Source organism: Mycobacterium sp. NGS66 (genome assembly GCF_059812225.1).
Genome location: NZ_JCALCG010000001.1, coordinates 619433 through 847170, shown reverse-complemented (window position 1 = coordinate 847170; position 227738 = coordinate 619433). Strand labels below are relative to the sequence as shown.

The window sequence follows — 227738 nt, the reverse complement described above, 5'->3', positions numbered from 1 at the left end:
TGTGGTGATACATCGGCTCGTAATAGGTGACGATGTCGCCGATAATTCTGCCCAGCTGGATGAATTGTTCGGGAGTGGGGTGAACGTCCTTCAGAACAACGAGCTTGTTCGTGTAGACGATTTCACGGATCTCCTCGGTGGTGAGATGATCCAGGTTGTTGGGATCGAGCCCGATAACCTGGGCCCCGAGTCCCTCGCCTTTCACATTGAGCGTCATGTAATGTCTTCTCCTGAATCCGGTGAAGTTCGGTTGATGGCGATAAGCGTGACTCGGGTCACTCAACGGATTCTTGACGAATCCTTAAAGGATTCTTGGAGTCGACGGGACAAAAGTTCGCACTACGCGCGTCTCGGTGCTTAGGTGGATCCATGGCAGTCGTCGACGGCCGTCATCTCGACGGAATATCCGAAACCGCTCTGCTCACGCTGCATCAGCGAGCGACCGAGGCTGCGCGGCCGGACGGGATCATCGACGACCCGATGGCCATCGCCCTGCGCGACGCCATTGACTACGACTACCACCACTTCGGCCGCACCCATCAAGCAACCGCCCTGCGCGCCTTGGCATTTGACAACGGTTCGCGCGACTACCTGGCCACCCATCCACGCGCCACGGTGGTTGCGTTGGCAGAGGGTCTGCAGACCAGCTTCTGGCGCCTCGACAACGGTGAGCTGAGCTGGCTCTCGGTCGACCTGGAACCGATCGTGCGGCTGCGTCGGCAGCTACTCCCGGAATCGGAGCGGTTGCGCTACTGCGCCCAGTCCGCGCTCGACTATTCGTGGATGGACCAGGTGGACGACACCAACGGCGTGCTGATCACGGCCGAGGGGCTGTTCCAGTACCTGCAGCGTGATGTGGTCTTCGACCTTATTGCGGTGTGCGCCAAACGTTTTCCGGGTGGACAGTTGATTTTCGACAGCATCCCGTGGGTGTTGAGCGCGTATTCGCGTAGCCGTGGCTTCCGGCCCAGCAAGCACTACACGGTCCCGCCGATGCCGTTTCACTTCACCGCTAACGAGTACGCCCAACTGCGCGCATTTCCCGGCGTACGCGCCGTGCGTGAGTTGCCGCCGCCACCGGCGCGCGGTCATTTTTTGCGCTGGGCGCTTTCGGTGGCATACCGGCTGCCGCAGCTCGACCGGCTGCGGGCCCCGGTGACTGTTGTCGAATTCGGTTGAGGGCTACCACCGGCCGAAAGCGCACCAGTCACATCAGCCCCGCCAGTTCCTACGATGCTGGGCATGTCATTTCGCAACGTGATAGCGCCGGCGATATCGAATTCGAAACTGCCACATGACCACCCTTCTGTTACCTGAGTGGCACGTGTGACTAAACCGCCAATGTTCCGTCTCGCTACAACGAATTCTTCACAGCCGCAATGGTTTCCAAGTCCTCAAGTGCGGCCACGCCACGCCGCAACCCCTCCATGGCGATGTTCTCCACCTGCATCCCGCCCATGCCGGCCGTGATCAGCGCCGCGACGTAGGCATACAGCGCGCCTTGCCGATATCGCAGCCACAGGTCGTCGCGGTCCAGCTCGGGTCCGCCAGCTGCGGCCAGCGCGCGACGGTACTCGTCGAGCAAATCTCGTTGAGACGCCTGACGGTCTTCCGGTGTCAGACTGGTGACCAGCGTGTAGGCGAGTTCGCGGGACGGGTGGCCGCGCCGTACCGCCTGCCAGTCCAGAAGTCCCGCCTCGCCGTCGCGAAAGTACACGTTGCCCGGATGCGCGTCGCCGTGCATGACCGTATGCGGGGGAGCGTCGATCAGCGCCGCGACCGCGCGGTAGTTCTCGGCGATGAAGCGACCGTTCTCAACAGGAATGGTGCTGCGCTCGGCGAGCCGCTTCATCGAGGTCTTCATCAGTGCGCCCGTCAACAGGGAAGTGACGTCACCGGACGGCGTGTAGAGCCATCCGAGCGGTCCCCGCCCGTCAGCCGGTAGCCGGCCCCAGAACGTTCCGTGCAGCTTGGCCAGTAACTCCACGATGAGTCCGGCCTGGTCCATAGACAGCGGATGCAAGGTGTCGGGAAAGACGCACGACGGCGGAAGATCCTCCAGGACCAGCAGGTATCGACCGGTCCATGGGTCGAATGCGGTTCCGTACGCTTTCGGCACACCCGTGAGCTCAGCAGCCAGTTGGCTGTAGAAGCGCACCTCGGTGTGCCCGAGACGGCCAAGCTCACCTATCAATCGGGTGGCGGCCGTCTGTGCCGGCAGCTTGACGAAGACTCGCTCAGGTACCCCGTGGCCGGTCAACGCAAGCCGTGCCCGCGACGACGTCCCCGCGTCGTGGTCGAGCACACTGATCGAGGTAACCGGGGCACCCATGACGTCGGAAAGGACGCTGGCGTCGAGTCCGTCGACCGTACACGGCAGCCCGGCTCGGGCTCCGACGATCGCGTCGGCGGCGAACCGCCCGATGCCCCGGCCTAGATGGGCGGCCAAGCCCAGGGCCGAGAGGGACTGGGCGACAGCGCTTTTCATCACCCGCCATCCTGATCTGGATGAAACGCACCGGGCGCGAGCAGACGCAAACTTCCCGAAATCCAAGGGGTGTCGGGGAATTTTGCGTCTGCTCGACAGGTATTGACCATAGCAAAACTCATCGCGCGGTAGTCAGTGCCGTGACGATGATCCGGGTGGTCCGTTCGGCTCGCTGACGCGAATAACGTTGCACGCCAGACAGAATCGGATAGACCACGCCGCCGACGATGGCATCTGCGGCAGATTCGGCGGTGGATTCGTCGACGCCGTCAGCCAGCAGCCGGCTCCGGACGCTATCATGCAGCGGCTTACTGAATCCCGCGCGCAGCTTCACCGCGGTGTCCTCGTGCTCCATGCCGGCGGCGGTCAAGGTGCGCAGCATGGCCGAGCCGCGGACCGTCGTCAGGCTTACGGCGAGTTTGCCGACCCACTCCACCAGGTCGGCGGCCAAGTCTCCGGTGTGGCGAACCGACGCGAGAATCTTGTCGGCGTCTTCGAGCATGACGTCGGCGACCAGTGCGGGACGGCTGGGCCACCAGCGATAAATGGTCTGCTTTCCGACGCCTGCCCTGGCTGCGACCGCCTCGATGCTCAGACCGTCGAAGCCGCGCTCGAGCAGCAGCTCCCGCGTGGCGGTGACGATCGCCCTGCGCGACTTCTCGCTCCGCCTCCGCGGCGGGTCGGCCTGGCTGATGTCGGCTGGCATCCGGTCGTCCTCTCCGGGGCCGCTTTACATGGGCTGGCCCGCACCGTAGTCTGCCACAAGACGAGACGGTTCGTCTTGTATAAACGAAAGGTATTGCTGCCCGTGAGCCTGGGGCTGACCCCGGAGCAGCACACGCTCAGCGAAGCCGTCGGGCAGTTCGCCGCCCGGCATGCTCCCATAGCTGCGACGCGGGATGACTTCGACGCGCTTGCGGCCGGCCGGCTTCCGAGGTGCTGGGATGCATTGGTTGCCAATGGCTTTCACGCCGTGCACCTGCCGGACCACCTCGGCGGTCAGGGCGGCGGGCTGATGGACGCCGCCTGCGTGCTGGAGTCGGCCGCCAAGGCACTGCTCCCGGGTCCGCTGTTGCCGACGGTGATCACGGGATCCATTGTGACGCTGGCTGATCCGGCTCCGATCGCGGAATCATTGGTACGCGACCTCGCCTCCGGTTCACCAGCGGTGGTCATTCTTCCCGATGACGGGGACTTCCAGGCTCGGGTCGAAGACGGGCACTGGCTGATCGACGGGACCTCGGATGTCATCGCCGGCGCATGCGCCGCACAGATGATCCTGCTCGGCGCTCATACCACAGCAGGCGATGTCGTTTGGGTGCCGGTAGATACCGACAACCTTACGGTGACAATCGAATCCGTACCCGGCACCGACCTGGCCACCGATGTGGGAATCGTGCGCCTGTCGCAGTATCGTGCAGCCGATGTACTGACCGGCATCGACCCCGACCGCGCAGCGTGCGTCGTGCTGGGGCTGTTGGCCAGCGCTACCGCCGGGATCGCGCAGTGGTGTGTCGAGGTAATCACCGCGCACCTGCGCACCCGAGAGCAATTCGGCAGGGTGATCGGCACCTTTCAGGCGTTGCAGCACAACGCGGCGATGCTGTTGGTGAACAGCGAATTGGCAACGGCGGCGGCCTGGGACGCGGTGCGGGCCGCCGAGGAATCGATCGACCAGCACCGAATCGCGGCGGCTGCAGCGGCGGTGATCGCGATCGCACCGGTGCCCGATCTAGTGCTCGACACGCTGACCATGTTCGGCGCCATCGGCTTCACTTGGGAGCACGACCTGCACCTGTACTGGCGCCGAGCCATCAGCCTGGCCGCGTCGACCGCCGGGGCTAGCCGCTGGGCCCGGCGACTGGGGCAACTGACCTGCACCCAGCAACGTGACATGTCGGTCAACCTCGGCGACGCCGAACCCGACTTCCGGTCCTGGGTGGCCGAAACCCTGGACGCAGCGCTGGAGCTGCACAACGACCACCCCGGACGCCAGGGCGACTACGAAGAGTTCAGAACGGGTCCGCAACGCACGTTGATTGCCGAGGCGGGACTTATCGCGCCACACTGGCCGCCGCCGTGGGGAATAGACGCCGATCCACTGCGGCAGCTCATCATCGACGACGAGTTCGCCAAGCGGCCCGGCCTTGTTCGTCCCTCGCTGGGCATCGCCGAGTGGATCCTGCCCTCAATGATCCGCGCCGCGTCAAAAGACTTGCAGGAGAAGCTGATACCGCCGACCCAACGAGGCGAGATCGCCTGGTGCCAGCTGTTCAGCGAGCCGGGAGCCGGCTCCGACCTCGCGGCGCTGACCACCCGGGCAACCAAAGTCGACGGCGGCTGGAAGATCAACGGCCACAAGATCTGGACGTCGGCCGCGCATCGCGCGGACTTCGGCGCGCTCTTGGCCCGTACCGACCCCGCGGCCGGCAAGCACCGGGGCATCGGATATTTCATTCTGGACATGCGGTCGCCGGGGATCGAGGTCCAACCGATCAAGACCGTGACCGGCGAGGCGCACTTCAACGAGGTCTTCCTCAGCGATGTGTCCATACCTGACGAGATGCTGCTCGGCGGCCCGGGCGACGGCTGGGGCCTGGCGATCGCCACCATGGCCGAAGAGCGTTCAGCCATCAGCGGTTACGTCAAATTCGACCGGGCGGCCGCACTGCGCGAGGTCGCGGCGCAGCCGGGACCGGACCGTGACGATGCGGTACGCGCGCTCGGCGAGCTGGACGCGTACACCAACGCCATCAAGGCATTGGGTGTGCGGGAAACCATCCGGCTGCTGGACGGCCAGCCGTCCGGGCCGGCGTCCAGCATCGCCAAGGTGGCAATGAATGTGCTGCTGCGCCGGACCTTCCAGGCCACGCTGCAGTTGACCGGACGGCTGGCGATGGTCGCCGATTCGAAGCCGGCGCTCGTAGCGCCGTATCTGCATCTGCCGGCCGAATTGCTGGGCGGCGGCACCAGGGAGATTCAGCTGAACATCATCGCCCAGATGATTCTCGGGCTGCCCCGAAAGTAAGGACATCGCATGGGATTACGCGGAGAGGCCGCGATCGTCGGATACGTCGACTACCCGGAGCACGATGTCACGATGCTGCGCTACGAACCGGCCGACCTTCCACGTTGAGTCTGCGTCTACGGCGCAGAACTGCGAGTGGGTGGCGCCGTAGGCGCAGAGTCAATCGTCGTCCGCTCACGTCGAGGCGCGCACGATCAGGCGGGCGATGTCCGTCGGCTCGGGAGGCGGCGGTGCCGGATAGCCCAACTCGGTGAGCACCGCGGCGAGTGCGGCGTCGGCGACTGCGTGCGGGTTGAATTCCACCGTGGTCAACGGTGGTGTGCTCACGACTCCCATCGGACTGGCGTCGACGCCGATGACGGCCAGATCGTCGGGACAGCGCAACCGCGCCTGGTGGATCCCATAAAGGACGAGGCAGGCTATGTCGTCGCTCTGCGCGCACACGGCGGTGACGCCGTCGTCGACCCAAGCCGTCACCACGTCGGCGGCGTTCTCCGGGGTGATCTCGCTGACCCGCACGGGGGCAAGCCCATGCATGCGCGCTGCCCGCGAGACGCCGTCGAACCAGTAGTCGCCCAGGGCGCGCCACTTGGCGATACCGGTGTAGGCAAACGCGATCTCGCGGTGACCGCGCTCGACGAGATGATCGACCCGGATCTCGCCGATCGAAAGGTGCGGATTCCCGAGTGCTGGCAACGTCCCGATTTCGATATAGGGGATCTCGTGTGTTTTCACCGCAGTCAGGGCGGCTTCCCCGAGGGGGAACAGGCTCGTCACTGCCACCGGGTCGAGGTTCTCGATCGCGTCGACGACGATGTGATCCTCCTCGGTCTCGAAGATCTGCACCTGGAGCAAACCGAGCCGGGCCAGTTCGGTGGTCATGCGACTACCGGCTTGCATCGGCATCTCGCCGACTGCGACACGCGGAACCACATACAAGACGACGCCACTCTTGCCGCGGGCGAGATTGCGCGCCGCCAGGTTGGGCCGATAACCCAAGAGCTTCGCGGCGCGGTAGACGGCGTCCCGGGTTTGCTCGGAGATTCGACGCCCTTCGGCGTTGTTCAAGACGTAGCTGACCGTCGCGGTCGACACACTCGCCAATCGGGCCACGTCCGCGGTGGTGGGCCGGACAGGTTTACTGGTGCTCAACTCGCATCACCTTTCCGGCCCCGACCATGCCTCATGGTGGCACGCGACCACAATCGCCGCCATCAGGAACGGCAAGTCGTCACGGAGTAACTTGTCCGCTACGTCGTCGAGGCGCTACCGAAAACGTGAAAGGCAACCCATGACCGACCAGGACCGCCGAGCGCGCCGGAAAGCCAGGGAAGCTCGAGTGATCGAGCACATGCAAAGCGAGAACGTGCAGGAGTGGGACCGGACCATGGCGACGTTCAGCCACGCCCGCTACGAGCTGCCGGATGGGACGGTGATCGATGGCGCCGACAACGTCATGCGGTATTGGATCGAGGGCCGCACGCTTGTGCCCGATCAGCGCAACGAGCTGATTGAACTCACCCATTTGGACGACGGCCGGGTGCAAATCGAATTCTGGCTGCGCGGCACACCCGTCGCGACCGGCGAGCCATTCGAGGTCCGCCTCTGGGCGGTGTTCGGCTTTGACGAGAACGATCTGATGACCGGTGAGCGCGTGTACGCGGCACGGCCCACGCCAGAGCAGCTCATTGCGGCCACCGGAAAATCCGGAGCCGATACGGACTATTAGTCAGACAATGCGACATGGGGCCACGCGGTGGCCTGCACGGGCTAGGAAACGCCGAATGTAGCGCACCTGAGCCGAAATTTGCGTTGCCATAGCGGTATCAGCGACTCGGTCTGGGCACCGCCGACCGTTGACATTGTGACGCAGATCAATGTCTACTAGTCCTTGATCAACCGGGAGTGCAAGACATGAACAAAGACGATTTGATCCTGATCAGCGTGGACGATCACATCGCCGAGCCGGCGGACATGTTCGACGCGCACGTCCCCGCGAAATATAAGGACTTCGCTCCGCGGGTGGTCGTCGAACCGGATGGCGTTCAGCAGTGGTACTACGGGGAGATTCGCGGACGGAACATGGGTTTGAATGCCGTCGCCGGAAAACCGCGCGAGATGTACAACGTCGACGCGTCACGCTACGACGAGATGCGTCCCGGCTGCTTCAACGTCGACGAGCGGATCCGCGACATGAACGCCGGCGGTCAGCTGGCGGGGTTGAACTTCCCGAATTTCACCGGCTTCTCGGGCCAGGTCCTCAACCAGGGTCCGGATCGCGACGTCAACCTGGTGATGATCAAGGCCTACAACGACTGGCATATCGACGAATGGTGCGGCGCCTATCCCGGCCGGTTCATCCCCTGTGGCATCCTGCCGCTGTTCGATGTGGCCGAAGCGGCCAAGGAAGTCGAACGCCTTGCCGACAAGGGTTGCCATGCGGTGACGTTCTCCGAGAATCCGGAAGCGTTGCAAATGCCCAGCATTCACACCAAATACTGGTACCCACTCTTCGAGGCCGTATGCGAGAACAACACGGTGCTGTGCACGCATGTCGGCTCGGCGTCGCGGTCTCCGATGGTGTCGACGGATGCTCCGCCCAGCGTCATGATGACGGCGTCGTCGATGATGAGCATGTTCACCTTCACCGAGCTGATCTGGGCTGAGTTCTGGGAAGACTTCCCGCAGCTGAAGTTCTCCCTGACCGAAGGTGATGTCGGCTGGATTCCCTACTTCCTCTGGCGCGCCGAGCATGTCTACCAACGTCATTCGGGTTGGACGCTGGCGAAATTCCCCCCGGGCTACAGCGGACCGGTCGACGTGTTCAGGCGGCATTTCTACACCTGCTTCATCAGCGACAAGGTCGGCGTGCGGAACATGGACTGGTTCAACGAGGACATGCTGTGCTGGGAGTCAGATTTCCCCCATTCCGACAGCAACTGGCCGTTCGCACCGGAGGACGTCATGGACACCATGGGGCATCTGGCCGACAGCGTCATCGACAAGATCACCCACGAAAACGCAATGGCCGCTTACTCCTTCGATCCGTTTCGGCACATCCCCAAGGAACATGCCCGCGCCGGCTACCTCCGCGCCCAGGCCGCCGACGTCGACGTGGTCACCCACGTTGGTCGCGAGGCCAGCCAGCGTGACCGTGATGCCTGGACCCGGATGACGACTTTTGCCTTGCAGGCACAGGGGGTATCGACGCCGGTGACGGCGGAGGTTACCGGAATAGCCGGCCGCGCCACCACCTTGGGCAACTGAGCGTGACACCTCGGGCGCCCTTCGCCGACTGGCGCGTGCTGGAGATGTCCAACGGTATCGCGGTTTCCTACTGCGGCAAGCTGTTCGCCGATGCCGGCGCGGAAGTGGTGAAAGTCGAATCCCCGCAGGGTGATTCGCTGCGCCGTTGGTCGTCCGGGGGGCCGCGCGGCGCGTTGTTCGGTTATCTGGCGGCGGGCAAGAAGTCGGTGCTGAACGGGCCAGAGACCGCCTCGCTGCTGGCCGGTGCCGATATCGTGCTCACCGACCTGACTGACGGTTGGGCGCTTGAGGACATCACCGCGCACATCGGCCCTTCGGCCGTAGTTGTCGCCGTAACACCGTTCGGGACAACGGGTCCCTACGTCGACGACCAAGTGGTGGCCAACGAGTTCATCCTCCAGGCGCTGTGCGGATCGATCGCCGGGCGAGGCTGGCCGGACGACGAGCCCGTTCAGGCGGGTGGCCGGCTCGGCGAGTGGCTGGCGGGTACGTTTGCCGCGGCCGTCGCAGCGGCTTCGGCGCGGCATGCCCGGCGCGGCGGTGGCGGCGAGGTGATCGACGTCTCGACGTTCGAGGCAATGGTGATCGGGATGGGTGGGTTGTCCGCCATGTCGGCCAGTGTGTTGGGCGCGGATTCGTCAATGCAGCAACGCAGTCTGGAACTCCCGTCGATCGTGCCGACCGCCGACGGCATGGTCGGCTTCTGCACCATCACCGCGCAGCAGTTCCAGGACTTTCTGGTGATGATCGATCGCGCAGATCTGGTTGACGATGCCGAGCTGGCGTCGATGACCGGCCGGATCGCACGTCGCGAAGAATTCCTCAGCATGGTTACCCGGTGGACCGGGACACGCACCACGCGGGAAATCGTCGATCTCGCTGCGGCGTTCCGAATTCCGGTGGCTCCGATAGCCACCCCGGCCACATTGCCGAAGATTGACCACTTCGTACAGCGCGGCGTTTTCGTCGAACCGGAGCCAGGAGTGCTGGCGCCGCGAGTGCCGTATCGCAGCGACGCAATAGCGACTAGGCCTCCCGGGCCAGCTCCGACATTGGGCGCCGACAGTGGACGGGTGCGTTGGCCGCCCCGAACCGTACGCCCTGACGATACCGTTGCACTTCCGTTGTCGGACATCCGGATAACCGACTTCACCGCCTTCTGGGCGGGACCCGTCGCCACTCAACTGCTCGGCGCACTGGGCGCCGACGTGATCAAAGTCGAAGGCGTTCGCCGGCCCGACGGGATGAGATTTTCCGCCGGCCGCCCACCCGATTGGGACCAGTGGTGGGAGTGGGGCCCGGTGTTCTTGTGCAGCAACAACAACAAGCGCGGTATCAGCGTCGAACTCAGCACCGAAGCCGGACGCGCCATCGCGTTGCAGCTGATTGCCGCAAGCGATCTCGTCATCGAGAACTTCTCACCGCGGGTGATGGAGAACTTCCGTCTGGAATGGGACGCCGTCAGCGCGGCCAACCCGCGTGCGGTCATGGTGCGGATGCCGGCGTTTGGCCTCGACGGGCCGTGGCGCGATCGCGTGGGCTTCGCCCAGACCATGGAGCAGGCAACCGGAATGGCGTGGATGACCGGATATTCCGACGGGCCGCCCATCATTCCGCGCGGTGTCTGCGACCCGATAGCCGGGTTGCACGCGGCGTTCGCCGCCATCGCCGCCCTGGTGCTGCGCGATCGCGACGGGATCGGTGTTCACGTCGAATCGACCATGGTGGAGGCCGCGCTCAATGTCGCCGCCGAAATGTTGGTCGAGTACACCCGCAACGGAATCGAGCTGCGTCGCAATGGAAATCGGGGTCCGGGCGCCGCTCCGCAAGGCGGGTATCCATGTCAAGGAGATGACCAGTGGGTCGCAATCGCCGCGCTGGACGACGCTGCGCGCGACTCGATGGCCGAACTGATCGGCGAACCCGGGCTTTCGACGGCCGCGTGGCGGGATCGAGCCGACGAACTGGACAAGCTGATCTCCGCCTGGACGGCGACGCGCTCGGTGACCGAAGCGGTGACCGAGCTGCGTTCCCGCCGGGTGGCGGCTGCGCCGGTAGTGGCACCGGCGGCGCTGCTGAGCGATCCCCAACTGCTCGCCCGCGGGTTCTGGGAAACCGTGCAACACCCCGTTGCCGGGACATTCCTGTGCACGGGGATGCCGTTCTCGTTCGTCGGTAGGGCACGACGCTGGATCCGACGGGTGCCGCCGTTGTATGGCCAGCACACCGAGGAGGTGCTGATCGATGTGCTGGGCCACAGCCGGGCGGATCTAATTGCGTTGCGAGAGTTGGGCGCAACGAGTACACGGCCGGCAGGACTGTGACGCAACGTAGCCCAGTGACCCTCTGCGTGCCGCCGCGCACCGGCGAACTGTGTGCACCGGTGCGTTTCCTGGTGCGGCAGGACTCGGTGGTGATGGAGCTGACCGCTCGTTACCGCATCACCAGCGTCGAGTGGGACGAGACCGAACACGCGGTGGCCATGGTCGTCGAGATCACCGACCCGCAAACCGCGCGGCCCGTCGACGTGCGGATCGACGTTGTCGAGGCCGGCATGACGCACGCCGACCAGCGCACAACCATGATCGGCACCGTCATTCGCGACGGACGCCAATATGACGTGCTGGGAACGTATCTCGGCGTCGTCGCGGACGAGAACTGATCGGGAACGGAGCTTGGGTTGACAAAGCGCACGGCAGCCATCGTCGGAGTGCACAACACCCGTCAGAGCCGCCGGCTGGACGGGGAAACGTCGCGCGGCCTCGCGCTGCAGGCCATTCACGGCGCACTGCACGATGCCGGCCTGAGCCTGGACGACGTGGACGGCATCAGCGCCGGCCCGCAGTCGACGGCGCTGATCTACGACCTGCGTATCGGGCCGGCCTGGCAGGGGCTGGGATTCGGGGTGGGCATGATTACCGAGGCCGCCGCCGCAATCGAGCATGGCATGGCCGATGTGGTGGTGCTCGTCGCCGCCCAAGCAGGCGAATACCGCGACCACGAAGCGACGGCACCGTGGACTAGACCGGAGAACGAATTCGTCGCGCCCTGGGGAATGTTCACCGCGGCCGAATTCGCGCTCATCGCCCGCCGTCACATGCACGTCTACGGCACGACACGCGAACAACTGTCCATCGTCGCTGCGACGATCCGCAACAACGGGTCGCGAAACCCGGAAGCCGTTTATTACCAACGTGGTCCGTTCACCCCGGATGACATCACGGCGTCACGCCCGGTGGCTGATCCGTTCCACCTGCTCGACTGCGCCACCACGTCCGAGGGCGGATGCGCGCTGGTCGTTGCGAACATCGACAAGGTGGAGACTGCTGGCCGGCCGATCTATATCTTGGGCAGCGGCGCCGACTTTCACGGCCCGTCATATCAACATCCGCCCGCGTGGGACCTCGTGGGCCGCCGGGGCGATCACTTCAATGGCGTCGTGGGCAGACGTGCGGCGGACCGGGCATTCAGCTTTGCCGGACTACGGCGCGACGACGTGGACGTGCTGGAACTCTACGATCCGTTCTCATTCGAGATCATCCGCCAACTGGAGGCGTTCGGCTTCTGCGGCGACGGCGAGGGCGGCCCGTTCGTCGCCGACGGTCACATCGCCATCGACGGCAGCCATCCCATCGCCACGGACGGAGGAACCATGTCGTTCAGCCACGCGGGCGCCAATCCGCAGATGATGCAGCGCGCCATCCGGGCTGTTGAGCAATTACGCGGTGCGGCAGGCGAATTGCAGGTTCCCGACGCCCATGTCGCGCTGTGCAGCAACGGTGGCGCCGGGGCGTTGTTCACCACGGTGCTGATCTTGGGAGATGAGCCGAGATGACCGAACTGAAGCCACAAGCCGGACCGGTCCCCCATGCCAGTAGCCATGTCAGCGCTCCGTTCTGGGAAGCGTGCCGATCGGGGGAGTTGCGCTACCAACGCTGCCAGGTGTGTGGACTGCCGAACTTCCCGCCGACCGAACACTGCCGGCAATGCCTTTCGAATGATCTGGCTTGGGCACTGAGTGGCGGTATTGGCGAAATATACAGCTGGACAGTCGTTTACCGGCCCGTATCGGCGGAGTTCATGCCGCCCTATGCGCCGGCGATCGTGACGCTGGACGAGGGTTACCAGATGCTCACCAATATCGTCGGGGTGGCGCCCGACGAGTTGGCGATCGGAATGCGCGTGCACGTGCAGTTCCACGAAGTTGGTCCGGATGTCACGTTGCCTTATTTCAAGCCGTATTTCACGGGTTTGCCGTGAGCCCGCAGCGCACCAGCAATGGCCTGCCGGTGACCGCGTACCTCGTGTTAGGCGTGCTGGCCGCAAACGACGAGCAACTGACCGCCGGCGAGATCAAATTGCGCGCCGAACTGTCGGTCGGCCACTTCTATTGGTCGCCGTCGGTGAGTCATGTGCGACGCGAACTCAACCGGTTGCTAGCCAGGGGCATGGTCAATGAGATTGGCGCGCAATCCGGTAAACGCGCCATCACATTGTATGAGACCACCGATGCCGGCCTCGACGCACTGCATCGGTGGGTGCAGCATTTCCCGGGCCAGGAGCAGGTCGTCATCAAGCACCCCGTCATCCTCAAAACCTGGCTCGCCCGCGGCGATGACCCCGAGCGCGTCGTCGAGACGTTGGACCGCCATCTCGAGGCGACGCGCGCCCGACTGGACGAGGCGCTCTGGTCGCGGCAGCGGTCTCGCGAAGTCGGCATCATCGACGATCCTGCGCAGCGCTATTCGTTCGCCGTGCTCGACTATGCGATTCGCGGCCTCTACGCCGAGATCTCCAACATCACGCAGCTGCGCGACGAAATCGCCAGTGGCACAAGCCGAGATCCGGTGCGGCGGGTGCGCCGGCCGAAGGGTCAGCTCCGCCGCCGGACGGGTCGCTAAACCGTGCCGAGCAGACGCAAAATCCCCCAATTCCTGCCTGAATTGGGGGATTTTGCGTCTGCTCGCGCCACTCAGCCGCCGACCATCATCAGCCCGCCGTCCACCGCCAGCAGTTGCCCGGTGATAAAACCAGAGCCGGGTCCGGCGAGGAAAACCAGCATCGGCCCGAGGTCCCGGGCGGGGTCTCCCAACCCGCCGCCCAACGGAATCATCGACTTCATCTGCTGGTCGATCAGAGCGCCGGCATCCGGACCCAGGAATTCCCGCAATCGGTCTGCACCGGCGGTCTGTACCGCCGGAGCCAGCGCGTTCACCGTGATGTTGTCGGCGGCCCATACGCGGGCCGCGGAGCGTGTCCAGGCCTGTACCGCGCCCTTGGTCGCGGCGTAGACCGCCGAAATCGGGCTGCCCATAACGGCTTCCGAGGAGCCGAAGTTGATGATGCGGCCGCCCTTCTGGTCTTTCATCACCGCATAGGCGGCCTGATTGGTGAGGATCGTCGCCTTTACGTTGGTGTCCAACAGGAACGAAATCTCGTCCGGGCTGATGTAGCCGGGTACGCCGGCTTGCCACAGCCCGGCGGCGTTCACCAAGACGTCGAGCCCACCCAGCCTTTCGGTCGCTTGGCGCACCATCGCCGAGACCGCGTCGGCATCACGAACGTCGCACTGCAACCAGGTCGCCGCGAGATCATCCGGGGGTGGCGTGTGGTGGTACGTCGCGGCGACGTCGGCCCCCGCCTCGGTGAGAACTCGCACGGCGGCCGCACCGATTCCAGTCGCGGCGCCGGTCACCAGGATTCGCCGGCCTTGCAGTGGTTGCGTCGTCTCTGACATGGCCGAAACGCTATACGCCGAGTATCACCGCCGCCATCGGGACGGGCTGCGCAGATTTCGCGCATTTGAGTGGCCGCGAACCGGCCGCGGCGATAAGTTCCCAAACCCGAAGGGGTCCGGGGTTATTCGTTGCTTCGGGCTTTGGTGTGAATGCTGGGTCTTGCGTGTGAATTCTGGACTTTGCGGGTGCAGCCTGGGCGGAAACAAGCGCCGATTCCCGCCCTACGCTCACACCGAACGCCGACGATTCACGCCCGACGCCGAGCCGACGAACCGCGGGTTTACAGCAGGGCGCCCTGCTGACTGAGGCTGAACATCAGGTAGGCGATGCAAATCAAGAAGTTCAACACCACGAGAACCAAGCCTGCGAACACCAGAGAGCGGGTCCCGCGGCGACGTAGGCGCTGCAGCTTCGCGCAACGCTGTTCATTGTTGAGGCGCGTCGCGATCAGAGCGAAATTGACGTCGGTCATCTCGTCGTCTGTGACGGGCACGCCGGCCAACATTTCCTGCAGTCGTTCCGGCGAAGTGTTGACCCCGACACTCGCGAAACACCTGCTCAGCCGCCGTGCCTGTCTGCGGCCGAGAACCGGCCCTCGCATCTGTAGCTGCCGCGAAAGCCGCCTTCGTTGGTCGCCCCACGGGTTCGACGGGGTCGTCACAACGGGGAGCCTAGTTCGCCCGGTCCATTTTCGGGGCGGTAAAAGCCAAAAATTGGCTCGTGGTTTGTCCCGGCGCGGCGTCTACGTCCGCACGGCGATCGTCGACACAGATCGGCGAGGCGATCCGGTCGGTCCAGCATCGAGAACGTCCGCGCCCCTGCGATGACCTCCAGGCGAGCGTTGGGAATGGTCGCGGCCAGTCGTTTGCCGTCGTCAAGCTCGAAGAACTTGTCGTCGGCGGACCAGGCGATGAGCGTGGGCTTGTCGAACTCAGGCAGTCGCGCCGCCACCCCGGTGGTGACTTCCGTGCGCATCGACAGCGAAAACTGGCGTAGGTCCTCCGCGATTGCGGGGTCCGACATCGCCGGACGCACCCAGGCCGCCGCGAGGTCCTCGACGTCGTGGTAGGCCAGGTCGCCGTACGCGCGCTTGCGTGCGACGGGGGCTCGCATGACCTGCAGTGCGCTGCGGAACAGTGCCTTCGACTTGGCCGCAGCGATCACCGGCTTGAGGATCGGCGGCGGAAAGTGTTCGAAGGCATCGCAACTCGTCAACACCAACGCGCCGATCCGCTCGGGATGATGCACCGCCACCAGCTGGGTGACCACCCCGCCGGTGTCGTTGCCGACCAGCACGACGTCGTCGAGGTCGAGGGCTTGCAGTGTGTCGGCGACTATTTGCGCGACGCCGGTGATGGTCCGGTCGGCGCCGGGGCGCAACGGCTCGGGATGCGCACCGAGCGGCCACGTGGGAGCGATGCAGCGCAGGCCCAGACCGGCGAGTCGCTGGCTCACCTGGCGCCACAGCTCGCCGCCCATCATGTAGCCGTGCACGAAAACGACAGGCCTGCCGTCGTCGGGTCCGGTTGCTTCGTAGTGGATGGTTCCGGCGCTAATGTCGATCGTCGACATGGGTTGACTCCTACTTCGGGATAGAGTTACAAACAGGCTGTCTGTTCGTAAGTTACCAACAGGTTGTATGGAAAGCAAGAAACGCACTCAGGAGCAGCGTTCCGCGGCAACTCGCGACGCGCTGATCTCAGCTGCCCGCAAGTTGTGGGGAGAGCGCGGTTATGCGGACGTGGGCACCCCGGAAATCGCCAAGGAGGCCGGGGTAACCAGGGGCGCGATGTATCACCAATTCGCCGACAAGGCAGCGTTATTTCGCGCCGTCGTCGAGGCGGTGGAGCAGGATGTGATGGCCCGAATGGCCGCCACGGTCGCGTCCTCGGGTGCGACGACGCCCGCCGACGCGATTCGGGCCGCGGTCGACGCTTGGCTGGATGTGTCCGGCGATCCCGAGGTGCGTCAGTTGGTCTTGCTCGATGCGCCCGCGGTCCTCGGCTGGGCCGGTTTCCGTGACGTCGCCCAGCGCTACAGCCTGGGCATGACCGAGCAGTTGCTGACCGAGGCGATCCGCGCGGGCCAGCTGGTCCGGCAGCCGGTGCGGCCGCTGGCCACCGTGATGATCGGCGCGCTGGACGAGGCGGCCATGGCCATCGCGACAGCCGAAGATCCCAAGCGTGCCCGCAAGGAGATCAGGTTTGTGTTGCGTCGCCTCATCGACGGGATGCTGTCCTGACGCCGAGAAGACGCAAAATCGCCCATTTCATGCCCGAAAATGGGGATTTTGCGTCTGCTCGCCAGTGAAAGCTAGCCCTTGACCAGGCGGCCGTCCTTGACGATGGCGGTGAAAGCCTCGTCGGGCCGCGTCAGCAACGAAATGTCTGTAACCGGGTTGCCGTCGACGAGAATCAGGTCGGCCAGCGCCCCTTCGGCCACCACGCCGAGTCGCCCAGGGTAGGGGTTCCGCGGCCCGGACATGGCCAGCAGCTCCGCATTGCGAATGGTTGCCTGCTGCAGCACCTCGGCCGGCGTGTACCAGCGGGTGAGCTTGGCCAGTTGAGCGCCTTGCCGGCTGGCGAGCTTGGCATCGAACAGGATGTCCGTCCCGAACGCCACCTTGACCCCGTGCTTGATGGCCAGCTGGTATGCGGTGTCGGTGCCGGCGACCATCTGCAGGAATTTCGCCTGGTTCGCCGGCGGCAGTGGTACGGCGTCCTTGTCGTCGAGAAACGGCTGCAGGCACCACCAGATGTCCTTTTCGGCCAGCATGGCGGCGGTCTCCTCGTCGGCGAGGTGGCCGTGTTCGATGCAGCGGACGCCGGCGTCGACGGCGGTGCGGATCGCGCGCGGCGTGTACGCGTGCACCGTGACGTAGGTGCCCCAGTTCTCCGCGGCCTCGACCGCCGCGCGCATCTCGGCCTCGGTGTATTGCGCAACGTCGAGCGGGTCGTACGGCGAGGCGCAGCCCCCGCCGGCCATCAGTTTGAGTTGGGATGCGCCGCGCCGCAGCATTTCTCGCGCGCCACGGAGCACTTCGGCTGCGCCGTCGGCGATGACGGCCGCGCCGATGATCTCGCTGTAGCTCAGCTGCCCGAGCACACCGCGGGGAACTTCGTTGGGCAGTCTGAAGTCGCCGTGCCCGCCGGTCTGGGAGATGAAGCCGCCTGCCGGGAAGATTCGCGGGCCGACGACAATGCCCTCGTCGATGGCCTGCTTGAGACCGAACACCGGGCCGCCGACATCGCGAACCGTGGTGAAGCCGCGCAGCAACGTCTCGCGAGCGCCGACGATCGCGCGGGCGAAGACATAGCCGATGTCGCTGAGCTGTGCGAGGGCCGCCGGAATGGTGGTGAACATCGCGTGCCAGTGGGCGTCGATCAATCCCGGCAGCAGGGTCTTGCCGGTCCCGTCGATCGTTTGGGCGGCGGCGGACGGCTCCGCTGGGCCCGCGGGGACGACCGACGCGACCAGACCGTCCCGGACGGTGACATCCATTGGCCCGACGACCTGGGCGTCGACGCTGTCGAATACGTCGACGTTCGAGATCCGCAGCTCCGGTGTGTCCACCTGGTTCAGCGTAGCCACGCCGTGCAGACGCAACCTTTGCGTCTCGCGCTAACTACCGGTGGTGCGCGGCGAAGAACTGCCAGATGGCATCCGTGGCGTTGAGCGCGTCCGAGGGTCCGGGAAGGCCGAACCTTTCCGCGAGCGGGCTCGGCTCACCGCCCGGCCACTGATGACCGGCCCCCGCCACTGAAACCAACTCCACCGTTCGTCCGTCCGCGCACTCGGCCGTCGACGTCGTCACCGGCCCTGACGTGTTCGACGTCGGTTCCCCGCATGCATCGATGGCCCGCCAGGTGGCATTGACCGACGGGACCGACGGGCCGTCGACACGTGGGTTGCCGTCAATCGCAAAGGCTTTGCCCGGGCCGCCGTCGTAGGGCACCCGGTCGTCGGCGGTGCCGTGGATCTGGAGCACCGAGGTCGGCCGCGCGTGCGAGCAGTCGGTGAGCAGCGTGCCGGCGACCGGCGCTATCGCAGCGAACATGTCCGTCTGGCATCCCAAGCGAAGCGCCATCATGGCCCCGTTGGACATGCCGGTGACATAGACGCGGGCCGCATCGATGGGCGCCTCTTGTTCGATTGCCGAGACCATGGCGGTGACGAATGCGACGTCGTCAACCCCGCTGCGGGCAGAGTTGCCGCAGCACGACCCGGCATTCCAGGCGCGGTTGAGGCCGTCGGGATAGGCGACCAGGAAATGGCCGTTGCCGGCTTCGGCATCCCAGTGGTAGGCGCGTTCAGCCTGCGCGCCGCTGCCGAACCCGCCGTGCAATATCACCACCAGTGGTGCGGGTCCGGTAAGTCCCTGCGGTCGGTACAGGTGGAAAGTTCGGGTGACTCCGCCGGACTGAAGGGTCTGGCTCGACTGCCCGACCGGGATCGGCTTGGGATCGGGCGTCCCCACCGCATGACCACCGCCCAGACACCCGCCGACCAACAGCACCAGGGTTCCGAGCAGGCATATCGCGAGCGCCCGATAGCGTCCAGACCGCATGACCGCCATGGTGTCACCCCGCGGTCATTTTGACAAGAAGCTTGTCAATCGGCAGCTGGTGGCACACTCAGGTCCATGCCACGTGTTCGGGGTGACGACTGGGAGCCCACCGTTCCCGCGCTGGTGCAACTGGTGGCCGCATCCCGTCGCCCGCATCTGCGGGCGGCTTTCACCGAGGCCGGACTGGACGGGATTCGCCCGGCGCAGTCAGTCGCATTAGTACCGCTGGTGGCCGGCGGATTGCATGCGTCAGATCTGGCTGACCGTCTTGGGGTGAGTCGTCAGGCGGTCGCTCAGGCGGTTGCTGCACTGGAACGACACGGCTACGTCAAACGGGTTCCCGATCCGGCTGACGCCCGCGCTCGGATCATCGAGTTGACGCCCCGCGGTCGGCACGCCCTTCAGGTAATGCGTTCGAGCGCAATAGATTTGGAGAAGCGGTGGCAGCAGATTCTGGGTCAGCGGCGACTAGCCGATCTGCGTAAGACCCTGACCATGCTGCTGTCCGCAGACGATGAGTAATTTAGCGAGCCACTTGCTGCCAAGCTTGTTGATCGGCGGCAGTGCCACGCCGAGCTGACCCGCAGTGATTGCCGCGCGGCAATGGGACCTCAGGGCCGTGTGATCGTGTTAGCGGCATGCCACTACTTGGTTATCGTCGCGCCACGCGGCCGATGCCGTCTGCAAGCGGCGACGCACTCAAGCCAGTACACCAGGGTTGCGTCCAATGAACTCGTCGTCAGTAAACCCTTGTTGCTCAAGGCATCCGAGCAGGTAGCAAATGCAAACTGACATAGGAAGGATCCGAACGGTGAACAAAATTTCTCGCATAGCCGCGGCGTTGGTTGTAGCTGTCGCATCACTGTTGACGATTTCAGGATGCTCTGACGACAAGTTCAACGTCGGCGACTGCGTGATCGCAAAACGGGGCTTCAGGAACGACAAAATGGAGAAGACCGACTGTAGGAAGACGACCATGCAAGAAAAGCTGGACGACAAAGGGGTTTATCGGATCAGCAAGATAGTGCCGCTTCGATCGGGGTGCCCGAGGGGGACCGACATCACGTTCAACCATGAACCCCGCAACGCCACCTACTGCCTCAACGAGTATTAGAAACACATTCGGCGACGGGCTGCCGAAGGCCGGCCGGACAATGGCTTTAGCCAATACCGGCAAGCGGCGATCCGAGAACAGATCCAATCTCGGCGGATTGCTGCTGTCGCAACCGCGTTGGGCTGTGGCGCGTCGGCCCGGCCTAGTTGTTGGCTGGTGGTGGTGGTTGGTATGGGTCGTACCACCACCAGTCGGCGCGTTCGCCGGTGGGTCCGGGACACGGTGGGACCTTGGGTGGCGGCCCGGTGGGTGGTCGGGCTAGTGAGGCGTTGGTCAGGGTTCGGCCGTCGCTGTCGGTGACGACCAGAGCGTCGGCGGGTCCGGTGATGGTGATCAGGCCGCGGTGGTGTAGCCGATGGTGGTAGGGACAGACCAGGATGAGGTTGTCCAGGTCGGTGGGCCCGCCGTCTTCCCAATGCCGGATGTGGTGGGCGTGTAGCCCCCGGGTGGCTCCGCAGCCGGGAACCGCGCAGCTGGGATGGCGGTGCTCGAGCGCGCGGCGCAGCCGCCGGTTGATCTGGCGGGTGCTGCGCCCGGCGCCGATGACGTGTCCGTCGCGTTCGAACCACACCTCGGCGGTGGCATCGCAGGTCAGATAGTGGCGGTCGGCGTCGGAAAGCAGCGGACCTAGATGTAGCGCGGCGAGTCGCTCTTTGACGTCCAGATGCATCACCACGGTGGTGTGCTGGCCGTGCGGGCGGCGGGCCGCCTCGGTGTCCCACCCGGTCTCGATCAGCTGCATGAACGCATCGGCGGTGGTCGGCAACGGCGGCCGCTGATCCGATTCGCCGCGGGGCTGAGCCTCGCCGTGATCGCGTTTCCACTGCGCCATCAACGCATCCAGGTGAGACTGCAACGCTGCGTCGAATTTCGCGGCGTCCACGGGCGGAAGTTTGATCCGCCAGCAGCTGCCCGTCTCCCCAGGGACCTTGGTGATCGAGCGTTCCGGCTCGTTGGGGCGCGGCTCGGGCGCGGGTCGCGGTGCCAACTTCAGCGCGGTGCGCAACTGGCTGACCGTGGCCACCGCGGCCAGCTGGGCATAGTGCTCATCGGATCCCTCGGCGGCGCGCTGGGCGATCACCCCGACCTGATCCAGCGACAGCCGGCCCTCGACCAGGCCCGCCACGCAGCGCGGAAACTCCTCCAGCCGATCGGCCACCGCGGCAATGGTGTGGGCGTTGGCCAACGACACCCCGGTCTTCCAGGCCACCAACGCCGGCACCGACCGCACCCCGGTCGACCCCCACAACTGCTCGCGATCCACCTGCGCGATGATCTGCACAATGCGCCCATCAATCGCATTGCGCTGACCGGTCAACTCCGCCAACTCCTCAAACAACGCATCAAGCCGCTCACCAGGAAGCAATTTCGCGGCACCAGCCGAAGCGATCGAAGACATACCCGCATCATGACAGCCACCTACGACAAAACCGGGCCGTCGTGAGCGAAGTCAGCGAAAACGCAGGCAGCTAAGGCGTTCTCACAAATACATCGTTGAGGGTGACAGTGCGCAGGTTGCGGGCGCGGATGATCTCGACGAGCTGCGGATACACGTGGGTGACCGGCAGGTGATTGAGATGTCCGATCACGATGGCCTGCGGAGTGAAGTACTGGTTGGCCATCTTCACGATGTATTCCTCGGTGATCAACGTCGAATCCGACAACGAGCCCGACCACAAAACCGGAACGGTGTAGCCAAGATCGGCCGCGACCGCATCGACGACGGCGTTGTGCTTGGCATACGGCGGACGCCAGTAGGGTTTGGCGCCAACACCGTAAGTCTTCTTCAGGAAATCGTCGTTACGCGTAAGCTGTTGCGCGATTTGGCTTTTGGTCTGCGTCGTCAGATCCGGATGCGACCAGGTGTGGTTGCCGAGCTGGATCTGCCCGGAATCCACCAGCGGCCGGAGCAACGCCAGGTTCTCGGTCCAGGAGTCGTAGGTGCCGTTGACGAAGAATGTCAGGCGCACGCCGGTGTCTTTGGCGAACTGGGTATAGGCGCGCACTACCTCGCTGCTGACACCGTCGTCGACGGTCAGCGCGAGCAGATCACCCTGGCCGGGAAGCTTCATCAGCGCTCCGCCTCCCGGCAGCCGGATGCGCGAACCCGACGGCGGCGGAGGCAGCACCCGCGCGGCCGGAGCGGCGGTGGCAGCGCCCGGTGCAGACACGGCGGCTGCGCGGGCTTGAGGGAATGTTCGCGGCTGCGGGTCGACCACAAGACGCGCCGCGCCCACCCCGGCGACCGTGGCCGCGGCGAGCGCGCCCAGAAACCGACGTCGGCTCAGGTCTGACACCGCACGACCCCGATCAGAAGCCGCGGAAAATTTGCGGCGCGCTGCCCACCAGACGCCCCTCCGCGAGGGACGCCGGAGTTGACGAATGATGCGGCCACAGCAGCGAACCGTACCACTGCCAGGCCCAATCTGTCGGATCCGGTACGGGGGGTCAGCGCTGATACCAAACCGAGATGCGTGCCACTAATCGTGTTCAATTTCCATGATGTCGTTGCAGAATTCCCCCGAGCGGCGCGTGCCATGCGACGGCGTCGCCGCGACGGCCGATAGCCCGACATATGACATGAATCACAACCCACGGACAGGTGTGCGAATGCTCGAGCAGTTCGGAATGTCCTTCCCCGTCATTGCCGCCCCGATGTCGGGCGGCCCGACCACACCCGCCATGGTGTGCGCGGCGACTCGGGCGGGCGGACTGGGCATGCTCGCCGCCGGCTACAAGACCACCGACGCCGTGGCAGCCGAGATCAAACAGGTCCGCGCCGAGGGTGTCCCGTTCGGAGTCAATGTCTTCGCGCCCAACCCACTGCCCGTCGACCCGAACAGCTACCGGACCTATGCCGCCATCATCCAACGCGAAGCCGACCAGTTCGGCCTGACTCTGCCGCCGGATCCCATCGAGGACGACGATCAGTTCGACACCAAGATCGCCCTGTTGCTCGACGACCCAGTGCCGATCGTGTCCTTCACCTTCGGCATTCCGCCGCGCCATGTGATCGCCGCCCTGCAGCAGGCGAACACGCTGGTGATGCAGACGGTCACCACCCCAGAGCAGGCGTCCCAGGCTCGCGCCGCCGGTGTCGATCTGCTTGCCGTCCAGGCGTCGACGGCGGGTGGGCACTCGGCCACCCTCACGCCGCGTCAGCCGGTGGCGGCGACACCGATCACCGAACTGATTCGAAGTGTCACCGCGAACGTCGACGTCCCCGTCGTGGCCGCCGGAGGCATCGCCACGCCAGAGGACGTGGTTGAGGTGATCCGTGCCGGAGCGGCCGCGGCCATGGTGGGGACCGTACTGCTGCGGGCCACCGAGAGCGGAGCCTCGGCCACCCACCAGGCCGCCCTCGTCGACGCGCAGCACACCGAGACCGTGCTGACCCGAGCCTTCACCGGCCGGCCCGCACGGGGTCTGCGCAACAGCTTCATCGACGCCCACGAAGCACAGGCGCCGCTGGGGTATCCGGCGATCCACTACCTCACCAGCCCGCTGCGCAAAGCGGCCGCAGCGGCCGGGAAACCGGACTACGTGCACCTGTGGGCCGGCACCGGATATCGGCAGGCCGCCGCCGAACCCACCGCCGACATCCTGCAGAAGCTGGCCGCCAAGCTGTGAGCGGCGTGAGTTACGGCTGCGACGGCGACGCGAGTTGCGGGTAGTGCCGACTCAGGTCATGTACGTACAGCGGGACCGCCTGCGCGGCGACGTCGAGAAAGCAACGCAGCGTTGGTGATTGGTTGGAAGTTCGCCACGCCAGCGCCAGCGGCCGGTTCGGCAGCGGCCCGTGCAACGGGACGAAGCGGACGCCGTTCCGGCTGAGGTTGATGAATGACGTTGGCAGCAAGGCTATTCCGGCCTCCGATGCCACCAGGGCGAGGATGGTCTGGATTCGCGACACTTCGTCGACGACCGGCGGCTCGATGTGGTGCATCCGAAACAGCTCGACGACGTCGGCGTAGGTGGTGGCCGCGGCGGCTCGGGTCCACATGACAATGGGCTGGTCCGCCAGCAGGGACGGGGCGATTCGATCATGTTCGGCGAGCGGGTGGCCTTCCCACACGACCGCGGCAAGCGGATCATCGACGAGGGTCTGAACCGTCAGCGACCCATCGTCGACGGGTCCGCGCAGGAAGCCGAGATCGAGGCGGTGCTCCAGTAATTGGGCGACCTGGTCGGCGGTGCTCAATTCGGAGAGTTCGAGCTTGACGCCGGGATAGTCGCGGCGATGTGCGCGCATCACGTAGGGCAGGACGCCGTCCACCGCGGCCTGCAAGGCACCGATGTGCAGGTGACCGAGCTGACCGGTGGCGGCTCTGCGCGCGGCCGCGAACGCTCGTTGACCGTGGGTGAGCGCCAGGCGAGCCTCGTTTAAAAGGGCGTTGCCGGCGTCGGTGAGTTCGATTGGCCGGCGGGACCGATCGATCAGGCCCACTCCCAGCTGACGCTCCAGCTTTTGAATCTGCTGACTCAGGGGTGGCTGGGCGATGTGCAGCCGCTCGGCGGCACGGCCGAAGTGTCGTTCCTCGGCCACGGCTACGAAGTAGCGCAGCAGCCGCAGCTCAGGATCCGTCATATACACAAGATATAAGAGCTGTCTATTTATGTCTTGGACCGTGAAGATATCGCCGGCTTACGGTGGCCTCAAAGCAAACGCAGGAGGCGACCCATGACCGCGACGGCCGTGCCGGTGACCGACGACCGCGACCTCGTCGAGTACTACTTCGACCAGCCATGGAGCGACGGGCTTCCGGTGGTGCCGCCGACACCTGAGCGGATGGCCGCGGTGCTGGACGCGCTGGGCGGAGACCCCCAGCAACTTGTCGCGCGCATTCCACCGCGCTGGGGCAGCCTCACGCGCGAACTGCTGGCCGTCAACATGGTGATGGCCGGCTGCAAACCCGAGTACGCGCCCGTCGTGCGGGCGGCCATCCTCGCCCTGGCCGACGCGCGGTTCAACCTCAACGGCATCCAGGCGACCACGCATGTGGTCTCACCGCTGATCGTCGTCAACGGCCCGATCGCTCGCCAGATCGGAATGAACGCCGGCGGCAACGTATTCGGCTCCGGCAACCGCGCCAACGCCACCATCGGTCGCGCGGTCCGGCTGGTCCTCCTCAGCGTCGGTGGCGGCATTCCCGGTGAGCTCGACAAGAGCACCCTGGGTCATCCCGGCAAGTACACCTTCTGCATCGCGGAGAACGAGGAGGCTAGTCCGTGGGCTCCCTATCACGTCGAGCATGGCTACGCACCCGACGACAGCACCGTCCTGGTGATCGGAGCCGAAGCGCCGCATAGCGTCACCAACCACATTTCCGATGACCCACAAGGGATTCTGGATTCCATCGCCTCGGCGATGAGCACCATCGCCCACAACAACGCGGTGCTCGGCGGCTCGTGCACCGTGGTCATCGGTGTGGAACACGCACGCACCATCGCCTCCTTCGGGTGGAGCCGAGACGACGTGCGGCGCTACCTGTGGTGCACCGGCACCAACGACTGGGACGACGTGAGCTACGGCAATCGCTATGCACCGCCCGGCGGGCACACCTACAACCGCAATCTGCCGAAATGGTTTCCGCGCGAAGCGGGTCGGCGCGTGCCCATCGTCTTCACTCCCGACGACATCCACCTGTTCGTCGCCGGCGGATCCGCCGGCCGCTTCTCGGCATTCCTGCCCGGGTGGAGTACGGCGACCACGCCTGTGCTGCGGGCCGTCGACGATGACGCCAGCGCAGGCGGTCGAGAGTTCGAGTGCGCGGACGGGACATGCCGCCTGTACAGCCCGCCGAGCAGACGCAAAATTACCCAATTACGGCCCCCGACAGGGGATTTTGCGTCTGCTCGGCAGAACAATCTACAAGGAGATTTCGATGACCGACTACATTTATGACCCTTGTGGGGTGGTCGACGTGGAGGCCGTACCCATGGCTCCGCGGGTGAGCAGCCTGTCCGGCCTACGCCTCGGTGTGCTGAGCAACACGAAATGGAATGCCGCAAAGTTGTTGCGCGCCACCGTGCGTGACCTTGCGGACCAGGGGCTCGCCTTCGCCTCGGTCACCTACTACGACAAGCATCACTTCTCGTCGGACGCGAGTGCCGAGCTGATCACTCAGATCGCCGCCGAAAACGACATCGCGCTGACGGCAATCGGCGACTGCGGGTCGTGCTGCTCGGCATGCGTGAACGACGCGGTCCGTCTAGAAGAGGCGGGGCTACCGACAGTCGTAATCGTGACAACGGAATTCGAGCATGAGGCTCGGCTGCCGCGCGAGTCACGTGGGATGGGCGGCCTGGAACCTGCGGTGGCGACGCATCCGATCAGCAGCCTGACGCTGGAACAGCTCGACGGCCGCGCCGCCGAGATCGCGCCGCAGGCCCGTCGCATCTGGTGCGGCGAGGCGCGAGCGACCGCATACGTACACGATCACGCTGGTTCGGCCGGCAATTTGCGGACGCTCGCGGCAGGATAGGACGCCGAGGCGAGCTCGATGATTTCCGCGCGATCCGCCGGCAGGATGAATCCCGATTGAATAGCCGTGTCGAGGGCTGCGGTGAAGCGTTCCAAGTAGTCCTCGCGGCCGCCGGGGTACAGCCGGTTCAGCGTAGCGGCGTCGAATAGTTCGCCGGAGCCGAAGATGGCCGCCATGATGCTTTCGGTGCTGCCGATCCCGGATGTCCGTGCCACCGGCACATCCACCCACGGGGTCCGGATACCGCCCGTTGCCAGTCCGTCGGCGTCCAGAATCGGCTCGGGCGGATCGGTGTCGGTCAGCTCGATGTCGGGGCCACCGGGCGCCGGCTCGTCCGTTTGGACCCACCGGCACAGCTGGGACAACGCCGCCTGTAGCACATAGTGGTGTTGCGGGGCGAAATTGATGCAGTGCTGCAATTGCTGACCCATCAGCATGTTGGTCGGCGCGAATGCCGCGGCGATGTCGCTCATCGGCGCCGAGCCTGAATCGATCGGCGCCACCAGGATCGTGTAGTTGTCGGCGTGCGCGGTGCCGGCAATCTCCCAGACCCGCAATCGGTCGTTATCGGGCTGGCGCGCAAGGTAATAGCCGGATCGGATGCCACCGAACAGGTCCGTTTCGGTGATGACGGTGACGACTGGTACCCGCAGCTCGGGATTGAATCTGGCTGCTTGGGGTGTATTGGCTTGTGTCTCATCGAAGATAGAGGTGTCGTCCAACGGCGCGGCGGCCGCGAATCGGGAGTGCACCAGAAACCCGTCGTAAACCTGTGCGAGCGGATCGATCGCGTTGACGTAGGTCGTCATGAACAGCGCCGATTGGGACTCCCCCAGAGCGACGACATGCTGCGGACGAAGCTCACTCAGAACGCCATCCCGGACGAGCCCGCCGATCTGGGAAAAGATGTCGTAGGAGAAGGAGTCGCCGGGGTGTTTCAGCGGCGCGTAGCGCGCAGGATTCTGGCTCTTCAGCGACATGTCCATGCCCATCAGGTTGGCGCCGCCCTCAACGCCCACCCGCTGGGCCGAAACTCCGACGTACGCATAGCCGGAACGCACGATCTCGCGATGCGCCATCAGCCACACCGCCGGGGCGTCGATTCCGCCGCTGACGTTGAGCCACTCGACGAACACGGTGCCGTTGAATTGTGCCGCGGCCGTTGGCTTCACCACGACTGCCCGGGTGGTGTAATCGGCTGTCCCCGAAGGTGTTACGGGCCAGCGACCATCGGATCCCAGCTCTGCGGCGGGCGTGTAGCACGTTGCCGTCCCGGAGACGAAGAACTCCTCGACGTCGTAGCCGAGGCCGCCGAGGTCGAAGGCGCCAAGCAGCAGGGCCGGCGTTCCGGGTATGCGTGTTGCGGCCGGATGATCCATTACAGGATCCGGTCAACTTGTAAAGGCGCCACAGATACTTCCTACACCAACGCCTATAGACCGGCTCCTTCAGGTTCGGCGATAGGCGCTGTTCATTCGCCGCTTGAAAGCATCGTCGAAGCGACGGTAGGTGTCCCGCAACATGCGGCCCGGCCAGCGGGCCGGAATGAGTTCGACCGGCAACTGCGGGTCGAGCTGAAGATGCCGGACCACGGCGATCGACAGCGCAAACTGATCGGCGAGACCTTCGGCCGAATCGGTGCGCTTGTTGCGACGCAGTTCGACGTTCATCGCCTCGATCAGCACCCGGGCATCGGCTGCCCATTGGTCCAGGCAGAACAGCGACCGCAGCTGGGATGGCGAAATATCGGTGGCGGCGCCGTGGAAGTGGATGCACTGCTGATCCAGTACCGCTCGTGATCCCGGAAGCCGTTGGGCGTCAAGGTTATCCGGGCGTAGCCAGACGCCCTCGCGAAGCTCGGCGAGATGCAGCGCGATGGCCGCCTTCCGAAGCTCGAGTCGATCTGCCGCAGATCGGCGCTCCAGCGAAACGATCGCCAGTTCCCAGGTTCCGTCCCACTTGACTGCGTCGTCCATCCGCGCTGCCTCGTCGACCCGCTCGCGGCGTTCCAGCAAGCGCCCGGCGAGCGCGTAGTTGCCGTCGTCGGCGCAGAGTTCACCGGCGGACACCATCCGCCACAGGCAGGTGCGGGCGGCGCCGGCGCTGATGCCGAACAGGGAGGCCACGGTGACGAGTTCGCCTACCGTGAGATGGGCCTCGTCGGATCCCAACAACGCCGACGCAAGCACGGAGCGCGCGCTGAGTGGCCGGTTGCCGATCAGCTCCTTCACCCGGGATTGCGCCACCGCGATACCGTATCACTAAATCATTGACGCGTGGCGATAACAGTGTGATACTGACACACCATGAGCTTCGCGACGAAGTCGTCCGCGCCGCCGGTTGCGGACGATGTGGAAATCGTTCGGCGGATTCTCGCCCACATCGACGCCGGCACCACCGACGAGGGTGAAGCTTGGTGTGAGCCCGTCGAAAACTACGTGAAGCCAGGACGTTTCGCGGCGGAACTACGTGCGCTGCGCGCGATGCCCAGCGTGTTCGTGCCATCGGCGACCATTCCGAAACCGGGCGACCACGTCGAACGATCCGTCTTCGGAGTGCCGCTGTTCGCCGTTCGCGGACGAGATCAGCGGGCACGCGTGTTTCGCAATGCCTGCCGGCATCGCGGTGCCGTGCTCGTGGAGGGCGCGGGGTGTTCGCACGCGCTGGTGTGCCGCTACCACGGCTGGACCTACCGTCTGGACGGTTCGCTCTCGCACGTGCCCCACGCGGACGCCTTTCCAGATCTGGACATGTCGGCGCGCGGTTTGGTCGAGGTGGAGAGCCACGAGGTGGACGGCCTCATCGTCATCGGCCCGCTGCAGCCCGGCGGGGACGACCGGGGAGCCGACGAAGCGCTGGCCTGGCTGACGGATGGTAGCCCGTGGCGCGACAAGCTACGCCCGGCGCAGCAGCTCGTGTATGTGGATTCCACTCTGCGAGCGATGAATTGGAAGGTGCTCGTCGAACAGTTCCTGGAGGGCTATCACATCCGCTCAACCCACAAGGACACGTTCTACCCGCTGCAGTACGACGATCTGAATGTGGTCGAGTTCTTCGGGCCGAATTGCCGTATCGCTTTCCCGTACCGCAATATCGAGCGGCTGCGAGACCGTCCGGAGAGCACCTGGTCGGCGGATGCGCGGGTGACCTACGTGTATCACCTGTTCCCCAACGCCATGTTGGCGACGTTCCCAGATCTGGTGCTGCTGGTCGTGATCGACCCGGTGGACATCGACCACAGCATGTTCACCGTGTATTCGATGGCCAAAGCCGAGCTTGCCCAACGCGCTGCGCTCGATCCGCCGGTCAACCCCGCCGGTACGCTGGTTGCGCGCGGCGCCGTGGAGGACAACGAAATGTCGGCGGCCGTCCAACGGGGCTTGCGCTCCGGCGCAAATGAATTCCTCGAGTTCGGACGGCACGAGAGCGGGATCGGGCACTTCCACGCCAATTTGGTTGAGCGCCTGGATCGATTGACCTAGCCGCTGGTTCCGACCAAACCCGTTTGCCGGATCAGACCTGGTCCACAACAGATTCCGATGATTAGCGATATATCCCGACCTATTGCGCGGCTCGCCACAGGGTGTCGATCGGAAGTGCGCGCAAGCGGTCGCCGAAGGGTAACGAATGTTGTCCGGTATAGAGAACGAACCCGGCAACGAATCGGTCACCGAGTCGGTCTTGGAGGTGGCGGAGTCCGGCGAAATCGTGTTTGTGAAGGGTTGCACCGGCTTTGACCTCGATGCCGATGATCCTTCCGTCGGCGGCTTCGAGGACGGCGTCGACTTCGACTTTGTCTTTGGTGCGGTAGTGCCACAGGGTGGCGCGTTCGTCGCTCCAGGTGAGTTGGCGCTCCAGTTCCATGAGGACGAAGTTCTCGAGGACGGGTCCGGCGGCGCCGCCGGGGTCGGCGAGCCTGGTGGGTCCTTGCCCGAGCAGGTGACATAGAAGTCCTGTGTCCACGAAGGTGAGTTTGGGTGTGCCGATCGCGCGGTGGGTCCCGCCGCCGGACCAGGCCGGGATCGTCTTGATGAGGAATACGGTTTCAAGGAGCGCCAGGTAACGGGTGATCGTGGAGCGGTGAATGTCGAGTTCGCCGGCGATGGTCGCGGGCACGAGGAGGTTGGCGCTGCGAATCGCTAGAAGTTGCAAGAGTTTTCGTAGTTGCGGGGTCCGCTCGATGGCGGAGATCTCTTGCACGTCGCGTTTGATGAGTGTGTCGAGGTAGCTTTCGAAGAATGCGGCACGGCGACGGTCTGTACGGCGGACCGCTTCGGGGAACCCGCCGATCGCGGCGCGCTCGATGTAGTCCCGGCGACGCAGACTCGAGTCGTGGGCGAGCTGGGGTCCGTCGGCGAAAGCGGCGTCGATGAAGCGATCAGGAGTGTCTGCGATCTCGCCCTGGGAGAACGGCCACAGCTCGATGGTTTCCATTCGCCCGGGTAGAGCGTCGGGCAGTGATTTCAGCGCGAGTACGTGTGCCGAGCCGGTAAGCAAGAACCTGCCCGGCCGAGGATCGGCATCCACATCGGCCTTGATCGAAAGGAAGAGCCCCGGTGCGCGCTGCACTTCGTCGATGACAAGCAGCCCGTCGTGTTCGACAAACCCGACAGGATCATCCTGCGCTGCGCGCAGCGCAACGGGATCGTCCAAGGTCAGATAGCGAACCGGATGCTGCGTCGCGGCTACGACCTGTGCAAGAGTGCTCTTGCCGGCTTGACGTGCGCCGTTGATCGTGACCACGCGGGTATCGTTCACTGCCTCAGCTACCGTGACCTGGGCTTTCCGGGTGACGAGTCCAGATTTCGCGGCGCTTGACATATCGCCAATATCCCAGATGTGCGCACTTGGCCGCAATGTGCGTGCGCACTTGGCCGCCTGATTGCTGCACATCTGGTCGATTGAGCTCTGCGCGGTTGGACGTACCTACCGTGGCCGGCGGACTTTCAGCTCAACGACACCAGGGCGCATTCGGCACGGCGCTCGATCTGGTGTGAGGGCCTTGCGCACGGTGGTGAAGATCGGCTCGGCCGCGTCGACTTCCACTTCACGCTGTTCGGATCAGCAGGCCGGTGGGCGGAGCGGCCGGTGGTGGCAACGCGAGCGGCGCGTCGCCCGGAGAGATTCGTCCGAGCACATGCGGTCCGGTGAGCAACGGCACCTGGTGCCAGACAAGGAAGCCGATCAATGCCATCAGGTAGGCCTCCTTGGCCGGCGCCGGCAGGCCGCGTTCGTCGCTGATGACGATGGGGAGGCGGCGCTGCAACGCGCCAAGCAGCGCCGGGTTGCGGACGCCGCCTCCTGACGCGACGACTTCGGCGGGCGCGTACGGCGCGAGCGCGTCGGCGACGGTGATCGCGGTCAGCTCCGTCAGCGTCGCCAGCAAGTCCTCTGGCGAGAGATCAGGCAGGTCGCCGAGGTGGAAGTGTTCGCGGCCAGTCGATTTCGGCGGCGGCAGCGCATAGTAGGGGTCGTCGAGCAGGTTTTGCAGCAGCGCCGCGTCCGGAGTACCGCGGGCGGCGAGCCGACCGTCCTCGTCGCTGGCCCGGCCGCGCGTGCGACGCGCCGCCTCGTCGAGCAGGCAGTTGCCCGGGCCGGTGTCGAAAGCGACTGGGGGACAGCCGCTGCGGACGATCGTCACGTTCGCGATCCCGCCGAGGTTGAGCGCCGCGCGCGTGTGCTCGCCGCGCAGCCACAGGTCGTCGACTATCCCGGCCAGCGGGGCGCCGTGGCCGCCGGCGGCGATATCGCGCGCGCGGACATCGGAGATCACCGGCAGCCCGGTCGCCTCGACGATCCACGCGGGCTGCCCGAGCTGCAGCGTTCCCTTCGCCTCGCGGTCGTGCACCCAGTGGTGGACGGTCTGCCCGTGGCTGACGACGAGGTCGGCGGGCAGCAGCTCGGCGGCGAGCTCCGCCGACGCCTGGCCGATCAGCTGGTCGAGCGCGCACAACTCGGCCGCCGTGGTCGGGCCCAACGCGGCGTGTAGCCGTGCGCGCACTTCGTCCGGCCACGGCCGCTCGACATGCCGCAGCGGCGACATCGCGACCACACCGCCGTCCCATTGGAACTCCGCCACCGCCGCGTCGAGGCCGTCCATCGACGTCCCCGACATCAACCCGACGACCTTCATGTGCAGTCGAGCTCAGGCGCGTTCATGTCACGCCTCCTGTGCCCCGAGCGGCGGGCTCTCCTCCCTGATACCGCTTTTGAAGTTGCGCAGGCGCAGGCTGTTAGCGACCACGAACACGCTGGAGAATGCCATGGCCGCGCCGGCCAGCATCGGGTTGAGCAGTCCCAGCGCGGCAAGCGGAATGGCGGCCAGGTTATAACCGAAGGCCCAGAACAGATTTGACTTGATGGTGGCCAACGTCCGTCGAGAGAGCCGGATCGCGTCTGCCGCGGCGCGCAGATCGCCGCGCACGAGCGTCAGGTCGGCGGCTTCGATCGCGACGTCGGTGCCGGTGCCCATGGCCAGCCCGAGGTCCGCGGCCGCCAGCGCGGCGGCGTCGTTGACGCCGTCACCTACCATGGCGACCACCTTGCCTTCGGCTTGCAGACGCTGAACGGCCTCGACCTTCCCGGCAGGGAGCACGTCGGCGATGACGCGGCCAATGCCGACCTCCGCGGCGATACGATCCGCCACGGTCTGGTGGTCGCCGGTCAGCAGCACCGGTGTCAGCCCCAGCCGCTCGAACTCCCGAATCGCCTCTGCGCTGGTCGGTTTAACGGTGTCGGCGACTACCAGGATCGCGCGGGCGCGGCCGTCCCAGCCGACGGCGACGGCGGTCTTGCCTTCGCCTTCGGCGCGAGATCTCGCGGCCGACAACGGCGAACCGAGCCGTAGGCCCCAGTCGGCCAGCAGGCTCGCGCGCCCCACGACGACCGCGTGCCCGTCGACAATTCCTTGCACGCCTTGGCCTTTCACGTTGGCAAATTCCGTCGGCGTGGGCAGCGCACCGAGTTCTGCCTTGGCGCCCTTCGCAATTGCCTGTGCGATGGGATGCTCGGAGGCATCTTCCAGGGCTCCGGCATAGCGCAGCACTGTGGCGCGGTCGGTGTCTGGTGTGGCGATCACCTCGTCGAGAGTCATTTTGCCGGTGGTGACGGTGCCGGTTTTGTCGAGCACGATCGTGTCGATTGTGCGGGTGGATTCCAGCATCTCGGGTCCCTTGATCAAGATCCCGAGTTGAGCGGCGCGTCCCGTGCCGACCAGCAGCGCGGTGGGAGTCGCCAGCCCGAGCGCGCACGGGCAGGCGATGATGAGCACCGCGACCGCGGCCGTCAGCGCCGCGGTGACGGGAAAGCCGGCGCCCAGCCACGCCCCGAAGGTGGCCACGGCGATGGCGACGACGACGGGAACGAACACCGCGGAAATGCGGTCGGCGAGCCGCTGCACCTCGGCCTTGCCCGATTGGGCCGCCTCCACCAGCTTGGCCATCTGCGCCAACTGAGTGTCCTCGCCGATCTTGGTGGCGCGCACCACGAGGCGCCCGCCGGCGTTCACCGTCGCACCGGCGACCGCGTCACCCTGACCGACCTCGACCGGCACCGACTCGCCGGTAAGCATCGAGACGTCCACTGCCGACGAACCCGAGACGATGGTTCCATCGGTGGCGATCTTCTCGCCCGGCCGCACGATGAACTCGTCGCCCACCTTGAGCTGCTCGACCGGGATGCGGGCCTCTGCGCCTTTACGCAGCACGGCGACGTCCTTGGCGCCGAGCTCCAGCAGGGCGCGCAACGCGGCACCGGCGCGCCGCTTGGCGCGCTTCTCGAAGTACCGCCCGGCCAGCACGAAGAGGGTCACGCCCGCGGCCACTTCGAGGTAGATGTTGGCGGCGCCGTCGCTGGGCCTGACGGTGAGCTCGAAGCGATGGCGCATACCCGGTTCGCCGGCCGTCCCCAAAAAGAGCGCATACAGCGACCACACAAACGCCGACAGGGTGCCGACCGAGATCAGGGTGTCCATGGTCGCGGCGCCGTGCTTGAGGTTGGCCCAGGCGGCGGCATGGAAGGGCCGGCCCGCCCACACGACGACGGGTGCCGCCAGGGCCAGGGACGCCCATTGCCAGTAGCGGAACTGCAGGGCCGGGACCATTGCCATCAAGATCACCGGGGTTGCGAGCACCGTCGCGGCGATCAAGCGGTTCCGCAGCGATCCCAGCTCGGCTTCTTCGGTGTGCTGCCCGGCCAGTGGTAACCCATGCTGTTGCGGCAGTACCGCCGTGTAGCCGGTCTTTTCGATCTCGGCGATCAGCGCCCGCGGGTCATAGCCGGGTGGGACCGTTACGGTCGCCTTTTCGGTCGCGTAGTTAACGGTCGCGTCGACCCCGTCGAGGCGGTTCAGGGTGTTCTGGATGCGCATTGCGCAGGAGGCGCACGTCATTCCGGCGATCTGAAGCTCGATGTTGTTCATCGCGGCGGGAGATCCAGTCATCTCGGGCATGATCGCATTCCTCTACTGATGCGTGGTCAGCGCGTCGACGACGAACTGGGCGGTGTGCATCTGACCGTCGACCTGGAAGTCGAGGTAGAGCAGGTATCGGCCGGGCGTGGGTGGTTCCGCGGTGAACGCGATCTTCCCGCCTCGTTGCGCCGCAACGGGCTCGGTCTCCCGGGGATGCGCGTGCAGGTAGGCCAGGTCGCCCTCCCGCAGGATGACCAGGTGACCGTAGGTGCCCAGGTAAGGCTGCACGGTGACGGGTGTGCCGTCGCGGGTGATGGTCGCGGTCAACGTCGATGCGGTGCCCGCCGCCAGGCCACCGTCGATGGCGACGGTGAATCCGTCGACCCGACTTATCGTCGAGGGCGTCCATGGTCGGTGCGGCGTCACCGTGCCCTCGACGTTGATCGTGGCGGACAGCACGGTGTTCTTGCCCGCGAGGGTGCCGGTGCTGGGGACGAAATCGGCGAAGATGCGGTATGGACCCGCGGCATCCCACGCCCAGGGGATCGACCACTGGCCTTCGTCGTTCATGGTGGGATGCACGTGACGAAACTCGGTGCCGTCGCTGCGCACCACGATCAAATGCAATTTCTTGGTGTCCTCGGTTTCGAACTTCGTCACCGGCACGCCCGCGACGGTCTGGATCCGAAACGAGAGGACGCCGCTGGATCCGACCGTTGGCGGGGCCGTCACCGCGCCCAGCATCAGGTCGCCTGCGCTGAGCGAAACTCCACGCACCGGCTCGGTGCCGTTTCCGCGGCCGGCGTTCGCTGCCGGGGACGTCGTGGTGTGGTGTGGAATCAGCGCGCCGCCGACCATGAATGCCGCGCCGAACACCGTCGCCAATCCGACACCGAACAGCGCGAGTTTGTTTGGTGTCTTCATTCCGCTCCTCGAAGTGACGGTGCCCGGCTTAGCCGCCGCTCAGACCCTTAATACCCCTAGGGGGTATAGACGTCAAGTTTGACCAGTGCGCCCATGATCCGCCTGCCCGAAACGCGCAAGCAAATTCGGTTACTGACGGCGATACTGGGCAGGTGGCGCAGATACCACCCGCCCGCCACCTGCTGCGGGCAAAGGATTTCGTCGACGCGCGGTACGCCGACCCCATCACGGTTGAGGATCTAGCGGCCGCGGCCGGATTGTCACGGGCACATTTCAGCCGGATGTTCAGCCGCACGTTCGGCGAAACGCCGCGGGCCTACCTGCAATCGCGCCGGCTCGAGCGGGCGGCAGCACTGCTGCGATACACGGATCGCTCTGTCGCCGATATCTGCGCCATGGTGGGACTAAAAAGCCTCGGGACCTTCACAACCAACTTCGCCCGGGTGTATGGCCTGTCGCCGGCCGCGTACCGGGCCAGCATGCCGCCGGCGAGTGTGCACGCGCGGATCCCCAGCTGCATCCTTGCCCGAGACACCCGCCCGGTGTCGGGGAGCAAGACAGCACATTAGAAGAAGACGAGCGACGGTCACCGGCCGTAACGTCGGCCTCATGAAGATCGCCAGCGCCCAACTGTGGGTTCATGATCAAGAAGTCGCGTTGAAATACTGGACCGAAAAGGTCGGCATGGAGGTGCGCGAAGACGTCACGGTGCCCGAGTTGGGCAATTTCCGGTGGCTGACCGTTGGGCCCCCGGGCCAGGACAGCCTGTCGCTCGTCCTGATGGCAGTCCCCGGCCCGCCGATCATGGACGAAAATACTCGCGAGCAAGTGTTGAACCTGGTTGCGAAAGGCTTCGCGGGCACCGTGTTCCTCACCACCGAGAATTGCCAGGCCACCTATGAGCAGTTGAAGGCTCGCGGCGTCGAGTTCACCGAGCCTCCGCACGAGATGCCATACGGCATCGACTCCGGGTTCCGTGATCCATCCGGCAACAGCGTGCGACTCACTCAACCGGCCGACGTGGTTGGCGCCTAACGCTGGCCGACCCGCTCGCGGCAACGCATGTCGTAATGGAACCGACTGTGCTGCAGCAGATCTCGTGAGTGTCCGGCAGCGGCAAGCCGATCGGGGTAGAAAGACCAACCCGGCGAGGCGTAGCGTCGATTCGGCGCTGTTGGACACCGAAGGAGCCATGATGACTGTGACCGTTGTCGACGCTGGACCCCGGCGCGTTTCTAGGTCGGTTGAAGTGAACGCCCCGGCCGCCGAGCTGTTCGCGATGGCCGCCGATCCGCGGCGGCACAGCGAACTGGATGGCTCTGGCACGGTTCGCGACAACATCAAAGCACCGGCGGAACTGGTTGAGGGATCGAAGTTTTCGACCAACATGAAGATGTTCGGCCTGCCATATCGCATCACCAGCACGGTGACCGCGCTCAAGCCGAACGAGTTGGTCGAATGGCGCCACCCGTTAGGCCATCGCTGGCGCTGGGAATTTCAACCGATCTCCGCGACGTCGACGCGGGTGACGGAGACGTTCGATTATCACGACGCAGGCGCCGTGAAGAACGCACTGAGATATTACGAACTGATGGGTTTCGCGAAAGCCAACGCCTCTGGTATCGAGGCCACGCTGGCCAAGCTCCGTGACCGATACGCAGCGCAGTAGCTCACGACGGATCGGCGGCGTTCCACGGGACGACGCCGGAGACCCAGTGGCTTAGTTGATCCACCTGGTCGTTGCGATGCAGGTGCCGGGGCGGTGTCGCGAAGGTGGAGTACGGACGGCAGCGGATGACCACGCGGTTCTCCCGATCGCACATCGCTTCGACGGACGGGCGTGCCTCGTCCGAAAGCGGCTCACCCGACATTCGGCCGGCCACGGCCATCATCGCGTCCACTGCGAGTTCACGCTCTTCGTCCAGCGTGGCGTCGGCGTAGACCTGCAGGTAGCTGAACGGCCATCGCTCGTCGAGCACGCACAGGCTGATCTTGCCGTCACGTTCGACGCTGCGGGCCTTGCCGCGGCCGGCCATCGTTGACACCAGCAATTCGTCTGTGTCGGTGGGAATGTAGTAAACGATCGACATCGCCGGGCCGTCATTGCGCCGACGGTAGCCGTACACGGCGGTGCGGTGCGTGCGCACGAATTCACGACGCTCGGAGGGCAGCATGTCGCGATCCGTCGGGGCGGTATAAGGCTGGGCGGCGAGAGGTAGCAGCATGACGCCAAAGATATAGGCGCAGCCCCCGGCGCACTGTCTGGCAAGGGGCGATGTCGATCGCCCCGCGAGGTGGCCGCTCCTGCGGTGGAGGAGGCGTCGGGACCCGACCTATATGATCAAGCGACTGAGAGTCGGGCTGACCTAGAGCGGAGTTCATGCCTTGACCGACGCCGTTGGTTTGACCCGCGACGTCGATGCGCCGCGCGATTTCGACCGATGAAACCGCGCAGACGGTACCTGATCGGCCGGCTGCGAGCCGCGACACGGCGTCGACGACCACCCAGGGTGGCGATCATCGGCGCGGGCTTCGGCGGGCTGGGCGCTGCGGTCGCGCTGCGCCGGGCAGGTATCGACGACCTAGTGATCATTGAAGGCAGCGACGGTGTCGGGGGAACCTGGCGGCGAAACACTTATCCCGGTGCCGCCTGCGACATCCAAAGCCACCTGTACTCGTTTTCCTTCGCGCCCAACAAGTCCTGGAGCCGCACCTACGCCAGGCAACCGGAGATCCTCAGCTACCTCGAGTCAGTGGCTGACGACTTCGACCTGCGCCGCCATCTGATGTTGAACACCAGCGTGCACACGGCGCGGTGGAATACGGACACCTGCCGGTGGGATCTGCGCGTTGACCGGGCAGGTGGCGAGGCGACCGTAACTGCCGACGTAATCGTCTGTGCCGTAGGGCTATTCGGATCGGTTAAGCTTCCCGACATCCGCGGCCTGACCGACTTCGGCGGGGCGCTGATGCACACCGCGCAGTGGGATCACGGCATCGATCTGGCCGGCAAGAAGGTGGCGGTGATAGGCACCGGCGCCAGCGGTGTGCAAGTGGTTCCGGAGCTTTCCCGAATTGCCGCAAGCCTGAAGGTGTTTCAGCGCACCCCGCCGTGGATGGTCCCCAAGGATGATCGACCTTACAGTGCAACGGAATTGGCGAGATTCCGGCGCGACCCACTGGCCGTGCGCCGAACCCGCTGGAAAATCTGGAAGTTCCAGCATGACAACACCGCGACCATGGCCGACGACCCGGTGGTCACCGCCCGCAGCCATATCGCGACCTCGTTCCTCGAGCGCACGGTGCCCGACGAGCGGCTACGTCATGCGCTGACGCCCGACTATCCGTTCCGCTGTAAGCGGGTACTGCTGGGCGACGACTACTACCGGGCGCTGCAGCAAAACCATGTCGAGTTGATCACGGACCCGATCGACCGGATCACGAAGACGTCGATAGTCACCGCACGCGGTCGGGTTGTTGACGTCGATACGATCGTGCTGGCCACCGGATTTGAGACATCGCGCTATTTGTCGGGCATCGACGTCATTGGCGTCGGCGGTCAGCACCTGCACGACCGGTGGGGCGCTGACCCCAGCGCTTATCTGGGCGTAGCCGTCAGCGGATTCCCGAATTTCTTCATGCTCTACGGGCCCAACACCAACCAGGGCGGCAACTCGATCGTCTATATCCTGGAGGCCGCCGCGCGGCTGGTGGCCAGTGCGGTGAGCCGGGTCGCACGCCGGGGCGGATATCTGGATGTCCGGCCCGAGGCCGAAAAGCGTTACAACGACCAGCTTTCCGCTGACCTGGAGCGCAGCATCTGGACCCGGTGTGACAGCTACTTTCGCTCACCCAGTGGCCGTATCGTCACGCAATGGCCGTACACGGAGTTGGAATACGCGCGTCGGACCTGGCGGCTTCGGCCGCGGGACTGGGTCCAGCACAACCCCGCGAGCAGACGTAGAATCGCCCAAAATCAGCTTGAATTAGGGGATTTCGCGTCTGTTCGCGCCGTCAAGTCCCCGTGAGGCGGCGCAGGGTGTTGTCGAAGAGCGTGTCCAAGAGGTGCTGGTTGCCGGTGCTGGCGAAGCCAATCAGGATTAGACGCGACACCCGCGCGTAAGAGAAGTATTCGGTCCGCAGCACACTGGGCGGCTCATCGCTCGATTTGATGGCGACCGATATTCGGAAACGCTGAGGTCCGTTAGCCGGGCGAGAATCCTCGAGCACGCGGACCGTATGAATGATGGTCTGCGCGTAGGTGAATCGCGCACAGCCTGCGACGCGACTGATCATCGCATCGAACCCGGCACGGTTGAATTCACGTGCGAGCGACAGGCGGATGTCGCGCGGTTCGAAACTGTAACTGGGTGGACCGGCAGGGTCAGCTGCGGCGACCTCCGCATCGGCGCTGGTGCCGACCGCGAGCTCACCCACGTTCTCACACTCGGCGGGATCAGCGCCGAGCCCCTCGTGAAACGGTTGCTGCCTGAAGTACCCGAACCGCTCATACCGCGTGTCGGCCTTGACGGTCCAGGTGGCGGGAAAATCACCCGGCTTGGGAAGCAGGTCGGCCAATTGCTGATCGCTCAGGGCGGCCAGTCCCGGTGCGATCGGTTCGGCTGGTTGAGGCCGGTTGTGGTGCCAGCCGCGGGTGAGTGTGGTGATCAGCACCGCCGCGATCGCGACCATGCACAACGTGACCGCGATGAGCCGCGGCCGCCAAGGTGGGTCGGCGATCATAACGCGCGCAGCCTTTGCAGAGTCTCGACAGCACGTCGATGTACCAGATTGCGGCCTGGGCCATCCATCTGGTAGGCGGTGCATTCCACGATGACGCCGCGCACGGCGTAGTAGGTGACGTAGTAGGTCGATGACGGCTTGCGACCGCTGACCGGGGCAAAGGTTCGAATTACCGACACGGCCGCGTCGGCGCCGTCGGCGGACCGATTTTCCACCACCGTGTGCACGTTGCGTTCGCTCTTAAGCGTGCCGGAACCGTCGTAGTTGGTGACGTGGTAGGAATCGCAGCGGCGCAGCCAGTCGACATAATTCGCGATCAGTGCCGGACCGCTGGCGCCAACCCAGATGGCCAACTGGGCTCTGGGCCCTTGTTCATCAAGCTCGCCCGTCGCGTCGGAATCCATGAATGCGGCGGCAGCCACCTGCAGACGGGTATACCGATCGACGCTGACCTCGGGGCCGAAGTCCGAGTCGGAGTGATTCAGAATCTTCGGGATGTTGGTGCATGCGGTCGGTGCGTAGACCGCTCGCGGAACGCCCGGTTGCGGCGTGCTGGTTGCGTTCGCGTGAGACACTCCGGTCCGTCGTAATGGCCCGGAGATGTGGTAGCCCCAGTCGGCCGGGAAGTCGTTGCTTGCGGGCAGAGCACCGGCAAGCACCCAGTTCGAGCGCGATTCCAGGCTGGTGACATGGGACGGAACCGCCAGCACGACTACCCCGCAGGCCCCCAACACCGCCAGAGCCAACGCGCCTACCACCCGCGGCCACGGTTGACCTCGGCAGCCGCCCCGTTCACGTCGCGCGAGCAGACGCAAAATCGCCCGATTACCGTGGTTTTCGGGCGATTTCACGTCTGCTCGGCACCGATTACCGCGCGCTGGCACGGGGATTTCCCGCTTTTACCGCGGCGACCACGCCGCCGTCGACCAGCAGGTCGGTGCCGGTGATGAAGGGTGCGTCCGGGCCGAGCAGGAATGCGGTTGCCGCGGCGATGTCGTCGGGAGTTCCCATCCGGCCGGTGGCGGACATGGCGATCATCGCGCGCATGCCGTCGCCGACCGGGGAAGCCAGTTCCTGATGCGACATCGGTGTCGAGATGATACCGGGACTGATCGAGTTGATCCGGGCCCCGCGGCGGCCCCACTGGGCACTGGCGGCGCGGACTCGAATTTGGTTGGCGTGCTTGGCGATCGGATAGGCGAATGCCTGCTCGGTGATACTTTTGACAAAGTCCAAGTGCAGCAATTCGGCTGGTGGGCTGTGCGCGAGCGCATGTTCTTGCTCGGCGGACAGCGGCGGAACCAGATGGCCCGCCATGCTGGCGATCACCACGCCGGCGCCACCGGGCGCGACGACCTCGCCGAATTCCTGCAGCACCAGCGCGACGCCGAGTAGATCGACGGCCAGGATCGCTTCGGCGGAAGCCTGCGCCACCGACAGCCCGGCGGTGTGTGCCACCTGGGTCACGTTGCCGAGGGAGGCTGCGTACTGGGCGAGTTCGTGCACCGACTCCGCTGACGCGACGTCGACGCTGCAGGTTTTCACGTTGTGGCCATCCGCGGACAGCGATTCGGCCGCTGCGGCCAACGTCGTTTCGTCGAAGTCGGCCAACAGCATCGTTTTGCCGGCGCCCAACCGGCGGGCGATCGCCTTGCCCATGCCTCCGACGCCGATGATGGTGAGCACGTCCGCAGCCACTCCAACCTCCGAACCTGAGGCGAATCAAGTCAACTGGCGATGCTATACAAGCCGGCTGGGCGCTCCCGCGAGTCGGCTATGCCACCAGATCCGCCTGGAGTGCGCGCTCGCAAGGTGGGCCGTTATGCCGAATGGCCGTCCCGATGAACGGCGCCTTGACGGTTGTGACCAGGTAGCGCCGGTTGACGACGAACCCGATGATTGCCAGCGCCGTGTAGACACCGCAGAGCAGCAGTCGGCCATGCGGGGACGCGACGGGGAACTGGACGAGGAACAACGCCAACAACGCCCAGGCGCTGGAACGATGGAAGCGCAGCGCCAGGATGAGCGCCACACCCATCAGGGTCTGAGTCGCGGTCAGCAGCGTTTCCTCGACCTGACGGGAGTCCAGCGCGAGCGAGAGTTTTCCACCGCCCAGCAGATGGGCGATCGGGAGCGATCCGATCAGCAGCGTCCACTGGTTGACCTTCGACGAGATCAACGTGGCAATGGCGGCCGCGCCCTTGCCGCGGGCGGCGAAGATCGTCGCGACGATGAACTCCGGCGCTTCGGAGGCCAACGGGGCCAGCCACTGCACCAGCAGGAACCGGTCGACGCCCAGCTCGGTCCCGGCGGCGACCAGGTTGTCCGCGAACGGTTTGGCGCACAGCAGGATCACCACACCGGCGACCGCGAACAGAGTGAATACCGCGATGCGCCGGGCGCGCACCGGCAATTCCGCGATGGCGGCGGCGGTGCCGATCAGGTCGGGCTCTTCAACGTCGCCGTGGCTGACCTTATACAGGTAGAAGCCGAACCACGCCAGCAGGGCCAACCCGAGCATGAGGTGGATTTGGCCGGCTAGCGGTACGAGGAACGCGGCCACCCCGGCGATCAGCAGGAACCCGAGCTCCACCCGGTTTGCCGGCTGCAGCGCCAAGCCCGCTTTGCCGCGGGCACCCACCCGCCGTGCCACCACGATGCCGACCAGCACCACGACCGGCCAGCCCAGCCCCATCAGCAGTCGGTTGGACCCGGTCATGTTTGCCGTCGCGTACTGGGTGTAGTCCGGGTTGTGTCCGGAGGCGTAGGCGTAGTAGAGGTCGACGGCATATTCGGGGAGAACCGCCACCAGCGCGAGCACTGCGATCGCCAGGCCGCTCGACACGTCGATCTGGGCGGCTTCGGCGGCCCAAGCGAGCAGGAAGCTGGCCGCCACCACCGCGGCCCCAAAGATTACGAGGGCGACGAGTGGATTCGGGTGCAGGCCGAGGATCCGCGTCGCCACCGCTGGGCCGATGAAGGCGCCGGTGCACAGTGCCGAACGGGTCAGGATGCGCCACGGCGGGCGAGACTTCGTCGTCGCGACGACGGCCCGGTCGGTGGTGATCAATTCAGGTCCTTCAATTCGCGACATATGACGGTCGGCGGGTGGACGTTTCGGCGTGCGGTCCTGACGCACAGTGCTCTAACGTACCCGTGTGTCGCCAGTCCAGCAACGTTGCGGGACGGGTAAGCGACGGCATCTGCGATGCTATCTTTGCTGCTCAGACTGGTCGATCTTGAAAGTTAGGGCGTCCTGATTCAAAGTTTTGGCAAACCTTCCTGCGCGGAAAACGTCAACATCCACTACGACGTGCTGTTCACGTCGAAAGTTCCGCCCGGCTCCGGGCCGGTGTTGATTACCTGGCGTGCGTCGGGCTAGCCCGCAGGACCCATCGCGGCGGCGGCCGCCTGCGCGAACAGTTCGACGGTCTGGTTGCGGGTCAGGGAACTCGTCAACTGCTCGGCGGCGCGCATCATGTCGCCGGCGAACCAGGTGGGGCCGTTGCCCAGGTTTTCAAAGGCCTCGGCGATAACTTCGTCCACCGTGCCCGCACCGGGCGGCGCCTCGTCGAGCGAACCTATCTGGCCCCGGCTGTATTCGAGCGCCCGCAGGGCGGGCGTATCGGTCTTGCCCAGGATCAGCCCCAGGACGTCGACTCCCTTGTCGTGCAGTTCGGCCCACAGCGCTTCGGCGAACACCATGTCGAAAGCCTTGGAGGCGCCATAGGCGGCGATGTTGGCACCACCAGCCAACCCGGCGCCGGATCCCAAGATGACGATGCCGCCGCTGGCCCGCTGGACCATCGACGCCGCGAAGTGATGGCACAACCGCATGAGCGTCATGCAGTTGCGTTGCACCATCGCCTCGGCGGCCTCGATCGGCGTGGCAAGGAAGGGCCGGTAGTTCGGATCGGCCCCCGCGCAGTACACCAGAAAACCGATCTCCAGGTCACGGGTGGCCTCGGCGACGACGGCCGCTGCGTCCGGCCGGGCGAGATCGACCGCCAGCGTGCGGGTTTGCACCGACCACGCTGAATTGATCTCCGCGGCAACCTGATTCAACACATCGTGCCGACGGGCGAGCAATACGACGTTGACCCCGCGCTCGGCGAGTCCATTCGCGAAAGCTGCACCGAGACCGTCGGAGGCTCCGGCGACCAGCGCCCAGGGGCCGTATCTCGTTGCGAACGTCATCGTCCTGTTCCTTCGTTGCCCACCGTGGTCAGCCGCACCTGGGTGTACTTACGGCGTGCAATGCGCCAGCCGATGGCGGTGCGGACGATCACGTCGTCGTAGAAACCGATTGCATTGACGCCAGATCGGTTGTCGGCGGCCATGATCAAGCCGTCGATATAGGTGCGCGCGTCTGCCGTGTCGCCGTGCAGAGTGATAGCGATATTGCTCAACCGGTGCATCGTATGACCCGCCAGTGCGTGGACCCGCTCCATGAAGTCGACGACGGCATCGACGCCGTTCCAGCTGCCGATCTCGCCATAGTCGAGTTGGCAGTCGTCGGTGAACACGGTGCGAAACAGCGGCCAGTCCCGGCGGTCGATGCCGCTGGCGTAGCGCACCAGCAGATCGGAAATGTCCTGGCGGTCGTCGCGTTCAGTCATGCAATGTCCCCATTGGGATGGACCACGATGCGTGGCGGTCCGTCGGACCTGCGGGCCAAGTCAAGAGCCTCCGGCACTTCGTCGAGGGTGATGATCTTGCCGACACTGGGTAACGGGTTCAGGCGGCCCGACGCGATGGCGTCCAGGGTTCCGTACCAATCCTGCGGGTGTGGCCCGCCGCCGAATTGGATGGTGACGCCGTGGCGGGTCGCGGTGGTGATATCGAGGGTGTCACCCGTATACCAACCGCCCGCGCAGTAGATTCGGGTGCCCAGCTCGGCGGATTCGACGATGTTCTGGATCAGGCCGGCTGCCCCGACACACTCGAAAACGACTGCCGGGCCGGGCAACCCGCGTTGGGCCCGAACCTCCTGGAACGCGTCGAATGGCCCGGTCTCGGCCGGATCGACGACGATGTGCGCGCCGAAGCAATCACGGGCCAGTTCGCGACGGTCGGACTTGTAATCAGACACGATGATCGGCTCGATACCGCGCACGGCCAAGGCGGCGACCGCCGAGAGGCCGATCGCCCCGGCGCCGATGACGATCGCGATTTCACCGGATTGGATGTCCGCCGAGCGGACGTAGAACTCGCCGACGGCGAACGCGTCGGTCAATGCGACGGCATCGCTGGAGACGTCGCCTGGAACGGGTTTGGCCGCCGCCTCCGAAACCACAAGCAGCTCACCGAAACTCCCGGGTGCCTTCGGATGCTGGCCGATGATCCGCAGGCCGCCGGCACCGCCGTCGATCAGGCGCACCGGCATGGCGGTAACCCGGGAGCCGACGGCGAACTGCCCGGTGCAGCCGGGTCCGTGCCCGAGCACCTCGCCGACGAACTCGTGACCGAGCACGATGTCTTGGTCTGGGTCATACAGTGAGCGGCCGGTCGGGTCGTCCAAACCCAGTTCCGGGTGGTCCATGAAGTGCACATCAGAGGCACAGATCGCGGTGCTCAGCGTGCGCAGCAGCAGCTCACCCGGCCCGGGTTCGGGATCCGCCGTCTCGCCGACGCGTAGCCGACCATCTCTCAACACGACGGCGCGCAACGAATAGCTCCCAATTCTCGGATATTCGATATAACATTTCGAATGTTGGAAATTACTGTATGAACCCGGTAGGAAGGAGTCAAGCCATTCGCGGGTCTCCGTCGGCGCCGACCGCTCGGGTGCTCGACGTTGTCGAGCTGCTGGCACGCTCGGGAAACAGGCAGCTGCGATTCTCCGACATCGTGCGCGAACTAGGGCTCACCCAGGCGACCGCACACGCGATCCTGAAAACACTGTGCGACCGCGGATGGGCCAGCCGTGATCCGCTGGCCAAAACGTTCGCCCTGGGTCCGGCACTGGCTGTGGTGGCCGCCAGGACGGACATCGCCCGACCGCTCACGCACGCGGCTCGTGCTGCGGCGCTACGACTTTCCGGCGATTTCGGCTATGCCGGCTCGGTGGTCGAGCGATACGGTGATTCGTTGGTGGTCACAGCATTCGAGGGTGAGCCGGTCACCGAACCGTCCGGAATACCCGGTGATCGCATTCCGTATGCCCCACCGTTCGGCGTCGCTTTCGCCGCCTGGGACAGCGACGAAGGACAGCGCGAGTGGATCCGTCGGGGCGCGGGAAACAACGGCGATCGCGCGCAGCGACTGCGGGACGTGTTAGTGCGCACTCGCGAGCGCGGATTCGACATCGACTGGACCACGCCCGCCCTGGCGCAGGCTGCCCAGCTGGTCGGCACGCTGGACAGCCACGAGGTGCCGGCCCCGGTACGCCAGATCATGGACCAGCTGCTCGCCGAGTTCACCACCATCGGCTTTCTTTCCGACGACAACCCCGGACGCCGCAAGCAGCCGGTGGTGACCATCGCCGCGCCGGTATTCGACCATCGGCAGCAAGTCGCCCTGATCGTGGCCGTGCATCCGCTCTGCGCCCTGAGCGCAAAACAGATTCGCTGCATCGGCAAGCGGCTCACCGAGGAAACCGCCGCGATCACCAAAGCGACGCAATCATGACCGGCAAGGAGGAAAGCCATGGCGGATAACCATGTCGTGGACGATCTTGCCGCCTTCGTCGTCGACGCAGGACAGTCGGATCTCGCGGCCCGGTCTCGGAAGATGTTGAAGCGCAACGTGCTTGACAGTATTGCGTGTGCGGTGGGCGCGCTGGACGGCGAACTCATTCCGCAAATCCGCGCGCACGCCGAGCAGTTCAGCGGGCGCGCGACGGCCACGCTTGTTGGCGGCGGTCGCGCATCGGTGGATCAAGCCGCGTTCTTCAACGCGGTACTAGTGCGTTACCCGGATCTGCTCGACACCTATCTGACGGTCGGTGGGCTGTGTCATCCGGCCGACAACTTCGGTGCGGTGTTGGCCGTCGCCGAACACGTGAACGCGCAGGGCGCCGATTTCCTGTTGGCCCTGGCAGTCGCCTATGAGGTCCAATGCCGGTTCAGCGCTCAGGTTCCCGTCATGGCGCGGGGGCTGAATCATGCACTGCAACTGGCGATCTCGGCGGCTGCCGGGTCGGCTAAGCTGCTCGGCCTCGACGCCGGGCGCACCGCCGACGCGATTGCGGCGTCCGCGGCCGACAATGTGTCGCTGGCGGCGGTGCATGCCGAACCGGTCTCCAATTGGAAAGGCATATCGCCGGCCATCACCGGGATGCGCGCCGTATACACGACGATGTTGGCCGGTCGTGGTGTCACCGGGCCCAAGTCGCTGTTCGACGGTCCGCAAGGTTTGGCGCAGCTGTTTGATCTACCAATAGATTTCCACACTTCCGACCGGGGACTGACCGCGGTTGACAAGACCTACCTCAAGCAGTACTGCGCACTTATCCACGGGCAGGCCGTCATTGACGCAGTCTTGGCAATCCGCAACGAGAACGAGCTCAACGGTGACGAGGTGGAACGGGTGCGCCTCGAAGTGTTTCAGGGTGCCTACGACATCGCAGGCGGCGGAGTCTATGGCAGCAAGGATCATCCATGGACCAAAGAACAGGCCGACTACAACCTCAAGTACCTGAGTGCGGTCGCGTTGCTGGACGGTGCCGTCGGGCCCGAACAGCTTGAGACTGAACGTGTCCGGCGCGGGGACGTCCAAGACCTGCTGGCCAGGGTGGACGTCGAGCCGGCAGCTGACTTGACCGCGGACTATCCGCAACGCACCGGCGCCCGGGTGTGCGTGGTTACCCGCGACGGACGCGAATTCACCCGCGAGCAGTCTGATTACGAAGGCTCGTCCACCCGGCCGCTGTCCTGGGAGCGGGTCGTCGAGAAGTTCCACTGGCTGGCCGAGCCGTTCTGCGATGAAGCCTTGCGCGCCGACATCATCGCCGCGGTAGACCAACTCGACGACATACCCGTCGCCGACCTCGCCCGGCTGCTCGGCGCGGTGAGCCGTGACCCGCAACGACCACGCCGCAGGCAGAGGTTCTAGCGGGTTCGCCCCGTCGGCCGCCGAACGCGCGTCCTCTTGCGCCGTTCGGCGCCCGCATTGAATGATCGGCACATCCGGCCAGCAGACGGCCAGCAGAGGAGTGCACGTGGCAAAGAAGGAAAACCGGATCGGCAACCGCTGGGAGCTGATCACCTGCGCGCTGTCCGGACACGTCACCTACGCGCCCGACGAAGAGGCGCTCGCCAAGCGGCTCACCGGCACCACCGGACTGGGCGAAGTATGGCGCTGCCTGCGGTGCGGCGACTTCGCGCTCGGTAAGCCGCAGGGCCACGGCCACGCCGATGAAGCGCCATTGATCATGCGCGGCAAGGCTTTACGCCAAGCCATCATCGTTCGCGCGCTGGGAATCGAACGCTTTTTCCGGGCGATTGTGTTGGCACTCGCCGCCTGGGCGGTGTGGAAGTTTCGCGGCGCACGGGGGGCAATTCAAGCCACCCTGGACCGCGACCTGCCGATCTTTCGGGCCGCCGGATTCAAAGTCGATCAGATGTCTGCCATACATGAGCTGGAAAAAGCCCTGGCGGCAAAGCCATCCACGTTGGCCCTGATCACTCTCCTGCTGGCCTCCTACGCCGTCTTGCAGGTCATCGAAGGCACGGGTCTGTGGCTACTCAAGCGGTGGGGTGAATACTTCGCGGTGGTCGCCACTTCGATCTTCCTGCCGCTGGAGATCTACGACCTGACCAGAGGCATCACCATGACGCGGGTAGTGACCTTCACGATCAACGTGGCCGCGGTGATCTACTTGCTGGTCTCCAAGCGGCTATTCGGTTTGCGAGGCGGGCGCAAAGCTTACGACGAGGAACGGCGCGGTGAGCAGCTTCTCGACGTCGAGCGCGCGGCCATGAAGGCGTGACCCGCGAGCATGGGCATATATGCGGTAACCGGCTCCGCATCCGGCATGGGTCGCGAAACTGCCCAACGGCTGCGCAACGACGGCCACTCGGTGGTGAGCATCGACATCAAGGACGCCGACGTCGTCGCCGACTTGTCGACGCCCGACGGGCGTCGCGAAGCTGCCGAGGGTGTCCTGCTGACCTCGTCCGGCAGGCTGGACGGCGCGGTGCTCGCCGCCGGTCTGGGCCCGAGCCCGGGCCGGGACCGAGCCCGCCAAATTGCCCAGGTCAACTACTTCGGAGTCGTCGACTTGCTTTGCGCGTAGCGACCGGCGCTGGCTGCCGCGCAGAAGGCAAAGGTCGTGGTGGTCGCCAGTAACTCGTCGACGACAGTGCCCGCAGTACCCAGACGAGCCGTGCGAGCCCTGCTGGCGCACGACGCCGACAAGGCGGTGCGTCGGGTCAAAATGTTCGGTACAGCCGCACCGGTGATGATGTATGCGGCGTCGAAAATCGCTGTCAGCCATTGGGTTCGGCGCACTGCGGTGCTGCCGGCATAGGCAGGATCGGGCGTGCGGCTGAACGCGCTTGCGCCAGGTGCCATCATGACGCCGTTGTTGGAAGAGCAACTGTCGAACCCCAGGGAGGACAAGGCGGTCCGGTCATTCCCGATCCCCGTCGGCGGGTTCGGCGACGTTGCGCAGATGGCCGACTGGATGTGCTTCATGTTGTCGGATGCCGCGGACTTCCTTTGCGGCAGCGTCCTTTTCGTCGACGGCGGCACCGATGCGTATTTCCGGGCCGATGACTGGCCAAGGCCCGTGCCCGCGTATCGGATGGTGGGCTATCTGCGTCGATACGCTCGGCGCCGCGGGTGACCACGCAGCGGATGCCGAGCCTGGCAGCTTGTGACGGCATCGCGGCAGCGACCGACGCTGTGTGGGACACCACACCGTTGCGTTGCGCGGTGTTTACCCACGCGCGGCATGATCGTAAATCATCCGCGATGAAATTCATTGCAGCGCGCCACTTTCGAAAGGACTACGCTTGTGCAGACTATCGAGGCCTGGACCAGCCAAAGCCCTGACAACCTAGCAGCGGTCGCGCCGATGAGGGTTCGAGCATGTGGCGCGCTGTACGCGTTGCTGAGACGCAGGCCGCGCGGCGGCGGTCCGCGGCTGATGCAACGGGGCGCCGAGCGCTGTTGACCCGCCGGGCCGGGTGGTCGACGGGCCCGGTGACCCGCGGCGTGTTTGGATTGCGCCATGGAACCCGAAGAGCGAATCGTGAGCGTAACCCGCATCGTCGCGGCGAACGCGCAGCGAATTTTCGACCTGATCGCCGACCCGTCGCTGCAGCCCAGCTGGGACGGCAACAACAACCTCGCCTCCGCCGCGCCGGGACAGCGTGTCCGGCAGGCCGGTGACGTCTTCAAGACCACGTTGACCCAAGGTGGCGTGCGGGAGAACCACGTCGTGGAATTCATCGAAGGCAGCCAGATCGCCTGGCGCCCAGCAGAGCCCGGCAAGCCACCGCCCGGCCATCTTTGGCGCTGGCAACTCGAACCGGTGAGCGCCGACCTCACCAGCGTGACCCACACCTACGACTGGACTCAGCTGACCGACAGTGCTCGCCTGGCTCGCGCCCGGGCCACGACACGTGAGATGTTGCGCGCTTCGCTGGACCGGCTCGCAGTGCTTGCCCAGGAGTCCGGCCCGGGCAGTCGGGGCTGATGCCCGGTAGGGTCCGGGTATGGCTCTCCCACCACCAGGAAGTGACCGCGCGGCGATTGTCACCGGCGCTTCGTCCGGCATCGGCGAGGAATTCGCGCGGATACTGGCCCAACGTGGCTATCAAGTCGTGTTGGTCGCCCGCAGGGCCGAACGGCTCGAAGAACTCGCCGCACGGCTCGGCGCGCACGCGCATCCACTACCGGCTGACCTGTCAAAGCGAGAAGACCGAGCCGCCCTGCCGGACCGGGTCGCCGCGCTTGGGTTGGTGCCCGACATCCTGGTCAACAACGCGGGACTGTCGACCACCGGGGTTGTCGCGGAATCGGTTCCGGAGCAAGAACTTAACTTGGTCGAGGTCGACGTGGCGGCGGTAGTGGACCTGTGCAGCAGGTTCTTGCCGGGCATGGTCGACCGGCACCGTGGCGCCGTGCTGAACGTGGCGTCGACGGCCGCGTTCCAACCCTTGCCGGGGCAAGCGGCCTACGGCGGCGCAAAGGCGTTCGTGCTGTCCTACACCCACAGCCTGCGCGGTGAGCTCCGCGGCACCGGGGTCAGCGCGACCGCGCTGTGCCCGGGGCCGGTGGACACCGGATTCGGCGAAACGGCCGGTTTCTCCAAAGAGGAAGCCGAATCGGCGCTGCCGAAGGTGATGTGGCTTCCCGCCGACCAGGTCGCGCAGGCCGGGATCGACGGTCTGGCGGCGGGCAAGGCGGTCGTCATCCCCGGGCGGGCCAACCGGGTGGCTGCGTCGATTTCCCGAATCGCGCCGCCTGAGTTGCTGGTGCCCTTCCTGGCGCGCGGCCACCCCGCCCTGAAGCGGCGCTAACCCGCGACGACGGCGTGCTCACGCTCGAGGGCATACATTCGCCATAACCCGGGGACGCCTTTGAGGACGCTTTCACCGCGATCGGCGAACCTGTGCCGTGATCCGGTGACGATGTCGCGCACCGTCGACGACACCCGTACCTCGCTGGCGCCGGCCAGGGCGGCCACCCGCGCACCGATGTGCACCGCCATGCCGGCCACGTCATCTTTCAGGCCGCCGCGGACCTCCACCTCTCCGGCGTGAATTCCGACCCGCACCTCGATGCCGAGCACCCTGACCGCGTCGACGATCTCGTCGGCGCAGGCGAGCGCCGCACTGGGACTGCTGAATGTCGCGACGAATCCGTCCCCGGCGGTGTTGACTTCGCGCCCACCGAAGCGCTGCAGCTCGTGGCGCACGATGGTGTCGTGATTGTCCAGCAGGTCGCGCCAGCGATCGTCGCCGAGCAGCGCCGCACGCTCGGTCGAGCCGACGATGTCGGTGAACATGATCGTGGTGAGCAGGCGCTCGCTATCGGAACCACCCCGCATCCCGGTGATGAATTCTTCGATCTCGTCCAGCAGCGGCCCGGTGTTGCCGACCCAGTACAGGTTGTCTTCGCCGGGTAGTTCCACGAGGCGGGACTCGGCGATGTGCTCCGCCAAGTACCGACCATGTGAGACCGGGGTGAACGTCGAGTCGGCGCGGTGCAGGATCAGCGTCGGCGCGCTGACTCGCGGCAACTTGTCCCGCACGTCGCCGGCCCGGATGGTTCGGATCATCGCCAACGCCATGCTCGGGGAGGCGGCGCGATTACCGGCCATGTCCCACCAGGAGCGGAACGCGTCATCGTGGGCGACGCTCGGTGCGATCATGCCGAGCATGTCGAAACCCTGCTCGACGGCATCGGGGTCGACCACCAGGGTCGTGTAGGGATCGAGAGCATCGATGGTGGCGCCGATGGGGTAGTCGGGCGCGTACAACGTCCGGGCCGAGCCGTTGAAGATCACCAGGGAGCTGACCCGTTCGGGATAGTCGGCGGCCAGCACGATTCCGGTCATCGCGGTGAAACCGGGCGCCACGATGGTCGCCCGTTCGCATCCCACGGCGTTCATAACGCCGATGACGTCCTTCGCCCAGAACTCGGGCCCGATCACGTCGGGCGAGGAGACCCGCGACGACAGGCCGATACCGCGCTGGTCCAGTCGGATCACCCGGGCGAAAGACGCCAATCGCCGGTGGAAGCGGTACATCGACGGCTCGGCGTCGATGCAGTCGATCGGGATGGACGGCCCGGGCAGCATCACCAGGTCGATCGGGCCGTCGCCGAACACCTGATAGGCGATGTCGGTCTCGCCGCAGCTGGCGTATCTGGTGCGCGGAGCCCCACCAAACCGGGTCACGGCATTCAGGCTAGTTCAGCACACCGACAGGTCGCAGCGTCAGCTACGGGCTGGTCCGGCCGATGATTGGTACGAGATAACGTGCTGCGTATTCGCGGACGGCTGCCGGATCCGACGTATCGAGCCGCTCGGTGGGGAACACGACGATGCCCAGGGCGACGCGCAACAGGATGTCGGCGATATTGGCCAGGTCGGGCTCGGGAATGTCGGCCCCGCATCGGCGCAGGGTGTGGGCGATTCCGTCGGCGAACTGGCCGATGGGGAAGGCGTGGGACCGGGAGAACATGCCGAGGAGTTCGGGTTCGCTGTCGGCGATCCGCGAGTAAAGCGGCGAGTCGTGCACCAGGCGTACGCCGAGCGCGAAGGCTTCGATCACCGCCTGCTGCGGATCACAGCCGGTGGTGGCTTGGTCCAGTGTGGTGAAGAAGAGCTGCGCCTCTCGTCGCACGACGTGTGCGAACAGGTCGTCTTTGGTGGGAAAGCGGCGGTAGACGGTGCTGCGGCTGACCCCCGCGCGCGCGGCGACGTCTTCGATGTTGGCGCGCCGCACGCCGTAGGTCTCGAACACCTGTCGGGCGGTGTCCAAAATGGTGCGGTCGAGCTCGGAGAGCGAGTCGCGTCGCTTGGTCTTGATGGCTCACCTGCTTTGCGTACGTCGGACCCGGTTGCTAGCGTGGAACAAAGATAACATTTTGTTTCAGTGTTTCACGTTCGTCTGAGGAGTTCGGCATGACCGCTCACAACGAGGCTCCGGCCAAGCCGAGCGCCGGCGCGCGGTTCGACACCGGCGTCCGGGAGGGGGTGCCGGTGCTTGCTGACGGCGCCGAGCCGGACGAGGTCTCGCCGCGGCTGGGGCCGGATTCGCTGATCTGGAAGTTCTACGGAGACCACCGGACCCAGTTTTTCGGATTCCAGCGCGTCGCCGGCGTCGAAAACTGCATAGAGCAGCTCGCCCAGGGCGTGCTCGACCACTCGGTGATCTTCAGCGACACCTTGGGCCGGGCCAAGCGAACCGCACCCCCGCTGATGAAGACCGTCTACTCGGAGACGCCCCAGGAGTGGGGCCGCAAAGTCCGTGACTTCCACAAGCCGATCAAGGGCACCATCAGCGACGGGTCGAGGTACCACGCGCTGAATCCGGAGTTGTTCTACTGGGCGCACGCGACATTCGTCGACCAGGTCATCTACAACGCCGATACGTTCATTCGGCGGCTGTCCCATGCCGAGAAAGAGCAGATCTTCAACGAAGGCAAGATCTGGTACAGCCTTTACGGAGTCAGCGACCGCGGCCAGCCGCAGACATATGACGAGTTCGTCGAGTACTGGGACGACATGCTCGAGCGGTTCGTCCCGCACAAGACGGTCCTGTACGGCACCGGCTACATCCGCAAGGGCATACCCGGCCCGCGCTGGCTGCCCAAGCCGCTGTGGAACATGCTGTCTGCGCCGCTCAACGCCTACACCCGGCTCGTGCTGGTGGGCACCCTGCCGCCGCAGATGCGGGCAGTATGCGAACTGCACTGGGATGACAAGAAGGAGCGGCGATTCCAGCGCTTCGCGGCCGTCATGCGGGCGCTGAACCCACTGATCAACCGGCTGCCCGTGTGGTTCATCTACGCGCCCTGGGCGGCCACCGCCTGGCGCCGCGCCGGTGTCGATCCACGCAGGCTGCATAACCGGCCCGCCGTCTGACCGGATTGGCGGCCTACCCACCACCACGGCCTGCAGATCGAATCCCCTGGCAAGCCAAATGGATTCGACTTTCACTCGTCACCTGACGAAAAACGATGATCACCACCGCGGCTGCCGTCGAGGACGATTCGCTCCGTCACCACGACAAACCAGCCCGTGAGGGCCTGGCGAATCGACTGTGCGGGTTCGCGTGAATGGCTAGCATCCTGACCGTGGCGGCAATCCGAACGTCAGAGCAGATGGACCGAGAGCGACCAGCCTGATGGCTGAGGATCCCGAGTCGGTTCCACCACCGCCTGACGACAATGGGCCTCCCTGGCGGAGGAAGATCATGACCGCGGTGGCCGTGCTGCTTGCTCTCGGTCTTTTGGTGCTCACGGTGCTCAGGTTTCTCGACCACGACCACCACCACCACAACTTCGTCCTCACCGTGCTTGTCTTCGCGGCAGTCGCGTTGATCGCCTTGTTGAATGGGGGAGGTGGTGATGGTGACGGATTCGACTGGTTCGACTGGTTCAACTGGTTCGACGGTGATGGCGGCGGTGACTGAGGACGTGTTTGGAGTGGCCTCAGGGATGGGGATGGCCGCATAGGCTTCGCGGCGGAGCCGCTGGCCATCGGCACCTTCCACTACGGCGACCCGAAGCTGATCGCGCACGCGGTAGGTTACGTGTCGGGGGTCAGCAGCGGCAGGCTTCGGCTTGCGAAACGAAATGCGGCAGTGAAGATGAATGTGATTACGCAGGCGCTGGAGGCGACACTCGACCGAGTGGCCAACCCTGGGCAGATATCGGATCCAGACAGGCTGCGCAAGGCCGTTTCAGCCAAGACCGTCCTGGTGACCGGGGCGTCGTATGGCATCGGCGAGGCGACCGCGCGCAAACTGGCCGCCGCCGGCGCGACGGTCCTGTTGGCGGCCCGATCCGCGGAACGCCTCGACGACCTTGCGGCATCAATCAACGCGGGTGGCGGGAGGGCGATGGTCTATGCGACCGATCTCAGCGATGAGACCGCCGTGCACGCGCTGACCAAGCAGATCACCGAGAACCACGGCCCGCTGGACATCGTGGTCAGCAATGCCGGCAAGTCATTGCGCCGCTCGCTGCATCACCAATACGACCGACCGCACGATTTCCAGCGCACCATCGACATCAACTACCTCGGACCCATCTGGCTGCTGCTCGGCTTGCTACCGGCCATGCGTGAGAACGGCCGTGGCCACATCGTGAACGTGTCGAGCGTGGGCGTGCGGGTGGTCCCGGGTCCACAGTGGGGCGCCTACCAGGCGTCCAAGGGCGCGTTCGATCGCTGGCTGCGCAGCGTGGCACCGGAACTGCACAGTGATGGCGTGGACGTCACGTCGGTCTACTTCGCGTTAGTCCGTACCCGGATGATCGAGCCGACGCCGATGCTGGGCAAGTTGCCGGGTTTGTATCCGGACCAGGCCGCCGATTCGATCGCCAAGGCGATCATCGAGCGGCCCCGCAGCGTCGAACCGCCATGGGTGTGGCCGGCGGAGATCGCCTCGGTGGTGCTGGCGGGGCCGGCCGACTATGCGGCTCGGCTGTGGCACCGCCGGCTTTTCGCCGAGTCCGGCGCCCAACGGGACGGCGCATGATGGCCGGTAGCGTTGCCGCCACCGCGGCGCGGGGACTGGCGTGTTCCGGGCTGCTCAGTCCGCCCGCTCCACCGGCGCTGTTGCGGCTGATCCGCGAGGTGTACCGAGGCGGCACGAATCTCTATACATTGCTTGCGATTTCGGCCGCGAGGTGGCCAGACCGTACCGCAATCATCGACGACGACGGCGCATTGAGCTACCGAGAGTTGCAGTCATGCACCGAGTCACTTGCCCGCGAGCTCGTCCGCAGCGGTGCAGCGCCGGGCGAATCGGTGGGGATCATGTGCCGCAATGGACGCAATTTCGTCGCCGCGGTATTCGCCGCTGGTCTGGTCGGAGCCGATGTGGTGCTGGTAAGCACGGAGTTTCGTCTCGATGCGCTGGCGGGGGCGCTGGATACGCACCAGATCAAGACGATGTTCGCCGACCGGGAATTCAGCGGCCAGATAAGCGATGTCGACGAATCCGTCGTGGTAATCGATCCCGTGACCGTCGAGCCGCGACCGGGCGATGCACGACCGAAGGTCGCGCCGTCGGGCCGGATCGTCCTGCTCACGTCGGGCACTACCGGCGTACCCAAGGGAGTGCCTCGGGCGCCGCGGCTGAGCTCAGGAGTGGGCGTCGGAGTCACGATCCTGGAGCGCACCCGGTTGCGCGTCGGATCGCGAATCGCGTTGGCAGTCCCCATGTTTCACGGCCTGGGACTCGGCATGCTGATGCTGACCGTGAGCCTGGGCGGCACCGTGCTGACCCATCGGCGCTTCGATGCCGAGACCACCCTGGCGCAGGCCTCGCTGCAGCGGGCCGACGCGATGAGCGTGGTCCCGATCATGTTGGCGCGAATTCTGGACCTGCCACAACGAGTGCGGGCGCGCAACGCCCTGCCGTGTCTGCGGGTGGTCATCTCCAGCGGCGACCGCCTCGATCCCGCCCTGGCGCGACGGTTCATGGATGCCTACGGCGATGTCCTCTACAACGCCTACGGCTCCACCGAGGTCGGTATCGGCGCGCTGGCCACACCGGTCGAGGTGCGTAACGCCCCGGAGACGGTCGGACGACCGGTCGCGGGATGTCCGGTACGCATCTTCGACAGACACGGCAGGCCGGTGGGCCCGCGGGTCACCGGTCGTATCTTCGTGGGCGGTGAGCTGGGCGCGGACGGATACACCGGCGGCGGCGGCAAAGCCGTCATCGACGGCATGACCAGCACCGGCGACATGGGCTACTTCGACAACTCGGGACGGCTCTACATCGTTGGGCGCGAGGACGACATGATTGTCTCCGGCGGTGAAAACGTCTATCCGCGAGCGCTGGAGAACGCACTCGCCCAACATCCCGGTGTCGCAGAGAACGCAGTGATCGGAGTGCCCGACGAGAAGTTCGGACGGAGACTGGCCGCGTTCGTCGTCCCGCGGCGGGGCAGCGACATCGACGAGCCGGCGTTACGAGAGTACTTGAAAGGCAAGGTATCCCGGTTCGAACAGCCGCGGGACATCCACCTCGTCGAGAGCATTCCACGCAACCCGGCCGGCAAGGTGCTGCGCCGAGAACTCGCCACCTAGCGCGAGCAGACGCAAAAGCACTGGACACGCCGAGCGTGCGGGTGCTTTTGCGTCTGCTCGCCGTGACCAAACCTTGTCCGAGACTTGATCGAGCCGCTGGCGCGCGCTGGCGTTCGCGGCGTCGTGACGCCCCTAACATCGACCAACGACAACCCCTTTGGGGGCTCCTTTCGGCGTGAAGGATGACGAGAAGCGATGCGGGCGGCACTTCGGTCAATTCTGGTGGTGGTCGGAATCGGCGTGACCTTGGTCGCGCCACCCGCTCGGGTGAATCTGGCGGCGGCCAACCAGTCGCGCGACTTCGCAATCGCATCGGTTCTGCCGGGGCCGGGACAGGTCGTGGGTGTCGCCCACCCCGTCGTCGTGACGTTCGTCGGGCCCGTTTCCAACCGGCCGGCGGCCGAGCGCGCCATCGACGTGAAATCGGTGCCCGCAATGACCGGCAAGTTCGAGTGGCTGGATCGTGATGTGGTGCAGTGGGTTCCCGACCGATTCTGGCCGGCGCACAGCAAGGTGGCACTGTCGGTCGGCGCCCTGGCCACGGATTTCAAGACGGGTCCGACGGTGCTCGGTGTCGCCAAAATCTCGGAGCACACGTTTACGGTCACCATCGACGGGGCCGAACCGGGGACATCGCCGCCGTTACCGGCGCCGCACCATCGACCCCACTGGGGGGAAGACGGTGTCATGCCGGCCTCGATGGGGAAGGCGGAATTCCCGACGCCGGTCGGCAAATACGCCGTCATGTCCAAAAACCGTTCGGTCATCATGGATTCCAGCAGCGTCGGTATCCCGGTCGACGATCCCGACGGCTACCGGCTCACGGTGGATTACGCCGTCCGGATCAGCAGCCGTGGCCTCTTTGTGCATTCGGCTCCCTGGGCGGTCCCATCGATGGGAGCCGATAACGTCAGCCACGGCTGCATCAGCCTCAGTCCGGCCGATGCAGAGTGGTACTACGACACCGTCAACGTCGGTGACCCGGTGATCGTGCAGGAGTAAGGGCTCTGGTCAGCGTGCGCCGGGGCAAGCCGTACGGGTATCCGGAGCCACGGCCCCGACCAAAACCGCTGGGGGTTCCGTCGGCGCAGGCAAGGGGCCGGGCAGAACTACCGGAGCGGACGCCGGCATGGCCGGCGCGCTCGGCACCCCCTTACCCGTCCGCGGGACAGGGCCCGCCATGGTTTCGATTGGCGCTGCCCCCGGCGCCGCAACCGGCGCGCCTGCTCCGGCGGGCACAAGCGGCGCCGGCGCGCCCAGCGGGATCGGCGGACCTCCGGCGACAGGAGGGCCGGGCAGGGCCAGCGGTGCCGGCGCAGCCCCGTCGACCGGAAACGCGGTGCCCGCCATCTGCTCGAGGCAGGTGGGCCCACCCAGCGGCGGTGGGACGGCTGCCGCGTCCGAACTGAACGTCATTGCGGCTCCGCACAATCCGGCGCCGACGACAATCGTGACGTTGAATCGAGCGAAGTTCCTCAACAGTCTCCCTTTGTGGTCAGTGTCTTCGGTGGCCGCCCCCGCAGCCGAACGGTATCGGCCGCCGGAGATTTTGCCTAGGTGGCCAATGTAATTGGTTGCAGAACCGATGCCGACCACGAGCCACGTCGTGATCGCGTCGTTTCCAAGAAGTGACTCAGCTTCAGCGACACGCAATCTCACGGACGGCGCGGCGGGCATTGGGTGTGAATGGCTGGCTTTGCGAGTGAATTCTGGGATTCGCGAGTGTAACTAGGGCGGAGATTCGTGCCGATTCCCGCCGTTGGCTCACACCGAAAGCCGTCAGTTCACACCGAAAGCCGTGGGTTCACACCGAAAGCCGTCAGTTCACACCGACGTGGCCGGGCGACGGCGGAAGCACCGACCGCCACCCGAAAGGACGCCAATTTCCGCATAGCCCAGGCGATTTCGCCCCGTCCGCTTAGTCCTGATCGGGAACCACAGCGCCGATCGTCTTGGCCAACCATTGCGGCGCCAGCACCGAGATCGCGGTGGCGCCCGCAGTCGCGGTGATTACCCCGGTCCAGGCAACGGGACCCAACGGCGTGCACCCGAAGAAGTTGCTCAGAACGGGTGTTTGGATGATGCCGACCAAGACGCCCGCACTGCCCAGGGCCGTGGCCACGACCAGCGGGCTGTGCCGGCGCGTCAGCAGCGTCTGCGCCAGCTGCGTCGTCACCACAGCCGTCAATCCCATTGTCGCCGTTCGGCGTTCGGTTCCCGGCGTCCAGCGGCCCATGGCCCAGGCGGCGGTCGCACCGGCAGCGGTGACCACCCCGCGGTTGACAATCTGGCGCATCAGGGGCGCGTCGAGCGAGGGCGTCGGCGACGTCAGCACCGCGCGTTGATATGCACGGCGAGCCTGGTCGGCTTCCTGCTCGGATTCATAGTCCTGGTAGTCCGGCTCTTCGAATTGCGAGGTCACGGCCACGGCGAGCGCTGGGAACATGTCGGTGAGCAGGTTCACCAGCAGTAGTTGCCGGGTCCCCACCGGCGCCCGCCCGGCGCCGAACGCCGTTCCGATGATGGTGAACAGCACCTCGCCGACATTGCCGCCGACCAGGATGGTCACGGCGTCACGCACGCCCGCCCACATGGTGCGGCCCTCGACCAAGGCGTCGAGCAACACGCCCAGATCTTCGTCGGTCAGCACGATGTCGGCGGCGCCGCGCGCGGCCGAGGAACCGCGGCCGCTGACGCCGATACCCACGTCGGCCATCCGGATGGCCGCGGCGTCGTTGGCGCCGTCGCCGACCATCGCGGTCACTCGTCCACAGCGCTGCAGCGCCGCCACGATCTGCACCTTTTGTTCGGGGCTGACGCGGGCGAAGACCTGCACGTTGGCGGCCAGCTTGGCTGACGCGTCTTCGTCGAGGCCGACGAGTTCGGCTCCGGTCACCACCCGCGCATCCGCGGGCAGGCCCAACTGCCGGGCGATCGCTCGCGCGGTGACGGGGTGATCGCCCGTGATCAGCACGACGTGGCGCTTGGCGTCCACCAGCGCTTCGATCAACGGGCGCGAGGACGGCCGCGCGGTGTCGGCCAATCCGACGTAGCCGATCAACTCGAGGTCGTGTGCTGCCTCGTCGACGGCGTCGGCATCGGTGTCGTCATCGTCGTCGGTGTCGTGCTCCCAGCGGCGCTGTGCCACGGCCAGTACCCGCAGGCCTTGCTCGGCCAGGTGGTGCACCAACGACTCTGCGTGCGCAAGGTCGGCGTCCGGATCCTCGAATCGGCACCGCGGCAAGACCGTCTCGGGAGCCCCCTTGAGCATCAGCATCGGGGTGCGGGAATCGGTGGCCAACGTTCCGATGGAAGCGGCAAAGCCACGACTGGACTCGAACGGTACCTCGGCGATCACCGTCCACCCCGAATCACCTTGACCGTTGAGCGAACTCGCCGCGGTGAGAATGGCTTCGTCGGTCGCGTGCGCATGGCCCTGGCCGTCATGCGGTTGGGTGGACGCCCACGCGGCCTTGCGCAGCACCGCGGCGGCGGCCGGATCGGTGGGTTCGGGATACGGACCCGGCGTCGTTGTCTTCGCAGGCACCGCGCATACCACCCGCAACCGGTTCTCGGTGAGGGTGCCGGTCTTGTCGAAGCACACCGTGTCCACGCGGCCGAGGGCCTCGATGGTCCGAGGAGCGCGGACCAATGCGCCCCGGGCGGTCAGGCGCTGCGCGGCGGCGAGTTGGGACAGGGTGGCGACCAAGGGCAGCCCCTCGGGGACGGCGGCTACCGCGATCGCGACGCCGTCGGCGACCGCCTGGCGCAACGACGCTCGACGCACCAGCGCCAAGGCGGTGACGGCGACACCCCCGGCCAGCGTCAGCGGAAGGACCTTGCTGGTCAGCTCGCGCAGCCGGGCCTGGACACCGGCCGAGGTCTCGACGTCGGCGACGGCCGAGATCGCGCGCTGCGCGGCGGTGCCGACCCCGGTGGCCACGACGATCGCGCGGGCGTGTCCGGCGACGATCGTGCTGCCCTCGAACAGCATGCTGGCCCGGTCGGCGTCGTTGACCGCGACGGGTTCCACCTGCTTGTCCACCGGCAGCGACTCGCCGGTGAGCAGCGACTCGTCGACCTCGAGGTCCTCGGCCACCAGCAGCCGGCAGTCCGCCGGGACCACCTCGGGCGCCGCCAAGTCGATCACGTCGCCGATGCGCAGCGACTTCGCGGACACCGTGGCCGTGCGGGTGGTGTGTTGCGCTGCCTGCAGCCGGCGTCGTGTCGTCGCCACCGCCGGCACGACGACACGGCGCACCAGTTGATCTTGCTCGGCGAACAGTTCGGCGGCCGCCGCCTCGGCTCGCAGCCGCTGTACCCCACCGGTTATCGCGTTGACGGTCATCACGCCGGCAACCAGCAGGGCGTCGACATTGCTGCCCACGATCGCCGACGCCGCTGCGCCGACGGCCAGGATCGGGGTCAGCGGGTCGGCCAGTTCATGCCTGGTCGCCACCAGCAGCCGTCCCAGGGACTGCAGCGGCCCGCGCAGCGGTGCGGCCACCGGTTCGTAGGACAAGTCGTCCAGAATGCGCCGCCAGGCCGGGGCTCCGGCTTCGACGGCCAGTGGGCGCGAGCCACCGGCCAGCCGCGAATAGACGATCTCGGGGTCCAGCGCATGCCAGGCGGTCAGCGGTTGCGGTGTGGGATCGGCCAGCCGCAGCACCTTGCTTGCCGACCAGGATCCCGAAATCAAAGCCGTTGCGGCAGCGGCATTTACGGGATTGAGCCAGCGACGGAAACTGGCCGGGTTGGTGGACCTGCCCTCCTCGCCGGTGACCAGCAGCAACCCGGCCAGCGTCGTGCCGCCCTGGGCGAGGTGCACCGCCGATTCACTGGCTGAGCGCGCCGCCGGAATCGCTGACAGGATCCGCACGGCTGCCGCCAAATCGGTGCCCGTGATGATGTCGGCGGTCCACGGGGTGGCGGCGCGGGGATCGTCGAGGGCCACTCCGACGTCGGCGATGGCCAGCGCCGCCAGGGTGTCCGTCGACGCGAAGTCCCGGTGTACTGCGGTGATCAGCAATACCGGTCCGCGATCGGTGCGCAGATCACGGACCAGCTTGAGCAGCGGGGTGCCGGGCGGGTGTGTGGCACCGACGCTGGCAGAGAGGTCTTCGGTGCCGGCCACGTGGCGCAACACCACCCGCGCTCCGGTTCGGTGTGCGGTCTGCAGCAGCGGGATCGCGTAAGGGTCGACCTCCCAGCCGACGGCCACGCTGCCGACGCGCTGGCCGTCGACCATCAGATCGGCGCGCTCCAGACCCTGCGCGGGTGCCGCCGACGGCCCCTGCGCCGGTAGCCATTTCAGCCGCGCGCCGGTGGCGGGCAGCTCGTCGGGGTCGGGCTCGGGGGCCTCCTCGCCGTGCAGCAACGCGTCGGCGACCTCGTAGACCCGGTCGTCGTCCCAGCCGGGCTCGTCTCCTTCGGCATGCAGGACGGCTCGGTGGTCGCCGCGCAACGCGGCGCCGTCGATGACGACCACCTGGACCCGATCCAGTCGGCGCAGCGCGCCCGGGTCGAGCACCAGTTGGCCGGCGTTGGCCAGGCCGCGGCCCAGCATGGCCGCGAACGCCTGCCGGCCCATATGCGCCGCGCGGGGGACCCCGGCCAGGATCGCGCCGGCCGCATCCTCGGTGCCGCCGCCGGCGAGTAACGCGCTTGCCGCCGCAATCAGCGAGCCGTTCGCCGCCGAATCCGAATAGCTCTCCACGGGCCCCTTCATCGACCCCTTCGCGGTGTCGATTGCGGCGTCGATGGCGCCGCCGACGACGACATGGGCTTCGTCGCCGGCAGCCGCGGGCGCCCACGCGTGCCGCGGCGCGTGCGACTTGGTCCCGGCCGACGAGATGACCGGGACCACCGGGGCTTGCGGCCGCTGCGGCGAAGCCAGCTGGGGTTCACGTTCGCGCCATACCCGGCGGTGCGCCGCTGCCTCGGAAAGCTGCAGGCCACGGCTCACCAGGTCGAGCATCGGGGTGCCGAACGCCTGGGTGAGCCCGTTGGCCGCCGCCGTCGCCGCGCTCAGCGCGATATCTGTTCCCACTCGCCCCAATCGCGACTCCAGCACCGACACCATGCGCGGCTGATGGTTGATGAGCGCGACCACCGCCCGGGTGGTCTGCGGTGCGGCGGGCAGTTTGGCGACGGTGCCCGTAATGGCGGCGGTCATTGCGACCAGATCCATCGCCGCGGCCGTCAGCGGGACCAGAATTGCCAACGGGTTGCCGGGGTCGGCGAACGCAGCGACCGGTGTCGCCGACCCGGACGCCACCAGCTTCAAGTCCTCGGCAACGGCGCCGACGACGTCACGCACCTCGTCCAAGACCGCATCGCTGTCGGCATCTTCGTCGATTTCGACCACCAGCCGGCCCAACGAGCACTCGACGTGAGCCTTGGCCACGCCGGCAATCCGGCGCACCGGCTCCTCTACCACTGCCGCGTGCTCATCCCATCGCGGGAACGGCAGCAGCGGATCCAAATCCAGATGCACCCGGTTGCGGCTGTGCCAGCGCACCGGCGGGATGGGATGGGTGGCCGAGCCGTTAGAGGTTCCCAGCACCCGCCCGGTCGACTGGGCCGCGGCTTGCACCACCGGGCCAACCAGCTCCACCACCGGGCTGGTCAGCATTTGCACGGTGCCCGCGGCACCCGATGCCGCCTGCGCACCGGCCTGCATCACACCATCGGCCAAACTGCCCACCAGGCCGATACCCGGAATTTTCACTCAGTCACCCTTCAACAACCAGCGCCGCGCCTAATACTCATGGTGTGTTACCGCGCTGTCCACATCTGAACCACATGTGAACTCGAGCGTAGGCGCAGCGCGCGGCTATGGGCTTAAAGGCAAGCCGAAAATGGTGAAGAGCGCCGGATCGAGAAAGACGGTGAGGGCAGCAATCCCGCTGGTGCCGACCGTGATGACGTGAATCGAATGGGCCCGCATGACGCCGTCGTCGGCGCGCCGATATTCCGCGACGGCGGGTTGACCGTTCGCAGCCGTCGGGATCAGCGCCATGTCGCCGGGCTTGGTGAAAGCCCGCGCGGCAAGGAAGCGGGTTACCGCCGCCCGTCCGGTGAACCACGTTGGCACAGGCGGCATTCGAGCCGATCGCAGCGCGGCACCGGCACGTCGTCGCAACCGGCTACGGCGAGTCGGGCTCCCAGGTAGCCGGCATCATCGGCAGGCTGGCTCCGCCTAACCCGCCGCCGGTCAGAGTGATCAGCCCGGCAGCCTGGCGGGCACCGGCTTTGGTGGCGGTTCCGGCGAACCCGCGGGGTCCCGCGCCCCCGTCCGAGGCGACCGTCTCCGGGTCTGGCTCCAAATCCATGTATTCGTAACCCCGGCCGAGCACCTGCGCCTTGGTTCGTCGGCGCCGCTGCTTGGGAGCTTCGTCTTCGGGCGTCGTCGTGATCGGGAGGTTTTGGGCGACGTCGGGCGCCGACGCGTGCTTGCGGGCGCTGATGCTCGCTTCCGTCCTGGCGGCAGAGTTCAGGTCGCCCACCAGGTAGGCGAAGTTCTCCATTCCCGCGCCCATGTTTGCGGCGATGGTGCCCGCGCCGGTCAACCCCGGTGGTGCCGGAGTCGACGGCGGCAGCGGTCCGGGCGCCGGTGCCGAAGCGGTCAGTTCCCCGGCAGTTGGCGTCGGGGACGAGGTGGACGCCGGGATACTCGGCGCAAGGACCAACGCGGGCGCCGTCACCGGGGGTGCGACGGGCGGCGCCGGTGGCACGGAAAGAAGCGCGGCGAAACCCTTTAGGCCGATGGGCGCCAATACAGCGCCGGCGGCCAACGGCAATAGCGGAGCGGTCAGTAGCGGCACCAGGACCGTGAGCAGCACCAGAGTCTGCTCGAGCAGAGTCTTGAGCAACGCGATGGTGTCGGTGATGACCGTGCCGATGACTTCGACGGTGGTGAACAGAATGGTGAACCCGATGGTCGCCGGATTACCGGAGGCAAATGCTGCGGTCAGATCCAGCGCCACAAAGCTGAACATCTGGGACAGCAGCGCGACATATGTGCCGATGTCCATCGGATAGCCGAGTGCGAACGCGATATTGAGTGGACTGAAATAGGTGAGTGGATTACCCAGGATGGGCAGCCAAGGATCGAACCCGCCAAACATCCCTTGGAAGAAGGGGCTGTTGTAGAGCGCATCGATCAACGGTTGGATGCTCTCGTTGTAGAAGTCGATGAAGCCGCTCTGCTCCAACCATTGATAGATCTCGTTCTGTCGGTCGGGCGGCAATGTGGCCGCGTCGAAAGCGGCCGTGTCGGCTTTCATGATTTGCGGGGCGGCGGTGGACTCCGGCGCCGACGCGATCGCGGTGCTGGATTCGGTCTGGTAAACGCTCATCACGGTGGCCGCCTGGATCCACATCCGCAGGTAGTCGGCTTCGTTGAGCGCGATCGGGATGGTGTTGACGCCGAAGAAATTCGTGGCCACCAGCGCCGCGTGCGTCGCGTGGTTGGCAGCCAATTCGGCCAAGGTCGGCATAGCGGCCAGCGCCGCGGTATAGGCGGTGGCCGCGGCTTCGTGTACTGCGGCCCTTGTGGCGCTGTCGGCAGCGGCTTGGGTCAGCCAGGCCAGGTACGGGGCGTGGGCAGCGGCATACGCCTGAGCGGTCGGCCCGTCCCACGCGCCTTGCACGCCGTCTAGCAGCCCGGTCAGCTCGGCGGCCGCCGTGGCGTACGCGGTGCTCAGTGAGGCCCACGCCGCGGCCGCCGCCAGCAGCGGACCGGGTCCCGGCCCAGTACTCAGCAGGGCCGAATGCAGTTCAGGGGGCGAGGCCATCCATAGCGGGGCGGTCATTGCCGACCGCCGGTAAGTGACCGGGCGGCGAGCCCTTTTCCGGAGACGCCAGCGGTTGAACCGCACGACAAAAACTGCAACGACATCGCAGGTCAGCTCTCTCCGGGGTACATCCGCCCCGGGCTAGCAGGACACGATGACGCGAGTCTCCTGGCTCTCGGATCGCCGCTCGCCTCGCCTTCCAACCAAATGGCCGTGGCATATGAGGGTCGCTCCCCGATGACAGTGGCGGGACCGCGCCGGATTCGCACCGGCTTCCTGCGTCGTCATCGCCTTACGGGCGATATTGTCGCATCCCGGCTGCAGCTTCCGCGCGCACTCTTGCAAAACTCTTGCAATTGGAGGTCAGCGACAGCGCGATTCCAGACGTCTCAATAACGCGAATTAGCGGTAGCCGCCGAACGGCTACTGGTTGCGATATTCAGCCGAAAAACTGCGCTACAGGTATCGGTGGTTTGCCCGGCCGACGTGGTAACCGGCGGGGAAAGATTTCTCGATGACCTGTAACTGGTGGTCCACTCGGGACTCGAGTTCGAGGACGACGCAGCTGTCGCCCACGGTTTTCGACTCGAGAACTATGTACCGCTGACCGCAATCGGTGATCGGGTCGCCAGAGTGCAATTTTTCGACTGGCACCAACTCCGGTGTTCCGTCTGCCTCCACGCAAGACACAGTAGGTCAACTCCGCGGGCGAGGGAATAGTTCTCTGGATGGTCACCGATCAGCGTGCATCTCCCGTCGGCGCTTGGTTGTCGGCGCCGCGCTGCTTGAAGAACACACTGACGTGAGAGATCAGGCCGTCGTCGTTGCGCTCGAACCGCAGGCACTCGGGCCATGCCGCGCGGACGCCGTCGATCTCGAAGGCTTCGGTCAGCTCGACGTAGGAAAGCCGGCCGTTCACGTGCGAGATTCGCTGCACGTCCACCCGGTGGCCCTTGAGTTCGGTCAGAACCTTGCGTAGGTAAGCGAGGTAATGCTGCTTGCCTTCGATGCGATCGCAGAAGGGGCCCTCCCGGGTCAAGCCGTCGTCGGCGATCGTGGCCGCCAGGCCGTCCCAATCGTGGGCGGCCAGGCAGGTCAGATAGCGCTCGACTGGGCCGGTTGGGCCGCTGGGGTGAGCCACGAAAAACACGCTAGGTCAATGTCTTGCACAAGTGAACAAGCTTGCTGCCCGGCGTTGGTTCCGCGCTGCAGGCAAGAATGGTGCGATGAGCGGATCAAGCGTGCCCGAGTCGCCGGCCGACGCCCCGGCTTGCTACCGGCATCCGCAGCGCATCACCTATGTGCGCTGCACCCGATGTGAACGGCCGATCTGCTCGGATTGCATGCGCAGCGCCGCAGTCGGTCACCAGTGTGTGGACTGCGTGCGCGCCGGGGCCAAGACGATTCGCCAGCCCCGCTCACAATTCGGAGGCCGGGAGCCGTCGGGCATTCCGATCCTCACCTATGCGCTGATCGCAACCAACGTCGCCGTTTTCATTGTGCAGCTGGCATCGCAAAACCTCGAAACGACGCTTGCCATGTGGCCGTGGGGAATTGCGCAAGGTCAGCTGTATCGCCTGGTGACTTCGGCCTTTGTGCATTACGGCGCGGCGCATCTGCTGTTCAACATGTGGGCGCTGTTCGTCGTCGGGCCACCGCTCGAGACGTGGCTGGGCCGGTTGCGCTACGGGACGCTGTACGCGCTGAGCGCGCTGGGTGGCTCGGTGCTGGTTTACCTGCTGTCGCCGCTCAATTCGGCGACCGCGGGCGCATCGGGTGCGGTGTTCGGTCTTTTCGGCGCGATATTCGTGGTGGCGCGGCGGCTCAGCCGCGACATTCGCGGGGTTGCCGCGGTGATCGTCATCAACTTGGTCTTCACCTTCGTCGCCCCTTTGGTCAGTTCGCAGCGAATCAGCTGGCAGGGTCACATCGGTGGCCTGGTCACCGGTGCGCTGGTTGCGGCGGCTTACGTCTACGCACCCAAAGCCGGCCGCACCCGGATCCAGGCCGGGGTGACGATCGCCGTCGTCGCCGTGTTCGCCGCGCTCATCTGGTGGCGGACCAACGTTTTACTCGGGCGTTAAGTTGCGTGGCATGAGCTGGTGGACGGCCCACGCCGAGCGGACGCTGAGCGAACAGGTACCCGCGCCACCGCACGAGGTTCGCGATTTCTACGTCGACTTGAACAACATCAAACTGGTGCATCCGCTGATCGTGTCGGTGGATGTGGTCTCGCGTGGCGACACCTCGGACGGCTATCACCAGACATATCGGGTCGTCGACCGTATCCCGTTGGGGCCGTTCACTATCCGGACCGCCTATCGGGCACGGCTGCAGGTACTCTCCGCTGGAGATGTGCTGACCGAGGCGGACCAGTTTCCTGGTGTGCGGTTGCGGGGAAAGGTGAGCTTCGAACCGGTTGACGGCGGCACCCGGGTCACAGAGCGCATATGCATATCAGCACCCCGGCCGTTGGCGGCGTTCACCACCCGGGAGGCGGTCAAAGCCCATATCGCGATGCTCGCCGGAATCCGGCGGCACTACGAAACAGCTTGAGCGTCGATTCCGTCGATGCCACAAATCCATCGCCGAGCGTGCTCTCACGGCGAAATAATCGCCAATTTATCGCCGTGAGAGCACGTTCGGTGCCTGCCGCGCTACCCGCAGCGGTCCCTATTCTGTTGGCTTGGGTTTCCACTCCGAGGTGAGCGCCAACTCGGACAGATACTTGGTGGAGCTCCACCCCCCGTCGACGACGATGGTCTGGCCGTTGATGAATGCCCCACCGGGAGAACACAAGAACGCCACCGTGCTGGCGACATCCTCGACCGTGCCCAACCGTTGATGCGGCGTCATCTCGGTGTTGATCCGCCGGAACCGCTGGTCGGCCAGCCGATGCTCGGTCATTGGAGTCTGGATGACGCCCGGAGCGACTGCGTTGCAACGTATTCCCTGCGCACCGTACTGGCACGCGATGTGGGTGGTCAGCGCCGTGAGCCCGCCCTTGGCCGCCGAGTAGGCGCCGCCGCGCAGACCGCCCACGACGGCGAAGGTAGAGGTGATGTTGATGATCGCCGAACCGGTCCGCATGTGCGGCAGCACCTCTCGGATCAGGCGGAACGGTGCACGCAGCATCAAACCGAGGAAGTGGTCCAGTGACTCGTCGTCGGTTTCGTGTATTGGCTTGGGACTGCCCACCCCGGCCGCGTTGACGAGAAAGTCGACATGCCCCCACCGCTCGACGGCGAGGCCAGTGATCCGATGGGGCGCGTCGTCGTCGGTGAGGTCGACGGCCAGCGTGGCCACCGCGCCCGGATTGGCCATGCCAGAGGCCAATGCGGCGAGCTTGTCTTGACTGCGCCCGGTCGCCAGCACTGCCATGCCCATCTCGGCAAGCCTTGTCGCACAGGCCGTTCCGATGCCGCCGGTTGCCCCGGTTACGATCGCCACCTGCATGTCACCGGCCTGCCTTCATGAGCGCCGCCCTGATCTGATGTTTGAGGACCTTGCCCGCATCGTTTTTCGGAAGCACATCCCAGATAACCACTTGCTCCGGCACTTTGAACCGGGCGACGCCCGACGCCTCCAAAAATGCGCGCAGGGCGGCAACGTCAGGGGGCGGCGCCGTGGTCGGCACGACGACGGCGCAGGCCCGCTCTCCGGTGCGGTCGTCGGGCAGGCCGACGATGGCAATCTCGGCGATGGCGGGGTGTCCGGCCAGGATGTCCTCGACTTCCTTGGGTGAAATGTTCTCACCGTTGCGGATGATGATGTCCTTGGCGCGGCCGGTGACCACCAGATAGCCGTCGTCGACCCAGCGCGCGAGGTCTCCGGTGCGGAAATAGCCTTCCTCGTCGAAGGCGTCTGCTTCGTCCTCGGGGTGCTGATAGCCGGCCAACATCTGCGGCCCCCGCGCATGAATCTCCTCGCCGACCAGCTTCACCTCGGCCAGGCCGACGCGGCCGTCGGTGTCGGCGGCGCGGTCACGATGCTGTGGTGCACCGACGGTGGTGATCGGCACCTCGGTCGAACCGTACACCCGGGTGACGATCGCCGACTCGAAATATGTTGCTGCCCTGTGGATCAGCGACGGCGACATCGCGGCGCCGCCGCAGACGAACAGCTTCAGATCGGGCAGCCGGGTATCGGCGTCCTGGGCAGCCGCCAGTAGCTGTGCCAAAAACGGTGTCGCACCTGCCATATGGGTGCACCGCTCCGTCCGCATGAGCCGCACCGCCTCGTCGGCGTCCCACCGATCCATCAACACGGCGGTGGTGCCCAACAGCAGCGGGCATTCGAACGCATAGATGGAACCACCGATGTGGGCGATCGGCGAAGCGACCAGGAACTCGTCGCCCCGCTCGACCAGCCAGTGGTCGCGGATCTGGCAAATCAGCGCGTGTAGCGAGTTATGGGTGTGCAGAACACCTTTCGGACGCCCGGTAGTACCGGAGGTATAGAGAATCATCCGCACGGCGTCGGGATTTAGCTGGGGCAGCTGGCGGGTGCTCGGTTGCGGTGTGACCAATGACTCCAATCCGACCTCGTCGGCGTGGGAATCGCCCCGCACCACGAGAACCTCGGGCGGCGATTCCAGCTGTGCGGTCACCCGGCGCAGCATCGCCGGATAGTCGTGGCGGCCGAAAGATGACGGCACAAAGACCATGCGGCTGTCGGCGTCTTCGAGGATGAAGCGCATTTCCCGATCCCGCAACGACGGCAAGATCGGGTTGGCTACCATCCCCGCCAACGTCGCGGCCAGGTAAATGACCGCGGCCTCATGCCAGTTGGGCAACATGAACGACACCACACTGCCCGGGGGAATGCGTGCGTGCAACGCCTGCGCCAAGGTGCTCGCCTGCCGGTACAAGTCCTGACAGTCCAGTCGATGGTCACCGTCGACCAGCGCCACGCGCTGCGGAGTCTGTTCTGCGGCCTCGCGCAGCGCGTCGGCCAGCGTGGTGCGTACCCACCAGCCACGTGCGTAAGCCTCGTTGGCGCGTTCGTCGTTCCAGCGAACCCAACGTCCCCCGATCAGCTTTCGGTCCTGAGATGTGGGCATGCAGCGCCGCCGGTCAGCCTTTGATGCGCCGCATGGTCATCGAGTGACGGAAGCGGGACGCGGGATGGGTGTTGATGGTGACCTGGGCAACCTGCCCCTCGGAAGTCGTGTAGGTGCGTCGCACCTGCAGCGCTGGGGCCCCGGGCTCGACTTCGAGGCCGCTGGCCAGTGCCGGTGGAATGAGGACCGCGGCGATTTCTTGCTGAACTTCGACGATATTCAGCCCGAATAAGTCCTCGATGAGCGGGAAGACGGCGCCCTCATGGCGCTGCAGCAGTCTGCCGACGGCCGCGAACGCGCGGTTGATGTAGTACTCGGTGCGGCACAGCGCGGGTCCGGACGAGTCCGCACGATAGCCCTGCACGCTCAGCCACTCTTCGCCGCTTTTCAGCCCAATCCGGTCGGCCAGCTCGTCGTCGATGGTGACCATGCTGATGGATTCGATGGCAAATCGCGCACCCGCCGCAAAAGCCACCAAGTCGTTGATCGACATGACGTGCTGGACGTAGGACTCCGACGACGGCCGCGGGACCACCAGCGTTCCGGTGCGCGGCCGAGACGACACCAGGTTGTCCTCCCGCAGCCGGCGCAGCGCTTCCCGAATGGTGTAGCGGCTGACCGCAAACCGTTCGCAGAGCTCGTGTTCGGTGGGCAATTGCGATCCCACCGGATACACGCCGTCCACGATCTCCTTGCGCAGCGTCCGCGCGACCTGCAGGTAGCGGTGGTCGACTGCCTTTAGTTCTGTGGCATCGGCACTATTCGGCATCTGTTGCGGCCCTTGACGATTCCCGACGCAATGCCAGGACGCTGCCCTCGGCGTCCGCGGAAACATACAGCGTCCCGTCCGGCCCCGCGGCGATGCCGGCGAACGGTCCCTGCGGTCCGGAGAACGGCGGCATGCCCAGCAGTGGCTTGGGTATCACGCCCGGCGGTGCGCCGACCGGCAATTCCGATGCGATGGTGCGTCGGGTCCGGCCGCCCAGGTCGAAGGCGATCAGCTCTTTCGCGCCCGCATCGACGACATAGACCTGGTTGTCGAACACGAGAATGCCTTGGGGACATTGCAATTCGTCCAGTATCGGCCCGGTGCCGTCCAGCTTGACCACCCGCCCGGCGCCCGCCTCGGAGACCAGGCAACTTCCGTCGGGGGCGATGGCCACACCGACCGGCTCGCTGAGATCCGACGCCAGCGTCAGAACGTCGCCCGGCTGGATCGACAACACCCGCCCCTTCCCGAGTTCGGCGACCACGACGGCGCCGCCCGCAGCGACTGCGACGCCATAAAGCTGGTCGAAACCGTCTGCCAGCACCGCGCTTTCGTTGCGGCCGGGCCAATATCGCGCCACCTGACCGTTGGAGGTAGTGACGACGAACTCGCCGGGACCGCTGCTCGCCACGCCACGCAGGAAGCCCGGATACCCGGGGCTGAACAGCATTCCCGCGGTGCGCAGCCGGTCGGGCTCAGGCCAGATGCGCGACGACCCGCTTCGCCCGGCTGCGCCGCGCTCGCGATCGTCGACGGTAGGCGACAGGGCGTAGAAGTAGGTTCCGTCGGCGATGTAGAGGTTGCCGTCGTCGCCAAACGCCAAGTCCAACGGCCAGTTCAACCCACCCGGCAATACCGTCCGCGTGTCGCCGCCGTCGAGGATCTCGGTAATTTCGCCGGTGAAATTGGACACGAACAGCCGATCGCCCAAGAACGTCAGATTGTCCAGGCCCGGATTCAGGTTCGCCAGCACGCTGCGTTCGCCGTTGCGCGGGTCGATGCGCAGCACCTGACCGCTGTGTACCTGAGTGGAAACGATGCAGCCGCGGGAATCGAACTTCACCGCGTCGGGCACACCGAGATCGGCCGCGACACACTCGGGCGCTCCACCTTCGGGGTCGATGCGCCAGATCTCGTTGGCCCCCATCAGCGGGAAGTACAACAAGCCGTCGGGCCCAACCTCCATGGCGTTGGGCGACGGCAGGTTCTCCAGCAGCACCCGTGGCTCTCCGCCGCGCAGATCGAGTTCGAGCAGTCGCCCGCCCGCCCGGCACTCGCCGATGAACAGCCGGCCGCGATGGAAGGTGATGCCGTTGGCCGCGGGCACGTCGTCGCGCAAGACCCGGGTCCGGCCCGCGGGGTCGCGCACACTCACCCGTCCGTTCATGACCTCGGTGGCGTAGAGGTTGCCACTCGGGTCGAAGGCCACGTCGTCAGGTGCGACGATGTCGCCGCCCTTGGCGCTGACGATGTCGAGCTGTCCGGTCGCGACGTCGAGCGCGCTGATTTGGCTGCCGGTGACTTGAGCGATGTAAACCCGGCCGTCCGGTCCGGTGCGCAGGCCGTTGGCGCCGAACAGCCGGCTGGGCGGCGTGAGGCGCTGCAGGCTCCACCCTTCGGCCACCCGCGGCGGTCGCACTGACGCGTAGCGGGCGGCAGGCTGGGACGATAAAGCCGTCACCGCTCGGACGATATCAACCATGTAATAGTCCAGACAATAGAAAGCATGGAGTTTGGTGCTGCTCTTGACGACGAGCTATCCGTAAGAGAATCATGCTCTCTAATGACTGCACGCCGTTATCTGGTCCGGACAATTTGTTGAATGAGCGTTGATATCCTGAGTCAGCGTCTGAGCCTGCGTGGGCGCGTTGTCGTGGTGGCCGGTGCGGCAGGCGGTGGTATCGGTACCACGGTGACGCGGCTGGTCGCGCAGGCCGGGGCCACCGTGGTCGCGGTGAGCCGCAATCGGGACAATTTGGACCAGCATGTCGGCCCACTGGTGAGCGAGGGTCTGTCGGTCCTGCCGGTTGTCGGCGATGTCTCCACCGACGACGGGGTGAACGCGGCGCTGGAGTCGGCGCGGGACATCGAGGGTGACCTGTACGGCTTGGTCAACGTCGCGGGCGGGGCGGATCCGTCCACCTGGATGCCGTCGACCCGGGTGACCCGGCACGATTGGCGTGAGCTGTTCACCCGCAATCTCGAGACGATGTTCTTCATGAGCCAGGCGGTGGCCGCGGAGCTGAGGCGCAGCAACCGTCCGGGCTCGATCGTTTCGATTTCGTCAATCAGCGGGATGAACACGGCGCCTTACCACATCGCTTACGGCACAGCCAAGGCCGCGATCGCGGCCGTGACCCGGACCATGGCGCTCGAACTGGCCCAACACGCCATCCGCGTCAACGCGGTGGCGCCGGGGGTCACCGAGACACCGGCATCGCACACGTACGTGGACGACGACCCGGAGCGTGACCGGCGCGCCATCGCACTGGGGCGCCGCGGCCATCCGGACGAAATCGCCAGCGCCATCATGTTTTTGCTGTCCGACTTGTCGAGCTATATCACCGGGCAGACGCTCCTGGTGGACGGCGGGGTGAACCTGCGATGGACGCATCTGGGCGGCGACAATACCTCGCTGTTCCTCAAGGACGAGTCTTTCCGCACGACGATAAAGCGTTGGGAGGCATGAGATGGAGTTGTTTGACGACAGCGCCGACGACCTGACCGCCCCGGTGACCATCGGTGTCGACGCCTACATTTCGCCAGAGTACGCCCGCGCCGAACGGGACAAGTTGTGGCGCAAGGTGTGGCAGCAAGTCGGGCGGGTCGAGGACCTGCCCAAGGTGGGCAGCTTCCTCACCTACGACATTCTCGACGACTCCATAGTCGTGGTGCGCACCGGGCCGGACACGTTCAGGGCACACCACAACGTGTGCATGCACCGGGGGCGTCGGCTGGTCGACATCCCCGCCGGAGCGAAAAGTGCTTGCGGCCAGAAGAAGTCGTTCGTCTGCGGATTCCATGGGTGGACATATGACCGGGACGGCAACTGCATCCACATCCCCGAGCAAGCCGACTGGCAGGGCGCGTTGACACCGGAGAACACCCATCTGGCGGCGGTGAATGTCGACACCTGGGGCGGCTGGATCTGGATCAACATGGATCCGGCAGCCGAGCCGTTGCGCGACTACCTGGAGCCCGCCGCCACCATGCTCGACCCGTTCAACCTGGCTGACATGCGCTGCAAATGGCGGAAATGGCTGCATTTCGAATGCAACTGGAAGGTCGCGATGGAAGCCTTCAACGAGACCTACCACGTAGCCACCACCCATCCGCAATTCAACAAGTTCGGGAACTTCCGCGGCTGGGCGGCCGCGCATGGCCGGCACAGCAACATCGGCTACGACGCACCCACGGACCTGGCCGAGACGAAATCGAAGATCCGGCTCGGCACCGGAGCAGACCCGCGGCTCTCGACGGCCGAGATGCAGCTCTACACGCTGGAGGAAACCAACGCCACCACCACCAAGACGCTGGTCGACGCGGCGCTGCGCCTGGTCGACGAGTTGCCCGAGGACGCCCCCGCCGATCAGGTGCTCAGCCACTGGCTGACTTCGGCGCGCGAGGATGATGCTGCGCGGGGCGTGATCTGGCCGACCATCGACCCCAAGCACCTGGCGGAGAGCGGGACCGCATGGCAGATCTTCCCGAATTTCCAGATCGGGCAGGGGCTGACCACCGCCCTGTGCTACAGCGCCCGACCCTACGGATACGACCCGGACAAATGCATCTTCGAAGCGTCGTGCTACGAGCTGTATCCGAAAGGCGAAGAGCCACAGACCGAATGGGTGTACGCCCCGCCGGACGACCCGAATTGGCGCAGTGTGTTGCCGCAGGACTTCTCCAACATGGCCGCCGTGCAGCAGGGCATGAAGTCGCTGGGTTTCCGCGGCCCGAAGCCCAACCCGTATATGGAGCGCGCCACCGCCAACCTGCACCGCAACCTCGCCCGATACATGGGCACCGGCGCACCCCGACAACTCGCAAAGGAGCTTGATCGATGAAAGTCAACCTTGGGTTCGGAGCACACAATTCGCACGACTGGGAACGCGTGCTGGCGGGCGATTTCAGCCGCCCACCCGCGACGGCGGACTGGGAATGCGTCCAGGCCACCCTCGCGATCGCCGACCTGGCCGAACCGCTTGGGTTCGACGGCATCTGGATGCCGGAACACTGCGGCACCCCATATGGCATGACGCCCAACCCGATTCAGGCGCTGAGCTACTTCGCCGGCCGCACCGAACGCGTCGGCCTCGGCACCTTCGTCGTCGTCGCGCCGTGGTGGCACCCGGTCCGGCTGGCCCACCAGATCGCCTATCTCGACATCCTGTCCAACGGCCGGTACACGACGATCGGGATCGGCCGCGGCGTGTCGAAGGGAGAGTTCGACGCCGTCGGCGTACCGCGCGAGGAAAGCCGGCAACGGTTCAACGAAACGCTCGACATCCTGCAGCTGGCGCTGTCCGGCGAGCGGTTCTCCTACGAAGGCGAGATATTCACCGTCCCGGAGATGTCGCTTCGTCCCGAACCTCAGAGCAGCGACCTGTTTTCCCGCATCTACAGCTCGTCGTCGACCGCCGAGTCGCTGGAGATCCTGGCACGGCGCGGGATGGTGCCGCTCTTCGTCGGCAACAAGCCGATCGAGGATGCCGGACGAGAGGTGCAGCAGGTGAACATCTTCCGCAAGGAAGAGGGCCTGCCGCCCTGTCAGCCGAAGAACGTGATGTTCATGTACTGCACGACCGACGACCCCGCCAAGTCCGAGGAATGGATCTGGACCGCCAACCGCGATGTCACCGTGCACTACGGATTTGCCGACGCTTCGAACTTCAAGGGCGTCAGAGGCTATGAAGCCTATGCCGCGCGCGAAGCCAGCGCGACCGCGGTCCTCGCCTCGTCGGTGACAGGCGGAGCTCAAGGCGACCCCAAAGCCCAAAAGACACCCGGATACCATGCCTCCAATCTCCTGATCGGCACACCGGAAGAGATCTACAACCGGATCGTCGCCGCCCAGCGGGCCTGTTCGTTCTGCGAGCTGACGATTGTCCCGCAATTCGGCACCATGCCGTATCAGGAGGCGATGGCCAGCACCGAGCTGTTCGCGAAAGAGGTGCTGCCCGCCGTGCACGAGATGGATGCCCCGCTGCACCCCGCCGCACTGCCGGAAAACGCTTTGGCATGACCGATCCGAACTGCCCACCGACCGAGACGCCCGACGACATCGACCTTCCGGCGCTACGTGAGAAGTATCGCCAAGAGCGCGAAAAGCGACTGCGCCCCGAAGGTTCCAAGCAGTACATCGAGCTGGTCGACGAGTTCGCGGATTACTACGAGACCGACCCGTACTCGCCGCCATTGGTGCGCGACCCGATTTCGGCCGATATCGATGTCGCCGTGCTGGGCGGCGGCTTCGGCGGGTTGCTATGCGGCGCATACCTGAAAAAGGCCGGCGTCGACGACGTCCGGATCATCGAACTCGGCGGCGATTTCGGTGGGGTCTGGTACTGGAACCGCTTCCCAGGCCTGCAGTGCGACAACGAATCCTACTGCTACATACCGCTACTCGAAGAGCTCAACTACATACCCAGCAAGAAGTTCGCCGACGGCAGCGAGATCTACGAACATTGCCGTCGCATCGGAAAGCACTACGGCCTCTACGATTCCGCGATTTTCTCCACCCAGGTGCGCGCCCTGCATTGGGACGAGGGAATCAGCCGCTGGCGGGTCAGCACCAGCCGCGATGACGACATCCGGGCCCGGTTCGTGGTCATGGCGTCGGGACCCTTTCACCGCCCGAAACTGCCCGGCATTCCGGGGATCAAAGACTTCAAAGGGCACAGTTTCCATTCGTCGCGCTGGGACTACGAATACACCGGCGGCGACAGCAACGGTGGTCTGCACAAGCTCGCCGACAAGCGCGTCGCCGTGGTGGGTACCGGGGCGACCGCAGTCCAGATCGTCCCGTTCCTGGGGCAGGATGCCAAGCATCTCTACGTCTTTCAGCGCACCCCGTCGTCCGTCGGCGCGCGAAACAACCGGCCGACGGATCCCGAGTGGGTAAAGACTCTGCAGCCGGGCTGGCAGAAGGAGCGGCAGCGCAACTTTCACTCTTGGACCTTCGAGGGAATGGCACCGGGACAACCGGACTACGTCTGCGACTTCTGGACCGAACTCGGCCGCAACACCGCGGCACGAGTCCTTGCCCTAGACGACCCCGGCGCGATGACACCGGAACAGTTCATGGCCATCAACGAGGAAGAAGACTACAAGCTGATGGAGCGGCTGCGGCGCCGCATCGAGAACCTAGTCGACGATCCCGAGACCGCCGAGGCGCTCAAGCCTTACTACCGGTTTCTGTGCAAACGACCGTGTACCAATGACGACTACCTCCCGACGTTCAACCGGCCCAACGTGACGCTGGTCGACGTGTCGTCCACCAGGGGCATCGAGCGGGCGACGGAAAAGGGCTTGGTTGCCAACGGCGTGGAGTACGAGGTCGACTGCATCATCTACGCCAGTGGCTTTGAGATCTCGACGGAGATCAGCCGCCGCTACTCGATCGATACCATCGAAGGTCGCGACGGGCTTTCGCTTTTCGACTACTGGCACGACGGATACCGGACCCTGCACGGTATGACCAGCCGGCAATTTCCGAACCAGTTCTACACCGGGTTCACCCAGGTCGGCATTTCCGCGAACATCGCCGCCAACTACGAACTGCAGGGTGAGCACATCGCCTACATCATCTCCGAAGCCTTGAAGCGCGACGCCGTGACCGTGGAACCCAGCCAACAGGCGCAGGATGAATGGTGTAAAACCATCCGGGAGACCGCGATTGACAACACCGCCTTCATCTCGGAATGCACGCCGGGCTACTACAACAACGAAGGTGGCGGTGGCGGGGAAGGCATCCGCTTCTACCTCGGCGAACCGTACGGACCCGGCTTCTACGCCTTCGGCGAGCTGCTGGCCGCCTGGCGCGACAAAGGCGACCTGGACGGCCTCATCCTGGAATCGTGATGGCTGAACTGAGATTTGACGATCGGGTAGCGGTGGTCACCGGCGCCGGCCGGGGACTGGGCCGCGCCTATGCGCTGCTCTTGGCTTCCCGAGGTGCGAAGGTCGTCGTCAACGATACCGGCGGCGCGCTGAGCGGGGATGGTACGGACAGCCAGCCCGCGCACCAGGTCGTTGCCGAGATCACCGCGGCGGGTGGTAAGGCGGTCGCGAGCGTCGAGTCGGTGACGACACCCGCGGGCGGCCAAGCCATTATCCAGTCGGCACTGGACAACTACGGGCGCCTCGACATCCTCATCCACAATGCCGGCAATGTGCGGCGCGCGTCGTTGAAAGAGATGAGCTACCAAGACTTCGACGCGGTCATCGACGTGCATCTGCGGGGTGCCTTTCACGTGGTCCGGCCGGCCTTTCCGCTCATGTGCGACGCCGGGTATGGCCGTATTGTCTTGACTTCGTCGATAGGCGGCCTGTACGGCAACCACGGAGTCGCCAACTATGCCGCCGCCAAGGCGGGCGTGGTCGGCCTGGCCAATGCCGTCGCGCTCGAGGGTGCCGCCGAGGGCGTGCTCTGCAACGTCGTCGTCCCATCAGCGGTGACGAGAATGGCTGACGGGCTTGATATTTCGGCCTACCCGCCGATGGGCACCGAGCTGGTTGCGCCGGTGGTCGGCTTGTTGGCTCACGAATCCTGCCCGGTCACCGGGGAGATGTTGATAGCCATCGCCGGACGGGTGGCGCGGGCGATGATCGTCGAAACGCCTGGCGTGCACCGGCCGTCGTGGACGATCGAGGACGTGGCCGCACAGCTCGATGCCATCCGTTATCACGCTGCGCCACTTGTCTTTCCGCCCGTGCCGGCTGGTCATGCCGAACACATCGGATACAGCTTCGAGATGGCCGCGCGGGCCGGCCGGCAAGGAGCGCATCATGGCTAGCTCCGGCCCGCTGGTCGGAGTACGCGTGGTCGACCTCACCGCAATGGTGATGGGACCCTACTGCACCCAGATCATGGCCGACATGGGCGCCGACGTCATCAAAGTGGAACCCCCGCAAGGTGACGACACCCGGTATGTCTCGGTCGGACCGGCACGCGGCATGAGCGGCGTGTTCGTCAACGTCAACCGCGGCAAGCGGGGAATCACCGTCGACCTGCGCTCGGATCACGGCAAGACCGTGATGCGCGCGCTGATCGACCAGGCCGACGTCTTCATCCACTCCATGCGGTCCAAGGCGATCGCGCGGTTGGGATTCAGTTATCCCGAGGTGGCCGCCATCAACCCGGCGATCGTCTATACCAATTGCTACGGATACGGCCGGCGCGGGCCGAACGGCGACCTGCCCGCATACGACGACACGATTCAGGCGGCCTGCGGGTTGCCGTTCGTACAAGAGCAGTTGACGGGCGAAGCCAACTACGTCGGAACGATATTGGCCGACAAGGTCGCCGGTCTCACCGCGCTGTACGCCACGATGATGGCCCTGTTCCATCGGGAACGCACCGGCGAGGGCCAAGAGGTCGAGATCGGCATGTTCGAAACGATGGCGTCGTTCATGCTCGTCGAGCATGCCAACGGCGCCATGTTCGATCCGCCCTTGGGCACGGCGGTCTATCCCCGTACGGTGGCGCCCAACCGGCGGCCCTACCGGACCAGTGACGGCTACATCGCCGCTTTGATCTACAACGACAAGCATTGGGCCGCCTTCGTCGACGCGGTACGGCCGCCCTGGGCCAGCGATGTGTACGCCACGCTTGAGCGTCGCGCGCGTCATATCGACACCGTGTACGCATTGCTGGCCGAAACGCTGTCGCAGCGAAGCACGCAGGAATGGCTCGAGCTGTTCCGCGAGCTGGAGATTCCAGCGGCGTCGCTGTCCAGTCCCGCAACATTATTCGACGATCAGCACCTCAACGCCGTCGGCTTCTTCCAGACCGTCGACACCCCGCATGGCCCGGTGCGCTTCCCCGGTGTGCCGACCTGGTTTTCCCGAACTCCGGGCCGTATCGCCGGACCCGCTCCGGAGCTGGGCGCCGACACCGCAGAGGTGCTCGAAGAGCTCGGGCTCGCGGCCGTAGACGTGGCGGCCGAGCCGCACTAGGCATTCATATCGCGCCTAAGCGTGTCTCCCGTGAATTCGGCTGCGTCGCACCTAAGCTGGCTGAGATCACGAGGAGGGGCAGCGACGTATCGGCAGCAACGATGGCGCCGGACGGCATATTGGTCAGGGCGCGCTAACCGCGAGCGCTGAGCCGGGCGGGAGTCAACCCGCGCCGGCACTTTCTGCTCCTCGGCGCCGATGGGTGGCGCCGGTGCGCCGGGTCCGTCGGCGGGCTGTCTGGGATCGGTCCGAGCGTCGCGACGGCATCCCTGCGTTGGACGGCCTGCGCGCCATCGCGGTCGCGCTGGTGCTCGTCGGGCACGGCGGCATTCCCGGTGTCGGCGGCGGATTCATCGGCGTCGATATCTTCTTCGTCCTCAGCGGATTCCTGATCACCTCACTGCTGCTCGACGAGCTGGCCCGCAGCGGTCGTATCGAGCTGACCGGGTTCTGGGTTCGACGCGCGCGACGGCTGCTGCCGGCCCTGGTGCTGATGGTCCTCACCGTCGGCGCGGCCCGTGAACTGCTGCCTGCGCAGTCGCTGTCCGGATTGCGGGGTGATGCGATCGCCGCATTCATGTGGATGGCGAACTGGCGGTTCATAGCGCAGAAGACGGACTACTTCACGCAAGGCGCCCCGCCCTCTCCGCTGCAGCACACCTGGTCGCTCGGGGTGGAGGAGCAGTACTACTTCGTCTGGCCCGTCCTGCTGATCGGGGTGACCCTGCTGCTGGCGACACGAGCCAGGCGCTACTTCCGTCGGGCCACAGTTGGCGGGGTGCGGTTCGCCATCTTCGTGATCGCCACGCTCGGCGCACTGGCGTCGGCCGCGGTCACTGTTCTCCAAGCCTGCGACGCCACCCGCGACCGGGTCTATTTCGGGACCGACACCCGGGCGCAGGCGTTACTGATCGGTTCCGCCGCAGCGGCTCTCCTGGTGCGGGATTGGTCGGCATTGAACCGGGGCTGGTGTCTGATCCGGAGCCGCTGGGGGCGGCGGATCGCCCGGATACTGCCGATCCTCGGTCTGACCGGGCTGGCGGCGGCGACCCACTACGCGACGGGTAGCGCGAGCGAGTTCCGTCATGGCTTGCTGATCGGGGTGGCCGTCGCGGCCGGCATGGTGATAGCCCCGGTGGCGATGGAGCAGCGCGGCATCGTGGCCCGGGTGCTGGCCTGGCGCCCGCTGGTGGCCCTGGGCAGCATTTCCTACGGCGTCTACCTGTGGCACTGGCCGATCTTTTTGACGCTCAACGGAGAACGGACCGGATGGTCCGGCATCGCACTGTTCGCCGCTCGGTGCGCCGCGACGGTGGCGGTGGCCACCGCGTCCTGGTGGTTGCTCGAGCAACCCATCCGCCGTTGGCGGCCGGCGCGGGTGCAGTTGCTGCCGCTGGCCGCCGCGACGGTGGCATCCGCTGCGGCGGCAACGATCCTGGTCGTTCCGGTCGGAACGGGCACCGGGCTACGGGAAGTCGGCCTGCCGCCGGGGGTTTCGGCCGTCGCGGCCATTTCGCCGTCGCCGCCGACTGCCGTTCAGCCGCGGCCTCGGGATCCCAACCGTCCGTTCACGGTTTCGGTATTCGGTGATTCCATCGGGTGGACCTGGATGCACTATCTGCCTGCGACACCGGGATTCACGTTCCTGGACCACACCGTCATAGGGTGCAGCCTGGTGCGCGGCACTCCATACCGGTACATCGGCCAAACCCTGGAACAGCGACCGGAATGCGACACCTGGCCGGGTAGGTGGTCGAAGCAGATCAACACCGACCAGCCCGACGTCGCGCTGCTGATCATCGGCCGCTGGGAGACCGTCGACCGAGTCAACGAAGGAAAGTGGACCCACATCGGCGATCCGACCTTCGACGCGTACCTCAACGCCGAGCTCGAGCGGGCGCTGAACATCGTGAGCTCCACCGGCGTGCGCGTGGTGGTGGCCACGGTTCCGTACAGCCGGGGCGGTGAAAAGCCCGACGGCCGCCTGTATCCGGAGGACCAACCGGACCGCGTCAACCAGTGGAACACCATGCTGCGCAACACGGTTGCCCACCACCCGAATGTCCAGATTCTCGACCTGAACAAAAAGCTATGCCCGGACGGCGTTTACACCGCCAAGGTCGACGGCATCAAGGTACGCAGCGATGGCGTCCACCTCACCCCGGAAGGTGTCAAATGGCTGACCCCCTGGCTCGAGGAGTCACTGCGATAGCTGCTAATCGCCTGCCCGACAACTGATTTCCATGCTGTCGCTGTCGCGGACCAGAAAGTTGAAGCTGACATAGCCGTTGTCGGGGTTGCGTACGCGCTCCAGATAGGGCTGGGTGTCGGCCGCGCTCGTGTTGTCGGCCACAACCAATGCACCTGCGGACAGCCGCGGTTCGAGCAACTCGATCACGGGCAGATATAAATCCTTCCACCCGTCCAGCAGGACGAAGTCGACCTTGCCGTCCAGGTCGGCGAGCGTACACAGCGCGTCTCCTTCCAGAATAGTGATCACATCGTCAAGGCCGGTCTCGGCGAATGTGCTTCTGGCCGCGGCTATCTTGGTTTCGCTGAGTTCAGTGGTCACCACCCGGCCGTCGCCGTTGTCGCGCACCGCCGCAGCCAGATGAATGGCGGAGATGCCGAACGACATCCCGAATTCCACCACGGTGGCCGGGCGGGTGGCGCGCACCAGCGCGTACAGCAACCGCCCGGCTTCGGGCGTCACCGGGATGTAGAACTCGCTCATCGCCTCGGTGCGCTCTTCGGTGGTCATCGCACGACCCAGCTCTTCACGTTTCTCGCGCAACAGCGACATCTGGTTCTTCGCCTCGGTGTACATCCGGTCGAGCGCGGTCACGATCCTGGGGTCTTGCAATGTGATGGCCATGATCCGACAGCCTAGGGCGCCATCGCATACAGCGTTTGACGAGCAACGGGTCAGAGTGCGAGCATGGCTTCTGCATGCACCTCGTTAGGTGAGGCGTCTGCATGGATACAGGCCACTGACCTCGAACGTCGAGAGACGCCCCGGGTCAGGACAGCTCTTCCCGGACCCAAGGGTCGAGCCCAAGTGGCTTCTGGGCGATGGTCCAGATACGCCGTGCAGTGCCAAAGCTCCAACGAGAGGGGTGTAAGTTCGGCGGGTTTGATGACATGCCCGCCGGGCGTTTGCCTCTTCTGTGCAGCGCAGTGTGGTGACACCCGCGTGTGTCCTGGCCGTGAGGAGGTGAGGGCGAGATGAGTCCCAGCGATAGTCCCTATCCGCAATCCATCTTGTTCCGATCCGGTTCCGGCATTCTCGTAGCCGCCTGAGCTTTTCGTTCTGAAATGCCATGAACCGGTCGACGTTCAGGCAGGAGATGAATCATGGCTTTCGTTGTTGCACACCGTGTTACCGGTGCTGAAAAGGCGTCGCGGACGCCCCGGCGCGCGCTGCTGCGCACTGGGCGGTTGCTGGCGAAAAGGTTGTGTGGATGGCACACACCTACTCCGCAGCAGCGGGCCGACCTGTATGTGTCGCGCATGCCGATCGCGGTGATCACGGCCTCGCTCGGCGGGCATCCGTCCGACACCGTGCGCCGCTAATCCCACGGCGAGCAGACGCAAAGTCCCCCGAAAACACCACTTTCGGGGAACTTTGCGTCTGCTCGCGGGTGATTCAGCCATTCGGCAGCAGGACGATCTTGCCGTGCGTGTGCCGGCGCTCGAGTTCTTCGAACGCGTCGGCCACCCGCTCCAGCGGATAGGTCGCGGCGACGTCGAAGTCGATGGCGCCGCTGGCGATCAGGCCGGCGATCTCGGAAAGCACTTCCGGTGTCGACGCTTCCATGCTGCCTTCGGTTTTCGCGCCGACCTCGGCGGCTTTCTGAAACGAGATGATGGTGTCGATCCGCTCGGGTGCGACGCCGAGGTCGACGGCGAGCTGGACGTACTCCGGACCGAAGAGGTCGATGAATGCGTCAATCCCGTCCGGCGCCGCGTCCCGCAGCCGTTCGGCCAGCCCGTCTCCATATGCGATCGGCGTGACGCCATGCGTGCGCAGCCAGTCCGCGTTGCCCGGCCCCGCAATACCCAGGACCACCGCCTCGCGCAGGACCAATAGCTGCACGACCAGGCTGCCGACTCCACCGGCGGCCGCAGAGACGGCGACCGTCTCGCCCGGCTGGGGCGCGACCGCCCGGACCGCCGCGTAGGCCGTCGCGCCGACCACATACAGCGATCCCGCGACCGCCCAACTCAATTCAGGAGGTTTGCGGATCAGCTGGCCCACCGGCACGGCCGTGTGGGTGGCGTGGCTGGACCGGCGGAGGCTGAATCCCAGCACCTCGTCGCCGACCGCCAATTCGGTGACTCCAGGGCCCACCGCCGTCACGACGCCGGCGAGGTCGCTGCCCTCGCCGGACGGGAAGGTGGCCGGGAACATCTCGTGCATCGCTCCCACCCGGATGCCGGCCTCGCCGGGGTTGATCCCCGCGGCGCGAACTTCGACCACCACCTCCCCCGGGCCTGGCGTCGGCATGTCGATGTCCGCCACGTACAACACATCCCGGCCCCCGTAACGGTCGAACCGTACGGCGCGCGCCACTGCAGCCGTCATTGTGAACTCCTAACCTGCCGATAATCGCGGCCCATGCCGGTGCGCAACAGCGGGAGCGGCGCCCTTGTTCCCGCCCACGATTCCCAGTAGCGTCAGGCGCCGCGGCACACTGGTGACGGGTTTGGAAGGAATGCCATGAAGCTTTCTCGGAAAACACTCGCCGGCTGCGCGGTGGTCACCGTCGTGGTGAGCGCCGCGACCACCGGCTGCGGCCCCGGTGAGAGCCCAGGGTCGTTGCCGTCCATCGCCCCGAGCACGTCGGCCGGCCCGCCATATCCACCGAAGGCCGACTACACGAATTTGCTGATCCCGGTGACCGATATCGGCCAGGATTTCAGCGCCTCCGACCCGGTGCAGAATCCGAACGGCGCCCCAGGTGTCTCGCAGCTGTTTACCAACGGGGACAACAGCCGCCGCATCGGCGACAGCATCTTGCTGGTCAATGAAGCCAAGACGGCGAAGTTAGGACTCGAGAACACCAAGAACAACTACGCCAGCAAGGTCACCGGCACCTGGCAGCCCGCCGACGTCGGCGACGGCGGGGCAATCATCTCCGGGGCGGCGCCGGACAATTCCCAAGCGGTGACCGTCTTGTTGTTCACCCAGGGCAAGGCGTTGGTCAGCCTGGAATTCGACAGCGCGCCCAACGACCCGACGGATCCCGAGTTTGCAAAAGATATCGGCCGTAAGCAGGACGCCGCGTTGAAGGGCAAACTGCCAAACTGACTCGGCCGCAGCACGTTTCGACGAAATATTGGAATTTGCCTGTGGCCGTTGCGGTTAGCGCGGCGATGGTCAAGCAACCACGTTGATCGGGTCGCCGATGTTCACCATGTTGAAGTACCAGGCGGCGTTGTCCGGACTCAGATTGATGCAACCGTGACTGACGTTGGCGTAGCCCTGCGAGTCCACTGACCACGGGGCCGAGTGCACGTAAACGCCGCTCGAAGTGACACGCACCGCGTACGAGGCGACGATTCGGTAGCCGTCGGGTGAGCTCAGCGGGATACCGATGGTGCGGGAGTCCATCACGACGGTGCGCTCTTTGGACATCGCGCTGAAGTTGCCGATAGGCGTCGGGCGGCTGGGCTTACCCATCGACGCGGGCATCGTGCGGAGCACCTCGCCGTTTTTGCTCACGGTGAAGGTGTGCGCGGAGATGCTGGCGACGCCCAGCAATGCATCACCGGTTTCGAAGCCGGTGCCCAGACCCTGTACCTCGACTGAGACGCGGGTATGGCTGGGCCAATAGTGGTCTGGCACCCACTGCACGACGTTGTTCTCGACCCATTCGAAGTGTCCGGTCAAGTTGCTCGGAGAGAGCACGCGAATGGACCGCTGGGCCGCGGCACGATCGGCAACCGGGGCGGTGAACGTCACCACAACCGGATGGCCCACCCCGACCACCGCACCGTTGGCCGGCAAAACCGACTCCACGCCCGGAACCGGCCGGGGTGCGGGAACCGCCGCAACGCTGCGGGTGACCGGTCCTGCCATGGTCATCGCCGAGATTGCGACCATAACGAACAGATAACGAACTGCTCGACGCAAGGGCTTCACTCTCCGAGATGGTGCGATGAACATGGAACTATTCTAGTCGGCTCTACCCTATAGATATCTCTAGCAAACACTCGTCTGTTAGCTTGGCCGCAATATTAGCGGCGCTCGGCAGCCCGCGGCGGGGGAATTCTCCGTTTGAACGTCCGGGACGACTTCCACCCCGATACCGGGTACTGCCGACCGTCACCCGTCGGCGCCGACCGAACTCGGCGCGCGGGTGGCCGCACTGGCCGGGTTGAGGCCCGCCAGGTGGCCACTTTCCACCCCGGCAGCCGTGTCGAGCACACAGTTGACAATCGACGGTCCCTGCGTCGCGAGCGCCTCAGACAGCGCCGAGCGCAGTTCGTGCGGCGTCGTGACGTGGTATCCCTTGCCGCCGAATGCCTCCGCGATCAGCTCGTGCCGAGCCTGCCCACTCAGCACCGTCGGCGCCGGGTCTTCGCCGACGGCCGCGACTTCGTCACCGCGATAGACGCCGCCGTTGTTGAGGATGACGACGGTCACCGGCAGTCGGTATCGGCAGATGGTCTCAATCTCCATGCCGCTGAACCCAAATGCGCTGTCCCCCTCGATCGCCACCACCGGCTTGCCGGTCTCGACCGCGGCGGCGATTGCATAGCCCATGCCGATCCCCATCACGCCCCAAGTCCCGGTGTCCAGCCGATGCCGCGGCAATTCCATGTCGATGACATTCCGGGCAAGGTCTAATGCGTTGGCCCCTTCGTTCACCACATAGACATCCGAATTATCCTGCAGCACAGCGCGAATGGCGCCCAGCGCGTTGTAGAACCGCATGGGATGGGGGTTTTCTGCCAGCCGACGATGCATTTTGGCCTCGTTGCTCACCTTTCGCTCAGTGAGCTCGGTTACCCATTGCCGGGGAGCGACGACGGGACGTGCGCGCACGCCGTCGAGCAATGCGGACATCGCCGAGGCGATGTCGCCGCTCACCGGTGCGGCAATCGGCCGGTTGCTATCGAATTCCGCAGCGGCGATGTCGATTTGGACGAACGTGGCATCGGCCGACCATTGCGGAGACTCGCCATGGCCGAGCAGCCAGTTGAGCCGGGCGCCAACCAGCAGGACGGTGTCAGCGCGGGCTATCGCCAAGGATCGCGCCGCGGCCGCGGACTGCGGATGCGAATCGGGCAGCAGCCCCTTCGCCATCGACATCGGCAGGAACGGCATCCCGGTGGTCTCCACGAATTCCCGGATGACGTCGTCAGCCTGCGCGTAGGCCGCGCCCTTGCCGAGCACGATCAGCGGCCGCTGCGCCCCCGCGAGCACTTCCAGCGCGCGATCGACCGCCTCGGGTGCCGGCGGCTGCCGCGGAGCCGGGTCGACGACGCGCCATATCGTGCCGGCGGCGGCAGAGGCCGCCATCGCTTGGCTCAGGACCTCGCCCGGGATGTCGAGGTAGACGCCGCCCGGGCGGCCGGAGCTCGCGGTGCGAACGGCCCGCGCGACGCCGAGCCCGATGTCCTCGACGCGGCCGATCCGATAAGCCGCCTTGGCGAACGGCCTTGCGGCGCCGAGCTGGTCGAGGTCCTGGTAGTCGCCGCGCTGCAGATCCACCAGAGGCCGCCGGCTCGAGCCGGAGATCTGGATCATCGGGAAGCAGTTTGTAGTCGCGTTGGCCAAGGCCGGCAGGCCGTTGAGAAAACCAGGCCCGGACGTCGTCAGGCAAACACCCGGGCGTCGGTTCAAGAACCCGGCGGCGGCGGCCGCGTTACCGGCCGAAGTTTCGTGCCGGAAACCGATGAAACGGATGCCGGATGCCTGGGCGACACGGGCGAGATCGGTGATCGGGATGCCGACCAGGCCGTAAATGGTGGCCACGTCGTTGGCCTTGAGGGCGTCCACGACGAGGTGGAAGCCGTCGGTCTTGCTGGACATGAGCGACTCCTTCGGTTCCCACACTGCTGCGCGAAGTCGACGCTAGCGCGAACTTTTGCGAGTGGGCGTCGCGCTGGCGTCGATTTCGAGCAACCGCGTCACGCAGCCATACTGTCGGGCATGGACGCGCGCATTGCCGACCTGGTCCAGGCGACCGCCACCCAGCGGCCGGCAGCCGCAGCGCTCGTCGTCGGGTCCGATCGGACAACGATCAGCTACGCCGACCTCGTCCGCCTGGTCGACGACCTGGCCGGCCACCTTCAGCGGCAGGGCCTGCAACCGGGTGATCGGGTCGCGTTGCGGGCCGGCAGCAACGCCGAGTTCGTCGTCAGCCTGTTGGCGGCCTCCCGGGCGGGCTTGATCGTCGTCCCACTGGACCCGGCCCTGCCCGTCGGCGACCAGCGCGCCCGGACCGAGGCGGCCCGCGCGCGGGTGGTGCTGGTCGACGGCGACGCGTCCGACGATCAGCGCGAACCGGCGCTGCTGCGCTGGCGGGTCTCGGTGGCCAGCGACCGCGTCCACCTCGACGCTGACACCGCACCGAACCAGGTGGCGTCGGCGCCGAACGGGCTGCGCGACGACGACGCGATGATCATGTTCACCGGGGGGACGACGGGCCTGCCGAAGATGGTCCCGTGGACCCACGCCAACATCGCCACCTCGATCCGGGCCATCGTCGCCGGCTATCGCCTCGGGCCGCAGGACGCGACCGTCGCGGTGATGCCGCTGTATCACGGCCACGGGCTGGTCGCCGCGTTGCTGTCCAGCCTGGCATCGGGCGGGACGGTGTCGCTGCCGGCCGGCGGGCGATTCTCGGCGCACACGTTCTGGGACGACATCGCGGCGGTCGGGGCCACCTGGTACACCGCGGTGCCCACCATCCACCAGATCCTGCTGGAACGCGCCAAAAGCGAATCACCCACCCATAGAGCCACGCTGCGCTTCATCCGCAGCTGTAGCGCGCCGCTCACCCCGGAGACCGCGCAAGCGCTGCACGACGAGTTCTCGGCGCCGGTGGTGTGCGCGTTCGGGATGACCGAGGCCACCCACCAAGTTAGCACCACCAGCATCGACAGCACCGAAAGCCCTTCTGGTGCAACCGGTCTGGTCGGGCGCTCCACCGGCCCACAGATCCGCATCGCCGGGCCGGACGGGCATCCGCTCGATGCGGGCGCGGTCGGAGAGGTGTGGCTGCGCGGGCCGACGGTGGTGCGCGGCTACCTCGGCGACCCGGAGATAACCGCGGCCAACTTCACCGACGGATGGCTGCGCACCGGCGATCTGGGATCACTGTCGGTGGCGGGTGACCTGTGCATCCGCGGCCGGATCAAGGAACTGATCAACCGTGGCGGCGAGAAGATTTCCCCGGAACGCGTCGAGGGCGTGCTCGCTGGCCATCCAAATGTGTTGGAGGTAGCGGTGTTCGGTGTGCCGGACAAAATGTACGGCGAGACGGTGGCCGCCGCGGTCGTCCCGCGCGTGTCGCCCGCGCCGGCAGCCGACGAACTCGCCGCGTTCTGCCGCGAGCGGTTGGCCGCGTTCGAGGTGCCGGCCAGCTTTCAGGAGGTCAGCGTATTGCCGCACACCGCCAAAGGGTCGCTGGACCGACGTGCCGTGGCCCAGCAATTCGGAGGCACGACCTGACTGTCACGCCGAGCTTTTCACCTTGGCGGCCGCATGTTCGGGCATCGGTTCGTAGCGGACGAACGAACGGGTGAACGACGCGGCCCCGTGCGCCAGCGAGCGCAGGTCGATCGCATACCGGGTCAGCTCGACCTGAGGCACTTCGGCCTTGACCACGGTGCGTTCGTGCCCCGCGGCCTCGGTGCCGAGCACCCGGCCCCGACGACTGGACAAATCACCCATGACCGCGCCGACGTAATCGTCGGGCACCAGCACCGAGATCTCGTCGATGGGTTCCAGCAGAACCACTTTCGTCGCGGCGGCCGCCTCCCGCAGCGCCAGCGCGCCGGCCATCTGGAACGCAAAGTCCGAGGAGTCCACGCTGTGCGCCTTGCCGTCGAACAGCGTGACGCGCAGGTCGACCACCGGGTAACCGGCGTGCACGCCTTTCTCCATCTGCGCGCGAATACCCTTCTCCACACTGGGGATGTAGTTGCGCGGCACCGCCCCGCCGACCACCTTGTCGACGAACTCAAACCCCGAACCCTCCGGCAGCGGCTCCACCTCGATGTCGCACACCCCGTACTGGCCGTGGCCGCCGGACTGCTTGATGTGCCGGCCGTGGCCTTTGGCCTTGCCCGCGAACGTTTCTCGCAGCGGAACGCGAAGGTCCACCGTATCGACGGTCACCCCATAGCGGTTGGCCAGCGCGTCGAGCACCACACCGGCGTGGGCTTCGCCCATGCACCACAGCACTATCTGGTGTGTTTCCTGGTTCTGCTCGATCCGCAGCGTCGGATCTTCGGCAGCCAACCGGCCCAAGCCCACCGACAGCTTGTCCTCGTCGGCCTTGGCGTGCGCCTGAATGGCCACCGGCAGCAGCGGTTCGGGCATGGTCCAGGGTTTCAGCACCAGCGGTTCGGACTTGTCGGACAGGGTGTCACCGGTTTCGGCGCGGCTCAGCTTGCCGATCGCACAGATGTCGCCGGCCACCGCCGCCGGTGCCGGCCGTTGCTGTTTGCCCAGCGGGAACGACAGCACGCCCACGCGCTCGTCCTCGTCGTGGTCCGGGTGGCTGCTCCCGGACCCGTTGGACCCGCCGAAGAACGACGCAAAATGGCCCGACACGTGAACCGTCGCGTCGGGCCTGATGGTCCCGGAGAACACCCGGACCAGGCTGACCCTGCCGACGTAGGGGTCCGACGTCGTCTTCACCACCTCTGCCAGCAACGGCGCATCGGGGTCACAGGCCAACTCGGCATGCGGAGCCCCCGCCGGCGTAAAGACTTCCGGCAGCGGATGTTCCATCGGCGAGGGGAAGCCGCGGGTGGCCACCTCGAGCAGCTCCAGGGTGCCCACCCCGGTACCACTGCACACCGGGATGACCGGGAAGAACGAACCGCGGGCAACGGCCCGCTCCAAGTCTTCGATCAGCACCGACTCGTCGATGGTCTCGCCGCCGAGGTAGCGGTCCATCAGCGACTCGTCCTCGGATTCCTCGATGATTCCCTCGATCAGGCTGCCGCGGGCCTCCTCGATGCGGTCGGCATCCGCCGGGTCCGGCGGGCCTACGGTGCGCTTGCCGGCGGAGTAGGTGTAGCGGGTCTGTGACAGCAGTCCGATCAGACCGTCGCTGGTCGGCAGGTAAAGAGGTAAGACTTTGTCGCCGAACGCATTCTGCGCCGCGTCCAGAGCCTCGGCGTAGTTCGCCCGGGCGTGGTCGAGCTTGGTGATCACCACCGCGCGGGGCATGCCGACCTGGCTGCATTCCTGCCACAGAGATTTGGTGGGTTCGTCGACCCCTTCGTTGGCGGCGATGACGAACAGCGCGCAATCGGCCGCCCGCAGTCCGGCCCGCAACTCACCGACGAAGTCGGCGTACCCGGGGGTGTCGACCAGGTTGACCTTGACGCCGTCGTACGACAGCGACGCCACCGCCAGGCCGACCGAGCGCTGTTGGCGGATCTCGGCGTCGTCGAAGTCGCAGACCGTCGTGCCCTCGCTCACCGAACCCGGACGGTTCAGGACGCCGGCCGCGACGAGCAAGGCCTCGACAAGGGTGGTCTTGCCGGCCCCTGACGGCCCGACCAGGACCACGTTGCGAATGCCCCCTGGGCCGTCCGCAGTGGGAGCCGCTCCCGCTCCCTGGGAAGCACTCGCTCTGTCCGCCATGGCATTCCTCCAGTTCTCCCGGGCAGCTTCGATCGACCCGCAACCGGGCAGGGTCCCTCCGGTGTGTTCCAGACCACAGAAGGCAGTAAGCAACTTTTCCCCGAACCGCCGCCCAACACAAGGGTCGGGCGGCATGCATCGCGGCTGAACGGCTCAGGCCTGCCAGCCGGCCCAGCGGCGTACCGTGACCACGATTACCGGACCATTCAACGGAACCGATTGGTACTGAACGTATTTGGCCCGCAACAGCCGGTATCCGGTGCGCGCCACCTCGTCGCCGGCGTGGATCGTGGCCTCGCCGTCGGCCCGGACCCACCACAGCTGTGTCCAGTCCTCGGCGTAATGGTCGACAAGCAGGCTGACGTGCGGATTGTGCTCGATGTTGGTCAGCCGGCGCAGCCGCTGCGTCGTCTTGGGCTTCGCGTCTACGGCGGTGTAAATGCGGTCTTGATCGACCGCGAACACCACCGGAACCAGGTGGGGCTTGCCTTCGGGGGTGACGGTGGCCAGCCGCGCCACCGGGGAACCTGCGAACCTGACCGCCAGATCGAATTGGCTCACCGAACCAGCTTAGAAGGGCTGCGGCTGCGTTAACTTGGCCCCATGCAGGCCGAGGCGCAGATCGCAAACCTTCTCTACCGGTATGCCGAATGCATCGACACCGGCGACCTGGCGGGAGCGGCCGAGCTGTTCGAGCACGCCCGCATCCGGATCGGCGGCCCCGACCCAGACCGCGACACCGTCGACGCCACCCGGCTGCTGGGGATCTGGACGTCGCTGATCCGGCTCTATCCGGACGGGACGCCCCGAACCAAGCACGTGGTAAGCAACCCGATCATCGACATCAACGAGGCAGCCGGCACGGCCGAGTGCCGCAGCTACTACATGGTGCTGCAGCAGACCGACGGGTTTCCGTTGCAAACCATCGTCGCCGGCCGCTACCACGACCGCTTCGAACGCGTCGACGACGATTGGCGCTATTCCTACCGCGACCTCACGCTCATCGACATGGTCGGTGACGTCAGTCACCACCTCACCCATCCCATCCGGCCCACGCCCGGTGACACTGCTTGAAAGCGACCGAGTTGGCTACCTGGACTACGGTGATCTAGATGTTGCCGTGCAGCCCAGACCCGAAGGCTGAGACAATTCTGGTTCTTCCCCGACGCAGGAGGTTACTCCGATGAGCAAAGCGCACCACCGCTTCCTCAGGTGGTCATGGTTGGTCAGCGTGCTGGCCGCGGCCGGGCTGGCCTTGGGCCTGGCCACTGCGCCGGCCCAGGCCGCGCCGCCCGGGACGGTGGCGCTCGACCGGTTCGCCGACCGGCCTCTGCTACCGCTGGACGCCGCGTCGACGGTTGCGCCGCAGGTTGTCGACATCAGCACCAGGTTCGGTTACAACAACGCGGTCGGCGCGGGGACCGGCATCGTCATCGACCCCAACGGCGTGGTGCTGACCAACAACCATGTGATCTCCGGCGCCACCGACATCAGCGCGTTCAGCGTCGCCGACGGCCGCACCTACGGCGTCGACGTGATCGGCTACGACCGCAGCCACGACGTCGCGGTGCTGCAGCTGCGCGGGGCCGGCGGCCTGCCCTCGGCCGCGATCGGCGGCGGGGTGACGGTCGGTGAGCCGCTGGTCGCGCTGGGCAACGCCGGTGGCGCGGGGGGAGCGCCCACGGCGGTGTCCGGGCGCGTGGTCGCGCTCAACCAGACCGTGCAGGCCACCGACACCCTGACCGGGGCCACCGAGACGCTGGGCGGGTTGATCCAGGTCGACGCCCCGATCAAGCCGGGTGACTCAGGTGGGCCGCTGGTCAACCAGGCCGGGCAGGTCGTCGGCGTCAACACGGCGGCCACCGAAAGCTACAAGATGTCCGGGGGACAGGGCTTCGCCATTCCAATCGGTCAGGCGATGGGAGTCGCCAACGCCATCCGCGGCGGCGCCGGCTCGAACACCGTGCACATCGGCCCGACGGCCTTCCTCGGCATCGGTGTCGTGGATAACCGGGGCGGTGCGCGGGTGGAACGCGTCGTCGCCACCGGCCCCGCCGCGGGAGCCGGCATCGGCGTCGGCGACGTCATCACCGCTGTCGACGGAGTCCCGGTCACCTCGGCCACTGCGATGGCTGATGTGCTGGTCCCGCATCACCCCGGAGACACGATCGCGGTGACCCTGCGCACCAAGACCGGCGAGACCCGCACGGTGAACGTCGTGTTGGGAGATGGGCCCCCAGCCTGAGGTCGGTATACTGCCCGTCCGCCAATTCGATTGTGACTAACCATGTTCCGGGCATGATTCCGCACGACGCGCGTCGGGTACACGTGGCATCGTGGAATTGATGAACGACGCAGACCGCGCTGTCCAGGTTGTCGAGCACCATTCCCACCACTCGCCAGAGGGCAGTCACGTCGAGGGCGGGGTCGTCGAACACCCCAACGTCGAGGACTTCGGCAACGCCACCAAGCTTCCCGCCGACCCCACCTGGTTCAAACACGCAGTTTTCTACGAGGTGTTGGTCCGGGCGTTCTACGACGCCAGCGCGGACGGCTCCGGGGACTTGCGTGGGCTGATCGACCGGCTGGACTACCTACAGTGGCTCGGCATCGATTGCATCTGGCTGCCGCCGTTTTACGACTCACCGCTGCGCGACGGCGGGTACGACATCCGCGACTTCTACAAGGTGCTGCCGGAGTTCGGCACGGTCGACGACTTCGTGGCCCTGCTCGACGCCGCGCACCAGCGCGGAATCCGGGTAATCACCGATTTGGTGATGAATCACACATCCGAGTCGCATCCGTGGTTTCAGGAGTCCCGCCGGGATCCCGACGGTCCCTACGGTGACTACTACGTCTGGAGCGACACCAGCGAGAAGTACACCGATGCCCGGATCATCTTCGTGGACAGCGAAGAGTCGAACTGGACCTTCGACCCGGTGCGCCGCCAGTTCTACTGGCACCGGTTCTTCTCACACCAGCCGGACCTGAACTACGACAACCCGGCCGTGCAAGAGGCGATGATCGACGTCATCCGGTTCTGGTTGGGGCTGGGTATCGACGGCTTCCGGCTGGACGCGGTGCCCTACCTGTTCGAACGCGAAGGCACCAATTGCGAGAACCTGCCCGAGACGCACGCGTTCCTCAAGCGGGTCCGCAAAGTGGTCGACGACGAATTCCCGGGCCGGGTGTTGCTGGCCGAGGCCAATCAGTGGCCCGCCGACGTGGTCGAGTACTTCGGCGACCCGACCACCGGCGGCGACGAATGTCACATGGCGTTCCACTTCCCGCTGATGCCGCGCATCTTCATGGCGGTCCGCCGCGAGTCGCGGTTTCCGATCTCGGAGATCCTGGCCCAGACACCACCCATCCCGGACCTGGCTCAGTGGGGCATCTTCCTGCGCAACCACGACGAGTTGACGCTGGAGATGGTCACCGACGAAGAACGCGACTACATGTACTCCGAGTACGCGAAAGATCCCCGGATGAAGGCCAACGTCGGCATCCGCCGGCGGTTGGCTCCGCTGCTGGACAACGACCGCAACCAGATCGAGTTGTTCACCGCGTTGCTGATGTCGCTGCCGGGCTCGCCGGTGCTCTACTACGGCGACGAGATCGGCATGGGCGACGTGATCTGGCTGGGGGATCGCGACGGCGTCCGCACGCCGATGCAGTGGACGCCCGACCGCAACGCCGGCTTCTCCACCGCCAACCCGGGTCGTCTGTATCTGCCGCCCAGCCAGGATCCCGTGTACGGCTACCAGGCCGTCAACGTCGAGGCCCAACGCGACACCTCGACGTCGCTGCTCAACTTCACCCGCACGATGCTGGCTGTGCGTCGCAGGCATCAGGCGTTCGCGGTCGGGTCGTTCCAGGAGCTGGGCGGGTCCAATCCCTCGGTCTTGGCCTTCGTGCGGCAGGCGCCGGGCGAGCACGGCGACACCGTCTTGTGCGTCAACAACTTGTCACGATTTCCCCAGCCCATCGAGCTGAACCTGCAGCATTGGAACAACTACACGCCGGTCGAGCTGACCGGGCAGGTGCATTTCCCGCGTATCGGTCACCTGCCCTATCTGCTCACGCTGCCGGGACACGGGTTCTACTGGTTCCAGTTGTCCGAGTGGGATGAGGAGCACCCGTGACCGGGCCGCAGAGCTTAGCGATGAGGAGGAGCAGCACAGGATGACCTCTCCAGCCCAGCTGGCGGCCAAGCTGCCGTGGTCAGAGTGGCTGCCGCAGCAGCGTTGGTACGCCGGCCGCAGCCGCGAGCTCAGGACCGCCGAGCCGAGCGTGGTCGTCCCACTGCGCGACAACCTCGACCTGGTACTGGTCGACGTCGCCTATACCGACGGTTCCTCCGAGCGCTACCAGGTGATCGTGGGCTGGGATTCCGCGCCGATCTTCGAGTTCAGCACGGTGGCCACAATTGGCGCGGCGGACGATCGCACCGGTTTCGACGCGCTGTATGACGCGAGCGCGCCGCAATACCTGCTGTCGCTGATCGATTCGTCGGCGGTGCGAGAGTCGACGGGCATCGAAGTGCGGTTCGCCGCTGAACCCGGCGTCGAACTGGCGCTGGACGCGTACCCGCGCGTTCTCGACGCCGAGCAATCCAATACCAGCGTGATCTTCGACCCGCAGGCGATCCTCAAGGTGTTCCGCCGGGTCAGCAACGGCATCAACCCCGATATCGAACTGGGCAGGGTACTGGGCCGGGCCGGCAATCCGCATGTGGCACGTTTGCTCGGCGTCTATGAGCTCACCGCTCCCGGTCAGTCGGAACAGCAGGCGTGCCCGCTGGGCATGGTGACCGAATACGAGCCCAACGCCGCCGAGGGCTGGGCGATGGCGACGGCCAGCGTCCGTGACCTTTTCGCCGAAGGTGACCTGTATGCCCACGAAGTGGGCGGCGATTTCGCCGGCGAGTCGTACCGGCTCGGCGAAGCCGTCGCCTCCGTACATGCCACCCTCGCCGACCGATTGGGCACCGCTCACGCGACATTTCCGGTGGACACCATGCTCAAGCGGTTGTCGTCGACGGTTGCGACGGTCCCGGACCTGGGTCCGTATGCGGCCACCATCGAAGAGCAATTCCGCAAACTAACCGGAGAGCGGATCGTGGTTCAGCGGGTGCACGGTGACCTGCACTTGGGGCAGGTGCTGCGCACCCCGGAAAGCTGGCTGCTGATCGACTTCGAAGGCGAACCCGGTCAGCCCTTGGACGAGCGGCGGGCGCCGGACTCACCGTTACGGGACGTGGCCGGGGTGTTGCGGTCCTATGAGTACGCGGCTTACGGGCCGCTGGTCGACCAGGCGTCCCAGAACCCAGACAAACAGCGCGCCGCCCGGGCCCGGGAATGGGTGCAGCGCAATCACACCGCGTTCTGTGACGGCTACGCGGCGGCGTCCGGCGTCGACCCACGGGATTCGGCACTGTTGCTGGCCGCCTACGAGCTGGACAAGGCCGTTTACGAGACAGGTTATGAGGCGCGGCATCGGCCCGGCTGGCTGCCGATCCCACTGCGGTCGATCGCTCGCCTCACGGCTGCATAAGGTTGGCGCGTGGAGAACGAGATATTCAACAGCGAGTCGCGGCTGTCCTGGGTGCTGGCCGCCCTGGCAGGCGTATTGGGTGCAACCGCATTCACCCACTCCGCCGGATACTTCGTGACGTTCATGACGGGCAACGCGCAACGAGCCATCCTCGGTTATTTCCGCAACGACGTGGTGTTGTCGGTGACGGCGGGGCTGCTGCTGTTGTGCTTCGTATCGGGCGTCGTGGTCGCCTCGGTGTGCCGGCGGCATTTCTGGGTGGCGCACCCGCACGGCCCGACCGTATTGACCACGTTCAGCCTGCTGCTCGCCACCGCGATCGACATCATCGTCGGCAAGTGGAGCCAGACTCAGCTGGATTTCATTCCGATCATGGTGGTGGTGTTCGGCGTCGGGGCGTTGAACACGTCGTTCGTCAAGAACGGCGAGGTTTCGGTGCCGCTGAGCTATGTCACCGGCACGCTGGTGAAAATGGGCCAAGGCATCGAGCGGCACATCGCCGGCGGACGGGCCGCGGACTGGTTGGGTTATTTTCTGCTGCTGAGCAGCTTCATCTTCGGAGCCACGGTGGGCGGTGTCATCAGTTTGTTCGTCAGCGGGACGCAGATGCTCGGGATGGCCGCGATCGTGTGCGCGTTGACGACCGCGTACACCTACTTCCACCAGGACCGCCGCGCTCTGCTGGAGAACAGCCAAGAACAGCAGAAGGTGGAGTAGCGGCCAAAAAGCATCGGCAGCAGCGCTGGCCGTTGCACTGCTGCCGATGCCGGCTTGGGGAATGTTTCGGGCGCTATGCCGGGTTACCGCCGGCGTTGAGCACCTGCAGGATGTCGGGCTTCATGGCCATCAGCTGCTGGTTCCAGTACGGCCACGAATGTGTCCCGTTGGTGGGGAAGTTGAACACACCGTTGTGTCCGCCCGAGGCCGCATAAGTGCTCTGGAACGTCTGGTTGGTGCGCAGGGTCAGCCCTTCCAGGAACTTCGCCGGCATGTTGTCGCCGCCGAGGTCGCTCGGTGTGCCGTTACCGCAGTAGACCCAGATGCGGGTGTTGTTGGCCACCAGCCGTGGAATCTGCACCATCGGGTCGTTGCGCTTCCACGCCGGGTCGGTGGACGGGCCCCACATGCTGTTGGCGTTGTAGCCGCCCGAGTCGTTCATCGCCAGACCGATCAGCGTCGGCCACCACCCTTCCGACGGGTTGAGGAAGCCCGACAACGAAGCGGCGTAGGGGAACTGCTGCGGGTAATAGGCCGCCAGGATCAGCGCCGCGCCACCCGACATCGAAAGGCCAACGGCCGCATTGCCGGCCGGCGAAACCTGCTTGTTGGCCTGCAGCCAGGCGGGCATCTCCTGGGTCAGGAACGTCTCCCACTTGTAGGTGTAGTTCTGGCCGTTGCCCTGCGACGGCTGATACCAGTTGCTGTAGAAGCTGGACTGGCCGCCGACCGGCATGACCACCGAGAGCCCCGACTGGTAGAACTCCTCGAAGGCCGGGGTATTGATGTCCCAGCCGTTGTAGTCGTCTTGGGCTCGAAGGCCGTCGAGCAGGTAGATCGCGTGTTGCCCGCCGCCTTGGAATTGCACTTTGATGTTGCGGCCCATCGACGGTGACGGCACCTGCAGGTATTCCACTGGAAGGCCAGGCTTGGAGAACGCCCCCGCGGTCCCCATGCCGCCGACGACGGCGACCAGGCCGGACAACAGGCCAGCCCCTACCGCCGCGATAGCGAGCCGCCGTGGCCAAGTTGCCGTGGTGCCCCGCAACTTTCGCATTCCTTCGAAGAACGACATAGCTCCCTAACTTTCAACTACTTCCAGGTGCCGCGGATGGCGGTGGAATCTCGTTCTGGGCGAGTCAAACACAGGGAGATTGCGTACTTCGGTTGTCACGGCCGGGGACCGACGTCGCGGTTGGCTAACGATTGAGCGTCGGCGCGGACTCGGACGTGCTGCGTTGCCAAGCGCGAGCAGACGCAAAATCACCCGTTTCGTGCCGAAATCAGGGGATTTTGCGTCTGCTCGCCGGACCTAGGAGACCAAGCGGCGCAACAGCTTTGACGCCGCAGCGATTCCGAGCACGGCGGCCACCAGCAACACGACGATGTCCAACGGGTTGAATGGCGTGCCGATCAGCAGCGCGCGCAGCGCGTCGACCTGGTAGCTCAACGGGTTGACGCGGCTCAGCACGTGCAGCCAGGCCGGCATGACGTCGACCGGGTAGAGGGCATTGGATGCGAAGAACAACGGCATGGTGATCGCTTGCCCGATACCCATCAGGCGATCGCGATTGCGCACCAGCCCGGCCAGCGTCATCGACAGGCACGCGAAGAACGCGGCACCGAGCATCACCGTGCCCATCGCCGCCAGGATCCGCAGCGGATTGATGGTCAGGCCGACGTTCATCAGATACGCCAACGCCATCACCCCGACGACCTGTGCCACCGATCGCACGCCGGCCGCGAATGCCTTGCCGGTGATCAGCGCCGACGGCGGAGCCGGGGTCACCATGATTTTGGCCAGGATTCCCGCGTCTCGATCCCAAATGATCTGCACCCCATAGAAGATGGAGATGAACAGCGCCGATTGTGCGATGATGCCGGGCGCCAAAAACGCCAGATAGGACACCTTCCCGGTATTGATGACGTGCAGATGGCTGAACGTGGTACCGAAGATCAACAACCACAGCGCGGGCTGCACCATCCGGGTCACCAGCTCGGTGCGATCATGTTGCAGCTTCTGCAGTTCGACGATCGCGAACGTGCTGATCCGGCTCAACGTGGCGCCGGCCCGTTGCCAGCCACGGGGAGCCCGAACGAGCGTAGCGTTGGCCGCGTTACCGACTGTGTCAACCTGCACGACGGGCAGCCCTTCTGCTGGAACGGATTTCACGGATGCCCGGCGATTCCTCGGCCTCGTCGTCCAATCCGCAGTCCGCGTAGTGACGGAACACATCCTCGAGTGTTGCCTGAGCTGACCCCTTGGAAATCTGGGCCTTCAACCTGGCGGGTGTCCCCACGGCCCGGAGCGCACCATGATGCATCAGCGCCACCCGATCACACAGCGCGTCGGCCTCTTCCATGTAGTGGGTGGTGAGCAGCACCGTCATCCCGAACTGCGCCTGCATGTTCTGCACTTGAGTCCACACCCGGTCGCGGGCAATCGGATCCAGCCCCACGGTCGGTTCGTCGAGCACCAGCAGCGAGGGCCGGTTCACCAGCGCTTGCGCCACTTCCAGGCGGCGGATCATGCCACCCGAGTAGGTCGACGCCAGCCGATCGGCGACGTCGAGCAGGTTCATGGCCTCCAGCGCCTGGTTCACTCGGTCGGTCCGGTCGGCGCGTCGCACCCCGTACAGCCGCGCGAACCATTGCACGTTCTGTCTGCCGGTCAGCGCCGGCTCTATCGAAAGCTGTTGCGGCACATAGCCCACGTTGCTTCGAATGTCCATGGTCTGCCGGCGGGCGTCCATGCCGAAGATGCGCAGTTCGCCGGTCTGCACCGGGGTCAATGTGGTCAGCATCCGCACCAGCGTTGTCTTGCCGGCGCCGTTGGGGCCGAGCAAACCCATCGTTTCGCCGGGTCTTACCTGCAGCGTCAGGTCGTCGACAGCGGTGAATCCGCCATAGCGAAAGGTCAGGTGCCGGCAGTCGATCGCCATCGGTAGCGATCCGGTCATGAACGTCGCTCCTGCAATAGTCGGGTCATCGTGCCTAGGACCTCCAATCCCTTTGCCAGGGCATCGATTTGACGGTCGTCAAGTTCGCCGAGCACCTCGGACAGTGCGGCTCGTCGGGCGGCCCGAGACGCATCGACCATCTGCTGCGCGGGCTCGGCGAGCCGCAATTGGCCGACGCGGCGGTCGGTTGCGTCGACGGTCCGCACCAGCAAGCCGTCGGCCACCAGCCTGGACACCAATGTCGAGGCGGTGTTGGGCACCAGTCCGAGTTCGGCGGCGGCGGCGCTGACCGAGATCCCGGGCCGGCGGCGGACGAGCCACAGCAACTCGGACTGCGACTCGGACAGGCGAGTGGAGTCGAACGCGCGACCGGCTGACCGCCGCAGTTGCCGACGGAATCTGCCCACCACGCTGAACACCTCGGTGACGAGGTCGGTATGAGACTGCACTGTCGTCATAATACCTCTGTATACAAGCTAAGTATGTGTGCGGGCTGTGTCGCCGAGCTTTTGCTCGACACGATGGAGCACCACGTCTGTGAGGGCCCCGCTTTTCGCGGCGGCAGTCATATAGGTGCAAAACGGCTGCCGACGGCGATCGGTCGGCGAGCCGGGATTCAGCAGACGCAATCCCGTTGCCGTCGTCGTATCCCAGGGGATGTGGCTGTGCCCGAACACCAGGACGTCGGTGTCGGGATATAGCCGTGACATGCGGGTTTCCCGTCCCGACGCGGTTCCGGTCTCATGCACGACGGTGAAGCGCACGCCCGCCAACGTCACGTCGGCACGTTCGGGTAGCCGGGCGCGCACGGCGGGGCCGTCATTGTTTCCCCAACATGCGACGAGCCGGGCGGCCCGGGACTCCAGCGTGTCGAGCAGTTCAACGGCCACCCAGTCGCCGGCGTGGAACACGACGTCCGTTTGCGCGACCTCGTCCCATACCTGCCGGGGCAGGTCGCGTGCGCGCAACGGGACGTGGGTGTCAGCGATCAGCAGCAGCCTCACCCGGTCATCTTGCGCCGCGGTTCAACTTCGTTGGCTGCGGGCTTCGGCGCCCGTCTCGCCGGCGTCAATGGCGTCGTCGGGGCCGGTCTCACCCACATAGGTGCCGTCGTCTTCCCCTTGGGCGGCACGCGACCGCGACTCGTGGGATTCCGCTTCGACGTCGGATTCGGTCTTGTGGCCCTTGGGTTCAGTCATAGTGCTTCCGCATTCCCGCGACGCCGTGCGGCAAAACCGTGCTCGCCGCGTAGTCGTGACCGTCAGTCGGCGGTCAGGGGGTGGACCTGCAAATTGCAGATGCCCTCGTTGGCCCCGATCGAGACCGGAATGTCAAATGTCTGCCATGTTCCCGGTGGTATCACGCGCAGGCGTATGTCGGTGGGCGCCGATCCGTAGGTCGGGCAGTCTTGGTCTTGCGCCGTGCCGGTGGCCGACCATTCGACCATCGCGTGTGCGCCATGACCGGGAACCAGAACCGCCGTCGCCCCGGGTGTTCCGCCGCCCAGATATCCCTGCGGTGTCGGCTTGGCCTGGATTTGCGTTCCGGTGGGTACCAAAGCGACGACCGCGGGATAACCCGACAACTCACAGGCGCTGACGTCCGGTTGTGCGGTGAAATTCAGCTGGATGCCGCGGTGACCCAAGCCAGCCTGCTGCGGTCCCGCACTCACCGCGAGCTGCTGGATGTCGCACAGCGCGATTTCCGGATCGGCATTGGCGGTACCCCCGGCAGCCGTCGTCGCTGCGGCCGCCAGCCACACCGCCGAGCCCAGCGCGGCCTGCGTTACTTTCATAGCTTGTCCCTCCTGTCCTCGGTCGGTGGTTGCAGCGTCCCGCGCCACAGTCGCCGAGGCCAGGTGGCACGCTGTTGAACACCCAAGCAGAGGAGAGACCCATGCGCACCTTTGAGTCAGTCGCCGACCTCGCCGCGGCTGCGGGCGAGACCATCGGACAGAGCGACTGGGTGACGATCACTCAGGAAGAGGTCAACATGTTCGCCGACGCCACGGGCGATCACCAGTGGATCCACGTCGACCCGGAACGAGCGGCCAAGGGCCCGTTCGGAACGACGATCGCGCACGGCTTCATGACCCTGTCGCTGCTGCCGCGGCTGCAGCACCAGATGTACACCGTCAACGGCATCAAGCTGGCAATCAACTACGGCCTCAACAAAGTTCGATTTCCTGCCCCGGTACCGGTGGGTTCGCGGATACGTGCGACGAGCTCGCTGGTCAGTGTCGACGACGTCGGCAACGGTGCCGTGCAGGCAACGGTGTCGTCGACCGTGGAGATCGACGGGTCGCCCAAGCCGGCGTGCGTGGCGGAAAGCGTCGTCCGCTACATCACGTAGTGTCGCGAGCAGACGCAAAATCTCCCATTTCGCACCCGAATTGGGTGATTTTGTGTCTGCTCGGCGTCAGTATTCGGCAATGGCATGTTCCAGGCGCTCGGCCAGCCGGGCCTGAGCTTCGGCCCGCCGGGTCGGGATGTGCTGCGACGGGAATAACGTTGTCACAGGTTGGTATTCGCGCAGCGTGCGCCGGGCCACCGTCATCTTGTGCAGCTCGGTGGCCCCGTCGGCGATACCCAGCGACTCGGCACCCACCAGCATCTTGACGAACGGCATCTCGTCGGACACGCCGAGCGCGCCATGCAGGTGCATCGCCCGTTGCGCCACGTCGTGCAGCACTTGCGGCATCGCGACCTTCACCGCCGCGATGTCACGACGAACCTTCTGGTAGTCGTCGTGCTTGTCGATCAGCCAGGCGGTGCGTAGCACCAGCAGCCGGAACTGCTCGATCTGGATCCAGCTGTCGGCGATCTTCTCCTGCGTCATCTGCAGGTCGGCCAGCCGCCCATGCCGGGTCTGCCGCGACACCGCGCGTTCGCACATCATGTCAAAAGCCTTGCGGGCCAGCGCGATTGTTCGCATCGCGTGGTGGATACGACCGCCGCCGAGTCGGGTCTGCGCGATCATGAAGGCCTGGCCCTCACCGCCCAGTACATGGTCGGCGGGAACCCGGACGTTGTTGTAGCGGACGTAGGCGTGGCTGGCGTGCTTGGACACCTCACCTCCCACGCCTACGTTGCGCACGATCTCGATGCCGGGGGTCTCGGCCGGCACGATGAACAGCGACATCTTGTCGTAGGTGTGCGACTCGGGATTGGTGACGGCCATGACGATGAAGAACGACGCGTGCTTGGCGTTGGTGGAAAACCACTTCTCCCCGTTGATGATCCAGTCGTCACCGTCGCGCGTCGCGGCCGTGACGAACATCCCGGGATCAGAACCGCCCTGCGGTTCTGTCATCGAATAGCAGGAGGTGATCTCACCGTCGAGCAACGGCTGCAGATAGCGGGCCTTCTGTTCGTCGGTGCCGAACAGCGCGAGAATTTCGGCGTTGCCGGAATCCGGTGCCTGGCAGCCGAATACCGACGGCGCCCAGCGTGACCTTCCGAGAATTTCGTTGAGCAGCGCGAGTTTGACCTGACCGAAGCCCTGGCCGCCCAGCTCGGGCCGCAGATGGGCGGCCCACAGTCCCTGTTCCTTCACCTGCTGCTGCAACGGCCGCAGGATCGCCATCATCTCCGGGTTCTTCTTGTCGTAAGGGTCGAGGGCGACCAGATCGAGCGGCTCGAGTTCGTCGACCATGAATTTTTCGACCCAGTCCAGCTTCGCCTGGTATTCCGGGTCCGTTTCGAAGTCCCACACCGTCGGCAACCGTTCCCCAGTGCAGCGTTGCACCGGCCTTGTTTGATTGTGTCCGGTGCACGTGTGCACCGGGCTTTGATGAAGTCACACCATCGTAGGACGGCCCGCTATAGGGCCCGAACGTCGGAAGGTGACCAGAACGCGCGCATCGAGGTGATGTTGGCGTCCTCGTCGAATGTCATCAGCGAGATGGGCGAGAGTCGGTGGCGGGTGTCGCCCGCATGAAGTGTGAGGTGCCAGAGGAAGGCCGCTTCGTTCCCGACGACCCGCAATTCGACGAGCTCGGTCTCCTTCTTGATGTCCTGGACGTTGGCGTAGAACTCGTGGATCGCATCGCGGCCGCGCCGGATGTCCGATCCGATCGGATCTTCGAGGGTGGCGTCGGCGGCATAAACGGTCAGTACCTCGTCGGCGGAGCCGGTGGCGACGAGCTCGAGATAGCGCTTGATGGTCTGTGCGATGGCTTCGTGGGATGGCATGGCCTTGGACGCTACCGGGTGGCGCCGGGCGCAGGACCACGTTGTCTCAACCACCGGGTAGTTACTACAGTGTGTAGTAGATGTGGGTTCGGCCGGTCGAGAGTGGGACATGATCATGGCCGAACAGCGCAGCGCAGTCCGACGATTTCAATGTGTACTGACGCCTTTGGTTGTGTAACAAGGGATTTCAGTGTGAGCCCAAGGCGGGAATCGGCCGGAATTTCCGCCCAGGTTTCACTTCCAAAGCCAAGGATTCACACCAAAGTCGCGACACTACGCTCGCTCCCACGCAGCTCAGTGCAGTTTGGGTAGCACGTTGGTGCGGTAGAAGTCGATGGCGGCCAACGGGTCCTGCTGCGGGAAGTGCATGAAGGGGACGGCTCCGACGTCGAGAACCGCTTGCACTGCCCGGATGTGAACGGCGGGGTCGGTGCCGACCGTCCAGTTTGCGAGCACTTTCTCGGTGGGATGGGATTCCGCCGCCCGCTGGATTTCGACGGGATTAGGCTGGTCGACGGCTCCCGCGGTGAAACGCCACAATGCGGCGGCTTGGGCGGCTGTGTTCTGATCACCCACCACGGCAAACACTTCTGCTCGTTTGCCCATTTTGGCGGGATCTCGTCCGGCGGCATGCGCGCCGGCGCTGAACGCGTCGAGCAGTTTCGGGCTCTCCAGCTCGCGCACTTGCATGATCCAGCCGTCGCCGTACTGGCCGGCCAACCGGGCGCTCTTGGGCCCGCTGGCGGCGACGAAGATCGGCGGCGGGGTTGGCGGCAGATCGTACAGTTTCAGTGAGTTGGTCTGAAAATACTTGCCCTTGACCGAAATTCGCTCGCCGCTCCACAGCTGGCGGATCAGCTCGATCGCTTCGACCAGCCGGTCATGGCGCTCGGCATAGCGGCCGAACATGTTGGTGGCCGCCTGTTCGTTCAGCCGCTCGCCGGTTCCCAGTCCCAAGAACACCCGTCCGGGGCTCAGGATCGCCAGCGACGCGAAGGCCTGGGCCACGGTCGCCGGGTGGTAGCGGTATGTCGGGCAGGTCACTCCGGTGCCAAATGAGATGCGGCTGGTGCTGTTTGCCACCAAGGCCAGCGTCAGCCACGGGAACATCGAGTGGCCCTGGTTGTCCTGCCACGGTTGCAGGTGGTCACTGGCCCACACGTGCTGAAAGCCGGCCCGCTCGGCGGCTTGCGCTTGCGCCACCAGCTGATCGGTTCGAAATTGCTCGTGCGACAACACAATTCCGACATTCTTGCTCGGCGGCAGCGGCGGCGGTGACGATGGCGCTGGCGACGACGAGGGTGCCGACGGGGTCTTGCGGTCGGTGGAGCACGCGCTGGCCAACCCGCCGGCTGCGCCGAAGCCGGCCGCCAGGGCGCCGAACGTCCTTCTTGAGATACCGGTCATCGGAGCGGAATACCCTTTCGCCAGGGCGAGCAGACGCAAAATCACCCATTTTCGTGTCGAAACGGGTGCTTTTGCGTCTGCTCGGCAGACTCCCACACCTGCGGCTACCGTGGCATGGGTGATCCCGCAGGCGCGCCCGGCAGACAAAGCCGATGTGCGCGCGTTATCACGCACCCTGGCCCGAGCCTTCTACGACGACCCGGTCATGCTGTGGCTGCTTCCGGACGACAAGTCCCGGATCGCGCACCTGCGCCGGTTGTTCGCGACGATGACGCGCCATCACCATCTGTCTCGTGGCGGTGTCGAGGTTGCCTGCGCCGGGCCCGACGTCGGCGCGGCCGCCTTATGGGATCCTCCGCAGCAATGGCATGAAACGCGTCGCGGGAAGCTGGCGATGGTGCCGACATTCGTGCGAGTGTTCGGCCGCCGGGTGGCAATTGGGAATGCCGTGCAGGAGGTGATGAAACGCGCGCATCCCGAAGAGCCGCACTGGTATCTGGCCGTCATCGGCAGCGACCCGACGGTGCGTGGCCAGGGCTATGGCCAGGCCCTGATGCGATCGCGGTTGCAGCGCTGCGACGCCGAATACTGCCCGGCGTACCTGGAGTCCTCCAAGCCCGAAAATGTGCCCTATTACCAACGTTTCGGTTTCACGGTCACCGGTGAGATCGTGCTGCCCCACGGCGGCCCGCCGATCTGGCCGATGTGGCGCGAACCGCGATAGCCTCAAGATCGCATTTACTGCCTTCGCGGAGGCACCGACAAGCCCTGCTCCGCAATGCGGATTGATGGAGACAACCATGGATGGCATAGACATGCAAGCTCTTGTGTCGCGACATCTGAGGGCGGAGGGTGAGGGTGATGTCGACGGCGCCGTCGCTGTTTATACCGATGACATCGACCACGACGTCGTCGGATTTCCCAACAGCCCTACCCGGGGTAAAGCTGGGGCGCGAGACTTCTATAGGTACCTGACGGCGAATTTCCGCACCGAAGATGAGCAAGTCCTGCATCGGTACCTGGCAGACGACGCGATGATCCTGGAACAGATGATGACTGGCACGGTCGTCGGATCGATGTTGGGGCTTCCGGGCAACGGCCGCCGTATCAGTTTCCGCATCCTGCATATCTTCGAATTCCGCAACGGACTTGTCAGCCGTGAGAATGTCTGGCTCGACACGGCGGCCATTGCCGACCAACTGAGCTGATACGGCAGGTTATTCGAGTGGTATCGGCTTGCGCACCAGCGCCGCGAGCTCGTCTCGGCCTGTCACACCGGTTTTCGCCATCGCGTGGTAGATGTGGCTTTCGACGGTCCGTATCGAAAGGGTGAGCCGCTCCGCGACGGAGCGGTTGGAGAGGCCCTCGCCGATCAACGTGACGATCTCGCGTTCCCGGTCGGTTAGCGGCAGCCGCGCGGTGACCTGCAGGAGCGCCGGAGTGCTGGCACCGCCGCATTGCTGGGCCAGCGCCTCGGCTCGGGTCGAGCACCCCAGCGCGGACCCGCGCAAATTCTGCCGACGGTACGCGATGGCCGCGTGCGCGGCCGCATCAACCGCGGCGACGAGATCGCCCATGCGCTCGAATTCCTCTGACACTGCCGCTAATTCAGGCCCGTCCCCGGCATGCAGGGCATCGGCGAGCCGGGCAGCGAGGCCCGCTCGCGGACCCTCGACGATCGCTTCGAGTTCGTGCAAACGCGGTCCGCTGGCGCGGTCACCGAACTGGGTCGCAGTCTGCAAGCACATGACCTCAGGGGCGAATTGGCCATTGGCCCTTGCGGTTTCTGCGGCAGAAAGCAATAGCGTTATTCCCGCGGTGACGGCGCCCTCACATGCCGCCACCCACGCGCGGGCCATCGCATACTCGTAATCCAGGAAACGCCAACTCGGATGCCGCTGCGTCTCGAGCGCGGCAAGGGCCGCGACGGCTTCGACGGTTAAACCGCGCAGGGCAAGCGCAATCACGGATGGGATCTGACATCGATACACCCAGCCATTGCTCTCGGCCGAGGCGGTTAACACCCCCACCACGGGCCCCAGCATGGAACACGCGGTATCGATCTGGCCAGCACTCAACGCCACTCGGCCCGCCACAGCACTGCATAACTCCGCCGCCCCCGGTACGTTAGCGACTCGCGCACCGAGCCAGTCTGCCCGTCGTCGTGCATCGGCTATCCGGCCCGCCAGCACCAAGGCCCCGGCGTGGGCGTCAGCGATGGACACAAACGCCCGCATCGCGACGGGGTATCCGGCCTCCGCGGCAGCCTCCGCCTCCGTGATGCGGCCGGCGTCGCCGTGCGCGACGGTCCTAGCCCAAGACGTCACACGCTTGGCGACGTCGGGAAGCTGGTCCCAGGCAATGCTCGTAGATGCATTTCTGGCCGCTTCCGGTTGGCCCATCGCCGCGTAGTAAACGGTAAGAAAAGCATCGATGCAGCTGCGGGCCTGCCCTGAGGCGGTGTGGGACGCCTCGTCGATCAGCTTTCTCGCGCCAGCGGGGTCGGCGAGCGTGAAGAAGCGGTTGGTGGCCCGCAGGAAGGTGAGTCGTCCAAATTCGGTGTCGGTCAAGTCGGGGGTGGGGATTTCGGCGAGCACCGCGTCGGCCTCCACACCGCGGCTGAGCCACGATAGTGCGTACGCTCGGATGAAATGTGCCTCGGCTGCTCCGCCGGCGCGGGTGGCGGCCGTGGCAATTCGATCGGCCAGTGGCAGATCCAGGAGCCAGGCAGCGCCATGGGCGGCTTTGACCAACAGCTCCGGGTCCGGCTCCAGGTCGGAATCAAGGCTCAACGTCGCGCGGCGGACCACGACGCGCAGGTCGTCTCGGTCGTCGGATGCCGCGAGTTCCGCTGCGACGAGCCCCCGAAGTCGTCGCAACCTGGTCGTTGCCGCGCGTTTCCGGCGCACCTCACCGTAGAGCGGATGCGCCACCCGTGCCTCACTGCGACCGTCGACGTAGTCCAACGTGATCACGCCCCGACTCTCGGCCTCCTCAACTGCCGCCGGGCCGGCAATGCTGATCAGCGACGTTAGTTCGATGGGCTCGCCGACCGCCAGGGCATCAACAACGTCGCTCACCGATAGCGGGAGTGCTCCCATCCGCGCTTCGATCAGTTCGACCAAGCTGGGTGTCATCACCGGGTCACCGGTCCACCGCCACAAACCGCTGCGGTGGGCAAGTCGACCGTCGGAGACCTCCTGTTCGACGATGTTGCGCAGATACAAGGCGTTGCCACGGGTTAGCTTCCATAGCCGGCGGGCAGCATCCGGATCCACCGGTCCGCCCAGGGTCGTCGACAGCAGCGTCGTGGTTTCCTCCTGCGAGAGCGGCTGCAGGTCGAGCCGGTCGAACTGCCCGGCTTTCCATACCTCCTGAATCCCCCGGGAAACCTGCTCGCCGTCGCGAACCGTGAGCACTACTTTCGCAGCGTCGCGTGAAACAATTTGATGCAGAACGAATGTCGAGAGCTCGTCGAGCAGATGAACGTCGTCGATAGCGACAACCACGTCGTTGCCCGGAGCTGCGGACGTCAGTGAATCAATCACTCCGCGGACGAGCTGGAGATTGTCGGTGGCAGCCGACGGCGCCCACGACGCGAAGGCACCCAGAGGAAGCGACCGCGCAGACGACGTGGCGACCGCCCAACGGAATTCGCGTCCCTTCGACGCCGCCGACGACAATGCCTCACGGACCAGTCGGCTCTTTCCTACACCCGCCGCCCCGCACACGACGATCCCGGAAAAATCCGAGGCGAATAGCGCCGCCTCGACGATTTGCATTTCCTGCGAACGGCCGATCAGCGGCCAGCCGTCTCCGTTGCGCCGCCCTCTTCTGCGGCTTCCGGGGACGGTCTCCCCAATGGTCAGTTCGTTGTCCGCTTCGTGCATTTCAAGTGTCATCCTGTTCGTCAGGGGTACGGCAAACAAGCGATCGGACGATGGCCATCACGGTGAGCCGGTCAAACACCCCTCATGCACATCTTCCGCCATCAAAAGGGCAATGTCTGGGATAATGAACTACCTCTTAATCAGCCAAACGCTTTCGTACACATGTCGATTAGTCGCAAGCGATCCGGGAGTGCCCTCCGATTACGCGACGATTTGCGCGCGGGCCGCCGAAGATGTCGATGCCGCAGCCTCGTTGCGGCATACCGCGGCAATACCGCACTGATCGTCACCGCCGCTCGGCAGACCCGCGAAATGCCGTTGTGCGAACCGTATTTGAACACCCCGATGCAGCCGTGCTGCCGCAGCCTTGGGCCAAATGGGCCGAGCCGGCACGTGCCGATGAGTGCCGGCGGCATTCATCTGCGCCTACGCGGTGGCGGCCCAACTACCGCCAGCAATCGACGTACCCCGCGAAGGGATTTCGGACCGCGCGTCAGCACGACTGTCGCCATGACGAATTCGCCGGCCGGATCAGCCGGGGGGAGCGCACTGTTTAGAGCGGTGCTGGGTGCCCAATGATCGCCCTCTGTACGGTGACCCAGAAGTCCATTCCGGACCTGCCCCGCTGTGCACCATCGGCGACGTCGATTACTTCAGGGGCGTGTGAATTCGCAGAACGCCTCATTAGGCTTCTCAACTACGACTCTGCCTTCCAGGGTGATCCGACACCCTATGGTGCCTTGCCTCTTGGATGCGTTCACTTGGAGAACTTTCACGTCAGGGCTGACGGTGGTGGTTCGCTGCCATGGCACCTTCGTGTGATCGGGTACCGCCTCGGTCGAGGGGAGGGTGTAGATGGAGTACACCTCGCCTGACCCGGTCAGTTCGAATCTCACCGTTCCTTGCTGGTTGGTCGGCGTCGGGGGATTTGGTGGGTTCTTTCCTGGAGCGGGTTTGGGCGCTGCCGGCTTGCCGAACACGATGGCCACGAAGTCGGTTTCCCCAATGCGGTCGAAGCCAGTACCGAACTCGGTCCAGTCGCAGTTGCCTACCAACTGTCCCGCGCCGGCCCGGTAGGCCTTGTTTATCGCAGCGGCTTGGGGATCACCTTCGCCGGTGAACACGCGTATTTCGCCGTTGTATCCGGGGCCCAAAGCCGCTGAGGGTACATGCGATACCGCGACCGCCCGAGCGCGCGCTTCGAGGTCGTTACTTCTATTCAATGGCGGACATCCCGGGCCGTATTTGTGGTGGTCGGCCGTGATGACTCTATCGATCTCCGCGTCGGCGTGGGCTATCGGCGCCGCCAGTGCTGAAACCAACGCGGTGCCTGTCAGCGCGGTAGCGATGGCAACTGATGCTCGTGTGCTCATCGGAGTCTCTTTTCCGGGTGCCGGCCACAGCATTTGTGGCGTGCGGCCGATCACTAGTTCGGTTTGTGCCGGCAGCGGTATCACGCGCCCTAATGGCATCGTTGAGCTCACCGGACAGAGTCAGCTCAGTAGTCGACTACTGCAATTTCGGCAGGCCCGATGTGGCGGTATTTAGGCTTAAATTTCAATCGCGGGAAAGACCACTGACCTGATCGGCGCAATTCCGTAACCGGACCGGCAGGATTCCCTGTGACAACGGAACGAGCACCAACACCTCGGTCTTCTTCTGAGCGTCGGCCCGGTGGCCCCGAAACCCGCGTATCTTGCGCTGTCCGATAAGCAGCACGCGGCCACGAGGCCGTTTGCTCTGTCCGTTTCACGCGTACGCCTTTAGGATGTGCAGGTGCGGTTAGCGTGGCCGCTGACCGGCCGCTCGGAGGAAATGAAACTCGTCGAGGCCGCGCTGTCGGCCCCCGAGTCATCCGGGATGATCGTTTGCGGAGCGGCCGGGGTCGGCAAGAGCCGCATCGCGCGCGACGCCCTGTTGACCGCTGAGTCACGGGGCGGCGAGACCCGGTGGGCGGTCGCGACGTCGTCGGCGCAGTCGCTGCCCCTCGGGGCGTTCGCCTCCTGGGTGCCTTCCGATGTCACCGATACTCTGCAATTGGTGCGTGAGGTGATCGATGCGCTCACGCGCGCACCGGCGGGCACCCCGGTCGTTGTTGGTGTCGACGACGTGCATCTGCTCGATGACCTGTCGACGTTCGCGCTGCAGCAGATCGTGCAGCGGCAGGCCGCCAAAGTGCTCCTGACAGTTCGCGACGGGGAACCGATTCCGCCTGGGATACAGGAGATATGGAAGGGCGGTCAATTCCACCGGCTCGACCTGCAGCCCCTGTCGCGCGAGGAAGCCGCGAAGCTGGTGTCGGCCGCGCTCGGCGGCCCGCTGCACCCCGATGCCGCCCACCTGTTGTGGACGCTGACCCGCGGCAATGTGTTGTATCTGGTCAACATCGTCGAACAGGAAGTCTCCGGAGGTCGACTTGCACCCCAGCATGGGTATTGGCGATGGGCGGGCGATCCGGTCATGCCGCCCGGCCTCGTCGAGTTGATCGAAACGCGGGTCGGGGCGCTTCCGGGCGCGATTGGCGACGTGATCGACGTGCTGGCCGTCGGTGAACCTATCGAGCTGGTGTCGCTGCGTCGCATCACCGATCCGGCGGCGGTCGAGGAGGCTGAAATGCGTGGCCTGATCACCTTGGACCGCGTCGACGACCAGGTCGATGTCCGGGTGGCGCATCCCCTCTACGGCGAGATACGCAGGAATCGCGCAGCATCGACCAGGCTGCGTCGACTCCGCGGCCTCGTCGCCACCGAACTCGCGGCATCGGAAGGACGCGATCAAGTGCGAACGGTGGTGCGGCGAGCTGCCTTAAGCCTCGACTCCAATCTGACGCCCGACGCCGAGCTGTTCATCAAAGCAGCCGAAGGTGCCGTGTGGCTTGCCGATCTTCCCCTTGCTGATCGACTTGCCGATGCCGCGATCCGTGCAGGCGGCGGGGCCGAGGCCAACATCGTTCGCGCACATGCACTGTCGTTGCGCAGCCGCGGCCAGGAGGCGAACACTGTGCTCGCCGACACCCCTACCAGCAACTTCACGGCGGCCGATCATGCCCGGCTAGCCTTTCTGCGGGCCAACTTACTGCTGTGGCAGCTTGCAGACCCTTTGGGAGCAAAGAACCTCATCGACGCCGCGTCGGCGGTGACACCGCCGGGGGCCCGCGACTGTATTGACGCCTTCTACGCGGAGCACTGGGCGGCGATGGGTAAGTCCGCATGCGTATGGGAATCAGCTAAAGGCATTGTCTTGGACGAGCTTCCGGCGTTCGCTGGCGCCGTGACCGCCTGGGCGTTGGTTGTCGCGGCAGGAGACGCGGGCCGCATCACCGAAGCCGTCGCGGCCGCCGATACCGGGTATGCGATCGCTCGGCGGGCGTTCGATGCCGCACATATGCGTTTCGTCATTGCCGACCGCCACGTCGGCGCACTCCTGCTGGCCGGGCGAATACAGGGAGCGCGGGATCTGGCGGACGGGTTACGACGGCACGCCACCAATCTCGCGGGGGCAGCTGAGCTTTATGCTGCCGCAGTGGGTGGCCGAGCCGCCCTCGGTCGTGGGCGCCTCGATACCGCATGTTCGCTGCTGAAGGTCGTAGTTGGCGTGTTGTCGGCTTCGGGCGAGACTATCGGTTGGGGCTACCTATGCCAGATCCCGCGGACGATTGCGCTCGGGATGCGGGGTTTGGCTGATGAGGCGGCAGCCGCGTTCGCAGAACTTGAGAAGCAGCGGCATCCGAGCTGGCGGTGCGTTGACTACGAGGCGACTTTGGCGAGGGCGTGGGTTGCCGCGGCAGAAGGTGCAGTCAGCGAGGCAATCAGAACTGCGTTATCCGCGGCCGAAATTGCCCGCGCCAATGGGCAATTCGCGGCGGAATCGATGTGTCTGCAGACGGCCACGCAGTTCGGTGACCATTCGGGTGCGGCTCGTCTACTCGAGCTCAAGACGATCGTGGAAGGACCGCGCGTGGGTATTGCGGCGCGGTTCGCCCAGGCGCTGCGTATAGGTGATGGTGCTGAATTGGCCGCAGTGTCAGATGCATTCGAGAAGATGGGCGATCTCGTCGCGGCTGTCGATGCGGCCGCACATGCGGCCATCGCGTACCGCCGGCAGAATCTGCGCGGGTCTGCGTTGAGATGCTCTGCCCGAGCGGAAGCTTTGGCCGAGCAATGCGGGGGCGCCACAACGCCGGTACTACGTCAGGCCACCGAGCGGCTGCCTCTGACAGACCGGGAACGAGAGATCGTGATGTTGATTCGCGAGGGGTTGTCCAACCGCGCGATCGCGGACAGGCTGACCCTTTCGGTACGCACCGTGGAAAGCCACATTTACCGGGCGATGGCCAAGACGGGTGTGACAAGCCGTGACGAGCTTGCGACATTGATACCCGGCCACGGGTCCACACCCGGCGACATGCGGTAGTCGCTGCTGCCGTCGGCGCGATTTTCAGTGTCGGGCACTCGTTAGGAGCAATCGTCGTCTTTTCGAGTCTGCTGCTGTGCCGCGGCCAGTTTCGCCTCGGCGATTCGATAGATGCCGCCAAGGGATGCCTGCTCGACGGCGACGTACTCGCTGATCACGTCGGGAGCAACGCCCGCGTCGCGCAGCCGCAATGCCAGGGAGTACGGCAGCGGGAGCCGGCGCAATGCCCGCTCGCGGCTGCTGAGTTCATCGGACATGGAGCCAGTGCGCTTACGGTACGCACGTCATGGGCGGGAGCGCGGTCACGACGGCAAGTGATGGTCGTATGCTCATCGGAGCTACCTTTGGGTGCGATTTGGCTAAGCGGGCAGCCGTGCTAGCGACTGATGACATCGTCACCGCGGGCGAGTCTCGGCCTACTCAGTAGTGAACTACTGCAATTGCGGGCGGCTCGGCGCACCTCTACGTAATAGCGACGCAGGTGTGCGCGACACAACGGCGGCGTCAACTAGTCGCCGGATAATCGAACCTCAGGACTTGTTCAGCGCGGACTTCGGGTTGGCGCCCTTCCCGCCGTTGCTAAGTAGCGCCACGTCGCGGCGTGGCGAGATTGCAGAAATTGCAGTAGCCCACCACTGAGCTGACCCTGCCTAGTGAGCCCCGACGATGTCATCACGGCCACGTGATCACTACTGCCCGGCACAAAACCCAACCACTGATCGGCCGCACGCAACAAGTGCTGCGGCCGCGCCCGTAAAGGAACTCCGATGAGCACACGAGCGTCTGCGGCACTTGCCATCGCGACCGCGCTGACCGGCTCCACACTGGCCCTCACATTGGCGGCGCCAATGGCCCACGCCAACCCCGAGGTCGATGCCGTCGTCACCGCCGACCGTCACAAATACGGTCCGACTTGTCAGCCATTGAAAAGAAGCGACCAACTCGAAGCCATCGCACAGAGGTACTCGGTAAGCCCCGCCGCCCAACGTCCCAAAACCGGCGACTTCGACGTCAAGTACAACGGCGAAATCCGCGCGTTCTACGGAACGGGTGATCCCCAAGCCGCTGCGATAAACAAGGCGTACCGGGACGGCGCAGGACAGTTGGTGGGCAACTGCGACTGGACCGAGTTCGGCACGGGATTCCACCGTTACAACGTCGATCAAACCGACGTCGTCACGATCGTGTTCGGGAAACCAGCCGCACCCAAACCAGCCAACCCGCCCGCCGCTAGTCCCGCTACCAAAACGGCGTTCGTCGATGTCGAGGATGTGGACGTTTACGACGTCCCAGGCGGCAACGGGAAAGTCCTCGGGATATTACGGAAGGACAAGGGCGTTCAAGTGAACGCCGACTGCAAGTCACAAGATTGGTGTCTGGTCCGAGGCGTCGCCGTGCCCACTGGCCAGGGCTGGATCTGGGGACACCTAAGGTTCGAGTAGCTCGCGCGACCGTGCGTCATGGCGCCGACACGCGACCGCGTTCATCACCGGCGGCGCCGCCGGGTTGGGGCGAGCCTTCGCCCGCGCGCTACCAACTGGAGGGGCGAGCGTCGTCTCGGCCATGGTGTTTCTGTGTTCGGATGAAGCCTCGTTCATAACCGGCGAAACCTTAAGGGTCAGTGGCGGTTACCCAGTCGGCATCTAAGAGCTGCTGCGCCAGCCGGCGACGCCGATGGCGATCATGCGCAGCTGCTTGACGGCGATACGGTGAATCTCCTCCAGCGCCTCGGCACTCTGGGCGTCCTCGATGGCCTCGGCGGTCACGATCATCGCGTTGACGAAAAGGCTTGCCAGCACGTTGAGGTCTTCGGTGCTCCATTCGTTCAATCGCGGAAAGCGCGCCAGGTCGGTGGCCAGCTCCGAGGTGATCAGGCGGATCTCGGTGCGAATCGCATAGCGCAGCACCGAAACGCCGGTGGAGCGTTCCCGGGCGATGAAGCGCCAGTGCTCACGCTGGTCGGCCACGCTGCCGACCAAGATCTCGACGGACGATTCGATCACCCGGCTCGGGTCGAGCTTGCCCGCGCGGGCTCCGCGCAGCGTGTCCCGCAGGCTGCGGAACGACTCGTCGATCAGCACCAGCCCGAGTGCCTCCATCGACTCGAAGTGACGGTAGAAGGCCGCCGGCACGATCCCCGCCTCGCGGGTCACCTCCCGCAGGCTCAGGTTGCTGAAGCTGCGGTCGTTGAGCAGCTTGAGCGCCGCGGAGATGATGGCGCGACGGGTGGCCTCCTTGCGTTCCTCGCGGGAACGACTGTCCCGGCCTTTCTCGCGGACCTTGTCATTGCCGGAGCGGCGGGGTTGTGAGCTAGGAGTACGACTGTTCACTATGTGAACCGTAACACAGACCTGCCGAAACCCTTGACCACCTGCACAGCATGGTGTCACGGTGTACACATGTTCACTCAAACTTTCACTCGGACGATCGCCCGGCGAGTCCTGAGTTCTGACCTCGTTGATCTGCTCACCGGTCCGCACGGCGTCGACCGGTACACCGAGCTTGTGACGCCGACATGGACGTCGGGCCAGCCGCGTGCGAAGGTGACTGACGTGCGGCGGACCACGCCGCGCAGCGTCACCCTCACGCTGGCTCCGAACGCCGCGTTCACTGACCGCTACACCGTCAAAGCGGGCCAGTTCGTCAACGTCACCGTCGAGATCGACGGTCGCATGCACTCGCGCTGTTACTCGCCGGCCAACGTGGAGGGCAGCGCCGAGCTCGAGCTGACCATCGGCCACCATGAGGGCGGGCTGGTGTCGAACTACCTGTACGAGCGCGCCCGTCGCGGCATGGTGGTGGGCCTCGACGGTGTCGGCGGCGACTTCGTGTTGCCGGCGCAGCGTCCGCGGCGGATCTTGTTCGTCTCTGCCGGTAGCGGCATCACCCCCGTGATGGCGATGCTGCGCACGTTGGTCGCCGAAGGCCATTTGAGCAGGCCGGGTCACGAGATCGCGTTCGTGCACTACGCCCGAACCGCGCGGGAGGCCTGCTACCGCGACGAGCTCTCGGCGCTGGCCGGGGTGCGGGTGCTGCACGGCTACACCCGATCGGACGCCGGCGACCTGGCCGGCCGGTTCGGAGCGGAGCATCTGGCGGCCGCCATGCCCTCGCCTGACGCGGTGTTCGTCTGCGGGCCAACCGCTTTGGTCGATGCGGTGAAAGAGCACTGCGAGAACGTGTACACCGAGAGCTTCGTGCCGCCGGTGTTCGAGCCGCCGACGAACCCGTCGGGCGGACGAATCACGTTCGCGGACAGCGGGGTTGACGTCGTCGACGACGGACGCTCGCTGCTCGAGCAGGCCGAGTCGGCCGGTCTGACGCCGCAGAACGGATGCCGGATGGGCATCTGCCACACCTGCACCCGGCGCAAGGTGTCCGGTGCGGTGCGCAACCTGACCACCGGTGCCGTCTCGACCGGGCCCGACGAGGACGTGCAGATCTGCGTGACCGTCCCCGTCGGCGATGTCGATATCGCCCTCTAAGACCCCAAAAAGACCAAGCGACTGTGAAATCGGCGACGGCAATACGGCGTGTCGCGTCGTCAAGTTCACAGTCGCGGTGAATGAACCAAGGAGAAACTCATGTCAAACAAGATCACCCTCACCAAAGAACAGGCCGACGCCTTCGGCCGTGAGCTCGACGCCATCAAGGAACGCGTGACGGCCGACCTCGGCGAAGAGGACGCCGAGTACATCCGCCGGGTCATCAAGGCTCAGCGCGCCCTGGAAGTCGGTGGCCGCGCCCTGTTGTTCCTGCCGCCGGCCTGGCTGCTGGGCACGGCGATGCTGGGCGTCGCAAAGATTCTGGACAACATGGAGATCGGCCACAACATCATGCACGGCCAGTACGACTGGATGCGTGACCCGACGATCTCCGGCCGTGAGTTCGAGTGGGACACGGCCTGCCCGGCCGACCAGTGGCGGCACTCGCACAACTACATGCACCACACCCACACCAACATCGTGGGGATGGACCGCGACATCGGCTACGGCATCATCCGGATGAGCGAAGACCAGCCGTGGGAACCGTACTTCCTGGGTAACCCGGTCTACGCGTTCCTGCTGATGGTGTTGTTCCAGTATGGCGTCGCATTGCACGAACTGGAGACCGAGCGGATCCGCTCCGGTGAGATCAGGCTGCGGGACAAGCGTGAGACGCTGCGGGAGATTTGGAAGAAGACCCGCCGGCAGACGCTGAAGGACTATGTCGCGTTCCCGCTGCTGGCCGGCCCGTTCGCGCCGTTCGTGTTCACCGGCAACCTGACGGCCAACCTGATGCGCAATGTGTGGTCGTACATGATCATCTTCTGCGGCCACTTCCCGGAGGGCACTCAGGAATTCAGCATCGAGGAGACCAAGGACGAGTCCCGCGGCCAGTGGTACTTCCGCCAGGTCCTGGGATCGGCAAACCTCACCGGCGGCAAGCTCTTTCACCTGCTGTCCGGCAACCTGTCGCACCAGATCGAGCACCACCTGTTCCCGGACATGCCGGCCCGGCGGTACGCCGAGATTGCGCCCGAGGTGCAGGAGATCTGCGAACGCTACGGCATCCCCTACAACAAGGGCCCGCTGCTGCGGCAGTTCGGCACCGTCGTCCGCAAGATCGTCCGGCTCACCTTTCCGGACTCCTGGAAATTGCGGTCGCGCGGTAAGGCCACCGTGCCGGCTGAGAAGGAGCTTGTTGCCGCATAACCTCAGCGAGCCTGCGCTGAGGGCGCCGAGACTGCGTCCAGGGTGTGTCTCCCCGAGACATCGGGCCACCCTGGACGCAGTCTCGAGCCACGACGCCGGCGAGAGCACAATGGTCGCCGTGGAGTGGACCGGCGCGCGCTACGCGGACAAGCCGACGGTGGAGGCCTCGACGTGGATCGACGCCGAGCCCGCCCGGGTCTGGAGCTTGGTCTCCGATATCGCGTTGATGCCCACCCTGAGCAGTGAGCTGCAGGCCGTGGAGTGGGTGGACGGCACCGACCGGCCGCGGGTGGGTGCCCGCTTCGTCGGCCACAACCAACACGACGCGTTCGGGCAATGGAGCACCACCTCACACATCGTGGTGTGTGACGAGGAGCGTGAATTCGCCTGGGCCGTAGGTGATTTAGCCAATCCGTCGGCGACCTGGCGGTTCCGGCTGACGCCACGCGACGGCGGGACGACGCTGAGCTATCGCGCGCAGATGGGACCCGGGCGCTCGGGGTTGTCGGCGGCCATCGACGCGATGCCCGACAAGGAACAGAAGATCGTGTTCGTGCGGTTGCGGGAGTTCGAGGCCGCGATCGACAAGACGCTGGCGGCGATCAAAAGGCTGGCCGAACACGGGGTGCGGTGATGCGCACCGCCACGACGGTCGAACTCTCCGGTGCCACAGGCGAAGTGGTGGAGTTCGCCGTCGAGGCCGAAAAGCTGGGTCTGGATGTCTGCTGGGTCGCCGAAGCATGGGGTGCGGATGCACCGTCGGCGCTGGGGTATATCGCCGCTCGCACGGACCGGATGCTCCTCGGTTCGGGTGTTCTGCAGGTCGGCACCCGATCGCCGGTAGTGGTCGCCCAGACTGCGATCACGCTGTCCAACCTGTCGTCCGGCCGCTTCCTGCTCGGCTTGGGTGCGTCGGGCCCGCAGGTGATCGAGGGTCTGCACGGCGTGTCCTTCGCCCGGCCGCTGGCCCGCATCCGCGAGACCGTCGACATCGTGCGGCAGGTATTCGCCGGAGGCAAAATCTCCTACTCCGGCAATGAGTTTCAGATTCCCCGCCCGGGCGGTGAGGCGGTGCCCATGCGGTTGTCGACCCGCCCGGAGCAGGCCATCCCGATCTATCTGGCGGCGTTGTCGCCGGCGATGCTGCGGTTGACCGGCCGGATCGCCGACGGCTGGCTGGGCACCAGCTTCGTTCCGGAAGGTGCCGCGGGCGCTTACTTCACCCACCTCGACGACGGGCTGGCCGCCGCCGGCCGCACCCGCGCCGACATCGACATCTGTCAGGGCGCCGAGGTCGCCTTCGCATCCAACGAAGATGAGCTGAGCGGCATCGTCGCCGACCGCAAGATGGAGCTCGCGTTCAGCCTGGGCGGGATGGGCTCGTCGACCACGAACTACTACAACCAGGCCTACAGCCGGCAGGGCTGGGCCGACGTCGCGGCCGAGGTGCGGAAGCGCTGGCAAGGTGGTGACCGCGAGGGGGCGGCCGGGCTGGTGAGCGACGAGATGGTGCTGGCCACAACGCTGATCGGGACCGAGGAGATGGTTCGCGCGCGGCTTGCGGTATGGCGAGACGCAGGCGTGAACACCGTGCGGCTGTATCCCGCCGGCGACACCATTGAGGCCAAACTGCGGACCCTGGGCCGCGCCATCGAGCTGGTCCGGCAAGTGGATGCCGAGCAGACAAGGGATTGACTTTGCGGTGACGGCGCGACCCACTCGTACTTTCGCGCCATGGCTGCAGAGTCAATGAGGTGGCGGAAGAAGCAGACCGAGCCTACTGTCGGGGGCCCAGCAGAGCGATAGACGCGTCCACCGCCGGTTCGACGATCTCGCGGACGGGCCGCCCGTCCTCCACCGCCAGTGCCACGAGTTCGCGCAACCCGCCCACCAAAATCACCGCCAGCGGCGCCGTCAGCGGCGGCAGGTTGGCGCGCTGGAAACCCGGGCTGCTGCTCAGGTCGATGAGCAGGTTGGTCAACAATTCCAAACCATGACGCTGGAAGGGGCGGGCCACGTCACCCAGTGATGGCAGGACGCGAATCCAGCTCAGCGTGATGGCCGGGCGGGACTCGATGTTGCCGACGTAGCCTTCGACGGCCTGGCGAATCTGTAGGTGCCAGTCCGCCTCGGGATCGACGGCCGCCCTGATGTCTTCGGCCATGATCTCGATTTCGGCCTGCAGCAGTTGCAGGAAGCATTGCTCCTTGCTGGCGAAGTGGTCGTAGAACGTGCGCTTCGAGGTGCGTGCGTGGCGGACGATGTCGGCGACGGTGGTGGCCCGATACCCGCGCTCCCGGATGGAGGTGGCGAGGCCGTCGAGCAGCCGGAGCCGAAACGGATCCGTCACAGCGGCCCTGCCGACCTCTGGTGCCACGGATGTCATCGACGACGGCCTTTCAGGCTTGTCAGGTTTGGTACTACAGAGTACCGTACCGGGAAAGGCTCACGGTACACCGACGTACCACCCCGATCTCGGGACAGAAATTGGGAGCACAGCGTCATGACCGAAGTTGTCACCGCCCCGTCCGCCTCCCCCGCGGTCCGCCTGCCACCTGCGACCCGCCTGCCGAAGATCGTCCAGGGTGTCATCTTCGCGATGTCGCGCCGGCGGATGTTCCGGCTGCTGGCCCGCCGCCACGGCAACGTCTTCATGCTCAATGTCCCGATCTTCGGTCGTGTCACGGTGGTCGCCGACCCGCAGCTGGCCAAGCAAATCTTCACCACCAGCCCAGAGGAACTCGGCAACATTCAGCCGAATCTGAGCCGGTTGTTCGGCTCGGGGTCGGTGTTCGCCCTCGACGGTGACGATCACCGCCGGCGACGGCGGTTGTTGGCGCCGCCGTTCCACGGCAAGAGCATGAAGCAATACGAGGCCATCATCGAGGAAGAGACGCTGCGCGAGACTGGCAACTGGCCGGAAGGCCGGCCCTTCGCCACGCTGCCGTCGACCATGCACATCACTCTCAACGCGATCCTGCGGGCGATTTTCGGTGCCGACGGTGCCGAGCTCGACGACCTGCGCCGCATCATTCCGCCCTGGGTCACGCTCGGTTCGCGCATGGCGGCGATGCCCAAACCCGAACGTGACTTTGGCCGGTTCAGCCCATGGGGCCGGCTGGCCGAGTATCGGCGCTAATACGACCTGGTGCTCGACCGGCTGATCGACGCCGAGCGTACCGACCCGAACTTCGACGAGCGCACCGATGTGCTCGCGCTGATGCTGCGCAGCAGGTACGACGACGGTTCGGTGATGTCGCGCAAGGACATTGGCGACGAACTGCTCGCACTGCTGGCCGCCGGGCACGAAACCACCGCAGCCACGCTGGCTTGGGCATTCGAGCGGATAATCCGGCATCCGGACCTGCTGGCGGCCCTGGTCGAGGAGGCCGACAACGATGGCTCTCAATTGCGTCAGGCGACGATCCTGGAAGTCCAGCGGGCCAGGACCGTCATCGACTTCGCCGGCCGTCACGTCTATCCAGCGGTTTACCAACTCGGCGAATGGGTGCTGCCGCGCGGGGATTCGATTCTGATCAGCATCTCGCAGATCCACGAGAACCCCGACGTCTTCCCCGACCCGGAGCGCTTCGACCCGCAGCGGTACATCGAGAGCAAGCCGGCGACGTTCTCCTGGCTGCCGTTCGGCGGTGGCGCCCGTCGTTGCCTGGGAGCCGCCTTCGCCAACATGGAAATGGACGTGGTTCTTCGAACTGTGTTGCGGCGCTTCGACCTTGAGACGACGACCGCTCCCGCCGAGCGCTGGCACTGCCGGGGTGTGGCCTATATCCCGAAAAACGGCGGCCGGGTGACGGTCCACCGACGTTGAGCCACAACGGCTTTCGCTGACCAACGAGTCTGCGCTGACGGCGGCGAGCCTGCGGTCAGGGCTGCGGCCGACGTCAGACGCTAGCCCTCAGCGCAGGCTCAGCGGCTCGCGTCGGCCCGCCGCGGCAGCTTCCAGCCGGGGCGCACGTAATGGCAGGTATAGCCGTAGGGGTAGCGCTGCAGGTAGTCCTGGTGCTCGGGCTCGGCCTCCCAGAAGTCCCCGGCCGGGCTCACCTCGGTCACCACTTTCCCCGGCCATAGGCCGGACGCCTCGACGTCGGCGATGGTGTCCAAAGCGATGCGCTTCTGCTCCTCGTCGAGGTAGAAGATCGCCGAGCGGTAGCTGGTGCCCACGTCGTTGCCCTGCCGGTTCTTCGTGGTCGGATCGTGGATCTGGAAGAAGAACTCCAACAGGGTGCGGTAGTCGGTGACCGACGGGTCGAAGATGATCTCGACCGCCTCGGCGTGCGTGCCGTGATTGCGGTAGGTGGCGTTGGGGACGTCGCCGCCGCTGTAGCCGACGCGCGTAGAGATCACCCCGGGTTGTTTACGGATCAGGTCCTGCATCCCCCAGAAGCAGCCGCCGGCCAGAATGGCTTTCTGAGTGGTTGTCATATTCGTCCTCCTTGGCCGGGCCGGGATCCGATAACGCCCCAGGCTACACTCCGGCGGTGAGGTGTAACGGCTTGTGAGCAGCCCGGAATTCCCCCGCAGCGAACTGGCGGCAGCCTTCGAAAAGTTCGAGCAGACCGTCGCCCGCGCCGCCGAAACCCGCGACTGGGACGCCTGGGTGGAGCAGTACACGCCGGACGTCCTCTATGTCGAACATGCGGCGGGCACCATGCGCGGACGCCAGCAGGTCCGTGACTGGATTCAGCGAACGATGACGACCTTCCCGGGCAGCCACATGATCGCGTTCCCGACGTTGTGGTCGGTCATCGACGAGGGCACCGGTCGGATCATCATGGAGCTGGACAACCCGATGCGCGACCCCGGCGACGGCAGCCTGATCAGCGCCACGAACATTTCGATCATCACCTATGCCGGCGACAACATGTGGCGACGGCAGGAGGACATCTACAACCCGCTGCGTTTTCTGAAGGCGGGGCTGAAGTGGTGCCTGAAGGCGCAGGAACTGGGCACCCTCGACGACGACGCAGCGCGCTGGCTGCGCCAGAACGGCGGCGGCAGCTGATGGCGAAAACCGCTCGCGCGAAACCCAAATTGGTGATCGGCGCCAACGGCTTCCTCGGCTCACACGTGACCCGGTTGCTGGTCGAGGACGGCCACGAGGTACGAGCGATGGTGCGGCCCACCGCCAACACCCGCAGCATCGACGACCTGCAGCTCACCCGATTCGAAGGCGACGTCTTCGATACCGACACCGTGCGCGAGGCGATGGACGGCTGCGACGACGTGTACTACTGCGTCGTCGACACTCGCGCCTGGTTGCGCGACCCGGCGCCGCTGTTTCGCACCAACGTCGAGGGACTGCGCAACGTCCTCGACATCGCGAAAGAGGCTGACCTGCATAGGTTTGTCTTCACCAGCAGCTACGTGACCGTGGGTCGCAGTCGCGGGCACGTGGCCACCGAGGAAGACCGGATCAGTCCGGATCGTCGGGTGAGCCCCTACGTCCAATCCCGGGTGCAGGCCGAGGATTTGGTGCTGCGGTATGTCGCGGAGCACGGCCTGCCCGCCGTCGCGATGTGCGTGTCCACCACCTACGGCGCAGGCGACTGGGGACGCACCCCACATGGCGCCTTCATCGCGGGTGCGGTGTTCGGCAAACTGCCGTTCCAGATGAGCGGCATCGAACTGGAGGCGGTCGGCGTCGACGACGCCGCCAGGGCGATGATCCTGGCCGCCGAACACGGCCGCAACGGCGAACGCTACCTCATCTCTGAACGGATGATCCCGTTGACGGAGGTGGTGCGGATCGCGGCAGCGGAGGCGGGCGTGGCGCCGCCGCGCCGCTCGATCCCGCTCCCGGTGCTCTACGCCCTGGGTGCGCTGGGCAGTTTGCGGGCGCGGGTCACCGGCAAGGACGCCGAACTCAGCCTGGAGTCGGTGCGGATGATGCGCGCCGAGGCCCCCGTCGACCACGGCAAGGCCGTCCGGGATTTGGGCTGGCAGCCGCGCCCGGTGGAAGAGTCGATACGTGCGGCGGCACGATTCTGGGCCGCGATGCACACGCCGGACGCGGCGCGCGATCTTTTCCGGGCCTAGGCTGCCCCATCCTTATGCGTTCTGACGGGAATGCCGATCGTCCGGCCGCGTTACCTTAGTCATCGAGCAGAGAGGTGAATCATGAGCCATCCGGAGATCAAAGTGCCCAGCGCCGGCCATCCGATCATCATCGAGCCGACCAAGGGGCGGGTCCAGGTCCGGGTCAACGGCGAGCTGGTCGCCGACAGCACCTCGGCGCTGGTGTTGCGCGAAGCGACTTTGCCTGCGGTGCAATACATTCCGCTCACCGACGTGGCGCAAGAGCGGCTGACTCGCACCGACACCAGCACGTACTGTCCGTTCAAGGGCGAGGCCAGCTACTACAGTGTGACCACCGCAGGCGGCGACACCGTCGACGATGCGATCTGGACCTACGAGCAGCCCTATCCGGCGGTGGCGGCGATCGCCGGGCACGTCGCGTTTTATCCTGACAAAGCCGAAATCAGCGTCGTCGCAGATTAATTCAATTCGGGAAAGACAGCAGCGAGCGCTCGGGTGTCGCTGTATTCGCGTATCGACACAATCTGCCCATCGCGGGTCTCGAAGATGCAGACGAACGGACTGTCGTAGTGAATGCCGTCGCTGCCGGTGCCCTCGATCTGTCCCTCGACCACCACTGTCTCGCCCTCGTTGATGCAACGCAGCAGTTCCATTTTGACCTCAAGCCTCTGCTTGCGGGCATCGGTCCCACGTCGCAAAGTCACCGCGTCGTAGGAAATCCTGGTGACGATGCTCCAATAGGTGAAGTCATCGCTGAGCAGCGCGAAGCCTTCGTCGAGATCGCCGCCTTCGCACACGCTCTGCAGGAACGTCCACGCCAGTTCCGCCTGCGGGTCATCGAACGGCGTCGTCATATCGCAATATTGTCGTGGCTGACTGTTGCCGGTCAATCGAAACGGAGCCATTGAAGTGCAGAGCGCGCGCAACGTCACGCTCCCCGGAGTGGCCAGCTTCGGGCATACGTTGGCGCCGCTTCGGCGGGGACCCCGGGATCCGTGCTTTCGGCTGCCTGGCGACGGCACTATCTGGCGAACCAGCTTGCTGCCCAGCGGGCCGGTGACCGCACGGATCAGCCGCGCCGCACCCGACACCGCCCGCTGCGAGGCATGGGGCGGTGGAGCCGAAGAATTCCTGGCTGCCGTGCCCGCGCTGCTGGGCGCCGACGACGACGCCTCGGACTTCCTGCCGCGCGATCCCACCGTCGCTGCCGCGTACCGACGGGTCCCACACTTCCGGCTGGGCCGCACCGGGCGGGTGCTGGAAGCACTTATCCCGGCGGTCATCGAGCAACGGGTGCCGGGTGCCGACGCATTCCGGTCATGGCGGGTCTTGGTGACCAAATATGGGACACCCGCGCCCGGGCCGGCGCCGGACGGCATGCGGGTGCCGCCGGCGGCCGACGTATGGCGAAACATCCCGTCCTGGGAGTTTCACCGCGCCAACGTCGATCCCGGGCGGGCGCAGACGGTGGTGAGCTGCGCGCGTCGCGCGACATCGCTGGAACGGCTGGTGTCGCGGCCGGCCGAGCAAGCGCGCACCGCCCTTCAGTCGTTGCCGGGCGTCGGAGCGTGGACCGCCGCCGAGACCGCGCAACGGGCGTTCGGTGACGCCGACGCCGTGTCGGTGGGCGACTACCACATTCCCAAGATGATCGGCTGGACGCTGCTGGGCCGTCCGGTTGACGACGCCGTCATGCTCGAGTTGCTGGAACCGATGCGACCGCATCGTCATCGGGTGGTGCGGTTGCTCGAAGTCAGTGGCCTGGCCTACGAACCGCGCCGCGGTGCCCGGTTACCGGTGCAGCACATTCATTCTCTGTAGAGCGCTGCGTGGTTTCTGTTCAGGCCCATCGGGTAACCGTCGGAGGACGTGACCGTAACCGAATTCAGGAGAACCGATGGCGCAGTTCACCATTCCGGGATTGACCGACAAGCAGGGCGCGCGGCTCGCCGAACTGCTGCAGAAGCAGCTGAGCACGTACAACGATCTTCACCTGACGCTGAAGCACATTCACTGGAATGTGGTGGGGCCGAACTTCATTGGTGTGCACGAGATGATCGACCCGCAAGTCGAAGCGGTGCGCGCGTATGCCGACGAGGTCGCCGAGCGGATAGCTGCCCTTGGTGCGTCGCCCCAGGGCACGCCGGGCGCGATCATCAAGGACCGTTCGTGGGACGACTATTCGGTCGGCCGTGACACCGTCGAGGCCCATCTGGCTGCGCTGGACCTGGTCTACACCGGCGTTATCGAAGACATCCGCAAGGCCATCGACGAGACCGAGGAACTCGATCCGGTCACCCAGGACATCCTGATCAACCACGCCGGCGAGCTGGAGAAATTCCAATGGTTCGTTCGGGCGCATCTAGAGAACGCCGGCGGAAAGTTGGCCCATGAGGGCAAGGCCACCGAACGCAGTGCCGCCAAGACTGCGAAAGCCGCCCGACGCCGGTCCTAGCTGGCGGCTACTCGCAGTCGGCCGGCCCGAAGGGCGGTTTTGACCGTGTTGACAGCGTTGAGCGTGAACTGGCGGCGTTGGGTGTGAAGCTGCGGCGTTGAGTGTTACGCCAGGGCGTGGAAATCGCTGGATCTGCGCCATGGCTTCACGCCGAACGCCGTGGCTTCACGCCGAACGCCGTGGCTTCACCCCGAACGCCGCGCGCTCCTTGAACGCCGCGCGCTCCTTGAACCTGTCGTCAGGGAATAATCGGACTGCGGTCCGGTTATACCGGTAACTCTAAAAAGGAGGCAATATGCCTGCAGTTACCGCGGATACCCTGACGTTGCCGAAGGTGGGCGCGCCCGGTCCGGCCGACACCGAGCGACCGGTGCGGTCCGTGACCACCGGCCCGCGCGGTTACGAGGGCGAAGGCTTTCCCGTCGTCCGGGCCTTCGCCGGGGTCAGCACCGCTGCTCTGGACCCATTTGTGCACATGGACCAGATGGGTGAGGTGGAGTACGAGCCGGGCGAGCCCCGGGGCACGGATTGGCACCCACACCGGGGCTTCGAAACCGTGACCTACATGATCGACGGAAAGTTCGCGCATCAGGATTCGCACGGCGGCGGCGGCTTGATCACCGACGGCGCGACACAGTGGATGACGGCGGGTTCGGGCATTCTGCACATCGAGACCCCGCCCGCCGAGCTGGTCGAGAGCGGCGGCGTCTTTCACGGCGTGCAGCTGTGGGTGAACCTGCCGCGGACAGACAAATTTGCCAGCCCCCGGTACCAGGCCATCGAGGGCGCCGACGTCAAGCTGGCCTCCTCCGACGACGGCGGAGCCTTGATCCGTGTCATCGCCGGCGACATCGACGGCCACCGCGGACCGGGGATCACCCACACGCCAATCACGCTGGCGCATGCGACGATCCAGAACGGCGCTCGGCTCAACATTCCATGGCAACGCGATTTCAACGCGCTGATCTACGTGTTGTCCGGACGCGGGCGTGTCGGTCCAGTGGGACACCCGATTCATCAGGGTCAATTGGCCGTTCTTGGTCCCGGTGACCGGATTACCGTGGCCGCTGAGCCGACGCAGGATTCTCATCTAACGACGGCCGTGGATGTGCTTATCCTCGGTGGCCAGCCGATTCGAGAACCGGTTTTTCACTACGGGCCTTTCGTGATGAATTCGCGGGCCGAAGTGATCGAAGCGCTCGAGGACTACCAGGCCGGCAAATTCGGTCACGTCCCGCCGAATGCGCTGATGCCCCACCGCGGCGGTGGCACAATCTATTAATGCCGCCTACGGCGAGTCGCCGGCCCGGTCGCCCTCCCGCAGCGAAGGCGGACGAGACCCGAAAACGCATTGTCAACGCGGCTCGTCGGGTGTTCAGCGAGCACGGCTACGACGGCGCGACATTTCAAGCCATCGCGGAGCGCGCGGACCTGACCCGTCCGGCAATCAACCACTACTTCTCCAGCAAGCGGGTGCTCTACCGCGAGGTGGTCGACCAAACCAACGAACGCGTCGTCAAGGCCGGGATCGAGCGGGCGCGTAACGCGAGCACCACGGTTGGGCGGCTTTCGGCGTTTATTTCGGTGGCGCTCCAGGCTGAAGCCGAAATTCCGGCCACGGCAGCATTTTTGGTGACCTCCGTGATGGAGTCGCAACGCCATCCGGAATTGTCCCGCGACGGCAGTGATCCGGTGGAAATCAGCCGGGAATTCCTGACCTGGACGGTCAACGACGCGATCGAGCGCGGCGAACTTCTCGCCGATATCGACGTGGCGACATTGACCGAGACATTGCTGATGGTGCTGTGTGGCGTCGGATTCTATGCCGGTTATCTCCGCGCCCACCGCGACATGGACACCGTCACTCGCTCATTGCAGCAGCTGCTGGCCGGCCAGCTCTGGCGCCGTGATCGGTAAGCCGGACTGTTGCCTAAACCACATAGCTTATCTAACTTAATGCGGTACGATGGTCGCCGAACGATCGGCTGTCCGCGCCACTGATCGCCCGCGCCGCGGTATCACCGGCCGGAACTACGTCACGACAAACTGGAGCACCCGATGAGCTCACTGCGCACCCACGACGACACCTGGGACATCAAGACCAGCGTCGGCACCACGGCGGTGATGGTGGCCGCGGCCCGGGCGGTGGAAACCGAACAACCCGACGCGCTGATCCGCGACCCGTTCGCCAAGCTGCTGGTCACCAACGCGGGTGCCGGCGTTTTATGGGAGTCCATGCTGGACCCTGAGGTCGCCGCCAGGGTGGAGGCGCTCGACGCCGAATCCGCGGCCCACCTCCAACACATGCGTAGCTACCAGGCGGTGCGGACACACTTCTTCGACACCTTCTTCGAAGATGCGGTCGCCGCTGGTATCCGGCAGGTGGTGATCCTGGCTTCTGGGCTGGATTCGCGCGCTTATCGCCTGGATTGGCCGGCGGGCACCACGGTGTATGAGATCGACCAGCCGCAGGTGTTGGATTACAAATCCACGACGCTCGCGCACAACGGCGTGACGCCCAAGGCTGATCGCCGTGAGGTCGCCATCGATCTGCGTCAGGACTGGCCCGCTGCCCTGTGTGCCGCTGGGTTCGACCCCGCTGCCCGCACCGCGTGGCTGGCCGAGGGGTTGTTGATGTACCTGCCGGCCGAGGCGCAGGACCGGTTGTTCACCTTGATCGGCGAGCTGAGTCCGGCGGGCAGCCGCCTCGCGGCCGAAACCGCACCGATGCATGCCGACGAACGGCGTCAGCAGATGCGCGAGCGTTTCAAGAAGGTGGCCCAGGAGATCGGCTTGGAGGAGACCGTGGATGTCGGGGAGCTGATGTATCGCGACGACCACCGGGCCGACGTCGCAGATTGGCTCAACGACCACGGCTGGCGTGCCCGTGCGCAGCCCTCACCGGACGAGATGCGCCGGGTGGGCCGCTGGATCGAGAATGTCCCGTTGGCCGACGACAAGGACGCCTTCTCCGACTTTGTCACCGCCGAGCGGCTGTAGATCAGGCCCCAGCGGATCTTCCCTACTGCTCTCCCAACCGGATGGTTAGGATCGCGGTTATCACCGATGTGTGACGGCGCGAACACGCGCGGGCACTTCCGGCGAGGTCCGAGAAGGGAAGACGACGATGACTACCGAATCGGTTACACCGAAGACGCAGGAAGCCCAGGCCGAGACAAACGGTTCGCCTGACACGAGCGAGATCGCCGCAACGGTGGCTCGGCTCCGCAAGACTTTTGCCAGCGGGCGGACCCGCAACATCGAGTGGCGAAAGCAGCAGTTGCTGCAGCTGGCGAAGTTGATGGAGGAGAACGAGGACGCGATCGCCAAGGCCCTCGCCGAAGATCTGGACCGCAACGCGGCCGAGGCGTTCATCGCCGACGTGGCGACGACCATCGGCGAAGCGAAGTACGCGGCCAAGAAGGTGCGCAAGTGGACGCGTCGCAAATACCTACTGCTCGAGATGCCGCAGCTGCCGGGCCGCGGCTGGGTGGAGTACGAGCCCTACGGCACGGTGCTGATCATCGGCGCCTGGAACTACCCGTTCTATCTGACGCTGGGCCCGGCGGTCGGCGCGATCGCCGCCGGAAACACGGTCATCCTCAAGCCGTCGGAAATCGCCGCGGCGTCGTCGCGTCTGATGGCCGAGCTGGTACCGCGCTATCTGGACAAGGACGCGATCGCGGTCATCGAGGGCGACGGCATGGTGAGTCAGGAACTCATCGCGCAAGGCCTGGACCGGGTCATGTTCACTGGCGGCACGGAGATCGGCCGCAAGGTCTATGAGGGCGCCGCGCCGCATCTGACCCCGGTCACGCTCGAGCTCGGCGGCAAGAGCCCGGTGATCGTGGCGGCGGACGCCGACGTGGACGTGGCGGCCAAGCGGATCGCCTGGATCAAGATCATGAACGCCGGTCAGACCTGCGTGGCGCCCGACTACGTGCTGGCCGACGCGTCCATCCGCGACGAGCTCGTCGAGAAGATCGGCGCCGCGCTCACCAAGTTCCGGTCCAAGGACGATCCGAGCGGTATGCGCATCGTCAACCAGCGCCAGTTCGACCGGCTCAGTAGCTACATCGCGGAGGCCGAAGCTGATGGCAGGAGCAAAGTGGCCGTCGGCGGGAAGTGCGACGCGTCGAGTCTGCGCATTCAGCCGACCGTGGTCGTCGACCCCGACCCCGAGGGGTCGTTGATGAAGAACGAGATCTTCGGGCCGATTCTGCCGGTGCTCACCGTCCAATCATTGGACGAGGCAATAGCTTTCATCAACGCGCGACCCAAGCCGCTGTCGGCCTATGTCTTCACCAAGTCGAAGGAAACTCGGGAACGGGTGATCAAGGAGGTGCCGGCGGGCGGCATGCTGGTCAACCACCTGGCCTTCCAGGTGTCGACGGCCAAGCTGCCGTTCGGCGGTGTGGGCGCGTCGGGTATGGGTGCCTACCACGGCAAGTGGGGCTTCGACGAGTTCAGTCACCGCAAGTCGGTGCTGACCAAACCGACGCGGCCCGACCTGTCGAGCATCCTGTACCCGCCGTACACCGAACGCGCGCTCAAGCTGGCTCGCCGGATGTTCTGACGTCAGCCCGGCTGTTTGCGGCCGGTGCTGATGGTTGTTTTCAAGTTCTCCGAACCCTAGGAAGGAATCTCTATGCCCGGAGTGCAGGATCGTGTCGTCGTCGTCACCGGAGCCGGCGGGGGACTGGGGCGTGAGTACGCGCTCACCCTCGCCCGGGAGGGCGCCAGCGTCGTCGTCAACGACCTCGGCGGGGCCCGCGACGGCACCGGCGCCGGTTCAGCCATGGCCGACCACGTCGTCGCCGAGATCCGCGAGGCGGGTGGTCGTGCGGTGGCCAACTACGACAGCGTCGCCGACGAAGCCGGCGCGGCCAACATCATCAAGACCGCGCTCGACGAGTTCGGCGCGGTCCACGGTGTGGTGAGCAACGCCGGCATCCTGCGCGACGGCACCTTCCACAAGATGACGTCGGAGAACTGGGACGCCGTGCTCAAGGTGCACCTGTACGGCGGGTACAACGTGCTGCGTGCGGCCTGGCCGCACTTCCGTGAGCAGAGTTTCGGCCGGGTGGTGGTGGCCACCTCCACTAGTGGACTGTTCGGCAACTTCGGTCAAACCAATTACGGCGCAGCCAAACTCGGCCTGGTCGGCATGATCAACACGCTGGCGCAGGAGGGTGCCAAGTACAACATCCGTGCCAACGCCGTGGCGCCGCTCGCGGCCACCCGGATGACCGAAGACATCCTCCCGCCGGAGGTGCTGGAGAAACTCACGCCGGAGTTCGTGGCGCCGGTGGTTGCCTACCTTTGCACCGAGGAAGCCGACGACAACGGGTCGGTCTTCGTCGTGGGCGGCGGCAAGGTGCAGCGCGTGGCGCTGTTCCAGAACCCAGGCGTCAACTTCGAGAAGCCGCCGACGGTGGCGGATGTGGCCGCGCAGTGGTCCGAGATCATCGACCTGTCGAAAGCGGAGAAGGCCGGCTTCAAGCTGTAGGGCTCACGCGAGCAATGCGTGGCGAAGCCGGTCCACGTCGGCTTCGCTGACGCCCGCGTCGCGCAGGTAGTTGTCCAGCGATCCGTAGGTCTGATCGATCGCTTCCCGCGCGGCGAGCAGGTATTCCTCCCGGACACCGAGGACCTCGTCGGACAGTCGGGCCTCGGTGAACTTGACCACCTCGGGGGTCAACTCGGTGTCTGAGCGTTGTCGGATCATCTCGGTGATCTGGCCCCGCAGCTGCGGCACGGCCTCGTTGCTGCGCAGGTAGTCGGCGGCGATCGCGGCGCGGTCTACGCCGATCGCTTCGAGCACCGTCGCAACCACGAAGCCGGTGCGGTCCTTGCCCGCAAAACAGTGTGTGAGCACCGGCCGGCCGGCGGCCAGCAGCGTGATGATGCGGCGCAGCGCGCGTTGGGCGCCATTGCGGGTGGGAAATCCCCGGTATTCGTTGATCATGTGGCGGGCAGCGGCCTCGCCGAGCGGTTCGTCGTCGGGGCTTTCGGTCAGCAGCTGTTGGAACGCCCGCTCGTGTGGCGCTGCCTCGTCCGTCGGTTCTTTGTCGCCGAGATCAGGCAGCGGCAACAAGTGGATGTCGACGTCGTCGGGGACCCGCCCGGGACCGCGGCGTGCGACTTCCCGGGCCGCGCGCAGGTCTGCGACGTCGGTGATGCCCAGACGGCGCAGTGTTGCCCTGCCGTCGTCCTCGAGGCGACTCAGCTCGCTAGACCGGAACAGCCGGCCCGGACGCAGCGCCTCGACGCTTTCAGCGACGTCGCGGAAGTTCCACGCCCCCGACAGTTCCGGGGCCATCTCAGGTGACCGCCGCGGCGAATGGCGACTTCTCCCGGCCGATTTCGGCACGTGCGATGGACCGCATGTGCACCTCGTCGGGACCGTCGAAGATCCGCATGGCGCGATGCCAGCCGTACATCCGTGCCAGCGGAGTGTCGTCGCTGACTCCGGCCGCGCCATGTACCTGGATGGCGCGGTCGATCACATCGCAGGCCACCCGCGGCGCCACCGCCTTGATCTGTGAGACGAGCAGATGGGCGGCCTTGTTGCCGTGCTGGTCGATGGTCCACGCCGCCTTCTGGCACAGCAGCCTGGCTTGGTCGATTTCGTTGCGGGACTTGGCAATTACTTCTCGCACCACGCCCTGATCGGCCAGTGGGCGTCCGAAGGCGACCCGGTTGCTGGCGCGGTCCACCATGAGCGCCAGCGCCCGCTCGGCACCCCCGAGCGCGCGCATGCAGTGGTGGATGCGGCCCGGTCCCAGCCGGGCCTGAGCGATCGCGAAGCCGGCGCCCTCTTCGCCGAGCAGGTTGCTGATCGGCACTCGAACGTTGTCGTAGATGATCTCGCAGTGCCCGGGCTGGTCTTGGTAGCCGAATACCGTCGTCGACCGGACCACCGTCACCCCCGGCGTATCTATCGGCACCAGGACCATCGACTGCTGCTGGTGGCTGGCGGCGTCGGGATTGGTGCGGCCCATCACGATCAGGATCTTGCAGCGTGGGTCGGCCGCCCCCGAGGTCCACCATTTGCGCCCGTTGATCACATAGTCGCCGCCGTCACGCACGATGGAGGTTTCGATGTTGCGGGCATCGCTGCTGGCCACGGCCGGCTCGGTCATCGAAAAGGCGCTGCGGATCTCGCCGTTGAGCAGCGGCTCCAGCCACTGCTTGCGTTGCTCCTCGGTGGCGAAGAGATGCAGGGTCTCCATGTTGCCGGTATCGGGCGCCGCGCAGTTGAGCGCTTCGGGCGCCAGCTCAAGGCTCCATCCGGTCAGCTCCGCCAGCGGCGCGTAGTCCACGTTGGTCAGGCCCGACTCGGCCGGCAGGAACAGGTTCCACAGGCCGCGCTCTTTGGCCTTGGTCTTCAGCTCCTCAATGACCGGCGGGACGGTGTGGTCGTTCGGGCCCGCCTCCTCGCGGTAGTGGTCGTATTCGGCTTCGGCGGGAAAGACGTGCTCCGTCATGAAGTCGGACAACCGCTTGTGGTAGTCGCTGGCCTTGTCCGACATCGCGAAGTCCATGTCCGTCACGATAGGACACGTGCTGGGGCAGCGAATTTCAGGGCATCAGAGCGTTGAGCCGGTAAATCTGCAGAGAAAGTACGAGTAGGCGTCTGCAGATATACAGGCTCGGCGGACGATGAAAGTCATGACCGACGCACGACCGCCATTTCCGCCGTTCACCCTCGAAACCGCCACCCAGAAGGTGCAGGCCGCGGAGGACGCGTGGAACACCCGCGACCCCGAGCGCGTGAGCATCGCCTACACCGTCGATTCGCACTGGCGCAACCGGGACGAACACATCGTCGGTCGGGCAGAGATAGTCGCCTTCCTCACCCGCAAATGGCAGCGCGAGCTCGACTATGCACTACGCAAGAGCCTGTGGAGCTTTTCCGGCAATCGGATTGCCGTGCGATTCCAGTACGAGTGCCATGACCACACCGGCCAATGGTTCCGCAGCTACGGCAACGAACTTTGGGAATTCACCCCGGCCGGGCTAATGTCACGCCGAGAAGCCAGCATCAACGACGTGCTGATTGCTGAATCCGAGCGCCGCTACTTCGGGCCTCGCCCGGCGACGGAGCATGGCCAGGAGATTCCGCTCTGGTAGCCGGGTCGCTGGTCGTCCCCGGTAGGGTAGCGGAGCGATCAGACCGGAGTAACGAAAGAAGATGTACGCGCCATGACAGATGCGCAGACAGGCCTCGTCAAGGTTGGGGTGGTCGCCGAATCCAGACCCGAGGAGCGGCGCGTTGCGCTGGTGCCCAAGGCGGTCGCATCACTGGTGAACAGTGGCGTGGCGGTGGTGGTCGAGTCCGGTGCCGGGGAGGGCGCGCTGCTGCCCGACGAGCTTTACACGCAGGCCGGCGCCACCATCGGCGACGCCTGGGCCGCCGACGTGGTCGTCAAGGTCGCGCCACCGACCGCCGATGAGGTCGGCAGGCTGCGCGGCGGCCAGACCCTGATCGGGTTCCTCGCGCCGCGCGACGCCGACAACTCGATCGGCGCATTGAAGAAGGCCGGTGTGCAAGCCTTTGCGCTCGAGGCCATCCCGCGGATTTCGCGGGCGCAGGTGATGGATGCCTTGTCGTCGCAGGCCAACGTGGCCGGATACAAGGCCGTGCTGCTCGCGGCCTCGGAGTCGACGCGGTTCTTCCCGATGTTGACGACGGCCGCGGGCACCGTGAAGCCGGCGACCGTGCTGGTGCTCGGGGTCGGAGTGGCGGGGTTGCAGGCGCTGGCGACGGCCAAACGGCTGGGTGCGCGAACCACCGGGTACGACGTGCGCCCCGAGGTGGCCGACCAGGTCCGCTCGGTGGGGGCGCAATGGCTGGATGTGGGGATCGAGGCGTCCGGCGAGGGTGGGTATGCCCGCGAGCTGACCGACGAGGAACGTGCGCAGCAGCAGAAGGCTTTGGAAGAGGCCATCAGCGGGTTCGACGTGGTGATCACGACAGCGCTGGTCCCGGGGAAGCCCGCGCCGAAGCTGGTGACCGCCGCGGCGGTGCAGGCGATGAAGCCCGGCAGCGTGGTGGTGGACCTGGCCGGCGAGACCGGCGGGAACTGCGAGCTCACCGAGCCCGGGAAGACCGTCGTCAAGCACGACGTGACCATCGCCTCGCCGCTGAACCTGCCCGCGACCATGCCCGAACACGCCAGCGAGCTGTACAGCAAGAACATCACCGCACTGCTGGACCTGTTGATCAGAGACGGCAAGCTGGCGCCGGACTTTGACGACGAAGTGGTCGCGGAATCGTGTGTGACCCGAGAGGACTCCTGAATGCACGGCATGTATGACGAACTGCTGTCCAACCTGGCGATTCTGGTGCTGTCCGGGTTCGTCGGGTTCGCGGTGATCTCGAAGGTGCCCAACACGTTGCACACGCCGCTGATGTCGGGGACCAACGCCATCCACGGCATCGTGGTGCTCGGCGCGCTGGTGATGTTCGGGGAGGTGGAGAACCCGTCGCTGGCCGTGCAGATCATCCTGTTCGTCGCGGTGGTGTTCGGCACGCTGAACGTCATCGGCGGCTTCATCGTCACCGACCGGATGCTGGGCATGTTCAAGGGCAAGAAGCCGGTTCCGGCCAAATCTGAGGAGCCGGCGGCCAAATGATCCACGACAACGTCGACTACTTGGTGATCGGGCTCTACGTCATCTCGTTCGCGCTGTTCATCTACGGCTTGATGGGCCTGACCGGGCCCAAGACCGCGGTGCGCGGCAACTTGATCGCCGCGGTTGGCATGGCCCTGGCCGTGACCGCGACGCTGATCAAGATCCGGCACACCCATCAGTGGTGGTGGATCGTGACCGGCCTGGTACTCGGGGTCGTGCTCGGGGTGCCACCGGCGCGCTGGACCAAGATGACCGCCATGCCGCAGTTGGTGGCATTCTTCAACGGCGTCGGCGGCGGGACCGTCGCGCTCATCGCGCTCGCCGAGTTCATCGAGACTGACGGCTTTTCGGCCTTCCAGCACAACGAAGAGCCGACCGTGCACATCGTGGTGGCGTCGCTGTTCGCCGCCATCATCGGGTCGATCTCGTTCTGGGGATCGATCATCGCTTTCGGCAAGTTGCAGGAGATCATCTCGGGCCGCCCGATCGGCCTGGGCAAACTACAGCAACCGGTCAACCTGCTGCTGCTGGCCGCGGCCATCGCGGCTGCGGTGGTGGTCGGCATCCACGCGCATCCCCAAACCGGTGGGGCGTCGCTGTGGTGGATGATCGGTCTGCTGGCCGCCGCCGGCGTGCTGGGGCTGATGGTGGTGCTGCCGATCGGCGGGGCCGACATGCCGGTGGTCATCTCGATGCTCAACGCCATGACCGGGTTGTCCGCCGCGGCGGCCGGACTGGCGCTGAACAACACCGCGATGATCGTGGCGGGCATGATCGTCGGCGCGTCGGGTTCGATCCTGACCAACTTGATGGCCAAGGCCATGAACCGGTCCATCCCGGCGATCGTGGCGGGCGGGTTCGGCGGTGGCGGCGTGGCGCCCAGCGGCGATGGCGGCGGTGAGAAGCACGTCAAGTCGACCTCGGCCGCCGATGCCGCGATTCAGATGGCCTATGCCAACCAGGTGATCGTGGTGCCGGGCTACGGCCTGGCCGTGGCGCAGGCCCAGCATGCCGTCAAGGACCTGGCCAGCCTGCTCGAAGACAAGGGCGTGCCGGTCAAATACGCCATCCATCCCGTCGCGGGCCGGATGCCCGGGCACATGAACGTGCTGCTGGCCGAGGCCGAAGTCGACTACGACGCGATGAAGGACATGGACGACATCAACGACGAGTTCGCCCGAACCGACGTCACCATCGTCATCGGCGCCAACGACGTCACCAACCCGGCGGCCCGCAACGAAGCCTCCAGCCCGATCTACGGCATGCCGATCCTCAACGTCGACAAGTCCAAATCAGTCATCGTGCTCAAAAGGTCGATGAACTCGGGATTCGCCGGCATCGACAACCCGCTCTTCTACGCCGAGGGCACCACGATGCTGTTCGGCGATGCCAAGAAGTCGGTGACCGAGGTGGCTGAGGAGCTCAAGGCGCTATAAGCCCGACCGACGTCCTTCGGGCGTCGGTCGGGATGTTCGCGGCTGGTCAGACGGGTGGGTAAGCGGGCGGCGGGTATCCGTTGCCGTCTTCGACCCCCCGTAACCCCCAGGTGAGGTACCTGAAGAAGAACTCGATCTCGTCGCTCACGTCGTAGTCCGGATTCGGATCCATTCAGCCCACCTTCCCGCTCGCGACCGGTTCGTCAGAGAAGTCTAGTCGCATGCGGGTCCCGGCGACAGGTACCGGGGCCTTGCTTAAACTGTCCAACCAGTTGATTGATAACTTTCCCTGACGGGATCCGCCCTGGGTAATGACGAAAGAGCTGACATGCCATCCGAGAACGGGCTCACGCGCCGCGAGGAGCTGCTGGCTGTCGCCACCAAGCTGTTCGCCGCGCGTGGCTATCACGGCACCCGGATGGATGATGTGGCCGATGTGATCGGCCTGAACAAGGCCACCGTCTACCACTATTACGCCAGCAAGTCGCTGATCCTTTTCGACATCTACCGTCAGGCCGCCGAGAGCACCCTGGCCGCCGTGCACGACGATCCGTCCTGGTCGGCCCGGGAAGCGCTCTACCAGTACACCGTGCGGCTGCTCACCGGGATCGCGAGCAACCCCGAACGGGCCGCCGTCTATTTCCAGGAGCAGCCGTACATCACCGAGTGGTTCACCAGCGAACAGGTAGCCGAGGTACGCGAAAAGGAAGCCCAGGTCTACGAGCACGTGCACGGCCTGATCGACCGCGGAATCGCCAGCGGCGAGTTCTACGAGTGCGACTCGCATGTGGTGGCGCTGGGCTACATCGGCATGACGCTGGGCAGCTACCGATGGCTGCGGCCGAGCGGACGGCGCACGGCCAAGGAGATCGCCGCCGAATTCAGCACCGCGTTGCTGCGCGGGCTGATTCGCGACGAGTCGATCCGGAAGAATTCCCCGCTGGGGCCGTAAACGCCTTACGTGAACTCGACGCGGCGACGCGCGCCGCCCGGACGCCGCGTGGATTGAAAATCGAGGCCGGTAAGGCACCGCCGAAAATGTGGACTACTGTCTAGAAAGTTTTCAAGGCTGCTCAGCCTGGACGAAGGGACTCTCATGGCGATCCGCGTCGCCCACGTCGGCACCGGAAATGTCGGTCGGCTGGCGCTGACCGGCCTGATCACCAATCCACAGTTCGAGCTGACCGGGTTGTGTGTGTCGTCGCCCGAGAAGGTGGGTCGTGACGCCGGGGCGCTCGCGGGCGTCGACGCCGACACCGGTGTCAGCGCGGTCGGCGACCTCGACACCCTACTTGCCGACAAGCCGGACTGTGTCGTCTACTGCGCCATGGGCGACACCCGGCTGCCCGAGGCGATGGGCGACGTGATGCGCATCCTGGCCGCTGGTTGCAACGTCGTCGGGTCCGCGCCCGGACTGCTGCAGTATCCCTGGGGCGTGATCCCCGAGAAGTACATCGCCCGCGTGGAAGACGCTGCGCGGCAGGGTAATTCGAGCATCTTCATCAGCGGTGTCGATCCCGGGTTCGTCAACGACCTGTTGCCGTTCGCGCTGGCCGGCACCTGCCAGCGCATCGAGCAGGTGCGCTGTATGGAGATTCACGACTACGCCAGCTACGACGGCGCAGAAGTGATGAACTACATGGGGTTCGGGCGGCCCTTGGACGATATGCCGATGCTGCTGCAGCCCGGTGTGCTCAGCATCGCGTGGGGCACGGCGATCCGCCAGCTGGCCGCCGGTCTGGGTCTGGAAGTCGACCAGATCACCGAGTCATACCAGCGCGAGCCGGCGCCCGAAGACTTCGACATCGCGGTGGGACACGTGGCCAAGGGCACCCAGGCCGTGCTGCGGTTCGAGATCTGCGGCATGGTCGACGGCCACCCGGCCATCGTCGTCGAGCACATCACTCGACTGCGCCCCGACCTGCGACCCGACTGGCCGCAACCCGCTTCGGGCGGCGGCTCGTATCGCATCGAGATCACCGGCGAGCCGTCCTACGCCGTGGACATCGTGCCCAGCAGTCGCAAGGGTGATCACAACTACGCCGCGATACTCGGCGCCGCAGGTCGCATCGTCAACGCCATCCCGGCGGTGGTCACGGCGCCGCCGGGCATGAGAACGACACTCGATCTACCGCTGGTCACCGGTAAGAGTCTCTATACGGCAAGCGATTTGGTGACCAACTAAGAAAGGAAGCAAACTTCATGGGAAGAGTGGACGGAAAGGTCGCGCTCATCAGCGGTGGTGCCCGGGGGATGGGCGCATCGCACGCACGCCTGCTGGTAGCCGAAGGCGCCAAGGTGGTGATCGGCGACATCCTCGACGAGGAAGGCAAGGCGCTCGCCGACGAAATCGGGGAGGCGGCACGGTATGTGCACCTCGACGTGACGCAACTCGACCAGTGGGAAGCCGCCGCAGCGACGGCAACCGGCGAATTCGGCAAGCTCGACGTGCTGGTCAACAACGCCGGCATCGTCGCGCTCGGGCAGGTGCGGAAATTCGATATGGCCAAGTGGCAGAAGGTGATTGACGTCAACCTTACCGGCACGTTCTTGGGCATGCGGGTGGCTGTCGACCCGATGACGGAGGCCGGGGGCGGCTCGATTATCAACGTCTCGTCGATCGAGGGACTGCGCGGAGCTCCTGCGGTGCACCCCTACGTCGCGTCCAAGTGGGCGGTGCGTGGTTTGACCAAGTCCGCGGCTTTGGAGTTGGCGCCGTTGAACATTCGGGTCAATTCGCTGCATCCGGGTTTCATCCGTACCCCGATGACCGCTCACCTGCCCGACGACATGGTCACCATCCCGCTCGGTCGTCCGGCTGAGTCGCGCGAAGTCTCGACGTTCGTGGTATTCCTGGCCAGCGACGAGTCGTCCTACGCGACCGGGAGTGAGTTCATCATGGACGGTGGCTTGGTGACCGACGTTCCGCACAAACAGTTCAAATAGCGTGACGACCGCAGGTCTGCTGCGCAGCCTGGCGGATGCGGTCGGCGCCAACCACGTCAGCACCGACCCCGACGTGCTGGCCGGCCGCAGCGTCGACCACACCGGACGCTATCGGGGCCGCGCCGGTGCGCTGGTACGCCCCGGTTCGGCCGATCAGGTCGCCGAGGTGCTGCGGGTGTGCCGTGACGCGGGCGCGTACGTCACCGTGCAGGGCGGCCGCACGTCGCTGGTTGCCGGCACCGTTCCCGAACGCGACGACGTGCTGCTGTCCACCGAAAGGCTCTGTGCGGTAAGCGATGTCGATACCGTCGAGCGCCGCATCGAGGTCGGCGCCGGAGCGACCCTGGCGGCGCTGCAGCGCGCGGCGAGCGCGGCGGGGCTGCTGTTCGGGGTGGACTTGGCGGCCCGCGACACCGCGACCGTCGGGGGCATGGCCGCGACCAACGCGGGCGGTCTGCGCACGGTGCGCTACGGCAACATGGGCGAGCAGGTCGTCGGCCTGGAGGTGGCCCTGCCCGACGGTTCGGTACTGCACCGCCATAGCCGGGTGCGCCGCGACAACACCGGCTACGACTTGCCTGCGCTGTTCGTCGGAGCCGAAGGCACCCTGGGCGTCATCACCGCACTCGATCTGCGGCTGCATGTCGCCCCCGCACACCGGGTGACGGCGATCTGCGGATTCGCCGACCTCGAGGCACTGGTCGAGGCCGGCCGCACGTTCCGGGATGTGGACGGGATCGCCGCGCTGGAGTTGGTCGACGCCCGACTGGCCGCTTTGACCGGTGAGCATCTCGGGGTGGGTGCGCCGGTGGCGGGTGACTGGATGCTGTTGGTGGAATTGGCCGCCGATCACGACCAAACCGAGCGGCTTGCCGGTCTGCTGGACAGCGTATCGTCGTGCGGCGAACCCGCAGTCGGGGTGGATGCCGTTGCCCGGCAACGGTTGTGGCGCGTGCGCGAGTCGGTTTCGGAAGTGCTGGGGGTGTACGGGCCGCCGGTGAAGTTCGACGTGTCGTTGCCGTTGTCGGCTATCGGCGGATTCGTCAGGGCTGCAGTCGATTTGGTGCGGTCCCGGGTTCCCCGGGCGCTGCCGGTCTTGTTCGGCCACATCGGTGAGGGCAACCTGCACTTCAACGTGTTGCGTTGCGACGGCGACGCTGAAGCAGAACTCTTCGCGGCGATGATGGACCTGATTGCGCAGTGTGGCGGCAACGTCAGCTCGGAACACGGCGTCGGCAGCCGCAAGCGGGCCTACCTGTCGATGTCTCGGGAGGCCGCGGATATCGCGGCGATGCGCGCGGTCAAGGCCGCGTTTGATCCGACCGGCTACCTGAATCCCGCCGTCTTGTTCTAGTTGCGCTGCCGCGAAAGTGCAACTACCGACGGTGCTACTCGGGAAATGCGTTGCCAGTTGCAGTTTCGCGGCTGGACTAGCCGGTGTTCTTGATGCCGACGGCGTGCCGCAGCTGGGCCAGAAACTGGTCGGCGTCGTCGCTTCGAACGATGTAGTGGGAGATCGCGATCCGGATTACCGTTGCGGCCTTCACCGCCGCGTTGGGTCCGGGCAGCAGCCGTTGCAGGCCCTCGCGCATCTCCGGGATCACCCGTGCGACCTGTCGGATGACATGCTCGGGTTCGACGTCGACCATCCGCACTCCGGAGTACGAGTACTGCCATTCGACGATGAATCGCAGTGCGGCGTCCAGTCTTTCGACGCCCTTGAGACCTGCGGTCGCCTTGGCCAACCCACTTTCGAAGCTCTGGCGCTCGTAGTGTGAGAAGGCGGAAAGCAACTCTTGTTTGGAGGAGAACCAGCGGTAGAGGGTGGGCCGGGAAACGCCGGCCTGGGCCGCGACTTCGGAGAGGCTCAGCTTCGTCGTCCCGCTGCGTCCGAGCACCTCGGCGGTGGCCGCGAGGATCCGTTGGCGAGTCGAGGTGTCGGTTTCGCCGAAGTCCGTCGTCTGGGCCGGCTGGCTCATAGTGGAGACCCTAGCCGCGTCCGCAGAGTTGTGGTCATCTATCGGTCTCCGGGCGTCTCGGACGTCTGCGTACCAGTACCGACTGCTGAATGGCGCCGATCGCGCCCCGCTCGTCGAACAGCGCGCCAACCGTCGTACCGATGCCGTCGGGCCCGTAGTTGGTTTCCGCGCGAATGCCGATCCAGTCGCCGTCGGGGATCCGGAACACATGCACCGCCAGATCGGTGTTGATGAACGTCCACTTGGTGATGTCCAGCTTGCTGCCGATGCCGTTGGCGCAGTCGGCCACCGCGAACAGTCGCTCCAAGGGCGTCATGGCTTCGCCCTTGACCAGGTCCACTGTCGGCCTGATCCAAGATTCGCCGTGGCCGGGGGTCATCGGTTCGGTCAACCACAGCCACTCCAGGCTGTGTACGTAGTTGCGGTCCCACTTCCGCGCCGCCAGGTTGCGTGGGTGCGCCTCGGACACCGGCGGCAGCGGAAGTGCTGCCGCATGCGCAACGGCGTGGGTGTCCAGCTGCTGCAATCGCCAACCGCTGGCCCGGGCGACCGCCCTGGGCCGGCCGTCGGGGCCGGCGGCCAGCATCTCGGCGGTGACCAACTCGATCTGCTTGCCGGCGCGCTCCAACGTTTGGCGAACCCACAGGTCGCCCTCGGCCGGCACCGGTCCGAGCAGATCTATGACGACCCGGCTCAACCTGGTGTCCTCGCGCTGCTCGCATCGCTCCAGCGCGCGTACCAGCAGCGCCGATACGGGCGCGCCGTGCTGTATCGACGACGACCAGGTGCCGCGGGCCAGGTCGGTGGCCCGGAACTTGTCCCCAAGCCCGTCGGCGCGGTCGACCTCGATCAGCTCGTAGTACGAATCGGACATGCATTCACCTTTGCAAAGGTTTCAGGGCAGGCCGGCGCCGGGCGTGGCGACCGTGACGGCATCGAGCCGGGAAAGCCTCGTGCCGGCCAGCCGTTGCGGATAGGCGTCGGTGCTGGACAACAGGAATAGCGTGCGGCGCTCCGGACCGCCGAGCGTGCAGGCGATCGCCGCCCGGTCGCCCATGTCGATTCGGTCCGTCACGGCACCACCCTCGACGATCCGCTCGAACTGGTGTGCCAGCGTCATCGCGGCCCATACGCCGCCCTCGGCGTCGAGCGCGATGCCGTCGGGTGGGCCGTCGAACCCGTCGGCGAAGACGCGTCGGTCGGTCAGCATGCCCGCGTCACGGATGGTGTAGGCCGTCAGACGCCGGGCGGTCGACTCAGCGACAAGCAACGTCGTGCCGTCCGGCGTGATGACCATTCCGTTGGGAAAGTCGAGGTTGTCGGCCACCACCGTGGCGCTGTTGTCCGGGTCGAGCCGCACGATAAGGCCGTTGGTGAACGCCTGGGATCCGATGTAGGCCCGCCCCGCGTTGTCGACGACCATATCGCCGAGGCTCGCCGGCGTCAGGGCAGATAGGTCGGCGATGGTGACCACGGTTTCGCCGTCATAGCGCAGCACGCACCGGTCTTTGCTGGAGACGATCAACAGTGAGCCGTCCGGCCGGAAACCCAGGCCCGACGGCGTGTGGCCGGGCAAGGGGAGCGTGGTCAACGAGCCGCGCATGTCGCAGGTGTGTACGGCCTCGCCCAGCAGGTCGGAGAACCACAGCAACCCCTCGAACCAGCGCGGTCCTTCGCCGAAGCAAAAGCCCTGGGCCAGGGCGGTGAGCTCGGTCATGACGTTACAAATCACTGCAGAAGTGTCATGCACCGGAGGTATTGCTGTCAACGTGGGGCGGGCGGTGGACCAGCTTTACAAGCAATGCGCAAAGTGTCACGCTGAGCCGTGGGTTCCGGGAGCGAGAGGTGAGCGTGTTGACGACAGAATCTGATCAAGCCCAATGGTCTGTGGGCACCCTGCTGGATCTCTTCGACGTAACCGCCGACGGGCCCGACCGATTCACCGGCGACACCGGGCTGGCCGGCCAGGACGGTCGGCAGGTGGTGGAAGGCACTCAGGTGGTCGCCCAGGCGATAGTCGCTGCGGCAAAGCGATTCCCGGACAAATCGGTGCGCTCGGCGCACGCGGTGTTCTCCCGTGCCGTCATGGTGGGACCGCCGGTCGAACTGATCCTGGATGTGGTTGCCGAAGGCCGGTCCACCGCGACCGCGATCGTCGCCGTGCACCAGAACGGCCGACGCTGCATGAGCGTGACGGTGCTGGCCGACGTCCCCACCGACGACGTCATCCGCCACCACCTCCCGCGGCCCGAAGTGGCCGGGCCTTCCGAGGCCAACCCCGCCGAGATGCCGATGATCGGCCGCGAGTTGCGGCTGGTGGACGTGGTCGACGTCAACAGCCCCGACGAGGTCGGGCCGCCGGAGCTCTACGCGTGGCTGCACTACGACCCCATCCCGGAGCGAGACGACCTGGCCAAGGCGCTACTGGCGTACTTCACCGGCCATCTGGGGATTTCCACGACCATGCGTGCGCACCCCGGCATCGGGACAAGTCAAGCGCACTTGACCGTGTCCACCGCGCCGATGACGATCTCGGTCGCCTTCCACGAGCCGGTGCAGTGGGATGGCTGGCTGCTCTATTCCCACGAGAGCACCCAGGTCGGCGCCGGAATGTCCTACGTGCGGGGCACGGTGCATGCCGAGCAGGGCGACCTGCTGGCGTCCTTCGCCCAGGAGTCGCTGATTCGACCGCTGCGCACCAGCGACACCGCGATCGACTCACGGTCACGTTTCTAGCGTTCTGTCGCGGGCAAAAGCCATGTATTTCACCATCACTCATCCGATGCATAGCCACCCCTACAACCCGGAGTTGCTAAGCGGGGACAGTATCGCCGCGGTCGCCAAGGCGGCCGAAGACGCGGGATTTCATGGATTCGGGTTCACCGACCACCCGGCGCCGTCGCAGCGTTGGCTGGAAGCCGGCGGCCATGACGCGTTAGACCCGTTTGTAGCACTAGGTTTCGCCGCCGCACGGACGAGTCGGATACGGCTGGTGCCGAATATCGTGGTGCTGCCGTATCGAAATCCCTTCGTGGTGGCCAAGTCTGGATCAACGCTGGATCTGCTGTCCGGCGGTCGTTTTACCCTTGCCGTGGGCGTGGGTTACCTCAAACGGGAATTCGCGGCGTTGGGCGTGAACTACGACGAACGCGCCGAGCTGTTCGAAGAGGCGTTGCAGGTGATCCGTGCGGTGTGGTCCGGCGACGATATCTCTTTCGAAGGAAAGCATTTCAGCGCGCGCGGCATCACCGCCCACCCCCGGCCGGGCACTCCGCCGCCGATATGGGTCGGCGGCAACACCGCGGCCTCCCGCGAGCGAGTCGCCCGATACGGCGACGGCTGGTGTCCGTTCCCGGCGCCGGCGCAGCTGGCCCGGACGGCGGGTACCGCGGTCATCGATTCGGTGCAGCGCCTGAGCGACGGCATCGAGGACTTGCGGCGTCGATGCGATGCGTCGGGACGTGACTGGTCCACGATCGACATCACCTTCACGAACTTCGAAGGTGGCAGCCCCGCCAGTGACGCGTTTCATGCCGACGCATACTTGAGCGGTTTGGAAAAGCTTGCAGCGGTTGGTGTTACCTGGGTACAGGTGGGCCTGCCCGGCGACAGCCTGGCGCATGTGCTGGAAAGTATCGACCGGTTCCGGTCGCTCGTCATCGATGTGATGTGAATGGACTTCTCACACGTCGCACTCAGCGCCGAAGACCAGGCGTTCCGTGATCATCTGCGGGCCTTCCTAGCCGAGCACGTCACCGACGAAGTACGCCGGCGCGATCACGAGCTAGGCGAAAACTTCGATGAGCGAGTGCATTTGGCGCTTGGGGCAGCTGGTTATCTGGCCGCCGACTGGAGGATCGAGTCCGAAGGCGGATTCAACCCCGTGCGTCGGCGGATCTTCGAGTTGGAGATCGCCAGGGCTCACACGCCTTGGTACCACTGGGGCACCACGTCCGTCGTCGCTCGGCTGGTGGAACAATTCGGCAAGCCGGAACTGAGCGCGCAGGTACTCCCCGGAGTGCTGTCTGGCGAGATCCGGCTGTGTCTGGGCTACACGGAGCCGGAAGGCGGCTCCGACGTTGCAACTTGCAAGACCCGCGCGGTACGCGACGGCGAAGGCTGGATCATCAATGGCTCCAAGATGTTCACCTCGAACGCGCAGAACGCCAAGTACGTCTTCCTGCTTACCAACACCGACCCACAGGGACCGAAACACAAGAATCTGACCATGTTTCTGGTGCCGCTGGATTCGCCCGGCATCGAGATCCAGGGCATCCGCACGCTGGACGGCGATCGGACGAATATCGTCTACTACAGCGACGTGCGCGTCGACGATTTCTATCGGATCGGTGAGGTCAACGGCGGCTGGACCGTGATGCGAGCGGCGCTGGATTCCGAACACGGCATCGTCGACCCGGAAGATCATGGCCTGCAGAACATTGCGGCGATGTCAGGCCACGGCATGCTGATGGCAGAGACGGTGGACAAGGTCGCGACTCTTGCGCCTGGCGACGACTCGGTGCGCTACCGGCTGGGCCGCAGCGTTGCGCGGATGGAAGCGGCGCTGTCTACTCCGGGCATGTTCGGTCGGGTTGCCATGGCTCAGACGATGCGCGACATATCCGGCGATCTGATGGATATCTTGGGGACCGCATCGGCACTGCCGACCGATGCTCCGGGCGCCATCGGCGACGGCGCAGCGGAATACCTCTTCCGGCTGGCGCTGCCGATCGGCATCTACGGCGGCACGCTCGAAGTATTCCGCAACATGATCGCGCAGCACGCGTTGGGACTGGGTCGCCCTAGCTATCAGTAGCCTTGGCCGCGAAAGTGCAACTACCGACGGCGCTTCTCGGGAAATGCGTTGCCAGTTGCACTTTCGCGGACCTCTAGACCCGGCAACTCGGCCAGCACGTCGGCACGGGTTTCGTCGAAGCTGAGATATCCCTTGATGGGCAGGCTTTCCGGCAGTGGGTCCTGGTAGCTCCAGGCGACATCCTCGATCACCGTGTCGTTGATCATCGCGGCCCAGTAGGTCGCCATGCCCTTGTAGTTGCAGTAGCTCGTCGTATCGGTCTGCCGCAGCAGGTCGGTGCGAACGTGTGCCGGATCCACGTAGAGCCGCGGTGTCAGCGCGGTCTCGAAAAGGATGACGGTGTCTTGGGTGTCCACCAACACGGTGCCTCCGATGTTTACCTGCAGCCGGCGCGTCGTGGGGCGGCAGTCCACGCGGTGGTACGGATTCGGCGGGTAGTGCACGAGTTTGCGGCCTTCCTCCAGCCATGTGTCAACGGAATCCCAAGGGACATAGACAAACCCGGGCGCCTCCGGCTCGGGCTCGGTGGGTAATTCGCTGACTTCGCCGGCCGGGAAGACATAGCTGAGCGGACGACCCTGGCGATGCACCATGAGCGCGTGTTCGGTGTCGAGCACCAGTCGGTTTTGCCGGAACGCCTGTATCCGCCGCGGATGTGGCTCGATGTAGACGACTTCGGAGGGTATCGGGGGAGCAAACCGTCCCGCGGGATCTCTGCTCAGCGGCCCGCGCCCGGCGACCAAGCTCATGCTGATCTCCTCTGCATCACTCGCCTCTCCGGTCGTCCGGTTGCATCAAAGAATGGTCCCACTCCGAACCCAAGCACGGCGGCTAAGGTGCCAGTCATGGCGGGACCGGTGGAGGGCATCAAAGTCGTCGAGCTCGGAGTCTGGGTGGCCGGACCGGCTACCGGGGGCATCCTGGCCGACTGGGGCGCCGACGTCGTCAAGATCGAACCGCCGACCGGCGATCCAGGGCGGATGTTCGGCCGGATGCTGGGCTGCGATCTTGGGGTCAACCCTCCGTTCGAAATGGACAACCGCTCCAAGCGCAGCATCGTGCTGGACCTCACCACAGCGGAAGGACGCGACACCGCATTCGAATTACTCTCCGGCGCCGATGTTTTCGTCACAAACGTGCGCCCTGCTGCGTTGCGGCGGCTCGGGCTGGACTACGAGTCGGTACATGATCACAACCCGCGGCTGGTCTACGGACTGATCACGGGCTACGGCGAAACCGGACCCGACGCAGACCGCGCGGCCTACGACGTGGCGGCCTTCTGGTCGCGCGCCGGTGTCGCCCACCTACTGACTCGGCCCGGCGACACGCCGCCGTTCCAGCGTGGCGGCATGGGGGACCACTCGGCGGGCATGACCCTGGCGGCAGCGGTGTGCGCGGCTTTGCTGGCCCGCGAGCGGACCGGCGAAGGACAACTGGTCACCACGTCGCTGTATCGCCAGGGTGCCTACACGGTGAGCTTCGACCTCAACACCTACCTGCTCACCGGGCAGCCGATCGCGATCGGGCAGCGGGAGTCGATGGGCAACCCATGCATGAACAACTATCAAGCCGGCGACGGTCGCCGGTTCTGGATCGTCGGGCTGGAGGTGGACCGGCATTGGCCGGCGCTGTGTCGTGCCGTCGACCGACCGGAGTGGTTGACGGATCCGCGCTACCGCGACGCCCGATCCCGGGCGGCCAACGCTGTGCAGTTGATCGCTGCCCTGGACGAGATCTTCGCGACGAAGTCGCTGGCCGAATGGGCGGAGGTCTTCGCAGCAGAACCCGATTTCTTCTGGTCGCCGGTCAACACGCTTGAGGATGTCGTGGCCGACGAACAATTCCACGCCGCGGGCGGGATAGTCGACGTGCCGGACAAAGACGCAAGCATTCCGATGGTCGCCACGCCGGTGGATTTCCATGGCACGCCCTGGGCGCCGCGTTCTGCCGCACCGCAACTCGGGCAGCACACTGACGAGGTGCTCGCCGAGCTGCAGGCGCGCCGCGGCAGCTGACTCGCCCGTCGGACCTTTACAAATTCGCCTTGAAGTGTCACGCTGTCCGGTGAGCCGCGTCACCCGGTCGGACCCGCACGGTGAGGCGGTGACAGCCCATGAGAAGCGCCCAGGCCACGCCGTAGGCACCCGTTTTGGGGCAAAAGGAATGGATGGATGGTCACCGGAACTTTCGACATCAGCGACTATCGGAAACGCGGCGCGACAGGCCGGCCTCGGGTGGACGCCGAGAGTCTGCGCTACCGGCTCGACGTGGTGGCCGCCAGCACCGGCGACGCGGTGCAGTCCGCCGGGGGGTGGATGTACGACCGAGTGATGGCCGGTTGGGAGGTGACCGTGCTGCTGCCGCCCGGGTGGGACGAGCGGCCGCTGCGAATCCTCGGGGTCACGGCGGTGGATATGGACTCCTGGTTCAGCCGCGCCGTGGGCCAGGGCCTGGCCGTCAGCGCCAAGGCGTTCACCGCGGATCCCACCGTTGCGGCCCGGGTACTCAAGGCGTTGCATCACCGGTCAACCGAAGTCGCCTTGTGGGGTGACGGCTGGCCGCCCGAGGTGAGCCGCGGGCTGACCAGGGTGCAGCACGTGCTCAGCGCCGCCGCCCGGGTGTTCAAGGGCTGCGCTCTTGAGGCAGCCGGGATCGACTGCGACGCAACCGATTCCGCCGAGACGCTGTTGCGGGATACCGCAACCTGCCTGCCGGTTGAATCGGAGCTCATCCGGCTCGGCTAGCGACATGAAGAAGTACTACCGCCACACCCTGCTGTACCTGCACGAGACAATCGCGCTGGGATCCGGCCGAAGCGACCGCTTCACGGAGCTGTTTGTCGACATCTATCAGCCGATGATGGACGAGCTGGGCGCGCGACTGTTCGCGATCTGGGAATGCACCGCCTACAACGGCCACTGGCCGCAGGTGACCATCATCTGGGAGATCGACGGGTTCGCCGACTACGCACGGATCGGCGCGGCGCAGGCCCGCGGCGGCAGCCACGAGGTCGCGGCAGGCAAGTGGTCCGCGTTTCTGGCCGACATCGGCGCGTCGGGGGAGGGCCGCATCATGTACCCCGGCCCGAGCAACAAAACGCTGGCCCAGCTGCGCGAGTCCAATTTCACTGCGCCACTGGTCATTCAAGAAATCATGCAGACCAAGCCGGGCCGACAGGACGACTACATCCGCGAGCTGGAGCGCCTCTACGTCCCGTGGTCAGAACGCACGGGCAAACGATGGCTGGGCTCGTTCACCACGACGTTCCGCTACAACGAGGTCATCCACTACTGGGCACTCGACGGCGGCTGGGATTGCTTTGCGCAGCACTACCCGTCGTGGAAGGACAACCCACCCGCCGAGATCGTCACCTGGATGAGCGTGGCCCCGGCCCTGCGCGACGGGTGGGAGGACTCGATTCTGCAGGCCCTGCCCCCGTCACCACTGCAGTGAACGCTCCGCCGGGCTTCCGCTACGACCCTTTCGACGCGGAAGTGATGGCAAATCCGTTGCCGTACTACCGAATCCTGCGCGATCACTATCCCGTGTACTACATGCCGCAGTGGGACACGTTCGCGCTCTCCCGATTCGACGACATCTGGCGCGTGCTGGAGGTGAACGACGGGACTTTCGTGGCGTCGGAAGGCACGTTGCCCGCTGCGTCGGTGCTGGCCAACCACAACACCGGGCCGGTCGACGACCCGCCGCTGCATCCGTTGCCGTTCCACGCGGTGTTCGACGCCGATCTGTACGGCCAGATCCGCCGCGCCCATTCGCAGCCGTTGCGGCCGCGCGCGGTTGCCGGGCTGGAAGCCAGAATTCGCGAGTTGGCCAACGAGCGACTCGATCTGCTGTTGCCGCAAGGTTCCTTCGACCTGACGCAGGACTACGGCGGCGTCGTAGTGGCTGCCATTGTGTGCGAATTACTAGGCATTCCACCCGATCTCGCTTCCGACGTGCTGGCCGCCGTCAACGCCGGCAGCCTCGCCGAGCCCGGCGTCGGTGTCGACACCGCCGAAGCCCGGCCCAACTACCTGGAGTTCCTGGTGCCGGTGGTCCGGCGCCGCCGAGCCCATCTATCCGACGGTGTACTGCCCGTGGTTGACGGGTTGCTCGACTACCGGTTGCCCGACGGGAGCGAGCTCGACGACGTCGAGGTCGCCACGCAGATGCTGTGCATCTTCATCGGCGGGACGGAAACGGTGCCGAAGATCGTCGCCCACGGCCTTTGGGAGCTCAGCCGGCGGCCCGAACAGTTGGCCGCGGTGCGCGCCGATCCAGTCGCCAATGTGCCCGTCGCACGTGAAGAAATGATCCGTTTCTGCGCACCCGCCCAATGGTTCGCCCGAACAGCACGGAAGCACTTCGGAATTCACGATCAGACCATCGAACCGGGCCAGCGGGTCATCACGCTGCTGGCTTCGGCGAACCGCGACGAGCGGGAATATCGCGACCCCGACGAGTTCGTCTGGAACCGGCCGATCCGTCGCTCTCTGGCATTCGGTCGCGGCCAGCACTTCTGCATCGGCTACCACTTGGCCAGGCTGGAAGTGGTTGTGTTGCTTCAGGAATGGCTACGGCGCGTTCCGGATTTCGCGATACGAAGCGAGCGGGCCACCCGGCTGCCGTCCAGCTTCCAATGGGGATGGAACAACATCCCGGTGGAGGTCTGACGTGTGGTCTTACCGGATCGTCGCGCCCTATCAGTTCGAGCGGACGCAGATCGCCGACAAAACTCCCGATTGCTTGGCCGATGGTCAAGTGCTGCTGCGGTTTTTGGCCGCCGGTGTCTGTGGTAGCGATCTGCCCGCGTTTCGCGGTGTCCGAGGCCGGCTGCCCGGAGATGACGGCCGCAGCGCTGCCGAAAAGGACGGATTCCCAATACATGAGGTCGCAGGGGAGGTGATCGCCAGCCGGCATCCGCGGCACCGGCCGGGGGATCGCGTGGTGGGCTGGGCATCGGGTTTCGACGGCCTGATGGAGCGGGTGGTCAGCGACGGCGACGGGCTGGCGCCCTACGATCCGTCGCTGACCCCGGCTCAGGCCGTCGGGTTGCAACCGCTGGCGTGCGTGCTCTACGCGTGTGAGCAACTTCCCGACCTGGCCGGGCTATCGGTCGCGATCATCGGTCAGGGCTCCCTGGGGTTGTTGTTCTCCTTCGTCGCCAGGGCGGCCGGAGCCAGGCGTGTCATCGGGGTGGATCCCGTGGATCGCGAAAAGTTCTCCGCCGCATTCGGAGTCGACGAGGCGGTCCGCGCCACCAGCGACCGCTGGGTGAGTCAGCTGGCACCCGGCGACCGCGCGGACGTCGTCATCGAGGCCGTCGGCCACCAGGTCGCCACTTTGAGTCACGCCATCGCCGCGGCTGCCCCCGGCGGCACGGTCTTCTATTTCGGCGTTGCCGACGACGACTCCTACCCCATTAGTATGCGCACCATGCTGCGCAACAACTTGACGCTGAAATCCGGTGTAACGCTTGACAGACGACGAGTGCTCGAGCTGGCCGGAAGATTTGCCGCCGAGCACCCGGAGCTGTTGAGCACCTATCTGACCCACACGTTCGGTATCGGCGATGCGCAGGCCGCATTCGAGCTGGCCTGTCGGCCGGACCCCGAGCGGGTCAAGATCGCGATCGCGGACTGCGCATGACCGACAACGTGACCGGCAGCCTGCAGCTGGCGCTGAGCCAGCGATCGACCCTCTGGGGTGGATGGATCACCGGGCCGACGCTGATCGGTCCCGCTGAATTTGCCAGGGCCGGTTACGATTACGTGGGCTTTGACGCGCAGCATGGCTACCTGGATGATGCCGGCATCGCGGCGACGCTTCGCCACATCGAACACGTGCCGATCAGCACGGTGGTGCGGCTGCCCGATGCCGCCCCGGCCCCGATCGGGCGGGTGCTGGATGCCGGAGCCGACGCCGTCGTCATCGCAATGATCGAGTCGGCCGAGCAGGCCGCCGCGGCAGTGGCCGCCACCCGATATCCTCCCCTGGGCATCCGAAGCTTCGGCCCGTTGCGGGCCAGCCTCGGCCACGATGCCGCAGCCCTGGCGTCGCGGGTCAGCGTCTTCGCGATGATCGAAACCGCCGCGGCACTGTCGGACCTGGATCGGATCTGCGCCGTCGACGGCTTGGCCGGAATCTATGTCGGGCCGGCCGACTTGGCCCTCTCGATGGGATTCGAGGCGGTCGGGGCGATCACCAAGCCCGAAGTGCTGGACACGATAGTGCGTATCCATCGCACCGCCACGGCGGCCTGCCTGGTCACGGGCATTCACGCCGGTGAGGGCAAGACGGGTTGCACCATGGGTCGGCTGGGATTTCGGATGGTGACCCTGGCCGCGGAATCGCAAGCGCTGCGCCGCGGAGCGGCCGAATACCTGCGTGAAGCGACCGCGAAATGAACGGTGACCGTCGTGTCGCACTGGTGACCGGAGCGGCCGGCGGGCAGGGTTGGGCCATCACCAAACGGCTTAGCAGCCAAGGTTATTGCGTGGCGGCGTGCGACCAACGCCGCGAGGAGCTGTTAGCCGCAGTGGACGAGTTAGGCGCCGACGAAGTGATCGGGATCGGACTGGACGTGACCTCGGCCCAACAGTGGGAAGCGGCCGTCGAAACCGTCATCGACAGATTCGGGTCGCTGACCACGCTGGTCAACAATGCCGGTGTGCTGCACCGCGCCGCGTTGGCCGCCGACACCGCCGAGAACTTTGAAAAGGCTTGGCGAGTCAATTGTTTGGGTGTTTTCCTGGGCATGCGGGCCACGCTGGATCAGCTTCGGGCGGCGGAAAACGCTGCCGTCGTGAATATCTGTAGTACCGGCGCGATCCGACCCTTTCCCCAGCATTGCGCCTATGGTTCCTCGAAGTGGGCGTTGCGCGGCCTGACCCAGACCGCCGCTGCCGAATTGGCGCCACTCGGCATCCGCGTCAACGCCGTGTTCCCCGGGCCGATCGCGACACCAATGCTCGACGACGCAACCCAGCAGCGACTGGCGAAGACGTTGACGTTTGGACGACTCGGCCGCCCTGACGAGATTGCCGATGCGGTCGCGTTTCTGGTATCGACGGAAGCCTCGTTCATCACCGGTTGCGAGCTCGTCGTCGACGGCGGTCAATGCCTGCAGATCCGCTAAGCCCCGGCGAGCAGACGCAAAATCCCCCAAATCGCCGGTGATTCGGGCGATTTTGCGTCTGCTCGGCACTAGAACCGGATCAGTTGGCGTACTGCCGTGCCGTCGGCCAGGTGGTCCATCGCCTCGTTGATGTCATCCAGCCGAATCGTCGACGACACGAGCGCCTCGACCGGGAGTCGGCCCGACTGCCACATCGCGACGAACCGCGGGATATCGCGGCTGGGTACCGCCGAGCCCAGATAGCTGCCGATCAGCGATCTGCCTTCGGCGACAAAGCCCAAGGGCGACACGCTGATTCGAGCCGCTGGCGGCGGTAAGCCGACGGTGACGGTGCGACCACCCGGAGCGGTGAGCGCGATCGCAGACTCCAGCGCGCGGGGATGGCCGACCGCCTCCACCACGACGTCGGCCTTGGCGCCCGCCTCGGCACACTGCTGCGGCGTGTAAGCCTCGTCTACGCCTAATCGCCGTGCAGCACTAAGCTTTTCGGCCACCTGGTCGACGGCGATCACCCGCACGTCGTCGTAGGTCAATGCGGTGAGCACCGCGGCCATCCCGACGCCGCCGAGGCCGACGACTGCCACCGTCTGGCCCGGTCGTGGATCGCCGACGTTGAGCACAGCGCCACCGCCGGTCAGTACCGCACACCCGAGCAGTGCCGCAACGTCGGGCGGCACGTCGGATGGCACCGCAACCGCGCTCGCCCGATTGACCACCGCATGCGTCGCGAAACCCGAGACACCCAAATGGTGGAAAACCGGGTGGCCGGCCCGGGCCAGCCGGATACCGCCACCAAGCAGCGTCCCGGCGGTATTGGCGGCGCTGCCGGCTGCACATGGCGTCAGTCCGTCGGTGGCGCACGCCGCACAGTGGCCGCACCGCGGCAGAAACACCAGCACAACCCGTTGACCCGCTGCGATGTCGGCGACGCCGGGACCGACCGCTTCGACGATCCCGGCCGCTTCATGGCCGAGCAGCATCGGCACTGGCCGCACCCGGTTGCCGTCCACCACCGACAGATCGGAGTGGCACACCCCCGCGGCTTCGATGCGGACCAGCACCTCGCCGGGGCCCGGACCGTCGAGATCGAGATCGACGACGCTGATCGGCCGGGATTCCGCATATGGCCGGGGCGAACCGATCCGCTCCAGCACCGCGCCCCGGATGTGAAACATGTTGGAATACAACCATGAGTGCACCCCCGGGCGTCCCGGCGGACCCGTCCGCTCCGGACAAGCTGACCAGCAACGACTTCCCGGTGCTGTGGCCGGTGGGAACCCGGTGGGCCGACAACGACATGTTCGGTCACCTCAACAACGCCGTCTACTACCAGCTGTTCGACACCGCGATCAACGCCTGGATCAACACGACCACCGGCCTTGATCCACTCACCACGCCCGCGCAGGGGATCGTCGCCGAATCCGGCTGTCGCTATTTTTCCGAGCTGCATTTCCCCGAGGGCCTCGCGGTGGGCCTCGCGGTGACGCGGTTGGGTCGCAGCAGTGTCACCTACCGCCTCGGTATGTTCCGCCCCGGCCCGGCCCAGCCGATTACCGCGCTCGGGCACTGGGTGCACGTGTACGTCGATCGCGCCACCCGCAAGCCGGTCCCCATACCGGAGGCCATCCGAACGCTGTTGGCTTCGGCCTGCGTTCCGCGGTAAGGCCGATAAGTCGGCCCGAAAAGGCCCCGAAAAGGCGAGGAAAAGGCAGTCGCGCACCCGGTTATGCTTCGCCCATGCCCGTTCTGAGCAAGACCAGCGAGGTCGACGCCGACGCCGCGGCGATCATGGCCATCGTGGCCGACTTCGAGGCATACCCGCAGTGGAACGAAGCGGTCAAAGGCGCGTGGGTGCTCGCCCGCTACGACGACGGGCGTCCCAGTCAGTTGCGGCTGGACACCGAAGTTCAAGGCCTGGCGGGTACGTATATCCAGGCCGTCTACTACCCGGGTCCCAACCAGATCCAGACCGTGATGCAGCAGGGCGACCTATTCCTCAAGCAGGAACAACTGTTCAGCGTGGTGCCGATCGGCAACAAGTCCTTGCTGACCGTCGACCTGGACATCGAGCCCAGCATGTCGGTGCCGGCGCCGATGGTGAAGATGCTGCTCAACAACGTGCTCGACGCCCTCGCCGAAAACCTCAAGAAGCGCGCCGAGCAGTTGGGGGGTTAACCGTTGGGGGGTTAACCGAAGATTCCTTCGCGGTCCAGCGTCTCCTTCAGCCGGCGCGCGCCGTCGGTGAACTGCCAAACGGTGAGCTCGATGACCGCCGCGGTGTCGCGTCGACGCAATGCCGCGATCAACTGCCGGTGGTTGTCGACGGCCGCCGTCCCCCACTCCGGATCGGATGCGTACACCAACACCGGCATGTAGCGGGCGGCGTTCAGCAGGAACCAGGCCAACTTGATGCGGCGGCTGGCCTGGTTGAAGACCCGGTGAAACGCAAACTCCACGGCCGCGATCGTGTCGGCGTCGCCCGAGTCGACCGCACCGGCCAGCGCGTCGTTCATCCGGTCCAGCTCATTGATCTCGCCGTCGGTGATGTGGTCGGTGGCCGCCACGGCCAGTTCCCGGGCGATGGTGGCCTGCAGCCAGAAAATGTCGTCGAGGTCCTGTCGGGTGAGCGGCACCACCACATGACCGCGATGCGGCTCGAGCTGCACCATGCCCTCGCCGCGCAGCTTCAGCAGCGCCTCCCGGACCGGCGTAATGCTCACGCCGAGTTCGGCGGCGGTCTCGTCGAGGCGGATGTATGTCCCCGGGCGCAGCTTCCCGGACATGATTGCCGCCCGCAAATGGCCGGCGACCTCATCTGACAATTGAGAGCGGCGCAGTGGCCGACGGCTACGCGGTCGCGCGGAGATCGGGGCGTTCACGTCGGCTGCCAGGACTTTCAGGGTCTGATCGGGTCTTGTCTTGGGGGTACCAGGGCCGTTAGTGTGACCCACACAACACTATGTTTTATCAAATATCAATCAGTCGCAAGCGGTGCGGGAGTGAAGGGGAGGGATAGTGACCGCGCAATTGGCCAGTCACGTGACGGAGGTCGATAAGCGCGCTCAAGAACAGCCCTACCTGGCCCGTCGGCAGAACTGGGTCAACCAGCTCGAGCGGCACGCCATGATGCAGCCGAACGCGACGGCGCTGAGGTTCCTGGGCCGCACGGTGACCTGGGGGCAATTCCGGCAGCGGGTTGCGGTGCTGGCCGATGCGCTGAGCCGCCGAGGGGTCGGCTTCGGCGACCGGGTCATGATCTTGATGCTCAACCGCCCCGAGTTCATGGAGTCGGTGCTGGCCGCCAACATGCTCGGGGCCATCGCCGTTCCGCTCAACTTCCGCCTCACTCCAGCCGAGATCGCCTTCCTGGTCGAGGATTGCGAAGCCCGCGTGATGATCACCGAAGCCGTCCTGGCACCGGTGGCGACCGCGGTCCGCGGCATGCAGCCGCTGCTGGACGAGATCGTCGTCGCCGGTGCGGGAACCGACGACGCGGTATCGGGCTACGAGGACCTGATCAACGAGACCGGTGAGGCACATGAACCGGTCGACATACCGAACGACTCGCCGGCGCTGATCATGTACACCTCGGGCACCACCGGTCGGCCGAAAGGCGCCGTGTTGACCCATGCCAACTTGGCCGGCCAGACGATGACCGTCCTCTATACCAGCGGCGTGGACCTCAACAACGACGTCGGTTTCATCGGTGTCCCGCTGTTCCACATCGCCGGCGTCGGCAACATGCTGACCGGCATGCTGCTGGGCGTCCCGACGGTGATCTATCCACTCGGCGCGTTCGACCCGGGGCAGCTACTGGACGTGCTGGAAGCCGAAAAGGTAACCGGCATCTTCCTGGTTCCCGCGCAGTGGCAGGCGGTCTGCGCCGAACAGAAGGCAAGACCCCGCGACTTGCGGCTGCGAGTGATGTCGTGGGGGGCCGCGCCGGCACCGGACGCATTGCTGCGCGAAATGTCGGCGACCTTCCCCGGAACCCAGATCCTGGCGGCGTTCGGCCAGACCGAGATGTCACCGGTCACCTGCATGTTGCTGGGCGAGGACGCCATCCGCAAGCGGGGATCGGTCGGCAAGGTGATCCCGACGGTCGCGGCCCGGGTGGTCGACGACAACATGAACGACGTGCCCGTCGGCGAGGTAGGTGAAATCGTCTATCGGGCACCGACAATGATGAGCGGCTACTGGAACAATCCGGAGGCGACGGCAGAAGCGTTCGCGGGTGGCTGGTTCCATTCCGGCGACCTCGTGCGGATGGACGAGGACGGTTACGTCTGGGTGGTCGACCGGAAGAAGGACATGATCATCTCCGGCGGCGAGAACATCTACTGCGCCGAGGTGGAGAACGTTCTCGCGAGCCATCCCCGCATCGTCGAAGTCGCCGTCATCGGCCGCGTTCACGAGAAGTGGGGCGAGGTGCCCATCGCCGTCGCGGCGGTAACGGATGAGGGCCTGCGACTCGAAGAGCTTGATGAGTTCCTGACCGAACGGCTCGCCCGGTACAAACACCCCAAGGCCCTCGAGATCGTAGACCGGCTACCCCGCAACCCGGCCGGGAAGGTGCTCAAGACTGAGCTGAGGGTTCGTTACGGCACCGTCGGAAGGTCCGAAAGTCGTTCTGCGCCAGGGGATTCAACGTAGAGAAAGGGAAGCTCAAGCAATCTGTAACGTTTGCCCGCTGTTGACGAAGGGTTAATTGTGCGTATCCGGTTCACACCTGGACGGCCATCGGGTACATTCCTGTGGTCTCCGTTACTACCTGCGGGTAGGGAGCTGAGGGTCACACGCGGCGCAGCCGGGCGCAGCGGGTCACATCGCAGAGGGGTCGGGACAAGGAGGAGGCGTGCGACAGGATCCGCCGTGGCGCCGCGGAACTTGGGGTGCGCGGTCGTGAGGGGGCATCTGTGACGTCGACGTCGACGCGGCCGAGCGCGATCGGGTGGGCCCGTGACCAGCTCGAGACGCCACTTACCCTGATCGGCGGCTTCTTCCGGATGTGCGTCCTGACCGGAAAGGCGCTGTTCCGCTGGCCATTTCAGTGGAAAGAGCTGATCCTGCAGTGCTGGTTCATCATGCGGGTCGCCTTCCTGCCGACCATCATGGTGTCGATTCCGCTGACCGTGCTGCTGATCTTCACGCTCAATGTTCTGCTCGCCCAGTTCGGTGCCGCCGACCTCTCCGGCGCGGGCGCCGCGATCGGTGCGGTCACCCAGCTCGGCCCGCTGACCACGGTGCTCGTGGTGGCCGGCGCGGGTTCGACGGCCATCTGCGCGGACTTGGGTGCGCGCACCATCCGGGAAGAGATCGACGCCATGGAGGTGCTTGGCATCGACCCCATCCACCGGCTGGTGGTGCCCCGGGTGATCGCCGCGACCGTCGTCGCCACGCTGCTCAACGGTCTGGTGATCACCGTCGGTTTGGTGGGCGGCTACCTGTTCGGGGTTTACCTGCAAAACGTGTCGGGCGGCGCCTATCTTGCGACGCTGACCACCATCACCGGGATGCCGGAGGTGGTCATCGCGACGGTCAAAGCTGCGACGTTCGGACTGATCGCCGGTCTGGTGGGCTGCTACCGCGGCCTGACGGTGCGCGGCGGATCCAAAGGTCTGGGCACCGCCGTCAACGAGACCGTGGTGCTTTGCGTGGTCGCCCTGTATGCGGTCAACGTCATCCTCACCACGATCGGCGTGCGATTCGGAACGGGGCACTGACATGTCGACCGGAACCGTCGTCCGTCAAACTCGTCCGCGGCTAGTTGAAAACGCCAAGCGTTACGGCCTCGTCTTCAACCGGGGGCTCGACGAAATCGGGCAGATGGCCTGGTTCTCGTTGGTGTGCTTGGGGCAGATACCGCATGCGCTGCATCACTACCGCAAGGAAACGCTGCGCCTGATCGCCCAGATCGGCATGGGCACCGGCGCGATGGCCGTCGTCGGCGGCACCGCCGCAATCGTCGGCTTCGTGACGCTGTCCGGAAGCTCGCTGGTCGCCATTCAGGGTTTCGCATCGCTGGGCAATATCGGTGTCGAGGCGTTCACCGGCTTCTTCGCCGCGCTGATCAACGTGCGCATCGCCGGTCCGGTGGTCACCGGCATCGCGCTGGCGGCCACGGTCGGCGCCGGTGCCACCGCCGAGCTCGGTGCGATGCGGATCAGCGAGGAGATCGATGCCCTCGAGGTGATGGGCATCAAGTCCGTCTCGTTTCTGGCGTCCACCCGGATCGTGGCCGGCCTGGTGGTGATCATCCCGTTGTACGCGCTGGCGATGGTCATGTCGTTCCTGTCGCCACGGATCGTCACGACCGTCCTGTACGGACAGTCCAACGGCACCTACGACCACTATTTCCGCACTTTCCTGCGCCCGGACGACGTGTTCTATTCGTTCATGGAGACGATCATCATCGCGGCGGTCGTGATGGTGACCCACTGCTACTACGGATACAACGCGGGGGGCGGTCCGGTCGGCGTCGGCGAGGCCGTCGGCCGATCGATGCGCTTCTCGCTGGTCTCGGTGCAAGTAGTTGTCCTGTCGGCCGCGTTGGCGCTCTACGGCGTCGACCCCAACTTCGCACTAACGGTGTAGCGCCATGACGACTCCGGGGAAGATCAACAAGCCACGCAACCCTCCGTACAAGTTGGCGGGCGCCGGGTTCCTGATAATCCTGGTGGTGGCTTTGGTCTTCGTGTTCCTAGAGTTCCGGGGAACGTTGACGCCCAAGACGAAGGTGACGATGGAGTCGCCGCGGGCGGGTTTGGTGATGGACCCGGGCTCGAAGGTCACCTTCAACGGCGTCGAGATTGGCCGGGTCGCCCAAGACGGCATCAAGGAGATCACGCGGGACGGCAAGCCGGCGGCCCGATTCACGCTGGACGTCTACCCGCAGTACATCAAGCTGATGCCCAGAAATGTCCGGGCCGACCTCAAGGCCACCACCGTGTTCGGCGGCAAATACGTGTCGTTGACCACGCCCAAGGATCCGCAGGGCAAGTTCGATCCCAAGCGGGACATCATCGAGGCCAAGTCGGTCACCACCGAGATCAACACCCTGTTCCAGACCATCACCGAGATCGCCGAGCGAGTCGACCCGGTCAAGCTGAACCTGACGCTGAGTGCGGCCGCGCAGGCGCTGACCGGGTTGGGCGACAGGTTCGGTCAGGCGATCGTCAACGGCAATGACATCCTCGACGACGTCAACCCGCGGATGCCGCAGGCTCGCCACGACATCCAACAGCTGGCGGCACTCGGTGACGTATACGCCGACGCCTCGCCGGATCTGTTCGACTTCCTCAACAACGCGGTCATCACCTCTCGCACGATCAATGCGCAGCAGAAGGATCTGGACCAGGCGTTGTTGTCGGCGGCCGGATTCGGCAACACCGGCGCCGACGTCATCAGCCGGGGCGGACCGTACCTGGCCCGCGGAGCCGCCGACCTGGTACCCAGCGCCCAGTTGCTGGACACCTACAGCCCCGAGCTGTTCTGCGCCGTGCGCAACTACCACGACATCGAACCCGTCGTCGCTTCGTTCCTCGGTGGCAACGGCTACTCGTTGAACAGCCACTCGCAACTGCTGTCTGGGTTGGGCCTGCTGCTGAACCCAGTTTCGGCGGTCGTCGCGATCGCCTCGCAGCTGGGTGCGCTGGCTGGAGTGGTCGGTGGCGCACCTAACCCCTACATGTGGCCGGAGAACCTGCCTCGGGTGAACGCTCGCGGTGGGCCGGGCGGTGCGCCCGGTTGCTGGCAGCACATCACCCGTGATCTGTGGCCCGCGCCCACCCTGGTCGTGGACACCGGCAACAGCCTTGCGCCTTACAACCACGTAGACACTGGTTCGCCCTATGCGATCGAATACGTCTGGGGCCGTCAGGTAGGGGATAACACGATCAACCCATGAGTATCAAAGGGACCCTCGTCAAGCTCAGCGCCTTCGCAGTGGTGCTGCTGCTCTTCACTGTGATGATCTTCGTGGTGTTCGGTCAGATCCGTTTCGACAGCACCAACAGCTACTCCGCAGAGTTCAGCAACATCAGCGGTCTGCGGGAGGGCCAGTTCGTCCGCGCCTCCGGGGTGGAGATCGGCAAGGTCAAGACGGTCGAATTGGTCGACGGCGGCAAGCGCGCACGGGTGAAGTTCAACGTGGACCGTTCGATTCCGCTCTACCAGTCGACGACGGCGCAGATCCGCTATCTGGACCTGATCGGTAACCGCTATCTGGAGCTCAAGCGGGGTAACGGTGAAGGCTACGACAAGGTCTTGGCTCCAGGTGGATTCATCCCGCTTTCACGGACCTCGCCGGCTTTGGACCTCGACGCGCTGATCGGTGGTTTCAAGCCGGTGTTCAAGGCGCTGAGCCCGGACAAGGTCAACGAGATCGCAAAGACTCTCATCACCGTGTTCCAGGGTCAGGGCGGGACTATTAACGACATTCTGGAGAACACCGCGCAGCTGACCAATCAGCTTGCCGAACGCGACCACGCGATCGGCGAGGTGATCAAGAACTTGAACACCGTGCTGGACACCACGGTTCGCCATCGCAAGGACTTCGACCAGACCGTCAACAACCTCGAGGTGTTGATCACCGGCCTGAAAAACCACGCCGACCCGCTTGCCGCCGGGACCGCGCACATCAGCAATGCCGCCGGGACGGTTGCCGATCTGCTGGCCGAGGACCGAGCTTCGCTACACAAGGCGGTCAACTACCTGGACACGATTCAGCAGCCGCTTATCGATCAGCGTCAGCAGCTCAACGACTTCCTCCAAAGTGTGCCCACGGCGCTGAACATGATCGGGCGCGCCATCGGTTCGTACGGCGACTTCGTGAACTTCTACGCCTGCGACATCACGCTGAAGATCAACGGGTTGCAGGCCGGCGGACCTGTCCGCACGGTCCGGCTCTTCCACCAGCCATCGGGTAGGTGCTCGCCGCAATGAGAACTCTCGAACCCCCCAACAGACTGCACATCGGGTTGATGGGCATCCTGGTGACCGTCCTGGTCATCGGCGTCGGTCAGAGCTTCACCAGCGTCCCGATGCTTTTCGCGCGGCCCAGCTACTATGCGCAGTTCGACGATACGGGCGGAATCAGCAAGGGCGACAAGGTGCGTATAGCCGGCATGGAAGTCGGCAAGGTCGAGGAACTCAAGATCGACGGCGACCACATCAAGATGAAGTTCTCGATCGGCAGCAACCGAATCGGCACCGAGAGCCGGCTCGCGGTGAAGACCGACACCATCCTGGGCAAGAAGATCCTCGAGATTGAGACGCGGGGCAACAAGCTGCTGCAGCCGGGCGCCACTTTGCCGAGGGGACAGAGCACCACCCCCTACCAGATCTACGACGCGTTCTTCGATGTCACCAATGCCGCCAAAGGCTGGGACATCGCCTCGGTCAAAGAGTCCCTGCATGTGTTGTCGCAGACCATTGACGAGACTTATCCGCACCTGAGCGCAACGCTCGACGGGGTCGCCAAGTTCTCCGACACCATCGGCAAACGCGACGAGGAGATCAAGCACCTGCTTGCCCAGGCCAACCAGGTCGCCAGCGTCCTGGGCGACCGCAGCCAGCAGGTGGACCGGCTGTTGGTGAACGCGAAGACGCTGCTGGCCGCGTTCGAAGAGCGCGGTCGCGCTATCGACGCGTTGCTGGGCAACATCTCGGCATTCTCCGCGCAGCTGTCGGCGTTCATCAACGAGAATCCGAACCTGAACCATGTGCTGGAACAGTTGCGCACGGTCAGCGAGATCCTGGTGCAACGCAAAGACGACCTGGCGACCGGGCTGACCGAGGTCGGCAAGTTCCTGCCGTCGCTCAACGAAACCATCGCTTCCGGCCCGTTCTTCAAAGTCGTCCTGCACAACCTGTTCCCCGGCCAGATCATCCAGCCCTTCATCGACGCCGCGTTCAAGAAGCGCGGGCTGGACCCGGAGAACTTCTGGCGTAGCGCGGGTCTGCCCGAGTTCCGCTGGCCCGACCCCAACGGCACGCGCTTCCCCAACGGTGCGCCGCCGCCGGCACCGCGGGTGCTGGAGGGCACGCCTGACCACCCCGGTCCGGCCGTCGGGCCTGGCTCGCCCTGCTCGTACACGCCGGCCAATCCGGGCGGCAACGTCACCGTCGGCGACGAGGGCCTGCCACGTCCGTGGAACCCGCTGCCATGTGCGGGTGCCATGCAAGGTCCGTTCGGCCCGATACCGGGCGGATTCCCGGTGCCGCTGGACGTGGAAGCCTCGCCACCGAACCCCAACGGCCTGCCGCCGACTCCGGGCATACCGGGCAGTGCGCGCCCAGGTCAGGAGGCTCCGGGTGTCCCCGGCACGCCGGTTCCGATCCCTGGCGCACCTCCGCTCGCCCGCACCGACCAGGCGCCCCCGGCACCACCGTCGACGTTTGCGCCGGGCCTGCCGCCGGGTCCGCCGGCCCCGCCGGGACCGGGGGCGCAACTGCCGGCACCGTTCATCAACCCGGGTGGAGCTGGTGGCAGCGGAATCACGGGAGGTAGCCAGAATTGAGCACCATCTTCGATATCCGCAACATCAAGTTGCCGCAGATGTCGCGGGCGGCGGTGATCATCGGATCGCTGGTGGTGGTCCTGGGAATTATCGCGGTCTGGGCCGGGCGGGACCTTTACCACAGGCTGACCACCAACAGGGTCACCGCCTACTTCCCGGCGGCGAACGCTCTCTATGCGGGTGACAAGGTCCAGATCATGGGCTTGAAGGTCGGCGCGATCGACAGCATCACGCCGGCCGGCGACAAAATGAAGGTGATATTCCACTACGACAACAAGTACAAAGTGCCGGCGGATGCCCAGGCGGTGATTCTCAACCCCACCCTGGTGGCATCGCGCAGCATCCAATTGGAGCCGCCCTACAAGGGCGGCCCGGTGCTGGCCAACGACGCGGTGATCCCCATCGAACGCACCAAGGTGCCAACGGAATGGGACGAGCTGCGCAACAACATCACGCACATCATTTCCCAGCTGGGGCCGACGTGCCCGCGAGAAGACGGGAAGAAAGACGACGGGACCCCCTGCAGCGTGCTCGAGCGCGAGGGGCCGTTCGGTGAGGTTGTCGAGTCGTTCGCCAACGGGCTGGCCGGCAAGGGCAAGCAGTTCAACGCCACATTCAACAACCTGTCCAAGGCTCTGACGGCGCTGAACGAGGGCCGCGGCGACTTCTTCGCGGTGGTGCGCAGCCTGGCACTGTTCGTCAACGCGTTGCACCAGGATGACCAGCAGTTCGTCGCGTTGAACCAGAACCTCGCGTCCTTCACCACCCGGCTGACGCACTCCGACCAAGACCTGTCCAATGCGCTACAGCAGATCGACTCGCTGCTCACCACCGTGCGGCCGTTCCTCGACAAGAACCGCGAGGTGCTCAGCACCGACCTCAAAAACCTCGAGATCGCGACCAACACGCTGCTGCAGCCCGAGCCGCTGAACGGGGTGGAGACCGCCCTGCACGTCGGTCCGACGGCCTTTGCGAATATCAATCAGATCTACCACCCGTCGCACGGTTCGGTGGTGGCCATTCCCGCGATCACCAACTTCGCCAACCCGATGCAGTTCATCTGCAGCTCGGTCCAGGCCGGTAGCCGCATGGGATATCAGGAGTCGGCCGAACTGTGTGCGCAATACCTGGCGCCGATTCTCGACGCGATCAAGTTCAACTACCTGCCGTTCGGGTTGAACCTGTTCAGTACCGCCGAGACACTGCCGAAGGAGGTCGCCTACTCCGAACCGCGGCTGCAACCACCGAACGGCTACAAGGACACCACCGTCCCGGGTATCTGGGTGCCCGATACGCCGTTGTCGCACCGCAATACGCAAACGGGTTGGATCGTCGCCCCGGGCATGCAAGGGACGCAGGTGGGGCCGGTCACGGCTGGCCTGATGACGCCGGAGTCGCTGTCCGAACTGATGGGCGGCCCCAACATCCCACCGGTTCAGTCGACGCTGCAGACCCCGCCGGGACCGCCGAACGCCTACGACGAGAACCCGATCCTGCCGCCCATCGGCCTGGTGGCCCCGGTGCCCGTCCAGCCGCCGCCGCCCGGGCCGGAAGTGCGGCCGGGACCGGTCGCTCCGACGCCGGCTCCGGGACCGGGACCAGGACCGGCGCCGGCACCAGCACCGGTCGGACCGCCGTTGCCCGCTGAGGCAGGAGCGGGCCAGTGACTCGGATGACGTGCGTGAGCGGGCTGATTCGTCACCGGGCATGGCAGGCACTGGTGCTGCTGGTGGCCGCACTGGTTTTGAGCTCCTGCGGTTGGCACGGCATCGCCAACGTCAGGATTCCGGGTGGTCCGGGCTGCCCTCCTACGTGGACGCTCGGGTGCGACAAGGCGGACGCCTACACGATCTATGTGCAGATGCCCGACACGCTGGCCATCAACGGCAACAGCAAGGTGATGGTCGCCGACGTATTCGTTGGCTCGATCAAAAAGATCGAGCTCAAGAACTGGATCGCCACCTTGACGCTCGGCGTGAGCAAGACCGCCAAGCTGCCCAAGAATGCACTGGCCAGGATCGGCCAGACCAGTTTGCTGGGATCTCAGCACGTGGAGTTGCTGTCACCGCCGAATCCGTCGTCGGAACTGCTCAAGGACGGCGACACCATTCCGCTGAAGAATTCGTCGGCGTTCCCGACGACCGAGCAAACCCTGGCGAGTCTCGCCCTGGTTCTGCGGGGTGGGGGCATCCCGAACCTGGAAACGCTGCAGGACGAGGTTTACAAAATCCTCAACGGGCGGGGTCCGCAGATCCGTGCCTTCCTCGGCAAACTGGACACGTTCACCCGCCAGCTGAACGAGCAGCGCGACGACATCACCCACGCGATCGACTCCACCAACCGCCTGCTGACCTATGTGGGTGGCCGCAACGACGTCCTGGAGCGGACGCTGACCGACATTCCGCCGCTGATCAAGCACTTCGCCGATACGCAGAATCTGCTCATCAACGCGGTGGACTCGGTCGGACGGCTGAGCCAGGTCACCGCACAGTATGTCGGCGAAGCACGCGGACCCCTGCATACCGACCTGCAGGCGCTGGAATGTCCGCTGCGGGAGCTCGGACGCGCGTCGCCGTACCTGATCGGCGCGTTGAAGTTGATCCTCACGCAGCCGTTCGACATCGACAGCGTTCCGAAGGTCATCCGCGGTGACTATATGAACTTGTCGTTGACGTTGGATGTCACCTACAGCGCGGTTGACAACGCGTTCCTGACCGGCACCGGATTGTCCGGCGCCCTGCGCGCGCTCGAGCAGTCCTACGGACGGGATCCAGCGACGATGATTCCCGATGTCCGCTACACGTCGAACCCGAATGACGCCCCCGGTGGGCCACTGGTGGAAAGGGCGGAGAGAGGGCAATGCTAACTCCCTTCATCAGACGCCAGCTGATCCTGTTCGGGGTCATGACCGTGGTCGTGTTGCTCGTGCTGGGGGTGTATTACCTGCGGGTTCCGAGCTTGATGGGTATCGGTCGGTACACCCTCAAGGCCGAGTTGCCGGCATCGGGTGGCCTGTACCCGACGGCCAATGTCACGTATCGCGGCATCACGATCGGCAAGGTCACCTCCGTCGAGCCGACCGAGACCGGCGCCGAAGCAACGATGAGCATCGATAGCGACTACCAGATCCCGCTGGACGCGACCGCGAACGTGCATTCGGTATCAGCGGTCGGTGAGCAATATCTGGACTTGGTGTCAAAGGGTGCTAACCAGGGCAAGTATTTCGCCGATGGAGCGACCCTGCGGCGGACTAACGCGATTTGCCAGGAGGCGGCACGGAAAGCTGGTGTGAAGCCAGAGTGTGAGAACACCGTGCCCGAGGAGATCGGGCCCGCGCTGGACACCGCCAACCGCGGGTTGGCGAAATTGCCCAAGGACAAGATCAGCTCGCTGCTGGATGAGACCGCGCAATCGGTCGGTGGGCTGGGTCCTGCGCTGCAACGGCTCGTCGACGCGACTCAGGCGATCGCCGGTGACTTCAAGAACCAGATCACCGACGTCAACGACATCATTGAGCACTCCGGACCGGTCATCGAGAGTCAGGTGCAGTCGGGTGATGCCATCGAGCGCTGGGCCCGCAACCTGAACAGCCTGGCCAGACAGTCGGCCCAGCGGGACGCGAACGTGCGAAGCATCCTGCGGCAGGCGGCGCCGACCGCCGATCAGGTCAACGAGCTGTTCAGTGACGTCCGGGAGTCGCTGCCGCAGGTGCTGGCGAACCTCGAGGTCGTCATAGAAATGCTCAAGCGCTACAACAAGGGCCTCGAGCAGATTCTGGTAATCCTGCCACAGGGCGCATCCATAGCGCAGACGGTGGGGGCGCCGTTCCCCAACTACGCCGCACTGGACATCGCGCCGTCGATCAACCTGCCGCCGCCGTGTATGACCGGCTTCATCCCGGCCTCCGAATGGCGGTCACCGGCCGACACCAGCGTCGCGCCGCTGCCGAGCGGGACCTACTGCAAGATTCCGATGGAGACCCCGGCCAATGTCGTGCGTGGATCGCGCAACATCCCGTGTGTCGACGTCCCCGGCAAGCGGGCCGCCACACCGCGTGCGTGCCGCGACCCCAATCCGTATGTCCCGCTGGGCACCAACCCCTGGTACGGCGACCCCAACCAGATCCTGACCTGCCCGGCGCCCGCGGCCCGCTGTGACCAGTCCGTACGGCCAGGCATGGTCATCCCGGCGCCGTCGATCAACAACGGCCTGAACCCAGCGCCGGCTGACCGGCTACCACCCGGCGGCCTGACGCCACCCCCGAAGAGTGACCCCTTACAACGGCCTGGTTCGGGTACCGTGCAATGCAACGGACAACAGCCCAACCCGTGTGTCTACACTCCGAGCGGGCCTCCCTCGGCGGTATACAGTCCTCAGAGCGGCGAAGTGGTAGGGCCCGACGGCGTGAAGTACTCCGTCGAAAACTCGACCAAAACAGGAGACGACGGATGGAAGGAGATGCTGGCACCAGCCGGCTGAACCCCACCGACGCGGACGATTCACCTGAATCCGAGGCGAAGGCCGAGGATTCGTCAGAATCCAAGGCTGTACCGAAACAGAAGAACGAGGATTCCGCAGTCAGGCCAGCGATGGTCACGGCGGCGGCGATGTTCGCCTTCATCGTTGCCGGTATGAATATCGTCGCGGGACTTTCACATTTCGTGATCGGCGGCTTCGACAAGCCCGCATTCGGACCCTTGGCCCTGATTTACGGAGTGATAGGCGTCAACCTGGTCTTCGCAGTGGTCATGGTGTTGGGCGGAATCGTCGCGTTACAGGGCACAACCAACAAGCTCCTGGTCTATTCGGCGGTGGCATTGGCCGTTCAGGAAGCACTGCAAACCCTGTTGTCGGCCATTTACCGGTACGCACCTCCGATCATCGGAGCTGTCGGCGTAGCCATCGCGGTGTTCCTGATCTGGAGCCTGATGACCCCGAAGAGTCAAGAATTCTTCGGCGCGCGCGGCGGCAGTGTCGCCGACCGCCGCGCGGTGGTCCTCGCCGGTATCACCGTGCCGCTGCTGGCGCTGGCGGGTGGCCTCGGGGTGGGGGGCTACCTCGCGCTGCGTTCGCATCACCAAAGCCAGGCCATAGCGCGCAACAACGCCGCAGCGCTCAAGGCCGCGATGGACTGCATTGCGGCGACCCAGGCACCGGACATCAATGCGCTGGCCGAGGCCGAGCGGAGGATCGTCGAGTGCGGCACCGACGAGTATCGCTCCCAGGCCCTGATGTACTCGAGCATGCTGATGCAGGCTTATCAAGCCGCTAATGCGCACGTTCAGGTGGTGGACAACCGCGCAGCGGTCGAGCGCGACAATCCCAACGGTTCGGTGAACGTCTTGGTTGCGCTGCGCGTCAGGGTGACCAACAGCACGGCGCAGAACCAGGAAGTGGGTTACCGCCTGCGGGTGACGATGACGCCCACCGAAGGACAGTACAAAGTCTCCAGGGTCGAATCGGTGACGAAGTGACCTTGCTGGTCGAGGAGACTCAGACCACGGTAGCCGCCCCAGAGTCGTCGGAGCGGACTTTGGCGCCCTGGCATCTTCGCGCGGGGGCTTTCGCGATCGACGTCCTGCCGGCGATCGCTGTGGTGGCCACCATGCTGCTCACCTTCTTCACCGTGCCGCTGCACGGCCCGTGGTGGTGGGTGTGTCTTTCCATTGCCGGGGTTGTCTTCCTGCTGATGCTGGTAAACCGGTTGCTGCTGCCCGCGGTCACCGGCTGGAGTCTGGGACGTGCCTGGTGCGGCGTCGCTGTGGTACGCCGCGACGGGAGCGCGCCGGGGGCATGGACGCTGTTGTTGCGCGACTTGGCCCATCTCCTTGACACCGCTTCATTGCTGGTGGGGTGGCTATGGCCGCTGTGGGACTCCAGGCGCCGAACGTTCGCCGACATGTTGGTGCGCACCGAGGTACAGCGCGTCGAACACGACACCCGGCCACGCGATATCGGGCGCTGGACCGCGCTGGTGGTGCTGATCGCGACGGCCATGTGCCTGGGTGGTGCCGGCGTGAGCTATGCGGTCGTGTACGCCCAGGAACGGGCCACCGATCGAACACGCGCGCAGATCGCGGTCGAGGGTCCCAGGATGGTCACGCAGATGCTGACCTACGACCCGAAATCGTTGTCCGACGACTTTGCGCGTGCCCTTTCTCTGGCTACCGACAGATACCGGCCACAGCTTGCCCACGAACAGGATGTGGTGCGAAAGGGTCAGCCGGTCATCAACGAGTACTGGTCGACTGACGCGGCGATTCAATCGGCCGGCCCGGACCGGGCGCAGATGCTGGTGTTCCTCCACGGGCGGCGCGGCGACGGGGCCGAGCAACGCTATATCACTGCCGGCGTTCGAGTGGTCTTCGTCAAGGGCGCGGACCACCGCTGGCGCATCGACGACCTCGTCGTGCTGAGCAAGCCCAAACCGCCGGGGGAGAAAAGGTGAGTCCCCGCCGCAGGTTCCGGCCGAACGAGCGACCACTGCTGGACGCGCAAACGACGCCGTCGCCGCGGCGGCGCTGGAAGTTGCCGCTCGTTGCTACCGTCGCCGTGCTGCTGACCGTCGCGGCGATCACGGCTACCACCTTGATGTTGATCTCCCATGAATCGCATCGGCGCGCGGCGCAGAAGGACCGTGCGGTGCTCAGTTACGTGTCATGGTTCATGGCGGGCTTCACGACCATCGATCCGTATCACGCGAACGATTACGTCGACCGGATATTGGCGCAAGGGACCGGCGAATTCGCCAAGCACTTCCAGGAGACCGCCAACGAGACACTGCTCACGATCGCCCGGGCGGAGCCGACTACCGGCACCGTCGTGGATTCGGGCGTCGAACGGTGGAACGACGATGGCACCGCTACCGTGTTGGTGGCAACCGACGTCACCTCCAAGTCTGCCGACGAAAAGCAGGTGTTCCATAACATCAATCGCTGGACGGCGACCGCTAAGCAGGAAGGGAATCAGTGGAAGATCAGCAGCCTGCAGCAGGTGATCTGACCGTCGACGCGGCTTCTGCAACTGACGTGACCGAGACCGCCGAAGCCGACACCGAACAATCCGAAGCCGACGAAAACACCGTTGCTGCTGACGAATCCGGTGCGGCGCAAGGAGAGGACCGCGAAGAGAAGGCGGCCAAGGGTAAGAAGAAGGCGGCCAAGGACAAGAAGGACCGCGATCCACAGGCACGTCGTCGGATTCGGGAACGCGTCGCCGTCGCTGCCGTATTGGCGACGATCATGCTGCTCGTCGGCTCCGCCGCGTTCGCGGGCACGACCATGCATGCCTACTTGTCCGAACGCGCCACTGTCGCAACGAAACTCAAAGTGGCGATGACCGCGGCCGACGCGATCAGGACGCTGTGGTCCTACACGCCGGAGAACATCGATACTCTCGCCGACCGGGCAGCGAAGTATCTTTCCGGCGACTTCGCGGCGCAATACCGGAAAGTCATGGGCGAGATCGCATCGCCCTACAAACAGCACAAGATCACCAGCACCACCGAAGTCACCGGTGCAGCGGTCGAGTCGCTCAATGTGCCCCATGCCATCGCGATCGTGTACACCAACACGACTTCCAAAAGTGGACTGAAGAAGAATATTCCCGGCCTGATGTACCTGGCCTACCGGGTCAACATGACGCGTGATGATCACGGCCGTTGGCTGGTGACCAGGATGTCGACCGTTACCTACATAAATATGACTCCTCAGATATAGCCGCCCGGCGCCCATGCCCGTCACCTCGCCGGTATCCGAACGGCGGACTGTCACGGCGCTGTTGTTGCTTACGTTTGCCACCGGCCTCGCCGACTCGATCAGCATCCTGGTGCTCGGCCACGTGTTCGTCGCGAACATGACTGGCAACGTGATCTTCCTCGGCTTCTGGTTGGCTCCGAAAACCAGCATCGACCTGACCGCGGTAGTGGTGGCGCTGCCCACCTTCGTCTGCGCGACCATCCTCGCCGGCCGCCTGACCCGGCAATTCGAAGGCCGGACTCGTCGGTGGCTCACCACGGTGTTCGGCTTCGAGATCGTCTTGCTGGTGACGATGTCCGTGCTGGCGGGCTGATCTTCCGCTTCGGCTAGTTGAACGTGGTGACCCGTCTTCGGTTTGCTGCGCTTGCCATTCGAGATGGCGAGTTTGATTCGCGCCTGCTTTAGCAGGCTGCATCGTCTGCCCGACTCGGCTGTGGCCGATGCCCGCACCGGAATGGGGGTTATTCGGTTAGTAATCAGGCTGATTCGGCCGCTGTTTGACCATCGCCGTAATCCCCTCACGGTAGGTAGTGATACCAAAGTCGGGGAATCGAGCGGCGAACTTCGATGAGTCGAAGATATTGTCGACACGATAGCGCGGCATTAGCTCCTCGGCCTCTTTCGCCGAAGCGTTGAACAGACCGCCGATCCTGAAAAGCGCCAGCGGAACAGTGGTGTACGAGAGCTTGTTGCCGGTGATCTCGGAGGCCACCTCGATGATGTCCTGGTATGTCAGACGGTCCGGATCGATTGGCAGATGCCAGGTTTGGCCGTACGCATCGGAGGTGTTGCCAATCAAGCTCAAAGCTCGGCTGGCATCGGGTGTCCATATCAAACTGCGCCGGGTGCGAGCGCTCACTGGCACCAATGGCCGCTTGCCGCGATTGACCCGATCGAATATCAGCGAGTTGGTAAGGCTTTTCGTCTTGCCAGGCCCGTAGAACTCTGGCGCGCGGCAAATCACGGCCTCGATCCGCCCTGCATGCATCTCATCGAGGAGCATTGTCGCGATCTGTGCCCGTACGGCCGACTTCCGCCCGACGGGCTCGAAGGGTGTCCCCTCCACCTGCGGCGCGGAGGTCCGCGGATACATGTAGGTGTTGTCGAAAAACACCAGTTTGCAGTTCTGCTGTTGGCAGGCGGCGATGGTGTTGGCCATCATCACCGGAAAGCGCTGCTCCCAGAGTGCCGAGTCCATGGGAAGCCCCACGGTCAGATACGCGATATCGCTACCTGCTACCGCCGCGACGGTTGCTTCGGCATCGGTCAAGTCGGCCGGGAAGAGCTGGTCGGTCTCGTGGACCTTGCTGGGGTTGCGGCTCACCAGCCGGATGTCCTGGGTGAAGTTGCGGTACAGGTCGCGGGTCAACTCCTCCGCGATCTGGCCGTTGGCCCCGAGTACCGTTTGCATGTGTTCCTCGTTTCGGGTCGGGATTGAGCCATCCCGGGTTTGATCACACCTGTTTTCGTGCCCGGGGGTCGCGTCGCGATCTGGTCGTGAGCGTAAACCCTGATGGCAACACTCTGATCTACGTTAGCCGGAATCACCAGATACGCAGCGGCACCGGGGCTTTCACGCATCGTCCGCGCAACTGATCCGTCCGTCAACGAACGGGAAGGATAATCAGCGGCGGCGGCGGCGTTCGACGTCGAGATCCACCATCCGGGCTTCTTGAGTCTGGCGGCTCGATGAGGCCGGGTGAAGTGCGATGGCGATGGCTATCCGGTCGGCCAGGTCGCTGACGACGTCATCGGTGACATGCAGTTTCGCGGCCTGCCGGCCGATGCGCATCATCTCGGCAACGCGGTCGAGCTGCTCCGAAATGTAGTGGCGCGCAGCACCGCCGGTCACGGCCAGACCGTGGCGCTGTTGAAGAAGTCTGACCAATAGCGCTGCGCGGTCGCCGAGCCAGCCAGAACGCCGTGGCGTCATCATGCCGATGCGCCTTGGCGGCGGTGCTGCTTCGAGATGATCATCGGCGGCGTGATCGTCGGCCAGGCAGCTCGTGCGCCGCGGCCCGGCTTATTGGCGCGTCGGCGACCAGGCGCTGGACGCTCGCGCCGTCGAGTGTGGTGTCCGCGCCCTCGCCCTCGGGTAGGGCGGCGATCGCGGCTTGCACGCTCAAGTACAGGGCTACGTAACGGCTGATGTGTCTGCGGCGCAAACTTCGTTGGCCAGCAACGGAGTCACACACCAGCACTATTGGGACGCCGAGCGCCTGAGGATCCGGCCAACGGATGTTGGCGAACCTCGCCCATGCCGACTCGGCCGCGACCGCTATTCTGCTGACATCGAGGATCAACGCCCGAGGCTCATCTTGCGCGGCCGCGATAACCGCATGCCGCACAAGTTCATACGTGCTGGCGTCCCATACGCCATAGACAGTGAGCACACGACAGCCCGCCACCGCCTTGGCAGAAACCGTCAACCCACTTCGAGCAGTTGCCACGTGAGATCACCACCCCTCGTCGGCGGGCTACTCGGTGGGGCTCGCGAGATCGCTGGTATTAACGAACACCAGGTTGCCGTCGTCGAGTGTGACCGCCCACCGGCGGCTCGCGTTGGCGATATGGTGAGGGCCGACATCAACGCTGTAACCGGCCGCATCGCCGAAATCCTCGACAATGATTCCGCGGGACGGCCCATTGCCGCCGGATCTGATTAGTACCCGGGCGCCCACTGCGAAGGCGGCTGCGGCACCGGAAGGCTGATTCGAGTCGTCGCTATCGCGTTGTTGCACGGCTGGCCCCCCTTGGCGCATTAGCTTTGGGTAACGGTCGCCTCGGCGTCACCGGGCTTCCAGGTGATCGTGCCGTGGGCGAACGTCGACTTCTTCGCGCCATCCGGGGTGTCCTGCTCGTCACTGGTGGGATAGCCGAGCGTGCCCTGCGAACCGCCGAGCTGGTTCCACTTGTCCCGGATCTTGCCCCAAACCACGTAGGCCTGCGTCTTATACACGATCACGCCGCCAGCGAACTGTTGGTACATGCCGCCGTCGGGGTTCTTTTGCTCAGCACCCGTCGGTGCGCCCAGGTCGTTGCGTGACTTGTCGTCGAGCGACTGATACTTGGCGAGGATGGGTCCCTCGACGGTGTACGGCGTGCCGTTGGCACCGGTGATCTGGGTGGTACTCGGCGCCGCGCTCGAGCCGGCGCTGCCCGATGGGCTGGCGGTAGCCGAGGAAATCACCGACGACGCAGCCGAACTCGCCGATTCGCCGGTGCTGGAGGTCTTGTGACCACACCCCGCACCGAGCAGAGCGACCACACCGAGTGCAAGGGGCACCGCGACAATCCGGCCAACCCCCGCGCGCCTACTGCTGTTGTCCACCATTGCACTCCCCCTTGGAACGAATCGACAAGACGGATGTGCACGATCGCCGTTGATCCGCGCACAAGGTTCCGGCGCCCTGCTAGTGGTCCGCCGACTGCACCGTCAAAATCCCCCGAGATGTCTGGTACATCGTGTACCGTGTGTCCTGGGTCACGCTACCTCATGTATCCGATCGTGGGAAGGGGTCTCGCGCATGCCCGCCTGTCCCGACGCCACCGCGCGTGACGGCCGGGCGGCTCGCTGGGCAGGTCAGCGGGAGAAGCGCCGCACCCAGTTCGTGGAGGCCGCCGTCCATGCCATCGCCCGCCACGGCCCACAAACCACCACCGAGCAGATCGCCGAATCCCTTGGTGTGACACGCACCAAGCTGTACCGCTACTTCGATAACGCGTCCGAGCTCAACCAGGCGGTGGCCCGCCGCGCAGGCGACATGCTTTTTGCTGCGCTGGCCGAAGTGTGGAGTCCGATCGGGATTCCCTACCAGATCGTGACCGGCTGGGTGGGCACCTACGTCGGCTGGGTGAGCGAAAACAGCAATCTTTACCGATACGTGATTCGGCACGCGGTTGGCGACGGCACAACCCGCGGCGACGTCGTCACCGACATCAAAACCACCATCGGCACTCACTTCTCGCAGTGGTTCACCGCCTACTGGATGGCCTTCGGCGTCGATCCGCAGCCAGCTCGGCCGCTGGCCTTCGGCATCGTCGGCTTTATGGAGTCGGCTACCACACACTGGTTGGACAACCCCGCACACATCTCCCAGGACGAGCTGATATCCCAACTGGCCCAATGGGTGTGGTGTCTGATTGACAACACCCTTCAGGCTGGCGGTGTGCACCTCGACCCGAACGCACCGCTTGCCGACCCACGCGAGACCACCGCACTCGCGACCGACGCAACTGCCGACACGCGGGGTTCGGTGAGATAACACGAGGATGACAGGGCGAGCAAGAGGGGGCTCCTCGTAGTTAGTTGTGGCTAGTGGCCACTCATCCCGCCAGCACAGACACGACCTTCTTGGCCGTCGCCTTGGCGGACCCCGGATTCTGGCCCGTTACCAGCCGCCCGTCCACGACGACATGCGAAGCAAAGGGAATCAGGCCCTTCTCGTAGAGGGCGCCGCGCTTCTTCATTTCCTCTTCGACGTTGTAGGGCACCAACTTGTTGACCCGGGCCAGCACCTCCTCCGACCAGGCGAACCCGGTCAGCTTGCGCCCGGCGACCAACAGCGATCCGTCCGACAGCTTGGTGTTGAGCAGGCCGCAGTAGCCGTGGCAGACCGACGACACGACTCCACCGCGCTCGAAGATCTCTCGCGTGATGCGTTGCAGGCCTTCACTATCCGGGAAGTCAAACATCACCGCGTGACCGCCGGTGAAGTAGATCGCGTCGAAATCCGCCGAGTCGATCTCATCGGGTGAGGCGGTGTTGGCCAGCAGCGCCATCTTCGCGTCGTCGGCCTTCCAGGCCTTCGCACTCTTGTCGTAGTTCGGAAACTTCAGCGACCGCGGCTCTAGCGGTGAGGGCCCGCCTTTCGGGCTGACGATCGTCTGCTCATAGCCGGCTTCGGCGAAGACGTGATAGGCGTGCGTCAGCTCCGAGAGCCACAGCCCAGTCGGCTCGGACGGATCCTCGTAGTGCGAGACGTTGCTGACGACGTTCAGGATGCGCTTGGTCATCCTCCAAGGATTCCGTGGACGGCCTGCCGGTGCCACCAGTTGGCCACTTTTCACAACTAGTTGGCCATTCGTCACCTGTGGTCCAAGGTGTGCTGGTCGATAGCTTCGGTGCGGTCGACCGCGTTGGAGCATGATGAGAGCAATCAGCGAGACACGGCCACGTGAGGTCCATGTGGGCACTCAACCCGACCAGGAGGAACGAATGTCTGTTGTGCTCATTACCGGTTGTTCGAGCGGAATCGGCGCGGCAACCGCCGCTGACCTCGCAACGCATGGCCACAACGTGTACGCCACCGCGCGACGACCCGAGACCCTGAAATCTTTGGCGGACAAAGGGTGTCACACGCTCGCGCTCGATGTGACTGACGAGCAGTCGATGACCGCCGCGGTCGCTACCGTCCAGAGCGAAGCCGGATCGATCGATGTTCTGGTGAACAATGCCGGCTATTCGCAGTCGGGAGCCGTCGAGTCGATCCCAATCGACAGCATCCGCAGGCAGTTTGAAACAAACGTGTTCGGCCTGATCAGGATGAGCCAACTGGTGCTCCCGGGTATGCGGGACGCGGGCCACGGACGCATCATCAACATCGGGTCGATGGGGGGCAAACTCACCTTTCCTGGCGGCGGCATCTACCACGCGACGAAGTATGCGGTCGAAGCTCTCTCAGATGCGATGCGGTTCGAAGTCCAAGGGTTTGGGGTACAGATTGTGCTCATCGAACCCGGGCTTATCACTACCGGTTTCGCCGATACCGCAGTCGGATCGGTCGGTGACCTGCAGGACGGACCGTACGCGGAATTCAACTCGCGCGTCGGAGCGCTCACGGCCCAGATCTACTCCAGTTCGGTCGCCAAACTCCTCGGCGGCGGTCCGGATTCGGTTGCCAAGGTTGTCCGCAAAGCGGTCGAGGCCAAACGACCGAAGCCGCGCTACACCGTCACTCCCAGCGCAACGCTGGGCATCCTGCAACGCCAGCTGACGCCGGACAAGTTCTGGGACCTGGCGATGCGCACCCAATTCCCGGTCCCCGGTGCCAATTGACTCGGCCAGGTACTGCTCGAAAAGAAATGAACGTATGCGATAGCGCTTAACGGTTTGCCGGATCTCTACCTGGGCACGCCTGTGGCACAATCGGATTGCGCTGTTTAGCCCCGGCCGGCTGGTGGCCGCCGAACGCGAATGCCAACACGGGTCAACTCTTAGTTGAAGGCGAGCCAGCTGGGCAACGCGCGCTCGTGTGAGTCGCAGAGAACCTGCCGGGTGTCGCAGGAGCCCCTCGGCGAACCCGCACCGGCCCACATGCCTCCGGTGTCGCGGCGCAGCACGATTGCCGATGACCCACCCCCGTCGAGCAGGATCGCCGTATCGCTGCCCAGACCGCGGAACAGGTCCTGAATGTTGTCGGGCGTGTAATTGCCGCCCTCGAAGACGTACATCTCGTCGCGCTGCTTCACGTAGGCGAGGGCCGTACGCGCCGCGCTGGGTCCGCCGTCGTGCAGCTGCCCGGTCTTACCCGGAGAGAGCAGCCCGATCCCGGCCACCGCCACGAACCGCTCATTCTTGTTGAGCAGATCCTGGATGACCGGCGTCGCGGCGTCATAGTCCTGGGTGCCCTTGGGCCGCAACACATATGGCGCGCCACCGGCGGGCAGGATCATCGTCGTCAACGACGTCCAGCTCTCACCCCCGCCGGACAGTCCCTGCTTGCCGGGATAGGCGACGGTTCCCGTCACGGCCTGGTTGGCCCGACCCTGGCCGTGGGTATTGTCCACGAAGGCGCCCAGCGGTGAACTGCAGCCGGTCGACCGCCACGTGCCGCCCTTCTGCGGTCGCACGTCGAAGAAATTCGCGTTGATCGCGATCGTCGGTTGGCCCATGCGCTGCCATGCCTGCAGCGGCGCGTAGGTTTCCGACGCCTGCCATAGCCCCTCATTGGTTCGGGCGCCTGGGTTGTTCTCGCAGCGCGCTTGATCGCCCTGGTGCGTGTCAACCAGAAGGTGTGGCTGAAGCCGTTGTGAAGCACCCTTGATGACCATCAGATGGCCGCCGTTGTTCATCTCGGACCAGCGGCCATCGCCGCTGAGCATCGGCGCCGGGTGACCGGGGCCGAAGTTGTACACCAGGTATGAGCCCTTGGTGCTGGCGATCGCGCTCTCGAGCATCTCCCGGCCGTCGGCCGCGCGGGCCACCGGCTGGCCGGTGGTGGTGGCCAGCGTCGCGCACACAGCCGCTGCTGCGCAGCAAGCGGCCAGCCGGCGCAGGCCGGCGTGTGGTGTGCGCACGATTGCCCCTTCGGCCCGGACCCGATATCAACATCAAAGCATTAGTCACAGCCGTCACACTGTCAACTTTGGTAACAGGCCCGCGACACTTGGGCCGCATTGCGGCGTCAGCACGCTTTCATCGTGAGCTGACGGCGTTGAGAGTGAGCATGCGGCGGGAATCCACGCGCGGTGCCGGCCTGGATTCACGCCCGAAGCCAACGATTCACACGCAACGGCCAGGATTCACACGGAGACTACGTTTGTGGGCTTTCGGGTTCCGGCGCGCTATTCGGCTCGCCCGCCGGCTCAGTCTCGGGCGTGCGTTTGCTTTCCCGCGCTTGATGCTGTGCTTGGTGCGCCTCGGCAATCGCCAGCCCGACCGCACCCGGAATCCGGTGAAAGCCGCTGCGGTCGTAGATGCGCGTGACGATGCCACCGAGCAGCAACCCGATGACCAGGCCGATGGACGTCATCAGCAGCGCCTGGGACAGACCGGCATCCGCGTGGCCGTTGAGATACAGCAGCGACCGCGCACCCAAGAAGACCTGGTGCATCGGTTCGAATTCCGCGAGCCAGCGGAAGAAGCTCGGCACCGCTTCCAGGGGAACCGTCGCACCCGCGGACGGTAGCCCCAGGATCACAAAGACCAGCATGCTGAACAGCAGGCCCATCGAGCCCAGCACCGCGATCAAGGAGCTGGACGTGATACCCACCGCGCTGATGGCGAACACGCCGTAGAGCCACAATTGCCAGCCGCGGTCGATGGGCATGCCCAGCCCGTGGGCTATCGCCAAGTAGACCGCGGAGGTGAGCAAGCCCAGCAGCACCATCAATCCCCACTTGACCAGTAGGGTGCGGAATCGCGAGATGCTGATCAGCTCGGCAAAGCGATAGACGGGCCCGTACTCGGCCGGTACATAGCCGAGCATCGAATCCACCAGCGTGCTGACCACGATGCTGCCGGTAAAGCCCGCCAGTAGCAGCAACAGCGCGTAGTAGAAGGCCGACAGCCCGTTGCCGGTGCCATTGGGCAGCGGGTTGTACACCGCGGATTTGATGTCGATAGGGCTGGCCAGCCCCAACGCCGCCGCGCCGGACAGTGGGGTGCCACCGGTCTGCGCCGCAACCTCCTCCGAAAGATATTGGCCCACTTGGCCATTGGCTTTGACCATGGCTTGAGACAGGGTCTGTCCGGCGATACTCGAGCCCAAGGTGCCGGCTCGTTGGTTGGTGAAGATCGTGACCGACGGCCGAGTCGGGCGGGTGGGCGCCACCGAGCTCTCGCCGAACTCGCGAAGATTCGTCGAGAAGTTCACCGGGATGAACAGTTCGCCGTAGACCTTCGCGGTGTCCATCAGCCGCTTCGCCTCATCCGGCCGCACCACCCGCACGTCGAATTTGTTCTTGTCCAACCCCGCAGTCAGGCCGTCGACAATCTTTGCGCCCGCAGGACCGGCGTCCTGGTTGACGATGGCTATCGGGAAATGGCGCAGGTTGGTCGTCGGGTTCAGGATGCCGCCCAGGTACAGGGCGCACAGGGCCGACATCAGGGCCAGCGTGATCACGATCGGCGCGCCCCAGAACCGCACTGTCCGTATTGCCTTCAGCGGGTTGGGCGCCGCGTGCCGCGGCTGTGTTTGAGGCATGCGGGCTCCTCTCTGTCGCGCCCACTCTATGTGGTGCTATCGACGAGCGGTGCTACCGACCGAGCGTGGCATGCATCTCCCACACCAGTACTTCGGCGGGGTCGGTGGCGGTCAGCCGACGGCCGTCCTCGTCGTTCAGCCGCACAGCGTCGCCTTCGGCGAGTTCGCCAACCTCTTCCAGCGTGACGCGGCCGCGCGCGACGAACAGGTGCAGATACCGAGCCGCGGGCAGGTTGACCTCGCCACCCGGCTGCAACCGGGCCCCATGCAGAGCGGCGCTGCGGTTGTGCAGGCTGATGGCCGCGTCGTGCCCAGGGATGCCGGAGGCGATCGTCACCAGGCCACCGGTCAGCACATCTTGAATCTCCTGCTGCTGATAGCTTGGGTCGATTCCGGTCTGGTCCGGTGTCACCCACATCTGCACGAAATGCACTGGCTCAGTTGACGAGGCATTCTTTTCGGAATGCAGGATTCCGCTCCCCGCCGACATGCGTTGGGCCAGGCCAGGGTAGACCACGCCGCGATTGCCAACGGAATCCTGATGGGTGAGTTCACCCTGCAGCACCCAGGTTACGATCTCGGTGTCCCGATGCGGGTGTGTATCGAAACCCGTTGCAGGCGCGACGATGTCGTCGTTGTTCACCAGCAGCACGCCATGATGGGTGTTGTCGGGGTCGTAATAGTCGCCGAACGAAAAGGAATGCCTGGACGTCAGCCATGACGTCGTGGTGACTGCGCGGTCGGCCGCCCGTCGTATCTGCACAGGTTCTATTTTCCATGCCGAAGGTTGTCTATCTTCGGTGATCAGGCGAATTGGTAGTCGCTCAACGGGAATCGAGAAGCTTCGGCAATCGCATTATGGGTGGACGTGGGCCGCAACAGCGTGGCCTCGCCGCTGTGATTGAAGTAATAGGACCGCGACGTGGCGCAGTCCCCGCCGTAAAACACCGAGTTGTCGAGCAGTTCGGTCACGCGATTGAGGAAGCGTGCGTTGGCTTCCTCGGTCACTTCGAAGGTGTGGGCGCCACGGCGCTGGACCTCGCCGAACAGCCGTGCCATAAGCCGCATCTCGCGCTCGATCGTGTCGAAGTAGGACAATCCGCTGTACGAGTAAGGGCCGGCCAGGTTCAGGAAGTTCGGGAAGCACGGCATCGACACGCCTTGGTAGGCTTGGAATTTGGTTTCGCGCCACCACTTTCCGAGGTTACGGCCGTCGCGACCGATGACCTCGATTGCCGGGAAGTTGGCGTCCCACAGATCGAAACCGGTGGCCAGCACCAGCGTGTCGATCTGCCTCTTACGCCCATCGGCGGTCACAATGCCGTCCGGCTCGATGCGCTCGATGCCGGCGGTTTCCAGATGGACAGAGGGCTTGGTGAACGTGCGGTAATAGGTGTTCGAGAACGTCGGGCGCTTGCAGCCGAAGTCGTAATCCGGCGTGAGTTTTCGGCGCAACTCTTTGTCGCGGATCGATGCGAACCGGAGCATCTTCGACATATAAGCGGCGGCCATGTTGAGGCTACGGAACTGCCGGTAGTGCAGCACCGCGGAGATCAGCATCAGCTCGAGGACATTGTCGGTGACATACCGAAACGCCCTTTGCAGCTGTGGAATTCGTGCGAATGCTTGTCGCAGCAGCGTGGGGATTCGAAAGTCGATTTTGGGCACGACGTAGATTGCGGTGCGCTGGTACACCGTCAAGTCGGCGACGCGCTTGGCCAGTTCCGGGACGAGTTGCACCGCGGTGGCACCGGTGCCGATGAGGCCGACGCGGCGACCGGCCAGGTCGTAACTGTGGTCCCAGGCGGTGGAGTGGATGATGCGGCCGTTGAAGTGGGCGATACCCCGGATCTCGGGGGTATGCGGCTGCGAAAGGAACCCGGTCGCGGCGATGAGGAACCGCGCCGACAGCGTTTCGCCGCCGGCCACCGTCACTTGCCAGAGCTGAAGTTCTTCGTCCCACCGGGCGCTCTCGACGGTGGTGTTGAACCGCATGTGACGGCGCACGTCGTACTTGTCGGCGACGCTATCGGCGTATTTCTTGAGCTCCTGGCCGGGCGCGAACAGCCGCGACCAATTCGGATTGGGCTCGAACCAGTAGGAGTACGTGGTCGACGGGATGTCGACGGCCAGACCCGGATACCTGTTGACGTGCCACGTTCCGCCGAGGTCGTTTTCCCGTTCCAAGATGACGAAGTTCTGGTAGCCCAGCCATTTGAGCTGGATCGCTGCGCCCATGCCGCCGAAACCAGCACCCACGACGATCACGTCCAACGGCTCCGATGCCATACGAAGACGGTACCTCAGGTACTGGGTACTTTGTCGAGCCGTCGGGTGACGTCCCTCGTCATGCGCTAGCAGGTGATCCAGAATCGCTGAACCGAACGCCCGTCCTCGGCCGCTGCGTCGTCGGTCCGCACCCCGCCGTTCGCCTTGATGACGGATGCCGAGGCGACATTGTGCTCATCGCAGGTCACCAGCACTGCATCAATTCCCATGTCCCGACAGATCGCGATGGCTTGTCGCAGCATCTGCGTCGCATACCCTTTTCGGCGTTCGGACCGGCGGACGCTGAAGCCGATGTGACCGCCCTCGAGAAGTAGCGCGTCGGTCAATCGATGCCGAATGTTCACGATGCCGACAAGCCGATTATCGGATTCCCTGACCGCCAAATATGTCGTCGCTGGAACCATTCCGACGGGGACGGTCATTTCATTCTCGAAAGCACGGACATGGCGAAGCCATTCCTCGAAGCTGGCCGCCCTACTCAGCGAACCTGCGCCATGCAACGTGTCCCCATGGCGAATGAATTCGTCTCGGTAGGCCATGATGGCGGCTGCAAACTCCTCGCTCGGTTTCACGAGCACCAAGCCATCGTGTCCACTGCGATCCATCTCGGCCCCTGTCCGACGCGGCGCTGTCGTAACTGTATGTAGCTGTCTCGGCTTGTCGTCCGAGCGCGACACTTCCTTACGCGGCGTTGACCAGGATCGAGTATTGGGCCGCGGCACGCCGGCCGGCGTCCTTTTCCTCGTCGCTCCAGACCAGCGCGAGGTATCGCCCGTAGGACACCAAACATTGGAAGCGGCTGTTCGCGTTGTCGGCCCAGATGGCTTGCTTTTGCTCGTAGCATCGAGCGCTCGGGAGCCCGTCGGGCGTGGCCACGTCGTGATCGACGTATTCTTGCCTGTCTGCGTCGAGCAGTTTAGGCAACAAGATGTTTGCCGACCCCTCATCTTTAGCGCGCAAAAGCAGGCTGTCCTTGCTAAAGGAGCACCGGTCGACACCGGCCTTCTTCAGCAATCCGTCCTTGAGGCCCTGCCCGTCCCAACACAGGATGGCCGCTCGTGGACCCATGCTCCCGAACTCTCTGGATACCTTCGGCGGATCTCCTGCGACAAGAATTCGACTGAGCATGTTGTCCGGATCGAGCGGCAGCGAAGTGAGCCCGTATTCGGAGGTTGGGATGAGCTTGGCGACCAGGGGCGCTTGCAGGTCAAAGGTGCGTTTGATCCGCTGCACCAAGTAGTCGAAATTCTTTTGTGTACTGCTGCCGGTGGAGATGGTTGCAACAACCTTGCCCGAGGCCATAGTCGCCGCTACTGCAGCCCAATTCGGGCGATAATGCGCCTTGGCGTGCGGGTATCCGGGGATGTCGATGTGCCGGTTTTCCGAGTTGGAATTGAAGTCGATATCGTCTATCTCGGCTGCGGCCCGTGTGGCGGTGTCCTCGTTGGGAAAAGTTGCCAGCATGATTGCCAGTCGGTCTCCGGATTGATCACGTACAGACTCTGGGATGCGCTTTGAGAAGCCCTGGACAAAATAGGCGGTGATCATGCCGTACTTTTCCAGGACTGGCGCGATGATCGGAAGGTTGTTGCCGGCAATCAATTCGGCCGCCCTGTTTCGGTCCGACGTCGGAATGCCTTCGAGGTAATCGAATTGGGCGTCGACGTCGAAGGGATTTGCAATGCCCTCGGCGAGGCGAAACGCCTCGAGATACGCGCCCTCCTCTTTGGTTGTCGGGCCCGGCACAGGCCGTGGTCTCGTGTTGTAGTGTCCGACGTCCAATCTGGGATCGATAGTCGGTGTCTGCGCGGATCTGCTGCTGTGTTTCTCAGTCAGCTGCCAGATGCCAATTCCCGCCGCCAGGGCGACGACAAGGATTAATGCCGCACCAATCAACATCCACCGGCCCTTGCTTCCACGTTTGGCCATGGGTGGTGGCCACGGATGTCCTGCCGGGTGGCCGACGTGGCCAGGATGGCCGCCGGGGGGACCGTACGCCGTCGTGGACGGAGGGGGCGCAGCGTTAGGCGTCGTGGTTGCCGCGGCGGCCGGCACCTTGACGCCGGCCGTCGAGCCCAAGGCGACGGCTGCCTCCGCCGCTCGGGCAAACTCGCCGCAGGAGGGATAGCGCTCTTCTGGGCTCTTGGCCATCCCGCGCGCGATCACGTCGTCCAGTTGCGGCGGTACCCTCGTGCGCAAACTGGCTCGTGGAACCGGCTGGGTCAAATGCGCGGCCACCAGGCTTGCCCGGTCGCCGGAAAACGGCGGCGATCCGGTGAGAGCTTCGAACAACACGCACGCCAGCGCGTAGGTGTCGACGCTGTGCGTCACCTTGGTCTCGTCGCCGGCAAACCGTTCCGGCGCCATGTAAGTCCACGTCCCCAACATCTCGCCCACCTGCGTCAACTTCTGCTCGGAGGCGGCGTTGGCAATCCCGAAATCCGCCAGATAGGCGAAGTCGTCGGCCGTGATCAAAATGTTTCCCGGCTTCACATCGCGATGCAGCACCCCCGCGGCGTGGGCCGCATCGAGTGCCGACCCGACCTGGCGTATCACCGATACCGCCTTGGCCGGCGGCAGCGGTCCCGAGCGCTTCAGCATGGTGTCCAAGTCGATACCGTCGATCAGCCGCATGTCGACGTAAAGCTGCCCGTCGATCTCGCCGGCGGAATGAACCGGCACCACGTGCGGATCCCGCAGGCGGCCGGCAATCCGCGCTTCGCGCTGCAGTCGCTGTCGATAATCCGGGACCTGCGCGTAGGTTCCCGATATCAGCTTCAATGCCACGACTCGGTCCATGACGGTGTCATGAGCTTCATACACGGTTCCCATGCCGCCGCTGCCGATCAACCGCTTGAGTAGGTAGGGCCCGAATTGCGTCCCAATTTGCCGGCCGGTGTCACTCACTGCCGCTCTCCTGCGTTGGGCTGTAGGGGCATCTTAAACCGCTGGTCCCTCCGCCGAGCCCAAATGCTGGGGGCCGCACCGGCGCACCGTGTCCGACACCGCCGAAGGGGCCGCCCTGGCTCACGCCGTCATAAGGATAATCCCTGCATTCGGCAGCCATCGGCCAAACCCGTTGCACGCCAACTTGACCCGACCCCTACCCGCCGCGCCCTAGTCGAGCAGGCCCAACGAGATGGCAGTGGTTACCGCGGCGGTACGATCGCAAACACCGAGCTTGTTGAACGTCCGCAGCAAATGGGTCTTCACCGTCGTCGCCTCGCTGATGTGTAGCGCGCTTCCGATTTGCGCGTTGGTCTTGCCCTTAGCGACGAACGTCAGCACCTCGATCTCCCGGGCCGACAACGCCGGGACTGCGGGTTGACGCACCCAACGCACCAATCGGTCAGCGACCGAGGGCGCCAGAACGGTCTTGCCACGCGCCGCGTCGCTGAGCATTCCCCGAAAGCCCTCACGGACCACCGGATGATCATCGACCAGCATCACCGTCGTCACTTCGAAACCTCGATTTCGATAGTCACGCCGCCGCCGGGCGTGCCTGCCACGGTCATGCTGCCACCGACCTGTGCGACTCGCGCCCGCATCCCGCGCAGGCCGAACCCGTCGCGGTGCTCACTGTCCAGGCCGATCCCGTTGTCCTGCAACGATAATCGGACCCCGTCGGCGGTGGCCGAGAGCTGCACACACACCGTGCTGGCCCGCGAGTGTTTGCAGATGTTGGCGAACGCCTCCTGGGTGGCGCGCAACAGCACCACATTGGTCGCCATTCCCAGCGCTGGCAGGCCGTCGTCGACCGACATGGTCACCGCCATTCCGGTTTCTGCGGTCAGTTGGTCACACTGGCGCCGGATCGCGGCGGCCAACGAACCCTCGCCGAGGGCCGTTGGCGTCAGCCCCGCCACGATCACCCGCGCCTCGGCGAGGTTTGCCCGCGCCGTCGTCTGAATCAGCTCGAGGTGGCGATTGGCCGCGGCCGGGTCAGCGTGCAGCTCCGCCTCGACCGCCTGGGACAGCGCCACGATGCTGGTGAACCCTTGCGCCAGCGTGTCGTGAATCTCCCTGGACAGCCGCTCGCGTTCCGCGGCGGCGCCGGCCTGGCGCGACAAGCGCTCCGTTTCGGTGCGGCTGGCGGCCAGTTCTTTGACCATCGCCGCCATTTGGGCGCGTTGTCGCGTGGCGGTGGCGCCAAGCGTGCCGATCACCGACGCCGCGATCATCGCGATCAGTGTCACCCCGGCCGCCAGCGCAACGTTTTGCGACGCCGGTCGTCCGAGGATGATCACAATGAACAGCGGTGTGATGGTCAGCGCGATCGTCACCATGACTGCGGCCCGCATGGGCAGCGACGCGTAGATGATGGGATAGACCGCGGGCACCGCGGCCATCCCCAGCGGCACCGCCGCAATGGTCACTGGCGAGAACGACAACGCCACCAATGACAGCACCGCCATGACAGCCACGAAAATCCATGTCTGCCAAGTAGATTGGCCTGATCGAAGCATCGGACGCCCGATGGTGAATAAGCAGACCATCATGAGGGCCATCGCCGACGCGACCACTGTCGCGTTTCCGGCCCGGTTGTTCCACAGCAGTACCGCCGCGATCGTCGCCAGGCAGATACCGACGACGTAAAGCTCCCATGCCCAATGCCACTCACCGGCGGCGCGAGGCTTGTGTGGATCTGCGGCGCCCATACGCGATGCTAACTCCGAACCTGGTGACGGTGGACCTGTTCGGCGCTGACGCCAGCTGTCGTCATCAGGGCTGTTTTCGTACCAGTTCGATCTGGTCCGGACTTCCGGCATCGAACCAATAGTGGTGGAACTGATCGGTTTTCGGGTCGCCTGCCGAACGCAACCGGTGCGCAATTGGGGGTCTCATACCGTGGTGTTGCCGGTTCGGGCCCGGTGCGAACACGCACGGCGGTCCAGTCACGCGGCCGTCTGCAAAGACATATCGCGCATCGACACATCGCTCGGCGTGGCCGACCACTCGTTGATGGATGCGGACGACGTCGACGATCCGGCTCGCACCCAGAGCACCAGCTCAGGGATCAGGATGAGGGCGCCAACGCAAGCGACGGGTATCGCAAGGAGCCGCCGGTGCGCCACCGCGTCCTTGCACTGGTCGACGTAGTTACTCGCGGTCCGAGCAGCGGTCGTCGCGCCGGCCGTTGCAAACTGAGGATCCTGCGGGTCATGCCCCTGATCGTCCACGGTCGCCTGCAGTAACTCGGCGCGATACCCGTTTCCGCAGGAAAGTTGGATGCCCCACTGGTCGTATGTTTTGAGATGCACCGGAAGGCAGAGCAGGACCAGGCCACCGCACAACAGAAATGTGCCGATCAGCATGTCCACCCAACCGCGGGTAATCACCTTGGCTGCTTCGTCCACGTCCTGATCCTCCGCCGCTCGCCCGCTCCTGCGCGACGACCGGACGGCTGAATCCAGGTGTCCACCGAACGGTGGACAGCAAAGCGGCGGTGTCCGCTTACGGCGTCAAAGCGAACTGGGCAAGCCGAACTTCGCGAACAGGCTGTCGTCCAGGAACGCAACCACATGCGACACACCGTCGGCGGTCATGTCGAGCACGTGCAACTGAAAGGGCACATGCACGTCGCCCTGGCGCATATACATAGCGGCGGCGGGTTGTCCGTTGGCGATCAACGGCAGCATGCGCATATCACCGGCAGACTCGGCCGGGCACTGCTGGTGAATGAGCGTGACGATGGATTGCGGACCCTGGTACCAGCCGATGTACGGCGGCATTTCCCAGATGGCCTCACTGGTGAACATCTCCACCAGCCGATCGATGTCGTAGGTTTCGAACGCCGCGATGTAGCGGCCCAGCCGATCGCGCGCCTCGGCGGAATCCGGCGCTATTAGCCGATCGTCCGCGCTGGGCCCGACGGCCTCCAACTGAGACCGGGCCCGCTGCAAAAGGCTGTTGACGGCGACGGTGGTAGTGCCGATGGCGTCGGCCACCTCGGCGGCCTTCCATTGCAGCACGTCGCGCAGCAGCAGGACCGCCCGCTGGCGCGGTGAAAGGTGCTGCAGCGCAGCAACAAACGCGAGCCGCACGGACTCCCTTGAGTCGGCAATCACCGATGGGTCTGCGGGATCGGCCACCAAGTCCGGCAACGGCTCCAGCCAGGGCACCTCGGCGCGTTCCACCAACTCCGCCGTCGGCTCCGAGCTGGAGGTGCCCAGCCCGGTCGGCAACGGACGGCGCTGCCGGCCCTCCAGCGCGGTCAGGCAGGTATTGGTCGCGATGCGATGCAGCCAGGTCCGCAGCGACGACTTGCCCTCGAAACGGCCGTAGGCCTTCCAGGCGCGCAGAAATGTCTCCTGCACCAGATCCTCCGCGTCGTGCAGCGACCCGGTCATCCGATAGCAATGTGCGAGCAGTTCCCGACGGTAGGGCTCGGCATGGGTGGAGAAGTCCGCGTCAGAACTTTCTGAACCTTCCAGGAGGGTACTCACGCGACCGAGCCTACGCAGCGCGGCTGACATACCGCACGGGCAGGCTGCGGTGTCTCGTAAGCTGCCGGTAATGACTACCAACCGCACGGAACGGAATTTCGACGGTGTCGGCGGCGTGCGCATCGTTTACGACGTCTGGACCCCGGCGACGCCGCCGAAGGCGGTGGTGGTGCTGGCGCATGGGCTTGGCGAGCATGCGCGGCGCTACGACCACGTCACCCAGCGCTTCGGCGAAGCCGGCTTGGTCACCTATGCCCTGGACCATCGTGGGCATGGCCGCTCCGGCGGCAAGCGGGTGGTAGTTCGGGATATCGCCGAGTTCACTGCGGACTACGACACCTTGGTCGGTATGGCCAAGCGCGAGCATCCAGGCCTGAAATGCATTGTGCTGGGGCACAGCATGGGTGGTGGGATCGTGTTCGCCTACGGCGTCGAACGCCCGGACAACTACGACTTGATGGTGCTGTCGGCGCCGGCGGTGGCGGCTCAGGACCTGGTGAACCCGCTGGTGGCGTTGGCGGCCAAGGGGCTCGGGGTCCTGGTGCCCGGTCTGCCGGTGCAGGAACTCGACTTCACCGCCATTTCACGCGACCCGGAGGTGGTGTCGGCGTACGTGAACGATCCGCTGGTGTACCACGGGAAGGTGCCCGCCGGTCTAGGTCGCGCGCTGCTGCAGGTCGGTGAGACGATGCCCCGGCGGGCCCCGGCCTTGACGGCGCCGCTGCTGGTGGTGCACGGCACCGCCGACCGGCTGATTCCCGTCGACGGCAGTCGCCGGCTGATCGAATGCGTGGGGTCCAGCGACGTCGAATTGAAGGAATATCCCGGCCTTTACCACGAAGTGTTCAACGAGCCGGAGCGCGATCAGGTACTCGACGACGTGGTTACCTGGATCGTCAAGCGGCTGTGAGTCGCGAAAGCGAGATGTCGTACCGGTCCAGTACTTTGGCGCTATGACCGACGACAAGACGCTAGCCCGCATCGCCGCATTGCTGCGTCAGGCCGAAGGCACCGACAACCCCCATGAGGCCGACGCCTTCATGGGCGCCGCTCAACGGCTGGCGACGGCGGCCTCCATCGACTTGGCGGTGGCCCGATCCCATCAGGCCAACCGGTCGCCCGCACAAGCGCCCACCCAGCGCACCATCACCATCGGGACCGCGGGCACCCGGGGACTGCGGACGTATGTGCAGCTTTTCGTGCTGATCGCGTCGGCGAACGACGTGCGCTGCGACGTGGCGTCGAATTCGACCTTCGTCTACGCATACGGCTTCGCCGAGGACATCGACGCGACGCACGCCCTGTACGCCAGCCTGGTGGTGCAGATGGTGCGCGCGTCGGACAGTTATCTCGCCTCGGGCGCGCACCGGCCCACGCCGACGATCACTGCTCGGCTCAACTTTCAGTTGGCGTTCGGGGCGCGGGTCGGGCAGCGTCTGGCCGAGGCACGCGAGCAGGCCCGCCGCGAGGTCACCGAGGATCGTGGTCGTTCGCCTGGCACCGCTATCGCGCTGCGGGACAAGGAGATAGAGCTGAGGGATCACTACCGCAGCATGTCGAAAGCGCGCGGCACCTGGCAGGCCAGCCGGGCTACCGCCGGCTATTCGTCGGCCGCGCGACGCGCCGGAGATCGGGCCGGCAGACGAGCCCGGCTCGGGAACAGCGCCGAGCTGCCGGGGTCGCGAGCCGCGCTGGACCGGTGACACCCGAGGGCTCGCCCCGAGATTCCCAGCGCTCCAAGGTGTATGCGGCTGAGGAATTCATTCGGACATTGTTCGATCGCGCCGCCGAGCACGGCTCGCACGCGATCGACTTCTTCGGCACCCAGCTGACCCTGCCGCCGGAGGGGCGGTTCGGGTCGGTGGAATCGGTGCAGCGCTACGTGGACGACGTGCTGGCGTTACCCGCGGTGCGGGAGCGCTGGCCGACGATCTCACCTTTACGAGTTCGGGCGCGCCGGGCGGCCACCGCGGCTCATTACGAAAACCGCGGCGGCGCAGGCATAATCGCCGTCCCCGACCGCGACACCGCCGACTGGGCCATGCGTGAGCTGGTGGTACTCCATGAACTGGCGCATCACCTGTGCCAGGCGCCGCCGCCGCACGGTCCGGAATTCGTCGCGACGATGTGCCGGCTCTCCGAGCTGGTGATGGGCCCCGAACTCGGGCACGTGCTGCGTGTCGTCTACGCCAAAGAGGGTGTGCGATGACCGATCCCGACCACCGCGCCGCCGAAATCGAACGCCAGATGACCGACGACGAGCGATTCTCACTGCTTGTCGGCGTCATCGGGACCAGCGACATGTGGCCGCTGCGCGACGAGCGCATTCCCCCGGGCGTGCCGATGTGCGCCGGCTACGTCCCCGGGATCCCCCGCCTCGGTGTACCGGCGCTGCTGATGAGCGACGCGGGCCTGGGTGTCACCAACCCCGGCTATCGCCCGGGCGACACTGCCACCGCGCTGCCCGCCGGCCTGGCCCTGGCCGCCGGCTTCGATCCGGAGCTCGCGCGCGCCGCAGGCGCCGCGGTCGGGCGTGAGGCCCGCAGTCGCGGCTTCAATGTGCTACTGGCCGGCGCCATGAACCTGGCACGCGACCCACGTAACGGCCGAAACTTCGAATACCTTTCCGAGGATCCACTTTTGACCGGCACCATCGCCGCCGGCTCGGTCAACGGGATACAGCAACAGGGGGTCATCTCGACGGTCAAGCACTACTCGCTGAACTGCAACGAGCGCAACCGGCATTGGCTGGACGCGATCATCGATCCCGACGCCCACCGGGAATCGGACCTGCTGGCCTTCCAGATCGCCATCGAGCGCTCGGCACCCGGCGCCGTGATGACCGCCTACAACAAGGTCAACGGTGACTATGCCGCGACGAATCAGGCCTTGCTCAACGAGGTGCTGAAAGAGGCTTGGGGATACCACGGTTGGGTCATGTCCGACTGGGGAGGCACGCCGAGTTGGGAATGTGCCCTGCACGGACTCGATCAGGAGTGCGGCGCCCAACTCGATGCCCTGTTCTGGCAGTCGGAGATGTTCACCCAACCGCTGCGAGCCGCATACGCCGACGGCAGGTTGCCCGGCGAACGCCTGTCTGACATGGTCCGGCGGATCCTGCGCTCGATGTTCGCGGTCGGCGTCGACCGGTGGCCAGCCGAGCAGGATACGCCGGATACCCTGGCGCACAACGAGATTGCGCTGCAGATCGCGCGGCAGGGAATCGTGCTGCTGACCAACCGCGGCGTGCTGCCGCTGGCGCCTGAGACGTCCACACGCATCGCGGTGATCGGCGGCTATGCGCAGCTGGGTGTTCCGGCGGGCGGTGGTTCCAGCGCGGTCATCCCGCTGGGCGGCTATGCGGACGTGATTCCGATCGGCGGACCGGACCCCATGGGACGACTGCGCAATCTGTATCTGCTTCCGTCGAGCCCGCTCGATGAGCTGAAAAGGCAGTTACCGCACGCCCGGATCGACTTCGAACCCGGCATCAGCCCGGCGGAGGCGGTGCTGGCGGCACAGCGCGCGGACGTCGCAATCGTGTTCGCGGTCGGGGCGGAAGCCGAGGGCTTTGACAGTGCAGACCTTTCGCTGCCGTGGGGCCAGGACGGCGTCATCGCCGCCGTCGCAGCCGTCAACCCGAACACCATCGTGGTGCTGGAGACCGGCAACCCGGTCGCCATGCCATGGCGCGACGCAGTGAATGCCGTTGTGCAGGCATGGTATCCGGGCCAAGCGGGCGGTCAGGCGATCGCCGAAATCCTGGCCGGACGGGTGAACCCGTCGGGCCGGCTGCCGATCACCTTTCCGCTCGACCTCGATCAGACCCCGCGTCCGGAGTTACCCGGACTCGGCGAGCCGTTCGGGACACCGACCACCATCGACTACTTCGAAGGCGCCGATGTCGGCTACCGGTGGTTCGCGAAACAGGGTTACCAGCCGATGTTCACCTTCGGTCATGGCTTGTCCTACACCAGCTTCGAGTACCACGACCTCACGGTGATCGGCGGTGACACGGTGACGGCCAGCTTCACCGTTCACAACACGGGTGACCGCGGCGGGGCCGACGTGCCACAGCTGTACCTGACGGCCGCACCGGACGGGAAACGGTTGCGATTGCTGGGGTTTGAGCGAGTACTGCTCGAGCCGGGCGAGAGTTGCCGAGTCGGCATCGAGGCGGACCCGCGCCTGCTCGCGCGATACGACGGCAGCAATTCCAACTGGCGGATCGCGTCCGGTAGCTATGCGGTGGCGGTGGGCGCCTCGGCGGTAGCCCTGAAATTGGCGGCCGAGGTCGAGCTGGCCGGCCGCGTGTTCGGGCGGTAACACGCGACCGGCCGTTCAGCGCTACTCGACTGGGACCAGTTCTTCGCCGCAGGTGCAGCGGTAGGCCTGCCCGGAATTCGAGCAGTGGCACTCATGTTCAATCCGAACACGGCAGCCGCAGCCCTCGTGGCCGCAGGTCAACACGGTTCCCGCCTCGTAGTTGGTCATTTCGTCATCCCTTCTGGTGTGTCGGTACTCCGTCACGTGAGAGAGCCTATACCCGGTAGGGGTATACGCGCAAGCGCAGGGATGCATTGCTAGCCGCCCCGGCCCGGCGCTAACTGTGAAACAGCCCGCCGTTAGCGTGGGCGCATGGCCGAAAATCCGACACCGCAAGCAGTGGACGCCTTCCTGGACAGCACAGTGATTTCCGATCCGATGCTGACGGCGGCTCTCGACGCCTTGGCGGCCAGCAAGAAGGCCGGGTTGCCGCCGATCGCCGTGTCGGTGCAGCAGGGCAAATTCCTATGCCTGCTCGCCGGTGCAATGCAGGCCCGCCGCATCCTCGAGCTGGGCACGCTGGGTGGATTCAGCACCATCTGGCTGGCCCACGGCGCCGGCCCGCAGGGACGAGTGGTGACGTTGGAATACGATCCCAAACACGCCGAGGTTGCACGGTCCAACCTGCAGCGGGCCGGCGTAGCCGACCGGGTGGAGGTGGTCGTCGGCGCCGCGCTGGACACGTTGCCGACGGTGACCGGTGCGCCCTTCGACCTGGTGTTCATCGACGCCGACAAAGAGAACAATCTGGCCTACCTGGACTGGGCGGTCCGCATGTCCCGTCCGGGCTCAATCATCGTGGTGGACAACGTCATTCGGGATGGTCAGATCCTTGCCGAGTCTGCCGACCCCAGGGTCACGGCAACACGCAAGACGTTGCAGGCAATGGGCGAGCACCCACGGCTCGACACCGCGGTGCTGCAGACCGTCGGGGCAAAGGGCTGGGACGGCTTCGCTATCGCGGCCGTGCGTTAGTTGGGCGAGCAGACGCGAAATCGCCCAATTTCGTGCCGAATTGGGCGATTTTGCGTCTCGTCAGGGGGTCAGGTCTTTGACCGCTTGCTCGGCCGAGATCACCTCGGAGATCCGCAGCCCCGTGTCGCCCGCGTACAAGGCCGCCCGGTCGACCCACGAGTCGGGCATGCGGCGAACCGGCGCCGCCGGTGTGAACAGCGGGCGGCGCGGCGACTGCAGGCGCAGCACGCCGCCCAGGTCGCGGTAGAGCGGCGCGGACAGCGGGCGGCTCGCCGCGTTGAGCCGTGCCGGAATCGCCTTGGCCCACCCGTCGTCGCGGCACCAGCGCCGGGTGGCGGCGTTGGGTATTACGCGGTGCCGCAGCGGCCAGGTGATCCCGAACAGGTCCGTTTCGATCGTCTTGTCCGCGTTGATGATTCGTCGCTGGTACTCGTGGTTGGCGTCGGCCTCGTGCGTCAGCAGGAATCGTGTTCCGGCGATGACGCCGCTGGCTCCGGCCGCCAGTGCGGCACGGGTGTCGGTGCCCTCGGCGATTCCGCCGGCGACGAACACCGGGCGATCGCCTGCCACCGCCAGCGCCTGTGGCAGGAAGTCCATCGCCGGTTCGGTTCCGACCAGGTGGCCGCCGGCTTCTCGCCCCTGTGCGATCAGGCCATCGGCACCCCAGGCGACGGCGCGGCGCGCCTGTGCGACGGTACCGACCATCACGAACACGAAAATTCCGGCCTCGCGTAGATGCTCGACCATGCTGCGCGTTTCGCCGAAGGCCAGCACGGCGACGTCGATGCGGCTCTCGACGCACACTTCGACGTGACGACGGCCTACGAAGCGCATCAACAGGTTCACCGAGACCGCCCGTCCAGGGGCCACACTGCGCACGCGATCGATCCAGCTGCGCAGCTGCCACGGCGTGGTCAGGCCCAACGTGCCCAGGCCACCGGCCTTGGCGACGGCGCCGGCCAGTGCCGCGCCGGCCAGCCCGCCGCCCATGCCGGCCTGTCCCACCGGAACGTCCAGCCGCAGCCGGTCAAGAACGTCCATGAGACTCCTCGCGGCGAGGGTGCACAGAATGCCAATGCTTCTCGGCGTGTCGTGTACAAACATGCACGCTCGCGCCGACGTTCACTAGCCGCAGACCGCGCCGATCGCGGCGGAGCCGACCAGCTTGACGTACTTGGCCAGCACGCCGGTGGTGTAGCGGGGCGGCGGCGGATTGAAATCCTTTTGCCGAGAGGAGAATTCAGCCGGATCGGTGAGCACGTCGAGCGTCTGGTTGGCGACGTCGAGACGGACCCGATCGCCGTTGCGCAGGAAGGCGATGGGCCCGGCGTCGACGGCTTCGGGCGCGATGTGGCCCACGCACAGGCCGGTCGTCCCGCCGGAGAACCTGCCGTCGGTCAGCAGCAGCACGTCCTTGCCCAGCCCGGCGCCCTTGATGGCGCCGGTGATGGCCAGCATCTCGCGCATCCCGGGGCCGCCCTTAGGACCCTCGTAGCGGATCACCACGGCGTCACCGGCAGTGATGGTGCCGTCCTCCAACGCGTCGAGTGCGGCCCGTTCGCCGTCGAAAACCCTTGCGGTGCCTTCGAATACATCGGAGTCGAAACCGGCCGACTTGACCACCGCGCCTTCGGGAGCCAGGGATCCGCGCAGGATGGTGATGCCCCCGGTCGGGTGCAGCGGGTTGTTCAGCGCGCGCAGCACCTTGCCGTCCGGGTCGGGCGGGGCGATGTCGGCCAAGTTCTCGGCGACCGTCTTGCCGGTCACCGTCAGGCAATCGCCGTGCAAAAGGCCCGCGTCAAGCAGGGTCTTCATTACCACCGGGACACCGCCGATATGGTCGACGTCGACCATCACGTGCTGACCGAACGGCTTGACGTTGGCCAGATGCGGCACCTTCGACCCGATCCTGCTGAAGTCGTCGAGCGACAGCGGCACACCGGATTCCTGGGCGATCGCCAGCAGGTGCAGTACCGCGTTGGTGGAGCCGCCGAACGCCATCACCACCGCGATCGCGTTCTCGAATGCCTCGCGGGTGAGGATGTCGCGGGCCGTGATGCCGCGGCGCAGCAATTCGATGACGGCCTGACCGCTGCGGCGGGCAAACCCGTCACGGCGGCGGTCGGTGGCCGGCGGCGCGGCGCTGCCCGGCAACGACATGCCCAGCGCCTCGGCGGCGCTGGCCATGGTGTTGGCGGTGTACATGCCGCCGCACGCGCCCTCGCCGGGGCAGATGGCGCGCTCGATGGCATCGACGTCCTCGCGGGGCATCAGCCCGCGCGCGCACGCGCCGACCGCCTCGAACGCGTCGATGATGGTGACCTCACGCTCGCTGCCGTCGGACAGCTTGGCCACGCCGGGCAGAATCGAGCCGGCGTAGAGGAACACGGCGGCCAGGTCCAGCCGCGCGGCGGCCATCAGCATGCCGGGCAGGGACTTGTCGCAGCCGGCCAACAGCACCGAGCCGTCGAGCCGCTCGGCTTGCATCACTGTTTCGACGCTGTCGGCGATCACCTCGCGGGACACCAGCGAAAAGTGCATGCCCTCGTGGCCCATGGAGATCCCGTCGGAAACCGAGATCGTCCCGAACTCCAGCGGGTAACCGCCGGCGGCGAACACCCCTTCCTTGACCGCCTTGGCCAGCCGGTCCAGGGAGAGATTGCACGGGGTGATCTCGTTCCACGACGACGCGACCCCGATTTGGGGCTTGGCGAAGTCTTCGTCGCCCATGCCTACCGCCCGCAGCATGCCACGAGCGGCGGCCTTCTCCAGGCCGTCGGTGACGTCACGACTGCGGGGCTTGATGTCAGGGGTCATCGTCCAAGTATGCGGTGTGTAACCAGCGCAAAATCCTGGGGTTATACCCCGCTAGGGTATAGTGAGCGCGTGACTCCTGCATCAACGGCACACGGGTATTCGCAGCAGAAGGACGACTACGCCAAACGGCTGCGGCGGATCGAGGGTCAAGTTCGCGGCATCGCGCGGATGATCGAGGACGACAAGTACTGCATCGACGTCCTGACCCAGATCAGCGCCGTGAACAGCGCGCTGCGATCGGTCGCCCTCAACCTGCTCGACGAGCACCTGAACCACTGCGTGACCCGTGCGGTAGCCGAAGGCGGCAGCGACGCTGATAACAAGCTTGCCGAAGCTTCCGCGGCCATCGCCCGGCTCGTTCGTTCGTAATCACGCGGGCGTGTTGAATCACCCAGGAGGTTAAAACCCGTCCTCGCAGTGCGTACGGTATGGGTCAGCGTGATCGCGCCGGGTACCAAAAAGCTGCCCGAGCGATCTCGCACCCTTGAGACGCCTGACCATGGTAGAAACCGGAACCGCCCCCGCACCCGCGCGAACGTGGACACCACGGATCGCGGTGCAACTGTCCGTACTGGCGGCCGCGGCCTTCATCTACGTCACCGCCGAACTTCTGCCGGTGGGTGCATTGGCGGACCCGAAGGCCAGCCCCGTCGAGGCCGGTTTACTACTGGCCTTGTATGCGCTGGTGGCGGCCCTGACGACGGTTCCGCTGGTGCGGTGGACAGCGCACTGGCCGCGACGGCGGGCGTTCCTGCTCAGCCTTACCTGCCTGACCATCTCGCAACTGGTGACCGCACTCGGGCCCAACTTCGCGGTACTGGCCGCGGGACGGGTGCTCTGTGCGGTCACCCACGGCCTGCTGTGGTCGGTTATCGCGCCGATCGCGACGCGGCTGGTCCCGCGCACCCACGGCGGGCGTGCGACGACGTCGATCTACGCCGGAACCAGCCTGGCGCTGGCGGTTGGCAGCCCGCTGGTGGCGGCCATGAGCGGAATGTGGGGCTGGCGGCTGGCGGTGGTATGCGTGACGGTTGCAGCCGCCGTCGTCACGATTGCCGCCGCATTGGTGCTGCCGCCGATGGTGCTCACCGAAGACCAGCTCGCGCATGTGGGCCCGCGATCACGGCATCACCGTAATCGCGGGTTGATCGTGGTCAGCCTGCTCACCATGGTCGCCGTCACCGCGCACTTCGTCTCCTATTCGTTCATCGTGGTGATCATCCGCGATGTTGTCGGGGTCGGCGTGCCGAACCTGGTCTGGTTGCTGGCTGCGTACGGGATCGCGGGCGTGGTGGCCGTACCCCTGGTGGCGCGACCGCTGGACCAGCGACCCCAAGGGGCGGTGGTGGTGTGCATGGGCGCTCTCACGGCGGCGTTCGTGGTGCTGACCGCGCTGGCCTTCGGCGGCACCCGCACCATGGTGACCGCTCTGATCGGCAGCGTTGCGATCGTGTTGTGGGGCGCAATGGCGACCGGCGTTTCGCCGATACTGCAATCCGCGGCGATGCGCAGCGGCGCCGACGATCCTGATGGGGCCTCCGGCGTCTACGTGACGGCTTTCCAGGTGGGCATCGCGGCCGGCTCACTGGCCGGGGTCGCCGGTCTGTTGTACGAGGGCAGCGTGGCGGTGATGCTGAGCGCATCTGCTGGCCTGATGGGTATCGCCTTGGTCGGCATGGCCGCCAACCGGCAGCTGCTGGACCATCCGCCTGCCTCGGCCCCGTCAACTTCACAGGACCGGTCAACGTAGCAGGTCAGCCGCGTTAGGCGGCTTGCTGGTCGACGGTTCGCCGGCCGCTGAATTAGGTGGCTGGTGGCCCCGCTATGCCACACTGGGCCAAACGAGACGGGAGGGATGTGTATGTCGCGCTGGACGAGGGGAGGCCTCCTCGCCGCTCTGAGCGTGGTGGTGTTGGTGCTCAGCCCGGGCGCCGCGTCGGCAGATCCGGACCCCGATCCCCCCGGCCCAGGGCCGGTCGCCGCACCTGCCGACCCCGGCGCGCCACCAGCCCTGCCGGGGCTGGCGCCGCCGCCCGCGGTGCCTGGCGAAGGGGTTGTGCCGCCGCCGCCCGGCGGGCCGGGGACACAGCCGGTGGCCGAGACAGGCCCGGTCGCCGGACAGAATCCGACGCCGTTCACCGGTCAGCCCCCCTTCCGTCCGCCCACCTTCAACCCCGTCAACGGGGCGATGGTCGGCGTGGGCAAGCCGATCATCATCAACTTCGCCGTGCCCATCGCCGACCGGCCGATGGCTGAGAGCGCGATCCATGTCTCGTCGGTGCCGCCGGTGCCGGGCAAGTTCTACTGGTTGACCCCTAGTCAGGTGCGCTGGCGCCCATTGAGCTTCTGGCCGCCGCATACGACGGTGACCGTCGATGCGGCCGGCACGGTGTCGAGCTTCACCACCGGTGACTCGCTGATCGCGACCGCCGACGACGCCACCCATCAGATGACGATCACCCGCAATGGCACGGTGGTGCAGACCTTCCCGATGTCGATGGGCATGGCCGCCGGCGGCCACCAGACCGCGAACGGCACCTACTACGTGCTCGAGAAGATGCCGTCGGTGGTCATGGACTCGTCGACGTACGGGGTCCCGGTCGACTCACCCAACGGCTACAAAGTGACGGTCGCCGACGCCGTCCGCTTCGACAACAGCGGCAACTTCGTGCACAGTGCGCCGTGGTCGGTGGGCGACCAGGGTAAGCGCGACGTCAGCCACGGCTGCATCAACCTGAGCCCCACCAATGCGAAATGGTTCTTCGACAATTTCGGCAGCGGTGATCCGATCATCGTCAAGAACTCCGTCGGCACCCCGAAGAACGATGGCTCCAACGACTGGCAGTTATAGCGATCGAGGACGACCGGAAGGGATGCATATATGTCGGGCTGGACGCGGAGAAGTGTCTCCGGCGCGCTGAAGGCAGTCGGAGTAGCTGCGGTATCCGGCTGGGTGCTGGTGTTGGGTGCAGGTTCCGCACTGGCGGATCCCGATCCGGCGCCCGGTGATCCCGGACCGGTCGTGCCGCCCGCGGACGCCCCGCCGCCAGCGGCTCCGTTCACCGGCACGGCGCCGTTTGGCCCGCCGAAGATCACCCCCGCCAACGGCGCGACGGTGGGTGTGGCCCAGCCGATCATCATCGATCTCCCCGGGCGGGTGGAAGACGCGGGCGCCGCGGAAAGCGCGGTGCACGTCACGTCGACTCCGCCGGTGGAGGGCAAGTTCTACTGGCAGACCCCGACCCAGCTGCGCTGGCGCCCGTTGAGCTTCTGGCCGGCTCACACCGCGGTCACCGTCGACGCGGGCGGTACGGTGTCCAGCTTCCAGACTGGGGACACGCTGGTCGCGACCGCCGACGACGCCACGCACCAGCTGACCGTCACCCGTAACGGGACCGTGGTGCAGACCTTTCCGATGTCGATGGGTATGGCCGCCGGCGGGCATCAGACCGCGAACGGCACCTACTACGTCCAAGAGAAGATGGCGTCGGTGGTGATGGATTCGTCGACCTACGGGGTTCCGTCCAGCTCCCCGAACGGCTACCGGGTGACGGTGACCGACGCGGTCCGGTTCGACAACAGCGGCAACTTCGTGCACAGCGCGCCGTGGTCGGTGGACGACCAGGGTAAGCGCGACGTCAGCCACGGCTGTATCAACCTGAGCCCCGCCAACGCCAAGTGGTTCTTCAACAACTTCGGTCCCGGTGATCCCATCATCGTGAAAAACTCCGTCGGCACCTACACCAGGAACGACGGGTCCAACGACTGGATGACCTAGCTCCGCCGCCGAGCAGACGCAGAAGCCCCCGTTTCGCGCCGAAATCGGGGGCTTTTGCGTCTGGTCAACGCCAGAGGTTATGTATATCGTCATACATATGGCAAGCCCGCGTGAGCGCATGGTGGTGTCTGCGGCGCTGCTGATCAGGGAGCGCGGGGCGCATGCGACGGCCATCTCGGACGTTCTCGAACACAGCGGCGCCCCGCGTGGCTCGGCGTATCACTACTTCCCCGGCGGGCGCACCCAACTGCTGTGCGAGGCGGTCGACTACGCCGGCGAGTACGTCGCCGCCATCATCGCCGGGGCCGGCACCGGCGCCGCGCTCTTGGACACCTTGGTCGACAAATACCGTCAGCAACTGCTCGACAGCGATTTTCGGGCCGGCTGCCCCATCGCCGCGGTCTCCGTCGAGGCGGGCGAGCAAGCCGACCGGGAACGGATGGCACCAGTCGTCGAACGTGCGGCCGCGGTGTTCGACCGCTGGTCGGACTTGCTCGCGCAGCGTTTCATCGCAGACGGGATATCGGCACAGCGCGCCGGCGAACTGGCGGCGCTGGCTATCTCGGCGCTGGAGGGTGCGCTACTGCTCGCCCGTGTGCATCGCGACCTGAAGCCATTGGACCTCGTTCACCGTCAACTGCACGACCTGTTGCACGCCGAGCTGCCTGAGAGGAACCTGCAATGACTACCACCGATTGGCAGCCGACGGCATGCATTCTCTGCGAATGCAATTGCGGCATCGTCGTGCAGGTCGAAGATCGCAAGCTGGCGCGCATCCGCGGCGACAAGGCGCATCCGGCCTCGCAAGGCTACACCTGCAACAAAGCGCTGAGGCTGGACCACTACCAGAACGGCCGCGGTCGACTGACGTCGCCGCTGCGCCGCCGCCCCGACGGAACCTACGAGGAAATCGATTGGGACACTGCGATTCTCGAGATCGCCGAGGGCTTCAAGCAGATCCGGGACAGCTACGGCGGGGACAAGATCTTCTATTACGGCGGCGGCGGGCAGGGCAATCATCTCGGCGGCTCCTACAGCGGCGCGTTCCTGAAGGCCCTGGGCTCGATGTATCGGTCCAACGCACTGGCGCAGGAGAAGACCGGCGAAGCGTGGGTCGATGCCCACCTGTACGGCGGTCACACGCGGGGCGAGTTCGAACACGCAGAGGTAGCCGTCTTCGTCGGCAAGAATCCGTGGATGTCGCAGAGCTTTCCGCGAGCTCGGGTGGTGCTCAATGAGATCGCCAAAGATCCGGCCCGGTCGATGATCGTGATCGATCCCGTCGTCACCGACACCGCGAAGATGTCCGATTTTCATCTGCGGGTGCGGCCAGGGACCGACGCCTGGTGCCTGGCGGCGCTGGCCGCCGTCCTGGTGCAGGAAAACCTTTGCGACGAAGTCTTTCTCGCCGAGCACGTACATGGTGTCGACGCCGTTCGGACAGTCTTGCGCGAAGTTCCGGTCGCCGACTATGCGCAGCGGTGTGGGGTGGACGAGGAATTGTTGCGTGCGGCTGCGCGGCGTATCGGAACCGCGTCCAGCGTGTCGGTGTTCGAGGACCTCGGCGTCCAGCAGGCCCCCAACAGCACCCTGTGCTCGTACCTGAACAAGATGCTCTGGATCCTCACCGGCAACTTCGCGAAACAGGGTGGCCAGCATCTGCATTCGTCCTTCGCGCCGCTCTTCGGCCAGTTCTCCGGCCGCACGCCGGTGACGGGCGCACCGATCATTGCGGGGCTGGTACCGGGCAATGTCGTTTCTGAGGAGATTTTGACCGACCACCCGGACCGATTCCGCGCGATGATCGTCGAAAGTAGCAATCCAGCTCATTCACTTGCCAATTCCGCCGCCTGCCGGGAGGCGTTCGAGCAGCTGGAACTGCTGGTCGTCATCGACGTCGCGATGACCGAAACCGCCCGGCTCGCACACTACGTGTTGCCGGCGGCATCTCAATTCGAGAAAGCGGAAGCTACCTTCTTCAATCTGGAGTTCCCGCGCAACACATTGCAATTGCGACGGCCGCTACTCGAGCCGTTGCCGGGCACCTTGCCGGAGCCGGAGATCTGGGCTCGGCTGGTGCGGGCTTTGGGCATAGTCGAAGAAGACGATCTGCGACCGTTGCGCGCGGCCGCAGAGCAGGGCCGCCAGGCCTACACCGAAGCATTCCTTTCCGCCGCGGCGGCCAATCCGACTGTGGCTAAACTGGTTCCGTACGTGCTCTATGAAACGCTCGGCCCGACGCTGCCCGACGGGCTGGCCGGGGCCGCCGCCCTGTGGGGGCTGGCCCAGAAGACCGCGATGAAGTACCCGGATGCCGTGCGCCGCGCGGGTCACGCCGACGGCAATGCGTTGTTCGACGCCATCTTGACTAGTCCGTCGGGGGTCACGTTCACCGTGCACAACTACGCCGACGACTTCGAGCTGATCAGCCACGCCGATCGCAAGATCGCCCTGGAAATCCCCGAAATGCTTTCCGAAATAAGGTCATTGGCCGCAACGCCTACGCCATTGACCAGTACGGAGTTTCCGATCGTGTTGTCGGTGGGTGAGCGTCGTGCGTACACCGCCAACGACATCTTCCGCGATCCGTCATGGCGCAAGCGTGACGCGGACGGGGCGCTGCGGGTCAGCGTCGAGGACGCCCAGGCACTGGGACTGGTCGACGGATGCCGGGCGAAGATCACCACCGCGGCGGGCAGCGCCGAAGCGACGGTGGAGATCACCGAGACGATGCTGGCCGGACATGCCGCCTTGCCCAACGGCTTTGGGCTCGACTACACCGGCGAGGATGGGCGTACGGTGGTCCCGGGCGTCGCCCCGAACGCCCTGACGTCCACCGAATGGCGAGACCCCTATGCGGGCACCCCGTGGCATAAGCACGTCCCCGCCGCTGTCAGCCGAGTTGGGGCGCACGCCTGACGTCGCTGCTATCAGTTCCAGATGCGGACGCGGTGCTGCGGATCCAGGAACAGTGCATCGGCTACGCCGACGTCGAAAGCCTGGTAGAACGCGTCGAGATTGCGAACGACGCCGTTGCAGCGGAACTCCGGTGGGGAGTGCGGATCGGTTGCCAACCGCCGAACCGCCTCGGCGTCACGCGATTTCGCCCGCCATACCTGGGCCCAGCCGAAGAACACCCGCTGCACGCCGGTGAGCCCGTCGATGACCGGAGGCTGCTCGCCGTCCAACGAAAGCTCATACGCCAGCAGGGCAATGGACAGCCCACCCAGGTCGCCGATGTTCTCGCCAACCGTGAACGCACCGTTCACATGGTGATCGCCGCCCAGCGCTCTGGGTGTGTACGCGTCGTACTGCTCGATCAGTGCCTTTGTGCGGGCGCCGAATTCAGTCCGGTCGGCGTCGGTCCACCAGTCCACCAGGTTGCCGTCGCCGTCGTATTTGGCGCCCTGATCGTCGAACCCGTGCCCGATCTCGTGTCCGATCACTGCGCCTATGCCGCCGTAGTTGGCTGCGTCGTCGGCCTCGGGGTCGAAGAACGGCGGTTGCAAAATCGCTGCGGGAAAGACGATTTCGTTCATGCCGGGGTTGTAGTAGGCGTTGACGGTCTGCGGCGTCATGAACCACTCGTCGCGATCTACCGGTCCGCCAAGCTTGGCCATCTCACGGTCGTGGTTCACCGCGGACCCGCGCAGGTAGTTGCCGTACAGGTCGTCGCGATCGATTACCAGCTTGGAATAGTCCCGCCACTTCTTCGGATAGCCCACCTTCGGGGTGAACTTGCTCAGCTTGGCCAGTGCGCGCTGCCTCGTTTCCGGCGTCATCCAGTCCAGGTCGCTGATGCTGAGCCGGTACGCCTCGAGCAGGTTGTCCACCAGCGCGTCGATCCGTTCCTTGGCGCCTGGCGGGAAATGCCGCTGCACGTAAAGCTTTCCGACGGCCTCGCCCATCAGCCCCTGCACCAGCGAAACCGCCCGCTTCCACCGGTCGCGGATCTGCTCGGTACCGGTCAGCAGGCGGCCATAGAAGTCGAAGTCGGCGGCCACGATTTCGTCGGTCAACAAGCCGGCGCGTGCGCTGATCAATCGCCAACGCGCCCAACGTTTCCAGTCTTCGAGGTCCTCGCTGGCCCACAGCTCGGCGAATGCCGTGAGGTAATCCGGTTGTCGCACAACGAGTTCGCTGACCACATCCGGTTTGGCGCCCAGCGCACTGGTCCAGCCGGACCAATCGAAACCCACCGCCTCGGCCTGCAGCTCGGCGAAGGTGCGCAGGTTGTAGCTCAGTTCTGCGTCGCGACGCTTGACCACGTCCCAATGGGCCGCAGCGAGTTTGGTTTCCAGGGCCACGATGCGGGCCGCGGCATCGGCGTGGGCTTCGGAGCCTCCATAGACCAGGTTGAACATTCGCGCGATGTGGCGCGGGTACGCCGCCAGCACCTCGGCGTGTTGTGGGTCGCGGTAGTACGACTCGTCGGGCAATCCGATGCCGGACTGGGTGAGGTGCAAGAGGTAACGGGTCGAGTCCTTGGAATCGGTATCCACATACAACGCGACACCGCCGCCCATGCCGGTGCGTTCAAACGTGCCGAGAACGGCTGCCAGCGCATCGCGGTCGGCGGCCGTATCGATCATGGCCAACTCGTCGAGCAGCGGTTGTAGGCCTGTGCGCTGGACGGCGTCTTCGTCGAGAAAGCTGGCGTAGAGGTCGCCGATGCGTTGCTGGTCGGTACCCGGATCGGCGCCGGACTTGCTGGCATCGATGATCAGGTCGCGCACTTGCTCTTCGGCCCGGTCGTACAGGGCGCGAAACGCGCCGTCGGTCGCCCGGTCCGCGGGTATCTCGTATTCCGCCAGCCAGCGGCCATTGACGTGTCCGAAAAGGTCGTCTTGCGGCCGGGCGTCGGCGTCGACGTAGCTCAGGTCGATCCCCGAGCGAATGGTCTGCACAGTCACCCCGCCATCCTTCCATCTCTTTTCAGGTGCGACGATCGGGCCATGCCCGACGCCGAGCAGACTGAGATATCCGCGGAAGAGGAGTCCGAGGACTACGACGACTATGACGAGGGCGGCCAGGTGTTCTCTGGTTACGGCATCGGGTCAACCCTGCTGGGCGTGCTGTCGGTCGCCGCGGTGGTGCTCGGCGTGCTGATTTGGCACTCACATCGCGAGGAAACCCGAGAGCGCACCTACCTGAGCCGGGTCATGCAGACGGCCGCTGATTGGACGGGTGTGCTGATCAACATGAACACCGGCAACCTCGACACCAGCTTGCAGAGGCTGCATGACGGCACGGTCGGCGAGCTCAACGCCGACTTCGATGCCGCCGTGCAGCCCTACCGGCAAGTGGTGCAGAAGTTGCAGTCGCAGAGCGCCGGGCGGATCGAGGCGGTGGCGATCGAAACGGTGCACCGTGACGTGGATTCCCAGCCCGGCAAGCCGCGGCCCGTCGTCACCACCAAGTTGCCGGCGTTCGCCAGCCGAACCGACTCGGTGATGGTGGTTGCGACGTCGGTGAGCGAGAACGTCGGCGCCAAGCCGCTGACCGTGCACTGGAGCTTGCGGCTCGACGTGTCCAACGTCGACGGCAAGCTGATGATCTCGCGGCTGGAGTCGATCAAATGAGAAACCGATGGCGGCTGCTGGCCTTCGACATCCTGGCGCCGCTGGGCGCGATCGTCGGGTTGCTCGCGATCGGGGTGGTGCTGGGCTGGCGGCTGTGGTGGGTGTCGGCGTGCTCGGTGTTGCTGCTGCTGATCGTCGAGGGCATGGCGATCAACTTCTGGCTGCTGCGCCGGGACTCGGTCACCATGGGGACCGACGACGACGCCGCCCGCCTGCGGTTGGGCGTCGTGTTCCTGTGTACCGCTGCACTGTCGGCGGCCGTCATCACCGGCTACCTGCAGTGGACGACTCCGGACCGCAGCTTCAGGGCGGATTCCCGAACCGTCGTCCAGATCGCCAGCGGGATGGCCGAAGCGGAGGCGTCATTCAGCCCCAGTGATCCGACGGCCTCCGTCGACCGGGCGGCCGCGATGATGGTGCCCGAACAGGCGGCGCCGTTCAAGGAGCAATACCGCAAGTCCACCGTCGACCTGGCCCAACGAAACGTCACCGCTACGGCGGCCACCCTGGCAGCGGGGGTTGAGGCGATGGGGCCGACGGTGGCCAGTGTGGCGGTCATCCTGCGCGTCACGCAGAACTCTCCCGGTCAACCGCCCAGTCAGGCTGCGCCTGCGCTACGGGTGACGTTGACCAAGCACGGCGACAATTGGCTGGTATCGAACGTCACGCCGATCAGCGCGCGTTAATCAGCTAGTGCGGGCTCCACGGCCGATTCCGATATCGCCGGCGATACCGGATTCTCGATCGCGATATGCCCAGCCTTTTTGGTACTGACGTGACGGATGTGACCAGGCGGCCGATGTGAACTAGTCCGTATCGGTGGACTTCACCTTCACGAACCGGTCGGACAACCGGCGCATCCGCACCATCAACGAGGCCGACGGGCTGATGCTGCCGTCGAGGTAGGCGGCCAGGTCCTGCGGCTGGACCCCGATACGGGACGCAAATTCCGGTTCGGCCAAGCCGGAGCGCTCCATGAGCAGGCGCACATGGCGCGCCACCTCGCCACGTTCGTTGGCCTCCAGGTGCATGCGGGCGCGTTCCAGCACCTCCGCCAACGCCTTGGAGATGCCATACGGCCTGGTGCCGTCAAGCACCTCTTCGACCTGGCGGGCTGTGCGGCCATAGGGGTCGCGCTTCAGCGCAGCGGCGATGCGCTTCCAGGTGCCGATATCGCCGCCCTGCATCGCCGAGCGGATCGCGGAGGTGGGCCAGAGTTCCACCGGCTGGTCCACATCTGCGCCGGCAGGTCGTTGTGGGCGACCCGACGAAGGCCCGGGCCGTCGGTCGGCTGCCAACGTCACCTCGCCTCCTCCAACATCGCCACGGCCACCGACAGGCACCGCTGCCTGACCTCTTCCCAGTCCGACTCGGCGTCTGGTTCGGACGTGTGATCATCGTCTAGGTCAGACGGACGTGGATCCGCGAGCCGACGAACCAGCTGGCTGGCCATCCATTGCGGCCTCGAGAACGAGCCGGGTGGTTGACAACAGTAATACCTGTCCATTCCCGCCAGCACCACAGCGGCGGTCTCGGGTTCCATCGTTTCCACCATGTCGGCAAGATCGGCGTAGTCGCGCCGGCTGTTACGGCACATGATCAGGTAGCCCTTGAGGCGCAATGCCTCGGCGCCGGTCGGTACCAGAAGCCGGTCGCCGGTGGGCAACTGGACGTGCGTGGTTTCCACCGGACTGCGCCGCAGGTATTTTGGCCGCTCGTCGGCGCCGGACTCGGTTTCGAGGGCGTCGATGGCGACGGACAGCCGGCCACGCCACAAGGTGACCGGATGCACCCGTCGCGTGCCCCAGGGGATTGTCCAGGTGATGCCATTACGGGAGGCCAGGCCACCGACGAGCTTGCGGGCCGCCGACTTATTGCCGGTCTTCGTGTCCACCGAGACCACCCGCAGTCCGCCGGTGTCCCCGGCGTCTTCGCCCGGCTGGTCTGCCCCCTCCAGGGGATCCTTACTGCCGTTTCGTTCGCAGCCGCTGAAGGCGAGGGGATCGGCCACGCAGATGGCGTCCGGGGCCAGCTGCTTGAGCTTGGCCGCGGATTTGAGCACCATCCGCAAATCCGAACTGGGCGCGACCAACGCCGACATGTCTTCTGGGATGACGACGACGTCTGCAAGGTCCACCTCGGGCAGCGGCCGGTCGAAGTCGACCGACGGCAGCACCCGCAGCATCCACCGAGGCATCCACCAGTTCCATTGGGCGAACATCGCCATCAGGGCGGGAACCAGGACCAGGCGCACCACGGTGGCGTCCACTGCGATCGCCACCGCACATGCGACACCGATCTCGGCCACCAGCGGCATGCCGGCAAACGCGAAACCGATGAACACCGCGATCATGATCAGCGCGGCGCTGGTGATCGTGCGTGCGCTGGTGCTCACCCCGTAGGCGACCGCGTCACGCGTGTTCCCGGATAACAGGAAGCGCTCCCGGATTCGGGCCAGCAGGAAGATCTCGTAGTCCATCGACAGCCCGAACGTCATCGCCAGCACCAGCGGCGGCACGGTGCTGTCGATCGACGTGATATGCGCGAACCCGAGCTGCTCCAGCCATCCCCACTGGAACACCATCACCAGGCTGCCGTAGGCCGCGGCCACCGACAGCAACGTCATCAGCACGCCCTTGAGCGCCAAGAACACCGAGTGGATGGAGAGCAGCAGCATCAGGAAGGCGATCAGCGCGACGAAGAGCAACACCAGCGGCTCGGTCTGGGCCACCCGATCGTCGAAATCCTTGATCAACGCGGTCTGGCCGCCGACGCTCAGCTGAGCCGAATCGAGCCCGGAAACTTGCGGAAGTTGCGTTCGCATCCAATCGACGGTTTCCCGGGCCCTCAAGTCTTCGGGATCGACCGACAACACCGCCGACAGCAGGGCGCTGCCGTTGTCGTCGGCCAATACCGGCGGCGCCACGGAGATCACGTTGGGCGCCTCCGTCATCCGTTGCCGGACGGCGTCGACCGTCGAGCGGTGTTCGGGTGCGGACGCCGTGCGATCGGGGTAGCTGACCAGCACCTGTACCGGACCCAGCGCCCCGGGTCCGAGGGCTTGGCCCGCCGCAGCCACCCCCGAACGGATCTCGTGCGACGAGTCGAACTGGCGCAGCAGGCTGTTGCCCAGCACCATCGACAACGCCGGTGCGGCCATCACGACCAACACCAGCGACGCCGCCAGCGCCGAGATCCACGGCCGGCGCATCACCCAGCCCACCCAACGGGTCCAGAACCGAGACTGGCTGCTCTCCGGCCGGCGCGACCAATGCAGTAGCGCCGACCTCTTGGCGGCTGCCCTCCCGAACGTCGCCAACACCGCCGGCGTCAGGGTGGCAGACGTCAGCATTGCGACCGCGACCGCGAGAATGGCTCCGGTCGCCATCGACTTCAGCGCCGGGGTGTTGATCAGATAGATCCCGGTGAGCGAGGCGACGACGGTCATGCCGGACAACACCACCGCGAGCCCGGAGGTGGCCATCGCGGCGTCTATGGCTTCGTCCGGCTGCCGGCCGGATCGCAATTCCTCCCGGAACCGCATCAGAATGAACAGCGAATAGTCCACGGCGAGAGCGATGCCGAACATCGACACCGTCGAGGTGACGAACACCGACATGGTGGTGTGCATCGACAACAGGTAGACCAAGCCCATGGTGACCACGACCGTGCACACGCCGAGGGCCAGCGGTATTGCCGCGGCAGCCAGCGAACCGAACACCGCCAGCAACACGATCAGGATGATCGGCAGGTTCCACCGTTCGGCTTCGGCGATGTCGTGCTTGGTGTTGGCGGCCGCGGCAGCGCTCAGCGCGCCCTGCCCGATGACGTACAGCCGTACCCGGCCGGTGGGTGTTTGCCCGGCCTGATCGCCCTTGACGCCCACCCGGGCGCGCAGCTTTTTGGCAACGTCGCTGGTGTTGCGGGAGTCCAGGCGCAACGACACCACATACGGCCGGTCGGGCTGCGGGGCACGTTGCGTGGGGTTGGGCACCTCCGTTACGCCCGGAAACTCGGCGGCGATCTGTCGCAGCAACGCGACCGCGTCGTTCATGTCCTGGTAGCTGGCGTCCGCCCGGGGGGCCGCGACCAGCGCCAGCGAAGACGCGCCCTGCTCGTGGTATTGCTGTTCGAGTTGGTCGTGGACCCTGATCGACTGGGACCCGGCTACCTCGAAACCGCCGCCGGTGAGATGTCCAGATTCCGTCAGCGCCAAATAGACCGACGGCACCAATGCCAGCAACCAACCCGAGAAGACCAACCAGCGGAATCTGCGCAGGCTGCGGCTTAGGCGCATCATGAACTGCTGGATTTCGGTCTCCCCATACTTCTCGGGCACGCGTGCAGGCGAGCCTACCGCAGCGTGCTGTGCGATAAGCCGGTTCTGGTGTATCTGAGCTGCGACGACGGTGAGATTGTGCAGAAGTTGCAGAACCGTTGCGAAATCGATAGCAGTCCGAATTCGGGTAGCCACCTTTAGCGAGACTGCAGTCAGGGCGGCCGAATTCGCGAAACCCTAGCCCTGGGCGCAGGTTCAACGCCGTGAGCGCAGGCTCGACGGACCCGAACCGCTTGGCTAGCCCTCGTTCTCGACAGCCTTGGGCGGCGGTACCGGACCCTGTAGCGCGGTGTTCGTCGGGTCGCCGAACGACTCGCTGTCCGGCTGCACAACCGGCAGCGGACCGGTGATCGGGTCGTCGTCGGGATCGCCGACGTTCTCGGTGCGGAACATGAAGAAGAACACCACCCAGCCAATGGCGGCAATCAGCAACCAACTGATCAGCCGATAGATCAGCATCGCCGAAATGGCGCTGGGCAACGACATTCCACTCGACACCAAGCCCGGCACCAGCACTGCCTCCACCACCAACAGACCGCCGGGCATCAGCGGTATCGTGCCCACCGCGCGGGCGGCGGCATAGGCCACCGTCAAGCCCGCGACCGACGCGTGGTCGCCGGCCGCGTAGGCGGCGCAGGCCAGACAAGCGACGTCGGCCACCCAGTTGAACAGCGACCAACTGAATGCCACCGCCAGGTCGCGTCGGCCCAAGCTGACCGACTCCAGTTGCATCAGCGTCTCGCGCCACTTCTCCAGGCCGGTATCGGCGGGCTTGCCGCGAACCGAGTTGGCCCAGGCCAACACCCGGCTGCCGATCCCGTCGATCAGCTCCGGCCGCGACGCCACCGCCTGCGCCAGCAACAGCAGCGCGACAAAGCCGCCCAGCGTGAACAGCAACGAGAACGGGTTGTTTTTCGCTCCCAGGAAGAAGGCGCCGCCCAGCCCGAGCAGGGCCAATCCCACCGCCTGCAGCACGCCGGACATCACCAGCTGCCAGGACGCGACGACGGTCGACGCACCCCAAATCCGTTGCTGGCGAAAGAGGAACGTCGCCGAGAGCACCGGCCCGCCCGGCAGCGTGGTGCTCAGCGAGTTGGCCGCGTAAAAGGCCGCCTCCGACCGCCATTGCTTGACATGCACCCCGGCGGACGCCAACAGGGTGCGCTGTATCTGCGCGAAGCTGTGCATGGACGCGGCCGCAGCCAGCACCGCGACGATCAGCCACAACCAGTTCGCTTCGTACAAGCTCATCCACGCCTTGGCCAACTGGTCCCACCCCAGGGCCACCTCGACCGCGAGCACGATCGCGACGATGCCCAGGACCACCCAGCGCACCCACCAGTATTTGCTGCGCGGCGCGTCCGAGCGCTGGGGCCGCAGGCTGCGGGCCGGGGCGTCGTGCGACACGTGAATTAGGGTAACCGTGCTGGTAACGGCTACATCGACGCGCATTTCCGACTGTGTCATGGTCGTGACCGGATCGTGCCGGCCGAGAAGGCCTCGGCACGCCTGCCGCGACAGCTAGGCTTGCCCGATGTCGACACATCTCGACGACGCCTCAGTTGAACCCCTGGTCCGCAAGGCCGCGGCCTGGGCGTGGCGTTTGCTGGTCATCGTTGCCGCGGTGGTCGTCCTGCTCTGGGTGCTGAAAAAGCTGGAAATCATCGTCGTGCCGGTGTTGCTGGCCTTGATGATGAGCGCCCTGCTGGTGCCGGCGGTCGACTGGATGGACCGCAAAGGCCTGCCCCGAGGTCTCGCGGTAGCGCTGGTTTTGCTGGCGGGATTCGCGGTCTTGGGCGGCATCCTGACGTTCGTCGTCACTCAATTCATCGTCGGCCTGCCCGATCTGACCGAACAGATCAGTCGCAGCATCGATACCACCCGCAAATGGCTGATCGAAGGCCCGCTTCATCTCAAGGTCGAGCAGATCGACAATGCGGGCAACGCCGCCATCCAGGCGCTGCACAACAACCAGGCCAAGCTGACCAGCGGCGCACTGTCCACCGCCGCCACCATCACCGAACTGATCACCGCGGCCGTCCTGGTGCTGTTCACGCTGATCTTCTTCCTGTACGGGGGACGAAACATCTGGCAGTACGTCAGCAAGATCATCCCGGCCGACGTCCGCGACCGGGTACACGAGGCGGGCCGGGCCGGATACGGCGCGTTGACGGGATATGTGCGGGCCACGTTCTTTGTCGCCCTGACCGACGCGGCCGGTGTCGGGGCCGGTCTGGCGATCATGGGTGTGCCGCTTGCCCTGCCGCTGTCCTCTCTGGTGTTTCTGGGCGCCTTCGTCCCGCTGATCGGGGCTTTGGTCTCCGGCTTGCTGGCGGTGGTTGTGGCCCTGCTCGCCAAGGGCGTCGTCTACGCGTTGCTGACCCTTGGCCTGCTCATCTTGGTGAACCAGCTGGAGGCGCACGTGCTGCAGCCGCTGGTGATGGGTCGCGCCGTCTCGATTCATCCGCTGGCGGTGGTGCTGGCTATTTCCACCGGCGGTGTGCTGGCGGGCATCGTCGGCGCGCTGCTGGCCGTTCCGACGGTGGCCTTCCTCAACAATGCGGTCCAGGTGCTGGTGGCCAAGGATCCCGAAGCCGCAGCGGAAAAACAGATGGAAGATGAAGAGGTGTCGGCGATCGTCCAGGCGAAGCCGGACAATCCCGAGGACAACGCCGGCGAGGACAAAGACACAACAGACGCAGCCGACAACGCCAAGGACGACGCCGAGACCCGCGCCGAATGAGTTCGGGTGTCTTACAGCCGTCCCTCACGGCGCAGCAACTCCTGCGCTGACACACCACCGCCTACTCGACGACGCGGGCGCGCCTTGTCGGTCTCGCCTCGGGCGTTGAGCTTCTCGGTCGCGGCCTCGGAGTCGTCGGTCTCGGATCGCATCACCGGCAGAGCGGCGGTGGGGTCGGCCGGGTCGCCGTTGTTCTCACCGGATTGGTTCGACGGGGTCGGGATGCGCTGAGTTCGGTCCGCGGACGGCGGCGATCCCGCCGGTCGTGTGGAGCGCGGTGGCGTCTGGCCCGCCGTCGGCATCTTTCCGGTCGCCGCCCCGGACGGCACCTCCGTGACGGTAGGCGACGGAACCTGCTGGGCCGACCGGGGCTCGGGCCGGGGACCTGAGGCCACCCGCGTGGGTCGAGGTGGCTCGGGCACACCCGGGTGCGTGGGGTCGTGATGCGGCCGCTGCGCCTGTGCGGCCACTGCGGCCGCCGTGACGGGAGGTCGCACGGCGCGGCCGTCCAGGGTTGGGCGCTTGTGCTCGTCGGGCAGGTCGATCTCTCCCAGCCCGATTCGGTTCTGCAGGCGCCTGGCCCACCGCGGAGCCCACCAGCAGTCGTCGCCGAGCAACTTCATCACCGACGGCACCAGGAACATCCGGACCACGGTGGCGTCCAGCAGCAGCGCCGCCATCAGGCCGAAGGCCAGGTACTTCATCATGACGAGGTCGGAGAACACGAACGACCCGGCCACCACGGCGAGCACCAGGGCCGCAGCCGTGATGAGGCGTCCAGTGGTCGCGGTGCCGATCCGGATGGCCTCGGCCGTGGACATGCCGCGCTCGCGGGCCTCCACCATCCGGGACACCAGGAATACCTCGTAGTCGGTGGCCAGGCCGTAGCCGACCGCCACTACCAGGGCGATCACCGGCGCGGTCAGCGGGGTAGCCGTGAAATTCAGCAATTTCGAGCCGTGCCCGTCGACGAAGATCCACGTCAAAATGCCCATCGTCGACCCGAGCGTCAGCGCGCTCATCACCGCCGCCTTGATCGGCAGCACGAACGAGCCGAACGCCAGGAACATCAGCACCAGGGTCGCGCCGAGCAGCACGACCAGCATCGCCGGAGCCTTGGCGAACAGGCTGTGGATCGAATCCTGTTCCAGCGCAGGGGTACCGCCGACGAAGACGGACAGACCCTTGGGCGGCGTGATCGACCGTAGCTCGGCGATCTTCTTGGCGGCTTCGTTTCGGACCACCAGGCCGTTCTGGATCACCCGGACGGTGTTGTCCTCGGGATGGCTTGTCCCGTTGGGTCCCGCGGCACACGGGTTACCGGCCACGATCGGGCAGGGCCGTTCGTCCCACTGGTCCTTGGTGAACCCGCTGATCCCGGCGATCTTGCTGCGGATGTCGGCGACCTGCTGGTCGGTGACCGGGGCGTGGTTGTCGCTCTGGATTACGACGGTCAGCACCTCGGTGCGATACCCAGGGAAGAGTTTGTCGAACTGTTCCTGCGCCTGGCGGACGGAATTGTTCGGCGGCAGGTACTTCTCGCTCATACCACCGAGTTTCAAATTGCCCAGTGGGATGACCAACAGGATCATGCCGACCACGATCGGGATGGCAAACACCAACGGGCGCCTCATCACCCAGTTCACCAGCTTGCCCCAGAACCCGGCCTCGACCTCTTCGCGCGTCTTCGTCTTCTGCAGCCGGTCGGCCAGCCAGTTCAGGTAGGCCCGCGACACCTTCCAGTTGCGCAGGAAAGGTACCCGGAAGGCGGTGCGGACGCCCAGCGCGTCGACGTGGCGACCCAGGATCGCCAGGCAGGCGGGCAACAGCGTGATCGACAGCAGCGCCGCCAGTCCCACCGCGGCGATCAGCGCATAGGTCAGCGACTTCACGAAGCCCTGCGGCAACATCAGCAGGCTGGCGCCCGAGGCGATGATCAACACCGCGGAGAAGGCGACCGTCCGCCCGGCGGTCATCACGGTGCGTCGTACCGCGGCCTCGGTGTCGTAGCCTTCGGCGATCTCCTCGCGGAACCGGCTGACCACGAAGAGCCCGTAGTCGACGGCGATGCCGAGGCCGATCAGCGAGACGACGGGCTGCGCGAAAAAGTGGACCGGGCCGAAGAACGCGAGGAGGCGCAGGATGCCCAGCGAACCCGCGATGCTCAATCCACCCACGATGACCGGCAGACCGGCCGCCACCGCGCCGCCGAACACCAGGAACAGCACCACGGCCACCAGCGGCAGGGCGAGTACTTCCATGCGGCGCTGGTCGGTGGCGATGGTGCCGGTCAACGCCTCGGCCACCGGTTCCAGCCCGGCGAGCTTGACGGTGCCGCCGTCGAGCTTCTGCAACGCCGGCGCGATGGCCTTGTAGTTGTTGAGAATGGTGTCGTCGTCGTTGCCCTTCAGCGGGATGCTGACGAAGGTGTGCTTCTTGTCCCCGGTCGCCATCCCCTTGATCAGCGGGGGCGCGTCGGCGGGATTCGGCAGCGCCACGTAGCCGGCCCAGCCGAGAACCTGGTCGGGGTGGTCGTCCTTGAACTTGTTCAGCTCGTCGACGATGTGCTTACGCCAGGCGGGGTCGTCGACGGTCTTGCCGTCGGGAGCTGTGAAGGTGGCCACGATGTGGCCGGTCCGGTCCCGGCCGTAGACCTTGTCGCCCAGGACCGAGGCCTTGACGGACTCACTGCCCTCGTCGTAGAAGCCGCTCTGCGTGACGTGCTTACCCAGGCTCATGCCGAAGATGCCGCCGCCGAGGCACAGAGCGACCATGACCCCGATTACGATGAACCGGTAGCGGTACACAGTTCGACCCCACCAGGCGAACACGTGAACTCCTTACTGGATCTCTAGCGACCCGAGCCTTGCCGTCAGGTTTTCGGTTTTAAACATGCCGGCGGTTTTCCACCGCACGTCGGTTTTCACACACGCGCGGTCAGCAGCGAAGCAAGCGGCCGGAACGGCTGCAGCCAAGCGCCCTGGTCAGGCAGCGAATCCAGGCCGATTCGCGGCAACGGCTCCCGGAAAACACCCGCGATATCTTCCAGGTCGACGAACTCCAAGGTATCCGACGCTAACGCCCAACTGGCATGTTCACGAAATCCGATCACCTGCACCGCGACCCCGGAGCGTGCGATTTCTTCCAGCGGCTGACGGAAAGCCTGACCGTCGGCGGACGCCACCACCAGCGCCGCAAGGCCCTCCCGGTGTCGTTGGGCGATGTGCTGCAGCATGTCGCGGTCGACGTCACTGTCCTCGTCGATCTTCGGTTTGGCAAAGACCGCAAAACCCACGTTACGTAAGGCGTCCACCCACGGTCGAACGACTTCGGCGCTGCCCGGTGCGATGTTGGTGAAGACGGTCGCCTCGGGCTCGACGACTTCGCCCGGGCGGCCCGCGGCGACGTCGGCGGTACGGGCCAGCAGCCAACGGCCCAGCGCGTCGAAACGGGGACGCTCCACGCCGGTCGGACGCCGGCCCAAGATCGCGCCCAGTCCCATATCCAGGTTCGGCGCGTCCCACACCAGCAGCACCCGCCGGATCGGGGCGGCTGCGCCGACGAAGCCGGTCAGTCCGTCCTCGGACGGCAACGAGGACGGAGTCACCTGGGGTGGCTCCGGTGTTGCCGGTGCGGCGGCTTCTTCTGTCACGCTCATGGTCATCTAGTTCTCGCGCTTCTTCCAGATCAACTCGACGACGGCACTGCCGACATCCTGTGCTTTCGTCTCGTATTTGGTAGTGGGGCGAACGACAGAGATCGGCAGGTTGCCTCCGGCATCGACGCGGCGCAGCTGGGGTTCGGCGTCGCCGACCTCGGCGATCTGCTCGGCGTAGCCGGAGTGGTCGGTCGCAACGTGCAGCACACCACCGGGGCGCAGCCGATCGCCGATCAGAGCGAGCGTCGCCGGTTGCAGCAACCGGCGCTTGTGATGACGCGCCTTCGGCCATGGGTCGGGAAAGAACACCCGAACACCGGTCAGCGAAGCAGGCGGTATCAACCGCTGCAGCACGTACACCGCCTCGCCGCGAATCAACCGGATGTTGGTCACTTGCTCACGGTCGATCGCGGACAACAATTGCGCCAGCCCGCGCCGATAGACTTCCACCGCGATCACGTCGATGTGCGGCTCTTCGGTCGCCATGGCCAGCGTCGAAGTGCCGCTGCCAGAGCCGATTTCGAGCACCAGCGGCGCATCGCGGCCGAACCAGCCGCGGGTGTCCAACGGGCCATCCGGGTGGGTGCCCGTCCCCACCGACATACCCAGCTGCGGCCATAGCCGCTCCCAGGTCTCCCGCTGCGCGTTGGACAGTGCGGCACGCCGGGCCCTGAATGCAGTGACCGGTCCGCCAGGTAGGACTTCTTTTCCGGATGAGACATAGTGCCCGGCGACTCCGTGCTCGGAGGTTTCCACGCCGGGTTGCGTATGCATTTGTCCATCGTGGCCCATGAACGGGCGATGTAGCCGCACCTGGTCCAGATTGATACCCAACAGTTGCGTATAGCTGGTAACAGATCGGCGGTTGACTCGCATCTGCGGGCCACTAGTGTCACGATGCGCTTGCGAAAGCGCTCCGGGAACGGTCGGATCGAGCTGACGGGACGAGGGACAGGGGACGCCAGATTTTCGTCGATGAGCTGGTGCGATTTGCTGCCGAGGTCGCTGACGAGCGGGTGACGACGATCGCCGAGGCTGCCGCCGCGCCGCTGCGCGTAGCGGTCCGTGGACGCCGGAAAGTGGGTTGCACCACCGTCGCGCGGGCACTGAATCGCTGTGGCGATGCTTCGGGTATCCGCGCCGGCGAAGCCGACGCCCAACCGGATGTAGTCGTGCACGTCATCGCGGAGGTGGTCAAACCCGAGGACTCCGAAGCCATCGCCGCCACCTCGGCTGAGCGTCCGGTGTTGGTGGTGCTGAACAAAGCCGACCTGGCCGGTTTCGCCGGAGCCGGTCCGATCGCCGCGGCGCGGGCCCGCTGCGTGGTTTTGGCGGGACTGCCGGAGCTGCGTGGGATACCGGTGGAGCCGATGATCGGGTTGCTGGCCGCGCCTGATGACCTGGACCACGCGGTAACCGCCCTGCGCGGGCTGGCCGGCCCCGCCGGCACGGCCGTGCTGACGGAGCTGTTCAACGGCTCCTTCGACGGGTTTCTGGCCGTGGGTTCTCCGGTGCCGATGGAGGACCGGCTGCGATTGCTGAACTCCCTCGACCTGTTCGGCACCGCGCTTGCCGTCGCGGCGGTTCGTCGGCGCTCCACGGTCGCTCAGCTGCGGGCCTTGCTGCGCCGGGTGAGCTGCGTCGACGCCGTCGTCGCCGAGATCAATGCCGTCGGCGCCGAGGTGCGCTACCGGCGGGTCCTCGATGCCGTCGCCGCGTTGGAGGCTCTCGCCGTCTGCGAGGGGCGGCGACTGGGGCAGCGGATCGGCCAGTTCCTGGCCCACGACGACACCGTGGTGGCCCGAATGGCGGACGCCGCCGACCTGGCGGACGCCGGTGGGTTCGCCGTCGCGCCGGAAGCCGGCGCGGCAGCCGGACCTGCCGCGCACCTGTCGCGGGCGGTGTGGTGGCAGCGGTACAGCGAAAGCCCCCTCGTGACCGACGTACACCGGTCCTGCGCCGCGGACATCGCCAGAGGGTCGCTTCGGCTGTGGTCACAGGCCTGCGTGCCGGAGGTGGGGAAGTGAGCGAAACGGCTCACGACGATCCGGTCGGCCAGGTCGATGCGCTGGTGGCGGCGATCGGTCCGCGGCTGGGTGCGCCCGCCATCCACCGCCGCGACGTGGTCCTGGTAACCGGTCCGTGGATGGCGGGGATCAGCTCCGTCGCCGCCGCCCTGCGGGAGCGGCTGCCGCAGCACAAGTTCGTCGAGTCGACCGATCTGGGCCCCGGTGACGCCCCGACGGCCGTGGTGTTCGTGGTTTCCGCCGCGGCCGAGCTGACCGAATCCGACTGCGCCCTGCTCGACGCCGCCGCCGAGTGCACCGATGCCGTGATCGGGGTGGTGTCGAAGATCGACGTCCACCGCACCTGGCGCGACGTGCTGAACGCCAACCGCGACAAGCTTGCCGCGCACGCGCCGCGCTACGCCCGAGTGCCCTGGGCCGGGGTCGCCGCATTGCCCGAGGTCGGCGAGCCGCGGGTCGACGAGCTCGTCGGCGCCGTGGAAAGAAAACTCGCCGAATCGGACGTCGCACGCCGAAACAGGTTGCGGGCGTGGGAATCCCGGCTGCTGATGGTGGCCAAGCGGTTCGATCGGGACGCCGAGGGCGCCGGTCGGCAGGCCCGAGTGGATGCACTGCGCGAGCAACGCAGTTCCGCCCTGCGCCAACGCCGGCAGTCGAAAACCGAACAAACCATCATGCTGCGCGGCCAGATCCAGCAGGCCCGCGTCCAGCTGTCCCACTTTGCCCGCAACCGGTGTTCGTCGGTGCGCGGTGAACTGCAAGAGGACGCCGCGGGGGTGGCTCGGCGCAAGATGCCCGACTTCGAGGCCTATGCGCGCGGCCGGATCAATGAGGTGGTCGCCGAGGTCAGCGAAGGGACCGCCAAACACCTCGTCGACGTGGCGCAGGTGATGCGGGTTCCGCTGGAGCTGCCGCCGCTGGAGAAGCTGCCCGAAGTCGAGGTGCCGGCCGCACCGCTGAAATCGCGGTGTCAGGAAACGTGGCTGATGGTGCTGTTGGGCGTCGGATTCGGCCTCGGGGTGGCGCTGACGCTCAATCGCTTGCTGGCCAGCGTGACGCACCGGCTCTCGCCGGGCCTGGCTCCGTGGCTTGCGGTCGCCGGGTTCGCGGTGTGCCTGGTGGTCGGGGTGGCGGCCACGGTGTCGGTCGTGAACATCCGCGGCCTGCTGCGTGACCGCGCCGCGCTGGACCGCTGGGCGGGCGAGGCGACGGAGTCGCTGCGGTCGGTGGTGGAGGAATTGGTCGCCACCCGGGTGCTGATGGCCGAGACGTTGCTGAACACCGCGCTGAGTGCGCGCGACGAGTCCGAGAATGCGCAGGTGGCCGACCAGGTCAACGCCATCGACACCGAATTGCGCGAATATGCGATCGCCGCGGCCAGGGCCGCCGCGCTGCGTGACCGCGAGCTGCCCACGGTGCAATCGGCGCTGGAAGCGGTACGTGCAGAACTCGGCGAAGCGGGTATATCCAAACCCAAGGGCCCCGCTGAGACCCCCTCTTAGCTGGGCCTCGGACAACGAAAAAGGCACAATTTGCGGGCAATCATGACGCTTCTGAATCGTTGTTGTGAGAAGGCTTATACCCGCCCGTGCCTGTCACGACAAGTTGCTCACGATAACCTGTATGTAAAGCTTCACCGGTTGAACCTGTTGTGTGGGCCTTTGCATGCTTCACCAGAAGTGCCATACGCAACGACGAAAGTGCCCCGCAGTACACAGAAGAATTCAGGAGAGTTCGATGACCTCAGCGACCATTCCCGGACTGGATACCGCGCCTACTAAACATCAGGGCCTGCTGTCCTGGGTGGAGGAGGTCGCCGAGCTGACCCAGCCCGACCGGGTGGTCTTTGCCGACGGCTCCGACGAGGAGTTCCAGCGGCTCGCCGCGCACCTGGTCGAGGTGGGCACCTTCAAGAAGCTGAACGAGAAGAAGCACCCCAACTCCTACCTCGCGCTGTCCGACCCGTCCGACGTGGCTCGCGTGGAGTCCCGGACGTTCATCTGTTCCGAGCGTGAGATCGACGCCGGCCCGACCAACAACTGGATGGACCCCGCCGAGATGCGGGCCACCATGACCGAGCTGTACCGCGGCTGCATGCGCGGGCGCACCATGTGGGTGGTGCCGTTCTGCATGGGTCCGCTCGGCGCGGACGACCCCAAGCTGGGCGTCGAGATCACCGACTCCGAATACGTCGTCGTCTCCATGCGCACCATGACCCGGATGGGCAAGGCCGCCCTCGACAAGCTCGGCGACGACGGGTTCTTCGTCAAGGCATTGCATTCGGTGGGCGCTCCGCTGGAGCCGGGCCAAAAAGACGTGCCCTGGCCCTGCAATGACACCAAGTACATCACTCACTTCCCGGAGACCCGGGAGATCTGGAGCTACGGCTCCGGCTACGGCGGCAACGCGCTGCTGGGCAAGAAGTGCTACTCGTTGCGCATCGCCTCTGCCATGGCCCGCGACGAGGGCTGGCTCGCCGAGCACATGCTGATCCTCAAACTCATCTCCCCGGAGAACAAGGCGTACTACTTCGCCGCCGCGTTCCCGTCGGCGTGCGGCAAGACCAACCTGGCGATGCTGCAGCCGACCATCCCGGGCTGGCGTGCCGAAACTCTGGGCGACGACATCGCCTGGATGCGGTTCGGCAAGGACGGCCGTCTGTACGCGGTCAACCCGGAGTTCGGCTTCTTCGGGGTGGCGCCGGGCACCAACTGGAAGTCCAACCCCAATGCCATGCGCACCATCGCGGGCGGCAACACGGTGTTCACCAACGTTGCGCTTACCGACGACAACGACGTGTGGTGGGAAGGGCTCGAGGGCGAGCCGGATCACCTGATCGACTGGAAGGGTAACGACTGGGTCATCCGCGAGACGGAAACCAAAGCGGCACATCCGAATTCGCGGTACTGCACGCCGATGTCGCAGTGTCCCATCCTGGCCCCGGAGTGGGACGACCCGCAGGGCGTGCCGATCTCGGGCATCCTGTTCGGCGCCCGCCGCAAGACCACCGTGCCGTTGGTGACGCAGGCCCACGACTGGCAGCACGGTGTGTTCATGGGGGCCACCATGGGCAGCGAACAGACCGCTGCCGCCGAGGGCAAGGTCGGCACCGTGCGCCGCGACCCGA

Annotated in this window: 212 protein-coding genes, 7 pseudogenes and 2 riboswitches (2 of these 221 running past the window's edge); of the genes and pseudogenes, 123 read left to right on the top strand and 96 right to left on the bottom strand. The window is 65.5% G+C overall.

Annotation, left to right across the window (positions count from 1 at the left end):
• A protein-coding gene (scoE, locus tag AC5Y2L_RS04115; RefSeq protein ID WP_499936426.1) for a (3R)-3-[(carboxymethyl)amino]fatty acid oxygenase/decarboxylase crosses the window boundary here: on the bottom strand, window positions 1–217 show its 5' end (the start). The gene continues 653 nt to the left of window position 1, outside the view; 217 of the gene's 870 nt are visible here — the first part of the coding sequence; its start codon is at window positions 215–217; the stop codon falls past the left edge of the window.
• Window positions 218–369: 152 nt separating this feature from the next.
• Between scoE and AC5Y2L_RS04110 the strand changes: the two genes are divergently transcribed.
• Entirely contained in the window at window positions 370–1179 is an 810-nt protein-coding gene (locus AC5Y2L_RS04110; protein ID WP_499936425.1) for a class I SAM-dependent methyltransferase, read from the top strand.
• Between the two features lie 175 nt (window positions 1180–1354).
• Here AC5Y2L_RS04110 and AC5Y2L_RS04105 read toward each other — a convergent pair whose 3' ends face one another.
• Both AC5Y2L_RS04105 and AC5Y2L_RS04100 read right to left on the bottom strand, forming a co-directional pair.
• The gene (locus tag AC5Y2L_RS04105; protein WP_499936423.1) at window positions 1355–2488 is read right to left on the bottom strand and encodes a phosphotransferase; all 1134 of its coding nucleotides are present in this window, start codon (window positions 2486–2488) and stop codon (window positions 1355–1357) included.
• A 118-nt stretch (window positions 2489–2606) separates the two neighbouring features.
• Entirely contained in the window at window positions 2607–3194 is a 588-nt protein-coding gene (locus AC5Y2L_RS04100) for a TetR/AcrR family transcriptional regulator (protein ID WP_499936421.1), read from the bottom strand.
• Between the two features lie 102 nt (window positions 3195–3296).
• Here AC5Y2L_RS04100 and AC5Y2L_RS04095 point away from each other — a divergent pair, with 102 nt between their 5' ends.
• Entirely contained in the window at window positions 3297–5516 is a 2220-nt protein-coding gene (locus tag AC5Y2L_RS04095; RefSeq protein WP_499936420.1) for an acyl-CoA dehydrogenase family protein, read from the top strand.
• A gap of 174 nt (window positions 5517–5690) precedes the next feature.
• Here AC5Y2L_RS04095 and AC5Y2L_RS04090 read toward each other — a convergent pair whose 3' ends face one another.
• Window positions 5691–6668: a LacI family DNA-binding transcriptional regulator gene (locus tag AC5Y2L_RS04090; protein WP_499936418.1), complete on the bottom strand. Its 978-nt coding sequence runs from the start codon at window positions 6666–6668 to the stop codon at window positions 5691–5693.
• A gap of 139 nt (window positions 6669–6807) precedes the next feature.
• Here AC5Y2L_RS04090 and AC5Y2L_RS04085 point away from each other — a divergent pair, with 139 nt between their 5' ends.
• The 7 genes from AC5Y2L_RS04085 to AC5Y2L_RS04055 all read left to right on the top strand — a co-directional run bounded on the left by AC5Y2L_RS04085 (window position 6808) and on the right by AC5Y2L_RS04055 (window position 13684).
• On the top strand, window positions 6808–7245 hold the full coding sequence (locus AC5Y2L_RS04085) for a nuclear transport factor 2 family protein (RefSeq protein ID WP_499936416.1): 438 nt from the start codon (window positions 6808–6810) through the stop codon (window positions 7243–7245).
• A gap of 185 nt (window positions 7246–7430) precedes the next feature.
• The gene (locus AC5Y2L_RS04080) at window positions 7431–8783 is read left to right on the top strand and encodes an amidohydrolase family protein (protein WP_499936415.1); all 1353 of its coding nucleotides are present in this window, start codon (window positions 7431–7433) and stop codon (window positions 8781–8783) included.
• A gap of 2 nt (window positions 8784–8785) precedes the next feature.
• Window positions 8786–11107: a CaiB/BaiF CoA-transferase family protein gene (locus tag AC5Y2L_RS04075; protein ID WP_499936414.1), complete on the top strand. Its 2322-nt coding sequence runs from the start codon at window positions 8786–8788 to the stop codon at window positions 11105–11107.
• 14 nt (window positions 11108–11121) lie between these two features.
• On the top strand, window positions 11122–11445 hold the full coding sequence (locus AC5Y2L_RS04070) for a hypothetical protein (protein ID WP_499936412.1): 324 nt from the start codon (window positions 11122–11124) through the stop codon (window positions 11443–11445).
• Between the two features lie 18 nt (window positions 11446–11463).
• Window positions 11464–12618, top strand: a complete 1155-nt coding sequence (locus AC5Y2L_RS04065; protein ID WP_499936410.1) for a thiolase family protein — start codon at window positions 11464–11466, stop codon at window positions 12616–12618.
• A complete protein-coding gene (locus AC5Y2L_RS04060; protein WP_499936408.1) occupies window positions 12615–13043 on the top strand; it encodes a Zn-ribbon domain-containing OB-fold protein in 429 nt (142 codons plus the stop codon). Before AC5Y2L_RS04065 ends, AC5Y2L_RS04060 begins: the two co-directional genes overlap by 4 nt.
• Window positions 13040–13684 carry a MarR family transcriptional regulator gene (locus AC5Y2L_RS04055; RefSeq protein WP_499936407.1) on the top strand — a complete coding sequence of 215 codons (645 nt, stop codon included), beginning with the start codon at window positions 13040–13042 and terminating at the stop codon, window positions 13682–13684. The genes AC5Y2L_RS04060 and AC5Y2L_RS04055 overlap by 4 nt, the downstream gene beginning before the upstream one ends.
• Window positions 13685–13755: 71 nt before the next feature.
• Here the strand turns inward: AC5Y2L_RS04055 and AC5Y2L_RS04050 are convergent, their stop codons facing one another.
• The 3 genes and pseudogenes from AC5Y2L_RS04050 to AC5Y2L_RS04040 form a co-directional block, all read right to left on the bottom strand.
• The gene (locus tag AC5Y2L_RS04050) at window positions 13756–14520 is read right to left on the bottom strand and encodes an SDR family NAD(P)-dependent oxidoreductase (protein WP_499936405.1); all 765 of its coding nucleotides are present in this window, start codon (window positions 14518–14520) and stop codon (window positions 13756–13758) included.
• Window positions 14521–14801: 281 nt separating this feature from the next.
• Window positions 14802–15014 (bottom strand): hypothetical protein, encoded by a 213-nt coding sequence (locus AC5Y2L_RS04045; protein WP_499936403.1) that lies wholly within the window; start codon window positions 15012–15014, stop codon window positions 14802–14804.
• A gap of 249 nt (window positions 15015–15263) precedes the next feature.
• A pseudogene (locus AC5Y2L_RS04040) lies at window positions 15264–16093 on the bottom strand (alpha/beta fold hydrolase).
• Between the two features lie 67 nt (window positions 16094–16160).
• On the opposite strand from AC5Y2L_RS04040, the gene AC5Y2L_RS04035 reads away from it, so the two are divergent.
• Complete coding sequence (locus tag AC5Y2L_RS04035) at window positions 16161–16763, top strand: TetR/AcrR family transcriptional regulator (RefSeq protein WP_499936400.1); 603 nt, start codon at window positions 16161–16163, stop codon at window positions 16761–16763.
• 71 nt (window positions 16764–16834) lie between these two features.
• On the opposite strand, the gene AC5Y2L_RS04030 is transcribed toward AC5Y2L_RS04035, so the two are convergent.
• Together AC5Y2L_RS04030 and AC5Y2L_RS04025 are read right to left on the bottom strand one after the other, a co-directional pair.
• The gene (locus AC5Y2L_RS04030) at window positions 16835–18094 is read right to left on the bottom strand and encodes a metal-dependent hydrolase family protein (RefSeq protein ID WP_499936398.1); all 1260 of its coding nucleotides are present in this window, start codon (window positions 18092–18094) and stop codon (window positions 16835–16837) included.
• A 52-nt stretch (window positions 18095–18146) separates the two neighbouring features.
• On the bottom strand, window positions 18147–19088 hold the full coding sequence (locus tag AC5Y2L_RS04025) for an extracellular catalytic domain type 1 short-chain-length polyhydroxyalkanoate depolymerase (RefSeq protein ID WP_499936397.1): 942 nt from the start codon (window positions 19086–19088) through the stop codon (window positions 18147–18149).
• A gap of 75 nt (window positions 19089–19163) precedes the next feature.
• On the opposite strand from AC5Y2L_RS04025, the gene AC5Y2L_RS04020 reads away from it, so the two are divergent.
• Both AC5Y2L_RS04020 and AC5Y2L_RS04015 read left to right on the top strand, forming a co-directional pair.
• A complete protein-coding gene (locus AC5Y2L_RS04020; protein WP_499936396.1) occupies window positions 19164–19610 on the top strand; it encodes a MarR family winged helix-turn-helix transcriptional regulator in 447 nt (148 codons plus the stop codon).
• 289 nt (window positions 19611–19899) lie between these two features.
• On the top strand, window positions 19900–20202 hold the full coding sequence (locus AC5Y2L_RS04015) for a hypothetical protein (protein WP_499936394.1): 303 nt from the start codon (window positions 19900–19902) through the stop codon (window positions 20200–20202).
• A 142-nt stretch (window positions 20203–20344) separates the two neighbouring features.
• Here the strand turns inward: AC5Y2L_RS04015 and AC5Y2L_RS04010 are convergent, their stop codons facing one another.
• Together AC5Y2L_RS04010 and AC5Y2L_RS04005 are read right to left on the bottom strand one after the other, a co-directional pair.
• Window positions 20345–21601: an HNH endonuclease signature motif containing protein gene (locus AC5Y2L_RS04010; protein ID WP_499936393.1), complete on the bottom strand. Its 1257-nt coding sequence runs from the start codon at window positions 21599–21601 to the stop codon at window positions 20345–20347.
• 70 nt (window positions 21602–21671) lie between these two features.
• On the bottom strand, window positions 21672–22490 hold the full coding sequence (locus tag AC5Y2L_RS04005) for a polysaccharide deacetylase family protein (protein WP_499936560.1): 819 nt from the start codon (window positions 22488–22490) through the stop codon (window positions 21672–21674).
• A 322-nt stretch (window positions 22491–22812) separates the two neighbouring features.
• On the opposite strand from AC5Y2L_RS04005, the gene AC5Y2L_RS04000 reads away from it, so the two are divergent.
• Window positions 22813–23832, top strand: coding sequence for an NAD(P)H-dependent flavin oxidoreductase (locus AC5Y2L_RS04000; RefSeq protein ID WP_499936391.1), 1020 nt, complete (start codon window positions 22813–22815; stop codon window positions 23830–23832).
• Window positions 23833–23842: 10 nt separating this feature from the next.
• Here the strand turns inward: AC5Y2L_RS04000 and AC5Y2L_RS03995 are convergent, their stop codons facing one another.
• Entirely contained in the window at window positions 23843–24790 is a 948-nt protein-coding gene (locus AC5Y2L_RS03995) for a LysR family transcriptional regulator (RefSeq protein WP_499936389.1), read from the bottom strand.
• A 93-nt stretch (window positions 24791–24883) separates the two neighbouring features.
• Here AC5Y2L_RS03995 and AC5Y2L_RS03990 point away from each other — a divergent pair, with 93 nt between their 5' ends.
• Window positions 24884–26107, top strand: a complete 1224-nt coding sequence (locus tag AC5Y2L_RS03990) for a hypothetical protein (protein ID WP_499936387.1) — start codon at window positions 24884–24886, stop codon at window positions 26105–26107.
• Entirely contained in the window at window positions 26088–26687 is a 600-nt protein-coding gene (locus AC5Y2L_RS03985; RefSeq protein ID WP_499936386.1) for a UGSC family (seleno)protein, read from the top strand. Before AC5Y2L_RS03990 ends, AC5Y2L_RS03985 begins: the two co-directional genes overlap by 20 nt.
• Here AC5Y2L_RS03985 and AC5Y2L_RS03980 read toward each other — a convergent pair.
• The gene (locus tag AC5Y2L_RS03980; protein WP_499936384.1) at window positions 26642–28066 is read right to left on the bottom strand and encodes an alpha/beta hydrolase domain-containing protein; all 1425 of its coding nucleotides are present in this window, start codon (window positions 28064–28066) and stop codon (window positions 26642–26644) included. The two genes, AC5Y2L_RS03985 and AC5Y2L_RS03980, sit on opposite strands and share 46 nt — an antisense overlap.
• A gap of 69 nt (window positions 28067–28135) precedes the next feature.
• A complete protein-coding gene (locus tag AC5Y2L_RS03975; RefSeq protein ID WP_499936383.1) occupies window positions 28136–28933 on the bottom strand; it encodes a PaaX family transcriptional regulator C-terminal domain-containing protein in 798 nt (265 codons plus the stop codon).
• 60 nt (window positions 28934–28993) lie between these two features.
• Between AC5Y2L_RS03975 and AC5Y2L_RS03970 the strand changes: the two genes are divergently transcribed.
• On the top strand, window positions 28994–30169 hold the full coding sequence (locus AC5Y2L_RS03970; protein ID WP_499936382.1) for an aromatic ring-hydroxylating oxygenase subunit alpha: 1176 nt from the start codon (window positions 28994–28996) through the stop codon (window positions 30167–30169).
• Between the two features lie 79 nt (window positions 30170–30248).
• Here the strand turns inward: AC5Y2L_RS03970 and AC5Y2L_RS03965 are convergent, their stop codons facing one another.
• From AC5Y2L_RS03965 to AC5Y2L_RS03950, 4 genes are all read right to left on the bottom strand, one after another.
• The gene (locus AC5Y2L_RS03965; protein ID WP_499936380.1) at window positions 30249–31445 is read right to left on the bottom strand and encodes an ATP-binding protein; all 1197 of its coding nucleotides are present in this window, start codon (window positions 31443–31445) and stop codon (window positions 30249–30251) included.
• A gap of 289 nt (window positions 31446–31734) precedes the next feature.
• Window positions 31735–32820 carry an anhydro-N-acetylmuramic acid kinase gene (locus AC5Y2L_RS03960; RefSeq protein ID WP_499936378.1) on the bottom strand — a complete coding sequence of 362 codons (1086 nt, stop codon included), beginning with the start codon at window positions 32818–32820 and terminating at the stop codon, window positions 31735–31737.
• A gap of 27 nt (window positions 32821–32847) precedes the next feature.
• Window positions 32848–35136 carry a heavy metal translocating P-type ATPase gene (locus tag AC5Y2L_RS03955; protein ID WP_499936377.1) on the bottom strand — a complete coding sequence of 763 codons (2289 nt, stop codon included), beginning with the start codon at window positions 35134–35136 and terminating at the stop codon, window positions 32848–32850.
• A 12-nt stretch (window positions 35137–35148) separates the two neighbouring features.
• Window positions 35149–36021 (bottom strand): DUF8832 domain-containing protein, encoded by an 873-nt coding sequence (locus AC5Y2L_RS03950; RefSeq protein ID WP_499936375.1) that lies wholly within the window; start codon window positions 36019–36021, stop codon window positions 35149–35151.
• A 152-nt stretch (window positions 36022–36173) separates the two neighbouring features.
• On the opposite strand from AC5Y2L_RS03950, the gene AC5Y2L_RS03945 reads away from it, so the two are divergent.
• The 3 genes from AC5Y2L_RS03945 to AC5Y2L_RS03935 all read left to right on the top strand — a co-directional run bounded on the left by AC5Y2L_RS03945 (window position 36174) and on the right by AC5Y2L_RS03935 (window position 37690).
• Complete coding sequence (locus tag AC5Y2L_RS03945; protein ID WP_499936374.1) at window positions 36174–36590, top strand: helix-turn-helix transcriptional regulator; 417 nt, start codon at window positions 36174–36176, stop codon at window positions 36588–36590.
• A 40-nt stretch (window positions 36591–36630) separates the two neighbouring features.
• Window positions 36631–37056 carry a VOC family protein gene (locus AC5Y2L_RS03940; RefSeq protein ID WP_499936373.1) on the top strand — a complete coding sequence of 142 codons (426 nt, stop codon included), beginning with the start codon at window positions 36631–36633 and terminating at the stop codon, window positions 37054–37056.
• A 160-nt stretch (window positions 37057–37216) separates the two neighbouring features.
• Entirely contained in the window at window positions 37217–37690 is a 474-nt protein-coding gene (locus tag AC5Y2L_RS03935; protein WP_499936371.1) for an SRPBCC family protein, read from the top strand.
• A gap of 1 nt (window position 37691) precedes the next feature.
• Here AC5Y2L_RS03935 and AC5Y2L_RS03930 read toward each other — a convergent pair whose 3' ends face one another.
• On the bottom strand, window positions 37692–38246 hold the full coding sequence (locus AC5Y2L_RS03930) for a pyridoxamine 5'-phosphate oxidase family protein (protein WP_499936369.1): 555 nt from the start codon (window positions 38244–38246) through the stop codon (window positions 37692–37694).
• Window positions 38247–38462: 216 nt separating this feature from the next.
• Between AC5Y2L_RS03930 and AC5Y2L_RS03925 the strand changes: the two genes are divergently transcribed.
• Window positions 38463–40049, top strand: coding sequence for a flavin-containing monooxygenase (locus AC5Y2L_RS03925; RefSeq protein WP_499936367.1), 1587 nt, complete (start codon window positions 38463–38465; stop codon window positions 40047–40049).
• Here AC5Y2L_RS03925 and AC5Y2L_RS03920 read toward each other — a convergent pair.
• The 7 genes from AC5Y2L_RS03920 to AC5Y2L_RS03890 all read right to left on the bottom strand — a co-directional run bounded on the left by AC5Y2L_RS03920 (window position 40036) and on the right by AC5Y2L_RS03890 (window position 46432).
• On the bottom strand, window positions 40036–40764 hold the full coding sequence (locus AC5Y2L_RS03920; RefSeq protein ID WP_499943576.1) for a hypothetical protein: 729 nt from the start codon (window positions 40762–40764) through the stop codon (window positions 40036–40038). The genes AC5Y2L_RS03925 and AC5Y2L_RS03920 overlap by 14 nt on opposite strands.
• Window positions 40761–41522 (bottom strand): hypothetical protein, encoded by a 762-nt coding sequence (locus tag AC5Y2L_RS03915; RefSeq protein WP_499936363.1) that lies wholly within the window; start codon window positions 41520–41522, stop codon window positions 40761–40763. Before AC5Y2L_RS03915 ends, AC5Y2L_RS03920 begins: the two co-directional genes overlap by 4 nt.
• 109 nt (window positions 41523–41631) lie before the next feature.
• A complete protein-coding gene (locus AC5Y2L_RS03910; RefSeq protein ID WP_499936361.1) occupies window positions 41632–42462 on the bottom strand; it encodes an SDR family oxidoreductase in 831 nt (276 codons plus the stop codon).
• A 76-nt stretch (window positions 42463–42538) separates the two neighbouring features.
• Complete coding sequence (locus tag AC5Y2L_RS03905) at window positions 42539–43834, bottom strand: calcium:cation antiporter family protein (protein ID WP_499936360.1); 1296 nt, start codon at window positions 43832–43834, stop codon at window positions 42539–42541.
• 308 nt (window positions 43835–44142) lie between these two features.
• A complete protein-coding gene (locus tag AC5Y2L_RS03900; RefSeq protein ID WP_499936358.1) occupies window positions 44143–44961 on the bottom strand; it encodes an SDR family NAD(P)-dependent oxidoreductase in 819 nt (272 codons plus the stop codon).
• On the bottom strand, window positions 44958–45383 hold the full coding sequence (locus AC5Y2L_RS03895; RefSeq protein ID WP_499936357.1) for a nuclear transport factor 2 family protein: 426 nt from the start codon (window positions 45381–45383) through the stop codon (window positions 44958–44960). Before AC5Y2L_RS03895 ends, AC5Y2L_RS03900 begins: the two co-directional genes overlap by 4 nt.
• A complete protein-coding gene (locus AC5Y2L_RS03890; RefSeq protein WP_499936355.1) occupies window positions 45380–46432 on the bottom strand; it encodes a zinc-binding dehydrogenase in 1053 nt (350 codons plus the stop codon). The genes AC5Y2L_RS03895 and AC5Y2L_RS03890 overlap by 4 nt, the downstream gene beginning before the upstream one ends.
• Before the next feature lie 119 nt (window positions 46433–46551).
• Here AC5Y2L_RS03890 and AC5Y2L_RS03885 point away from each other — a divergent pair, with 119 nt between their 5' ends.
• The 6 genes and pseudogenes from AC5Y2L_RS03885 to AC5Y2L_RS03860 all read left to right on the top strand — a co-directional run bounded on the left by AC5Y2L_RS03885 (window position 46552) and on the right by AC5Y2L_RS03860 (window position 52235).
• Entirely contained in the window at window positions 46552–47394 is an 843-nt protein-coding gene (locus AC5Y2L_RS03885) for a helix-turn-helix domain-containing protein (protein ID WP_499936559.1), read from the top strand.
• A 36-nt stretch (window positions 47395–47430) separates the two neighbouring features.
• A complete protein-coding gene (locus tag AC5Y2L_RS03880) occupies window positions 47431–48819 on the top strand; it encodes an MmgE/PrpD family protein (protein ID WP_499936557.1) in 1389 nt (462 codons plus the stop codon).
• 106 nt (window positions 48820–48925) lie between these two features.
• Window positions 48926–49696: a DUF2127 domain-containing protein gene (locus tag AC5Y2L_RS03875; protein WP_499936354.1), complete on the top strand. Its 771-nt coding sequence runs from the start codon at window positions 48926–48928 to the stop codon at window positions 49694–49696.
• 9 nt (window positions 49697–49705) lie between these two features.
• Window positions 49706–50554, top strand: a pseudogene (locus AC5Y2L_RS03870) (SDR family oxidoreductase).
• A gap of 387 nt (window positions 50555–50941) precedes the next feature.
• Complete coding sequence (locus tag AC5Y2L_RS03865) at window positions 50942–51409, top strand: SRPBCC family protein (protein WP_499936352.1); 468 nt, start codon at window positions 50942–50944, stop codon at window positions 51407–51409.
• A gap of 19 nt (window positions 51410–51428) precedes the next feature.
• Entirely contained in the window at window positions 51429–52235 is an 807-nt protein-coding gene (locus AC5Y2L_RS03860) for an SDR family NAD(P)-dependent oxidoreductase (RefSeq protein ID WP_499936350.1), read from the top strand.
• Here the strand turns inward: AC5Y2L_RS03860 and lipJ are convergent.
• Window positions 52232–53617, bottom strand: a complete 1386-nt coding sequence (gene lipJ / locus AC5Y2L_RS03855; RefSeq protein ID WP_499936348.1) for a bifunctional lipase/adenylate cyclase LipJ — start codon at window positions 53615–53617, stop codon at window positions 52232–52234. The genes AC5Y2L_RS03860 and lipJ overlap by 4 nt on opposite strands.
• Window positions 53618–53660: 43 nt before the next feature.
• On the bottom strand, window positions 53661–54251 hold the full coding sequence (locus AC5Y2L_RS03850) for a TetR/AcrR family transcriptional regulator (RefSeq protein WP_499936556.1): 591 nt from the start codon (window positions 54249–54251) through the stop codon (window positions 53661–53663).
• Window positions 54252–54346: 95 nt separating this feature from the next.
• Between AC5Y2L_RS03850 and AC5Y2L_RS03845 the strand changes: the two genes are divergently transcribed.
• The 5 genes from AC5Y2L_RS03845 (at window position 54347) to AC5Y2L_RS03825 (ending at window position 59491) form a co-directional block, all read left to right on the top strand.
• Window positions 54347–55309 carry an oxygenase MpaB family protein gene (locus AC5Y2L_RS03845; RefSeq protein WP_499936347.1) on the top strand — a complete coding sequence of 321 codons (963 nt, stop codon included), beginning with the start codon at window positions 54347–54349 and terminating at the stop codon, window positions 55307–55309.
• Window positions 55310–55640: 331 nt separating this feature from the next.
• Window positions 55641–55859 (top strand): hypothetical protein, encoded by a 219-nt coding sequence (locus AC5Y2L_RS03840; RefSeq protein ID WP_499936346.1) that lies wholly within the window; start codon window positions 55641–55643, stop codon window positions 55857–55859.
• A gap of 177 nt (window positions 55860–56036) precedes the next feature.
• Complete coding sequence (locus tag AC5Y2L_RS03835) at window positions 56037–56927, top strand: SDR family NAD(P)-dependent oxidoreductase (protein WP_499936344.1); 891 nt, start codon at window positions 56037–56039, stop codon at window positions 56925–56927.
• Window positions 56924–58489 (top strand): AMP-binding protein, encoded by a 1566-nt coding sequence (locus AC5Y2L_RS03830; protein WP_499936343.1) that lies wholly within the window; start codon window positions 56924–56926, stop codon window positions 58487–58489. Before AC5Y2L_RS03835 ends, AC5Y2L_RS03830 begins: the two co-directional genes overlap by 4 nt.
• A 195-nt stretch (window positions 58490–58684) precedes the next feature.
• Window positions 58685–59491, top strand: a complete 807-nt coding sequence (locus AC5Y2L_RS03825; RefSeq protein WP_499936342.1) for a L,D-transpeptidase — start codon at window positions 58685–58687, stop codon at window positions 59489–59491.
• Window positions 59492–59500: 9 nt separating this feature from the next.
• On the opposite strand, the gene AC5Y2L_RS03820 is transcribed toward AC5Y2L_RS03825, so the two are convergent.
• From AC5Y2L_RS03820 to AC5Y2L_RS03795, 6 genes are all read right to left on the bottom strand, one after another.
• Window positions 59501–59905 (bottom strand): hypothetical protein, encoded by a 405-nt coding sequence (locus AC5Y2L_RS03820; RefSeq protein WP_499936341.1) that lies wholly within the window; start codon window positions 59903–59905, stop codon window positions 59501–59503.
• A 502-nt stretch (window positions 59906–60407) separates the two neighbouring features.
• Window positions 60408–65219, bottom strand: coding sequence for a cation-translocating P-type ATPase (locus AC5Y2L_RS03815; RefSeq protein WP_499936339.1), 4812 nt, complete (start codon window positions 65217–65219; stop codon window positions 60408–60410).
• 105 nt (window positions 65220–65324) lie between these two features.
• Window positions 65325–65585, bottom strand: coding sequence for a hypothetical protein (locus tag AC5Y2L_RS03810; RefSeq protein ID WP_499943567.1), 261 nt, complete (start codon window positions 65583–65585; stop codon window positions 65325–65327).
• A gap of 52 nt (window positions 65586–65637) precedes the next feature.
• Entirely contained in the window at window positions 65638–67305 is a 1668-nt protein-coding gene (locus AC5Y2L_RS03805) for a PPE domain-containing protein (protein WP_499936337.1), read from the bottom strand.
• A gap of 121 nt (window positions 67306–67426) precedes the next feature.
• Window positions 67427–67611, bottom strand: a riboswitch (cobalamin riboswitch).
• A gap of 132 nt (window positions 67612–67743) precedes the next feature.
• A complete protein-coding gene (locus tag AC5Y2L_RS03800; protein ID WP_499936335.1) occupies window positions 67744–67968 on the bottom strand; it encodes a hypothetical protein in 225 nt (74 codons plus the stop codon).
• A 58-nt stretch (window positions 67969–68026) separates the two neighbouring features.
• Entirely contained in the window at window positions 68027–68428 is a 402-nt protein-coding gene (locus AC5Y2L_RS03795) for a nuclear transport factor 2 family protein (protein WP_499936333.1), read from the bottom strand.
• A gap of 85 nt (window positions 68429–68513) precedes the next feature.
• Here AC5Y2L_RS03795 and AC5Y2L_RS03790 point away from each other — a divergent pair, with 85 nt between their 5' ends.
• Both AC5Y2L_RS03790 and AC5Y2L_RS03785 read left to right on the top strand, forming a co-directional pair.
• A complete protein-coding gene (locus AC5Y2L_RS03790; RefSeq protein WP_499936332.1) occupies window positions 68514–69371 on the top strand; it encodes a rhomboid family intramembrane serine protease in 858 nt (285 codons plus the stop codon).
• A gap of 10 nt (window positions 69372–69381) precedes the next feature.
• Window positions 69382–69843: an SRPBCC family protein gene (locus tag AC5Y2L_RS03785; RefSeq protein WP_499936330.1), complete on the top strand. Its 462-nt coding sequence runs from the start codon at window positions 69382–69384 to the stop codon at window positions 69841–69843.
• 117 nt (window positions 69844–69960) lie between these two features.
• On the opposite strand, the gene AC5Y2L_RS03780 is transcribed toward AC5Y2L_RS03785, so the two are convergent.
• From AC5Y2L_RS03780 to AC5Y2L_RS03765, 4 genes are read right to left on the bottom strand one after another with little or no spacing between them, the layout of a single operon-like run.
• Window positions 69961–70743: an SDR family NAD(P)-dependent oxidoreductase gene (locus AC5Y2L_RS03780; RefSeq protein WP_499936329.1), complete on the bottom strand. Its 783-nt coding sequence runs from the start codon at window positions 70741–70743 to the stop codon at window positions 69961–69963.
• 1 nt (window position 70744) lies between these two features.
• Window positions 70745–72349 (bottom strand): AMP-binding protein, encoded by a 1605-nt coding sequence (locus tag AC5Y2L_RS03775; protein ID WP_499936327.1) that lies wholly within the window; start codon window positions 72347–72349, stop codon window positions 70745–70747.
• 13 nt (window positions 72350–72362) lie between these two features.
• Window positions 72363–73118 carry a GntR family transcriptional regulator gene (locus AC5Y2L_RS03770; RefSeq protein ID WP_499936326.1) on the bottom strand — a complete coding sequence of 252 codons (756 nt, stop codon included), beginning with the start codon at window positions 73116–73118 and terminating at the stop codon, window positions 72363–72365.
• Window positions 73108–74820 carry an SMP-30/gluconolactonase/LRE family protein gene (locus tag AC5Y2L_RS03765; protein ID WP_499936325.1) on the bottom strand — a complete coding sequence of 571 codons (1713 nt, stop codon included), beginning with the start codon at window positions 74818–74820 and terminating at the stop codon, window positions 73108–73110. Before AC5Y2L_RS03765 ends, AC5Y2L_RS03770 begins: the two co-directional genes overlap by 11 nt.
• Before the next feature lie 120 nt (window positions 74821–74940).
• Here AC5Y2L_RS03765 and AC5Y2L_RS03760 point away from each other — a divergent pair, with 120 nt between their 5' ends.
• From AC5Y2L_RS03760 to AC5Y2L_RS03730, 7 genes are all read left to right on the top strand, one after another.
• Entirely contained in the window at window positions 74941–75807 is an 867-nt protein-coding gene (locus AC5Y2L_RS03760) for an SDR family NAD(P)-dependent oxidoreductase (RefSeq protein ID WP_499936324.1), read from the top strand.
• A 1-nt stretch (window position 75808) separates the two neighbouring features.
• Complete coding sequence (locus AC5Y2L_RS03755; protein WP_499943565.1) at window positions 75809–77182, top strand: aromatic ring-hydroxylating oxygenase subunit alpha; 1374 nt, start codon at window positions 75809–75811, stop codon at window positions 77180–77182.
• Window positions 77179–78360 carry an LLM class flavin-dependent oxidoreductase gene (locus AC5Y2L_RS03750; RefSeq protein ID WP_499936321.1) on the top strand — a complete coding sequence of 394 codons (1182 nt, stop codon included), beginning with the start codon at window positions 77179–77181 and terminating at the stop codon, window positions 78358–78360. Before AC5Y2L_RS03755 ends, AC5Y2L_RS03750 begins: the two co-directional genes overlap by 4 nt.
• Window positions 78357–80198, top strand: coding sequence for a flavin-containing monooxygenase (locus AC5Y2L_RS03745; RefSeq protein ID WP_499936320.1), 1842 nt, complete (start codon window positions 78357–78359; stop codon window positions 80196–80198). Before AC5Y2L_RS03750 ends, AC5Y2L_RS03745 begins: the two co-directional genes overlap by 4 nt.
• Entirely contained in the window at window positions 80198–81133 is a 936-nt protein-coding gene (locus tag AC5Y2L_RS03740; protein ID WP_499936554.1) for an SDR family NAD(P)-dependent oxidoreductase, read from the top strand. Before AC5Y2L_RS03745 ends, AC5Y2L_RS03740 begins: the two co-directional genes overlap by 1 nt.
• Window positions 81126–82295 (top strand): CaiB/BaiF CoA transferase family protein, encoded by a 1170-nt coding sequence (locus AC5Y2L_RS03735; protein WP_499936319.1) that lies wholly within the window; start codon window positions 81126–81128, stop codon window positions 82293–82295. The genes AC5Y2L_RS03740 and AC5Y2L_RS03735 overlap by 8 nt, the downstream gene beginning before the upstream one ends.
• A gap of 211 nt (window positions 82296–82506) precedes the next feature.
• Window positions 82507–84507: an acyltransferase family protein gene (locus tag AC5Y2L_RS03730; RefSeq protein ID WP_499936317.1), complete on the top strand. Its 2001-nt coding sequence runs from the start codon at window positions 82507–82509 to the stop codon at window positions 84505–84507.
• A 3-nt stretch (window positions 84508–84510) separates the two neighbouring features.
• On the opposite strand, the gene AC5Y2L_RS03725 is transcribed toward AC5Y2L_RS03730, so the two are convergent.
• A complete protein-coding gene (locus AC5Y2L_RS03725; RefSeq protein ID WP_499936316.1) occupies window positions 84511–85170 on the bottom strand; it encodes an O-methyltransferase in 660 nt (219 codons plus the stop codon).
• Between the two features lie 73 nt (window positions 85171–85243).
• A riboswitch (M-box (ykoK) riboswitch) is annotated at window positions 85244–85418 on the top strand.
• Window positions 85419–85649: 231 nt separating this feature from the next.
• On the opposite strand from AC5Y2L_RS03725, the gene AC5Y2L_RS03720 reads away from it, so the two are divergent.
• Window positions 85650–85868 (top strand): hypothetical protein, encoded by a 219-nt coding sequence (locus AC5Y2L_RS03720; protein WP_499936315.1) that lies wholly within the window; start codon window positions 85650–85652, stop codon window positions 85866–85868.
• A 73-nt stretch (window positions 85869–85941) separates the two neighbouring features.
• Here the strand turns inward: AC5Y2L_RS03720 and AC5Y2L_RS03715 are convergent, their stop codons facing one another.
• Entirely contained in the window at window positions 85942–86880 is a 939-nt protein-coding gene (locus AC5Y2L_RS03715) for an NADP-dependent oxidoreductase (RefSeq protein ID WP_499936313.1), read from the bottom strand.
• 135 nt (window positions 86881–87015) lie between these two features.
• On the opposite strand from AC5Y2L_RS03715, the gene AC5Y2L_RS03710 reads away from it, so the two are divergent.
• Window positions 87016–87606 (top strand): hypothetical protein, encoded by a 591-nt coding sequence (locus tag AC5Y2L_RS03710; RefSeq protein WP_499936312.1) that lies wholly within the window; start codon window positions 87016–87018, stop codon window positions 87604–87606.
• Window positions 87607–87675: 69 nt separating this feature from the next.
• Here the strand turns inward: AC5Y2L_RS03710 and AC5Y2L_RS03705 are convergent, their stop codons facing one another.
• Window positions 87676–88431 (bottom strand): L,D-transpeptidase, encoded by a 756-nt coding sequence (locus AC5Y2L_RS03705; RefSeq protein WP_499936552.1) that lies wholly within the window; start codon window positions 88429–88431, stop codon window positions 87676–87678.
• 192 nt (window positions 88432–88623) lie between these two features.
• On the bottom strand, window positions 88624–90336 hold the full coding sequence (gene oxc / locus AC5Y2L_RS03700; protein WP_499936310.1) for an oxalyl-CoA decarboxylase: 1713 nt from the start codon (window positions 90334–90336) through the stop codon (window positions 88624–88626).
• Between the two features lie 120 nt (window positions 90337–90456).
• Between oxc and AC5Y2L_RS03695 the strand changes: the two genes are divergently transcribed.
• Complete coding sequence (locus AC5Y2L_RS03695; RefSeq protein ID WP_499936309.1) at window positions 90457–91980, top strand: FadD7 family fatty acid--CoA ligase; 1524 nt, start codon at window positions 90457–90459, stop codon at window positions 91978–91980.
• Between the two features lie 3 nt (window positions 91981–91983).
• Here the strand turns inward: AC5Y2L_RS03695 and AC5Y2L_RS03690 are convergent, their stop codons facing one another.
• A complete protein-coding gene (locus AC5Y2L_RS03690) occupies window positions 91984–94131 on the bottom strand; it encodes an elongation factor G-like protein EF-G2 (RefSeq protein WP_499936308.1) in 2148 nt (715 codons plus the stop codon).
• Window positions 94132–94284: 153 nt separating this feature from the next.
• Window positions 94285–94692 (bottom strand): TIGR03668 family PPOX class F420-dependent oxidoreductase, encoded by a 408-nt coding sequence (locus AC5Y2L_RS03685; RefSeq protein ID WP_499936306.1) that lies wholly within the window; start codon window positions 94690–94692, stop codon window positions 94285–94287.
• 42 nt (window positions 94693–94734) lie between these two features.
• Here AC5Y2L_RS03685 and AC5Y2L_RS03680 point away from each other — a divergent pair, with 42 nt between their 5' ends.
• From AC5Y2L_RS03680 to AC5Y2L_RS03660, 5 genes are all read left to right on the top strand, one after another.
• The gene (locus AC5Y2L_RS03680; protein ID WP_499936305.1) at window positions 94735–95205 is read left to right on the top strand and encodes a nuclear transport factor 2 family protein; all 471 of its coding nucleotides are present in this window, start codon (window positions 94735–94737) and stop codon (window positions 95203–95205) included.
• A 109-nt stretch (window positions 95206–95314) separates the two neighbouring features.
• Window positions 95315–96376, top strand: a complete 1062-nt coding sequence (locus tag AC5Y2L_RS03675; protein WP_499936304.1) for a S1C family serine protease — start codon at window positions 95315–95317, stop codon at window positions 96374–96376.
• Between the two features lie 100 nt (window positions 96377–96476).
• Window positions 96477–98273 (top strand): maltose alpha-D-glucosyltransferase, encoded by a 1797-nt coding sequence (gene treS, locus AC5Y2L_RS03670; protein WP_499936302.1) that lies wholly within the window; start codon window positions 96477–96479, stop codon window positions 98271–98273.
• A gap of 40 nt (window positions 98274–98313) precedes the next feature.
• On the top strand, window positions 98314–99684 hold the full coding sequence (locus tag AC5Y2L_RS03665; RefSeq protein WP_499936301.1) for a maltokinase N-terminal cap-like domain-containing protein: 1371 nt from the start codon (window positions 98314–98316) through the stop codon (window positions 99682–99684).
• 9 nt (window positions 99685–99693) lie between these two features.
• The gene (locus tag AC5Y2L_RS03660) at window positions 99694–100401 is read left to right on the top strand and encodes a YoaK family protein (protein WP_499936300.1); all 708 of its coding nucleotides are present in this window, start codon (window positions 99694–99696) and stop codon (window positions 100399–100401) included.
• A gap of 73 nt (window positions 100402–100474) precedes the next feature.
• On the opposite strand, the gene ag85C is transcribed toward AC5Y2L_RS03660, so the two are convergent.
• The 7 genes from ag85C to AC5Y2L_RS03625 form a co-directional block, all read right to left on the bottom strand.
• Window positions 100475–101476 carry a diacylglycerol acyltransferase/mycolyltransferase Ag85C gene (gene ag85C / locus AC5Y2L_RS03655; RefSeq protein WP_499936298.1) on the bottom strand — a complete coding sequence of 334 codons (1002 nt, stop codon included), beginning with the start codon at window positions 101474–101476 and terminating at the stop codon, window positions 100475–100477.
• A 237-nt stretch (window positions 101477–101713) separates the two neighbouring features.
• On the bottom strand, window positions 101714–102541 hold the full coding sequence (locus AC5Y2L_RS03650; protein WP_499936297.1) for an ABC transporter permease: 828 nt from the start codon (window positions 102539–102541) through the stop codon (window positions 101714–101716).
• Window positions 102531–103361 carry an ATP-binding cassette domain-containing protein gene (locus AC5Y2L_RS03645; RefSeq protein ID WP_499936296.1) on the bottom strand — a complete coding sequence of 277 codons (831 nt, stop codon included), beginning with the start codon at window positions 103359–103361 and terminating at the stop codon, window positions 102531–102533. The genes AC5Y2L_RS03650 and AC5Y2L_RS03645 overlap by 11 nt, the downstream gene beginning before the upstream one ends.
• Window positions 103358–103819 carry a MarR family winged helix-turn-helix transcriptional regulator gene (locus AC5Y2L_RS03640; protein WP_499936294.1) on the bottom strand — a complete coding sequence of 154 codons (462 nt, stop codon included), beginning with the start codon at window positions 103817–103819 and terminating at the stop codon, window positions 103358–103360. The genes AC5Y2L_RS03645 and AC5Y2L_RS03640 overlap by 4 nt, the downstream gene beginning before the upstream one ends.
• Before the next feature lie 18 nt (window positions 103820–103837).
• Window positions 103838–104365, bottom strand: coding sequence for a metallophosphoesterase family protein (locus AC5Y2L_RS03635; protein WP_499936292.1), 528 nt, complete (start codon window positions 104363–104365; stop codon window positions 103838–103840).
• Between the two features lie 21 nt (window positions 104366–104386).
• The gene (locus AC5Y2L_RS03630; RefSeq protein ID WP_499936290.1) at window positions 104387–104560 is read right to left on the bottom strand and encodes a hypothetical protein; all 174 of its coding nucleotides are present in this window, start codon (window positions 104558–104560) and stop codon (window positions 104387–104389) included.
• Between the two features lie 62 nt (window positions 104561–104622).
• The gene (locus AC5Y2L_RS03625) at window positions 104623–105156 is read right to left on the bottom strand and encodes a DUF4232 domain-containing protein (protein ID WP_499936289.1); all 534 of its coding nucleotides are present in this window, start codon (window positions 105154–105156) and stop codon (window positions 104623–104625) included.
• Window positions 105157–105257: 101 nt separating this feature from the next.
• On the opposite strand from AC5Y2L_RS03625, the gene AC5Y2L_RS03620 reads away from it, so the two are divergent.
• Window positions 105258–105713, top strand: coding sequence for a MaoC family dehydratase (locus AC5Y2L_RS03620; RefSeq protein WP_499936288.1), 456 nt, complete (start codon window positions 105258–105260; stop codon window positions 105711–105713).
• A 66-nt stretch (window positions 105714–105779) separates the two neighbouring features.
• Here the strand turns inward: AC5Y2L_RS03620 and AC5Y2L_RS03615 are convergent, their stop codons facing one another.
• From AC5Y2L_RS03615 to AC5Y2L_RS03605, 3 genes are all read right to left on the bottom strand, one after another.
• A complete protein-coding gene (locus tag AC5Y2L_RS03615) occupies window positions 105780–107075 on the bottom strand; it encodes an acyl-CoA dehydrogenase family protein (protein WP_499936550.1) in 1296 nt (431 codons plus the stop codon).
• A 107-nt stretch (window positions 107076–107182) separates the two neighbouring features.
• Entirely contained in the window at window positions 107183–107554 is a 372-nt protein-coding gene (locus tag AC5Y2L_RS03610) for a nuclear transport factor 2 family protein (RefSeq protein ID WP_499936286.1), read from the bottom strand.
• A gap of 294 nt (window positions 107555–107848) precedes the next feature.
• On the bottom strand, window positions 107849–108961 hold the full coding sequence (locus tag AC5Y2L_RS03605) for a F420-dependent hydroxymycolic acid dehydrogenase (RefSeq protein WP_499936285.1): 1113 nt from the start codon (window positions 108959–108961) through the stop codon (window positions 107849–107851).
• A gap of 118 nt (window positions 108962–109079) precedes the next feature.
• Here AC5Y2L_RS03605 and AC5Y2L_RS03600 point away from each other — a divergent pair, with 118 nt between their 5' ends.
• Entirely contained in the window at window positions 109080–109685 is a 606-nt protein-coding gene (locus AC5Y2L_RS03600; RefSeq protein ID WP_499936283.1) for a GNAT family N-acetyltransferase, read from the top strand.
• Window positions 109686–109761: 76 nt separating this feature from the next.
• Complete coding sequence (locus AC5Y2L_RS03595; RefSeq protein WP_499936282.1) at window positions 109762–110169, top strand: nuclear transport factor 2 family protein; 408 nt, start codon at window positions 109762–109764, stop codon at window positions 110167–110169.
• A 9-nt stretch (window positions 110170–110178) separates the two neighbouring features.
• Here AC5Y2L_RS03595 and AC5Y2L_RS03590 read toward each other — a convergent pair whose 3' ends face one another.
• Window positions 110179–112851 carry a helix-turn-helix transcriptional regulator gene (locus AC5Y2L_RS03590; RefSeq protein ID WP_499936281.1) on the bottom strand — a complete coding sequence of 891 codons (2673 nt, stop codon included), beginning with the start codon at window positions 112849–112851 and terminating at the stop codon, window positions 110179–110181.
• A 246-nt stretch (window positions 112852–113097) separates the two neighbouring features.
• On the opposite strand from AC5Y2L_RS03590, the pseudogene AC5Y2L_RS03585 reads away from it, so the two are divergent.
• Window positions 113098–113302: pseudogene (locus tag AC5Y2L_RS03585) on the top strand (benzoylformate decarboxylase); the annotation flags it as partial.
• A gap of 202 nt (window positions 113303–113504) precedes the next feature.
• Here AC5Y2L_RS03585 and AC5Y2L_RS03580 read toward each other — a convergent pair.
• The gene (locus AC5Y2L_RS03580; protein WP_499943558.1) at window positions 113505–114278 is read right to left on the bottom strand and encodes a hypothetical protein; all 774 of its coding nucleotides are present in this window, start codon (window positions 114276–114278) and stop codon (window positions 113505–113507) included.
• 349 nt (window positions 114279–114627) lie between these two features.
• On the opposite strand from AC5Y2L_RS03580, the gene AC5Y2L_RS03575 reads away from it, so the two are divergent.
• Window positions 114628–117264 carry a helix-turn-helix transcriptional regulator gene (locus AC5Y2L_RS03575; RefSeq protein WP_499936279.1) on the top strand — a complete coding sequence of 879 codons (2637 nt, stop codon included), beginning with the start codon at window positions 114628–114630 and terminating at the stop codon, window positions 117262–117264.
• 41 nt (window positions 117265–117305) lie between these two features.
• Here the strand turns inward: AC5Y2L_RS03575 and AC5Y2L_RS03570 are convergent, their stop codons facing one another.
• Window positions 117306–117521 carry a hypothetical protein gene (locus AC5Y2L_RS03570; protein ID WP_499936278.1) on the bottom strand — a complete coding sequence of 72 codons (216 nt, stop codon included), beginning with the start codon at window positions 117519–117521 and terminating at the stop codon, window positions 117306–117308.
• Between the two features lie 510 nt (window positions 117522–118031).
• Between AC5Y2L_RS03570 and AC5Y2L_RS03565 the strand changes: the two genes are divergently transcribed.
• Together AC5Y2L_RS03565 and AC5Y2L_RS03560 are read left to right on the top strand one after the other, a co-directional pair.
• The gene (locus AC5Y2L_RS03565) at window positions 118032–118706 is read left to right on the top strand and encodes a hypothetical protein (protein WP_499936277.1); all 675 of its coding nucleotides are present in this window, start codon (window positions 118032–118034) and stop codon (window positions 118704–118706) included.
• A gap of 121 nt (window positions 118707–118827) precedes the next feature.
• The gene (locus AC5Y2L_RS03560) at window positions 118828–118911 is read left to right on the top strand and encodes an SDR family oxidoreductase (RefSeq protein WP_499936549.1); all 84 of its coding nucleotides are present in this window, start codon (window positions 118828–118830) and stop codon (window positions 118909–118911) included.
• Here AC5Y2L_RS03560 and AC5Y2L_RS03555 read toward each other — a convergent pair.
• Window positions 118908–119594, bottom strand: coding sequence for a TetR family transcriptional regulator (locus AC5Y2L_RS03555; RefSeq protein WP_499936275.1), 687 nt, complete (start codon window positions 119592–119594; stop codon window positions 118908–118910). The two genes, AC5Y2L_RS03560 and AC5Y2L_RS03555, sit on opposite strands and share 4 nt — an antisense overlap.
• 69 nt (window positions 119595–119663) lie before the next feature.
• Between AC5Y2L_RS03555 and AC5Y2L_RS03550 the strand changes: the two genes are divergently transcribed.
• The 4 genes from AC5Y2L_RS03550 to AC5Y2L_RS03535 all read left to right on the top strand — a co-directional run bounded on the left by AC5Y2L_RS03550 (window position 119664) and on the right by AC5Y2L_RS03535 (window position 123653).
• Entirely contained in the window at window positions 119664–120749 is a 1086-nt protein-coding gene (locus tag AC5Y2L_RS03550) for a ferredoxin reductase (protein ID WP_499936274.1), read from the top strand.
• Between the two features lie 99 nt (window positions 120750–120848).
• Window positions 120849–121958: a fatty acid desaturase family protein gene (locus AC5Y2L_RS03545; protein ID WP_499936273.1), complete on the top strand. Its 1110-nt coding sequence runs from the start codon at window positions 120849–120851 to the stop codon at window positions 121956–121958.
• A 109-nt stretch (window positions 121959–122067) separates the two neighbouring features.
• Entirely contained in the window at window positions 122068–122592 is a 525-nt protein-coding gene (locus AC5Y2L_RS03540) for an SRPBCC family protein (RefSeq protein WP_499936272.1), read from the top strand.
• The gene (locus tag AC5Y2L_RS03535) at window positions 122592–123653 is read left to right on the top strand and encodes an LLM class flavin-dependent oxidoreductase (protein WP_499936270.1); all 1062 of its coding nucleotides are present in this window, start codon (window positions 122592–122594) and stop codon (window positions 123651–123653) included. The genes AC5Y2L_RS03540 and AC5Y2L_RS03535 overlap by 1 nt, the downstream gene beginning before the upstream one ends.
• 82 nt (window positions 123654–123735) lie before the next feature.
• Here AC5Y2L_RS03535 and AC5Y2L_RS03530 read toward each other — a convergent pair whose 3' ends face one another.
• Window positions 123736–124344, bottom strand: coding sequence for a TetR/AcrR family transcriptional regulator (locus AC5Y2L_RS03530; RefSeq protein ID WP_499936269.1), 609 nt, complete (start codon window positions 124342–124344; stop codon window positions 123736–123738).
• A gap of 117 nt (window positions 124345–124461) precedes the next feature.
• Between AC5Y2L_RS03530 and AC5Y2L_RS03525 the strand changes: the two are divergent.
• Window positions 124462–125787: pseudogene (locus AC5Y2L_RS03525) on the top strand (cytochrome P450).
• Between the two features lie 98 nt (window positions 125788–125885).
• Here AC5Y2L_RS03525 and msrA read toward each other — a convergent pair.
• On the bottom strand, window positions 125886–126401 hold the full coding sequence (gene msrA, locus AC5Y2L_RS03520; RefSeq protein WP_499936268.1) for a peptide-methionine (S)-S-oxide reductase MsrA: 516 nt from the start codon (window positions 126399–126401) through the stop codon (window positions 125886–125888).
• A gap of 73 nt (window positions 126402–126474) precedes the next feature.
• Here msrA and AC5Y2L_RS03515 point away from each other — a divergent pair, with 73 nt between their 5' ends.
• The 3 genes from AC5Y2L_RS03515 (at window position 126475) to AC5Y2L_RS03505 (ending at window position 128477) form a co-directional block, all read left to right on the top strand.
• On the top strand, window positions 126475–126981 hold the full coding sequence (locus AC5Y2L_RS03515) for a nuclear transport factor 2 family protein (protein WP_499936266.1): 507 nt from the start codon (window positions 126475–126477) through the stop codon (window positions 126979–126981).
• A complete protein-coding gene (locus tag AC5Y2L_RS03510; RefSeq protein ID WP_499936264.1) occupies window positions 126981–128015 on the top strand; it encodes an NAD-dependent epimerase/dehydratase family protein in 1035 nt (344 codons plus the stop codon). The genes AC5Y2L_RS03515 and AC5Y2L_RS03510 overlap by 1 nt, the downstream gene beginning before the upstream one ends.
• A gap of 81 nt (window positions 128016–128096) precedes the next feature.
• Entirely contained in the window at window positions 128097–128477 is a 381-nt protein-coding gene (locus tag AC5Y2L_RS03505; RefSeq protein ID WP_499936263.1) for a DUF427 domain-containing protein, read from the top strand.
• Here the strand turns inward: AC5Y2L_RS03505 and AC5Y2L_RS03500 are convergent.
• Complete coding sequence (locus AC5Y2L_RS03500) at window positions 128474–128869, bottom strand: nuclear transport factor 2 family protein (protein WP_499936262.1); 396 nt, start codon at window positions 128867–128869, stop codon at window positions 128474–128476. The genes AC5Y2L_RS03505 and AC5Y2L_RS03500 overlap by 4 nt on opposite strands.
• A 55-nt stretch (window positions 128870–128924) precedes the next feature.
• On the opposite strand from AC5Y2L_RS03500, the gene AC5Y2L_RS03495 reads away from it, so the two are divergent.
• From AC5Y2L_RS03495 to AC5Y2L_RS03465, 7 genes are all read left to right on the top strand, one after another.
• The gene (locus AC5Y2L_RS03495) at window positions 128925–129836 is read left to right on the top strand and encodes a DNA-3-methyladenine glycosylase family protein (RefSeq protein ID WP_499936261.1); all 912 of its coding nucleotides are present in this window, start codon (window positions 128925–128927) and stop codon (window positions 129834–129836) included.
• Between the two features lie 76 nt (window positions 129837–129912).
• On the top strand, window positions 129913–130470 hold the full coding sequence (gene dps, locus AC5Y2L_RS03490; RefSeq protein WP_499936260.1) for a DNA starvation/stationary phase protection protein Dps: 558 nt from the start codon (window positions 129913–129915) through the stop codon (window positions 130468–130470).
• A gap of 295 nt (window positions 130471–130765) precedes the next feature.
• On the top strand, window positions 130766–131752 hold the full coding sequence (locus AC5Y2L_RS03485) for a pirin family protein (protein ID WP_499936259.1): 987 nt from the start codon (window positions 130766–130768) through the stop codon (window positions 131750–131752).
• Entirely contained in the window at window positions 131752–132387 is a 636-nt protein-coding gene (locus AC5Y2L_RS03480; protein ID WP_499936258.1) for a TetR/AcrR family transcriptional regulator, read from the top strand. Before AC5Y2L_RS03485 ends, AC5Y2L_RS03480 begins: the two co-directional genes overlap by 1 nt.
• A 150-nt stretch (window positions 132388–132537) precedes the next feature.
• Window positions 132538–133470 carry a class I SAM-dependent methyltransferase gene (locus tag AC5Y2L_RS03475; protein WP_499936547.1) on the top strand — a complete coding sequence of 311 codons (933 nt, stop codon included), beginning with the start codon at window positions 132538–132540 and terminating at the stop codon, window positions 133468–133470.
• Between the two features lie 127 nt (window positions 133471–133597).
• Window positions 133598–135046 (top strand): aldehyde dehydrogenase family protein, encoded by a 1449-nt coding sequence (locus AC5Y2L_RS03470; RefSeq protein ID WP_499936257.1) that lies wholly within the window; start codon window positions 133598–133600, stop codon window positions 135044–135046.
• 72 nt (window positions 135047–135118) lie between these two features.
• Entirely contained in the window at window positions 135119–135979 is an 861-nt protein-coding gene (locus AC5Y2L_RS03465; protein WP_499936255.1) for an SDR family oxidoreductase, read from the top strand.
• 3 nt (window positions 135980–135982) lie between these two features.
• Here the strand turns inward: AC5Y2L_RS03465 and AC5Y2L_RS03460 are convergent, their stop codons facing one another.
• Together AC5Y2L_RS03460 and AC5Y2L_RS03455 are read right to left on the bottom strand one after the other, a co-directional pair.
• Window positions 135983–136792, bottom strand: a complete 810-nt coding sequence (locus AC5Y2L_RS03460; protein WP_499936254.1) for a tyrosine-protein phosphatase — start codon at window positions 136790–136792, stop codon at window positions 135983–135985.
• A gap of 1 nt (window position 136793) precedes the next feature.
• On the bottom strand, window positions 136794–138005 hold the full coding sequence (locus AC5Y2L_RS03455) for an acyl-CoA dehydrogenase family protein (RefSeq protein WP_499936546.1): 1212 nt from the start codon (window positions 138003–138005) through the stop codon (window positions 136794–136796).
• A gap of 139 nt (window positions 138006–138144) precedes the next feature.
• On the opposite strand from AC5Y2L_RS03455, the gene AC5Y2L_RS03450 reads away from it, so the two are divergent.
• The 4 genes from AC5Y2L_RS03450 to AC5Y2L_RS03435 all read left to right on the top strand — a co-directional run bounded on the left by AC5Y2L_RS03450 (window position 138145) and on the right by AC5Y2L_RS03435 (window position 141548).
• Window positions 138145–138606 carry a nuclear transport factor 2 family protein gene (locus tag AC5Y2L_RS03450; protein WP_499936253.1) on the top strand — a complete coding sequence of 154 codons (462 nt, stop codon included), beginning with the start codon at window positions 138145–138147 and terminating at the stop codon, window positions 138604–138606.
• Between the two features lie 72 nt (window positions 138607–138678).
• Window positions 138679–139776 carry a Re/Si-specific NAD(P)(+) transhydrogenase subunit alpha gene (locus AC5Y2L_RS03445; RefSeq protein ID WP_499936251.1) on the top strand — a complete coding sequence of 366 codons (1098 nt, stop codon included), beginning with the start codon at window positions 138679–138681 and terminating at the stop codon, window positions 139774–139776.
• 9 nt (window positions 139777–139785) lie between these two features.
• Entirely contained in the window at window positions 139786–140112 is a 327-nt protein-coding gene (locus tag AC5Y2L_RS03440; protein WP_499936544.1) for an NAD(P) transhydrogenase subunit alpha part 2, read from the top strand.
• Entirely contained in the window at window positions 140109–141548 is a 1440-nt protein-coding gene (locus tag AC5Y2L_RS03435; protein ID WP_499936249.1) for an NAD(P)(+) transhydrogenase (Re/Si-specific) subunit beta, read from the top strand. The genes AC5Y2L_RS03440 and AC5Y2L_RS03435 overlap by 4 nt, the downstream gene beginning before the upstream one ends.
• Window positions 141549–141594: 46 nt before the next feature.
• Here the strand turns inward: AC5Y2L_RS03435 and AC5Y2L_RS03430 are convergent, their stop codons facing one another.
• Window positions 141595–141720 carry a hypothetical protein gene (locus tag AC5Y2L_RS03430; protein ID WP_156661552.1) on the bottom strand — a complete coding sequence of 42 codons (126 nt, stop codon included), beginning with the start codon at window positions 141718–141720 and terminating at the stop codon, window positions 141595–141597.
• 156 nt (window positions 141721–141876) lie between these two features.
• Here AC5Y2L_RS03430 and AC5Y2L_RS03425 point away from each other — a divergent pair, with 156 nt between their 5' ends.
• From AC5Y2L_RS03425 to AC5Y2L_RS03410, 4 genes are all read left to right on the top strand, one after another.
• A complete protein-coding gene (locus AC5Y2L_RS03425) occupies window positions 141877–142500 on the top strand; it encodes a TetR/AcrR family transcriptional regulator (RefSeq protein ID WP_499936248.1) in 624 nt (207 codons plus the stop codon).
• 144 nt (window positions 142501–142644) lie between these two features.
• Complete coding sequence (locus AC5Y2L_RS03420; RefSeq protein ID WP_499936246.1) at window positions 142645–143733, top strand: NAD(P)H-dependent amine dehydrogenase family protein; 1089 nt, start codon at window positions 142645–142647, stop codon at window positions 143731–143733.
• A gap of 17 nt (window positions 143734–143750) precedes the next feature.
• Window positions 143751–144494: a glucose 1-dehydrogenase gene (locus AC5Y2L_RS03415; protein ID WP_499936245.1), complete on the top strand. Its 744-nt coding sequence runs from the start codon at window positions 143751–143753 to the stop codon at window positions 144492–144494.
• A gap of 16 nt (window positions 144495–144510) precedes the next feature.
• Window positions 144511–145848: an FAD-binding oxidoreductase gene (locus tag AC5Y2L_RS03410; protein WP_499936542.1), complete on the top strand. Its 1338-nt coding sequence runs from the start codon at window positions 144511–144513 to the stop codon at window positions 145846–145848.
• A gap of 76 nt (window positions 145849–145924) precedes the next feature.
• Here AC5Y2L_RS03410 and AC5Y2L_RS03405 read toward each other — a convergent pair whose 3' ends face one another.
• From AC5Y2L_RS03405 to AC5Y2L_RS03395, 3 genes are read right to left on the bottom strand one after another with little or no spacing between them, the layout of a single operon-like run.
• On the bottom strand, window positions 145925–146473 hold the full coding sequence (locus AC5Y2L_RS03405) for a TetR/AcrR family transcriptional regulator (protein ID WP_499936244.1): 549 nt from the start codon (window positions 146471–146473) through the stop codon (window positions 145925–145927).
• 34 nt (window positions 146474–146507) lie between these two features.
• On the bottom strand, window positions 146508–147347 hold the full coding sequence (locus AC5Y2L_RS03400) for a thioesterase family protein (RefSeq protein WP_499936242.1): 840 nt from the start codon (window positions 147345–147347) through the stop codon (window positions 146508–146510).
• A 21-nt stretch (window positions 147348–147368) separates the two neighbouring features.
• Window positions 147369–148190: an SMP-30/gluconolactonase/LRE family protein gene (locus AC5Y2L_RS03395; RefSeq protein ID WP_499936241.1), complete on the bottom strand. Its 822-nt coding sequence runs from the start codon at window positions 148188–148190 to the stop codon at window positions 147369–147371.
• Window positions 148191–148318: 128 nt separating this feature from the next.
• Here AC5Y2L_RS03395 and AC5Y2L_RS03390 point away from each other — a divergent pair, with 128 nt between their 5' ends.
• Genes AC5Y2L_RS03390 through AC5Y2L_RS03380 form a run of 3 tightly spaced genes read left to right on the top strand, consistent with a single transcriptional unit; the run spans window position 148319 to window position 151289 of the window.
• Entirely contained in the window at window positions 148319–149209 is an 891-nt protein-coding gene (locus AC5Y2L_RS03390) for an acyl-CoA thioesterase (RefSeq protein WP_499936239.1), read from the top strand.
• A 22-nt stretch (window positions 149210–149231) separates the two neighbouring features.
• Complete coding sequence (locus AC5Y2L_RS03385) at window positions 149232–150146, top strand: LLM class F420-dependent oxidoreductase (RefSeq protein WP_499936238.1); 915 nt, start codon at window positions 149232–149234, stop codon at window positions 150144–150146.
• Window positions 150147–151289, top strand: a complete 1143-nt coding sequence (locus AC5Y2L_RS03380; protein WP_499936237.1) for an acyl-CoA dehydrogenase family protein — start codon at window positions 150147–150149, stop codon at window positions 151287–151289.
• A gap of 20 nt (window positions 151290–151309) precedes the next feature.
• Here the strand turns inward: AC5Y2L_RS03380 and AC5Y2L_RS03375 are convergent, their stop codons facing one another.
• Window positions 151310–152038 carry a DUF427 domain-containing protein gene (locus AC5Y2L_RS03375; protein WP_499936235.1) on the bottom strand — a complete coding sequence of 243 codons (729 nt, stop codon included), beginning with the start codon at window positions 152036–152038 and terminating at the stop codon, window positions 151310–151312.
• Between the two features lie 96 nt (window positions 152039–152134).
• Between AC5Y2L_RS03375 and AC5Y2L_RS03370 the strand changes: the two genes are divergently transcribed.
• The 7 genes from AC5Y2L_RS03370 to AC5Y2L_RS03340 all read left to right on the top strand — a co-directional run bounded on the left by AC5Y2L_RS03370 (window position 152135) and on the right by AC5Y2L_RS03340 (window position 158427).
• A complete protein-coding gene (locus AC5Y2L_RS03370; protein ID WP_499936234.1) occupies window positions 152135–153304 on the top strand; it encodes a CaiB/BaiF CoA transferase family protein in 1170 nt (389 codons plus the stop codon).
• 156 nt (window positions 153305–153460) lie between these two features.
• Complete coding sequence (locus tag AC5Y2L_RS03365) at window positions 153461–154033, top strand: hypothetical protein (protein WP_499936233.1); 573 nt, start codon at window positions 153461–153463, stop codon at window positions 154031–154033.
• 4 nt (window positions 154034–154037) lie between these two features.
• The gene (locus AC5Y2L_RS03360) at window positions 154038–154742 is read left to right on the top strand and encodes an NIPSNAP family protein (protein ID WP_499936232.1); all 705 of its coding nucleotides are present in this window, start codon (window positions 154038–154040) and stop codon (window positions 154740–154742) included.
• Window positions 154743–154786: 44 nt separating this feature from the next.
• Window positions 154787–155962 carry a cytochrome P450 gene (locus AC5Y2L_RS03355; protein ID WP_499936540.1) on the top strand — a complete coding sequence of 392 codons (1176 nt, stop codon included), beginning with the start codon at window positions 154787–154789 and terminating at the stop codon, window positions 155960–155962.
• 1 nt (window position 155963) lies between these two features.
• Window positions 155964–156938: a zinc-binding dehydrogenase gene (locus tag AC5Y2L_RS03350; RefSeq protein WP_499936230.1), complete on the top strand. Its 975-nt coding sequence runs from the start codon at window positions 155964–155966 to the stop codon at window positions 156936–156938.
• Window positions 156935–157696: an HpcH/HpaI aldolase family protein gene (locus AC5Y2L_RS03345; RefSeq protein WP_499936229.1), complete on the top strand. Its 762-nt coding sequence runs from the start codon at window positions 156935–156937 to the stop codon at window positions 157694–157696. Before AC5Y2L_RS03350 ends, AC5Y2L_RS03345 begins: the two co-directional genes overlap by 4 nt.
• Window positions 157693–158427, top strand: a complete 735-nt coding sequence (locus tag AC5Y2L_RS03340; protein ID WP_499936228.1) for an SDR family NAD(P)-dependent oxidoreductase — start codon at window positions 157693–157695, stop codon at window positions 158425–158427. The genes AC5Y2L_RS03345 and AC5Y2L_RS03340 overlap by 4 nt, the downstream gene beginning before the upstream one ends.
• Before the next feature lie 68 nt (window positions 158428–158495).
• Here the strand turns inward: AC5Y2L_RS03340 and AC5Y2L_RS03335 are convergent, their stop codons facing one another.
• Window positions 158496–159602: an alcohol dehydrogenase catalytic domain-containing protein gene (locus AC5Y2L_RS03335; RefSeq protein ID WP_499936227.1), complete on the bottom strand. Its 1107-nt coding sequence runs from the start codon at window positions 159600–159602 to the stop codon at window positions 158496–158498.
• A gap of 14 nt (window positions 159603–159616) precedes the next feature.
• Here AC5Y2L_RS03335 and AC5Y2L_RS03330 point away from each other — a divergent pair, with 14 nt between their 5' ends.
• Both AC5Y2L_RS03330 and AC5Y2L_RS03325 read left to right on the top strand, forming a co-directional pair.
• Entirely contained in the window at window positions 159617–160090 is a 474-nt protein-coding gene (locus AC5Y2L_RS03330) for an acyl-CoA thioesterase (protein WP_499936225.1), read from the top strand.
• Window positions 160091–160164: 74 nt separating this feature from the next.
• Window positions 160165–160602, top strand: a complete 438-nt coding sequence (locus tag AC5Y2L_RS03325; protein WP_499936224.1) for an SRPBCC family protein — start codon at window positions 160165–160167, stop codon at window positions 160600–160602.
• Between the two features lie 11 nt (window positions 160603–160613).
• On the opposite strand, the gene AC5Y2L_RS03320 is transcribed toward AC5Y2L_RS03325, so the two are convergent.
• On the bottom strand, window positions 160614–161306 hold the full coding sequence (locus tag AC5Y2L_RS03320; protein ID WP_499936223.1) for a GntR family transcriptional regulator: 693 nt from the start codon (window positions 161304–161306) through the stop codon (window positions 160614–160616).
• 136 nt (window positions 161307–161442) lie between these two features.
• On the opposite strand from AC5Y2L_RS03320, the gene fadD5 reads away from it, so the two are divergent.
• The 14 genes and pseudogenes from fadD5 to AC5Y2L_RS03250 form a co-directional block, all read left to right on the top strand.
• A complete protein-coding gene (gene fadD5 / locus AC5Y2L_RS03315) occupies window positions 161443–163080 on the top strand; it encodes a fatty-acid--CoA ligase FadD5 (protein ID WP_499936221.1) in 1638 nt (545 codons plus the stop codon).
• Window positions 163081–163433: 353 nt separating this feature from the next.
• Window positions 163434–164150, top strand: a complete 717-nt coding sequence (locus AC5Y2L_RS03310; RefSeq protein ID WP_499936538.1) for an MlaE family ABC transporter permease — start codon at window positions 163434–163436, stop codon at window positions 164148–164150.
• Between the two features lies 1 nt (window position 164151).
• Complete coding sequence (locus tag AC5Y2L_RS03305; protein ID WP_499936220.1) at window positions 164152–165021, top strand: MlaE family ABC transporter permease; 870 nt, start codon at window positions 164152–164154, stop codon at window positions 165019–165021.
• A gap of 4 nt (window positions 165022–165025) precedes the next feature.
• A complete protein-coding gene (locus AC5Y2L_RS03300) occupies window positions 165026–166333 on the top strand; it encodes an MCE family protein (RefSeq protein WP_499943548.1) in 1308 nt (435 codons plus the stop codon).
• Window positions 166330–167370, top strand: coding sequence for a virulence factor Mce family protein (locus AC5Y2L_RS03295; protein WP_499934312.1), 1041 nt, complete (start codon window positions 166330–166332; stop codon window positions 167368–167370). The genes AC5Y2L_RS03300 and AC5Y2L_RS03295 overlap by 4 nt, the downstream gene beginning before the upstream one ends.
• Complete coding sequence (locus AC5Y2L_RS03290; RefSeq protein ID WP_499934314.1) at window positions 167367–168947, top strand: virulence factor Mce family protein; 1581 nt, start codon at window positions 167367–167369, stop codon at window positions 168945–168947. The genes AC5Y2L_RS03295 and AC5Y2L_RS03290 overlap by 4 nt, the downstream gene beginning before the upstream one ends.
• Window positions 168944–170614 carry a virulence factor Mce family protein gene (locus tag AC5Y2L_RS03285; protein ID WP_499934315.1) on the top strand — a complete coding sequence of 557 codons (1671 nt, stop codon included), beginning with the start codon at window positions 168944–168946 and terminating at the stop codon, window positions 170612–170614. The genes AC5Y2L_RS03290 and AC5Y2L_RS03285 overlap by 4 nt, the downstream gene beginning before the upstream one ends.
• A 5-nt stretch (window positions 170615–170619) precedes the next feature.
• Window positions 170620–171813 (top strand): virulence factor Mce family protein, encoded by a 1194-nt coding sequence (locus AC5Y2L_RS03280; protein WP_499934635.1) that lies wholly within the window; start codon window positions 170620–170622, stop codon window positions 171811–171813.
• Window positions 171807–173426: an MCE family protein gene (locus AC5Y2L_RS03275; RefSeq protein ID WP_499934316.1), complete on the top strand. Its 1620-nt coding sequence runs from the start codon at window positions 171807–171809 to the stop codon at window positions 173424–173426. Before AC5Y2L_RS03280 ends, AC5Y2L_RS03275 begins: the two co-directional genes overlap by 7 nt.
• 518 nt (window positions 173427–173944) lie before the next feature.
• A pseudogene (locus AC5Y2L_RS03270) lies at window positions 173945–174421 on the top strand (Rv1363c family protein); the annotation flags it as partial.
• On the top strand, window positions 174418–175395 hold the full coding sequence (locus tag AC5Y2L_RS03265) for an RDD family protein (RefSeq protein WP_499934317.1): 978 nt from the start codon (window positions 174418–174420) through the stop codon (window positions 175393–175395). The pseudogene AC5Y2L_RS03270 and the gene AC5Y2L_RS03265, both read left to right, overlap by 4 nt.
• On the top strand, window positions 175392–175949 hold the full coding sequence (locus AC5Y2L_RS03260) for an Rv1363c family protein (protein WP_499934319.1): 558 nt from the start codon (window positions 175392–175394) through the stop codon (window positions 175947–175949). Before AC5Y2L_RS03265 ends, AC5Y2L_RS03260 begins: the two co-directional genes overlap by 4 nt.
• Window positions 175916–176665, top strand: a complete 750-nt coding sequence (locus tag AC5Y2L_RS03255; RefSeq protein ID WP_499934320.1) for a mammalian cell entry protein — start codon at window positions 175916–175918, stop codon at window positions 176663–176665. Before AC5Y2L_RS03260 ends, AC5Y2L_RS03255 begins: the two co-directional genes overlap by 34 nt.
• Window positions 176666–176678: 13 nt before the next feature.
• Window positions 176679–177014 (top strand): annotated as a pseudogene (locus AC5Y2L_RS03250) (DUF1275 family protein); the annotation flags it as partial.
• A 159-nt stretch (window positions 177015–177173) separates the two neighbouring features.
• Here AC5Y2L_RS03250 and AC5Y2L_RS03245 read toward each other — a convergent pair.
• The 5 genes from AC5Y2L_RS03245 to AC5Y2L_RS03225 all read right to left on the bottom strand — a co-directional run bounded on the left by AC5Y2L_RS03245 (window position 177174) and on the right by AC5Y2L_RS03225 (window position 180038).
• On the bottom strand, window positions 177174–178115 hold the full coding sequence (locus AC5Y2L_RS03245; protein WP_499934322.1) for an NAD-dependent epimerase/dehydratase family protein: 942 nt from the start codon (window positions 178113–178115) through the stop codon (window positions 177174–177176).
• Window positions 178116–178328: 213 nt separating this feature from the next.
• Window positions 178329–178556, bottom strand: a complete 228-nt coding sequence (locus tag AC5Y2L_RS03240) for a hypothetical protein (RefSeq protein ID WP_499934323.1) — start codon at window positions 178554–178556, stop codon at window positions 178329–178331.
• 121 nt (window positions 178557–178677) lie between these two features.
• Window positions 178678–179154 carry an STAS domain-containing protein gene (locus tag AC5Y2L_RS03235; protein WP_499934325.1) on the bottom strand — a complete coding sequence of 159 codons (477 nt, stop codon included), beginning with the start codon at window positions 179152–179154 and terminating at the stop codon, window positions 178678–178680.
• A gap of 27 nt (window positions 179155–179181) precedes the next feature.
• On the bottom strand, window positions 179182–179445 hold the full coding sequence (locus tag AC5Y2L_RS03230; protein WP_499934326.1) for a hypothetical protein: 264 nt from the start codon (window positions 179443–179445) through the stop codon (window positions 179182–179184).
• Between the two features lie 20 nt (window positions 179446–179465).
• Window positions 179466–180038: an LGFP repeat-containing protein gene (locus AC5Y2L_RS03225; protein ID WP_499934328.1), complete on the bottom strand. Its 573-nt coding sequence runs from the start codon at window positions 180036–180038 to the stop codon at window positions 179466–179468.
• Between the two features lie 193 nt (window positions 180039–180231).
• On the opposite strand from AC5Y2L_RS03225, the gene AC5Y2L_RS03220 reads away from it, so the two are divergent.
• Entirely contained in the window at window positions 180232–180969 is a 738-nt protein-coding gene (locus AC5Y2L_RS03220) for a TetR/AcrR family transcriptional regulator (RefSeq protein WP_499934329.1), read from the top strand.
• Window positions 180970–181030: 61 nt separating this feature from the next.
• Here the strand turns inward: AC5Y2L_RS03220 and AC5Y2L_RS03215 are convergent, their stop codons facing one another.
• Window positions 181031–181720, bottom strand: a complete 690-nt coding sequence (locus AC5Y2L_RS03215) for a type 1 glutamine amidotransferase domain-containing protein (RefSeq protein WP_499934331.1) — start codon at window positions 181718–181720, stop codon at window positions 181031–181033.
• A 202-nt stretch (window positions 181721–181922) separates the two neighbouring features.
• On the opposite strand from AC5Y2L_RS03215, the gene AC5Y2L_RS03210 reads away from it, so the two are divergent.
• Window positions 181923–182762, top strand: coding sequence for an oxidoreductase (locus AC5Y2L_RS03210; protein ID WP_499934333.1), 840 nt, complete (start codon window positions 181923–181925; stop codon window positions 182760–182762).
• A 158-nt stretch (window positions 182763–182920) separates the two neighbouring features.
• Here the strand turns inward: AC5Y2L_RS03210 and AC5Y2L_RS03205 are convergent, their stop codons facing one another.
• From AC5Y2L_RS03205 to AC5Y2L_RS03160, 10 genes and pseudogenes are all read right to left on the bottom strand, one after another.
• Window positions 182921–184006 (bottom strand): phosphodiester glycosidase family protein, encoded by a 1086-nt coding sequence (locus AC5Y2L_RS03205; RefSeq protein WP_499934637.1) that lies wholly within the window; start codon window positions 184004–184006, stop codon window positions 182921–182923.
• Between the two features lie 233 nt (window positions 184007–184239).
• Entirely contained in the window at window positions 184240–185631 is a 1392-nt protein-coding gene (locus AC5Y2L_RS03200) for a YhgE/Pip domain-containing protein (RefSeq protein WP_499934334.1), read from the bottom strand.
• A gap of 52 nt (window positions 185632–185683) precedes the next feature.
• Window positions 185684–186394 carry a pirin family protein gene (locus AC5Y2L_RS03195; protein ID WP_499934336.1) on the bottom strand — a complete coding sequence of 237 codons (711 nt, stop codon included), beginning with the start codon at window positions 186392–186394 and terminating at the stop codon, window positions 185684–185686.
• A 41-nt stretch (window positions 186395–186435) separates the two neighbouring features.
• Window positions 186436–187920, bottom strand: coding sequence for a flavin-containing monooxygenase (locus AC5Y2L_RS03190; protein ID WP_499934337.1), 1485 nt, complete (start codon window positions 187918–187920; stop codon window positions 186436–186438).
• 65 nt (window positions 187921–187985) lie between these two features.
• The gene (locus AC5Y2L_RS03185; protein ID WP_499934338.1) at window positions 187986–188498 is read right to left on the bottom strand and encodes a GNAT family N-acetyltransferase; all 513 of its coding nucleotides are present in this window, start codon (window positions 188496–188498) and stop codon (window positions 187986–187988) included.
• Window positions 188499–188601: 103 nt separating this feature from the next.
• Window positions 188602–190827, bottom strand: coding sequence for a serine/threonine-protein kinase (locus AC5Y2L_RS03180; protein ID WP_499934340.1), 2226 nt, complete (start codon window positions 190825–190827; stop codon window positions 188602–188604).
• Window positions 190828–191037: 210 nt separating this feature from the next.
• Window positions 191038–191316: pseudogene (locus AC5Y2L_RS03175) on the bottom strand (response regulator transcription factor); the annotation flags it as partial.
• A gap of 59 nt (window positions 191317–191375) precedes the next feature.
• Window positions 191376–192578: a sensor histidine kinase gene (locus tag AC5Y2L_RS03170; RefSeq protein WP_499934342.1), complete on the bottom strand. Its 1203-nt coding sequence runs from the start codon at window positions 192576–192578 to the stop codon at window positions 191376–191378.
• 237 nt (window positions 192579–192815) lie between these two features.
• Entirely contained in the window at window positions 192816–193277 is a 462-nt protein-coding gene (locus AC5Y2L_RS03165; RefSeq protein WP_499934344.1) for a hypothetical protein, read from the bottom strand.
• A gap of 105 nt (window positions 193278–193382) precedes the next feature.
• Window positions 193383–194489, bottom strand: a complete 1107-nt coding sequence (locus AC5Y2L_RS03160; RefSeq protein ID WP_499934345.1) for a sigma-70 family RNA polymerase sigma factor — start codon at window positions 194487–194489, stop codon at window positions 193383–193385.
• On the opposite strand from AC5Y2L_RS03160, the gene AC5Y2L_RS03155 reads away from it, so the two are divergent.
• The 4 genes from AC5Y2L_RS03155 to AC5Y2L_RS03140 are packed head-to-tail and all read left to right on the top strand — an operon-like array spanning window position 194437 to window position 198692.
• The gene (locus AC5Y2L_RS03155) at window positions 194437–195276 is read left to right on the top strand and encodes an alpha/beta hydrolase (RefSeq protein ID WP_499934347.1); all 840 of its coding nucleotides are present in this window, start codon (window positions 194437–194439) and stop codon (window positions 195274–195276) included. The two genes, AC5Y2L_RS03160 and AC5Y2L_RS03155, sit on opposite strands and share 53 nt — an antisense overlap.
• A 43-nt stretch (window positions 195277–195319) precedes the next feature.
• A complete protein-coding gene (locus AC5Y2L_RS03150; protein WP_499934348.1) occupies window positions 195320–196069 on the top strand; it encodes a DUF2786 domain-containing protein in 750 nt (249 codons plus the stop codon).
• Complete coding sequence (locus AC5Y2L_RS03145) at window positions 196066–196575, top strand: TIGR04338 family metallohydrolase (protein WP_499934349.1); 510 nt, start codon at window positions 196066–196068, stop codon at window positions 196573–196575. The genes AC5Y2L_RS03150 and AC5Y2L_RS03145 overlap by 4 nt, the downstream gene beginning before the upstream one ends.
• Complete coding sequence (locus tag AC5Y2L_RS03140; protein WP_499934350.1) at window positions 196572–198692, top strand: beta-glucosidase family protein; 2121 nt, start codon at window positions 196572–196574, stop codon at window positions 198690–198692. Before AC5Y2L_RS03145 ends, AC5Y2L_RS03140 begins: the two co-directional genes overlap by 4 nt.
• A 21-nt stretch (window positions 198693–198713) precedes the next feature.
• On the opposite strand, the gene mymT is transcribed toward AC5Y2L_RS03140, so the two are convergent.
• Window positions 198714–198860 carry a copper-binding metallothionein MymT gene (gene mymT / locus AC5Y2L_RS03135; RefSeq protein WP_067231418.1) on the bottom strand — a complete coding sequence of 49 codons (147 nt, stop codon included), beginning with the start codon at window positions 198858–198860 and terminating at the stop codon, window positions 198714–198716.
• A 144-nt stretch (window positions 198861–199004) separates the two neighbouring features.
• Here mymT and AC5Y2L_RS03130 point away from each other — a divergent pair, with 144 nt between their 5' ends.
• Window positions 199005–199667, top strand: a complete 663-nt coding sequence (locus AC5Y2L_RS03130; protein WP_499934352.1) for an O-methyltransferase — start codon at window positions 199005–199007, stop codon at window positions 199665–199667.
• A 60-nt stretch (window positions 199668–199727) separates the two neighbouring features.
• Here AC5Y2L_RS03130 and AC5Y2L_RS03125 read toward each other — a convergent pair whose 3' ends face one another.
• Window positions 199728–200708, bottom strand: a complete 981-nt coding sequence (locus tag AC5Y2L_RS03125; RefSeq protein WP_499934353.1) for a nitronate monooxygenase — start codon at window positions 200706–200708, stop codon at window positions 199728–199730.
• Window positions 200709–200792: 84 nt separating this feature from the next.
• The gene (gene ilvD / locus AC5Y2L_RS03120; RefSeq protein WP_499934354.1) at window positions 200793–202484 is read right to left on the bottom strand and encodes a dihydroxy-acid dehydratase; all 1692 of its coding nucleotides are present in this window, start codon (window positions 202482–202484) and stop codon (window positions 200793–200795) included.
• Between the two features lie 69 nt (window positions 202485–202553).
• On the opposite strand from ilvD, the gene ricR reads away from it, so the two are divergent.
• From ricR to AC5Y2L_RS03090, 6 genes are all read left to right on the top strand, one after another.
• Window positions 202554–202853, top strand: a complete 300-nt coding sequence (gene ricR, locus AC5Y2L_RS03115; RefSeq protein ID WP_499934356.1) for a copper-sensing transcriptional repressor RicR — start codon at window positions 202554–202556, stop codon at window positions 202851–202853.
• A gap of 130 nt (window positions 202854–202983) precedes the next feature.
• Window positions 202984–204234, top strand: coding sequence for an MFS transporter (locus AC5Y2L_RS03110; RefSeq protein ID WP_499934357.1), 1251 nt, complete (start codon window positions 202984–202986; stop codon window positions 204232–204234).
• 111 nt (window positions 204235–204345) lie between these two features.
• Window positions 204346–205335, top strand: coding sequence for a L,D-transpeptidase (locus AC5Y2L_RS03105; protein WP_499934359.1), 990 nt, complete (start codon window positions 204346–204348; stop codon window positions 205333–205335).
• Between the two features lie 30 nt (window positions 205336–205365).
• Window positions 205366–206262: a L,D-transpeptidase gene (locus AC5Y2L_RS03100; RefSeq protein ID WP_499934361.1), complete on the top strand. Its 897-nt coding sequence runs from the start codon at window positions 205366–205368 to the stop codon at window positions 206260–206262.
• 97 nt (window positions 206263–206359) lie between these two features.
• The gene (locus AC5Y2L_RS03095) at window positions 206360–206947 is read left to right on the top strand and encodes an LmrA/YxaF family transcription factor (RefSeq protein WP_499934362.1); all 588 of its coding nucleotides are present in this window, start codon (window positions 206360–206362) and stop codon (window positions 206945–206947) included.
• Complete coding sequence (locus AC5Y2L_RS03090; protein WP_499934363.1) at window positions 206944–209181, top strand: molybdopterin oxidoreductase family protein; 2238 nt, start codon at window positions 206944–206946, stop codon at window positions 209179–209181. The genes AC5Y2L_RS03095 and AC5Y2L_RS03090 overlap by 4 nt, the downstream gene beginning before the upstream one ends.
• Window positions 209182–209192: 11 nt before the next feature.
• On the opposite strand, the gene AC5Y2L_RS03085 is transcribed toward AC5Y2L_RS03090, so the two are convergent.
• On the bottom strand, window positions 209193–211175 hold the full coding sequence (locus tag AC5Y2L_RS03085; protein ID WP_499934364.1) for a M13 family metallopeptidase: 1983 nt from the start codon (window positions 211173–211175) through the stop codon (window positions 209193–209195).
• Between the two features lie 42 nt (window positions 211176–211217).
• On the opposite strand from AC5Y2L_RS03085, the gene AC5Y2L_RS03080 reads away from it, so the two are divergent.
• Together AC5Y2L_RS03080 and AC5Y2L_RS03075 are read left to right on the top strand one after the other, a co-directional pair.
• The gene (locus AC5Y2L_RS03080) at window positions 211218–211844 is read left to right on the top strand and encodes a hypothetical protein (protein ID WP_499934366.1); all 627 of its coding nucleotides are present in this window, start codon (window positions 211218–211220) and stop codon (window positions 211842–211844) included.
• Window positions 211841–212530: a hypothetical protein gene (locus AC5Y2L_RS03075; RefSeq protein ID WP_499934367.1), complete on the top strand. Its 690-nt coding sequence runs from the start codon at window positions 211841–211843 to the stop codon at window positions 212528–212530. The genes AC5Y2L_RS03080 and AC5Y2L_RS03075 overlap by 4 nt, the downstream gene beginning before the upstream one ends.
• A gap of 120 nt (window positions 212531–212650) precedes the next feature.
• Here AC5Y2L_RS03075 and AC5Y2L_RS03070 read toward each other — a convergent pair whose 3' ends face one another.
• The 3 genes from AC5Y2L_RS03070 to AC5Y2L_RS03060 form a co-directional block, all read right to left on the bottom strand.
• Window positions 212651–213148 carry an XRE family transcriptional regulator gene (locus AC5Y2L_RS03070; protein WP_499934368.1) on the bottom strand — a complete coding sequence of 166 codons (498 nt, stop codon included), beginning with the start codon at window positions 213146–213148 and terminating at the stop codon, window positions 212651–212653.
• Window positions 213145–216144, bottom strand: coding sequence for an MMPL family transporter (locus AC5Y2L_RS03065; RefSeq protein WP_499934638.1), 3000 nt, complete (start codon window positions 216142–216144; stop codon window positions 213145–213147). Before AC5Y2L_RS03065 ends, AC5Y2L_RS03070 begins: the two co-directional genes overlap by 4 nt.
• Before the next feature lie 276 nt (window positions 216145–216420).
• Entirely contained in the window at window positions 216421–217590 is a 1170-nt protein-coding gene (locus AC5Y2L_RS03060; protein WP_499934370.1) for a lysylphosphatidylglycerol synthase transmembrane domain-containing protein, read from the bottom strand.
• A gap of 127 nt (window positions 217591–217717) precedes the next feature.
• Here AC5Y2L_RS03060 and AC5Y2L_RS03055 point away from each other — a divergent pair, with 127 nt between their 5' ends.
• Window positions 217718–218926, top strand: a complete 1209-nt coding sequence (locus AC5Y2L_RS03055; protein WP_499934371.1) for an AI-2E family transporter — start codon at window positions 217718–217720, stop codon at window positions 218924–218926.
• Window positions 218927–218937: 11 nt separating this feature from the next.
• On the opposite strand, the gene mmpL3 is transcribed toward AC5Y2L_RS03055, so the two are convergent.
• The 3 genes from mmpL3 to trmB all read right to left on the bottom strand — a co-directional run bounded on the left by mmpL3 (window position 218938) and on the right by trmB (window position 223358).
• Complete coding sequence (gene mmpL3 / locus AC5Y2L_RS03050; protein WP_499934372.1) at window positions 218938–221757, bottom strand: trehalose monomycolate exporter MmpL3; 2820 nt, start codon at window positions 221755–221757, stop codon at window positions 218938–218940.
• Window positions 221758–221849: 92 nt separating this feature from the next.
• Window positions 221850–222584, bottom strand: a complete 735-nt coding sequence (locus tag AC5Y2L_RS03045; protein ID WP_499934373.1) for an NYN domain-containing protein — start codon at window positions 222582–222584, stop codon at window positions 221850–221852.
• Window positions 222585–222590: 6 nt separating this feature from the next.
• The gene (gene trmB, locus AC5Y2L_RS03040) at window positions 222591–223358 is read right to left on the bottom strand and encodes a tRNA (guanosine(46)-N7)-methyltransferase TrmB (protein WP_499934375.1); all 768 of its coding nucleotides are present in this window, start codon (window positions 223356–223358) and stop codon (window positions 222591–222593) included.
• Between the two features lie 206 nt (window positions 223359–223564).
• Here trmB and AC5Y2L_RS03035 point away from each other — a divergent pair, with 206 nt between their 5' ends.
• The 3 genes from AC5Y2L_RS03035 to AC5Y2L_RS03025 form a co-directional block, all read left to right on the top strand.
• Window positions 223565–224611: a hypothetical protein gene (locus tag AC5Y2L_RS03035; RefSeq protein ID WP_499934640.1), complete on the top strand. Its 1047-nt coding sequence runs from the start codon at window positions 223565–223567 to the stop codon at window positions 224609–224611.
• A complete protein-coding gene (locus AC5Y2L_RS03030; protein WP_499934376.1) occupies window positions 224608–226113 on the top strand; it encodes a hypothetical protein in 1506 nt (501 codons plus the stop codon). Before AC5Y2L_RS03035 ends, AC5Y2L_RS03030 begins: the two co-directional genes overlap by 4 nt.
• Before the next feature lie 235 nt (window positions 226114–226348).
• Window positions 226349–227738, top strand: the 5' portion of a protein-coding gene (locus AC5Y2L_RS03025; RefSeq protein WP_499934377.1) for a phosphoenolpyruvate carboxykinase (GTP). Its footprint extends 440 nt past the window's final position; only the first 1390 of its 1830 coding nucleotides appear in the window; its start codon is at window positions 226349–226351; its stop codon lies beyond the right edge, outside the window.

Coding starts and splice junctions, on each gene's coding strand:
- AC5Y2L_RS04050 (WP_499936405.1), bottom strand. CDS start 14,520: ATGTCAGAGACGACGCAACCACTGCAAGGCCGGCGAATCCTGGTGACC.
- AC5Y2L_RS03715 (WP_499936313.1), bottom strand. CDS start 86,880: ATGACGGCTGCAGTGGCGCGCGCCGTACGGTTCGACCGTTACGGGGGC.
- AC5Y2L_RS03750 (WP_499936321.1), top strand. CDS start 77,179: ATGAAAGTCAACCTTGGGTTCGGAGCACACAATTCGCACGACTGGGAA.
- AC5Y2L_RS04110 (WP_499936425.1), top strand. CDS start 370: ATGGCAGTCGTCGACGGCCGTCATCTCGACGGAATATCCGAAACCGCT.
- AC5Y2L_RS03095 (WP_499934362.1), top strand. CDS start 206,360: ATGGCAAGCCCGCGTGAGCGCATGGTGGTGTCTGCGGCGCTGCTGATC.
- AC5Y2L_RS03360 (WP_499936232.1), top strand. CDS start 154,038: ATGAAGAAGTACTACCGCCACACCCTGCTGTACCTGCACGAGACAATC.
- AC5Y2L_RS03440 (WP_499936544.1), top strand. CDS start 139,786: ATGTATGACGAACTGCTGTCCAACCTGGCGATTCTGGTGCTGTCCGGG.
- AC5Y2L_RS03745 (WP_499936320.1), top strand. CDS start 78,357: ATGACCGATCCGAACTGCCCACCGACCGAGACGCCCGACGACATCGAC.
- AC5Y2L_RS03765 (WP_499936325.1), bottom strand. CDS start 74,820: ATGGTTGATATCGTCCGAGCGGTGACGGCTTTATCGTCCCAGCCTGCC.
- AC5Y2L_RS03680 (WP_499936305.1), top strand. CDS start 94,735: ATGCAGGCCGAGGCGCAGATCGCAAACCTTCTCTACCGGTATGCCGAA.
- AC5Y2L_RS03380 (WP_499936237.1), top strand. CDS start 150,147: ATGGACTTCTCACACGTCGCACTCAGCGCCGAAGACCAGGCGTTCCGT.
- AC5Y2L_RS03400 (WP_499936242.1), bottom strand. CDS start 147,347: ATGTCCGATTCGTACTACGAGCTGATCGAGGTCGACCGCGCCGACGGG.
- AC5Y2L_RS03770 (WP_499936326.1), bottom strand. CDS start 73,118: ATGCCGAATAGTGCCGATGCCACAGAACTAAAGGCAGTCGACCACCGC.
- trmB (WP_499934375.1), bottom strand. CDS start 223,358: ATGCATACGCAACCCGGCGTGGAAACCTCCGAGCACGGAGTCGCCGGG.
- AC5Y2L_RS03545 (WP_499936273.1), top strand. CDS start 120,849: ATGTCAAACAAGATCACCCTCACCAAAGAACAGGCCGACGCCTTCGGC.
- AC5Y2L_RS03385 (WP_499936238.1), top strand. CDS start 149,232: ATGTATTTCACCATCACTCATCCGATGCATAGCCACCCCTACAACCCG.
- AC5Y2L_RS03220 (WP_499934329.1), top strand. CDS start 180,232: ATGCCCGCCTGTCCCGACGCCACCGCGCGTGACGGCCGGGCGGCTCGC.
- AC5Y2L_RS03720 (WP_499936315.1), top strand. CDS start 85,650: ATGGCTTTCGTTGTTGCACACCGTGTTACCGGTGCTGAAAAGGCGTCG.
- AC5Y2L_RS03045 (WP_499934373.1), bottom strand. CDS start 222,584: ATGAGCGTGACAGAAGAAGCCGCCGCACCGGCAACACCGGAGCCACCC.
- AC5Y2L_RS03335 (WP_499936227.1), bottom strand. CDS start 159,602: ATGTTTCACATCCGGGGCGCGGTGCTGGAGCGGATCGGTTCGCCCCGG.
- AC5Y2L_RS03055 (WP_499934371.1), top strand. CDS start 217,718: ATGTCGACACATCTCGACGACGCCTCAGTTGAACCCCTGGTCCGCAAG.
- AC5Y2L_RS03500 (WP_499936262.1), bottom strand. CDS start 128,869: ATGACGACGCCGTTCGATGACCCGCAGGCGGAACTGGCGTGGACGTTC.
- AC5Y2L_RS03930 (WP_499936369.1), bottom strand. CDS start 38,246: ATGCTGCTACCTCTCGCCGCCCAGCCTTATACCGCCCCGACGGATCGC.
- treS (WP_499936302.1), top strand. CDS start 96,477: ATGAACGACGCAGACCGCGCTGTCCAGGTTGTCGAGCACCATTCCCAC.
- AC5Y2L_RS04000 (WP_499936391.1), top strand. CDS start 22,813: ATGCTCGAGCAGTTCGGAATGTCCTTCCCCGTCATTGCCGCCCCGATG.
- AC5Y2L_RS03275 (WP_499934316.1), top strand. CDS start 171,807: ATGCTAACTCCCTTCATCAGACGCCAGCTGATCCTGTTCGGGGTCATG.
- AC5Y2L_RS03300 (WP_499943548.1), top strand. CDS start 165,026: ATGACGACTCCGGGGAAGATCAACAAGCCACGCAACCCTCCGTACAAG.
- AC5Y2L_RS03860 (WP_499936350.1), top strand. CDS start 51,429: ATGGCTCTCCCACCACCAGGAAGTGACCGCGCGGCGATTGTCACCGGC.
- AC5Y2L_RS03170 (WP_499934342.1), bottom strand. CDS start 192,578: ATGGGCGCCGCAGATCCACACAAGCCTCGCGCCGCCGGTGAGTGGCAT.
- AC5Y2L_RS03780 (WP_499936329.1), bottom strand. CDS start 70,743: ATGCAGGTGGCGATCGTAACCGGGGCAACCGGCGGCATCGGAACGGCC.
- AC5Y2L_RS03665 (WP_499936301.1), top strand. CDS start 98,314: ATGACCTCTCCAGCCCAGCTGGCGGCCAAGCTGCCGTGGTCAGAGTGG.
- AC5Y2L_RS03990 (WP_499936387.1), top strand. CDS start 24,884: ATGACCGCGACGGCCGTGCCGGTGACCGACGACCGCGACCTCGTCGAG.
- AC5Y2L_RS03075 (WP_499934367.1), top strand. CDS start 211,841: ATGAGAAACCGATGGCGGCTGCTGGCCTTCGACATCCTGGCGCCGCTG.
- AC5Y2L_RS03740 (WP_499936554.1), top strand. CDS start 80,198: ATGGCTGAACTGAGATTTGACGATCGGGTAGCGGTGGTCACCGGCGCC.
- AC5Y2L_RS03110 (WP_499934357.1), top strand. CDS start 202,984: ATGGTAGAAACCGGAACCGCCCCCGCACCCGCGCGAACGTGGACACCA.
- AC5Y2L_RS03985 (WP_499936386.1), top strand. CDS start 26,088: ATGACCGACTACATTTATGACCCTTGTGGGGTGGTCGACGTGGAGGCC.
- AC5Y2L_RS03105 (WP_499934359.1), top strand. CDS start 204,346: ATGTCGCGCTGGACGAGGGGAGGCCTCCTCGCCGCTCTGAGCGTGGTG.
- AC5Y2L_RS03805 (WP_499936337.1), bottom strand. CDS start 67,305: ATGACCGCCCCGCTATGGATGGCCTCGCCCCCTGAACTGCATTCGGCC.
- dps (WP_499936260.1), top strand. CDS start 129,913: ATGGCGCAGTTCACCATTCCGGGATTGACCGACAAGCAGGGCGCGCGG.
- AC5Y2L_RS03370 (WP_499936234.1), top strand. CDS start 152,135: ATGGCGGGACCGGTGGAGGGCATCAAAGTCGTCGAGCTCGGAGTCTGG.
- AC5Y2L_RS03325 (WP_499936224.1), top strand. CDS start 160,165: ATGCCCGTTCTGAGCAAGACCAGCGAGGTCGACGCCGACGCCGCGGCG.
- AC5Y2L_RS03940 (WP_499936373.1), top strand. CDS start 36,631: ATGAAGATCGCCAGCGCCCAACTGTGGGTTCATGATCAAGAAGTCGCG.
- AC5Y2L_RS03570 (WP_499936278.1), bottom strand. CDS start 117,521: ATGTCCGATGAACTCAGCAGCCGCGAGCGGGCATTGCGCCGGCTCCCG.
- msrA (WP_499936268.1), bottom strand. CDS start 126,401: ATGACAACCACTCAGAAAGCCATTCTGGCCGGCGGCTGCTTCTGGGGG.
- AC5Y2L_RS03775 (WP_499936327.1), bottom strand. CDS start 72,349: ATGCCCACATCTCAGGACCGAAAGCTGATCGGGGGACGTTGGGTTCGC.
- AC5Y2L_RS03955 (WP_499936377.1), bottom strand. CDS start 35,136: ATGCCCGAGATGACTGGATCTCCCGCCGCGATGAACAACATCGAGCTT.
- mymT (WP_067231418.1), bottom strand. CDS start 198,860: ATGACCAACTACGAGGCGGGAACCGTGTTGACCTGCGGCCACGAGGGC.
- AC5Y2L_RS03995 (WP_499936389.1), bottom strand. CDS start 24,790: ATGACGGATCCTGAGCTGCGGCTGCTGCGCTACTTCGTAGCCGTGGCC.
- AC5Y2L_RS03405 (WP_499936244.1), bottom strand. CDS start 146,473: ATGAGCCAGCCGGCCCAGACGACGGACTTCGGCGAAACCGACACCTCG.
- AC5Y2L_RS03950 (WP_499936375.1), bottom strand. CDS start 36,021: ATGAAGACACCAAACAAACTCGCGCTGTTCGGTGTCGGATTGGCGACG.
- AC5Y2L_RS03675 (WP_499936304.1), top strand. CDS start 95,315: ATGAGCAAAGCGCACCACCGCTTCCTCAGGTGGTCATGGTTGGTCAGC.
- AC5Y2L_RS03465 (WP_499936255.1), top strand. CDS start 135,119: ATGCCCGGAGTGCAGGATCGTGTCGTCGTCGTCACCGGAGCCGGCGGG.
- AC5Y2L_RS03540 (WP_499936272.1), top strand. CDS start 122,068: ATGGTCGCCGTGGAGTGGACCGGCGCGCGCTACGCGGACAAGCCGACG.
- AC5Y2L_RS03625 (WP_499936289.1), bottom strand. CDS start 105,156: ATGAAAGTAACGCAGGCCGCGCTGGGCTCGGCGGTGTGGCTGGCGGCC.
- AC5Y2L_RS04010 (WP_499936393.1), bottom strand. CDS start 21,601: ATGTCTTCGATCGCTTCGGCTGGTGCCGCGAAATTGCTTCCTGGTGAG.
- AC5Y2L_RS04020 (WP_499936396.1), top strand. CDS start 19,164: ATGCCACGTGTTCGGGGTGACGACTGGGAGCCCACCGTTCCCGCGCTG.
- AC5Y2L_RS03790 (WP_499936332.1), top strand. CDS start 68,514: ATGAGCGGATCAAGCGTGCCCGAGTCGCCGGCCGACGCCCCGGCTTGC.
- AC5Y2L_RS03865 (WP_499936352.1), top strand. CDS start 50,942: ATGGAACCCGAAGAGCGAATCGTGAGCGTAACCCGCATCGTCGCGGCG.
- AC5Y2L_RS03125 (WP_499934353.1), bottom strand. CDS start 200,708: ATGGACGTTCTTGACCGGCTGCGGCTGGACGTTCCGGTGGGACAGGCC.
- AC5Y2L_RS03840 (WP_499936346.1), top strand. CDS start 55,641: ATGACCGCGGTGGCCGTGCTGCTTGCTCTCGGTCTTTTGGTGCTCACG.
- AC5Y2L_RS03420 (WP_499936246.1), top strand. CDS start 142,645: ATGGCGATCCGCGTCGCCCACGTCGGCACCGGAAATGTCGGTCGGCTG.
- AC5Y2L_RS03140 (WP_499934350.1), top strand. CDS start 196,572: ATGACCGATCCCGACCACCGCGCCGCCGAAATCGAACGCCAGATGACC.
- AC5Y2L_RS03425 (WP_499936248.1), top strand. CDS start 141,877: ATGCCATCCGAGAACGGGCTCACGCGCCGCGAGGAGCTGCTGGCTGTC.
- AC5Y2L_RS03755 (WP_499943565.1), top strand. CDS start 75,809: ATGGAGTTGTTTGACGACAGCGCCGACGACCTGACCGCCCCGGTGACC.
- AC5Y2L_RS03355 (WP_499936540.1), top strand. CDS start 154,787: ATGGCAAATCCGTTGCCGTACTACCGAATCCTGCGCGATCACTATCCC.
- AC5Y2L_RS03925 (WP_499936367.1), top strand. CDS start 38,463: ATGAAACCGCGCAGACGGTACCTGATCGGCCGGCTGCGAGCCGCGACA.
- AC5Y2L_RS03340 (WP_499936228.1), top strand. CDS start 157,693: ATGAACGGTGACCGTCGTGTCGCACTGGTGACCGGAGCGGCCGGCGGG.
- AC5Y2L_RS03935 (WP_499936371.1), top strand. CDS start 37,217: ATGACTGTGACCGTTGTCGACGCTGGACCCCGGCGCGTTTCTAGGTCG.
- AC5Y2L_RS03160 (WP_499934345.1), bottom strand. CDS start 194,489: ATGCGCACGCCGCCGACACCGTCGAAATTCCGTTCCGTGCGGTTGGTA.
- AC5Y2L_RS03760 (WP_499936324.1), top strand. CDS start 74,941: ATGAGCGTTGATATCCTGAGTCAGCGTCTGAGCCTGCGTGGGCGCGTT.
- AC5Y2L_RS03505 (WP_499936263.1), top strand. CDS start 128,097: ATGAGCCATCCGGAGATCAAAGTGCCCAGCGCCGGCCATCCGATCATC.
- ilvD (WP_499934354.1), bottom strand. CDS start 202,484: ATGACCCCTGACATCAAGCCCCGCAGTCGTGACGTCACCGACGGCCTG.
- AC5Y2L_RS03825 (WP_499936342.1), top strand. CDS start 58,685: ATGCGGGCGGCACTTCGGTCAATTCTGGTGGTGGTCGGAATCGGCGTG.
- AC5Y2L_RS03830 (WP_499936343.1), top strand. CDS start 56,924: ATGATGGCCGGTAGCGTTGCCGCCACCGCGGCGCGGGGACTGGCGTGT.
- AC5Y2L_RS03725 (WP_499936316.1), bottom strand. CDS start 85,170: ATGGCCATCACATTGCAAGACCCCAGGATCGTGACCGCGCTCGACCGG.
- AC5Y2L_RS03065 (WP_499934638.1), bottom strand. CDS start 216,144: ATGATGCGCCTAAGCCGCAGCCTGCGCAGATTCCGCTGGTTGGTCTTC.
- AC5Y2L_RS03080 (WP_499934366.1), top strand. CDS start 211,218: ATGCCCGACGCCGAGCAGACTGAGATATCCGCGGAAGAGGAGTCCGAG.
- AC5Y2L_RS03820 (WP_499936341.1), bottom strand. CDS start 59,905: ATGACGTTCAGTTCGGACGCGGCAGCCGTCCCACCGCCGCTGGGTGGG.
- AC5Y2L_RS03310 (WP_499936538.1), top strand. CDS start 163,434: ATGTGCGTCCTGACCGGAAAGGCGCTGTTCCGCTGGCCATTTCAGTGG.
- AC5Y2L_RS03970 (WP_499936382.1), top strand. CDS start 28,994: ATGAGCTTCGCGACGAAGTCGTCCGCGCCGCCGGTTGCGGACGATGTG.
- AC5Y2L_RS03565 (WP_499936277.1), top strand. CDS start 118,032: ATGAGCACACGAGCGTCTGCGGCACTTGCCATCGCGACCGCGCTGACC.
- AC5Y2L_RS03920 (WP_499943576.1), bottom strand. CDS start 40,764: ATGATCGCCGACCCACCTTGGCGGCCGCGGCTCATCGCGGTCACGTTG.
- AC5Y2L_RS04085 (WP_499936416.1), top strand. CDS start 6,808: ATGACCGACCAGGACCGCCGAGCGCGCCGGAAAGCCAGGGAAGCTCGA.
- AC5Y2L_RS03630 (WP_499936290.1), bottom strand. CDS start 104,560: ATGACTGAACCCAAGGGCCACAAGACCGAATCCGACGTCGAAGCGGAA.
- AC5Y2L_RS03200 (WP_499934334.1), bottom strand. CDS start 185,631: ATGCCTCAAACACAGCCGCGGCACGCGGCGCCCAACCCGCTGAAGGCA.
- AC5Y2L_RS04105 (WP_499936423.1), bottom strand. CDS start 2,488: ATGAAAAGCGCTGTCGCCCAGTCCCTCTCGGCCCTGGGCTTGGCCGCC.
- AC5Y2L_RS03245 (WP_499934322.1), bottom strand. CDS start 178,115: ATGCAAACGGTACTCGGGGCCAACGGCCAGATCGCGGAGGAGTTGACC.
- AC5Y2L_RS03510 (WP_499936264.1), top strand. CDS start 126,981: ATGGCGAAAACCGCTCGCGCGAAACCCAAATTGGTGATCGGCGCCAAC.
- AC5Y2L_RS03485 (WP_499936259.1), top strand. CDS start 130,766: ATGCCTGCAGTTACCGCGGATACCCTGACGTTGCCGAAGGTGGGCGCG.
- AC5Y2L_RS03415 (WP_499936245.1), top strand. CDS start 143,751: ATGGGAAGAGTGGACGGAAAGGTCGCGCTCATCAGCGGTGGTGCCCGG.
- AC5Y2L_RS03895 (WP_499936357.1), bottom strand. CDS start 45,383: ATGACTGAACGCGACGACCGCCAGGACATTTCCGATCTGCTGGTGCGC.
- AC5Y2L_RS03295 (WP_499934312.1), top strand. CDS start 166,330: ATGAGTATCAAAGGGACCCTCGTCAAGCTCAGCGCCTTCGCAGTGGTG.
- AC5Y2L_RS03090 (WP_499934363.1), top strand. CDS start 206,944: ATGACTACCACCGATTGGCAGCCGACGGCATGCATTCTCTGCGAATGC.
- AC5Y2L_RS03710 (WP_499936312.1), top strand. CDS start 87,016: ATGAAGCTTTCTCGGAAAACACTCGCCGGCTGCGCGGTGGTCACCGTC.
- AC5Y2L_RS03595 (WP_499936282.1), top strand. CDS start 109,762: ATGGATGGCATAGACATGCAAGCTCTTGTGTCGCGACATCTGAGGGCG.
- AC5Y2L_RS04100 (WP_499936421.1), bottom strand. CDS start 3,194: ATGCCAGCCGACATCAGCCAGGCCGACCCGCCGCGGAGGCGGAGCGAG.
- AC5Y2L_RS03365 (WP_499936233.1), top strand. CDS start 153,461: ATGGTCACCGGAACTTTCGACATCAGCGACTATCGGAAACGCGGCGCG.
- AC5Y2L_RS03460 (WP_499936254.1), bottom strand. CDS start 136,792: ATGGCCCCGGAACTGTCGGGGGCGTGGAACTTCCGCGACGTCGCTGAA.
- AC5Y2L_RS03155 (WP_499934347.1), top strand. CDS start 194,437: ATGACTACCAACCGCACGGAACGGAATTTCGACGGTGTCGGCGGCGTG.
- AC5Y2L_RS04035 (WP_499936400.1), top strand. CDS start 16,161: ATGGAAAGCAAGAAACGCACTCAGGAGCAGCGTTCCGCGGCAACTCGC.
- AC5Y2L_RS03620 (WP_499936288.1), top strand. CDS start 105,258: ATGCGCACCTTTGAGTCAGTCGCCGACCTCGCCGCGGCTGCGGGCGAG.
- AC5Y2L_RS03430 (WP_156661552.1), bottom strand. CDS start 141,720: ATGGATCCGAATCCGGACTACGACGTGAGCGACGAGATCGAGTTCTTC.
- AC5Y2L_RS03455 (WP_499936546.1), bottom strand. CDS start 138,005: ATGTCGGACAAGGCCAGCGACTACCACAAGCGGTTGTCCGACTTCATG.
- AC5Y2L_RS03305 (WP_499936220.1), top strand. CDS start 164,152: ATGTCGACCGGAACCGTCGTCCGTCAAACTCGTCCGCGGCTAGTTGAA.
- AC5Y2L_RS04060 (WP_499936408.1), top strand. CDS start 12,615: ATGACCGAACTGAAGCCACAAGCCGGACCGGTCCCCCATGCCAGTAGC.
- ag85C (WP_499936298.1), bottom strand. CDS start 101,476: ATGTCGTTCTTCGAAGGAATGCGAAAGTTGCGGGGCACCACGGCAACT.
- AC5Y2L_RS03960 (WP_499936378.1), bottom strand. CDS start 32,820: ATGAAGGTCGTCGGGTTGATGTCGGGGACGTCGATGGACGGCCTCGAC.
- AC5Y2L_RS03640 (WP_499936294.1), bottom strand. CDS start 103,819: ATGACGACAGTGCAGTCTCATACCGACCTCGTCACCGAGGTGTTCAGC.
- AC5Y2L_RS03290 (WP_499934314.1), top strand. CDS start 167,367: ATGAGAACTCTCGAACCCCCCAACAGACTGCACATCGGGTTGATGGGC.
- AC5Y2L_RS04080 (WP_499936415.1), top strand. CDS start 7,431: ATGAACAAAGACGATTTGATCCTGATCAGCGTGGACGATCACATCGCC.
- AC5Y2L_RS03845 (WP_499936347.1), top strand. CDS start 54,347: ATGACCGCTCACAACGAGGCTCCGGCCAAGCCGAGCGCCGGCGCGCGG.
- AC5Y2L_RS03280 (WP_499934635.1), top strand. CDS start 170,620: ATGACGTGCGTGAGCGGGCTGATTCGTCACCGGGCATGGCAGGCACTG.
- AC5Y2L_RS03395 (WP_499936241.1), bottom strand. CDS start 148,190: ATGACCGAGCTCACCGCCCTGGCCCAGGGCTTTTGCTTCGGCGAAGGA.
- AC5Y2L_RS03590 (WP_499936281.1), bottom strand. CDS start 112,851: ATGCACGAAGCGGACAACGAACTGACCATTGGGGAGACCGTCCCCGGA.
- AC5Y2L_RS03225 (WP_499934328.1), bottom strand. CDS start 180,038: ATGGTGGACAACAGCAGTAGGCGCGCGGGGGTTGGCCGGATTGTCGCG.
- AC5Y2L_RS03900 (WP_499936358.1), bottom strand. CDS start 44,961: ATGACGTTCGCAACGAGATACGGCCCCTGGGCGCTGGTCGCCGGAGCC.
- AC5Y2L_RS03450 (WP_499936253.1), top strand. CDS start 138,145: ATGACCGACGCACGACCGCCATTTCCGCCGTTCACCCTCGAAACCGCC.
- AC5Y2L_RS03550 (WP_499936274.1), top strand. CDS start 119,664: ATGTTCACTCAAACTTTCACTCGGACGATCGCCCGGCGAGTCCTGAGT.
- AC5Y2L_RS03610 (WP_499936286.1), bottom strand. CDS start 107,554: ATGCCATCCCACGAAGCCATCGCACAGACCATCAAGCGCTATCTCGAG.
- AC5Y2L_RS03695 (WP_499936309.1), top strand. CDS start 90,457: ATGGACGCGCGCATTGCCGACCTGGTCCAGGCGACCGCCACCCAGCGG.
- AC5Y2L_RS03190 (WP_499934337.1), bottom strand. CDS start 187,920: ATGGCATCGGAGCCGTTGGACGTGATCGTCGTGGGTGCTGGTTTCGGC.
- AC5Y2L_RS03785 (WP_499936330.1), top strand. CDS start 69,382: ATGAGCTGGTGGACGGCCCACGCCGAGCGGACGCTGAGCGAACAGGTA.
- AC5Y2L_RS03560 (WP_499936549.1), top strand. CDS start 118,828: ATGGTGTTTCTGTGTTCGGATGAAGCCTCGTTCATAACCGGCGAAACC.
- AC5Y2L_RS03210 (WP_499934333.1), top strand. CDS start 181,923: ATGTCTGTTGTGCTCATTACCGGTTGTTCGAGCGGAATCGGCGCGGCA.
- AC5Y2L_RS03345 (WP_499936229.1), top strand. CDS start 156,935: ATGACCGACAACGTGACCGGCAGCCTGCAGCTGGCGCTGAGCCAGCGA.
- AC5Y2L_RS03535 (WP_499936270.1), top strand. CDS start 122,592: ATGCGCACCGCCACGACGGTCGAACTCTCCGGTGCCACAGGCGAAGTG.
- AC5Y2L_RS03480 (WP_499936258.1), top strand. CDS start 131,752: ATGCCGCCTACGGCGAGTCGCCGGCCCGGTCGCCCTCCCGCAGCGAAG.
- AC5Y2L_RS03100 (WP_499934361.1), top strand. CDS start 205,366: ATGTCGGGCTGGACGCGGAGAAGTGTCTCCGGCGCGCTGAAGGCAGTC.
- AC5Y2L_RS03735 (WP_499936319.1), top strand. CDS start 81,126: ATGGCTAGCTCCGGCCCGCTGGTCGGAGTACGCGTGGTCGACCTCACC.
- AC5Y2L_RS03645 (WP_499936296.1), bottom strand. CDS start 103,361: ATGACCGGATCGCTACCGATGGCGATCGACTGCCGGCACCTGACCTTT.
- oxc (WP_499936310.1), bottom strand. CDS start 90,336: ATGTCCAGCAAGACCGACGGCTTCCACCTCGTCGTGGACGCCCTCAAG.
- AC5Y2L_RS03980 (WP_499936384.1), bottom strand. CDS start 28,066: ATGGATCATCCGGCCGCAACACGCATACCCGGAACGCCGGCCCTGCTG.
- AC5Y2L_RS03605 (WP_499936285.1), bottom strand. CDS start 108,961: ATGACCGGTATCTCAAGAAGGACGTTCGGCGCCCTGGCGGCCGGCTTC.
- AC5Y2L_RS03835 (WP_499936344.1), top strand. CDS start 56,037: ATGAATGTGATTACGCAGGCGCTGGAGGCGACACTCGACCGAGTGGCC.
- AC5Y2L_RS03470 (WP_499936257.1), top strand. CDS start 133,598: ATGACTACCGAATCGGTTACACCGAAGACGCAGGAAGCCCAGGCCGAG.
- AC5Y2L_RS03445 (WP_499936251.1), top strand. CDS start 138,679: ATGACAGATGCGCAGACAGGCCTCGTCAAGGTTGGGGTGGTCGCCGAA.
- AC5Y2L_RS03375 (WP_499936235.1), bottom strand. CDS start 152,038: ATGAGCTTGGTCGCCGGGCGCGGGCCGCTGAGCAGAGATCCCGCGGGA.
- AC5Y2L_RS03530 (WP_499936269.1), bottom strand. CDS start 124,344: ATGACATCCGTGGCACCAGAGGTCGGCAGGGCCGCTGTGACGGATCCG.
- AC5Y2L_RS03435 (WP_499936249.1), top strand. CDS start 140,109: ATGATCCACGACAACGTCGACTACTTGGTGATCGGGCTCTACGTCATC.
- AC5Y2L_RS03690 (WP_499936308.1), bottom strand. CDS start 94,131: ATGGCGGACAGAGCGAGTGCTTCCCAGGGAGCGGGAGCGGCTCCCACT.
- AC5Y2L_RS04025 (WP_499936397.1), bottom strand. CDS start 19,088: ATGCGGTCTGGACGCTATCGGGCGCTCGCGATATGCCTGCTCGGAACC.
- AC5Y2L_RS03130 (WP_499934352.1), top strand. CDS start 199,005: ATGGCCGAAAATCCGACACCGCAAGCAGTGGACGCCTTCCTGGACAGC.
- AC5Y2L_RS03330 (WP_499936225.1), top strand. CDS start 159,617: ATGAGTGCACCCCCGGGCGTCCCGGCGGACCCGTCCGCTCCGGACAAG.
- AC5Y2L_RS03215 (WP_499934331.1), bottom strand. CDS start 181,720: ATGACCAAGCGCATCCTGAACGTCGTCAGCAACGTCTCGCACTACGAG.
- AC5Y2L_RS03150 (WP_499934348.1), top strand. CDS start 195,320: ATGACCGACGACAAGACGCTAGCCCGCATCGCCGCATTGCTGCGTCAG.